211 protein-coding genes, 1 tRNA gene, 1 other RNA gene, 4 pseudogenes and 1 riboswitch (2 of these 218 cut by a window edge) are annotated in these 225895 nt (G+C 67.4%); of the genes and pseudogenes, 113 read left to right on the plus strand and 104 right to left on the minus strand.

Annotated elements, in window-relative coordinates:
* Positions 1-22, plus strand: the 3' portion of a protein-coding gene (locus tag CFB46_RS07085) for an ureidoglycolate lyase (protein ID WP_027783533.1). 512 nt of this gene lie to the left of the window's left edge; only the last 22 of its 534 coding nucleotides appear in the window; the start codon falls outside the window, past its left edge; the stop codon is at positions 20-22.
* Positions 23-115: 93 nt separating this feature from the next.
* Here the strand turns inward: CFB46_RS07085 and fur are convergent, their stop codons facing one another.
* Positions 116-544, minus strand: coding sequence for a ferric iron uptake transcriptional regulator (gene fur / locus CFB46_RS07090; RefSeq protein ID WP_011350926.1), 429 nt, complete (start codon positions 542-544; stop codon positions 116-118).
* 141 nt (positions 545-685) lie between these two features.
* Here fur and CFB46_RS07095 point away from each other — a divergent pair, with 141 nt between their 5' ends.
* The 9 genes from CFB46_RS07095 to CFB46_RS07135 all read left to right on the plus strand — a co-directional run bounded on the left by CFB46_RS07095 (position 686) and on the right by CFB46_RS07135 (position 9925).
* The gene (locus CFB46_RS07095; RefSeq protein WP_089499618.1) at positions 686-1486 is read left to right on the plus strand and encodes an outer membrane protein assembly factor BamE; all 801 of its coding nucleotides are present in this window, start codon (positions 686-688) and stop codon (positions 1484-1486) included.
* A gap of 65 nt (positions 1487-1551) precedes the next feature.
* The gene (dapB, locus tag CFB46_RS07100; protein ID WP_089499619.1) at positions 1552-2349 is read left to right on the plus strand and encodes a 4-hydroxy-tetrahydrodipicolinate reductase; all 798 of its coding nucleotides are present in this window, start codon (positions 1552-1554) and stop codon (positions 2347-2349) included.
* A gap of 18 nt (positions 2350-2367) precedes the next feature.
* The gene (locus CFB46_RS07105) at positions 2368-3042 is read left to right on the plus strand and encodes a MotA/TolQ/ExbB proton channel family protein (protein ID WP_027783536.1); all 675 of its coding nucleotides are present in this window, start codon (positions 2368-2370) and stop codon (positions 3040-3042) included.
* Between the two features lie 24 nt (positions 3043-3066).
* Positions 3067-3519: an ExbD/TolR family protein gene (locus CFB46_RS07110; RefSeq protein ID WP_027783537.1), complete on the plus strand. Its 453-nt coding sequence runs from the start codon at positions 3067-3069 to the stop codon at positions 3517-3519.
* A gap of 180 nt (positions 3520-3699) precedes the next feature.
* Positions 3700-6294, plus strand: coding sequence for a leucine--tRNA ligase (gene leuS / locus CFB46_RS07115; protein WP_089499620.1), 2595 nt, complete (start codon positions 3700-3702; stop codon positions 6292-6294).
* 38 nt (positions 6295-6332) lie between these two features.
* Entirely contained in the window at positions 6333-6884 is a 552-nt protein-coding gene (locus CFB46_RS07120) for an LPS-assembly lipoprotein LptE (protein ID WP_006483412.1), read from the plus strand.
* An 18-nt stretch (positions 6885-6902) separates the two neighbouring features.
* Positions 6903-7997, plus strand: coding sequence for a DNA polymerase III subunit delta (gene holA / locus CFB46_RS07125; protein ID WP_089499621.1), 1095 nt, complete (start codon positions 6903-6905; stop codon positions 7995-7997).
* Between the two features lie 210 nt (positions 7998-8207).
* Entirely contained in the window at positions 8208-9479 is a 1272-nt protein-coding gene (locus CFB46_RS07130; RefSeq protein ID WP_089499622.1) for a glutamate-5-semialdehyde dehydrogenase, read from the plus strand.
* A 23-nt stretch (positions 9480-9502) separates the two neighbouring features.
* Positions 9503-9925, plus strand: coding sequence for a CopD family protein (locus tag CFB46_RS07135; RefSeq protein WP_006760213.1), 423 nt, complete (start codon positions 9503-9505; stop codon positions 9923-9925).
* 91 nt (positions 9926-10016) lie between these two features.
* On the opposite strand, the gene CFB46_RS07140 is transcribed toward CFB46_RS07135, so the two are convergent.
* On the minus strand, positions 10017-10865 hold the full coding sequence (locus CFB46_RS07140; RefSeq protein WP_027783542.1) for a MurR/RpiR family transcriptional regulator: 849 nt from the start codon (positions 10863-10865) through the stop codon (positions 10017-10019).
* 294 nt (positions 10866-11159) lie between these two features.
* On the opposite strand from CFB46_RS07140, the gene edd reads away from it, so the two are divergent.
* From edd to CFB46_RS07165, 4 genes are all read left to right on the plus strand, one after another.
* Positions 11160-13016, plus strand: a complete 1857-nt coding sequence (gene edd, locus CFB46_RS07145; RefSeq protein ID WP_089499623.1) for a phosphogluconate dehydratase — start codon at positions 11160-11162, stop codon at positions 13014-13016.
* 19 nt (positions 13017-13035) lie between these two features.
* Complete coding sequence (gene eda / locus CFB46_RS07150) at positions 13036-13662, plus strand: bifunctional 4-hydroxy-2-oxoglutarate aldolase/2-dehydro-3-deoxy-phosphogluconate aldolase (RefSeq protein ID WP_011544577.1); 627 nt, start codon at positions 13036-13038, stop codon at positions 13660-13662.
* Positions 13663-13880: 218 nt separating this feature from the next.
* Positions 13881-15242 (plus strand): GntP family permease, encoded by a 1362-nt coding sequence (locus tag CFB46_RS07160; RefSeq protein ID WP_027783545.1) that lies wholly within the window; start codon positions 13881-13883, stop codon positions 15240-15242.
* A 13-nt stretch (positions 15243-15255) separates the two neighbouring features.
* Entirely contained in the window at positions 15256-15759 is a 504-nt protein-coding gene (locus CFB46_RS07165) for a gluconokinase (protein ID WP_027783546.1), read from the plus strand.
* A 70-nt stretch (positions 15760-15829) separates the two neighbouring features.
* Here CFB46_RS07165 and CFB46_RS07170 read toward each other — a convergent pair whose 3' ends face one another.
* Positions 15830-16477 carry a TetR/AcrR family transcriptional regulator gene (locus CFB46_RS07170; RefSeq protein WP_027783547.1) on the minus strand — a complete coding sequence of 216 codons (648 nt, stop codon included), beginning with the start codon at positions 16475-16477 and terminating at the stop codon, positions 15830-15832.
* Positions 16478-16751: 274 nt separating this feature from the next.
* Between CFB46_RS07170 and CFB46_RS07175 the strand changes: the two genes are divergently transcribed.
* The gene (locus tag CFB46_RS07175) at positions 16752-18173 is read left to right on the plus strand and encodes an NAD(P)/FAD-dependent oxidoreductase (RefSeq protein ID WP_089499624.1); all 1422 of its coding nucleotides are present in this window, start codon (positions 16752-16754) and stop codon (positions 18171-18173) included.
* Between the two features lie 78 nt (positions 18174-18251).
* Here CFB46_RS07175 and purB read toward each other — a convergent pair whose 3' ends face one another.
* Positions 18252-19640, minus strand: a complete 1389-nt coding sequence (gene purB / locus CFB46_RS07180) for an adenylosuccinate lyase (protein WP_027783549.1) — start codon at positions 19638-19640, stop codon at positions 18252-18254.
* Between the two features lie 253 nt (positions 19641-19893).
* Between purB and CFB46_RS07185 the strand changes: the two genes are divergently transcribed.
* Entirely contained in the window at positions 19894-20862 is a 969-nt protein-coding gene (locus tag CFB46_RS07185) for a LysR substrate-binding domain-containing protein (protein ID WP_089499625.1), read from the plus strand.
* Positions 20863-20872: 10 nt separating this feature from the next.
* Here the strand turns inward: CFB46_RS07185 and CFB46_RS35825 are convergent, their stop codons facing one another.
* Positions 20873-21046 carry a hypothetical protein gene (locus CFB46_RS35825; RefSeq protein WP_179235049.1) on the minus strand — a complete coding sequence of 58 codons (174 nt, stop codon included), beginning with the start codon at positions 21044-21046 and terminating at the stop codon, positions 20873-20875.
* 93 nt (positions 21047-21139) lie between these two features.
* Here CFB46_RS35825 and CFB46_RS07190 point away from each other — a divergent pair, with 93 nt between their 5' ends.
* The 5 genes from CFB46_RS07190 (at position 21140) to CFB46_RS07210 (ending at position 25764) form a co-directional block, all read left to right on the plus strand.
* Positions 21140-22426 (plus strand): Glu/Leu/Phe/Val family dehydrogenase, encoded by a 1287-nt coding sequence (locus CFB46_RS07190; RefSeq protein ID WP_089499626.1) that lies wholly within the window; start codon positions 21140-21142, stop codon positions 22424-22426.
* 220 nt (positions 22427-22646) lie between these two features.
* Positions 22647-23540, plus strand: a complete 894-nt coding sequence (locus CFB46_RS07195) for a glutamate/aspartate ABC transporter substrate-binding protein (RefSeq protein WP_027783552.1) — start codon at positions 22647-22649, stop codon at positions 23538-23540.
* A gap of 84 nt (positions 23541-23624) precedes the next feature.
* On the plus strand, positions 23625-24365 hold the full coding sequence (locus CFB46_RS07200; protein ID WP_027783553.1) for an amino acid ABC transporter permease: 741 nt from the start codon (positions 23625-23627) through the stop codon (positions 24363-24365).
* Positions 24365-25042, plus strand: coding sequence for a glutamate/aspartate ABC transporter permease GltK (gltK, locus tag CFB46_RS07205; protein WP_027783554.1), 678 nt, complete (start codon positions 24365-24367; stop codon positions 25040-25042). Before CFB46_RS07200 ends, gltK begins: the two co-directional genes overlap by 1 nt.
* Positions 25039-25764 (plus strand): amino acid ABC transporter ATP-binding protein, encoded by a 726-nt coding sequence (locus tag CFB46_RS07210; protein WP_027783555.1) that lies wholly within the window; start codon positions 25039-25041, stop codon positions 25762-25764. Before gltK ends, CFB46_RS07210 begins: the two co-directional genes overlap by 4 nt.
* An 81-nt stretch (positions 25765-25845) precedes the next feature.
* Here CFB46_RS07210 and CFB46_RS07215 read toward each other — a convergent pair whose 3' ends face one another.
* Positions 25846-31131 (minus strand): autotransporter outer membrane beta-barrel domain-containing protein, encoded by a 5286-nt coding sequence (locus CFB46_RS07215; protein WP_089499627.1) that lies wholly within the window; start codon positions 31129-31131, stop codon positions 25846-25848.
* Positions 31132-31732: 601 nt separating this feature from the next.
* On the minus strand, positions 31733-32647 hold the full coding sequence (locus CFB46_RS07220; RefSeq protein ID WP_027783557.1) for a class II glutamine amidotransferase: 915 nt from the start codon (positions 32645-32647) through the stop codon (positions 31733-31735).
* 207 nt (positions 32648-32854) lie between these two features.
* Here CFB46_RS07220 and pyrC point away from each other — a divergent pair, with 207 nt between their 5' ends.
* From pyrC to rnpB, 3 genes are all read left to right on the plus strand, one after another.
* Positions 32855-33919 (plus strand): dihydroorotase, encoded by a 1065-nt coding sequence (gene pyrC, locus CFB46_RS07225; protein ID WP_027783558.1) that lies wholly within the window; start codon positions 32855-32857, stop codon positions 33917-33919.
* Complete coding sequence (locus CFB46_RS07230; protein WP_089499628.1) at positions 33916-34794, plus strand: DUF3025 domain-containing protein; 879 nt, start codon at positions 33916-33918, stop codon at positions 34792-34794. The genes pyrC and CFB46_RS07230 overlap by 4 nt, the downstream gene beginning before the upstream one ends.
* Before the next feature lie 12 nt (positions 34795-34806).
* Positions 34807-35218: RNase P RNA component class A (gene rnpB, locus CFB46_RS07235), an RNA gene on the plus strand.
* Positions 35219-35289: 71 nt separating this feature from the next.
* On the opposite strand, the gene CFB46_RS07240 is transcribed toward rnpB, so the two are convergent.
* Positions 35290-35754 carry an OsmC family protein gene (locus tag CFB46_RS07240; protein WP_080681310.1) on the minus strand — a complete coding sequence of 155 codons (465 nt, stop codon included), beginning with the start codon at positions 35752-35754 and terminating at the stop codon, positions 35290-35292.
* 410 nt (positions 35755-36164) lie between these two features.
* Positions 36165-36470: a DUF1090 family protein gene (locus CFB46_RS07245; RefSeq protein ID WP_089499629.1), complete on the minus strand. Its 306-nt coding sequence runs from the start codon at positions 36468-36470 to the stop codon at positions 36165-36167.
* Between the two features lie 311 nt (positions 36471-36781).
* Between CFB46_RS07245 and rplM the strand changes: the two genes are divergently transcribed.
* From rplM to erpA, 4 genes are read left to right on the plus strand one after another with little or no spacing between them, the layout of a single operon-like run.
* Entirely contained in the window at positions 36782-37210 is a 429-nt protein-coding gene (gene rplM, locus CFB46_RS07250) for a 50S ribosomal protein L13 (RefSeq protein WP_009687896.1), read from the plus strand.
* Between the two features lie 11 nt (positions 37211-37221).
* Positions 37222-37614 carry a 30S ribosomal protein S9 gene (rpsI, locus tag CFB46_RS07255; protein WP_006476904.1) on the plus strand — a complete coding sequence of 131 codons (393 nt, stop codon included), beginning with the start codon at positions 37222-37224 and terminating at the stop codon, positions 37612-37614.
* 9 nt (positions 37615-37623) lie between these two features.
* Positions 37624-37812, plus strand: coding sequence for a hypothetical protein (locus CFB46_RS35830; protein WP_179235046.1), 189 nt, complete (start codon positions 37624-37626; stop codon positions 37810-37812).
* 19 nt (positions 37813-37831) lie between these two features.
* A complete protein-coding gene (erpA, locus tag CFB46_RS07260; RefSeq protein ID WP_006759918.1) occupies positions 37832-38203 on the plus strand; it encodes an iron-sulfur cluster insertion protein ErpA in 372 nt (123 codons plus the stop codon).
* A gap of 106 nt (positions 38204-38309) precedes the next feature.
* Here the strand turns inward: erpA and CFB46_RS07265 are convergent, their stop codons facing one another.
* Positions 38310-39458, minus strand: a complete 1149-nt coding sequence (locus CFB46_RS07265; RefSeq protein WP_089499630.1) for an anhydro-N-acetylmuramic acid kinase — start codon at positions 39456-39458, stop codon at positions 38310-38312.
* A gap of 143 nt (positions 39459-39601) precedes the next feature.
* Here CFB46_RS07265 and tyrS point away from each other — a divergent pair, with 143 nt between their 5' ends.
* From tyrS to CFB46_RS07280, 3 genes are read left to right on the plus strand one after another with little or no spacing between them, the layout of a single operon-like run.
* Positions 39602-40843, plus strand: coding sequence for a tyrosine--tRNA ligase (tyrS, locus tag CFB46_RS07270; protein WP_089499631.1), 1242 nt, complete (start codon positions 39602-39604; stop codon positions 40841-40843).
* Positions 40840-41298, plus strand: coding sequence for a D-aminoacyl-tRNA deacylase (gene dtd, locus CFB46_RS07275; RefSeq protein WP_089499632.1), 459 nt, complete (start codon positions 40840-40842; stop codon positions 41296-41298). The genes tyrS and dtd overlap by 4 nt, the downstream gene beginning before the upstream one ends.
* A gap of 23 nt (positions 41299-41321) precedes the next feature.
* A complete protein-coding gene (locus CFB46_RS07280; protein ID WP_089499633.1) occupies positions 41322-41987 on the plus strand; it encodes a histidine phosphatase family protein in 666 nt (221 codons plus the stop codon).
* 87 nt (positions 41988-42074) lie between these two features.
* On the opposite strand, the gene CFB46_RS07285 is transcribed toward CFB46_RS07280, so the two are convergent.
* The 9 genes from CFB46_RS07285 to CFB46_RS07325 form a co-directional block, all read right to left on the minus strand.
* Complete coding sequence (locus tag CFB46_RS07285; RefSeq protein ID WP_089499634.1) at positions 42075-43028, minus strand: oxygenase MpaB family protein; 954 nt, start codon at positions 43026-43028, stop codon at positions 42075-42077.
* A gap of 23 nt (positions 43029-43051) precedes the next feature.
* Positions 43052-44125 carry a Holliday junction branch migration DNA helicase RuvB gene (gene ruvB / locus CFB46_RS07290; RefSeq protein ID WP_089499635.1) on the minus strand — a complete coding sequence of 358 codons (1074 nt, stop codon included), beginning with the start codon at positions 44123-44125 and terminating at the stop codon, positions 43052-43054.
* 108 nt (positions 44126-44233) lie between these two features.
* Positions 44234-44815 (minus strand): Holliday junction branch migration protein RuvA, encoded by a 582-nt coding sequence (ruvA, locus tag CFB46_RS07295; RefSeq protein WP_027783568.1) that lies wholly within the window; start codon positions 44813-44815, stop codon positions 44234-44236.
* A 173-nt stretch (positions 44816-44988) separates the two neighbouring features.
* On the minus strand, positions 44989-45531 hold the full coding sequence (gene ruvC, locus CFB46_RS07300) for a crossover junction endodeoxyribonuclease RuvC (RefSeq protein ID WP_027783569.1): 543 nt from the start codon (positions 45529-45531) through the stop codon (positions 44989-44991).
* Between the two features lie 154 nt (positions 45532-45685).
* Entirely contained in the window at positions 45686-47251 is a 1566-nt protein-coding gene (gene purH, locus CFB46_RS07305; RefSeq protein ID WP_089499636.1) for a bifunctional phosphoribosylaminoimidazolecarboxamide formyltransferase/IMP cyclohydrolase, read from the minus strand.
* A gap of 44 nt (positions 47252-47295) precedes the next feature.
* Positions 47296-47529: a Fis family transcriptional regulator gene (locus CFB46_RS07310; protein WP_006476892.1), complete on the minus strand. Its 234-nt coding sequence runs from the start codon at positions 47527-47529 to the stop codon at positions 47296-47298.
* Positions 47526-48593 (minus strand): tRNA dihydrouridine synthase DusB, encoded by a 1068-nt coding sequence (gene dusB, locus CFB46_RS07315; protein ID WP_006476891.1) that lies wholly within the window; start codon positions 48591-48593, stop codon positions 47526-47528. Before dusB ends, CFB46_RS07310 begins: the two co-directional genes overlap by 4 nt.
* 137 nt (positions 48594-48730) lie before the next feature.
* Positions 48731-49918: a UbiH/UbiF/VisC/COQ6 family ubiquinone biosynthesis hydroxylase gene (locus CFB46_RS07320; RefSeq protein WP_089499637.1), complete on the minus strand. Its 1188-nt coding sequence runs from the start codon at positions 49916-49918 to the stop codon at positions 48731-48733.
* 37 nt (positions 49919-49955) lie between these two features.
* Complete coding sequence (locus CFB46_RS07325; RefSeq protein ID WP_373558183.1) at positions 49956-51431, minus strand: aminopeptidase P N-terminal domain-containing protein; 1476 nt, start codon at positions 51429-51431, stop codon at positions 49956-49958.
* A gap of 93 nt (positions 51432-51524) precedes the next feature.
* Between CFB46_RS07325 and CFB46_RS07330 the strand changes: the two genes are divergently transcribed.
* Positions 51525-52139, plus strand: a complete 615-nt coding sequence (locus tag CFB46_RS07330) for a glutathione S-transferase family protein (protein ID WP_089499638.1) — start codon at positions 51525-51527, stop codon at positions 52137-52139.
* Positions 52140-52244: 105 nt separating this feature from the next.
* Here CFB46_RS07330 and CFB46_RS07335 read toward each other — a convergent pair whose 3' ends face one another.
* The 3 genes from CFB46_RS07335 to CFB46_RS07345 form a co-directional block, all read right to left on the minus strand.
* Entirely contained in the window at positions 52245-53864 is a 1620-nt protein-coding gene (locus CFB46_RS07335) for an FMN-binding glutamate synthase family protein (protein WP_089499639.1), read from the minus strand.
* Between the two features lie 122 nt (positions 53865-53986).
* Positions 53987-55192, minus strand: coding sequence for a tRNA 2-thiouridine(34) synthase MnmA (mnmA, locus tag CFB46_RS07340; RefSeq protein ID WP_089499640.1), 1206 nt, complete (start codon positions 55190-55192; stop codon positions 53987-53989).
* A complete protein-coding gene (locus CFB46_RS07345; protein ID WP_089499641.1) occupies positions 55189-55698 on the minus strand; it encodes an NUDIX hydrolase in 510 nt (169 codons plus the stop codon). The genes mnmA and CFB46_RS07345 overlap by 4 nt, the downstream gene beginning before the upstream one ends.
* 292 nt (positions 55699-55990) lie before the next feature.
* Here CFB46_RS07345 and CFB46_RS07350 point away from each other — a divergent pair, with 292 nt between their 5' ends.
* The 3 genes from CFB46_RS07350 to CFB46_RS07360 are packed head-to-tail and all read left to right on the plus strand — an operon-like array spanning position 55991 to position 58919.
* Positions 55991-57130: a Re/Si-specific NAD(P)(+) transhydrogenase subunit alpha gene (locus CFB46_RS07350; RefSeq protein ID WP_089499642.1), complete on the plus strand. Its 1140-nt coding sequence runs from the start codon at positions 55991-55993 to the stop codon at positions 57128-57130.
* Between the two features lie 11 nt (positions 57131-57141).
* Positions 57142-57468: an NAD(P) transhydrogenase subunit alpha gene (locus CFB46_RS07355; RefSeq protein WP_006476884.1), complete on the plus strand. Its 327-nt coding sequence runs from the start codon at positions 57142-57144 to the stop codon at positions 57466-57468.
* Positions 57465-58919 (plus strand): NAD(P)(+) transhydrogenase (Re/Si-specific) subunit beta, encoded by a 1455-nt coding sequence (locus tag CFB46_RS07360; protein WP_027783579.1) that lies wholly within the window; start codon positions 57465-57467, stop codon positions 58917-58919. Before CFB46_RS07355 ends, CFB46_RS07360 begins: the two co-directional genes overlap by 4 nt.
* Before the next feature lie 87 nt (positions 58920-59006).
* Here the strand turns inward: CFB46_RS07360 and CFB46_RS07365 are convergent.
* The 3 genes and pseudogenes from CFB46_RS07365 to CFB46_RS07375 all read right to left on the minus strand — a co-directional run.
* Positions 59007-59341 (minus strand): annotated as a pseudogene (locus tag CFB46_RS07365) (LysR family transcriptional regulator); the annotation flags it as partial.
* Between the two features lie 3 nt (positions 59342-59344).
* Positions 59345-60031, minus strand: a complete 687-nt coding sequence (locus CFB46_RS07370) for a helix-turn-helix transcriptional regulator (RefSeq protein ID WP_027783581.1) — start codon at positions 60029-60031, stop codon at positions 59345-59347.
* A 73-nt stretch (positions 60032-60104) separates the two neighbouring features.
* The gene (locus tag CFB46_RS07375) at positions 60105-60509 is read right to left on the minus strand and encodes a VOC family protein (RefSeq protein ID WP_027783582.1); all 405 of its coding nucleotides are present in this window, start codon (positions 60507-60509) and stop codon (positions 60105-60107) included.
* Positions 60510-60679: 170 nt separating this feature from the next.
* Between CFB46_RS07375 and CFB46_RS07380 the strand changes: the two genes are divergently transcribed.
* Together CFB46_RS07380 and CFB46_RS07385 are read left to right on the plus strand one after the other, a co-directional pair.
* Positions 60680-61012: an ArsR/SmtB family transcription factor gene (locus CFB46_RS07380; protein ID WP_089499643.1), complete on the plus strand. Its 333-nt coding sequence runs from the start codon at positions 60680-60682 to the stop codon at positions 61010-61012.
* Positions 61005-61469 carry an SRPBCC family protein gene (locus CFB46_RS07385; protein WP_089499644.1) on the plus strand — a complete coding sequence of 155 codons (465 nt, stop codon included), beginning with the start codon at positions 61005-61007 and terminating at the stop codon, positions 61467-61469. Before CFB46_RS07380 ends, CFB46_RS07385 begins: the two co-directional genes overlap by 8 nt.
* A 75-nt stretch (positions 61470-61544) precedes the next feature.
* Here the strand turns inward: CFB46_RS07385 and CFB46_RS07390 are convergent, their stop codons facing one another.
* The 6 genes from CFB46_RS07390 to CFB46_RS07420 all read right to left on the minus strand — a co-directional run bounded on the left by CFB46_RS07390 (position 61545) and on the right by CFB46_RS07420 (position 69290).
* The gene (locus CFB46_RS07390) at positions 61545-62846 is read right to left on the minus strand and encodes a THUMP domain-containing class I SAM-dependent RNA methyltransferase (RefSeq protein ID WP_027783585.1); all 1302 of its coding nucleotides are present in this window, start codon (positions 62844-62846) and stop codon (positions 61545-61547) included.
* A gap of 154 nt (positions 62847-63000) precedes the next feature.
* Positions 63001-65115 (minus strand): site-specific recombinase, encoded by a 2115-nt coding sequence (locus CFB46_RS07395; protein WP_089499645.1) that lies wholly within the window; start codon positions 65113-65115, stop codon positions 63001-63003.
* A gap of 549 nt (positions 65116-65664) precedes the next feature.
* Complete coding sequence (locus CFB46_RS07405; protein ID WP_089499646.1) at positions 65665-66384, minus strand: PqiC family protein; 720 nt, start codon at positions 66382-66384, stop codon at positions 65665-65667.
* Positions 66381-68000, minus strand: a complete 1620-nt coding sequence (locus CFB46_RS07410) for a PqiB family protein (RefSeq protein ID WP_027783588.1) — start codon at positions 67998-68000, stop codon at positions 66381-66383. Before CFB46_RS07410 ends, CFB46_RS07405 begins: the two co-directional genes overlap by 4 nt.
* Positions 67993-68628 carry a paraquat-inducible protein A gene (locus CFB46_RS07415; RefSeq protein WP_027783589.1) on the minus strand — a complete coding sequence of 212 codons (636 nt, stop codon included), beginning with the start codon at positions 68626-68628 and terminating at the stop codon, positions 67993-67995. The genes CFB46_RS07410 and CFB46_RS07415 overlap by 8 nt, the downstream gene beginning before the upstream one ends.
* A complete protein-coding gene (locus tag CFB46_RS07420; protein ID WP_089499647.1) occupies positions 68625-69290 on the minus strand; it encodes a paraquat-inducible protein A in 666 nt (221 codons plus the stop codon). The genes CFB46_RS07415 and CFB46_RS07420 overlap by 4 nt, the downstream gene beginning before the upstream one ends.
* Before the next feature lie 258 nt (positions 69291-69548).
* Here CFB46_RS07420 and CFB46_RS07425 point away from each other — a divergent pair, with 258 nt between their 5' ends.
* From CFB46_RS07425 to CFB46_RS07440, 4 genes are all read left to right on the plus strand, one after another.
* Positions 69549-70109, plus strand: a complete 561-nt coding sequence (locus CFB46_RS07425; RefSeq protein WP_089499648.1) for a cytochrome b — start codon at positions 69549-69551, stop codon at positions 70107-70109.
* A gap of 8 nt (positions 70110-70117) precedes the next feature.
* Positions 70118-70678 carry a YceI family protein gene (locus CFB46_RS07430; protein ID WP_027783592.1) on the plus strand — a complete coding sequence of 187 codons (561 nt, stop codon included), beginning with the start codon at positions 70118-70120 and terminating at the stop codon, positions 70676-70678.
* Positions 70679-70743: 65 nt separating this feature from the next.
* Positions 70744-71325, plus strand: a complete 582-nt coding sequence (locus CFB46_RS07435) for a YceI family protein (protein ID WP_006476873.1) — start codon at positions 70744-70746, stop codon at positions 71323-71325.
* A gap of 193 nt (positions 71326-71518) precedes the next feature.
* Positions 71519-72796, plus strand: coding sequence for an MFS transporter (locus CFB46_RS07440; protein WP_089499649.1), 1278 nt, complete (start codon positions 71519-71521; stop codon positions 72794-72796).
* Between the two features lie 17 nt (positions 72797-72813).
* Here CFB46_RS07440 and CFB46_RS07445 read toward each other — a convergent pair whose 3' ends face one another.
* From CFB46_RS07445 to queA, 6 genes are all read right to left on the minus strand, one after another.
* Positions 72814-74436, minus strand: a complete 1623-nt coding sequence (locus CFB46_RS07445; RefSeq protein WP_256980648.1) for a S41 family peptidase — start codon at positions 74434-74436, stop codon at positions 72814-72816.
* A gap of 203 nt (positions 74437-74639) precedes the next feature.
* Complete coding sequence (gene secF, locus CFB46_RS07450; RefSeq protein WP_089499650.1) at positions 74640-75590, minus strand: protein translocase subunit SecF; 951 nt, start codon at positions 75588-75590, stop codon at positions 74640-74642.
* Between the two features lie 18 nt (positions 75591-75608).
* Positions 75609-77630 (minus strand): protein translocase subunit SecD, encoded by a 2022-nt coding sequence (gene secD / locus CFB46_RS07455; protein WP_089499651.1) that lies wholly within the window; start codon positions 77628-77630, stop codon positions 75609-75611.
* Between the two features lie 106 nt (positions 77631-77736).
* Positions 77737-78060, minus strand: coding sequence for a preprotein translocase subunit YajC (yajC, locus tag CFB46_RS07460; RefSeq protein WP_006476868.1), 324 nt, complete (start codon positions 78058-78060; stop codon positions 77737-77739).
* A 257-nt stretch (positions 78061-78317) separates the two neighbouring features.
* Complete coding sequence (gene tgt, locus CFB46_RS07465; RefSeq protein WP_089499652.1) at positions 78318-79532, minus strand: tRNA guanosine(34) transglycosylase Tgt; 1215 nt, start codon at positions 79530-79532, stop codon at positions 78318-78320.
* A gap of 155 nt (positions 79533-79687) precedes the next feature.
* Positions 79688-80755, minus strand: coding sequence for a tRNA preQ1(34) S-adenosylmethionine ribosyltransferase-isomerase QueA (gene queA / locus CFB46_RS07470; RefSeq protein WP_089499653.1), 1068 nt, complete (start codon positions 80753-80755; stop codon positions 79688-79690).
* Between the two features lie 167 nt (positions 80756-80922).
* On the opposite strand from queA, the gene recG reads away from it, so the two are divergent.
* The 6 genes from recG to ubiA all read left to right on the plus strand — a co-directional run bounded on the left by recG (position 80923) and on the right by ubiA (position 89092).
* The gene (gene recG, locus CFB46_RS07475) at positions 80923-83232 is read left to right on the plus strand and encodes an ATP-dependent DNA helicase RecG (protein ID WP_089499654.1); all 2310 of its coding nucleotides are present in this window, start codon (positions 80923-80925) and stop codon (positions 83230-83232) included.
* Between the two features lie 126 nt (positions 83233-83358).
* The gene (locus CFB46_RS07480) at positions 83359-84318 is read left to right on the plus strand and encodes a hydrogen peroxide-inducible genes activator (protein ID WP_089499655.1); all 960 of its coding nucleotides are present in this window, start codon (positions 83359-83361) and stop codon (positions 84316-84318) included.
* A gap of 623 nt (positions 84319-84941) precedes the next feature.
* Entirely contained in the window at positions 84942-87128 is a 2187-nt protein-coding gene (katG, locus tag CFB46_RS07485) for a catalase/peroxidase HPI (protein WP_089499656.1), read from the plus strand.
* 110 nt (positions 87129-87238) lie between these two features.
* A complete protein-coding gene (locus CFB46_RS35835; protein WP_175888603.1) occupies positions 87239-87409 on the plus strand; it encodes a hypothetical protein in 171 nt (56 codons plus the stop codon).
* Positions 87410-87535: 126 nt separating this feature from the next.
* On the plus strand, positions 87536-88024 hold the full coding sequence (dpsA, locus tag CFB46_RS07490; RefSeq protein ID WP_006476862.1) for a non-specific DNA-binding protein DpsA: 489 nt from the start codon (positions 87536-87538) through the stop codon (positions 88022-88024).
* A 204-nt stretch (positions 88025-88228) separates the two neighbouring features.
* Complete coding sequence (ubiA, locus tag CFB46_RS07495) at positions 88229-89092, plus strand: 4-hydroxybenzoate octaprenyltransferase (RefSeq protein WP_089499657.1); 864 nt, start codon at positions 88229-88231, stop codon at positions 89090-89092.
* A gap of 110 nt (positions 89093-89202) precedes the next feature.
* Here the strand turns inward: ubiA and proC are convergent, their stop codons facing one another.
* The 7 genes from proC to CFB46_RS07530 form a co-directional block, all read right to left on the minus strand.
* Positions 89203-90015: a pyrroline-5-carboxylate reductase gene (proC, locus tag CFB46_RS07500; RefSeq protein ID WP_089499658.1), complete on the minus strand. Its 813-nt coding sequence runs from the start codon at positions 90013-90015 to the stop codon at positions 89203-89205.
* Positions 90016-90068: 53 nt separating this feature from the next.
* On the minus strand, positions 90069-90767 hold the full coding sequence (locus CFB46_RS07505; RefSeq protein WP_027783604.1) for a YggS family pyridoxal phosphate-dependent enzyme: 699 nt from the start codon (positions 90765-90767) through the stop codon (positions 90069-90071).
* Between the two features lie 194 nt (positions 90768-90961).
* Positions 90962-92188, minus strand: a complete 1227-nt coding sequence (gene glcF / locus CFB46_RS07510) for a glycolate oxidase subunit GlcF (protein WP_027783605.1) — start codon at positions 92186-92188, stop codon at positions 90962-90964.
* A gap of 1 nt (position 92189) precedes the next feature.
* Positions 92190-93278 carry a glycolate oxidase subunit GlcE gene (gene glcE, locus CFB46_RS07515; RefSeq protein WP_089499659.1) on the minus strand — a complete coding sequence of 363 codons (1089 nt, stop codon included), beginning with the start codon at positions 93276-93278 and terminating at the stop codon, positions 92190-92192.
* Between the two features lie 183 nt (positions 93279-93461).
* A complete protein-coding gene (locus CFB46_RS07520; RefSeq protein WP_027783607.1) occupies positions 93462-94955 on the minus strand; it encodes an FAD-linked oxidase C-terminal domain-containing protein in 1494 nt (497 codons plus the stop codon).
* A 286-nt stretch (positions 94956-95241) separates the two neighbouring features.
* Positions 95242-96261 (minus strand): IS110 family transposase, encoded by a 1020-nt coding sequence (locus tag CFB46_RS07525; RefSeq protein ID WP_027781481.1) that lies wholly within the window; start codon positions 96259-96261, stop codon positions 95242-95244.
* 161 nt (positions 96262-96422) lie between these two features.
* Complete coding sequence (locus tag CFB46_RS07530) at positions 96423-97832, minus strand: FAD-binding oxidoreductase (RefSeq protein ID WP_027783608.1); 1410 nt, start codon at positions 97830-97832, stop codon at positions 96423-96425.
* Positions 97833-97968: 136 nt separating this feature from the next.
* On the opposite strand from CFB46_RS07530, the gene CFB46_RS07535 reads away from it, so the two are divergent.
* Together CFB46_RS07535 and hmpA are read left to right on the plus strand one after the other, a co-directional pair.
* Positions 97969-98520, plus strand: coding sequence for a cob(I)yrinic acid a,c-diamide adenosyltransferase (locus tag CFB46_RS07535; RefSeq protein WP_027783609.1), 552 nt, complete (start codon positions 97969-97971; stop codon positions 98518-98520).
* A gap of 94 nt (positions 98521-98614) precedes the next feature.
* Positions 98615-99823, plus strand: coding sequence for an NO-inducible flavohemoprotein (gene hmpA, locus CFB46_RS07540; RefSeq protein ID WP_089499660.1), 1209 nt, complete (start codon positions 98615-98617; stop codon positions 99821-99823).
* 87 nt (positions 99824-99910) lie between these two features.
* Here the strand turns inward: hmpA and CFB46_RS07545 are convergent.
* The 6 genes and pseudogenes from CFB46_RS07545 to CFB46_RS07565 all read right to left on the minus strand — a co-directional run.
* Positions 99911-100024, minus strand: a pseudogene (locus CFB46_RS07545) (type II toxin-antitoxin system VapC family toxin); the annotation flags it as partial.
* A 9-nt stretch (positions 100025-100033) separates the two neighbouring features.
* Entirely contained in the window at positions 100034-101107 is a 1074-nt protein-coding gene (gene aroG, locus CFB46_RS07550) for a 3-deoxy-7-phosphoheptulonate synthase AroG (protein ID WP_027783611.1), read from the minus strand.
* Positions 101108-101297: 190 nt separating this feature from the next.
* Positions 101298-101499 (minus strand): annotated as a pseudogene (locus CFB46_RS36850) (hypothetical protein).
* 4 nt (positions 101500-101503) lie between these two features.
* Positions 101504-102970, minus strand: a complete 1467-nt coding sequence (tldD, locus tag CFB46_RS07555) for a metalloprotease TldD (RefSeq protein ID WP_027783612.1) — start codon at positions 102968-102970, stop codon at positions 101504-101506.
* Positions 102971-103055: 85 nt separating this feature from the next.
* Positions 103056-103883: a carbon-nitrogen hydrolase family protein gene (locus CFB46_RS07560; RefSeq protein WP_089500368.1), complete on the minus strand. Its 828-nt coding sequence runs from the start codon at positions 103881-103883 to the stop codon at positions 103056-103058.
* Positions 103884-103945: 62 nt separating this feature from the next.
* On the minus strand, positions 103946-108145 hold the full coding sequence (locus tag CFB46_RS07565) for a YhdP family phospholipid transporter (RefSeq protein ID WP_089499661.1): 4200 nt from the start codon (positions 108143-108145) through the stop codon (positions 103946-103948).
* A gap of 232 nt (positions 108146-108377) precedes the next feature.
* Here CFB46_RS07565 and glnE point away from each other — a divergent pair, with 232 nt between their 5' ends.
* Positions 108378-111179, plus strand: coding sequence for a bifunctional [glutamate--ammonia ligase]-adenylyl-L-tyrosine phosphorylase/[glutamate--ammonia-ligase] adenylyltransferase (gene glnE, locus CFB46_RS07570; protein ID WP_089499662.1), 2802 nt, complete (start codon positions 108378-108380; stop codon positions 111177-111179).
* A 93-nt stretch (positions 111180-111272) separates the two neighbouring features.
* On the opposite strand, the gene recN is transcribed toward glnE, so the two are convergent.
* Both recN and CFB46_RS07580 read right to left on the minus strand, forming a co-directional pair.
* Positions 111273-112922: a DNA repair protein RecN gene (gene recN / locus CFB46_RS07575; RefSeq protein WP_089499663.1), complete on the minus strand. Its 1650-nt coding sequence runs from the start codon at positions 112920-112922 to the stop codon at positions 111273-111275.
* Between the two features lie 19 nt (positions 112923-112941).
* Positions 112942-113844, minus strand: a complete 903-nt coding sequence (locus CFB46_RS07580) for an NAD kinase (protein WP_027783617.1) — start codon at positions 113842-113844, stop codon at positions 112942-112944.
* Between the two features lie 131 nt (positions 113845-113975).
* On the opposite strand from CFB46_RS07580, the gene hrcA reads away from it, so the two are divergent.
* The 3 genes from hrcA (at position 113976) to CFB46_RS07595 (ending at position 116852) form a co-directional block, all read left to right on the plus strand.
* On the plus strand, positions 113976-114998 hold the full coding sequence (hrcA, locus tag CFB46_RS07585; RefSeq protein WP_027783618.1) for a heat-inducible transcriptional repressor HrcA: 1023 nt from the start codon (positions 113976-113978) through the stop codon (positions 114996-114998).
* Between the two features lie 167 nt (positions 114999-115165).
* Positions 115166-116230 (plus strand): ferrochelatase, encoded by a 1065-nt coding sequence (gene hemH, locus CFB46_RS07590; RefSeq protein ID WP_027783619.1) that lies wholly within the window; start codon positions 115166-115168, stop codon positions 116228-116230.
* A 214-nt stretch (positions 116231-116444) separates the two neighbouring features.
* Positions 116445-116852: an RNA-binding S4 domain-containing protein gene (locus CFB46_RS07595; protein ID WP_027783620.1), complete on the plus strand. Its 408-nt coding sequence runs from the start codon at positions 116445-116447 to the stop codon at positions 116850-116852.
* On the opposite strand, the gene CFB46_RS35840 is transcribed toward CFB46_RS07595, so the two are convergent.
* On the minus strand, positions 116824-116985 hold the full coding sequence (locus tag CFB46_RS35840; protein WP_006476841.1) for a hypothetical protein: 162 nt from the start codon (positions 116983-116985) through the stop codon (positions 116824-116826). The genes CFB46_RS07595 and CFB46_RS35840 overlap by 29 nt on opposite strands.
* Before the next feature lie 352 nt (positions 116986-117337).
* Between CFB46_RS35840 and grpE the strand changes: the two genes are divergently transcribed.
* The 5 genes from grpE (at position 117338) to CFB46_RS07625 (ending at position 123753) form a co-directional block, all read left to right on the plus strand.
* A complete protein-coding gene (gene grpE, locus CFB46_RS07605; protein ID WP_027783621.1) occupies positions 117338-117883 on the plus strand; it encodes a nucleotide exchange factor GrpE in 546 nt (181 codons plus the stop codon).
* A 10-nt stretch (positions 117884-117893) separates the two neighbouring features.
* Positions 117894-118322, plus strand: a complete 429-nt coding sequence (locus tag CFB46_RS07610) for a thioredoxin family protein (RefSeq protein WP_089499664.1) — start codon at positions 117894-117896, stop codon at positions 118320-118322.
* A gap of 161 nt (positions 118323-118483) precedes the next feature.
* Entirely contained in the window at positions 118484-120436 is a 1953-nt protein-coding gene (gene dnaK, locus CFB46_RS07615) for a molecular chaperone DnaK (RefSeq protein ID WP_027783623.1), read from the plus strand.
* 253 nt (positions 120437-120689) lie between these two features.
* Positions 120690-121826, plus strand: coding sequence for a molecular chaperone DnaJ (gene dnaJ / locus CFB46_RS07620; RefSeq protein ID WP_027783624.1), 1137 nt, complete (start codon positions 120690-120692; stop codon positions 121824-121826).
* Positions 121827-121830: 4 nt separating this feature from the next.
* Positions 121831-123753 carry a chorismate-binding protein gene (locus tag CFB46_RS07625; RefSeq protein WP_089499665.1) on the plus strand — a complete coding sequence of 641 codons (1923 nt, stop codon included), beginning with the start codon at positions 121831-121833 and terminating at the stop codon, positions 123751-123753.
* A gap of 126 nt (positions 123754-123879) precedes the next feature.
* Here CFB46_RS07625 and panB read toward each other — a convergent pair whose 3' ends face one another.
* From panB to hda, 6 genes are read right to left on the minus strand one after another with little or no spacing between them, the layout of a single operon-like run.
* A complete protein-coding gene (gene panB, locus CFB46_RS07630) occupies positions 123880-124695 on the minus strand; it encodes a 3-methyl-2-oxobutanoate hydroxymethyltransferase (protein WP_089499666.1) in 816 nt (271 codons plus the stop codon).
* Positions 124696-124736: 41 nt separating this feature from the next.
* The gene (locus CFB46_RS07635) at positions 124737-125423 is read right to left on the minus strand and encodes a deoxynucleoside kinase (protein WP_027783627.1); all 687 of its coding nucleotides are present in this window, start codon (positions 125421-125423) and stop codon (positions 124737-124739) included.
* Positions 125420-125962: a 2-amino-4-hydroxy-6-hydroxymethyldihydropteridine diphosphokinase gene (folK, locus tag CFB46_RS07640; protein ID WP_006476832.1), complete on the minus strand. Its 543-nt coding sequence runs from the start codon at positions 125960-125962 to the stop codon at positions 125420-125422. The genes CFB46_RS07635 and folK overlap by 4 nt, the downstream gene beginning before the upstream one ends.
* Before the next feature lie 35 nt (positions 125963-125997).
* Positions 125998-127566, minus strand: a complete 1569-nt coding sequence (pcnB, locus tag CFB46_RS07645) for a polynucleotide adenylyltransferase PcnB (RefSeq protein ID WP_089499667.1) — start codon at positions 127564-127566, stop codon at positions 125998-126000.
* A 5-nt stretch (positions 127567-127571) separates the two neighbouring features.
* Positions 127572-128249 (minus strand): HAD family hydrolase, encoded by a 678-nt coding sequence (locus CFB46_RS07650; protein ID WP_089499668.1) that lies wholly within the window; start codon positions 128247-128249, stop codon positions 127572-127574.
* 11 nt (positions 128250-128260) lie between these two features.
* Entirely contained in the window at positions 128261-128995 is a 735-nt protein-coding gene (gene hda, locus CFB46_RS07655; protein WP_012327945.1) for a DnaA regulatory inactivator Hda, read from the minus strand.
* A gap of 250 nt (positions 128996-129245) precedes the next feature.
* On the opposite strand from hda, the gene purM reads away from it, so the two are divergent.
* Complete coding sequence (gene purM, locus CFB46_RS07660; protein WP_027783630.1) at positions 129246-130301, plus strand: phosphoribosylformylglycinamidine cyclo-ligase; 1056 nt, start codon at positions 129246-129248, stop codon at positions 130299-130301.
* Positions 130302-130412: 111 nt separating this feature from the next.
* Positions 130413-130808, plus strand: coding sequence for a YybH family protein (locus CFB46_RS07665; RefSeq protein WP_027783631.1), 396 nt, complete (start codon positions 130413-130415; stop codon positions 130806-130808).
* Between the two features lie 34 nt (positions 130809-130842).
* On the opposite strand, the gene tet is transcribed toward CFB46_RS07665, so the two are convergent.
* Positions 130843-132036 carry a Tet(A)/Tet(B)/Tet(C) family tetracycline efflux MFS transporter gene (tet, locus tag CFB46_RS07670; protein ID WP_089500370.1) on the minus strand — a complete coding sequence of 398 codons (1194 nt, stop codon included), beginning with the start codon at positions 132034-132036 and terminating at the stop codon, positions 130843-130845.
* Positions 132037-132098: 62 nt separating this feature from the next.
* On the opposite strand from tet, the gene tetR reads away from it, so the two are divergent.
* Positions 132099-132731, plus strand: a complete 633-nt coding sequence (tetR, locus tag CFB46_RS07675) for a tetracycline resistance transcriptional repressor TetR (protein WP_089499669.1) — start codon at positions 132099-132101, stop codon at positions 132729-132731.
* Positions 132732-132735: 4 nt separating this feature from the next.
* On the opposite strand, the gene miaA is transcribed toward tetR, so the two are convergent.
* The gene (gene miaA, locus CFB46_RS07680; protein WP_089499670.1) at positions 132736-133710 is read right to left on the minus strand and encodes a tRNA (adenosine(37)-N6)-dimethylallyltransferase MiaA; all 975 of its coding nucleotides are present in this window, start codon (positions 133708-133710) and stop codon (positions 132736-132738) included.
* On the minus strand, positions 133707-135692 hold the full coding sequence (mutL, locus tag CFB46_RS07685; protein ID WP_089499671.1) for a DNA mismatch repair endonuclease MutL: 1986 nt from the start codon (positions 135690-135692) through the stop codon (positions 133707-133709). Before mutL ends, miaA begins: the two co-directional genes overlap by 4 nt.
* Before the next feature lie 183 nt (positions 135693-135875).
* On the opposite strand from mutL, the gene CFB46_RS07690 reads away from it, so the two are divergent.
* Complete coding sequence (locus CFB46_RS07690) at positions 135876-136559, plus strand: DedA family protein (RefSeq protein ID WP_027783636.1); 684 nt, start codon at positions 135876-135878, stop codon at positions 136557-136559.
* An 84-nt stretch (positions 136560-136643) separates the two neighbouring features.
* Here the strand turns inward: CFB46_RS07690 and CFB46_RS07695 are convergent, their stop codons facing one another.
* From CFB46_RS07695 to CFB46_RS07715, 5 genes and pseudogenes are all read right to left on the minus strand, one after another.
* Entirely contained in the window at positions 136644-137456 is an 813-nt protein-coding gene (locus tag CFB46_RS07695) for a mechanosensitive ion channel family protein (protein ID WP_027783637.1), read from the minus strand.
* 189 nt (positions 137457-137645) lie between these two features.
* Positions 137646-137807: pseudogene (locus CFB46_RS07700) on the minus strand (mannose-1-phosphate guanylyltransferase/mannose-6-phosphate isomerase); the annotation flags it as partial.
* An 85-nt stretch (positions 137808-137892) separates the two neighbouring features.
* On the minus strand, positions 137893-138456 hold the full coding sequence (gene cysC, locus CFB46_RS07705) for an adenylyl-sulfate kinase (RefSeq protein WP_027783638.1): 564 nt from the start codon (positions 138454-138456) through the stop codon (positions 137893-137895).
* A gap of 490 nt (positions 138457-138946) precedes the next feature.
* On the minus strand, positions 138947-139780 hold the full coding sequence (locus CFB46_RS07710) for a class II glutamine amidotransferase (RefSeq protein WP_027783639.1): 834 nt from the start codon (positions 139778-139780) through the stop codon (positions 138947-138949).
* Between the two features lie 198 nt (positions 139781-139978).
* Positions 139979-140308: a carboxymuconolactone decarboxylase family protein gene (locus CFB46_RS07715; RefSeq protein ID WP_006484989.1), complete on the minus strand. Its 330-nt coding sequence runs from the start codon at positions 140306-140308 to the stop codon at positions 139979-139981.
* 129 nt (positions 140309-140437) lie between these two features.
* On the opposite strand from CFB46_RS07715, the gene CFB46_RS07720 reads away from it, so the two are divergent.
* Complete coding sequence (locus CFB46_RS07720; protein WP_089499672.1) at positions 140438-141385, plus strand: cupin domain-containing protein; 948 nt, start codon at positions 140438-140440, stop codon at positions 141383-141385.
* A gap of 103 nt (positions 141386-141488) precedes the next feature.
* Positions 141489-141932, plus strand: coding sequence for an inner membrane protein YiaA (gene yiaA, locus CFB46_RS07725; protein ID WP_089499673.1), 444 nt, complete (start codon positions 141489-141491; stop codon positions 141930-141932).
* Positions 141933-142026: 94 nt separating this feature from the next.
* Here the strand turns inward: yiaA and CFB46_RS36335 are convergent, their stop codons facing one another.
* A complete protein-coding gene (locus tag CFB46_RS36335; RefSeq protein WP_227789551.1) occupies positions 142027-142320 on the minus strand; it encodes a hypothetical protein in 294 nt (97 codons plus the stop codon).
* Between the two features lie 75 nt (positions 142321-142395).
* Between CFB46_RS36335 and CFB46_RS07730 the strand changes: the two genes are divergently transcribed.
* Positions 142396-142938, plus strand: a complete 543-nt coding sequence (locus CFB46_RS07730) for a fatty acid desaturase (RefSeq protein WP_256980649.1) — start codon at positions 142396-142398, stop codon at positions 142936-142938.
* A 128-nt stretch (positions 142939-143066) separates the two neighbouring features.
* Here the strand turns inward: CFB46_RS07730 and CFB46_RS07735 are convergent, their stop codons facing one another.
* The 5 genes from CFB46_RS07735 to CFB46_RS07760 form a co-directional block, all read right to left on the minus strand.
* On the minus strand, positions 143067-144107 hold the full coding sequence (locus CFB46_RS07735) for a relaxase/mobilization nuclease domain-containing protein (protein ID WP_089499674.1): 1041 nt from the start codon (positions 144105-144107) through the stop codon (positions 143067-143069).
* A 994-nt stretch (positions 144108-145101) separates the two neighbouring features.
* Positions 145102-145425: a type II toxin-antitoxin system PemK/MazF family toxin gene (locus CFB46_RS07745; protein ID WP_027783643.1), complete on the minus strand. Its 324-nt coding sequence runs from the start codon at positions 145423-145425 to the stop codon at positions 145102-145104.
* On the minus strand, positions 145422-145634 hold the full coding sequence (locus CFB46_RS07750; RefSeq protein ID WP_080681313.1) for an antitoxin MazE family protein: 213 nt from the start codon (positions 145632-145634) through the stop codon (positions 145422-145424). The genes CFB46_RS07745 and CFB46_RS07750 overlap by 4 nt, the downstream gene beginning before the upstream one ends.
* A 72-nt stretch (positions 145635-145706) precedes the next feature.
* On the minus strand, positions 145707-146168 hold the full coding sequence (locus tag CFB46_RS07755; RefSeq protein WP_080681314.1) for a hypothetical protein: 462 nt from the start codon (positions 146166-146168) through the stop codon (positions 145707-145709).
* Between the two features lie 85 nt (positions 146169-146253).
* A complete protein-coding gene (locus CFB46_RS07760; protein ID WP_051421382.1) occupies positions 146254-146637 on the minus strand; it encodes a hypothetical protein in 384 nt (127 codons plus the stop codon).
* 142 nt (positions 146638-146779) lie between these two features.
* Here CFB46_RS07760 and CFB46_RS07765 point away from each other — a divergent pair, with 142 nt between their 5' ends.
* Positions 146780-147154 (plus strand): helix-turn-helix domain-containing protein, encoded by a 375-nt coding sequence (locus tag CFB46_RS07765; RefSeq protein ID WP_034185400.1) that lies wholly within the window; start codon positions 146780-146782, stop codon positions 147152-147154.
* A 304-nt stretch (positions 147155-147458) separates the two neighbouring features.
* On the opposite strand, the gene CFB46_RS07770 is transcribed toward CFB46_RS07765, so the two are convergent.
* The 9 genes from CFB46_RS07770 to CFB46_RS07810 form a co-directional block, all read right to left on the minus strand.
* Positions 147459-147535: transfer RNA gene (locus tag CFB46_RS07770), tRNA-Lys, on the minus strand.
* 108 nt (positions 147536-147643) lie between these two features.
* Positions 147644-148393, minus strand: coding sequence for a tol-pal system protein YbgF (gene ybgF / locus CFB46_RS07775; protein ID WP_011544679.1), 750 nt, complete (start codon positions 148391-148393; stop codon positions 147644-147646).
* Positions 148394-148412: 19 nt separating this feature from the next.
* Positions 148413-148925 carry a peptidoglycan-associated lipoprotein Pal gene (gene pal / locus CFB46_RS07780; protein WP_006484980.1) on the minus strand — a complete coding sequence of 171 codons (513 nt, stop codon included), beginning with the start codon at positions 148923-148925 and terminating at the stop codon, positions 148413-148415.
* Positions 148926-148942: 17 nt separating this feature from the next.
* Positions 148943-150238, minus strand: a complete 1296-nt coding sequence (gene tolB / locus CFB46_RS07785) for a Tol-Pal system beta propeller repeat protein TolB (protein ID WP_027783645.1) — start codon at positions 150236-150238, stop codon at positions 148943-148945.
* 108 nt (positions 150239-150346) lie between these two features.
* Positions 150347-151402 (minus strand): cell envelope integrity protein TolA, encoded by a 1056-nt coding sequence (tolA, locus tag CFB46_RS07790; protein ID WP_027783646.1) that lies wholly within the window; start codon positions 151400-151402, stop codon positions 150347-150349.
* Positions 151399-151848 (minus strand): protein TolR, encoded by a 450-nt coding sequence (gene tolR / locus CFB46_RS07795; protein ID WP_006484943.1) that lies wholly within the window; start codon positions 151846-151848, stop codon positions 151399-151401. The genes tolA and tolR overlap by 4 nt, the downstream gene beginning before the upstream one ends.
* 10 nt (positions 151849-151858) lie before the next feature.
* Positions 151859-152536 carry a protein TolQ gene (gene tolQ / locus CFB46_RS07800; protein WP_027783647.1) on the minus strand — a complete coding sequence of 226 codons (678 nt, stop codon included), beginning with the start codon at positions 152534-152536 and terminating at the stop codon, positions 151859-151861.
* Between the two features lie 144 nt (positions 152537-152680).
* Complete coding sequence (gene ybgC / locus CFB46_RS07805) at positions 152681-153166, minus strand: tol-pal system-associated acyl-CoA thioesterase (RefSeq protein WP_089499675.1); 486 nt, start codon at positions 153164-153166, stop codon at positions 152681-152683.
* 106 nt (positions 153167-153272) lie between these two features.
* Entirely contained in the window at positions 153273-154019 is a 747-nt protein-coding gene (locus CFB46_RS07810) for an SDR family NAD(P)-dependent oxidoreductase (protein WP_089499676.1), read from the minus strand.
* A gap of 180 nt (positions 154020-154199) precedes the next feature.
* Positions 154200-154300: riboswitch (ZMP/ZTP riboswitch) on the plus strand.
* Positions 154301-154437: 137 nt separating this feature from the next.
* On the opposite strand from CFB46_RS07810, the gene glyA reads away from it, so the two are divergent.
* The 4 genes from glyA to CFB46_RS36345 all read left to right on the plus strand — a co-directional run bounded on the left by glyA (position 154438) and on the right by CFB46_RS36345 (position 156670).
* Positions 154438-155685, plus strand: a complete 1248-nt coding sequence (gene glyA, locus CFB46_RS07820) for a serine hydroxymethyltransferase (RefSeq protein ID WP_027783650.1) — start codon at positions 154438-154440, stop codon at positions 155683-155685.
* A 6-nt stretch (positions 155686-155691) separates the two neighbouring features.
* Entirely contained in the window at positions 155692-156171 is a 480-nt protein-coding gene (nrdR, locus tag CFB46_RS07825) for a transcriptional regulator NrdR (protein WP_006476792.1), read from the plus strand.
* A 153-nt stretch (positions 156172-156324) separates the two neighbouring features.
* Positions 156325-156528, plus strand: a complete 204-nt coding sequence (locus tag CFB46_RS36340; RefSeq protein ID WP_256980650.1) for a prepilin-type N-terminal cleavage/methylation domain-containing protein — start codon at positions 156325-156327, stop codon at positions 156526-156528.
* Positions 156518-156670: a hypothetical protein gene (locus CFB46_RS36345; RefSeq protein WP_256980651.1), complete on the plus strand. Its 153-nt coding sequence runs from the start codon at positions 156518-156520 to the stop codon at positions 156668-156670. Before CFB46_RS36340 ends, CFB46_RS36345 begins: the two co-directional genes overlap by 11 nt.
* Positions 156671-156724: 54 nt before the next feature.
* On the opposite strand, the gene CFB46_RS07835 is transcribed toward CFB46_RS36345, so the two are convergent.
* From CFB46_RS07835 to CFB46_RS07845, 3 genes are all read right to left on the minus strand, one after another.
* Positions 156725-157168: a DUF3318 domain-containing protein gene (locus CFB46_RS07835; RefSeq protein ID WP_089499677.1), complete on the minus strand. Its 444-nt coding sequence runs from the start codon at positions 157166-157168 to the stop codon at positions 156725-156727.
* Positions 157169-157211: 43 nt separating this feature from the next.
* Positions 157212-157601 carry a phage holin family protein gene (locus tag CFB46_RS07840; RefSeq protein ID WP_089499678.1) on the minus strand — a complete coding sequence of 130 codons (390 nt, stop codon included), beginning with the start codon at positions 157599-157601 and terminating at the stop codon, positions 157212-157214.
* A 120-nt stretch (positions 157602-157721) separates the two neighbouring features.
* Complete coding sequence (locus CFB46_RS07845; protein ID WP_006494044.1) at positions 157722-158024, minus strand: DUF883 family protein; 303 nt, start codon at positions 158022-158024, stop codon at positions 157722-157724.
* 317 nt (positions 158025-158341) lie between these two features.
* Between CFB46_RS07845 and CFB46_RS07850 the strand changes: the two genes are divergently transcribed.
* Positions 158342-158980 carry a peroxiredoxin gene (locus CFB46_RS07850; protein WP_027783653.1) on the plus strand — a complete coding sequence of 213 codons (639 nt, stop codon included), beginning with the start codon at positions 158342-158344 and terminating at the stop codon, positions 158978-158980.
* A 125-nt stretch (positions 158981-159105) separates the two neighbouring features.
* On the opposite strand, the gene CFB46_RS07855 is transcribed toward CFB46_RS07850, so the two are convergent.
* Complete coding sequence (locus CFB46_RS07855) at positions 159106-160293, minus strand: acyl-CoA dehydrogenase (RefSeq protein WP_027783654.1); 1188 nt, start codon at positions 160291-160293, stop codon at positions 159106-159108.
* 272 nt (positions 160294-160565) lie between these two features.
* On the opposite strand from CFB46_RS07855, the gene CFB46_RS07860 reads away from it, so the two are divergent.
* Positions 160566-161357, plus strand: coding sequence for an IclR family transcriptional regulator (locus CFB46_RS07860; protein WP_027783655.1), 792 nt, complete (start codon positions 160566-160568; stop codon positions 161355-161357).
* Positions 161358-161511: 154 nt separating this feature from the next.
* Positions 161512-161922 (plus strand): GFA family protein, encoded by a 411-nt coding sequence (locus tag CFB46_RS07865; protein ID WP_027783656.1) that lies wholly within the window; start codon positions 161512-161514, stop codon positions 161920-161922.
* A 120-nt stretch (positions 161923-162042) separates the two neighbouring features.
* Here the strand turns inward: CFB46_RS07865 and CFB46_RS07870 are convergent, their stop codons facing one another.
* Positions 162043-162846: an EAL domain-containing protein gene (locus CFB46_RS07870; protein ID WP_027783657.1), complete on the minus strand. Its 804-nt coding sequence runs from the start codon at positions 162844-162846 to the stop codon at positions 162043-162045.
* Between the two features lie 352 nt (positions 162847-163198).
* Between CFB46_RS07870 and CFB46_RS07880 the strand changes: the two genes are divergently transcribed.
* The 5 genes from CFB46_RS07880 to fahA are packed head-to-tail and all read left to right on the plus strand — an operon-like array spanning position 163199 to position 169128.
* Complete coding sequence (locus CFB46_RS07880; protein ID WP_089499679.1) at positions 163199-164860, plus strand: FAD-dependent oxidoreductase; 1662 nt, start codon at positions 163199-163201, stop codon at positions 164858-164860.
* 28 nt (positions 164861-164888) lie between these two features.
* Positions 164889-165119, plus strand: coding sequence for a DUF2783 domain-containing protein (locus CFB46_RS07885; RefSeq protein WP_027783659.1), 231 nt, complete (start codon positions 164889-164891; stop codon positions 165117-165119).
* Entirely contained in the window at positions 165116-166477 is a 1362-nt protein-coding gene (locus tag CFB46_RS07890) for an MFS transporter (RefSeq protein ID WP_089499680.1), read from the plus strand. Before CFB46_RS07885 ends, CFB46_RS07890 begins: the two co-directional genes overlap by 4 nt.
* 15 nt (positions 166478-166492) lie before the next feature.
* On the plus strand, positions 166493-167827 hold the full coding sequence (gene hmgA / locus CFB46_RS07895) for a homogentisate 1,2-dioxygenase (protein WP_089499681.1): 1335 nt from the start codon (positions 166493-166495) through the stop codon (positions 167825-167827).
* Positions 167824-169128, plus strand: a complete 1305-nt coding sequence (gene fahA / locus CFB46_RS07900) for a fumarylacetoacetase (protein ID WP_089499682.1) — start codon at positions 167824-167826, stop codon at positions 169126-169128. The genes hmgA and fahA overlap by 4 nt, the downstream gene beginning before the upstream one ends.
* A gap of 219 nt (positions 169129-169347) precedes the next feature.
* Here fahA and CFB46_RS07905 read toward each other — a convergent pair whose 3' ends face one another.
* The 5 genes from CFB46_RS07905 to CFB46_RS07925 all read right to left on the minus strand — a co-directional run bounded on the left by CFB46_RS07905 (position 169348) and on the right by CFB46_RS07925 (position 174927).
* Positions 169348-170508, minus strand: a complete 1161-nt coding sequence (locus tag CFB46_RS07905) for an MFS transporter (protein WP_089499683.1) — start codon at positions 170506-170508, stop codon at positions 169348-169350.
* 93 nt (positions 170509-170601) lie between these two features.
* Entirely contained in the window at positions 170602-171771 is a 1170-nt protein-coding gene (locus tag CFB46_RS07910; protein ID WP_089499684.1) for an MFS transporter, read from the minus strand.
* A 221-nt stretch (positions 171772-171992) separates the two neighbouring features.
* Entirely contained in the window at positions 171993-172742 is a 750-nt protein-coding gene (gene bluB, locus CFB46_RS07915) for a 5,6-dimethylbenzimidazole synthase (RefSeq protein ID WP_089499685.1), read from the minus strand.
* 172 nt (positions 172743-172914) lie between these two features.
* Positions 172915-173913, minus strand: a complete 999-nt coding sequence (locus CFB46_RS07920; protein WP_089499686.1) for a 2-hydroxyacid dehydrogenase — start codon at positions 173911-173913, stop codon at positions 172915-172917.
* Between the two features lie 30 nt (positions 173914-173943).
* A complete protein-coding gene (locus CFB46_RS07925; RefSeq protein ID WP_027783667.1) occupies positions 173944-174927 on the minus strand; it encodes a LysR family transcriptional regulator in 984 nt (327 codons plus the stop codon).
* A gap of 751 nt (positions 174928-175678) precedes the next feature.
* Between CFB46_RS07925 and CFB46_RS07935 the strand changes: the two genes are divergently transcribed.
* The gene (locus CFB46_RS07935; protein ID WP_027783668.1) at positions 175679-176890 is read left to right on the plus strand and encodes a pyridoxal-phosphate-dependent aminotransferase family protein; all 1212 of its coding nucleotides are present in this window, start codon (positions 175679-175681) and stop codon (positions 176888-176890) included.
* A 27-nt stretch (positions 176891-176917) separates the two neighbouring features.
* On the opposite strand, the gene CFB46_RS07940 is transcribed toward CFB46_RS07935, so the two are convergent.
* Positions 176918-177853 carry a helix-turn-helix domain-containing protein gene (locus CFB46_RS07940; RefSeq protein WP_027783669.1) on the minus strand — a complete coding sequence of 312 codons (936 nt, stop codon included), beginning with the start codon at positions 177851-177853 and terminating at the stop codon, positions 176918-176920.
* 143 nt (positions 177854-177996) lie between these two features.
* Here CFB46_RS07940 and CFB46_RS07945 point away from each other — a divergent pair, with 143 nt between their 5' ends.
* The 3 genes from CFB46_RS07945 to CFB46_RS07955 all read left to right on the plus strand — a co-directional run bounded on the left by CFB46_RS07945 (position 177997) and on the right by CFB46_RS07955 (position 180271).
* Entirely contained in the window at positions 177997-178887 is an 891-nt protein-coding gene (locus CFB46_RS07945; RefSeq protein ID WP_089499687.1) for a DMT family transporter, read from the plus strand.
* A gap of 85 nt (positions 178888-178972) precedes the next feature.
* A complete protein-coding gene (locus CFB46_RS07950; RefSeq protein WP_227789549.1) occupies positions 178973-179668 on the plus strand; it encodes a hypothetical protein in 696 nt (231 codons plus the stop codon).
* Between the two features lie 9 nt (positions 179669-179677).
* Positions 179678-180271 carry an RES family NAD+ phosphorylase gene (locus tag CFB46_RS07955; RefSeq protein ID WP_089499688.1) on the plus strand — a complete coding sequence of 198 codons (594 nt, stop codon included), beginning with the start codon at positions 179678-179680 and terminating at the stop codon, positions 180269-180271.
* A 15-nt stretch (positions 180272-180286) separates the two neighbouring features.
* On the opposite strand, the gene CFB46_RS07960 is transcribed toward CFB46_RS07955, so the two are convergent.
* Positions 180287-181501: an MFS transporter gene (locus CFB46_RS07960; protein ID WP_089499689.1), complete on the minus strand. Its 1215-nt coding sequence runs from the start codon at positions 181499-181501 to the stop codon at positions 180287-180289.
* Positions 181502-181838: 337 nt separating this feature from the next.
* Between CFB46_RS07960 and xdhA the strand changes: the two genes are divergently transcribed.
* The 4 genes from xdhA (at position 181839) to CFB46_RS07980 (ending at position 186983) form a co-directional block, all read left to right on the plus strand.
* A complete protein-coding gene (gene xdhA / locus CFB46_RS07965) occupies positions 181839-183410 on the plus strand; it encodes a xanthine dehydrogenase small subunit (RefSeq protein ID WP_089499690.1) in 1572 nt (523 codons plus the stop codon).
* Between the two features lie 18 nt (positions 183411-183428).
* Entirely contained in the window at positions 183429-185792 is a 2364-nt protein-coding gene (xdhB, locus tag CFB46_RS07970; protein ID WP_089499691.1) for a xanthine dehydrogenase molybdopterin binding subunit, read from the plus strand.
* A gap of 69 nt (positions 185793-185861) precedes the next feature.
* Complete coding sequence (gene xdhC / locus CFB46_RS07975; protein WP_089499692.1) at positions 185862-186479, plus strand: xanthine dehydrogenase accessory protein XdhC; 618 nt, start codon at positions 185862-185864, stop codon at positions 186477-186479.
* Between the two features lie 102 nt (positions 186480-186581).
* Positions 186582-186983 carry a polyketide cyclase gene (locus CFB46_RS07980; RefSeq protein WP_089499693.1) on the plus strand — a complete coding sequence of 134 codons (402 nt, stop codon included), beginning with the start codon at positions 186582-186584 and terminating at the stop codon, positions 186981-186983.
* A 46-nt stretch (positions 186984-187029) separates the two neighbouring features.
* Here the strand turns inward: CFB46_RS07980 and CFB46_RS07985 are convergent, their stop codons facing one another.
* From CFB46_RS07985 to CFB46_RS07995, 3 genes are all read right to left on the minus strand, one after another.
* Positions 187030-187977, minus strand: a complete 948-nt coding sequence (locus tag CFB46_RS07985; protein ID WP_089499694.1) for a LysR family transcriptional regulator — start codon at positions 187975-187977, stop codon at positions 187030-187032.
* A gap of 353 nt (positions 187978-188330) precedes the next feature.
* Entirely contained in the window at positions 188331-188969 is a 639-nt protein-coding gene (locus tag CFB46_RS07990) for a 2-hydroxychromene-2-carboxylate isomerase (RefSeq protein WP_027783679.1), read from the minus strand.
* A 94-nt stretch (positions 188970-189063) separates the two neighbouring features.
* A complete protein-coding gene (locus CFB46_RS07995; RefSeq protein ID WP_089499695.1) occupies positions 189064-190506 on the minus strand; it encodes a TAXI family TRAP transporter solute-binding subunit in 1443 nt (480 codons plus the stop codon).
* A 437-nt stretch (positions 190507-190943) separates the two neighbouring features.
* On the opposite strand from CFB46_RS07995, the gene CFB46_RS08000 reads away from it, so the two are divergent.
* The 3 genes from CFB46_RS08000 to CFB46_RS08015 all read left to right on the plus strand — a co-directional run bounded on the left by CFB46_RS08000 (position 190944) and on the right by CFB46_RS08015 (position 195983).
* Positions 190944-191309, plus strand: a complete 366-nt coding sequence (locus tag CFB46_RS08000) for a BON domain-containing protein (protein WP_027783681.1) — start codon at positions 190944-190946, stop codon at positions 191307-191309.
* A gap of 135 nt (positions 191310-191444) precedes the next feature.
* A complete protein-coding gene (locus tag CFB46_RS08005) occupies positions 191445-193535 on the plus strand; it encodes a D-(-)-3-hydroxybutyrate oligomer hydrolase (RefSeq protein WP_089499696.1) in 2091 nt (696 codons plus the stop codon).
* Positions 193536-194147: 612 nt separating this feature from the next.
* Positions 194148-195983, plus strand: a complete 1836-nt coding sequence (locus tag CFB46_RS08015) for a S10 family peptidase (RefSeq protein WP_089499697.1) — start codon at positions 194148-194150, stop codon at positions 195981-195983.
* Positions 195984-196136: 153 nt separating this feature from the next.
* On the opposite strand, the gene CFB46_RS08020 is transcribed toward CFB46_RS08015, so the two are convergent.
* The 5 genes from CFB46_RS08020 to CFB46_RS08040 form a co-directional block, all read right to left on the minus strand.
* Complete coding sequence (locus CFB46_RS08020) at positions 196137-196925, minus strand: sulfite exporter TauE/SafE family protein (protein ID WP_027783684.1); 789 nt, start codon at positions 196923-196925, stop codon at positions 196137-196139.
* 286 nt (positions 196926-197211) lie between these two features.
* A complete protein-coding gene (locus tag CFB46_RS08025) occupies positions 197212-198651 on the minus strand; it encodes a DHA2 family efflux MFS transporter permease subunit (RefSeq protein ID WP_089499698.1) in 1440 nt (479 codons plus the stop codon).
* 134 nt (positions 198652-198785) lie between these two features.
* The gene (locus CFB46_RS08030) at positions 198786-199517 is read right to left on the minus strand and encodes a DsbA family oxidoreductase (RefSeq protein ID WP_089499699.1); all 732 of its coding nucleotides are present in this window, start codon (positions 199515-199517) and stop codon (positions 198786-198788) included.
* A 176-nt stretch (positions 199518-199693) separates the two neighbouring features.
* Positions 199694-200488, minus strand: a complete 795-nt coding sequence (locus tag CFB46_RS08035) for a helix-turn-helix transcriptional regulator (RefSeq protein ID WP_027783687.1) — start codon at positions 200486-200488, stop codon at positions 199694-199696.
* Complete coding sequence (locus tag CFB46_RS08040) at positions 200485-201471, minus strand: ornithine cyclodeaminase family protein (RefSeq protein ID WP_089500374.1); 987 nt, start codon at positions 201469-201471, stop codon at positions 200485-200487. Before CFB46_RS08040 ends, CFB46_RS08035 begins: the two co-directional genes overlap by 4 nt.
* 376 nt (positions 201472-201847) lie before the next feature.
* On the opposite strand from CFB46_RS08040, the gene CFB46_RS08045 reads away from it, so the two are divergent.
* The 11 genes from CFB46_RS08045 (at position 201848) to groL (ending at position 212882) form a co-directional block, all read left to right on the plus strand.
* A complete protein-coding gene (locus CFB46_RS08045; RefSeq protein ID WP_089499700.1) occupies positions 201848-202627 on the plus strand; it encodes an ABC transporter substrate-binding protein in 780 nt (259 codons plus the stop codon).
* Between the two features lie 68 nt (positions 202628-202695).
* Complete coding sequence (locus CFB46_RS08050; protein WP_089499701.1) at positions 202696-203940, plus strand: NAD(P)/FAD-dependent oxidoreductase; 1245 nt, start codon at positions 202696-202698, stop codon at positions 203938-203940.
* Positions 203941-204449: 509 nt separating this feature from the next.
* Entirely contained in the window at positions 204450-206861 is a 2412-nt protein-coding gene (locus tag CFB46_RS08060) for a beta strand repeat-containing protein (protein WP_089499702.1), read from the plus strand.
* 325 nt (positions 206862-207186) lie between these two features.
* A complete protein-coding gene (locus CFB46_RS08065) occupies positions 207187-207546 on the plus strand; it encodes a COG4315 family predicted lipoprotein (protein WP_027783692.1) in 360 nt (119 codons plus the stop codon).
* 27 nt (positions 207547-207573) lie between these two features.
* Positions 207574-208089 (plus strand): sigma-70 family RNA polymerase sigma factor, encoded by a 516-nt coding sequence (locus CFB46_RS08070; RefSeq protein ID WP_089499703.1) that lies wholly within the window; start codon positions 207574-207576, stop codon positions 208087-208089.
* Positions 208086-208868 (plus strand): anti-sigma factor family protein, encoded by a 783-nt coding sequence (locus CFB46_RS08075; protein WP_089499704.1) that lies wholly within the window; start codon positions 208086-208088, stop codon positions 208866-208868. The genes CFB46_RS08070 and CFB46_RS08075 overlap by 4 nt, the downstream gene beginning before the upstream one ends.
* A 26-nt stretch (positions 208869-208894) precedes the next feature.
* Positions 208895-209317 carry a quinol oxidase gene (locus CFB46_RS08080; protein WP_089500375.1) on the plus strand — a complete coding sequence of 141 codons (423 nt, stop codon included), beginning with the start codon at positions 208895-208897 and terminating at the stop codon, positions 209315-209317.
* On the plus strand, positions 209314-209946 hold the full coding sequence (locus CFB46_RS08085; RefSeq protein ID WP_089499705.1) for a LolA family protein: 633 nt from the start codon (positions 209314-209316) through the stop codon (positions 209944-209946). The genes CFB46_RS08080 and CFB46_RS08085 overlap by 4 nt, the downstream gene beginning before the upstream one ends.
* Before the next feature lie 43 nt (positions 209947-209989).
* Entirely contained in the window at positions 209990-210502 is a 513-nt protein-coding gene (locus tag CFB46_RS08090) for an SRPBCC family protein (protein WP_089499706.1), read from the plus strand.
* A gap of 400 nt (positions 210503-210902) precedes the next feature.
* Positions 210903-211196 (plus strand): co-chaperone GroES, encoded by a 294-nt coding sequence (gene groES, locus CFB46_RS08095; protein ID WP_027783698.1) that lies wholly within the window; start codon positions 210903-210905, stop codon positions 211194-211196.
* A 45-nt stretch (positions 211197-211241) separates the two neighbouring features.
* Positions 211242-212882, plus strand: coding sequence for a chaperonin GroEL (groL, locus tag CFB46_RS08100; RefSeq protein WP_027783699.1), 1641 nt, complete (start codon positions 211242-211244; stop codon positions 212880-212882).
* 186 nt (positions 212883-213068) lie between these two features.
* Here groL and CFB46_RS08105 read toward each other — a convergent pair whose 3' ends face one another.
* Positions 213069-213935: a hydroxymethylpyrimidine/phosphomethylpyrimidine kinase gene (locus tag CFB46_RS08105; protein ID WP_027783700.1), complete on the minus strand. Its 867-nt coding sequence runs from the start codon at positions 213933-213935 to the stop codon at positions 213069-213071.
* Between the two features lie 255 nt (positions 213936-214190).
* Between CFB46_RS08105 and CFB46_RS08110 the strand changes: the two genes are divergently transcribed.
* The 8 genes from CFB46_RS08110 (at position 214191) to CFB46_RS08145 (ending at position 220803) form a co-directional block, all read left to right on the plus strand.
* Complete coding sequence (locus CFB46_RS08110) at positions 214191-214361, plus strand: rubredoxin (RefSeq protein WP_004186709.1); 171 nt, start codon at positions 214191-214193, stop codon at positions 214359-214361.
* A gap of 104 nt (positions 214362-214465) precedes the next feature.
* Entirely contained in the window at positions 214466-215767 is a 1302-nt protein-coding gene (locus tag CFB46_RS08115) for a hypothetical protein (protein WP_089499707.1), read from the plus strand.
* Between the two features lie 182 nt (positions 215768-215949).
* Positions 215950-216528, plus strand: a complete 579-nt coding sequence (locus tag CFB46_RS08120) for a YqgE/AlgH family protein (RefSeq protein WP_006491354.1) — start codon at positions 215950-215952, stop codon at positions 216526-216528.
* Positions 216525-216974 carry a Holliday junction resolvase RuvX gene (gene ruvX, locus CFB46_RS08125; RefSeq protein WP_089499708.1) on the plus strand — a complete coding sequence of 150 codons (450 nt, stop codon included), beginning with the start codon at positions 216525-216527 and terminating at the stop codon, positions 216972-216974. The genes CFB46_RS08120 and ruvX overlap by 4 nt, the downstream gene beginning before the upstream one ends.
* On the plus strand, positions 216961-217473 hold the full coding sequence (gene pyrR / locus CFB46_RS08130) for a bifunctional pyr operon transcriptional regulator/uracil phosphoribosyltransferase PyrR (RefSeq protein WP_027783703.1): 513 nt from the start codon (positions 216961-216963) through the stop codon (positions 217471-217473). The genes ruvX and pyrR overlap by 14 nt, the downstream gene beginning before the upstream one ends.
* Positions 217474-217546: 73 nt before the next feature.
* Complete coding sequence (locus CFB46_RS08135) at positions 217547-218578, plus strand: aspartate carbamoyltransferase catalytic subunit (RefSeq protein ID WP_027783704.1); 1032 nt, start codon at positions 217547-217549, stop codon at positions 218576-218578.
* Between the two features lie 61 nt (positions 218579-218639).
* The gene (locus tag CFB46_RS08140; RefSeq protein ID WP_089499709.1) at positions 218640-219926 is read left to right on the plus strand and encodes a dihydroorotase; all 1287 of its coding nucleotides are present in this window, start codon (positions 218640-218642) and stop codon (positions 219924-219926) included.
* A 19-nt stretch (positions 219927-219945) separates the two neighbouring features.
* The gene (locus CFB46_RS08145; protein ID WP_089499710.1) at positions 219946-220803 is read left to right on the plus strand and encodes a lysophospholipid acyltransferase family protein; all 858 of its coding nucleotides are present in this window, start codon (positions 219946-219948) and stop codon (positions 220801-220803) included.
* A 32-nt stretch (positions 220804-220835) separates the two neighbouring features.
* Here the strand turns inward: CFB46_RS08145 and CFB46_RS08150 are convergent, their stop codons facing one another.
* A complete protein-coding gene (locus CFB46_RS08150) occupies positions 220836-221675 on the minus strand; it encodes a symmetrical bis(5'-nucleosyl)-tetraphosphatase (RefSeq protein ID WP_089499711.1) in 840 nt (279 codons plus the stop codon).
* A gap of 341 nt (positions 221676-222016) precedes the next feature.
* Between CFB46_RS08150 and rfbB the strand changes: the two genes are divergently transcribed.
* From rfbB to CFB46_RS35140, 5 genes are all read left to right on the plus strand, one after another.
* On the plus strand, positions 222017-223078 hold the full coding sequence (gene rfbB / locus CFB46_RS08155; RefSeq protein WP_089499712.1) for a dTDP-glucose 4,6-dehydratase: 1062 nt from the start codon (positions 222017-222019) through the stop codon (positions 223076-223078).
* A gap of 11 nt (positions 223079-223089) precedes the next feature.
* Entirely contained in the window at positions 223090-223983 is an 894-nt protein-coding gene (gene rfbA, locus CFB46_RS08160; protein ID WP_089499713.1) for a glucose-1-phosphate thymidylyltransferase RfbA, read from the plus strand.
* The gene (gene rfbC / locus CFB46_RS08165) at positions 223968-224519 is read left to right on the plus strand and encodes a dTDP-4-dehydrorhamnose 3,5-epimerase (protein WP_089499714.1); all 552 of its coding nucleotides are present in this window, start codon (positions 223968-223970) and stop codon (positions 224517-224519) included. The genes rfbA and rfbC overlap by 16 nt, the downstream gene beginning before the upstream one ends.
* Positions 224512-225411, plus strand: a complete 900-nt coding sequence (gene rfbD, locus CFB46_RS08170; protein WP_089499715.1) for a dTDP-4-dehydrorhamnose reductase — start codon at positions 224512-224514, stop codon at positions 225409-225411. The genes rfbC and rfbD overlap by 8 nt, the downstream gene beginning before the upstream one ends.
* Positions 225412-225584: 173 nt before the next feature.
* Positions 225585-225895, plus strand: partial view of a hypothetical protein gene (locus CFB46_RS35140; RefSeq protein ID WP_143751596.1) — the 5' portion only. It continues 385 nt past the right edge of the window; 311 of the gene's 696 nt are visible here — the first part of the coding sequence; it begins with the start codon at positions 225585-225587; the stop codon falls past the right edge of the window.

The raw sequence follows: 225895 nt of genomic DNA on the forward strand, positions 1-225895 counted from the left end.
GGGTGCCGAAGGGCTTTCGTAAGCATTCCGGGCGCGCGGCAGGCGCGCCGAAAAAGCAGACGGCCCGGGCGGCGAGATGCCGGCCGGGCCGTGCTGCGTGCGCGGGAGGCGCGATTCAGTGCTTGCGGTGCGGGCAATTCTCGGTCGTGCACGAGCCGTACATCGCGAGCGAATGCTCCTGGAGCCGGAAGCCGCGCTCCTTCGCGATCGCCTGCTGGCGGCCTTCGATCTCGGCGTCGAAGAATTCCTCGACGCGGCCGCAATCGAGGCACACGAGGTGGTCGTGGTGCGAACCTTCGTTCAGCTCGAACACCGCCTTGCCGGATTCGAAGTTGCTGCGCGTGAGCAGGCCGGCCTGCTCGAACTGCGTGAGCACGCGGTAGACGGTGGCGAGCCCGATGTCGAGCTGCTCGTTGAGCAGGTTGCGGTAGACGTCTTCGGCCGTCAGGTGACGCACGGGGCTCTGCTGGAAGATCTCGAGAATCTTGAGGCGCGGTAGGGTGGCCTTTAGCCCGATATTCTTGAGATCCGTCGGATTGGTCATGGCTAGGCATCCCTAGAGTACAATGCAGGGCTTCAATGTTACCGGCTTTTCGCCGTTCCAGATATACGCGCGGCCTGCACGCGGGCCAGCACGGTGAAGGAAATGATCCCAGAATCGCTTTCGCACTTTCAGAGGAGTCGCATGCGGAGTGCCATCATCGCTGCCGCCGCCGTTGTCGCGCTGGCGGGTTGTTCGTCGTACGACAGCGTGACGCAGCGCATTGCGCAGAGCATCACGCCGTATCGGATCACCGTCGTGCAAGGCAACTTCGTGTCGCAGGAGAAAGCCGCACAGTTGCAGGTCGGCATGACGCGCGAGCAGGTCCGCGCGCTGCTCGGCACACCGCTGCTGGCGGACATGTTCCACGCGGATCGCTGGGATTACCTGTTCTATTTCAAGCGCGGCTCGACGTCGATCGTCCAGCAGCGTGACCTCGTGGTGATCTTCGCGGGCGATCGCGTAGCGAGCTGGAGCGGCGCCGACAACCTGCCGTCCGAGCTCGACCTGCTGGCCGACATCGACGGCGACCGCGGCGGCAAGAAGGCGAAGGCCGCCGCCGCGGCGAAGAAGGCGTCCGAAGCCGCCGCCGCGAGCGCCGCGCAGGCCGCCGCTGCCGCGAGTCCGGCCGCGGTGCCGGCGTCCGGCGCGGTGGTCGAGCAGGATGCGGATGCGAACGCCCAGGCGGCACGCGCGGCGAACCGCGCGACCAACCAGGTGTCGGGGCAGGGTTCGGCGTCGCGCCGGTTCACGCCGTCCGCGCAGGCCTCGGGCGGCGCGCCGGTGCCGGGCGGGCAGCCGCCGGGCGCCGCGCCGGCGATCCAGCCGCAGTTCCAGTTCCATCGTCCGCCGCAGCCGAACGTGTCGAACGAGGCTGCGCCGCCGGTCGGCCCGCAAGGCTCGGACAACCTGCAGAACCAGCCGCTCACCGCACCGGCCCAGTAAGCGGCCGGCATGCGGAAACGGGGCGGCATGCGCCGCCCGCCTTTAGACCTGTCGTGTAGAAAGCCATGAAGATTGCGATTGCCGGCGCATCGGGCCGAATGGGCCGGATGCTGATCGAAGCCGTTCTCAACGATGCCGACGCGCAGCTCGTCGGCGCGCTCGACCGCGCCGGTTCGCCGTTCCTCGGCCAGGACGCCGGTGCGTTCCTCGGCAAGGACACCGGGATCAAGCTGACCGACGACCTCGACGCCGTGTTCGCGCAGGCCGACTACCTGATCGATTTCACGCGTCCGGAAGGCACGATGGCCCACATCGAGGCCGCGCTGCGCCACGACGTGAAGCTCGTGATCGGCACGACCGGCTTCACCGCCGAGCAGAAGGCCGAGCTGCAGGCCGCTGCGGCCAGGGTCGGCATCGTGTTCGCGGCGAACATGAGCGTCGGCGTGAACGTCACGCTGAAGCTGCTCGAATTCGCGGCGAAGCATTTCTCGCACGGCTACGACATCGAGATCATCGAGGCGCATCACCGCCACAAGGTCGACGCGCCGTCGGGCACCGCGCTGATGATGGGCGAAGCCGTCGCCGGCGCGCTCGGCCGCTCGCTCGACGATTGCGCGGTGTACGGCCGCCACGGCGTGACGGGCGAGCGCGATCCGTCGTCGATCGGCTTTGCCGCGGTGCGCGGCGGCGACATCGTCGGCGACCACACCGTGCTGTTCGCCGGGATCGGCGAGCGCATCGAGATCACGCACAAGTCGTCGAGCCGCGTGTCGTATGCGCAGGGCGCGTTGCGCGCGGTGCGCTTCCTGTCGGCGCGCGGCGCCGGCCTGTTCGACATGCAGGACGTGCTCGGCCTGCGCTGACCCTGCGAGGAAACTCCGATGGCGATTCCCACCGGCGTTGTCCACTACCTCGAAAGCGGCGATGCGATCACGCACGCCGTCTCCTACGTGCTGCTGGCGATGTCCGTCGCCAGCTGGTGCTTCCTCTTCATGAAAGCCTGGCTGCTGGTCCGCGCGAAGCGGCAGGGGCCGCTTGCGCTCGCCGCGTTCTGGCGCGCGCCGTCGCTCGACGCGGGTATCGCCGCGCTCGCCGGCGCCGATCGCGAGCGCGTGTTCGTGCCGCTCGCCGAAGCCGCGCGCGACGCGGCCGACGACCACGACCCGGCCGCGCTGGCCGCGCGCGTCGAGCGCGGCGAACGCGTGTTGCGCGCGCTGCGTCATGCGATGCTGCGCTCGCAGCGGCGCCTCGAATTCGGCCAGGTGCTGCTCGCGTCGATCGGCAGCACCGCGCCGTTCGTCGGGCTGCTCGGCACCGTATGGGGCATCTATCACGCGCTCGGCAGCATCGCCGCGAGCGGGCAGGCGCAGATCGAGAACGTCGCGGGGCCGGTCGGCGAGGCGCTGATCATGACCGCGTTCGGGCTGGTCGTCGCGATTCCCGCGGTGCTCGCGTACAACATCCTCGGCCGGCTCGTCCGGCAGCTCAGCGAGGAACTCGACGGCTTCGCGCGCGATCTGCACGTATTCGTGTGCGCACAGGGACAGGGCGCCTGACGCGCCGGCTCCGGAGGAACGACCATGGCATTCGGCGGGCTCGAGCACCACAAGACGTCCGCGCCGATGGCGGAGATCAACATGACGCCGCTGATCGACGTGATGCTCGTGCTGCTCGTCATCTTCATCATCACCGCGCCGCTGATGACGCACGCGATCCGGCTCGACCTGCCGAAGGTCGCGGCCAGCGTCGCGCGCGACACGCCGCAATCCGTCACCCTGTCGATCGACGACGCGGGCAAGCTCTACTGGGACGACGCGCCCGTGGCGCTCGACGCGCTGCCCGCGCGCTTCCGGGCCGCTGCCGCGGGCGCCGCGCCGCCCGAGCTGCGGCTGCGCGCGTCGCGCGCGACGCGCTACGACGTGATCGCGCAGGTGATGGGCGCCGCGCAGGCCGCGGGCCTCACGCGGATCGGTTTCGTGACCGACGTGCCGGCGGCCGTCGCCGCGCCGGCCGCTGCCGGCGCGAAACCCTGATTCGTCGTCGTTGCGGGCCCTCCGGCCCGAGAGAGCGGCCGTGCGGGCCCGCACGGGCGGTATAATCGACGTTTTTCCCGGCCTGGAACCGCTCAGCCCGTTCCGGCGCCGGGCACGCACGATTTCGATCCAATCCTGCGCGCGCCGTCGCGCCGCTTAAAGCCTAGCCCGAACCAAACCATGCACGAGAGATACGTACCCGCCGACGTCGAAGCCGCCGCCCAGGGCGACTGGCGCGCAGCCGATGCCTACAAGACGAGGGAAGATTCGCAGAAGCCGAAGTTCTACTGCGTATCGATGCTGCCGTACCCGTCCGGCAAGCTGCACATGGGTCACGTGCGCAACTACACGATCAACGACGTGATGTACCGCTATCTGCGGATGAACGGCTACAACACGCTGATGCCGATGGGCTGGGATGCGTTCGGGATGCCGGCCGAGAACGCCGCGATGGCGAACGGCGTGCCGCCCGCGAAGTGGACCTACGACAACATCGACTACATGAAGGGCCAGATGCAGTCGATGGGCCTCGCGATCGACTGGTCGCGCGAGATCGCGACGTGCAAGCCCGACTACTACAAGTGGAACCAGTGGCTGTTCCTGAAGATGCTCGAGAAGGGCATCGCGTACAAGAAGACGGGCACCGTGAACTGGGATCCGGTCGACCAGACCGTGCTCGCGAACGAGCAGGTGATCGACGGCCGCGGCTGGCGTTCGGGCGCGCTCGTCGAGAAGCGCGAGATCCCGATGTACTACCTGCGCATCACACAGTACGCGGATGAGCTGCTGAACGACCTCGACGGCCTCGGCTGGCCCGAGCGCGTGAAGATCATGCAGCAGAACTGGATCGGCAAGAGCTTTGGCGTGAACTTCGGCTTCCCGTACGAACTCGACGGCGAGCAGAAGCTGCTGCGCGTGTTCACGACGCGCGCCGACACGATCATGGGCGTCACGTTCTGCGCGATCGCGGCCGAGCACCCGCTCGCCACGCGCCTCGCGCAGGACAAGCCGGAACTGCTCGCGTTCATCGACGAGTGCAAGCGCGGCGGCGTCGCCGAGGCCGACGTCGCGACGATGGAGAAGAAGGGCGTCGCGACCGGCTTCTCGGTCAAGCACCCGCTGACCGGCGAGCCGGTCGAGGTGTGGATCGGCAACTACGTGCTGATGAGCTATGGCGAAGGCGCGGTGATGGGCGTGCCGGGCCACGACGAGCGCGATTTCGCGTTCGCGAAGAAATACGCGCTGCCGATCAAGCAGGTGATCGCGAGCGAAGGGCAGACGTACTCGCTCGACGCATGGCAGGAGTGGTACGGCGACAAGGAAACCGCGGTCTGCGTGAACAGCGGCAAGTACGACGGCCTGCGCTACACGGAAGCGGTCGACGCGGTCGCCGCCGACTTGAAGGCCGGCGGCTTCGGCGACAAGCAGGTCACGTGGCGCCTGCGCGACTGGGGCGTGTCGCGCCAGCGCTACTGGGGCACGCCGATCCCGATCATCCACTGCCCGTCGTGCGGCGACGTGCCGGTGCCCGAGCAGGATCTGCCCGTCGTGCTGCCGGAAGACCTCGTGCCGGACGGCTCGGGCAACCCGCTCGCGAAGTCCGAGGCGTTCCTGAACTGCACGTGCCCGAAATGTGGCGCGGCGGCGAAGCGCGAAACCGACACGATGGACACCTTCGTCGATTCGTCGTGGTACTTCTCGCGCTACACGGCGCCGGACGCCGAGACGATGGTCGACGCGCGCACCGATTACTGGATGCCGATGGATCAGTACATCGGCGGCATCGAGCACGCGATCCTGCACCTGCTGTATTCGCGCTTCTGGACCAAGGTGATGCGCGACCTCGGCCTCGTGAAATTCGGCGAGCCGGCGAAGAACCTGCTCACGCAGGGGATGGTGCTGAACGAGACGTACTACCGCGAGGACGCGGCGGGCAAGAAGACCTGGTACAACCCGCTCGACGTGACGGTCACGCACGACGACAAGGGCCGCCCGGTCGGCGCGACGCTGAATGCGGACGGCCAGCCGGTCGTGCTCGGCGGCATCGAGAAGATGTCGAAGTCGAAGAACAACGGCGTCGATCCGCAACTGCTGATCGACCAGTACGGCGCCGATACCGCGCGTCTGTTCACGATGTTCGCGGCGCCGCCCGAGCAGCAGCTCGAGTGGTCGGGCGCGGGCGTCGAGGGCGCGAGCCGCTTCCTGCGCCGCGTGTGGAGCTTCGGCCACGGCAACCGCGAAGCGCTCGCCGCGCGCGCGGGCTTCGACGCCGCCGCGCTCGGCGACGCCGACAAGGCGCTGCGCCGCGAGATCTACAGCGTGCTGAAGCAGGCCGATTTCGACTACCAGCGCCTGCAGTACAACACGGTCGTGTCGGCCGCGATGAAGATGCTGAACGCGATCGACGGCGCGAAGGGCGCGACGCCCGCCGTGCTGCGCGAGACGTATGGCGTACTGCTGCGCGTGCTGTACCCGGTCGTGCCGCACGTCACGTTCGAGCTGTGGAAGGTACTCGGCTACGCGGACGAATTCGGCCCGCTGCTCGATGCGCCGTGGCCGAAGGTCGACGAGGCCGCGCTCGAGCAGGCCGAGATCGAGCTCGTGCTGCAGGTGAACGGCAAGGTGCGCGGTGCGCTGAAGGTCGCGAAGGACGCGAGCCGCGACGCGATCGAAGCGGCGGCGGTGGCCGACGAGGCATTCGCGAAATTCAGCGACGGCAAGCCGGCGAAGAAGATCGTCGTCGTGCCGGGCCGCCTCGTGAACATCGTCGTCTGACGGCCGCCGGCCGTCGGACGTACCCAGAAGGAGCGAAGGTGATCCGCAGATCGTTTTTGATGCTCGTCGGCAGCGCGGTCGCGCTGTCGGCATGCGGCTTCCAGTTGCGCGGCCAGCAGGACTACGCGTTCAAGCACCTGTTCGTAGCCGGTGCGCCGGCGCCCGTCGAGGCGCGGCTCACGCGCCTCGTCCAGGCCGGCAGCGACACGAAGATCGTCAAGTCGGCGGACGACGCCGACGCCGTGCTGCGCATGTGGGAGTCGCGTGGCCAGAACACGCTGACACTCAACAAGTACGGCTCCGCGCAGGAATACGCGCTGTTCTACACGCTGAACTACACGCTGACGAGCAAGGACGGCACCGTGCTGATCCCGCCGAGCGCGATCGCGCTGAATCGCGCGATGACGTACAGCGACCAGTACACGAACGCGAAGGCGCAGGAAGCCGACATCCTGTACGGCGACATGCAGAACGACGCGGTCGACCAGTTGATGCGGCGTCTCGCGATCGTCCACTCGCTGACGCCGGCGCCGGAGGACGTGGTGCCGGGCGTGGCGCCGCGTGCGCCGCTGCCGCCGCCGCCGCTCTGATCGCGGGCGAACGCAGCGATGCAATTGCGACTTGATGCGCTGGAGCCGCACCTCGCGAAGGGGTTGGCCGGGCTCTACACCGTCTACGGCGACGAGCCGCTGCTCGCGCAGGAAGCGTGCGACCGCATCCGTGCGGCCGCGCGCGCGGCCGGCTTTACCGAGCGTTCGGTGCATACGGTCGAGCGCGGCTTCGACTGGAGCGTGCTGCTCGGCGCGACCCAGGCGATGTCGCTGTTCGGCGAGCGCCAGCTGATCGAGCTGCGCATTCCGTCGGGCAAGCCCGGCAAGGAAGGCGCCGATGCGCTGAAGACGCTCGCGGCCACGCCCAATCCGGACGCGCTGCTGCTCGTCACGTTGCCGCGCCTCGACGCGGCCACGCAGAAATCCGCATGGTTTACCGCGCTGCAGAACGGCGGTGTCGCGCTGAAGATCGATCCGGTCGACCGTGCGCAACTGCCGAACTGGATCGGCCAGCGACTCGCGATGCAGGGCCAGCGTGCCGCGCCGGGCGATGACGGGCGTCGCGCGCTGCAATTCATCGCGGAGCGCGTCGAGGGCAACCTGCTCGCCGCGCACCAGGAAATCCAGAAGCTCGGGCTGCTGTATCCGCAAGGCGCGCTGTCGTTCGAGCAGGTGCACGACGCGGTGCTGAACGTCGCGCGCTACGACGTGTTCAAGCTGAACGAAGCGATGCTCGCCGGCGACGCCGCGCGGCTCGCGCGGATGATCGACGGGCTGAAGGGCGAGGGCGAGGCGATCGTGCTCGTGATGTGGGCCGTCGTCGAGGAGCTGCGCACGCTGCTGCGGATCAAGCGCGGCACGACGGCGGGCAAGCCGCTCGCGACGCTGCTGCGCGAGAACCGCGTGTGGGGGCCACGCGAGCGGTTGATCGCGCCCGCGCTGAACCGCGTGTCGGAAGCGGTGCTCGAAAAGGCGCTCGCGTTCGCCGCGAAGCTCGACCGGCAGGTCAAGGGGCTCACGGCCGTCGCGCCGGGCCGCCGCACGCAGGACGAACCGCCGCCGGACCCGTGGGATGGGTTGTTCCAGCTCGCGATGACGGTCGCGGGCGCCCGCGGCGAGCGACCGCCGACCGCGGGTCGCGTGCGACGCTAAGCCCCGTTCGGGCCTTCAGCGTGCGCTGCGCAACCCGCTTACAATGCTTCGACGGCTGGCGCGGCATATCGGCCGCTGCCCTGCACGGAGGGCTGTCCCGCGGATCGTCGCGCCGGATGGCCGCTCCCCGGATGGCCGGCCCCGGATGGCCGATCCACGCTTCCCCACGAATTCATGCCGCTCCGCGCGGCTCGCTTCTCGAGTCACACGATGGATATCGATCAGTACATGACCGACCTGGGCCGCCGCGCCCGGCACGCTTCCCGCGCGATGGCGCGCGCCAGCACGGCCGCGAAGAACGCGGCGCTCGACGCCGTGGCCCGCGCGATCGAACGCGACGCGCAGGCGCTGAAGGACGCGAATGCGCGCGACGTCGCCCGCGCCCGTGAAAAGGGGCTCGATGCGGCGTTCGTCGACCGCCTGACGTTGTCGGACAAGGCGCTGAAAACGATGGTGGAAGGGCTGCGCCAGGTCGCGTCGCTGGCCGATCCGATCGGCGAGATCGGCAACCTCAAGTTCCGCCCGAGCGGGATCCAGGTCGGCCAGATGCGCGTGCCGCTCGGCGTGATCGGCATCATCTACGAGTCGCGCCCGAACGTGACGATCGACGCGGCCGCGCTGTGCCTGAAGTCGGGCAACGCGACGATCCTGCGCGGCGGCTCCGAAGCGCTCGAATCGAACACGGCGCTCGCGAGGCTGATCGGCGAAGGGCTCGAAGCGGCCGGGCTGCCGCAGGACGCGGTGCAGGTCGTCGCGACGGCCGATCGTGCTGCGGTCGGCAAGCTGATCACGATGACCGAATACGTCGACGTGATCGTGCCGCGCGGCGGCAAGAGCCTGATCGAACGGCTGATCGACGAGGCGCGCGTGCCGATGATCAAGCACCTCGACGGCATCTGCCACGTGTACGTCGACGATCGCGCCGATCTCGACCGCGCGCTGACCGTCTGCGACAACGCGAAGACGCACCGCTACGGCACCTGCAACACGATGGAGACGCTGCTCGTCGCGAACGGCATTGCCGCGAAGGTGCTGCCGCCGCTCGGCAAGCTGTATCGCGACAAGCAGGTCGAACTGCGCGTCGATGCGGCCGCGCGCGCGGTGCTCGCCGACGCGGGCGTCGGCCCGCTCGTCGACGCGACCGAAGCAGACTGGCACACCGAGTATCTCGCGCCGGTGCTCGCGATCAAGGTCGTCGACGGGCTCGACGCCGCGATCGAGCACATCAACCATTACGGCTCGCATCACACGGATGCGATCGTCACCGAGGATCACGACCGCGCGATGCGGTTCCTGCGCGAAGTCGATTCGGCGAGCGTGATGGTCAACGCGTCGACGCGCTTCGCGGACGGTTTCGAATTCGGCCTCGGCGCGGAAATCGGCATCTCGAACGACAAGCTGCACGCGCGCGGGCCGGTCGGCCTGGAAGGGCTGACGTCGCTGAAGTACGTGGTGCTCGGGCACGGCGAAGGCCGTCAGTAAGTCAACAGCGAGGCGCAACACCAATGGCAATGCTCTGGGTCAAGACGTTCCACATCGTTCTGATCGCCGCGTGGTTCGCGGGGCTGTTCTACCTGCCGCGCATCTACGTGAACCTGGCCATGGAGACCGATCCGGCCGCGGTGCGGCGCCTGCTGCTGATGGCGCGCAAGCTGTTCCGCTTCATGACGATGATCGCGGTGCCCGCGCTGGCCTGCGGGCTCTGGCTCTGGCTCGTGATCGGCATCGGGCAGGGGCAGGGCTGGATCCATGCGAAGGTGACGGTCGTGCTGCTGCTCGTGATCTACCACGCGTATTGTGGGCACCTGCTGCGGGTGTTCGAGCGCGGCGAGAACCGCCGCACCGACAAGTGGTATCGCGTATTCAACGAACTGCCGGTGCTCGGCATGCTCGCGGCGGTCGCGCTGGTGGTGATCAAGCCGTTCTGAGCGGCGCGGCAAGCACGGCCGGCGGTCGATGAACAACGGCACCCCACGGGGTGCCGTTGTGCGTTTACGGGCGGTTCCGCGCGGCGCCGGTTCAATCCTTCGTGCCGTCGTCGATCCGGCGCCGCGTGATCGCTTCCTTCGCGCGGCCGACCCGTTCCATCAGCGCCGGCCCGCGCGACAGCGCGACGCCGACCGCGAGAATGTCGCCGATCGCGAGATGCGACATCCGCGACGTCATCGGCGAGAACACGTCCGTTTCCTCGGCGACGTTCGACGCGAGGCTGACCGTCGCGAGCTTCGCGAGCGGCGAATGGCTCTGCGTGATCGCGACGACTTTCGCGCCGCACGCGAGCGCGGAGCGCGCGGCGTCGACGATGTCGCGCGTGCGGCCCGTATTCGAGATCGCGACGACGACGTCGTGCGGCCCGAGCAGCGCCGACGACATCGAGAACGTGTGCGGATCCGAATACGCGACGCTCGGCACGCCGAGCCGGAAGAACTTGTGCTGGATGTCCTGCGCGGCGATGCCCGAGCCGCCGGCACCGTAGAACTCGATGCGCGACGCGTTCGACAGCAGCGCGATCGCGTCGGCGACGCTGCCCGCGGACAGGCTGTTGCGCACCTCGATCAGCGCGCCGATCGTACGGTCGAACACCTTGCCGATGATGCCGGGCGCCGGTTCGTCGGGCTCGACGTCGCGGTACACCGACGACACGCCCGGCGCCACGCTCTGCGCGAGCCGGATCTTGAATTCGCGAAAGCCGCTGCAGCCGAGCGCCTGGCAGAAGCGCGCGATCGTCGGCTGGCTGACGCCCGCACGGGTCGACAGCTCGGTCATCGCGAGGTCGAGCACCTCGCGCGGCGCGGCGAGAATGTAGTCGGCGAGCTTACGCTCGGACGGGCGCAGCTCGGCGCGGATCGCTTCAATGCGGGGCAGCATGGGACGGCATGTGGAAATCGGGTTCGGATGAGCGAGTGTATCTCAATCGAATTGTAGAAAATCTACATGAAAATACTAGCGCAATTGTGATAATTCCGATGCGGGGTGAGCGAGGTGAATTAGGGTTTTCACTGATTAAAGCCTTGCTGGTGGCGGGAATAAGGGTTGCGAGCGAACTGATCTGCATTGCATGCTTGTAGTTTTTCTACTAGACTGCTTTCGTTCGATCGACGAAGCTCGACCGTCCCCACGATTCCAACCGCCGGTGTCGGCCGGCATACAGGAGCGCCCAGCATGACGTCGCTGCACCCCACTCTGGCGAAGGTCACCGAACGCGTGATCGCCCGCAGCCAATCGACCCGTTCCGCCTATCTGCAGCGCATCGACGGCGCGCAAGGCAAGTTCCCGGCGCGCGGCGCGCTGTCGTGCGCGAACCTCGCGCACGGCTTCGCGGGCCTCGAGGGCAACGACAAGTTCGCGATCAAGGCGATCCGCGAGCCGAACATCGGCATCGTGTCCTCGTACAACGAGATGCTGTCCGCGCATGCGCCGTACAAGGATTTCCCCGAGATCATCAAGGCGGCCGCGCGCGAAAACGGCGGAGTCGCGCAGTTCGCGGGCGGCGTGCCGGCGATGTGCGACGGCGTCACGCAGGGCAACCCGGGCATGGAGCTGTCGCTGTTCTCGCGCGAGGCGATCGCGATGGGCACGGCGATCGCGCTCACGCACAACATGTTCGATGCGGCGCTCTGCCTCGGCATTTGCGACAAGATCGTGCCGGGCCTGCTGATCGGCGCGCTGCAGTTCGGCCACCTGCCGACGATCTTCGTGCCGGCCGGCCCGATGACGAGCGGCCTGTCGAACGACGACAAGGCGAAGATCCGCCAGCAGTTCGCGACCGGCCAGGTCGGCCGCGACGCGCTGCTCGAAGCCGAATCGGCCGCGTATCACGGCCATGGCACCTGCACGTTCTACGGCACCGCGAACAGCAACCAGATGCTGATGGAGCTGATGGGGCTGCACCTGCCGGGCTCGGCATTCGTTCACCCGCATACGCCGCTGCGCACCGCGCTGACGGCCGAGGCCGCGCGCCGCGTGCTCGATCTGACGGTCGAGCGCGGCCACTACACGCCGATCGGTCATGTGATCGACGAAAAGGCGATCGTCAACGGGATCGTCGCGCTGCTCGCGACGGGCGGCTCGACCAACCACACGCTGCACCTCGTCGCGATCGCGCGCGCGGCCGGCATCCTGATCGACTGGAACGACTTCGACGAGCTGTCGGCCGTCGTGCCGCTGCTCGCGAAGATCTACCCGAACGGCAAGGCCGACGTGAACCATTTCCATGCGGCGGGCGGTGTCGCGTTCCTGGTACGCAACCTGCTCGAAGGCGGGCTGCTGCACGAGGACGTGACGACGGTCGCGGGCAAGGGCCTTTCGCACTACACGAAGGAGCCCAAGCTGATCGACGGCAAGCTGACATGGGTCGACGGCGCGGCCGAGAGCCACGACACGAAGGTGCTGCGCGGCATTCGCGAGCCGTTCCAGCCGGACGGCGGCCTGCGCCTGATGCAGGGCCGGCTCGGCCGCGGCGTGATCAAGATCTCGGCGGTCGCGCCGGAGCACCGCAAGGTGACGGCGCCCGCGATCGTGTTCGACTCGCAGGAAGCCGTGCAGGAAGCGTTCGATCGCGGCGAACTGAAGCGCGATTTCGTCGCGGTGGTGCGCTTCCAGGGCGCGCGCGCCAACGGCATGCCCGAGCTGCACCGTTTGACGCCGCTGCTCGGCGTGCTGCAGGATCAGGGCTTCCACGTCGCGCTGGTGACCGACGGCCGCATGTCGGGCGCGTCGGGCAAGGTGCCGGCCGTGATCCACGTGTCGCCGGAAGCGCTGCTGGCCGGCCCGATCGGCAAGGTGAAGACGGGCGACACGCTCGTGATCGACGCGGAAGCCGGCGTGCTCGACATCGAGGTCGACGACGCCGAATGGCACGCGCGCCCGGTCGCGCAGCCGCGGCACCAGGCCGAGAACGAAGTCGGTTTCGGGCGCGAACTGTTCGGCGTGTTCCGCGCGGCCGCGGCGCCGGCCGAGCAGGGCGCATCGGTTTTCGGGACGCTGGTCGGCGAAACGGCCGTCAGCGTCGCCGCATGAATTTCAAGGAGCCAATTCAATGAAGACGATTGCTGAAATCGTGAAGCTGGGCCCGGTCATCCCGGTGCTCGCATTCGACTCGGTCGAGCAGGGCGAAAACGTGTCGCGGGCATTGCACGCGGGCGGCGTGAAGGTGCTCGAGATCACGCTGCGCACGCCGGCGGGCCTGGAGGCGATCCAGCGCGCGAGCCAGCTCGCGGACGACATCGTCGTCGGCGTCGGCACGATCACGAAGCCCGAGCACTGCGCGCAGGCCAAGCGCGCGGGCGCGAAATTCGGCGTATCGCCGGGCCTGACGAAGGAGCTGCATCTCGCGTCGCTCGACGCCGGCCTGCCGCTGCTGCCGGGCGTGATGACGCCGAGCGACATCATCCAGGCGCTCGAATTCGGCTACGACATCGTGAAGTTCTTCCCCGCGCAGCAGGCGGGCGGCGTGCCGATGCTGCAGGCGTTCCACGGTCCGTTCCCGGCGCTGAAGTTCTGCCCGACCGGCGGCATCACGGTCGACACCGCGCCGAACTTCCTGAAACTGCCGAACGTCGTGTGCGTCGGCGGCTCGTGGCTCACGCCGAAGGCCGCACTCGCCGCGCAGGATTGGGCCGAAGTCACGCGCCTCGCGCAAGCGGCGAGCCAGCTGCCCCGCTAAAACTTGTACGAAATGACGAATTGGCCCTCGGGATACAGGCGCTTAGTGCTTGTTTTACCGAGGGTTTTTGCTGATGGAACCGGTTCTATCCGCGGATCGCAAAGATAAGTAAAATTCAGCGTCCTGACGGGGGGTACCCCCGTGTTTCGGAGACCTGCATAGCCGGGCATACTCGCAACGACTCGCCCGGTTTCGAACAATTCTAGGAGGAGTGCCACATGGGGGCCGTACAAGGCAGCATGCTGCTCGTATTCACGCTGATCGCGATTGCCGCGCTGATCCTGATGATCGCGCGCTACAAGATCTACCCGTTCCTGGTGCTGATCATCGTTTCGCTCGGCCTCGGTCTCGTCGTCGGCATGCCGATGGACAAGATCGTCAAGTCGTTCGAAACGGGTACCGGCGGCACGCTCGGCCACATTGCGATCGTCGTCGGCCTCGGCACGATGCTCGGCAAGATGATGGCCGAATCGGGCGGCGCCGAACGGATCGCGACCACGCTGATCGACTGGTTCGGTGAAAAGAACATCCACTGGGCGATGATGTTCGTCGCGATCATCGTCGGCCTGCCGGTGTTCTTCGAAGTCGGCTTCGTGCTGCTGATCCCGATCGCGTTCAACGTCGCGAAGCGCACCGGCAAGTCGCTGCTCGTCGTCGGCCTGCCGATGGTGGCCGGCCTCTCGGTCGTGCACGGGCTGATCCCGCCGCACCCGGCCGCGCTGCTGGCCGTCCAGCAATACGGCGCCGATATCGGCAAGACGATCGCATTCGGCCTGATCGTCGGCGTGCCGACCGCGATCATCGCGGGCCCGCTGTTCGCGCTGACGATCTCGAAGTTCGTGAAGCTGCCGGAAAACAACCCGCTCGCATCGCAATTCGTCGATTCGAACGCGGAGGGCCGCAAGCGCGAACTGCCGAGCTTCGGCATCACGCTGTTCACGATCCTGCTGCCCGTCGTGCTGATGCTCATCGGCAGCTGGGCCGACCTGGTGTTCGCGCCGAAGTCGCTGCCGAACAACCTGCTGCGCTTTGCCGGCAACTCGGACGTCGCGCTGCTGATCGCCGTGCTCGTGAGCTTCTTCACGTTCGGCAAGCTGCAGGGCTTCAACCGCGACCAGATCCAGAAGTTCTGCGGCGAGTGCCTGGCGCCGATCGCCGGCATCACGCTGATCGTCGGCGCGGGCGGCGGCTTCGGCGGCGTCCTGCGCGACAGCGGCATCTCGCAGCAGATCGTCGAGACCGCGAAGCACGCGCACCTGTCGCCGCTGCTGCTCGGCTGGTTCGTCGCGGCGCTGATGCGTCTCGCGACGGGTTCGGCGACGGTCGCGATGACGACGGCCTGCGGCATCGTCGCGCCGATCGCGGCGGCGGCCGGCACGACGGTCAGCCCGGAGCTGCTGGTGCTCGCGACGGGCTCGGGCTCGCTGATCTTCTCGCACGTGAACGACGGCGGTTTCTGGCTGATCAAGGAATACTTCGGGATGACGGTCGGTCAGACGTTCAAGACCTGGTCGCTGCTTGAAACCATCATCTCGGTGCTGGGTCTCAGTTTCACGTTGCTGCTGAGCATGGTTCTGTAACAAGGGGTAGTCAATGATTCTGATCGCAATGGGCGTGTCGGGCGCCGGCAAGTCGCTGATCGGCGAAATGCTGGCGGAACGCCTGTCGTGCAGCTATACCGACGGCGACGCGTTTCACAGCGCGGCGAACAAGGAAAAGATGCACCACGGCATTCCGCTGACCGATGAAGACCGCTGGCCGTGGCTGCGCACGATCCGCGCGGCCATCGAGGAAAAGCAGCGCGCGGGCGAGACGGCCGTGTTCACGTGCTCGTCGCTGAAGCGTTCGTACCGCGACGTGCTGCGCGGCACCGATACCGACGTGCGGTTCGTGTATCTGAAGGGCTCGTTCGAGGTGTTGCAAGAGCGCCTGAAGAGCCGCACCGGCCATTTCTTCGATCCGTCGCTGCTGAAAAGCCAGCTCGACACGCTCGAGGAGCCGGGCCCGGACGAAGCGATCGAGGTCAGCATCGAGCTGACGCCCGAGCAGATCGTCGATCAGGTCATGCTGAAGATCGGCCTCGCGCACTCGCACTGAGCGCGTTCGCGGTCATCGTCATGGAAAAGGCGCCTTCGGGCGCCTTTTTCGTTGGCGGGGCGTACGCGGGTCAGGCCGTCCGCGCGCGTTGCGCGATGCCGTCGAGCAGCACGTCGAGCATCGTGTCGTGCACGACGGCCGGATCGAGCCGCGCATAGAGCGGGGCGGCCGATTTGACGAGCGGATGCCCGGCGTCGGACAGCGCGTGCATCTCCGCGAGCTCGACATCGTTCGCGGCGCGCGTGAGGCCGCCCGCTTCGGCGGCGGCGAGTCCGATCACGCTCGCGTACCAGCCGACGCATACCGACGGCAGCGCCGCGCGCGGGATGCCGGCGTCGGTCAGCGCGCGATGCACGGCCTCGATGTGCGCGAGATCGGCCGGCCCCGTGCTCATGTGCCGCTGCAGCAACGCGAACGCGGCCGGGTAGCGCAGCGCGAGCGCGCGGTACTGGCGCGCGAGGTCGCGCAGCCGTTCGCGCCACGGCTGCGACGGATCGACCGGCACGAGCGAGCGCGACAGCGCATTCGCGATCGCGCGGCTCAAGCCCTCCTTCGACTTGAAGTGATACAGCACGCTCATCGGGTCGCAGCCGACCGTTTGCGCGAGCTTGCGCACGCTGAACGCGGTTTCGCCGACGTCTTCGAGCAGCGCGAGCGCGGCGGCGACGATCGCGTCCTTGTCGAGACCGCGCGGGCCTTGGGCGGGTTTGTCTGTCATCGAGGCGGGGCGGCAGGCCGGCATGGCGCCGGCTGTAAACTTGACGAAAGCTTATTCTACACTGTAGAATTATTTCTGCGGTGTAGAAATTGGGTGTCCCGGCACCTTTCAATACGTGCTTTCGCACAGTCCGGGATCCAGGCGGCACGAGCGTGCCCGCCGTCAACACGGGCTCTCGCGCCCCTTTTCTCGTTGACTCCCATGTGGAACCGGCTGCCCCACCCGCGAAGCCAGAAGGCTCATCGACAGGCGGCCCCATCATGCAAGGTCAATCATGACGTCCGATAACAAACCCCTGATCCAGGGCGAAGCGCGTTTCGAGCAAACGCAACTGAACATCGAAAAAGACAACTGGAACTGGTGCGACCCGGCCCGCTACGACGGCGAGCGTCCGGCCAACTGGTACGAGGCGTCGCTGTCGCGCCATGAAAACGGCGCGCCGCTGACGCGCGACGCCGTCTGCGACGTGCTCGTGATCGGCGCGGGCCTGCTCGGCGCATCGGCGGCGCTGCATCTCGCGCAAGCGGGCGTCGACACGATCCTCGTCGACAAGCATCACGTCGGCTCGGCCGCGTCGGGCCGCAACGGCGGGCAACTGACGCCCGGCCTCGCGCGCTGGGAAGCCGCCGACATGATCGATCACCTGTCGCACGACGATGCGAAGCGGCTGTGGCGCTTCGCGTCGGCCGAGTCGATGAGCCTCATCGACGAGATCGGCGCGCGTTACGCGCTCGATCTCGACCGCAAGCGCGGCCACGTCACGGCGGCGGTTCACCCCGGCCACATGAGCGCGCTGCTCGACGGCGCGGATGCGCGCCGCCATCTCGGCGATGCGGGCGTGACGCTCGTCGGCCGCCATCAGCTGCACGACGAATACGTGCGCTCGGGGCTGTATCACGGCGCGGCGATCGACGCGCTCGGCGGCCAGATTCACCCGCTCGCGCTGGTGCGCGGCATGGTGCACGGCTTCCGGCTGAACGGCGGCGCGCTGTTCGAGGGTACCGAGGTGCTCGAGCTCGACGAGACGCCCGCGGGCGTCGTCGCGACGACGCCGGGCGGCACGATCACCGCGCGCCGCGGCGTCGTGCTCGCGCTGCACAACACGACGTTCCGGCTGCTCGACGACGGCGCGGCGACCACGGTGCCGTTCTTTACGTACGTGAGCGTGACGGCGCCGCTCGACGTCGACGTCGCGACGTTGATGCCGGCCGGCATGCCGGTGTACGACACGCAGTTCCAGATCGACTACTACCGGCCGGTGCGCGGCAACCGCCTGCTGTTCGGTGGGCAGGGCACCGGCAGTTGCTGGGCGCAGCCCGACGTCAACGCGTATCTGCTGACGCGCCTGAACACGGTGTTTCCGCAGGCGGACGGCAGCTTCGCGCTCGACTACTGCTGGAGCGGCGTCAGCGATTTCACGCTGAACGGCGCCACCGACAGCCGCAAGACCGACGGTCGCGTGCCGATGTACATGGTGCAGGGCTGGAGCGGCCACGGCGTCGCGCAGACGGTGCGGATCGGCCAGGCGATCTGCGACGATTTCGTCGGCCGCAACGACGATTTCTCGATGCTCACGGGCATCGACCATCGCGCGATTCCGCTCGGCCGGCAGTTGTCGCCGATCGCGATCCCGGCCGCGAAGGCCGCGATGAGCGTGATGAGCGCGCTCAACCCGGGCCGGATGATTTCGTTCTGATCTTCGCCCCGCGCGCGCCCATGAAAAAACCCGATGCGATTGCTTGCATCGGGTTTTTTTGTCGGGCGACGGCGGTGCTTATGCGATCCGCTTCGCGAGTTCGACGGCCTTGCCGATGTACGACGCCGGCGTCATCGCGAGCAGGCGGTCCTTCGCGTCCTGCGGGATCGCGAGCGTGCCGACGAATTCCTGCAGCGCTTCGCGCGTGATGCCCTTGCCGCGCGTCAGCTCCTTCAGCTGCTCGTACGGGTTCTCGATGCCGTAGCGGCGCATCACCGTCTGCACCGGCTCCGCGAGCACTTCCCAGCAGTTGTCGAGATCGTCGTTCAGGCGCTGCGGGTTCACTTCGAGCTTGTCGAGGCCGCGGATCAGCGAATCGTACGCGAGCAGCGAGTAGCCGAGCGCGACGCCCATGTTGCGCAGCACCGTCGAGTCGGTCAGGTCGCGCTGCCAGCGCGACACCGGCAGCTTGTCGGCGAGGTGGCGCAGCGTCGCGTTCGCGAGGCCGAGGTTGCCTTCCGAGTTCTCGAAGTCGATCGGGTTGACCTTGTGCGGCATCGTCGACGAGCCGATTTCGCCGGCCTTCGTCTTCTGCTTGAAGTAGCCGACCGAGATGTAGCCCCACACGTCGCGGTCGAGGTCGAGCAGGATCGTGTTCGCGCGCGCGACGGCGTCGAACAGCTCGGCCATGTAGTCGTGCGGCTCGATCTGGATCGTGTACGGGTTGAACGTGAGCTTCAGGCGGTTTTCGATCACGTCGCGCGAGAACGCTTCCCAGTCGAATTCCGGATACGCGGAAAGATGCGCGTTGAAGTTGCCGACCGCTCCGTTCATCTTGCCGAGGATCTCGACCTTCTCGATGCGCGCGATCGCGCGGGCGAGGCGCGCGGCGACGTTCGCGAGTTCCTTGCCGAGCGTCGTCGGGCTGGCCGGCTGGCCGTGCGTGCGCGACAGCATCGGCTGTTCGGCGTGTGCGTGCGCGAGTGCGACGAGGCGCTGGTAGACCGTGCGCAGCGCCGGCAGGATCACGTGTTCGCGCGCGCCGGCGAGCATCATCCCGTGCGACGTGTTGTTGATGTCCTCGGACGTGCACGCGAAGTGAATGAATTCGCTGGCCTTCTCGAGTTCGGCCTGGCCCTTCACCGATTCCTTCAGCCAGTATTCGACGGCCTTCACGTCGTGGTTCGTCACGCGCTCGATTTCCTTGATGCGCGCGGCGTCGTGCGCGGTGAAGCGCTCGGCGAGCTGCAGCAGGAACTGCTCGGACGCTTCCGAGAAGCGCGGGACTTCCGCGAAGCCGGCGCGCGACAGCGCGATCAGCCAGTGCACCTCGACGGTGACGCGGTGGCGCATGAAGGCGGCTTCGGAGAGCCAGTCGCGCAGCGCTTCGGTCTTGCTGGCGTAGCGGCCGTCGATGGGCGAGAGCGCGGTGAGGGCGAAAAGCGTATCGGGACGAGTGTCGGACATGATCGGGCGGGGCCTTGAGGCCGGGTCGAGCGAGGGGAGGGAATCCGGCATTTTACCATCGGCGCGGGACGATCCCGGCCGAACCGGTCCGGTGCGCGGGCGCCACGGGCGAGCGATGCGCGGGCGGCGCGCGAATGGCCTGCCGGCAGGCCCTCGCGCCGGCTCGCCGGGCCGCCAGCCGAGCCGCCGGCCCGGCCTGCCCGCCGGTAGAATGCAGGCTTCTTCCCGACCGCCGCCCGCCGCGCCTGCCCGCATGGAACTGAAATGGCTCGAAGACTTCGTCTCGCTCGCGGAAACGCGCAGCTTTAGCCGGTCCGCCGAGCTGCGGCACGTGTCGCAGCCGGCGTTTTCGCGGCGCATCCAGGCGCTCGAGGCGTGGCTCGCGACCGAGTTGATCGATCGTTCGGTCTATCCGACCCGGCTCACGCAGGCCGGGCAAATCTTCTACGAGCAGGCGCTGACGATGCTGTCGCAGGCGCACGAGGCGAGGACGCTGCTGCGCGGCCACGTCGGCGCGCCGGTGCCGACGATCGAATTCGCGGTGCCGCACACGCTGTCGCTCACGTATTTCCCGCGCTGGCTCGAGCGGATCGAGGCGAAGATGGGCCAGGTTCACACGCGGCTGCGCGCGCTGAACGTGCACGACGCGGTGCTGTCGCTCGTCGAGGGCGGCTGCGACCTCGTGATGGGCTACCACCACCCGAGCCACCCGGTCGCGCTCGACCCGGCTCGCTACGACATGCTGATTCTCGGCAGCGAGCCGATCAGCCCGTTCTCGGCGCCCGGCCGCGCCGGCCGGCCGCGCCATACGCTGCCGGGCGCGGCCGACGCGCGCGTGCCGTACCTGTCGTATACGCCGAACGCGTATCTCGGCCGGATGACCGAAGTCATCATCGCGAACGCGCCGACGCGGCTGTTCCTCGATCGCGTGTACGAAACCGACATGGCCGAAGGGCTGAAGGCGATGGCGCTCGCGGGCCACGGCGTCGCGTTCCTGCCGCACAGCGCGGTCGACGATGCGGTCGCGGGCGGCCGGCTGATCCGGCTCGACCGGTCGGCGCGCGGCGGCGGCGCGCATCCGTTCACGTTGACGATGGAGATCCGGCTGTACTGCGACAAGCTCGCGCTGCAGGGCGACGATCCGCGCCAGAAGCTCGTGCGCGCGCTGTGGGAGGTCGTGCGCGACGAACTGCGCGAGACCTCCGGCGACACCGCCGGTTAACCGCCGACGGTTAATCCGGCGCCGATCGACCGGCCGGCTGACGGCGGCCTTGCAGCGCCTGTCGGACGGCTGTCCGCCGGCCGGCCCGCGCGTCGGCCAACCGATTTTTCACGAACGCGATGCGCGGCGGATCGCGGGCGTTCTTGCGCAAATCGACCGCGATTTTGCGAAAAATCGCGATCATGCAAGAAACGCATAATCGAATAAACAAACGGCATTGGATAAAAAAAACGGCTTTTTCGACAATGTGCGCAATCCGTTGAACGTTGGAGCATCCATGTCTTCGCAACAGCAGTCCATCCCGTCCTACCTGCACGCCGACGATCTCGGCCCGTGGGGCAACTACCTTCGGCAGGTCGATCGCGTCGCGCCGTACCTCGGTTCGCTGTCGCGCTGGCTCGAAACGCTGAAGCGCCCGAAGCGCATCCTGATCGTCGACTGCCCCATCGAGCTCGACAACGGCACCGTCGCGCACTTCGAGGGCTATCGCGTGCAGCACAACGTGTCGCGCGGCCCGGGCAAGGGCGGCGTGCGCTACCACCAGGACGTGACGCTGTCGGAAGTGATGGCGCTGTCGGCATGGATGTCCGTGAAGAACGCGGCCGTGAACGTGCCGTACGGCGGCGCGAAGGGCGGCATCCGCGTCGACCCGCGCAAGCTGTCGCGCGGTGAGCTCGAGCGCGTGACGCGTCGCTACACCAGCGAAATCGGCATCATCATCGGCCCGAACACCGACATTCCGGCGCCGGACGTCAACACCAACGAACAGGTGATGGCGTGGATGATGGATACCTACTCGATGAACCAGGGCCAGACGTCGACCGGCGTCGTGACCGGCAAGCCGATCGCGCTCGGCGGCTCGCTCGGCCGCAAGGAAGCGACGGGCCGCGGCGTGTTCGTCGTCGGCTGCGAAGCGGCGAAGAAGAAGGGCCTGGAAATCGAAGGCGCGCGCATCGCGGTGCAGGGCTTCGGCAACGTCGGCGGCATCGCGGCGAAGCTGTTCCAGGAAGCGGGCGCGAAGGTGATCTCGGTGCAGGATCACACGGGCACGATCTACCAGCCGGCCGGCCTCGATTCGAACAAGCTGCTCGACCACGTCGCACGCACGGGCGGCGTCGCGGGCTTCGAAGGCGCCGAGCCGATGCCGAACGACGAGTTCTGGACGGTCGAGACCGACATCCTGATCCCGGCGGCGCTGGAAAACCAGATCACCGAGAAGAACGCGGCGAAGATCCGCACGAAGATCATCGTCGAAGGCGCGAACGGCCCGACGACGACGGCGGCCGACGACATCCTGAGCGCGAACGGCGTGCTCGTGATCCCCGACGTGATCGCGAACGCAGGCGGCGTGACCGTGTCGTACTTCGAGTGGGTGCAGGATTTCTCGAGCTTCTTCTGGACGGAAGACGAGATCAACCACCGTCTCGAGCGCGTGATGCGCGAAGCGTTCGCCGGCGTGTGGGCGGTCGCGGAAGAGCACAAGGTGACGGTGCGTACGGCGGCGTTCATCGTCGCGTGCAAGCGCATCCTGATGGCGCGCGAAATGCGCGGCCTCTATCCCTGATCGTAGATGATGATCGATTCATGACGCAATCCACCCGATTGCGGATATGAACCCTCGCGGGCGATGCCGGATCCGGCATCGCCCGCGCGCGCATTCGGCGTGCCCGGAGCCGGGAGGACGGCTCCGCACAGGGCGATTCGTAGTGCGGTAAACAACCAGTACTTTCAAAAATATTACTTTGATACACTGGCGCGGGTTTTAGCCAAGGAGATGACCAAAAATGAAATACCACAAGGCAGTCCTGATGGTGGCGGCGCTTTGCGCGTTCGCAAGCGGCGCGCACGCTCAGGAGACGGGCACGCTGAAGAAGATCAAGGACACGGGCGTGATCGCGCTGGGCCACCGCGAATCGTCGATTCCGTTCTCCTACTATGACCAGAACCAGCAGGTGGTCGGCTATTCGCGCGACTTCCAGCTGAAGGTCGTGGACGCGGTGAAGAAGAAGCTGAATCTGCCGAACCTGCAGGTGAAGAACATCCCCGTCACGTCGCAGAACCGTATTCCGCTGGTACAGAACGGCACGGTCGACATCGAGTGCGGCTCGACGACCAACAACGTCGAGCGTCAGCAGCAGGCCGCGTTCTCCGACACGATCTTCGTGATCGGCACGCGCCTGATGACGAAGAAGGATTCCGGCGTCAAGGATTTCGCCGACCTGAAGGGCAAGACGGTCGTGACGACTGCCGGCACGACGTCGGAGCGCCTGCTGCGCAAGATGAACAACGACAAACAGCTCGGCATGAGCATCATCAGCGCGAAGGATCACGGCGATTCGTTCAACACGCTGGAATCGGGCCGCGCGGTCGCGTTCATGATGGATGACGCGCTGCTCGCGGGCGAGCGCGCGAAGGCGAAGCAGCCGGGCGAGTGGGTGATCGTCGGCACGCCGCAATCGGAAGAGGCTTACGGCTGCATGATGCGCAAGGGCGACACCGACTTCAAGAAGGTCGTCGACGACGCGATCTCGCAAGTCGAGAAGTCGGGCGAAGCAGCGAAGATCTACGCGAAGTGGTTCGAGAACCCGATCCCGCCGAAGGGGCTGAACCTGAACTTCCCGCTGTCCGAGTCGATGAAGAAGCTGTACGCGAACCCGAACGACAAGGCGCTCGACTGACCACACTGCCGTTGATGCAGAAATGACGCTCATGAGACGGAAGAGGCCATGCTTCTTCCGTTTCTTTTTGCTGGAGTCTTGCCCATGTCTTACCACTGGAACTGGGGCATCTTCCTGAGCCCCGTGTCGACCGGCGAGCCGACGACTTATTTCGGATGGCTGGTGTCCGGCTTCTGGGTGACGGTCGAAGTGTCGCTCGCCGCCTGGGTCATCGCGCTGATCGTCGGATCGCTGTTCGGCGTGCTGCGCACCGTGCCGAACAAATGGCTGGCCGCGATCGGCACCGTCTACGTGTCGATCTTCCGGAACATTCCGCTGATCGTGCAGTTCTTCGTCTGGTATCTCGTGATACCCGAGCTGCTGCCCGCGTCGATCGGCACCTGGATCAAGCAGTTGCCGCCCGGCACGCAGTTCTTTACCGCGTCGATCATCTGTCTCGGCCTGTTCACGGGCGCGCGCGTGTGCGAACAGGTGCGCTCGGGGATCAACGCGCTGCCGAAGGGCCAGCGCGCGGCCGGCCTCGCGATGGGCTTCACGCAATGGCAGACGTATCGCTACGTGCTGCTGCCCGTGGCGTACCGGATCATCGTGCCGCCGCTTACGTCGGAATTCCTGAACATCTTCAAGAACTCCGCCGTCGCGTCGACGATCGGCCTGCTCGATCTGTCCGCGCAGGCGCGCCAGCTCGTCGACTACACCGCGCAGACCTACGAGTCGTTCATCGCGGTCACGCTCGCCTACGTGCTGATCAACCTCGTCGTGATGGCGTTCATGCGCTGGATCGAAGGCCGTACGCGGCTGCCCGGCTATATCGGAGGCAAGTGATGCATCAGTTCGACTGGAGTAGTATTCCCGGCGCGCTGCCGACGCTGTGGTCGGGCGCGATCGTCACGTTCAAGATCACGCTGATCGCGATCGTGGTCGGGATCGTCTGGGGCACGGTGCTGGCGCTGCTGCGGCTGTCCGGCGTGAAGCCGCTCGCGTGGTTCGCGAAAGCGTACGTGACGGTGTTTCGCTCGATCCCGCTCGTGATGGTGCTGCTGTGGTTCTTCCTGATCGTGCCGCAGCTGCTGCAGGGCGTGCTCGGGCTGTCGCCGACGATCGACATCCGCCTCGCGTCGGCAATGGTCGCGTTCTCGTTGTTCGAAGCCGCGTATTATTCCGAGATCATCCGCGCCGGCATCCAGTCGGTGCCGCGCGGGCAGGTGAATGCCGCGTTCGCGCTCGGGATGAACTACGCGCAGGCGATGCGCCTCGTGATCCTGCCGCAGGCGTTCCGCGCGATGGTGCCGCTGCTGCTCACGCAGGCGATCGTCCTGTTCCAGGATACGTCGCTCGTGTACGTGATCAGTCTCGCGGACTTCTTCCGCACGGCCGCCAACATCGGCGATCGCGACGGCACGACCGTCGAGATGGTCCTGTTCGCCGGCGCATGCTATTTCGTGATTTGCTCGTTGGCGTCTGTTCTCGTCAAGGGTCTCCAGAAAAAGGTCACACGATGATTTCCATCAAGAACGTTTCGAAGTGGTACGGCCAGTTCAAGGTCCTCACCGATTGCACGACCGAGGTCAAGAAAGGCGAAGTGGTCGTCGTGTGCGGCCCGTCGGGCTCCGGCAAGTCGACGCTGATCAAGACCGTGAACGGCCTGGAGCCGTTCCAGCAGGGCGAGATCCTCGTGAACGGCCAGTCGGTCGGCGACAAGAAGACGAACCTGTCGAAGCTGCGCTCGAAGGTCGGGATGGTGTTCCAGCATTTCGAGCTGTTCCCGCACCTGTCGATCACCGAGAACCTGACGCTCGCACAGATCAAGGTGCTCGGCCGCGGCAAGGACGAAGCGGCCGAGAAGGGCATGAAGCTGCTCGATCGCGTCGGCCTGAAGGCGCATGCGCACAAGTTTCCGGGCCAGCTGTCGGGCGGCCAGCAGCAGCGTGTCGCGATCGCGCGCGCGCTGTCGATGGACCCGATCGCGATGCTGTTCGACGAACCGACGTCCGCGCTCGATCCCGAGATGATCAACGAGGTGCTCGACGTGATGGTGCAACTCGCGAAGGAAGGGATGACGATGATGGTCGTCACGCACGAGATGGGCTTCGCGAAGAAGGTCGCCCATCGCGTGATCTTCATGGATCAGGGCGCGATCGTCGAGGACGACCGCAAGGAAGATTTCTTCGCGAATCCGAAGTCGGACCGCGCAAAGGACTTCCTCGCGAAGATTCTGCACTGAGCGCTCGCGCTTCTTGCGCGCACCCATGCAAAAACCGCCCGGCAAGTAGCCGGGCGGTTTTTTTTCGTCGGCCGCCGGGCGTTACCAGCTGTACCGGTAGCCGACCTGCCCGACGATCCCGCGCCGGTAATCGCCGCCGATGTTGCGCGCGATCTTCGCATTCGCGTACAGCTCGCCGGACTTGCCGAAGCCGGCCGTCACGCCGACGCCGAGCTCGTACCACGTGCGCCCGAGATGCGTCGCGAACGGCGTGCCGCCGACGACGGTCTGCCCCGGCGACAGGAAGTCGTGCAGCACGTCGGCCGTGAAGTACGGCGTCGCGGCGCCGCCGCCCGCGTCCGACTGGAGGTTCGGCCGGAAGATGCGCACGCCGACGCGGCCGCGCAACGCATTCGTCGTCGTGCCCGACACGGCCGACACGTTGTCGTTGAAGCCGTTCAGCTTCAGATACTGATACATCAACTGCGCCTGCGGCTCGACCGCGACCGGCAACGTGCCGATCGCGAACGGCTTGCCGACTTCCTGCGACAGCGCGACGCCGAAGCCGTTCTGCGACGCTTCGTTGCCGTAGCTGTCGCGATAGCGGTTGCCGTAGTGCGTGAGCTGTCCGACGCTGTCGAAGTAGGTGCCGTCGGACAGGTAGCGCGTCCAGTAGCCGCCGACGCTCTGCGCGTGCATCTCGACCGAGCCCGTCGACGTCGACAGGTCGGGCGAGCTCGCGCGCGCCATGTCGCTGAAGCTCGCATTCGACACGCCGATGCTGGCCGTGACGCCCGCATGCGTGCTGCCGGCGCCGTTCGGCGCCTGGTCGAGGGTCCAGTCCTTGCCGAACTGCGCGAAGAACGTGCGTTCGTCGGCCGAGAAGCGGCCCGCGTTCGCATCGAGGCTCTGGCCGCCGATGCGCCCCCACACGCCGTCGCGATTGCCGGGCTGCTGCTTCTCGACGTTGTAGATGTCGCCGACGCGCTCGTGCAGCCGGCCGAGCGTCGAGAAGCCGTAGTCGGCGTTCAGCAGCGGCGTCATCGCGTAGCCGGAAACGCCCGGACGATACGCGAGCGCGCCGCCGTTGCCGTTGCCATTCCCGTCGCTGCCGCCGTCGCTGCCGCCGTCGCCGCCGCCGGACGGGTGGATCGGGTCGCCGGGGTCGGTCTGGTCGAGTTGCGAACGCAGGTACCAGCCGTTCGCATCACTTTGCCCGCCGCGATAGAGTCGGTACTCATAGGCGCCGGCCTGTACCGGACCCGCGAGATGGAACGCCGACGCGGCGGTCGTGCCGCCGTTGGCCGTGACGACCACGGGAATCCCGTCGCCGGTCGTCCGCGCGCCGGTGCCGGCCGTGTTGGCGATCTTCAGGCCGGTCGTGCCGCTCGCCGCGCCGCCGTTCACGATCAGCCGGTCGGTCGGCGACGCGTCGGCGCCCAGATACGTGTTCAGCGCGATCGTGCCGCCATTGCCGACGTAGCCGCCGGTCGTCAGCGTCTTGTAGCTGCCGGTCAGCGTCGGCGAGCCGGTCGGCGCGGCGAACGCGACGAGGCCCGCGTTGCTCAGGCGGCTCACGACCGAGCTGCCCGTCATGCGCCACGTGCTCGTGCCGTCGATGGTCAGCGCGACCGGGTCGATCTTCCCGGTCAGCGTCGTGCCGTTCGCGAGGAACACGTTGCCGGTGCTCGACGCGTCGGAAACGATGTCGCCCGCGAGGTTCACCGCCGATGCGTCGAACGTGACCGTGCTGCCGTTCGTGAGGTTCAGCAGCGTGCCGTTGCCGGCCGTCACGACCGTGCCGTTGCGCACCGCGATGTTGGCCGTGCCGCCGCGCGCGGCGAAGGCCGGCCCGGTGGCGGACGTCACGCTGCCGCCGTCGACGAGTACCGAGCTGGCCGCGCCGTTCGCGAGCGTGTCCGACGTCAGCACGCCGGCCGTCGCGCCCGTGAGCGCCGTGCCGGTCAACGCGAGCACGCCGCCGCTGTTCGCGGTTGCGCCGTTGCCGGCCGCGCTGGCGAGCGACGACCCCGCATCGGCGATGCGGCCGCCGTTTTGCACGACGATGGCGTCGGCCGCGCCCCCCGATGTCGAAATTTTCGTGCCCGACAGCAGGGCCGTCGCGCCGGCGTCCATGACGATCGCATGGGCGTTCGTGCCGGTCGTCGCGACGGTCGTTCCATTGGCCGTGAGTGTGGAATCGGCCCCGGACACGAACAGGCCGCGCGCATCGGCGCCCGCCGTGCGGACGACCGTGGCCGCATCGGTCGCGATGCGCGCGCCCGCGCCGGTCGACGTCAGGCCGGCGGCGCCGTTGCCGGTCGTGGCGACCTGCGTGCCGGACAGCGCGATCGTTGCATTCGCACCGAGGTTGCGGATCCCGCTGCCCGACCCGCCGACCGCGATCGACGTCGCGCCGGCCGCGATACCGCCGCCCGCGACGGTCGAGTCGATCAGCACGCCGTCGGCGCTGCCGTTCGCGATGACGGTGCCGGCGCCCGACAGCGCGACCGATGCACCGGCCCCCGTCAGGCGCACGCCCGCGATGCCGTCGTCGGCTTCGATCGATCCCGCATTGGCGAGCGTGGCCGACGCACCCTGCACGAGCGCGCCCGTGCCGTTGGAGACCCGGATCGTCGACGCGTTGTTCACCGTGCCGAGCGTGCCGGCGACGACGCCCGTCGAGCCGGCGCCGGTCAGCAACACCGTGCCGCGATTCTCGAGCGTGCCGAGGTTTTGCGCGATGAAGCCGGTCACGCCGGCGGTCGACGACGTGACGGCGGCATCGTTGGTCAGCGTCGTCGCGACCGGCGCGCCGGCATTCGCGCCGGCGAGATCGTGCGCCTGGCCGTCGACGATGCCCGCGGTCGCGCCGGCCGCGCTCAGGCCGATCGTCGCACCGGCGTCGATCGTGCCCTTCGCGCCGCCTTCCACGGCGATCGCGACGCCGTTCGCGCCCTTGACGTTGTAGATCGCGTTGCCGGTCGACAACGTGGTGCCCGCGTCGGTCGCCAGTACGCCGCGCGCCCGCTGGCCGTTGACGTCGGTCGTCAGCGCGCCGGCCGCCGACGTACCCGCGTAGGCCGCGCCGCCGGCGACGCGGAACAGCGTCGAATCGTCGGTATCGACGCTCAGGTGCTGCGCGGCGACGTTGATCGTCGAGCCTGCGCCGTATGCATAGAAGCCGATCTGGTGGGTGCCGGACGTGAAGGCCGGCACGGCGTTCGCACCGACGTCGATCGTCGCGCCCGAACGCGCATGCACGCCGATCGCGCCGACGCCGGTCAGGTTGAGCGCACCGTCGATCGTGGCCTTCGCGAGCGGCCCCTCGGCCCAGACGCCGTAGTTGCGCGTGCCCGACGCGGGATCGAGACCGCCGGCCACGTTGATCGTGCCGGTCGACGTCGCGGCCGTCGCATGCGTGCCGGTCCCGACGACCATGATGCCGATGCCGTTTACGCCATTCAGCGTGATCGTGCCCGTGTTGGTCACGTCCGCCGCGGTGTCGGCGGCGAGCATGCCGACGTTGGCGAGCGGCGTGCCGGGCGCGGCGCCGTTGACGACGATCGCGCCCGCGTTGGTCAGCGTGCCGGCGGTCGACCCGATGCTCGCCAGCGCGGCGCCGTTCTGCATCTGCGCGCCGATCACGATCGTGCCGAGGTTGCTCGCGGTGCCCGACGCGCCGAGAAGAATGCCGTACGCGTGCGCGGACAGCGCGACGTCGTTCGCGGCTTCGGGCGACGCGGCGTCGTACTGCGCGGCGCGGCCGAGATAGATCGTGCCGCCGGCTTCGTTCGTGAAGCTGCCGCCGGCGACGAGGCCGCCGATCACCTGGCTGTCGAGCGTCGTCGCGTTGACGCCGACGTTGATCGTGCCGGCGTTCGACGCGCGCGCGCCGTCCGTGGCGGCGACCGCGTAGTTCTGCAGGTCGGGGCGCGTGCCGTTGAAGGTCCACGCGCCGACGTTCATCACGCCGTTGTTGACGAAAGTCGTGCCGGCGCCGTTCGCGTAGATGCCGCTGCCCTCGGTGTACGCGCCGAGGCTGAAGTTGTAGGGCAGCGCCGCGCCGCCCGTGTTGAAGTTGTCGCCGGCTGCGTAGCCGGACGAGATCACGCCGTTGTTCACGCCGCTCGCGCCGGTCAGCAGGCGCACGAGCGTGAAGTCGCCCGACAGCCGTCCGTCGTTGACGAAGTGCGCGCCGTTTTCGGCGAGGACCGCCGAGCTCGAATCGATCGTGTTGGTGCCGCGGAAGTCGATCTGGCCGTCCTTGCCGATGTGCAGCGTCGCGTTTGCGCCGGTGCCGTGCATGACCGTCAGGTAGTCCATCTGCAGCGTGTTCTTGTCGCCGGGCGACACGTTGTTCGCATACTCGAACGATTGCGTGGAGAACGTGAGGGCCTGGCCGAATGCGTGGTCGTAGGCGGCCTGCGAGCCGAGTGCGCCGCTCTGGACCGAGCGCACGAGAAAAGTGTTGTACGCGGCGAGCGACGCGGCGTCAGTGACCGTCCATGCGCTGCCGTCGAAGGCCGTGAAAGTGCCTGCATACGCCGGCACGTCGAGCAGCACGTGGCTGACGGGGCCGCCGCTCGCGAGATAGTCGCCGGTGCCGAGCCAGACCTGGTTGCGCGAGTTCCAGTTGACGACGCTTTGCGCGGTGCCCGTGCCGTCCGCGACGAACAGGTCGGTCTGCTTCGGCGCCATCGTGATCGCGTTGCCGGCCGCCGTCGGCGCGCCCGCCGGATCGCCGATCGACACGTCGAGCGTGCCGCCGGAGCGATCGACGGTGCCGATCCGCGTGTTCACGTACTGGTTGCCGTTCACGTCGTGATAGACCGGCACGTTGGTCGAGCCGGCGCTCGATGCAGCGAACGCACCCGAATCATAGGTCGCGACCGACGTATGGCTGCCGGTGATCGAGTCGGGCGTGCTGACGCTGCGCGTCTTGCCGCCGATCGACAGCAGCGGCTGGTCGGGGTTGCCCGATACGACGGACGTGCTGCCGAGCGGCGTCAGCGTATAGCCCATGTCGCCGGTCGCGCCGGTCCAGGCACCCGTCAGGCCGACCCGGTCGCCGCCCGACACGGTCGTGGCGCCGGCCAGGTTGTCGTTGACCGTCGGGCTGAAGCTGTCCAGCGTGCAGGTGCCGCCGTTCGCGATTGCGGCGCCGCCGCCGCAGGTCGATGCGTGCGCGGCGCCGGCCGACAGAGCCGCCAGTGCGGCGCCGAGCGCCGCGACGCGAAGCGGCGACCGGCGCGTCGTTGCGCGCGTGGTGCGGCGGCTTGAACCCGATGCGCTGGCCGAGCGCTTGCCGCGCGCCCGGGTCGTTTCCGCAACCGCGACCCAGCAGCCGGCGGCCTCGCTCCATATCGATCGAAATGAGTGATTCACGACATACCCCTCTTTCTTCTTTTTGACGTGGCATTCGCCGCCATTCGGCGAATTCGCATTCCGCGGTGGGGAAATGATCCGAAGGGGCGTGCGGCGGCTGTGGCTGCGTGTCGCGCCAATCGTGTTTCGTTACACCGAGGATTGGCGCAGTCTACTGATTCCGGTGGCCGTCGATTATCGAGAAATGGGAAACTGTAATGATGCGAACCGTAATGCGCGGTATTTTTGATTTGTGTGGTTAATCGAACCGAAGGCCATGGTGGTGGCGGGCTCGGGAGGATTTTGTGAAGATCCGGAAGGGCTGCCGGAGTAGGTGGGATAGCGCACGGTTCCGGCGGACGGGGTGCGCTAAAATGCGGGTCCCGGATTTTATTGTTTTAATTGGTGGTTATTTTTCTTGTCTCGCCTTTTATTTATTTTCGCTTGTAAATTAATAAAATCAAGAAAATGTTGCGTGACGTCGATCGGTTGCGCCGGTGGTGGTCAAAATGAAACCGTATTGGCAGAAGCGGGGCGATTTGCGCTGATGACGGGCGCCGTCGGACGCGTCGTACGAAGCTCGCGCAGCAGGCAGTGAGCAGGAAGCGGCCGATGCCGCGCGTCAGAAATCGATCGCGTCGTCGGCATCGCCATCGGCCGCGGTGGCGAGCGCTTCGCGAACCACCGTGCGCGGCGCGGACGCCGACGCGTCGAGCGACGGGTTGCGCAGCTTCTCGAGCACGCGCTCGGGCACCGGAATCCGCATCCGCGCGGCGACGTCGCCGCACTGGAACATGATCAGCTCGCCCGGCTCGAATGCGGTCCAGACTTCGTTGTCGGTGAGCGGCTGCGTCGCGATCACCGCGACGCGATCCTCCGGCGTCGTGTATTTCGCGAAGTCGATCGACAGGTCTTCGTCGACGAGATGCGCGGTCGAGAACGGCCAGCGCCGCACGAGGTAGTGCAGCCGCGTCGAGCAGTGCGCGATGAGCGCCTGGCCATTCGACATCAGGAAGTTGAACACGCCGTGATCGGTGATGCCGCGCGTCAGCTCGCCGACGCGCTCGAACAGTTCGGGCAGCGGCGGCTGCGCGCCGGGAAAGGCCTCGCGCAGCCCCTGCATCAGCACGCAGAACGCCTGTTCGCTGTCGGTCGTGCCGACCGGATGGTAGACGCTGCCGTCCATGTCCGGCGCGTAGTCCTGCAGGTCGCCGTTATGCGCGAAGATCCAGTGCCGGCCCCACAGCTCGCGCATGAACGGATGGCTGTTCTCGAGCAGGATGTGCCCTTGCGTCGCCTTGCGGATGTGCGCGATCGTGTTCTTGGACTTGATCGGGTAGCGCTTCACCATTTCGGCGATCGGCGACGTGGCCGAGGCCTGGTGATCGATGAAGAGGCGACAGGCCTTGTCTTCGAAGAACGCGATGCCCCAGCCGTCGGCATGGTGATCGGTGAGCCCGCCCCGGGCCGCGAAACCTGTGAAGGAGAATGTGACGTCCGTCGGCGCGGCGCAGTTCATTCCAAGGAGTTGGCACATTTTACGTGGGGCGGCAGGCTGAAGCAGGGGGGTAACGAACCGGGCGAACCCCGGTACAATGCGGCTTCTAGCATATCACCGAGCCCTGAGCGGTAAAAAGCGGATTCCGCTGGCCAAAGGCCCCGTGTTGCGGTTTGCCGTCAGTCGGCCCCGCGCACGCGCGTTCCGGCCCCGCCGATGGCAAGCCCGTTCCTCACGACGCCTCCTATGACTGCCTCGAACGCTTCCTCCCCGGCGACGCTTTCGCTCGCCCGTCCCGACGACTGGCACCTGCACCTGCGAGACGGCGACATGCTCGCCGCCGTGCTGCCGCACACCGCCCGCCAGTTCGGCCGCGCCATCGTCATGCCGAACCTGAAGCCGCCGGTCACGACCACCGCGCAGGCGCAGGCCTATCGCGAGCGCATCCTCGCCGCGCTGCCGGCCGGGATGACGTTCGAACCGCTGATGACGCTGTACCTGACCGACAACACGCCGCCCGACGAAATCCGCCGCGCGCGCGAAAGCGGCTTCGTGCACGGCGTGAAGCTGTATCCGGCAGGCGCGACGACGAATTCCGACCACGGCGTCACCGATCTCGCGAAATGTGCGAAGACGCTCGAGGCGATGCAGGAAACCGGCATGCCGCTGCTCGTGCACGGCGAGGTGACCGATGCGTCGATCGACCTGTTCGACCGCGAGAAGGTGTTCATCGACCGCGTGATGACGCCGCTGCGCCGCGATTTCCCGGGCCTGAAGGTCGTGTTCGAGCACATCACGACGAAGGACGCGGCCGACTACGTGCGCGATGCCGACGCGGCGCCCGGCCTGCTCGGCGCGACGATCACCGCGCATCACCTGCTGTACAACCGCAACGCGCTGTTCGTCGGCGGGATTCGCCCGCATTACTACTGCCTGCCGGTGCTCAAGCGCGAGACTCATCGCGTGGCGCTGGTCGAGGCCGCGACGTCGGGCAACCCGCGCTTCTTCCTCGGCACCGACAGCGCGCCGCATGCGCGCGGCGCGAAGGAAACCGCGTGCGGCTGCGCGGGATGCTACACGGCGCTGCACGCGCTCGAGCTGTACGCGGAAGCGTTCGACACGGCTGGCGCGCTCGACAAGCTGGAAGGGTTCGCGAGCTTCTACGGCGCGGATTTCTACGGGCTGCCGCGCAGCGCCGAGACGGTCACGCTGCGCCGCGAGGCGTGGGAACTGCCGCGCGAGATCTTCGCGGGCGATACGCCGGTCGTGCCGCTGCGCGGCGGCGAAACGATCGGCTGGAAACTCGCGTGACCGGCGCGCCGCCGCGCGAACCCGGCCCTGCGGCTGGTCGCGCGACGGCGACGTTCGCGCGGATCGACTGGTCCGCGCCGTGGCTCGCGCATTACGCGGAGCCGGGCCGCGCGTGGCAGGCGGCCGCCCGTGCGGGCGAGGTCGCGCTGCTCGATGCGTTGAACGGTGCGTTGCGCGGCGGCGAGCGCGTCTCCGGTCGCGGCAGGCCGCTGCGCTTCGTGCCGCAGGCCGAGCTGCCGCCCGGCGTCGCGTACGAGACCCATATCGCGGGCACCGGCCGCGTACCGACCCGCCACAATCTTCACGATTTCTTCAATGCGCTCGTCTGGTTCGCGTATCCACGCATCAAGGCCGTGTTGAACGCGCGCCAGGCCGCCGCGATCGACGCGGCGGGGGGTGTCGGGCCCGTGCGCGGCACGCTGCGCGATGCGCTGACGCTATTCGACGAGAACGCCGCGCTGTTCGTGACGGCCGACCGTTCGCTTGCCGATGTGCTGCGCGGCTTCGACTGGCCGCGGCTGCTGGTGGCCGCGCGCGACGCGTGGGGCACGCGCTGCGAAGCGCGGCTGGTCGGCCATGCACTGCTCGAACAGCTCGTCGTGCCCTACAAGTCCTGCACCGCGCACGCGTGGATCGTCGAAGTGAGCGCCGACTATTTTTCATGGCCCGACGCGCAACGCAGCGCGCATGTCGACGCGCGAATCGCCGCCGAACTCGCGACGCGCGCGCTGACGAGCCGCGATTTCGCGCCGCTGCCGGTGCTCGGCGTGCCGGGCTGGTGCGCGGCGAACGCCGACGCCGCGTTCTACGACGATCCGGCCGTGTTTCGCCGCGGCCGCCGCTCGCGCGCTGCCGACGGCGGCGCGCAGTGCTAGAATGCGCGTCGCAAAGCAGGCCAGGCAGTCGCGGCCTCGCCGCCTTCGGGCGCGCGGGGGCGAGGAAAGTCCGGACTCCACAGGGCAGGGTGATGGCTAACGGCCATCCGTGGCGACACGCGGAACAGGGCAACAGAAAGCAAACCGCCGATGGCCCGGCGCAAGCCGGGATCAGGTAAGGGTGAAACGGTGCGGTAAGAGCGCACCGCGGCTGCGGCAACGTACGCCGGCACGGTAACCTCCACCCGGAGCAATTCCAAGTAGGCAGGCGCGCATTTTCGGATGCAGGACGGGGCCCCCGTCTCGTCTGCGGGTAGGAAGCTTGAGCGCGTCAGCAATGGCGCGCCTAGAGGAATGGCTGCCACGCGTTGCGTGCTTCGGCGCGCGGCGTGCACAGAATCCGGCTTATCGGCCTGCTTTGCCGTTCGAATGCGAAAGGGCCGGCGTCTCCTTGCGGAGCGCCGGCCCTTTTTTCTATGGGCGCGCGCCGTGTGTTCAGGCGGCGACGATATCGAACGAATGCGTGAGTTCGGCCGTCTTCGCGATCATGATCGACGCGGAGCAGTACTTGTCGTGCGACAGGTTGATCGCGCGCTCGACCGTGGCCGGGTTCAGATTGCGGCCGGTGACCGTGAAGTGGAAGTGCACCTTCGTGAACACCTTCGGATCCTCGCTCGCGCGCTCGGCCTTCAGCGCGACCGAGCAGCCGCTCACTTCCTGGCGGCTCTTCTTCAGGATCAGCACGACGTCATAGGCCGTGCAGCCGCCGGTGCCGAGCAGCACCATTTCCATCGGACGCGGCGCGAGGTTGTGGCCGCCGCCTTCGGGCGCGCCGTCCATCGTGACGAGATGCCCGCTGCCGGTCTCGGCGGAAAACGCCATGCCGTCCTGGCCCATCCAGCTTACTTTGCATTCCATGCTTGCACTCCAGCGTTGCCTGATTCGGATTCGATCCGGCATTGTAGCCCGCGGTGCAACGGTCGGCTGATGCGCTGCACGACGTGCAACGCCGGCGCGGTGCGAGCAGGGCGGCGAGCGGCGATTTCCCTGTCGAGTTTAGGGGTTTTGCTCTAGGCGAGGGCGGTTTTAGGTCGCGTCCGACGTGCTTATGTTTTTGATTTTAAACGACAATTCATTTCCGTAAGCTTGTTGGTCGAAATCTCATATCGTGGGATTTGATTTCGTAATGCAAATTTTCTTGTGAAGTCCGCAGGGCATTCGTATAATCAACCTCATTGGTTGTCGCGCTGCGGCAACCTCCGAATGTCTCCTCCACCCTCCTCCTAAGGTGGATTAAGCCCGAACCAGCCGTTCGGGCTTTTTTTCGTCCCATGCAAACATCGGCGCGCGGCTTGCGCGCGCCGGCACCGTCACGCGGGCTGTCGCGCGGCAGGCTGCGAGTTCGCGTCGGGCGGCGTGCCGCGCGAGCCTGCCTCGGGCATCGGCGCATGGGCGGCCGACGCGTGGCCGTGGCCGCGCGCGCAGAAGTGGCGCACGCGTTCGCGCACCGCGCGCAGGCGCGCGATGCGCTCTTCGGCATGGGCGGTCCGGGCTTCGGCGATGCGCGCGTCGAGTGCGTCGAGCTTGGCTTCGCAGCCGGAGCGGGCGGCGACGGCGGGCGCCGCGGCGGCCAGCAGGGCGGCCGCGAGGAAGGGTGCAAGTTGTTGTTTCATCATGCTGATTTGTTGTTTTTCGGGTTCGGCCGGTCTGGCGCGGCAAGGTCATGTGCCGCGCGTCGATGGGTGCCTCCCCAGGCGCTCGGTTCGCCTGGCTCGTCGGGGCACGATCGGATTTTGGCCCATTTCGGCCGTCGCGAATACGGGACGTGGATTCTCTTTGACCGCGTAGCCGCATTTCCTTTATAATTCAGGGCTTTTCCGCATTCATGCCCACGGAAAAAGAACAGGGAGAGCCTGCACCGCGCCTCGAAGCGCACACAGACAAGCAGGAAGAACACATCGGGCAAAGCATTTTTTTTGGATCGATCATGAAGACGTTTTCCGCAAAAGCCCATGAGGTGACGCGCGAATGGTACGTGATTGACGCGACGGATAAGGTTCTCGGCCGTGTTGCCAGCGAAGTGGCACGCCGTCTGCGCGGCAAGCACAAGCCTGAGTTCACCCCGCACGTCGACACTGGTGATTTCATCATCATCATCAACGCGAGCAAGTTGAAGGTCACGGGCAACAAGACGCTGGACAAGAAGTACTACCGTCACTCGGGCTACCCGGGCGGTATCTATGAAACGACGTTCGGCAAGATGCAGGAACGCTTCCCGGGCCGCGCGCTCGAGAAGGCGGTCAAGGGCATGCTGCCGAAGGGTCCGCTCGGCTACGCGATGATCAAGAAGCTGAAGGTCTACGCAGAAGCGACGCATCCGCATTCGGCTCAACAGCCGAAGGCGCTCGAGATCTAAGGGGAGCCCACATGATCGGTAACTGGAACTACGGTACGGGCCGCCGCAAGAGCGCAGTCGCACGTGTCTTCATCAAGGCTGGCAAGGGCGACATCATCGTCAACGGCAAGCCCATCGCTGACTACTTCTCGCGCGAAACGTCGCTGATGATCGTGCGTCAACCGCTGGAACTCACGAACCACGGCCAGACGTTCGACATCAAGGTGAACGTCAACGGCGGCGGCGAAACGGGTCAGGCAGGCGCAGTGCGCCACGGCATCACCCGTGCACTGATCGACTACGATGCGACGCTGAAGCCGTCGCTGTCGAGCGCAGGCTTCGTCACGCGCGATGCGCGTGAAGTCGAGCGTAAGAAGGTCGGTCTGCGCAAGGCACGCCGCGCAAAGCAGTTCTCGAAGCGTTAATTTCGCTTCATGGCCTCGCCGCTTTCGGGCGGCGTCCGCCGGAAAAACCGCCAGCTTTCACGCTGGCGGTTTTTTTATGCCTGCTTCCGGGCTGCTGCGGCCGCCGCCCGCGCGGGCGGCCTTGATGAAATCGACAAGAACCTATTGATTTCATGGACTTCAGCACGATCTTCTGATCGGCCCTACAATAGCGGCTAAAGCTTCTTGGAGAGTTCGAATGAACGCTGTTACCGAATCCGCAGCAACGACGACCGATATGCCGCTGCCGTTCGTCTTCACCGACGCCGCGGCCGACAAGGTCAAGCAATTGATCGACGAAGAGGGCAATCCCGACCTGAAGCTGCGCGTGTTCGTGCAGGGTGGCGGCTGCTCCGGCTTCCAGTATGGCTTCACGTTCGACGAGGAAGTCAACGAGGACGACACCGTGATGAACAAGAACGGTGTCCAGCTCTTGATCGACTCGATGAGCTACCAGTACCTGGTCGGCGCCGAGATCGACTACAAGGACGACCTCAACGGTGCCCAGTTCGTGATCAAGAACCCGAACGCGACCACTACCTGCGGGTGCGGTTCGTCGTTCTCGGTCTGAGCGCACGTCAGATCTACACCGGTTCGCCGGAATGAAAACGGGGCTTGATGCCCCGTTTTTTATTGCGTGCTCGTCTTGCAGCGCCCGCCGCGCGGCGGGTATCGCATCAGCGCGGATAGAGCGCGCCGAGCACGCGCTCGCCGGCGGCACCCGTCACGCTCGCGAGATTGCCGGGCTGGCTCGCGGTGAAGCGGTACGCGAGCCACGCGAACGCCAGCGCTTCGACCTGCTGCGGCGGGACGCCGAGCGCGGCCGTCGTATCGACGGCGGCCGGCACGCCGGCGTCGCGCAGCGCGTGCCAGAGCGCGTCGAGCAGCACCGGATTGCGTGCGCCGCCGCCGCATACGAAGACGGCCTTGCAGCCCGGCGCGTGCTGCGCGATCTCGCGTGCCACCGACACGGCGGTGAGCGCGGTGAGCGTCGCCTGCACATCCTCCGGCGCCACCTGCTGGAACGCGGCGAGCTTCGCATCGAGCCATGCGGGATTGAACAGGTCGCGTCCGGTGCTTTTCGGCGGCGGCGCGGTGAAATACGGTTCGTCGAGCAGCGCGTCGAGCAGCGGCGCGTGTACGCTGCCGCGTGCGGCGAACTTGCCGCCGTCGTCGTACGGCTTGCCCAGATGGCGCGTCGCCCATGCATCGATCAGCGCATTCGCGGGGCCGCAGTCGAAGCCGCGCACGTCGCCGCCCGCGCCGGGCAGGATCGTGATGTTGCTGATCCCGCCGAGATTGCAGACCACGCGCGTTTCGCCCGGCGCGCCGAACACCGTCGCATGGAAGGCGGGTGCGAGCGGCGCGCCGTGGCCGCCCGCGGCCACGTCGCGGCTGCGGAAATCGGCGATCACGTCGGCATGGGTCAGCTCGGCGAGCAGCGCCGGATTGTTGAGTTGCCGCGTATAACCGCGCTCCGGGCGATGGCGCACCGTCTGGCCGTGCACGCCGATCGCGCGGATCTCGTCGCGCGACAGTCCGGCCGTGCGCTGTAATTCATGGCAGCACACCGCATAGCGCGTGACGAGTGCATTCGCCGCGAGCGATTCGCGGTCGATCTCGTTGTCGCCGGGCTGCTGCAGCGCGAACAGCGCGTCGCGCAGCGATTGCGCGAAGCCGACGAACGCTTCCGCGAGCACGACCGGCGCGCGGCCCGCCTCGAAACGCACGGCGACGCCGTCGACGCCGTCCATGCTGGTTCCCGACATCAGCCCGAAGTAGATGCCGTCTGCCGGATGGGCATGCTGCGGCTGTCGTTGCGGCACGTTGGGTTCTCCTGGATCGAGCGGCGCGGGCCCGTGCCGCGCGCCTTGCGCCCCGATTATCCGCGCAACGTGACGCGTCGTTAAGCGATGCGCGCGCAAGTTATGGGAAAATCCCTGTTTTTGCGACATTCTTCCTGGCACCGATGAGCACCGAACCCAGTTCCAAGCCCGTTTTCCCGATCACCGACGAAGTCCGGCATGCGCTCGCCGTCACGAAGCGCGGCGTCGACGAGCTGCTGATCGAGGAAGAGTTCGCGCAGAAGCTCGCGCGCAGCGCAGCCACGGGCACGCCGCTGCGCATCAAGCTCGGCCTCGACCCGACCGCACCGGACATTCACATCGGCCATACGGTCGTGCTGAACAAGATGCGCCAGCTACAGGACCTCGGCCACACGGTGATCTTCCTGATCGGCGATTTCACGTCGCTGATCGGCGATCCGTCGGGCCGCAACGCGACGCGCCCGCCGCTCACGCGCGAGCAGATCGAGTCGAACGCGAAGACCTACTTCGAGCAGGCCGCGCTCGTGCTCGATCGCGACAAGACCGAGATCCGCTACAACAGCGAATGGTCGATGCCGCTCGGCGCGGACGGGATGATCAAGCTCGCGTCGCGCTACACGGTCGCGCGGATCCTCGAGCGCGAGGATTTCACGAAGCGCTTCCAGGGCGGCGTGCCGATCTCGATCCACGAATTCCTGTACCCGCTGATGCAGGGCTACGATTCGGTCGCGCTGAACGCCGATCTCGAACTCGGCGGCACCGACCAGAAATTCAATCTGCTGGTCGGCCGCGAACTGCAGAAGCAGTATGGCCAGGAACAGCAGTGCATCCTGACGATGCCGCTGCTCGAAGGCCTCGACGGCGTCGAGAAGATGTCGAAGTCGAAGGGCAACTACGTCGGCATCAGCGAGAAGCCGACGGACATGTTCGGCAAGCTGATGAGCATTTCGGACACGCTGATGTGGCGTTACTTCGAACTGCTGTCGTTCCGCAGCCTCGACGAGATCGCGGGCTTCAAGCGCGACATCGAGGGCGGCCGCAACCCGCGCGACTTCAAGGTGCTGCTCGCGCAGGAAATCGTCGCGCGCTTCCATTCGCAGGCCGACGCCGAGCGTGCGCTCGAGGACTTCAACCACCGCGCGAAGGGCGGCGTGCCGGACGACATTCCGTCGGTCACGCTCGCGGGCGCACCGCTCGCGATCGGCCAGTTGCTGAAGCAGGCGGGCCTCGTGCCGTCGACGAGCGAAGCACTGCGCAACATCGAGCAGGGCGGCGTGAAGATCGACGGCGCGATCGTGTCGGACAAGGGCCTGAAGGTCGAGGCCGGCGAGTTCGTCGTGCAGGTCGGCAAGCGCCGCTTCGCACGCGTCACGCTGACCGCATGATCGCGCTGATCCAGCGCGTGACGCGCGCCGACGTGCGCGTCGGCGGCCGCACGACGGGCGAGATCGGCGCGGGCCTGCTCGCGCTGGTCTGCGCGGAGCGCGGCGATACCGAGGCCGCGGCCGACAAGCTGCTGGCAAGGATGCTCGGCTACCGCGTGTTCAGCGACGCGGCCGGCAAGATGAACCTGCCGGTGTCGAACATCGACGGCGAAGGCCGCGCAGGCGGCCTGCTGCTCGTGTCGCAGTTCACGCTCGCGGCCGATACCAACAGCGGGCTGCGTCCGAGCTTCACGCCGGCCGCGCCGCCCGACGAAGGCGCGCGGCTGTTCGACTATTTCGTCGCGGCCGCGCGGGCGCGCCATCCGGTCGTCGAGACGGGCGAGTTCGGCGCCGACATGCAGGTGTCGCTCGTCAACGACGGCCCCGTGACGTTCTGGCTGCAAGTGCGGCCCTGATTCTTCCCCGGAGACGCACCGCGATGGCCACCACGCAGATTCTTTTCATCCGCCATGGCGAGACGGCCTGGAACCGCATCAAGCGAATCCAGGGGCATATCGACATTCCGCTGGCCGATTCCGGGCTCGCGCAGGCGCGGCGGCTGGCCGCCCGGCTCGAGCGCGAGGCGCGCGACGGCGCGCGGATCGACGCGGTCTATTCGAGCGATCTGATGCGTGCGCAACAGACCGCACAACCGTTCGCCGATGCGCTCGGGCTGCCGCTGCTGCTGCGCGAGGGGTTGCGCGAACGTTCATACGGCGCGTTCCAGGGGCACGACAGCACCGAGATCGAGGCGCTGTTTCCGGACGCGTATGCGGCCTGGCAGACGCGCGATCCGGGCTTCGCGCCGGAGGGCGGCGAGTCGCAGCGCGCGTTTTATCACCGCGTGCTGCATGCGCTCGAACCGATCGTCGCCGCGCATCCGGGCGGCCGGATCGCGTGCGTCGCGCACGGCGGCGTGCTCGATTGCGTGTATCGTTTTGCGAATGGTCTGGATCTGTCGGCGCCGCGCAACTATCAGTTGCTCAACACCAGCATCAACGTCGTCGATTACGTGGATGGCCGCGCGCAGGTCGTGCAGTGGGCCGACGTGTCGCATCTCGAAGCCGCGAGCGACGATGACGACGGGTACCGCAAGGTGCTCTGAGTACGCCGCCCCCGTCCTGCAGGTGCAAGCCTGTCGGCTTGTCACAGGCATTTGACAGTAAATTGAAATGATCGGGGAGGCGGATCGTCAGGCGGGCGGGGTGCCGTCGGACGGGGTGGCCGTCGCGCGGCGGCGCGCACGCTTGGACGCGCCGTTCACGAGCGCCCAGCGCAGCACGGGCGCGATGGCGCGTATGCCGGGTCGGACCACCGCGCGCCGTAACGGCGCGAACGTCGACACGCCGAGCATGCGCTGCGCCCACTCCGGCAGCAGGTCGATCCCGGCATGCATCACCAGCGACGCGGCAGGCCGCAGCGTGGGTTTCGCGACCGGCACATTCAGCAGGATGGACATCACGTCGAAGGTACGCGGCCCGGCTTCGAGCTCGGGCAGCATGCGCGCGAGATAAGCCGCCACCTCGGCGCGCGAACGCGGAACCTCACGGGCGCCGAGCAGCTCGGCGATCAGCGCCGTCTCCGCGTAATAGCAGTCCTGCAGTTCGCCCGGCAACGCGGGATTCACGTAACGCAGATGCGCGGCGAGAAAGCTCGACACTTCCGCGACATGTACCCAGGTCAGCAATTCGGGATCGTCGGCGCGGTACGGCCGTCCGTCGGGCGCACTGCCCGCGATGCGCGCGTGGATCGCTTTCACGCGCTCGATCAGCGCGAGCGCGTCCGCGCGGCTGCCGAACGTCGTACCCGTGATGAACGTGGCGGTGCGCCGCAAGCGGCCGAAGATGTCGGTGCGGAACGACGAATGATCCCAGACGCCCGCGAGCGCGAGCGGGTGGAGCGCCTGCAGCAGCAGCGCGGCGATGCCGCCCGTCATCATCGACGTGAAATCGGCATGCACGCGCCAGCAGACGGCGTCGGGGCCGAACAGCCCCGGGTCTCCAGGCGGTGAAGAGAGATCGATCGACGGGCCGCCGCCGCCGGCGGTCAGGTGCGTGATGCCGGCCACGAGCCGCTTGCGGATCGGCTCGGCCCAGCGCGGGCTCGGCACGGGTGCGGTGGGGTGGCGGCTGGGCGGCGTCGTCATGGCGGGCGTGACTCGGCGACGGATTACTTCCCGTCGGGGGTATCCCAATCGTCGCGCTCGTTGGTGCGGCGCGCATCGGGTACCGACAGCCCGAAGTGGCGATACGTGAGCAGCGTCGCGACGCGGCCGCGCGGCGTGCGCTGCAGGAAGCCCTGCTGGATCAGGTACGGTTCGAGCACGTCCTCGATCGTGTCGCGCTCCTCGCCGATCGCCGCCGCGAGGTTGTCGATCCCCACCGGGCCACCGTCGAACTTGTACAGGATCGCTTCGAGCAGCTTGCGGTCCATCAGGTCGAAGCCGACCGGATCGACGTCGAGCATCGCGAGCGCGGCGTCGGCAACGGCCGCGGTGATCTGGCCGTCGGCCTTCACTTCCGCGAAGTCGCGCACGCGGCGCAGCAGACGGTTCGCGATCCGGGGCGTGCCGCGCGCGCGCTTCGCGATTTCCAGCGCGCCGTTCGGATCGATCTGCGCATTCAGCAGCGATGCCGAGCGCCGCACGATGCGCGACAGTTGTTCGGCGTCGTAGAACTCGAGGCGCGCGACGATCCCGAAACGATCGCGCAGCGGATTGGTCAGCATCCCCGCGCGGGTGGTCGCGCCGACCAGCGTGAACGGCTGCAGGTCGAGCTTCACGCTGCGCGCCGCCGGCCCTTCGCCGATCATGATGTCGATCTGGTAATCCTCGAGCGCCGGATACAGGATTTCCTCGACGACCGGCGACAGCCGGTGGATCTCGTCGATGAACAGCACGTCGTTCGCCTCGAGGTTCGTCAGCAGCGCGGCGAGATCGCCTGCGCGCTCGAGCACGGGGCCCGACGTCTGGCGCAGGTTCACGCCCATCTCGCGCGCAATGATGTGCGCGAGCGTTGTCTTGCCGAGACCCGGCGGCCCGAACAGCAGCACGTGATCGAGCGGCTCGGAGCGGCGCTTCGCGGCTTCGATGAAGATCTCGAGCTGGCCGCGCACCTTTTCCTGGCCGACGTAGTCGTCGAGCTGGCGCGGCCGCAGCGCACGCTCGAACACCTCCTCGTGCGACGAGGTGGGCGTGGCGGCGATGATCCGCTGCTCGGTGGCGAGTTTGTCGGTTTCAATCATGCGGCCATTGTACCGCGCGTCGAAGCGCGCACCACCTGGCCGAACGGCCGACTGGCGCGTGCCGCGCGGCGGCGCGACACTGGCTTCGACGGCCGGATCGACCGCGCGTTACGCCTTCGACAGCGCCTTCAGCGCGAGCTTGATGCCGTCGGACACGCCGGTGCCGGCCGGCACGTTCTTGATCGCGGCAAGGCCTTCCTTCTCGGAGTAGCCGAGCGCGAGCAGCGCGTTGAGGATGTCGGTCGCGTGGTCGGATGCCGACGCGGCCCCGGCGAGCGCGCCGAGGTCGGCGCCGAGCTTGCCCTTCAGTTCGAGCAGCAGGCGCTCGGCCGTCTTCTTGCCGATGCCGGGCAGGCGCGTGAGGCGGGCGGCGTCCTGCATCGTCACCGCTTGCGCGAGTTCCTGCACGCTCATGCCGGACAGCACGGCGAGCGCCATGCGCGCGCCGATGCCGGTGATCTTCAGCAGCTCGCGGAAGGTCGTGCGTTCCTGCGGCGTCAGGAAGCCGTACAGCAGGTGCGCGTCCTCGCGGACGATCTGCTGCGTGAGCAGCACGATGCGCTCGCCCGTTTGCGGCAGGTTGTAGAAGGTGCTCATCGGCACGTCGATTTCGTAGCCGACGCCGTTGCAGTCGACGAGCAGATGAGGTGGGTTCTTTTCGAGCAGGATGCCGGCGATGCGACCGATCATGGAGGACGGGATGCGAGGAAGAAAGCGCGAGTGTAGCGCACGCGCGGCGCAATGCCGATGGGCGCGTCCGTCAGGCCGAGGCGGCGCGTGTCGCGGGCATGTCGGGCGCGGGTAAAACGGTCAAGGCGCCAACGCGGTCGAGCCGATGCGCCGCGCCGCGGTGCGCGGCGGCGTCAGCCGACCAGCCTGCCGCGCCGCACGCGCAGCCCTTTTTGCGCGAGCGCCGGCGCGAGGCCGCCCAGCGTGCTGAGCGTGTTGCCGCCGTGTGCGTGGCAGATCGCCATGCCGAGCGCGTCGGCCGCGTCGGAGCCCGGCTGGCCGGACAGATTGAGCAGCCGCGTGACCATTTCCTGCATCTGCGTCTTGGTCGCGCGGCCGTAGCCCACCACGGCCTGCTTGAGCTGTAGCGCGGTGTATTCGGCGACCGGCAAGCCGCCCGCGACGAGGCCGCAGATCGCGGCGCCACGCGCCTGGCCGAGCAGCAGCGTCGACTGCGGGTTCACGTTGACGAACACCTTTTCGATCGCGGACTGGTCGGGCGCGTGCTCCCGCACGAGCGTCGATACGCCCTGGAAGATCGTGCCGAGGCGGGTGGCCAGGTCGGCGGTCGGCGTACGGATCACGCCGCTCGTGACATAGGCGAGCTGGTGGCCGCTGACGTCGATGACGCCGAAGCCGGTGACGCGCAGGCCGGGGTCGATGCCGAGAATTCGCATGAGTGAGGAGAGTGGCGTGATGCAGCGATACTACAACGAATGGTGCGGCAAGCCGGTCGCCCGGTCGTGCGCGAAGGCGCCGCGCAATAAAAAACCCGGCGGGGATGATGCCGCCGGGTTCTCGTGCAGCGGCCGCGCGGGCCGCATGCCGCGATCAGTGACGGAAGTGGCGCACGCCCGTCAGGATCATCGCGATGCCGTGCTCGTCGGCTGCCGCGATCACTTCGTCGTCGCGCATCGAGCCGCCCGGGTGAATCACGCAGGTCGCGCCGGCCGCCACGACGACGTCGAGGCCGTCGCGGAACGGGAAGAACGCATCCGACGCGACGGCCGAGCCGGCGAGCGTCAGGCCCGCGTTCTGCGCCTTGATGCTCGCGATGCGCGCGGAATCGACGCGGCTCATCTGGCCGGCGCCGACGCCGAGCGTCATGCCGTTGCCGCAGAACACGATCGCGTTCGACTTCACGTACTTCGCGACGCGCCATGCGAACAGCAGGTCGTCCATTTCCTTCGCGGTCGGCTGGCGCTTCGTGACGACGCGCAGCTCGCTCGGCTGCACGTTCTTCGAATCGAGCGACTGCACGAGCAGGCCGCCGCCCACGCGCTTCAGGTCGAATGCGTTGTGGCCGTCGCCCAGCGCGATCTCGAGCAGGCGCACGTTCTGCTTCGCGGCGAACACCTGCTTCGCGGCGTCGGAGAACGACGGGGCGATCAGCACTTCGACGAACTGCTTCGCCACGGCTTGCGCGGCCACTTCGTCGACTTCGCGGTTGAACGCGATGATGCCGCCGAATGCCGAGGTCGGGTCGGTCTGGAACGCCTTCGCGTACGCGTCGGCCGAGTCGTTGCCGACCGCGACGCCGCACGGGTTCGCATGCTTGATGATCACGCAGGCCGGCGCGTCGAACGTCTTCACGCATTCCCACGCCGCGTCCGAATCCGCGATGTTGTTGTACGACAGTTCCTTGCCCTGCAGCTGGCGGTAGTTCGCCAGCGCGCCGGCCGGCGTCGCGATGTCGCGGTAGAACGCCGCGCTCTGGTGCGGGTTCTCGCCGTAGCGCAGGTCCTGCACCTTGTCGAACGCCATGTTCAGCGTGGCCGGGTACGCGCTGCGCGATGCGTGCTGCAGCTCGTCGGTCAGGCTCGTCAGGTAGTTCGTGATCGCGCCGTCGTATTGCGCGGTGTGCGCGAACACCTTCGTCGCGAGACGGAAGTTGGTCGGGTAGCCGACCGTGTTGCCGTTCGCCTTCATTTCATCGAGCACGACCGCGTAGTCGGCCGGATCGACGACGACCGTCACGTCGCGGTGGTTCTTCGCGGCCGAGCGCAGCATCGTCGGGCCGCCGATGTCGATGTTCTCGATCGCGTCGGCGAGCGTGCAGTCGTCCTTCGCGACCGTCGCGACGAACGGATACAGGTTCACGACGAGCAGGTCGATCGTCGGGATGCCATGCTGTTCGAGCGCCTGCATGTGTTCGGGCAGGTCGCGGCGGGCGAGGATGCCGCCGTGCACCTTCGGGTGCAGCGTCTTCACGCGCCCATCGAGCATTTCCGGGAAGCCCGTGTAATCGGCCACTTCGGTCACGGGCAGGCCGGCGTCGGCGAGGAGTTTCGCGGTGCCGCCCGTCGACAGCAGCTTGACGCCGAGGTCGGACAGCGACTTCGCGAAGTCGACGATGCCGGTCTTGTCGGAAACGGAAATGAGCGCTTGCTTGATCATGATGGAACCACCAATAGCCAGGGAAACGGGGACGGGACGGCCGCCTACAGCAGGCCGTGCTGCTGCAGCTTCTTGCGCAGCGTATTGCGATTGATGCCGAGGTACTCCGCGGCGAGCGACTGGTTGCCGCCGGCCTGTACGAGCACGACCTCGAGCATCGGCTTTTCGACGCAGGACATCACCATTTCATAGACGTCGTGCGGATTGGAGCCGTCTAGATCCCGGAAATACACGTCCAGGCTCTCGCGGACACATTGTTCGATGTTGTGCTTGCTCATGCTGCTAACTGGTTATGGTCGTCCGACTCGCCCTGGCTGTTTTCCGCTTCGTCATCGACGTAGACGAGGTGGTCCGACAGCGCCTTTTGCGCCTCGAAGAATGCATTGACGGCGGCGAGCTGCTCGCGGGTGGAATCGAGCGTGTTCATTCGGTGCCGGAACCCGTTGGCACCGGAAAGGCCGCGAGTGTACCAGCCGATGTGCTTGCGCGCAGTACGGACGCCGGTGAATTCGCCATAGAACGCGTAGTGGTCTTCCAGGTGTTCGTTCATCACGTGCTGGATCTCGTCGATCCGCGGCGGGGGCAGCAGCTCGCCGGTTTGCAGGAAATGATCGATTTCGCGGAACAGCCACGGTCGGCCTTGCGCGGCGCGACCGATCATCAGCGCGTCGGCGCCGGTTGCATCGAGTACGGCCTTCGCCTTGGCGGGCGACGTGATGTCGCCGTTCGCGACGACCGGAATCCGCACGGCCGCCTTCACGGCCGCGATGGTGTCGTACTCGGCGTCGCCGCGGTACAGATCGGCGCGCGTGCGGCCGTGCACGGTGAGCATCGAGATGCCGGCCGCTTCGGCCAGGCGCGCGACCGTGATCGCGTTCTTGTGCTCGCGGTCCCAGCCGGTGCGGATCTTCAGCGTGACCGGCACCGCATCGGGCCCCGTGCCGACCGCCGCGACGACGGCCTCGACGATCCGCTGCACGAGCGGCTCGTTCTGCAGCAGCGCGGAGCCGGCCGCGACGTTGCAGACCTTCTTCGCCGGGCAGCCCATGTTGATGTCGATGATCTGCGCGCCGTTGTCGACGTTGTAGCGGGCCGCCTCGGCCATCATCGCCGGATCGGCGCCGGCAATCTGCACCGCGATCGGCTCGACTTCGCCTTCGTGGTTCGCGCGCCGCATCGTCTTCGCGCTTTTCCACAGCTGCGCGTTGGACGCGACCATCTCGGACACGGCGTAACCGGCTCCCAGCCGTTTGCACAGCTGGCGGAACGGACGATCCGTCACCCCGGCCATCGGGGCGACGAACAGGTTGTTACGCAATACGTGAGGGCCGATAACGGGCATCGCAATGGCGCCGCCCGCGACCGGCGCGGGCAGGGGAAGGGAAGGCGGAAAACGGGCATTTTACCGTATTCCCATGCCCCGCCGATTTGACCCGGTTTGCCTGGTTCGCCCGGACGCGCCGCACGGCGTGCCGCGCGTCAGTTGCGCTGGCCGAACATCATCTGACGCGCGATCGCCTTCTTGAGCGGCGGCACGAACTCGAGCGCGGTGAGCGCGGCGCCGCGCAGCAGAGGAAGCGGGCCCGAGTCGATCGTAAACAGGCGCGCCAGCGTGTCGGTCGCGCCGATCGTGAAGCGCCGGTCGAGCGCGCGGCGCGCGTTGAAGGTCGCGAGCGCGGTCGCTTCGAAGCCTTGTGCGGACAGCGTGTCGACGAGCGTGTGCGCATCGCGCAGCCCGAGGTTGAGCCCCTGGCCCGCCACCGGGTGCAGCGTTTGCGCGGCATTGCCGACGATCGCGACGCGGCCGCTGACGAGCGTCTGCGCGGCGTTCAGGCCGAGCGGGAACGACGCGCGCCCGGCGATCGCGACGAATTCGCCCATGCGTTCGCCGAATGCGCTGCCGAGCTCGCGCAGGAACGCGTCGTCGGGCAGCGCGGCACGTCGCGCCGCTTCGTCGGGCGTACAGCACCAGACGAGCGAGTAGTCGGCCTGACGCGGCCCGCCGAGCGGCAGCAGTGCGAGCGGGCCCTCGTGCGTGAAGCGTTCCCACGCGACATTCGGGCGCGGCGCCGATACCGTGACCGTGCCGACGAGCGCGGTCTGCCCGTAGTCGCGGCGATGCTTGGCCGTATCGGCCTGCTGTTCGTGGAACAGCCCGCCTTCGGCATTGATGACGATGCGCGCGCGCAGCGTGCGCTCGCCTTGCGGGCCGTCGAGCGTCAGCGTGACGCCGTCGGCGTCCTGCCGCGGCGCGCGTGCGGTGGTCGACGTGAGCCAGTCGACGCGCGTGCCGCGCACCGCATTCGCGAGCGCCTGCGCGATCGAGCCGTAGCGCACCACGTAGCCGAGCGCGGCGAGGGCGTGCTCGTCGCGGTCGATCAGCGTGCGGCCGAAATGGCCGCGCTGCGACACGTGGATATGTTCGATCGGCGTCGCGTCGGCGGGCCAGGCGAGTGTGTCGAGCAGCACGCGGCTGCCGTGCGACACGGCGATCGCGCGCGGATCGTTCGCGCTCGCGGCCGGTTCGCGTGCGTCGATCAGCGCGATCGACGCGTGCTGCGTCGCGCTGCGGCGCGCGAGCCAGCCGGCGAGCGCGAGCCCGACGGGGCCGGCGCCGACGATGGCGAGGTCGTAATCCGGCGTGGCCGGGGAGGAAGCGGTCGTCATCTTGATTCGTGAAACGGAGGTAACGGTCGGCGGCCGGTCATGTGTCCGCACGCATCAGCGCCTCGATCTCGTCGGCCGCGACCGGCACGCCGCGCGTGATCAGCTCGCAGCCGTGCTCGCGCACGATCGCGTCGTCCTCGATGCGGATGCCGATGTTCCAGTACTCGGGCGGCACGTCGTCGGCCGCGCGCACGTACAGGCCGGGCTCGACGGTGAGCGTCATGCCGGGCTTCAGCGTACGCCACGGCAACGCGCCGTTGGCGTCGCGCTCGGCGAGCCGCTCGCGGTAGTCGCCGCAGTCGTGCACGTCCATCCCGATCCAGTGGCCCGTGCGGTGCATGTAGAAGCGCGTGTACGCGCGCTCGGCGATCACGTCGTCGACGTTCGAGAAGCGTGTTTTCGGGATGATGCCGGTGTCGAGCAGCCCCTGCGCGAGCACGCGGACGGCCGCATCGTGCGGCGCCTCGAACGATACGCCCGCGCGCGTCGCGTCGATCGCGGCCTGCTGCGCGGCGAGCACGATGTCGTACAGCGCGCGCTGCGCGGGCGAGAAGCGGCCGTTGGCCGGGAACGTGCGCGTGATGTCCGACGCATAGCCGTCGAGTTCGCAGGCGGCGTCGATCAGGATCAGGTCGCCGTCCTGCGCGGCCGCGTTGCCGGCCGGGTAGTGCAGCACGCACGCATTCGCGCCGGCCGCGACGATCGAACCGTACGCGGGCGCCTGCGCGCCGTGCTTGCGGAACAGGTACAGCAGCTCGGCCTCGAGCTCGTATTCGCGGATGCCGGGGCGGCACGCCTGCATCGCGCGGCGATGCGCGAGCGCGGAGATGTGCGCGGCGCGCATCATGATCGCGAGTTCGTGTTCGTCCTTCACGAGCCGCATGTCGTCGAGCAGCGGCGTGAGGTCGAGCAGCGCGTCCGGCGCCGCGACGCCCGTGCGTGCCTGCGCGCGCACCGCGTCGATCCAGCCCGCGAGCTGGCGCTCGAAGTCGGCCGATGCGCCGAACCGGTAGTGCACGGTGCCCGCATCGGCGAGCAGGCGCGGCATTTCGGTGTCGATCACGTCGACCGCGAATGCCGCGTCGAAGCCGAACGCGTCGCGCGCGGCGTCGGGCCCGTAGTGAAAGCCTTCCCAGATCTCGCGGTCGACGTTCTTGCCGCGGCAGAACAGGATCGATTCCGGCGCGCCGTGCGGCGCGGCCGCGTTCAGCACGAGCACGGCATCCGGCTCGGTGAAGCCCGTCAGGTAATGGAAGTAGCTGTCGAACCGGTACGGGTAAGCCGTATCGCGGTTGCGCAGCATTTCCGGCGCGGTGGGGACGATGGCGACGCCGCCGCCCGCGGCACGCAGTGCGGCAAGCACGCGTTCACGGCGCTGGCGGTAGACGTCGACGGCGATGGCGGTATCGAGAGGCGCATTCATCGTGCGATTGTAGCGCCGCGGGACGCGGCGCGTGAAAGCGGGGCGGGAAGTGGCGCCGGAAGGCCCGCGGCGGCGGCTGTTGCAAACCATCCACAGGCCGGACGGGCGATTTTCTGCCCGGCCGCGCGGGCCGGTTATGATCGGCGACAACGTATACTCTCGGCGGTTCCCTTAAAAAGGCAGATGATGAAATTAATCGGTTCGCTCAGCAGCCCGTACGTCCGAAAGGCGCGGATCGTGCTTGCTGAAAAGAAGATCGACTACAAGCTGGAGCTCGAGAACGTGTGGGCGCCGGAGACGGATATTCACGCATCCAATCCGCTCGGCAAGGTCCCGTGTCTCGTGATGGAAGATGGTGCCGCGGTGTTCGATTCCCGCGTGATCTGCGAATACGTCGATACGCTGTCGCCGGTCGGCAAGCTGATTCCGCCGTCGGGCCGCGAGCGCGTCGAAGTGCGCTGCTGGGAAGCACTGGGCGACGGCGTGCTCGACGCGGCGGTCGCGATCCGCCTCGAACACACGCTGCGGGAAGAAGGGCAGCGCAGCGCGAGCTGGATCGCGCGCCAGCAACGCAAGATCGACGACGCGCTCGTCGCGATGTCGCAGGGTCTCGGCGGCAAGACGTGGTGCGTCGGCAATCATTACACGCTCGCCGACATCGCCCTCGGCTGCGCGCTCGGCTACCTCGATTTCCGGATGCCCGAGCTCGACTGGCGCGATCGACACCCGAACCTCGACAAGCACTTCATGAAGCTGCAGCAGCGACAGTCGTTCGCCGATACGCTGCCGCAGAACTGAGCCGCGGCCCGGCCGTCACGCATTCGGCAGACGAAAGAAAAGCGCCCCGCGGGGCGCTTTTCCTTTTGCGGCGCCGGCCGCCGCCGGAGCGGGCGGCCGCGCGCGTCACTCGATCGACGCGTACACCGCTTCGCCGAGCGTGAACGAATCGCTGCGCGCGATCGGCCACCACTTGTCGTACAGGGAGAAGCCGCAGGTCTGGCCGTCGAGCAGCGCACCGGGTTTCAGGTACTTCAGCAGTTGCGACATCAGTCGCACCTCGTGCGGCGCGACCCGCTGCACGATGTGATGCGCGCGCAGCTCGGACGGATGCGCGAGGCCGGCCGCCTGTACGAGTTCCTGCAGCGCATGCAGCGTATTGCGGTGGAAGTTGTACACGCGCTCGGCCTTGTCGGGCACGACGAGCGCGCGCTGGCGCACCGGGTCCTGCGTCGCGACGCCGGTCGGGCAGCGGTCGGTGTGGCAGTGCTGCGCCTGGATGCAGCCGACCGCGAACATGAAGCCGCGCGCCGAGTTCACCCAGTCCGCGCCGATCGCGAGCGTGCGGGCGATGTCGAACGCGGTGATGATCTTGCCGCTCGCGCCGAGCTTCACGCGGTCCCGCACGCCGATCCCGACGAGGGTGTTGTGCACGAGCAGCAGCCCTTCCTGCAGCGGCACGCCGACGTGGTCGGTGAATTCGAGCGGCGCCGCGCCCGTGCCGCCTTCCGCGCCGTCGACGACGATGAAGTCGGGCACGATGCCCGTCTCGATCATCGCTTTCGCGATCCCGAAGAATTCCCACGGATGGCCGATGCACAGCTTGAAGCCGGTCGGCTTGCCGCCGGACAGCGTGCGCAGCCGCTCGACGAATTCGAGCAGCCCGCGCGGTGTCGAGAATTCCGAGTGCGTCGCGGGCGAGATGCAGTCCTTGCCCATCGGCACGCCGCGCGTCTCGGCGATTTCCGGCGTGATCTTCGCGGCCGGCAGCACGCCGCCGTGGCCGGGCTTCGCGCCCTGCGACAGCTTCACCTCGATCATCTTGACCTGCGGATCGGCGGCCTGCTTCGCGAACTTGTCGGGGTTGAACGTGCCGTCGTCGTTGCGGCAGCCGAAGTAGCCGGACGCGATTTCCCAGACGATGTCGCCGCCGTTCTCGCGGTGGTACTTCGACAGCGAGCCTTCGCCGGTGTCGTGCGCGAAGCCGCCTTTCTTCGCGCCGAGGTTCAGCGAGCGGATCGCGTTCGCGGACAGCGAGCCGAAGCTCATCGCCGAGATGTTGAAGATCGAAATGTCGTACGGTTGCGCGCGATTCGCGCCGACGCGGATGCGGAAGTCGTGGTTCGGCAGCTTCGTCGGCGCGAGCGAATGGCTGATCCATTCGTGCGCGACGGCCTTCACGTTCAGCTCGGTGCCGTACGGACGGTTGTCCGCGACGTTCTTCGCGCGCTGGTAGACGAGGCTGCGCTGCGCGCGCGAGAACGGCTTTTCGTCGGTGTCGTCCTCGACGAAGTACTGGCGGATTTCAGGTCGGATGAACTCGAACAGGAAGCGGAAGTGGCCCCAGAGCGGGTAGTTCCGCAGGATCGCGTGGCGGTCCTGCTTCAGGTCGTACAGGCCGAGCGCGACGAGGGCGATGGGGATGACGATCCACAGCCAGGAAAGTGCGTGGACCGACGCGAGCGCGGCCGCCGCGACGAGCAGCAGCACCGCACACCACATCGCGAGGTAGCGTCTTGAAAGCATGGGGGGGACTCCGTAAGAATCTTGAAATACCGCCATGCGTACGCTGCGAAGGCGGCGCGCCGGCCGCGGCGGAATCGTGTTCCGCCGGGCGCGGCGTGCCGCAAGTCTAAACCGAATGGATGTCAGCGTGCGTCGGCGAGTGCCGGCGCGTCGCCCGCCGGTGCGGCCTGACCGGGTTGGCCAGTGGCCGCGAACTCGATGATGCCGCCGCCGAGGCAGATCTCGCCGTCGTACAGGACGGCCGACTGGCCGGGCGTGACGGCCCACTGCGCATCGTCGAACGCGAGCGAGAAGCGCGCTTCGCCTGCCGGGCCGGCTGCCGCGGCGCCTGTCGCGGCCCCGCCTGTCGCGTCCCGGCCTGTCGCGGCCCGGCCGAACGTGCACGCCGCATCGGCCTGCCGGTAGCGCGTCTTCGCGCCGCACGCGAAACCGTCCGCCGGCGGCTCGCCGGCGACCCAGCTCACGTTGCCGGCGACCAGCTCGCGCGACAGCAGCCACGGATGATCGTGGCCCTGCACGACGTACAGCGTGTTCGACGCGATGTCCTTCGCGGCGACGAACCACGGCTCGCCGCTGCCGCTCTTGCTGCCGCCGAGGCCGATGCCCTTGCGCTGGCCGAACGTATAGAACGCGAGGCCGATGTGCTCGCCGACCACCTTGCCGTCGGGCGTCTTCATCGGGCCGGGTTTCGTCGGAAGATAGCGGTTCAGGAAATCGCGGAACGGCCGTTCGCCGATGAAGCAGATGCCGGTCGAATCCTTCTTCTTCGCATTCGGCAGCCCGATCTGCGCGGCGATCTCGCGCACCTTCGTCTTCGGGATCTCGCCGAGCGGGAACATCGTCTTCGATAGTTGCGCCTGGTTCAGCCGGTGCAGGAAGTACGACTGGTCTTTCGTATGATCGAATGCCTTCAGCAGTTCGAAACGCCCGTCGCGCTCGCGCACGCGCGCATAGTGGCCGGTCGCGATCATTTCCGCGTCGAGCGACATCGCGTGGTCGAGGAACGCCTTGAACTTGATCTCGGCGTTGCACAGCACGTCGGGGTTCGGCGTGCGGCCGGCCGAGTATTCGCGCAGGAACTCGGCGAACACGCGGTCCTTGTATTGCGCGGCGAAGTTGACGGCTTCCACGTCGATGCCGATCAGGTCGGCCACCGACACGACGTCGATCCAGTCCTGGCGCGTCGAGCAGTATTCGCCGTCGTCGTCGTCTTCCCAGTTCTTCATGAACAGGCCGACCACGTCGTAGCCTTGTTCCTTCAGCAGCCACGCGGTCACCGACGAATCGACGCCGCCCGACATGCCCACCACTACACGGCGCTTGCTCATTTGCCGACCGCCTGACGTTCGAATGCCTCGGGGCGCGGGGCGACCGAATGCGTGTGGACGAAATCGAGCGGAATACGCCGCCCGGCGAGATAGTCGTCGACGCAGCGCATCACCGCGGGCGACCGATGGCGCTCGCTGCAGGCGCGCAATTCGTCGGCCGTCATCCACAGCGTGCGGACGATGCCGTCGTCGAGCACATGGCCCGCGAGCGGTTCGCCGGCCGTGCCGCAGAACGTGAAGCGCAGGTAGGTCGCGCCGGCGTTGCCGGGGCGATCGTAGTGCGCGAGATAGACGCCGACGAGCGCGTCGGGCGTGAACGGGTGCGCGGTTTCCTCGAGCGTTTCGCGGATCACGGCGTCGGCCAGCGTTTCGCCGGCTTCGAGATGACCGGCCGGCTGGTTGATGCGCAGGCCCGTCGAGGTTTCTTCCTCGATCACGAGAAAGCGGCCGGCGCGCTCCACGAGCGCGGCGACCGTCACATGCGGGGTCCAGATTTCGGGTTTCATGGTTCGGCATTTTACCGGTTGCGCCCGAACGCTGCCGGTCGTCGGCCGCCGGTCGTTCGTTAGACGAATCCGACCCTTGTAAATCGTCCGTCCCGGCGCTGCGTGACGGCGCGGGCCAAGCGCATGTCGCATTCGAGCACGATCGTGCGCAAAGTGCTGGCGGGGCCATCGCTTTCGGTTAAAGTGCAGCGTGAAAGCCGTTGCTCGTGAGCCGGTAAGTCAGCCTGTCCGGCTCGTTGCGCAGTAAAGATCGCAAGAAAAGAAATACTGACAATGACTGGAGGAACTGACGATGCATATTGGAGTGCCTGCTGAAACGCGGGCCAACGAGGCGCGCGTGGCTGCGACGCCGGAAACCGTGAAGAAGTACGCGGCGGCCGGCCATCGCGTCAGTATCGCGAAAGGGGCCGGCAGCGCAGCCAGCTATCCCGACGAAGCCTATGCGGCCGCCGGCGCCGAATTGACCGACCAGTCGGCCGCTTTTGGCGCCGATCTCGTCCTGAAGGTCCAGGCGCCGACCGACACCGAACTGCCGTTGCTCAAGCGCGGCGCCGTGCTGGTCGGCATGCTCGAGCCGTTCAACTGCGAGCAGGCGGCGAAACTCGCCGCGGCCGGCGTGACCGGTTTCGCGCTCGAGGCCGCGCCGCGCACGACGCGTGCGCAGAGTCTCGACGTGCTGTCGTCGCAGGCGAACATCGCCGGCTACAAGGCCGTGCTGGTTGCCGCGTCGCTGTATCCGCGCTTCATGCCGATGCTGATGACGGCCGCGGGCACCGTGAAGGCGGCGCGCGTGCTGATTCTCGGCGCGGGCGTCGCGGGCCTGCAGGCGATCGCGACCGCGAAGCGGTTGGGCGCGGTGATCGAGGCGTCCGACGTGCGGCCGGCCGTGAAGGAGCAGATCGAGTCGCTTGGCGCGAAATTCCTCGACGTCCCGTTCGAAACCGACGAAGAGCGCGAAGCCGCGCAGGGTGTCGGCGGCTATGCACGTCCGATGCCGCCGTCGTGGCTCGGCCGCCAGGCCGCGCTCGTGCACGAGCGTGCGAGGCAGGCCGACATCGTGATCACCACCGCGCTGATTCCCGGGCGCCCGGCGCCGACGCTGATCTCGGTCGAGACCGCGCAGTCGATGAAGCCCGGCTCGGTGCTCGTCGATCTCGCGGCCGGCCGCGGCCCGGAAATCGACGGCCGCAGGGGCGGCAACTGCCCGCTGACCGTCGCCGACGAGGTGGTCGTGCACAACGGCGTGACGATCGCCGGCTACACGAACCTCGCGTCGATGGTCGCGTCGGACGCGTCGGCGCTGTACGCGCGCAACGTGCTCGACTTCATGAAGCTGATCGTCACGAAGGAAGGCACGCTGAACATCGACCTGACCGACGACATCGTCGCCGCGACGCTGTTGTGCCGCGACGGCGAAGTCACGCGCAAATAACGGAGGAGACCATGGAAGTCATCAATCACACGGTGATCAACGTGATCATCTTCGTGCTGGCGGTGTACGTCGGCTACCACGTCGTCTGGAACGTCACGCCGGCGCTGCATACGCCGCTGATGGCCGTGACCAATGCGATCTCGGCGATCGTGATCGTCGGCGCGATGCTCGCGGCGGCGCTCACCGTCGGGGCGACCGGCAAGTTCTTCGGCACGCTCGCGGTCGCGCTCGCGGCCGTCAACGTGTTCGGCGGCTTTCTCGTGACGAGGCGAATGCTCGAGATGTTCCGCAAGAAGGAGCCCAAGCGTGTCGAGGGCGGCAAGGAGGGCGCGCGATGAGCATGAACGTCGTTACGCTGCTGTACCTCGTCGCATCGGTGTGCTTCATCCAGGCGCTGAAGGGCCTGTCGAATCCGAAGAGCGCGCGACGCGGCAACCTGTTCGGGATGGTCGGGATGGCCATCGCGATCCTCACGACGATCGCGCTGATCGTCAAGCAGGCCGCATGGCTCGGCGCGAACCTGCCGCTCGGCCTCGCGCTCGTGCTCGGCGCGCTGATCGTCGGCGGCGGCATCGGGGCATTCGTCGCCGCGCGCGTCGAGATGACGAAGATGCCGGAACTCGTCGCGGCGATGCACTCGCTGATCGGTCTCGCGGCCGTGTGCATCGCGTATGCGGTGGTGTCGGAGCCGGAAGCGTTCGGGCTCGTGCCGCAGGATGCGGTGTCGTCGAGCTTCATCCCGTACGGCAACCGCGTCGAGCTGTTCATCGGCACATTCGTCGGCGCGATCACGTTCTCCGGTTCGGTGATCGCGTTCGGCAAGCTGTCCGGCAAGTACAAGTTCCGGCTGTTTCAGGGCGCACCGGTCGTGTACGCGGGCCAGCACCTGATCAACCTGATGCTCGCGATCGCGATGCTCGGCTTCGGCATCCTGTTCTTCATCACGCAGGCGTGGCTACCGTTCATCATCATGACGGCGATCGCGTTCGTGCTCGGCGTGCTGATCATCATCCCGATCGGCGGCGCGGACATGCCGGTGGTCGTGTCGATGCTGAACTCGTACTCGGGCTGGGCGGCGGCCGGCATCGGCTTCTCGCTGAACAACGCGATGCTGATCATCGCGGGTTCGCTGGTCGGCTCGTCGGGCGCGATCCTGTCGTACATCATGTGCCACGCGATGAACCGCTCGTTCTTCAACGTGATCCTCGGCGGGTTCGGCGGGGAAGCCGCGGCCGGCGGTGCGACGGGCGCGCAGGAGCAGCGGCCGGTGAAGTCGGGTTCGGCCGACGACGCGGCGTTCATGCTCGGCAACGCGGAATCGGTCGTGATCGTGCCGGGTTACGGGCTCGCCGTCGCCCGTGCGCAGCACGCGCTGAAGGAGCTGACCGACAAGCTGGTCGAGAAGGGCATCGACGTGAAGTACGCGATCCACCCGGTCGCCGGGCGGATGCCGGGCCACATGAACGTGTTGCTCGCGGAAGCGGAAGTGCCGTACGAGATCGTGCACGAGATGGAGGACATCAACGGCGAATTCGGCCAGGTGGACGTGGTGCTCGTACTCGGCGCGAACGACGTGGTGAACCCGGCCGCGAAGAACGATCCGAAATCGCCGATCGCGGGGATGCCGATCATCGAGGCGTACAAGGCGCGCACCGTGATCGTCAACAAGCGTTCGATGGCGGCCGGCTACGCGGGCCTCGACAACGACCTGTTCTACATGGACAAGACGATGATGGTGTTCGGCGATGCGAAGAAGGTCATCGAGGACATGGTGAAGGCGGTCGAGTAACGCGCGCCCCGGCTACGCGGTTGCCCGCTTCGATGCGGGCGCCGCGCTCCGGACAGGCCCGACCGGCGCAAGCCGGCCGGGCCTTTTTCATGGTGCGACGAGGCGTGCGACGCAGGCGGCGATCGTGTCGCGCACGCGCACGATCGCGCACGCCGCATGCGCGGGAATCGTCGCGACCGCGTCGGGGCCGGCGAGCAGGGACGGCAGCGCGGCGAAATGCGTGGTCGATGCCGCGATGCGCCGCTTGTGGTCGAGCGCGGCCAGCGCTTCGTCGACGATCCCGATCACGCCGCCGACGACATGAGCAGGTGGTCGCGCCGCAGGAAATCGGCGAGCGTAAGCGTGCGCGGCGCCCCCGGGAGGCGAGCCGGATCGATCAGGCCCGCATGACCGCCCGGCGCGACTGCGCCCGCCGCCGCGCCGCGTCAGCGCATCGGCGCTTCCGCGATCCGCATGTAGTCGGCGATCCGCCGGCCCTCCATGTCCGGAAACTGCTCGTGCACGGTGATGTCGCCCATCCGCGCGATGTCGAAGGTGCGGAAATCGCCGCGCAGCTCGCACCACGCGCCGATCGTCCAGCGCCCGCCCCAGTAGACGAGCCCGAGCGGCCAGACGCGGCGCTGCGAATGCGCGCCGAGCCGGTCGCGATAGTCGAAGCTGACGATGTGGCGCGTGTCGATCGCCTGGTGGATCGCGTCGACCTTCGCGCAAAACGTCTCGTCGATGTGGAACGACGGCGCGAACACGGGCAGCCGGTCGAGCGCCGTGCGCTTGTCGGCCGGCATCGCCGACGCGATCTTCGCGAGCGCCGAGCGCGCGGCGCTCGCGAAGCGCGCCCCGCCCCAGGTCTCGAGCATGCGCGCGCCGGTGGCGAGCGCCGCCAGCTCCTCGGCCGTGAACGTGAGCGGCGGCAGGCTCGCGTTGCGGTTCAGCCGGTAGCCGATGCCGGCTTCGCCTTCGATCGGCACCCCTGACAGTTGCAGGTCGCGCACGTCGCGATAGACCGTGCGCGGCGACACCGACAGCCAGTCGGCCAGTTGTTGCGCGGTCGTGAGACGACGCCCGCGCAACAGCTCGGCGATCTGGAACAGGCGATCGGCACGGCGGGTCATGACGGCACCTCGATTCCTCTGGCTACGGGGACTTCGCGATGATAGCGCCGCGCCGGCCCGCTGACCGCTGCGCTCAGTGGCATTTCGGCGCGTGCAGGCCGACGCGGTTGCCTTCCGTGTCGATCAGGTAGCCGACGTAGCCGTAATTGTTCGGCAGCTCGACGACGGAGCCCTGCACGACGCCGCCCGCGCGCTTCGCGCGTTCGAGCGCCGCGACGACCGATTCGCCGGCGTTCAGGTAGACGAGCACGCCGTTCGCGCTCGGCTTCATCTGCTGCGGATCGAACACGATGCTGCCGCCCGTGCTCGACGCGTCGCGATCGAACGTCGCCATCGGCACGCCGCCGATGACCTCGCGCTGCAACGTGGTTTGCAGCACGGTTTCGTAGAAGCGGATCGCGCGGTCGAAATCGAGGGACGGAATGTCGAACCAGGCGATCGCGCGTTCCAGGGTTGCAGTGGCGGTTGCTGACGTCATGACGAGCTCCTTGTGTTGCGTTGTTATTCGGATTCGGTGCGGAAACCAGCCTGCATTGCGCCGGGATTGCAGTGTGATCGCGGGCTGCTGACACCGTATTGTCAGTAGAGTTGTCACCCTTGACATGCAACTATTTGGTTGCATAATGAGGTCATCGACCCAGGAGCGGCATGGATCTCGTTTTCAAGGCGCTGGCCGACGCCACGCGCCGTCAGTTGCTCGATCTGCTGTACGCAAAAAACGGCCAGACCGTGTCCGAGCTGTGCGACGGGCTCGCGATGAGCCGGCAGGCCGTGAGCAAGCATCTCGCGCTGCTCGAGGCCGCGAATCTCGTCGCGACGACGCGGCGCGGCCGGGAGAAGCTGCATTACCTGAATCCGGTGCCGATCCATGACATCGCGCAACGCTGGATCGGCAAGTTCGAGCGTCAGCGCCTGCAGGCGCTGGCGGATCTCAAGCGGGGGCTGGAAGCGCCCCGCGACACGGGAGATGACGATGGGTAACCCCGCCTTCGTGTACGTGACCTTCATCGCTGCCACGCCCGAGCGCGTATTCGACGCGCTGACCAACGCCGAGCTGACGAAGGACTACTGGGTGCGGCATCGCAACGCGTCGCCCGACTGGCGGCCGGGTTCGCGGTGGGAACATCAGGACTACGACGATCCGTCGCGGGTCGACATCGTCGGCGAAGTGGTCGAGAACGATCCGCCGCGCCGGCTGGTCGTCACGTGGCGCACGCCGTCGGGGGAGGGCGGCGAATCGCGCGTGACCTATCTGGTCGAGCCGCACGAGGGCGTCGTGAAGCTGACCGTCACGCACGACGGGCTGGTGCCCGGTTCGGAGATGGATCGCGGGATTCGCGGCGGCTGGCCGGTCGTGCTGTCGAGCCTGAAGACGCTCCTCGAGACGGGGCAGGCGCTGCCGTTCACGATGGCGCGCTGGTCGCAGTCGAAGCATTGACCGGCCGCGCAAAAGCACAGGGGCCGCGATGGCGGCCCCTGGACACGTCGTGGCTCGTGGAACCGGACGGACGGCTTATGCGTCGCCTTCCGGCGCGGCCGGTCGTGCCTTCACGCTGCCGGCGATCAGGTCGAAGCGGAACAGCCGGCATTCGAGCGCGCCGTTGAACAGCGGCGTCTTGGCCGATTCGCGCAGGCGCAACTGGCCCGGCAGCGAACGGTCGGACGTCAGCAGGAACGCCTGCCAGCCCGTGAAGCGCTGCTTCAGCGCATCGCCGAGCGCGTTGAAGAACTCGCTGTCCGGCGCGTCGGTGTGCGTGCGGCGGAATGCGTCGTCGTTGTCGCGGTTACGGCCGGTTTCGCGCACCTCGCCGCGGGCGCTGCGTCCGCGCACTTCGATCCGCTCGCCGTACGGCGGGTTCGCGAGGAGGATGCCCGGCCCGTCGCACGGCGGCGTCATCCCGCGCGCGTCGACCTGCTTGAGCCACACCGACGGTACGCCCGCGCGCTCGAGGTTCGCGCGCGCCTTCTCGAGCATGTCGCCGGAGATGTCGCTGCCGTACACGCCGAGCGCTTCGCCGCGCTTGGCCCGCGCCGCGCGCTTCGCGTCGAGCGCCGGGACCTTCAGCCCCTGCCACGCGGTGATGTCGTACTGCTTGAGCTTTTCGAAGCCGAACCGGCGCTCGACGCCGGGCGCCACGCCGAGCGCGATCTGCGCGGCTTCCGCGAGGAACGTGCCGCTGCCGCACATCGGGTCGTACAGCGCGGTGCCGGGCGTCCAGCCCGTCAGGCGCAGGATGCCGGCCGCGAGGTTTTCGCGCAGCGGCGCCGCGCCCTTGTCGAGACGCCAGCCGCGCTTGAACAGCGGCTCGCCCGACGTGTCGAGGTACAGCGTGCATTCGTTGGCCGTCAGGAACGCGAACACGCGCACGTCCGGCGCACCGGTGTCGATGCTCGGACGCGCGCCGGTCTTGTCGCGCATCCGGTCGCAGATCGCGTCCTTCACGCGCAACGTCGCGAATTCGAGGCTCTTCAGCGGCGACTTGATCGCGGTGATGTCGACGCGCAGCGTCTGCGTGGCCGCGAACCAGCGCTCCCACGATTGCTCGAGCGCGAGCGCATAGACGTCCTGCTCGTTGCGGTACGCGCGGTGCGCGATCTTCAGCAGGATCCGGCTCGCGATCCGCGAATGGAGGTTCGCGGCCATGCCGGCGGCCCAGCCGCCGCTGAAATGGACGCCGCCCGGCACCTGCGCGCCCGCGGTGAACGGCGCGCCGTTCAGGTGGCGGCCGGCGATTTCGGCCAGCTCGGCGGCAAGCGCCGCTTCGAGGCCGCGCGGGCAGGGGGCGAAGAATTCGAACAGGGTGGGCGAGGACATAAGGCGGGTGAGGACGTGCAAAAGTCCACCATTGTACGCGGCGCGGGCGACCGGGGCCGGCGTTTCGGCGGGGCGGCGTCGTCGCGACGGCCGCTCGCGCGTGCCGGGCGGACGGCGACGGGCGCCCGGCGGGGCGCCGCCGCCCCGCCGCAGGTCAGTGCGCGCCCGGCTGGCCGGCGCGCGCGGCCGGGTTGGCCGCCGGCCAGAACAGCGCGAGCGGATTCGACAGCACCGTGCGGACGATCGCGGCGACGAGCGCGCGCACCTTGGTCGGGCGCAGGCTACGCGAGCGCACGGCCATCGTGAACGCGAGTGCGAAGCTCACGAGCACGTTGAGGAAGGCCATGCTGAGCACGCCGGCGCCGGCCCACCACAGCTCGGGCGTGCCGAGCGCATCCTTGCCCAGTACGCCGAGCGCGATCCCGATCGAGCCGGCCGACAGCGTCACGTGCCGCACCTCGAACGGGAACATGAACACGGTGACGATCGCCGGGACGAGGCCGAGCATCAGGCCGAGGCCGACGTTCGCGACCACGCCCGCGACGTTCGACCGGCAGAAGTGCGCGAGCTTCGCGGCGCCGGCCGCGCCGAGCGTCAGGCGCAGCCGGCGGTTGTACGCGAGCGCGTCGCCGACCCGGTGCAGCACGAACCAGTTGTCGGCCCAGCCGGCGAGCAGGCTCGACGCCCACAGCAGCACGCCCGTGAGCGCCGCATAGAACGGCGTCGGGCCCAGCAGCGAGAACGAGTGCAGCGTCGCGTGCGCCTTCTCCGGCGAGATCAGGTTCGCGTGCAGCACGTTGCTCGCGAACAGCTGCACGAGCAGGCACACGGGCAGCACGACGAGCACGTTGCCGGAAATCGCGGCCGCCTGCGTGCGGATCAGCGCGATCACCGACGCGACGAACGTCTTCACGCCTTCCTCGTGACCGGTGTCGTCGAGCTCGCGCGCGAGTGTCGGCGCGGTCATCGCGGGCTGCTTGGTCGCGAGCGTGAAATGCAGGAAGTGCATCAGCATGAAGCTGGCCGCGTAGTTGACGCCCGCGAGCAGCCCTTCGAGCATCGACTGCAGGTGCGCGCCCGTGATCGCGAACTTCACGCACACGGTCGCGACCGTGACGAGGCCGCCGCCCGCGGCCATCCGCAACATCTTCAGATATTCGGCGCGGCCGCGGGAGATGTAGTGCTCGCCGGTGTCCGCGTTGGTCTCGACGAGCTTGCGTGCGAAAAGAGAAAAGTTGCTGCGCACGAGGTGCGCGACGCTCTGGCTGCTCTGGTTCGCATCGACGAGCTCGGCGGTCAGGTGCGCCATGCCGCGCAGGTCGTCGCGCGCCATCCACGCGTTGAGCAGCATTTCCGCGCGCAGGATGCGCATGCGCATCCGTTCGACCTGAAACACGATGTCGACCGACACGCCGTTGCGGTACAGGTGCGCGAACACGTCGTCGATGGCGATGCGGCATTCGTCGAGCAGCACGCGCAGGTAGTTCACCTCGTGCAGCAGCTTGCTCGGGTCGCCGCCGTCGTCGGCGGCCGCATGCGCGGTCTCGACCGCGAGCATCGCGCGCGTGAGGCGGTAGAACGGCTGCGATTCGAGCGGCTTGCGTGCATCGTCGTCGGACAGCCGGCTGCGCACCGTCTGCGACAGGCCGGTCGAGCTGATCTGGCAGGTCAGGTTGTGCAGCGCGGCCAGCAGGTCGCGCGAGAACGAGCCGGGCTCGTGGCGCTCTTCTTCGGTGACGTCGAACGAGATCAGCTCGGCGAAGCGCGCGAGCAGGTCGTCGGGCAGCGCGCCGATCCATTTCGCGTCCTCGGGCGTCGGGAACATCAGCGTGAACAGCGCCGACAGCTCGCGGCGGTTCGGCGCGGGCGGGATCAGCGACGAATCGATCCGCTCGAACAGCGCGCCGAAGAAGCCCGAATGCACCGGCATGCCGGCGTCGCACAGCAGCGAGATGCCGTCGCACTCGCGCAGGATGCCGCGCAGAATGCGCCCGGCGTGCGCTTTCCACGCGGGGTTGCGATCGAGCACGTGGAACAGGTAGCGCAGCCGCGCATGGGCCGGATACGCGCGCGTGTCGGCGTCGCGCTCGGCCGGCGCGTCCTGCACCGTGCCGTTGCGGCGCAGCCAGTGCGCGAGCTCGATCAGCCATTCGCTGCGCTCGGCGTACGACGCGTCGGCGTCGGCGTGCGCGAGCAGCGCATCGAGCTGGTGACCGGCATTGCGCGACGCGCGCCACTTCTTGATCAGGGTCGTCAGGGAACGAAACATAAACGGAATAGCGAAAGCCCGGGACGGGCGGGTTCGGGATGCCGGCCGGGGAAACGGCGCGGCGCCGGGAGAACGGGTGAGACGGGGCCGGTGCCGGACGGGGCGCGGCGACCCGCGATGCGGCTGCCCCGCCGCGGTGCACGCCGACCGCGTGCGGGCGCCGGGAGGCACGGCGGTCGGGCCGAACGCGGCCCGGCGCCGCTGGCTGGTGCGCACGACGAACGGCGCGAGCCTGAAAGTGCGTAGGATCGTCAATCGGGCCGGAAAACGCAAGCCGACCGCGTTGCATGGCGCGGGTTCCGGCGGCTTTGACAAAGAATGTAAATGGCCGTTCGGCCGATGAAGGCGGTGCGCGAGACCGGCTGTGGCGGCGTGGGGCCTACGGCCTACGGCCTACGACCTACGACCTACGGCCTACGGCCTACGACCTGCGGCCTACGGCCTACGACCTACGACGGGCGGCGCGCGCTGCCGAACGCGCGGCGCCATTCGACACCGCGCACGCGAACGCCGTATCGAACGTTCGCCCGCGCGGCCGTCCGCGTTCGCTTATGCGCCCGACTGGCCCGTCGCGCCGGCATCGCCGCCGGAGGTCGGGTTGGCCGGGCACGGCACAACCGGCGTGACCGCCGTCTTGCTGCCGGCCGCGGGCGCGGCCGTCGCGCCGCGGCGTGAGGCCATCGCGCGCACGCCGGCCGCGGCCTGCGCGGCAATCACGTCGAGCGCGCGCCGGTGGCCGGCGACGAGCGCGTCGTAGCCGTCGGCGACCGGTTCGGCGACGCTCGTGCGGCAGGTCATCACGGCCTGCGTGGCGAGCGAGCGCACGCTCCACACGGCGTCGACCGCGGCTCGCTTGCCGGGCCACGACTCGAAGCGCTGCACGTTCACGCTGATGCGATAGACGGGCACGCCGGCCGGATAGGCGGAATTCGCGACGTCGATCGTACCGAGTTGCGCGGCGAGATCGTCCGACAGCGCGCGGCGGATCTCGTCGGCGGGCGGCGACGCCCAGCGTTCCTGCTCGAGCACGTCGACCTGCGCGGCGTTCTTCTGCACGACCAGCTGGCTCTTCGCGACCTGCTCGGGCACGCCGACCGACGGCACCTCGATCAGGAACGCCGGGTTGGCCGGCGCGGTACGCAGCGGCGCCGCGGCGTCGGCCGGGCTGAGCGTGTAGAACCGCGCGGGCGGCGAGCTGCACGCGGCGAGCGCGAGTGCGGCGAAGACCGCCGCCGCGCCGCTCGCGAAACCGTTCACGCGTGTCGTCATTGCTTATCTCCTGGCTTGCCCTTGAGCAGCGATTCGGGGTGGCGCTCCAGATAGTCGGCGAGCGCGTTCAGCGATTGCAGCGTGCGCGTGAGTTCCTTCAGCGCGCCGCGCACGTCGGACTGCAGCGGCGAATCCTGCTGCAGCGTCGCCTCGGCCGTCGAGAAGGTCTGCTTCGCGGCCGACAGCGTGTCGCGCGCTTGCGGCGCGACCTGCGTGTCGAGCTGCTTGAACAGCTTGTCGGCGTTCGCGAGCGCGCTGTTCAGGTTCGCGCCGATCTGGTCGAACGGCACCTTGTCGAGCTTCTTCGCGATGTCGGCGACCTGCAGCTGCAGCTCGTCGAGCGTATTCGGCACGGTCGGCAGTTCGAGCGGCTGGCGGGCCGTGTCGATCTTCACCGCCGGCGCCTTCGGGAAGAAGTCGAGCGCGACGTACAACTGGCTCGTCAGCAGGTTGCCGGTGCGCAGCTGGCCGCGCAGCCCGTGCTGGACGAGCCGCTCGACGATCTCGCGGCGGGCCGGTTCACCCTGGCTCGCGATCGTCTCGCGGAAGCGCCGGCCGAGGCGTTCCGGATACACGTTCATCGTCACCGGCATCGTGAAGTTCTTCGCCTTCGGATCGTAGTCGATGCCGATGTTCGTCACTTCGCCGAGCACGATGCCGCGGAAGTCGACCGTCGCGCCGACGGCGAGCCCGCGCAGCGACTGGTTGAAGTTCATCACGACCTGCAGCGGCTGGCCGTCCGGGTCGCGCATCGCGTCGCCCTCGTCGGAGCCGAGACGGAACGTCGTGTTGTTCGGCGCGGTCGCGCCGCTGCCCTGGTTCGGCGGCGTCTGGAACGCGATGCCGCCGAGGATCACCGTCGCGAGCGACTGCGTGTTCAGCTTCAGGCCGCTCGAATCGAGCCGCAGATCGACGCCGCTCGCCTGCCACCAGCGCGAGTTCACGCCGACGTACTGGTCGTACGGCGCATTGACGAACACGTTGAACGTGACGCCCGTGCCATCCTTGTCGAGCGAGAAACCGACCACCTGGCCGACCTGGACGCGGCGGTAGTAGACCGGCGAGCCGATGTCGACCGAGCCGAGCGAATCGCCGCGCAGCACGTACTGCGTGCCTTTCTGGTCGCCCGTGACCGCGGGCGGCGTCTCGAGGCCGGTGAAGTCGGTCAGCGTGTCCTGCCCGTGACCGGCGTCGACGCCGATGTACGCACCGGACAGCAGCGTGCCGAGCCCCGACACGCCGGTCGCGCCGACGCGCGGGCGCACGATCCAGAAGCGCGAGCCCTGGACCGCGAAGTCCTCCGCTTCCTTCTTGAGCTGCACCTGCACCAGCACGCGCGACAGATCCTTCGACAGCTTGATCGTCTTGACCATGCCGATCTCGACGTCCTTGTACTTGACCTGGGTCTTGCCCGGCTCGAGCCCTTCGGCGCTGTGGAAGCTGATCGTGATTTCCGGGCCGCGCTCGCGCACGGACTTGATCACGAGGCCGATGCCGATCAGCGCGGCGATCAGCGGCACGAGCCAGACGAGCGACGGCAGCCAGCCGCTTTTCGTCGAGATCGTCGGATCGGGCGGTCGGGGCGCGTCGTGCTGCGGCCCTTGTGGACTATTCATGGTGATTCCCTGAGGTTTCGACTGGATCCCAGATCAGGCGGGGATCGAACTGCATCGACGCGAGCATCGTCAGGATCACGACCGAGCCGAACGCGAGTGCGCCGGGGCCGGCCGTGATGACGGCGAGCGAACGGAAATGGACGAGCGCGACGGTCAGCGTCACGACGAAGATGTCGAGCATCGACCAGCGGCCGATGCGCTCGACGATCCGATAGAGGCGCGTGCGCTGCAGCGGCCGCCACGTGGCGCGGCGCTGCGCGCTGGTGACGAGGATCGTCAGCACGCCGAGCTTGAGCATCGGCACGAGGATGCTGGCGACGAACACGACGACGGCGAGCGGCCAGTCGCCGGACGTCCAGAAATAGATGACGCCGCTCATGATCGTGTCCTGCTGCGACCCGACGATCGACGACGTACGCATGATCGGCAGCAGGTTCGCCGGAATGTAGAGGATCGCGGCCGCGAGCAGCAGCGCCCACGTGCGCATGATGCTGTTCGGCGTGCGCACGTGAAGCGCGCTGCCGCAGCGCGCGCAATGCGCGTGCGGCCGGTCGATCGTCTGCACGAGCCCGCATGCGTGGCAGCTGGCGTAGCCCTCGCGGGCGGCGGTCGGCTGGGAGCTCGTCATCGGCGGGGGGCGCCCGGCAGCGGCGCGGCGGGGTCGGGCCGCTCCGGCGCGCGGCCGGCGCGCAGGTCGTCGGCGATGTCCCATACCGTGCGCGGGTCGAACATCAGCACGACGGCGGTCATCAGCGTGAGCGCGCCGAACGCGAACAGCGCCGCGTCGGGCACGACGCGCGCGAGGCTCACCATCTTCACGATCGTGACCACGATGCCGAGCATGAACACCTCGATCATCCCCCACGGCCGCACGAGCTGGATCGTGCGCAGCACGAGGTTGAGGCCGGGCGGCACGATGCCGCGCCGGATCGGCAGCAGTACGTAAAGCAGCGCGGCCATCTCGACGAGCGGGAACAGCACGGTCGAACAGAACACCATCACGCCGACGATCGCCATGTCCTGATGCCACAGCGCGTCGATCGCGCCGATCAGCGTCGTCTGCACGCGGGTGCCGTTCAGGTCCATTTCGAGGATCGGGAACGTCTGCGCGATGATGAACGTGACGAGCGCCGCGACCGCGAGCGCGCTGATGCGCTCGATCTGCGTGGTGCTGTTGCGATACAGCAGCGCGTCGCAGCGCGGGCAGCGTGCGATCTCGCGGCCGCTCAGGCGCGGTTTATGCAACAGTGCGTCGCATTCGTGGCAGGCAATCAGGTCGTATCGTTGCATGGAAAAGGGGTGTTGCGACGGCCGGGAGAACGCGTCGACGGGGCCGGAACCCGCGCCAATCTTACCAAAAGGGCTTTTTCGGTGGGTCAAGGATCGTGAGTTGCGTGACCGGTCGGTAACATGGCGGGAAGCCGTCAGCCGGCTGGCGCGCCTGTCCTCAGAGTCCGCGCGCGTCAAAAGGTTGCGGTAGCATGGCGCCCTTGACGTGCGTCGGACGAATTTACCGGCGCAGCCGTTCGCTGAACTGAGGAACCCGAGATGGCATCGAAATCGCCGCTGGCCGCGCCGGCCCGCTACGCACCTACCGCGATCGCGCTGCACTGGCTGATCGCGCTGCTGATCGTCTGCGGCTTCGCGCTCGGCTGGGTGATGACCGACATCCCCGGCTTCACGCCGACCAAGCTGAAGTACTTCTCGTGGCACAAGTGGATCGGCGTGACGGTGTTCGCGCTGGCCGTCGTGCGCGTGCTGTGGCGTGCGACCCACGTGCCGCCGCCGCTGCCGGGCGGCACGCCGGCATGGCAGCGCGCGGCGTCGCACGGCGTGCACATGCTGCTGTACGTGCTGATGATCGTGATCCCGGTGACGGGCTACCTGTACAGCTCGGCGTCGAACATCCCGGTCGTCTATCTCGGCATCGTGCCGCTGCCGCGCCTGATCGACCCCGATCCGGTGCTGAAGGAAACCTTCAAGACGCTGCACGTGTCCTTGAATTACATTCTGCTTGCGCTCGTCGCGATGCACGTGCTCGCGGCGCTCAAGCACCAGTTGTTGGACCGCGACGGCCTGCTGTCGCGCATGCTTCCCTTTGCCAAATGAAGGATCCCATGAAAGTGTCTTTCTCCCGCTCCATGCTGACCGCGTTCGCCGCGGCGGCGCTCGTCGCGTCGGGCGCGGCGCATGCCGATGTCGATCTCGCGAAGAGCAAGGTGTCCGCCGTGTCGAAGCAGATGAACGTGCCGACCGAAGGCGCGTTCAAGAAGTTTTCCGCGCAGGTGAAGTTCGACCCGGCGAAAGCCGCGCAGGGCAGCGCGCAGATGACGATCGACGTCGCGAGCTTCGACCTCGGCGACAAGATGTACAACGACCAGGTCGCCGGCAAGGACTGGTTCGACGCGAAGACCTATCCGCAGGCGACGTTCGTGTCGTCGGCGATCGCGCCGGCCGGCGGCAACAAGTACAACGTGACCGGCAAGCTGACGATCAAGGGCAAGGCCGAGACCGTCACGGTGCCCGTCACGGTCGCGCAAAACGGCGCGACGCAGACGTTCGACGGCGTGCTGCCGATCAAGCGTTCGACCTTCAACGTCGGCACCGGCGAGTGGAAGGACACGTCGGTCGTCGCGGACGAAGTGCAGATCAAGTTCCATCTCGTCGCCACCAAGTAAGCGGCAGGTTGCCGCCTCAACTGAATGCCGCGCGAGGGCGCGGCGCCGTTCCCAGGAGAAAAAGTTTGAAAAAGCATCTGATCATCGCCGCGGGCGCGCTGGCCGCTTCGCTGTCGTTCTCGGCCTTCGCCGAAAGCGCGACCTACCAGTTCGACCCGAGCCACACGTACCCGAGCTTCGAGGCCGACCACTTCGGCGGCCTGTCGGTCTGGCGCGGCAAGTTCGACAAGTCGAGCGGCACCGTGACGCTCGATCGTGCGGCAAAGACCGGGACGGTCGACGTGACGACCGACATCGCGTCGATCCACACGGGCAGCGCGAAGCTCGACGAGCACCTGCAGACGGCCGAGTTCTTCGATGCGGCGAAGTTCCCGCAGGCGAACTACAAGGGCACGATCAAGTTCGACGGCGACAAGCCGGTGTCGGTGGTCGGCAATCTGACGCTGCATGGCGTCACGAAGCCGCTCACGCTGAAGATCGATTCGTTCAAGTGCATGCCGCACCCGATGCTCAAGCGTGAAGTGTGCGGCGTCGACGCGGTCGGCGAGTTCAGCCGCGACGATTTCGGTCTCGACTACGGCAAGCAGTACGGCTTCAAGATGAAGACGAAGCTGCTGATCACGGCCGAAGCGGTCAAGCAGCAGTAAGACTTCCCGGCGAGGCCGGCCGTCGGGCCGGCCCCCTGCGGGCCAACCGCCGCGCTCCCGTTACCGGGGCGCGGCGGTTTTTTTGCGCGCCTATAATCGCCCGAGCGCAGCATGCGGCCATGCGGCGCCGGGCAGGCCGACGCCGCGACGGCGGCCGCCTCGAACAGAATGTACAACGACAAGGAGATCGCCGATGCATGCCGTCACGCAGCCCCGTTCCATTGCCTCGTCGCCGCGCGTCTGGCGCGCGGTGGTCGCCGCGTCGATCGGCAACGCGCTCGAGTGGTTCGATCTCGTCGTCTACGGTTTTTTCGCGGTGACGATCTCGAAGCTGTTCTTCCCGGCCGGCAACGACACCGTGTCGCTGCTGCTCACGCTCGGCACGTTCGGCGTGTCGTTCTTCATGCGGCCGCTCGGCGCGATCGTGCTCGGCGCGTATGCCGACCGCGCGGGCCGCAAGGCCGCGCTCACGCTGTCGATCCTGTTGATGATGGCCGGCACGCTGGTCATCGCGGTGCTGCCGACCTACGGGACGATCGGCGTCGCCGCGCCGGTGATCCTCGTCGCCGCGCGGCTGATGCAGGGCTTCTCGGCGGGCGGCGAGTTCGGCAGCGCGACCGCGTTCCTCGCCGAGCACGTGCCCGGGCGGCGTGGCTTCTTCGCGAGCTGGCAGGTCGCGAGCCAGGGGCTCACGACGCTGCTCGCGGCCGGCTTCGGCACCGTGCTGAACGCGCAGCTGTCGGCCGCGCAGATGGCGTCGTGGGGCTGGCGCGTGCCGTTCTTCTTCGGGCTGCTACTCGGGCCGGTTGCGTACTACATCCGCACCAAGGTCGACGAGACACCCGAATTCCTCGCGGCCGAAAGCACCGCGAGCCCGCTGCGCGATACGTTCGCATCGCACAAGGCGCGGCTCGTCGCGGCAATGGGCGTGGTCGTGCTCGGCACCGTCGCGACCTATCTCGTGCTGTTCATGCCGACCTACGGCGTGAAGCAGCTCGGCCTCGCGCCGTCGGCCGCATTTGCGGCGATTCTCGTCGTCGGCGTGATCCAGATGGCGTTCGCGCCGCTCGTCGGCCACTGGTCGGATCGCTACGGCCGCGTGCGCGTGATGATCGCGCCGGCCGTCGGCATCCTCGTGCTGATCTATCCGGCGTTCGCGTATCTCGTCGCGCATCCGGGCTTCGGCACGCTGATCGCGCTGCAGGTGCTGCTCGCGTTCCTGATGACCGGCTACTTCGCGGCGCTGCCGGGGCTGCTGTCGGAGGTGTTTCCGGTGCAGACGCGCACGACCGGGATGTCGCTCGCGTATAACGTCGCGGTGACGATCTTCGGCGGCTTCGGCCCGTTCATCATTGCGTGGCTGATCCGCGAGACCGGGATGAAGACGGCGCCGAGCTTCTACCTGATGTTCGCGGCGGTACTGAGCCTTGCGGCGCTGATCGTGCTGCGCAAGCGGTTCGGGTTTCGCTGAAAGGGGCGGGCGGCGCGTCAGCTGCCGCCGCGCTCGCACACCGGTTGCGCCGGCATCAGTTGCGGCGGCGCGTCGACGGTGCGGACCGGGCGCCCCGCGAGCGCGGCGAGCGCCTGCCGGAGCTGCCAGTCGGCGGCCGTGCCGAATGCGCGCTGCGGCAGCGCCGCGCTCCTCGCCGTATCGATCTTCGCGCGTACACGCTGCTCGCGCAGCTTCTGCCGTGCCTGGCGCACCTGCGCGAACGGGTCGGGCGCCTGCCGGTCCGCATACGGCGCGCGGGCCAGATCGACTTCCCGGTACCACAGCAGCACGCCGTTGACGTCCGAATCGACGCGCGGCGGCACGAGCCAGTCCGGCATGACGCCGTAGCCGTCCATCGGGCAGCCGTTCGGCCGCAGGTTGCGCGCGAACGTGAAATTCAGGCGCGTGCCGTCGATCAGGTCGATACCCGTCTGCGCGAGCCCTTTCCCGTAGGTCGGCATGCCGAGCAGTTTCGCGCGGCCGAGATCCTTCAGCGCCGCCGCGGTCGCTTCGGCGGCCGACGCGCTCTGTCCGTCGACGAGCACGACGAGCGGCACGGTGCGCCACCAGTCGTCGGCCTGCAGCGGCGCGAGCGGATCCTGCCCGTGCATGACGGGTAGTTCGTAGTCGGGCCAGTTGGTCGTGTAGCGGCGGCGGTGCGTGTCGCCGCGCTCGACCGTCACCATCGCGGTGCGGTCGCGTCCCGCGAACAGCGCGGTGATGCCGATCGCCGCATTGAGCGCGCCGCCGCCGTTGATGCGCAGGTCGAGGATCATCTGCTTCACCGGCGGGCCCGCGCGGCGCGCGGCCTGTACCGCGTCGATATAGTCGCCGACCGCCGGCTCCGGAAAGCTCGACAGCCGCGTGTACAGGATGTCGCCATCGAGCCGCTTCGCGGTCGCCGGATGCGGTCTGACGATCGCGCGCACGGGCGCGAAGCTCAGCACCGCATGCTTCGGCCCGCGCTGCACCGTGAGCTTCAGCGGCACGCCCGCGTCGCCCTTCGCGAGTTTCGTCAGCGCGCTGCCGTCGATGCCCGCGACGCTCCTGTCGTTCATCGCGACGACGAGATCGTCGGGCCGCACGCCGGCCCGTTCCGCCGGCGCGTCGGGAATCACGTCGATGATGTGCAGCCCGTCGGGCCGTGTCTCGAACACGATCCCGATGCCCGGCATGCCGTCGCGGGCGCGCCGCTCGTCGTCGCGCCGTTCCTGCTCTTCCTTCGCGTTGAAGAAGCGCGCGTACGGCAACGTCTTGATCCCGTCGTGGGTCGTGGCGTCGAGCAGCGCGCCGATGTCGACGTCGGTCAGGTGCTGTTTCTTCAGCACTTCGACGGCCGCTTTCAGTTCGCAGAGCTGCGGCTCCCAGTCGGGCGGGCAGGGCGACGGCGGGTGGGCGGGGGGCACGGAAGCGGGCACGGAAGCGGGCACCGAAGCGGGCACCGAAGCGGTGGCGGGTGAAGCGGCGGGCGGCGAATCGGCGAGCGGCGCATCGGCAGGCAGCGAAGCGGCGGATGGTGCGGATGCCGGTTGCGCACCGGCGAGCGGCGCGTACGGGAACGCGGCCGCGACGGCTGCGCAGACGGCGAGGCGACGAACGACACGCAGGGGAGGCATCATCGGGACCGCACGTTCGGACGGGGGCGAGAGGTTTGGCCGGTGCCGGGATGCGACCGGCAAGCGAAGGGGCAGGGCGGTGACGATTGTAGCCGACACCCGCGCGGCGCCGGCCGAGCCGGCCGCGCGCCGTACCGCGGTGGCCCGCACATAAAAAAAACCGGCCCAGACGGGCCGGCTTTTTCGAAGCCGAAACGGCGTGGCGCTTAAACCTGCGCGCCGGCGTTCGGATCGTCCGGATCGTGCGCGGTCTTCTTGTCCTTGATCAGGTCTTCGCGCTTGATGCCGAGCCACATCGCGAGCGAGCCGGCGACGAACACCGACGAGTAGATGCCGAACATGATGCCGACCGTCAGCGCGAGCGCGAAGTAGTGCAGCGTCGGGCCGCCGAAGAAGAACATCGACAGCACCATCATTTCCGTCGACGTGTGCGTGATGATCGTGCGCGACATCGTGGTCGTGATCGCGTGGTTGATCACTTCCTGCACGTTCATCCTGCGTTCGCGGCGGAACGTTTCGCGGATCCGGTCGAAGATGACGACCGACTCGTTGACCGAGTAGCCGAGCACCGCGAGGATCGCCGCGAGCACCGCCAGCGAGAACTCCCACTGGAAGAACGCGAAGAAGCCGAGAATGATCACGACGTCGTGCAGGTTGGCGATGATGCCGGCCACCGCGTACTTCCATTCGAAGCGGAACGACAGGTAGATCACGATGCCGATCACGACGCACGCGAGCGCGAGCAGACCGTCGGTCGCGAGCTCGCGGCCGACCTGCGGCCCGACGAACTCGACGCGCTGCAGCGTCACGTCCGGGCTCTGCGCCTTCAGCGCGTTCATCACCTGGTCGCTCTGCTGCGCGGACGTGAGCCCCTGCTTCAGCTGCAGGCGGATCAGCACGTTGCGCGACGTGCCGAAGTTCTGCACCTGCGCGTCGGTGTAGCCGAGCTTGCCGAGCGTGTCGCGCACGGGCTCGAGCTGCGCGGCCTGCTGGTACTGGACCTCGATCACCGTGCCGCCGGTGAATTCGACGGACAGGTGCAGCCCGCGGTGGAATAGGAAGAACACGGCGGCGAGGAACGTGACCAGCGAGATCACGTTGAACACCAGCGCGTGCCGCATGAACGGAATGTCTTTACGGATGCGGAAAAATTCCATGGCTTCGTCTCCGGGGCCTTATTGGGTCGAGCCCGGTTTCTTCGGCGACACGCCTTGCTGCGCACGGTTGCGCAGCTGCGGCTTGCCGGCGCGCGGTGCGTTGCCCTTCGCCGGTGCGGCGAGCTTCGCGGCGCGCGCGGTGTCGGTCGATTCGTCGGCCGCGGCGAACGATGCGCCGGCTGCGGCGCCTTCCGGCTTCCACACCTGGCCGATCGCGAGCGACTTCAGCTTCTTGCGGCCGCCGTACCAGAGGTTGACGATCCCGCGCGAGAAGAACACCGCGGAGAACATCGACGTCAGGATGCCGAGGCAGTGCACGATCGCGAACGCGCGAACCGGGCCCGAGCCGAATGCGAGCAGCGCGAGGCCGGCGATCAGCGTCGTGACGTTCGAGTCGAGAATCGTCGCCCACGCATGGGCGTAGCCGGCCTGGATCGCGAGCTGCGGCGGCTGGCCGGCGCGCAGTTCTTCACGCACGCGCTCGTTGATCAGCACGTTCGAGTCGATCGCCATGCCGAGCGCGAGCGCGATTGCCGCGATGCCCGGCAGCGTCAGCGTCGCCTGCATCAGCGACAGCACGGCGACGAGCAGCAGCAGGTTCACCGACAGGCCGATCACCGACACCACGCCGAACAGCATGTAGTACGCGACCATGAACACGGCGATCGCGCAGAAGCCCCAGATCACCGAGTGGACGCCCATCTTGATGTTGTCGGCGCCGAGGCTCGGGCCGATGGTGCGTTCCTCGATGATGTCCATCGGAGCCGCGAGCGAACCGGCGCGCAGCAGCAGCGCGAGGTCGGCCGCGGCCTGCGGCGTCGGCTGGCCCGTGATCTGGAAGCGGTCGCCGAGTTCGGACTGGATCGTCGCGACCGTCAGCACTTCGCCCTTGCCCTTCTCGAACAGCACCATCGCCATCGGCTTGCCGATGTTCTCGCGCGACACCGTGCGCACCGCGCGGCCGCCCGCCGAATCGAGGCGGATGTTGACCGACGGACGCTGGTGTTCGTCGAAGCCGGCCGATGCGTCGATGATGCGGTCGCCGGTGAAGATCACGTCCTTCTTCAGCAGCACGGGCGCCTGGATGCCCTGCGTGAACAGCTCCTCGCCCGGCGGCACGGGGTCGTTCGGGTTCGGGTGCGTGTTGATCGGGTCGGCAAGGCGCGCCTCGAGCGTCGCGGTGCGGCCGATGATGTCCTTCGCCTTCGCGGTGTCCTGCACGCCCGGCAGTTCGACGACGATGCGGTCGCTGCCTTGCTGCTGCAGAATCGGCTCGGACACGCCGAGTTCGTTCACGCGGTTGTGGAGCGTCGTCAGGTTCTGCTTGAGCGCGGCGTCCTCGACGGACTTCTGCACGGCCGGCGTGAAGGTGCCGACCACTTGCGTGCCGCCGCCGCCGGGCTGCGTCGCCCATTGCAGCTCGGTGACCGACGCGGCGAGCACCTTGCGGGCGTCTTCCGCCGTCTGCGCGTCGCTGAAGTTGACGACGACGGATTGATCGACGCGGCTCACGCCGCCGTCGCGGATATTCTTGTCGCGCAGCAGCGTGCGCGTGTCGGACGCGTCGGAGTCGAGCTTCTTCGTGAGCGCGCCCGTCATGTCGACCTGGAGCAGGAAGTGCACACCGCCGCGCAGGTCGAGGCCGAGATACATCGGCAGCGCGTGCAGTGCGGTCAGCCAGCGCGGCGACGCGCTTTGCAGGTTCAGTGCGACGACGTACTGCGGATCGTTCGGATCGGCGTTCAGCGACTTCTGCAGCAGGTCCTTGACGCGCAGCTGCGTATCGGTGTCCTTCAGGCGCACGCGGATGTTCGCGTTGGTCGCCGTGTTCTCGAAGGTGACGTCGTCCGGCGTGATCTGCGCGGACGCGAGCGCCGATTCGACCTGGGTCAGCGTGGTCGAGTCGAGCTTGACCGTGGCCTTGCCGCTCGACACCTGCACCGCCGGCGCTTCGCCGAAGAAGTTGGGCAATGTGTACAGAAGGCCGATGGCGAGCGCCACGACCATCACGACATATTTCCAGAGTGGATAACGATTCATGAGGGGGCCGAACGGGTGGTTGGCGTGAAAGCGTCGCGTCCGGCGCCGCGGCGGCCCGCTCTCTCAGGCGGGCACGGCGCGGGGAGCCGGACGCTCGGTGAAAGCCTTACAGCGACTTGATCGTGCCCTTCGGCAGAATGGTCGTGACGGCAGCCTTCTGCACGGTGATTTCGGTGCCTTCGGCGATTTCGACGCCGATGTAGCCTTCGGTGACCTTCGTCACCTTGCCGACGAGGCCGCCGCTCGTGACGACTTCGTCGCCCTTCGCCATGGCCGCGAGCATGTTGCGGTGTTCCTTCTGGCGCTTCATCTGCGGACGGATCATGATGAAGTACAGCACCGCGAACATCAGGATGAGCGGCAGGAAGCTCATCAGGCTCGATTCGGCGCCACCGGCACCTTGCGCGAAGGCATTGGAAATGAACGGCACGTTGGTCTCTCCGTAGGGGAAGATCGAAAAATAAGCCGGTTATTCTACCACCGGCCCCATGCGCAAACGGCTCGGCAAATGCGCTTTCGGATCAAGCTGTTAAAGCCCGAACCGATACCGTTGCGGCTTGTGTGGAAAGGCAATTGTAATGTTTGATGGCCCGATCCGGTGGTTGGACCGGGTTTTTTAGTGCGTGTCCCATTGGATATGGCTTTCTTTCAGGTCATGTCCTATGGGGCGGGCCGCCCGCCGGACAGTCAGTCGACCCCTCTCGCGCGATCCTCCGCGAAGCGCTGCCGGAACGCGTCGAACGTATGCGTTTCGATCGCGTCGCGGATCTCGCTCATCAGCTGCAGGTAGTAGTGCAGGTTGTGGATCGTGTTGAGCTGCGCGCCGAGGATTTCGCCGACCCGGTGCAGGTGATGCAGGTAGCCGCGCGAGAAGTTCCGGCACGTGTAGCACGTGCAGGTCGCATCGAGCGGCTTCAGCGAGTTCTTGTGCGTCGCGTTGCGGATCTTCACGTCGCCGAAGCGCGTGAACAGCCAGCCGTTACGCGCGTTGCGGGTCGGCATCACGCAGTCGAACATGTCGATGCCGTTCGCGACGCCCTCGACCAGGTCCTCCGGCGTGCCGACGCCCATCAGGTAGTGCGGCTTGTTGGCCGGCAGCTTCGGGCCCACGTGCTGCAACACGCGCATCATGTCTTCCTTCGGCTCGCCGACGGACAGCCCGCCGATCGCGAGGCCGTGGAAGCCGAGTTCCGCGAGGCCGGCGAGCGATTCGTCGCGCAGGTCCTCGAACATTCCGCCCTGGACGATCCCGAACAGCGCATTCGGGTTGCCGAGCCGGTCGAATTCGTCGAGCGAGCGCTTCGCCCAGCGCAGCGACATGCGCATCGAGTCGGCCGCTTCCTGGTGCGTCGTCGGCATGCCGTTGGTCGCGTACGGCGTGCATTCGTCGAACTGCATCACGATGTCGGAGTTCAGCACCTTCTGGATCTGCATCGACACTTCCGGCGACAGGAACAGCTTGTCGCCGTTGATCGGCGACGCGAACGTGACGCCGTCCTCGGTGATCTTGCGCAGGTCGCCGAGCGAGAACACCTGGAAGCCGCCCGAGTCGGTCAGGATCGGCTTGTTCCAGCCCATGAAGCCGTGCAGGCCGCCGTGCGCGTCGATCGTGTCGAGGCCCGGGCGCAGCCACAGGTGGAACGTGTTGCCGAGGATGATCTGGGCCTTGATCTCGTGCAGCTCGCGCGGCTGGATCGCCTTCACGGTGCCGTACGTGCCGACCGGCATGAAGATCGGCGTTTCGACCGTGCCGTGGTTGAGCTTCACGCGGCCGCGGCGCGCGTGGCCGTCGGTCGTCAGCAGTTCGAATTCGAGCCCGTTCGCCGGGCGGTCCTGCACGGGAGCGGGCGTGTCGTGGCTCGCGTGCGTATCGTGCGTATCGTGGGATGAACCTTCGGTCATCGTGAGTGCTCCTTGCTACCGGAAGACAGTCCGGCGCATGTTGGAAACGCCGCCGAAAGGCCGGCGGCGGTGAAAGAAACGGGGCGCGCCGGCGTGGCGCACGCAGCCGGCAAGCAGCGAATGCGGCGCGTGCCGGCGAGCATGCCCGCGCGCGCCTACGCGCCCGGCGCCTCCGGCGTGTCGCGTCGCGTGAGCAGCATCGCGTCGCCGTAGCTGAAGAAGCGGTAGCGTTCGGCGATCGCGTGCCGGTAAGCGGCGCGGATCGTCTCGACGCCCGCGAACGCGGACACCAGCATCAGCAGCGTCGATTTCGGCAGGTGGAAGTTCGTGACGAGCCGGTCGACCACGCGGAAACGGTAGCCGGGCGTGATGAAGATGTCGGTTTCGGCCTGCGTCGCCGCGAGCGGGCGGCCCGCTTCGTCGGCCGAGCGCGCGGCGGCTTCGAGCGCGCGCATCGACGTCGTGCCGACCGCGATCACGTTGCCGCCGCGCGCGCGGGTCGCGGCGATCCTGTCGACGAGCGACTGCGGCAGGTCGTACCACTCGCTGTGCATCTTGTGCTCGGCGATGTTGTCGACGCGCACCGGCTGGAACGTGCCGGCGCCGACGTGCAGCGTCAGCGTCGCGCGCTCGACGCCCATCGCGTCGAGCTTGTCGAGCAGCGGCTGGTCGAAGTGCAGCCCGGCCGTCGGCGCCGCGACCGCGCCCGGATTGCTCGCGTAGACGGTCTGGTAGCGCGTTTCGTCGGTCGCGTCGGGATCGTGCTCGATATACGGCGGCAGCGGCAGGCGGCCGTACTGCTCGATCAGTTCGAGGCACGGCGCGGGGAAGTGCAGCGTGAAGAACGGCTCGACGCGCTCGCCGACCGTCACGTCGAACGCATCGGCCAGACGCAGCGTCGTGCCGGCGCCCGGCGACTTGCTCGCGCGGATCTGCGCGAGCGCCGTGTGCGTGCCCGTCACGCGCTCGATCAGCACCTCGATCTTGCCGCCGCTGGCCTTCTGGCCGAAGAAACGCGCCTTCAGCACCTTGGTATCGTTGAACACGAGCAGGTCGCCGGGCGCGATGCACGACGGCAGCTCGGCGAAACGGCGGTCGACGAGGCGTGCGGGCTCGACGCCGCGTTCGACCTCGAGCAGGCGGCTCGCGGTGCGATCGGGCAGCGCGGTTTGCGCAATCAGCTCGGGCGGCAGATTGAAATCGAAATCGGAAAGCGTGAACATGCGGGCTGGTTCGAAGCGGCCGGCGGGCGTCGCCGGCAGGGCGGAAACGCGTAATCGGGGCGCGCGAGCCGCTATGATGACGGGATGCGCGGCCTGGCCGGCGTCGTTCGTTCGGACGACGTGAAAGCCGCTATTGTACTTGCCTTGCGAAGCACCCAGACGATCCGATGCCTGTGTCACCACGCCGTTCCCCCGCTGCCGTCGCCGATTCCGCCGATCCGTTCGACGCGGACGATGCCGCCTCGTCCGCGCCGTCCGCATCGGGCTCCGGCGCCCGCCGCGCCGGCCCGAAGCGCGGCGCCGACGGGCGGCTCGCGCAGCCCGCGGCCGCCGCGCCCGAGACCGACGGCGCCGCCGGCGACGAAGCAGGGGCGGCCGGCACGAAACGCAAGAAGAAGCCGGCCGCCGACAAACCGGTGAAAACCGCCGACAAGCTGGCGAAGCTCGGCCTCACGCGCTCGATCGATCTCGTGCTGCATCTGCCGATGCGCTACGAGGACGAAACCACGCTCACGCCGATCGGCGAACTGCTGCCGGGCGGCATCGCGCAGACCGAAGGCGTCGTGTTCGACAACGAGGTCGCGTTCCGGCCGCGCCGCCAGCTCGTCGTGAAGATCCAGGACGACGACGGCGAGCAGCTCGTGCTGCGGTTCCTGAATTTCTACGGGTCGCAGGTCAAGCAGATGGCGGTCGGCCAGCGGCTGCGCGTGCGCGGCGACGTGCGCGGCGGCTTCTTCGGGATGGAGATGGTGCATCCGGCGGTGCGGGTCGTCGAAGCGGATGCGCCGCTGCCGCAGGTGCTCACGCCCGTCTATCCGAGCACGGCCGGCGTGTCGCAGGCGTATCTGCGCAAGGCGATCGAGAACGCGGTCGAGCGCACGCCGCTGCCCGAGCTGCTGCCGCCTGAAATCGAGCGCGATTACCTGAAGCCGCTCGGCGTGCCGACGCTCGCGCAGGCCGTGCGCATCCTGCACCATCCGGGTGTCGATTCCGACGAAGCCGCGCTGATGGACGGCTCGCATCCGGCCTGGACGCGCATCAAGTTCGAGGAGCTGCTCGCGCAGCAGCTGTCGCTCAAGCGTGCGCACGAGGAACGCCGCACGCGCGCGGCGCCCGCGATGCCGCGCCGCACCGCGAGCGATGCCGACGCGCTGACGACCCGGTTCTACGCGGCGCTGCCGTTCACGCTGACGGGCGCGCAGGCGCGCGTCGTCGACGAGATCGCGCACGACCTCACGCTCGCGCACCCGATGCAGCGCCTGCTGCAGGGCGACGTCGGCAGCGGCAAGACGGTCGTCGCGGCGCTGGCCGCCACGCAGGCGATCGACGCCGGCTACCAGGCCGCGTTGATGGCCCCGACCGAAATCCTCGCGGAGCAACATGCGCGCAAGCTGCGCGCATGGCTGGAGCCGCTCGGCGTCACGGTCGCGTGGCTCGCGGGCAGCCTGAAGGCGAAGGAGAAACGCGCGGCGGTCGAGGCGGCCGCGCTCGGCACCGCGCAGCTCGTGATCGGCACGCACGCGATCATCCAGGATACGGTCGAATTCGCGCGGCTCGGCCTCGTGATCGTCGACGAGCAGCACCGCTTCGGCGTCGAGCAGCGTCTCGCGCTGCGCGCGAAGGCCGCGAATGCCGCCAATGGCGCGCGCGACTTTCAGCCGCACCAGCTGATGATGTCGGCCACGCCGATTCCGCGCACGCTCGCGATGACGTACTACGCGGACCTCGAGGTGTCGACGATCGACGAGCTGCCGCCCGGCCGCACGCCCGTGCTGACGCGCCTCGTCGGCGACGCGCGGCGCGAAGAGGTGATCGCCCGCGTGCGCGAGGCCGCGCTGACCGGGCGCCAGGTGTACTGGGTGTGCCCGCTGATCGAGGAGAGCGAGACGCTCCAGCTGCAGACGGCCGTCGAAACCTACGAGACGCTGGCCGCGGCGCTCCCCGAGTTGAAGGTCGGCCTCGTGCACGGCCGCCTGGCGCCGGCCGACAAGGCGGCCGTGATGGAAGCGTTCACGCGCAACGAAGTGCAGTTGCTGGTCGCGACGACCGTGATCGAGGTGGGCGTCGATGTGCCGAACGCCTCGCTGATGGTGATCGAGCACGCGGAACGGTTCGGCCTGGCCCAGTTGCACCAATTGCGCGGCCGCGTCGGGCGCGGCACCGCGGCGTCGGTGTGCGTGCTGCTGTACACCGGGCCGCTGTCGATCACCGGCCGCGAGCGGCTGAAGACGATGCGCGAGACGACCGACGGTTTCGAGATCGCGCGGCGCGACCTCGAAATCCGCGGCCCCGGCGAATTCCTCGGCGCGCGCCAGTCGGGCGCGGCAATGCTGCGCTTTGCCAACCTCGAAACCGACGGCTGGCTGATCGATCCTGCCCGCGAGGCCGCTGCGCGGCTGATTGCCGCGTATCCGGACGTCGTCACGCAGCATCTCGCGCGCTGGCTCGGCGCGCGCGAGCAGTACCTGAAGGCCTGATCGGCCGGCCTGGGGCCGGATCGAAAACCGCCACTCGACGCATCGCGATGCAGAGAAACTTGGCGAACCTGGGCCAGAGGGTGTATAAATTAAACCTATCGCCTGTATATCTCTGATTGACCCACAATGACCCTGACTGAATTGAAGTACATCGTCGCGGTCGCGCGCGAACGGCATTTCGGGCGCGCGGCCGAAGCGTGCTTCGTGAGCCAGCCGACGCTGTCGGTGGCGATCAAGAAGCTGGAAGACGAGCTCAACGTGCAGATTTTCGAGCGCGGCGCGAGCGAAGTGAGCGTGACGCCGATCGGCGACCAGATCGTCACCCAGGCGCAGCGCGTGCTCGAGCAGACGTTCGCGATCAAGGAGATCGCGAAGCAGGGCAAGGACCCGCTCGTCGGCCCGTTCCGCCTCGGCGTGATCTACACGATCGGGCCGTACCTGCTGCCGACGCTCGTCAAGCAAATGATCCAGCGTGTCCCGCAGATGCCGCTGATGCTGCAGGAGAACTACACGCTGAAGCTGCTCGAACTGCTGAAGCAGGGCGAGATCGACGCCGCGATCATGGCGCTGCCGTTCCCCGAAACCGGCCTGATGGTGCGGCCGCTGTACGACGAGCCGTTCGTCGTCGCGCTGCCGGCCGGCCATCCGTGGGAGAAGCGCGAGGAAATCGACGCCGAGGATCTGAAGCAGGAAACCATGCTGCTGCTCGGCAACGGCCACTGCTTCCGCGATCACGTGCTCGGCGTGTGTCCGGAACTGATGCGCTTCTCGCAGACGGCCGACGGCATCCAGAAGACGTTCGAGGGCTCGTCGCTCGAAACCATTCGCCACATGGTCGCGAGCGGCGTCGGCATCACCGTGCTGCCGCGGATGTCGGTCGCCGAGGTCGGCCCGCGCGCGAACGGCCCCGATGCCGAGCTGCTGTCGTACGTGCCGTTCAACGAACCGGTGCCCGACCGCCGCGTGGTGCTGGTGTGGCGCAAGAGCTTCACGCGGATGCCGGCGATCGACGCGATCAGCGATGCGATTACCGCGTGCGATCTGCCGGGTGTCGCGAAGCTCGACATGCCGGCCATGATGAACTGACGCACCGGCGCATGCGGGTGTGGCAGCGTGATGAACGGGGTCGCGCGACCCCGTTTATTTTTGCCTATCGCATAGATAAAATTTATCAAATTCAAATAATTGATAGATGTAGATAGAATCCTCTACATGGATCGGTGTCGAGCCGACGTGCGACATGCACGTTGAATGCAAGCGTCAAAGGAGGATGTCATGATGCGGTCGGTATTGCAGCACGCGCAGCGGAACATCCCGTCGCGCGACACGGTCGTACATCGCGCCAGGGCGGCGGTTCGCGGCCTGCGTCCGATTGCGTTCGCGTATCTGGCGGACCGTGCGTATGGCGGATGAGTGCCGCCGCACGCCGGTCCTGTGTTCTCCCGATTCACCTGCCGTCGAGCCATGAGGGAGCATCGCATGCCCGATACCCGAAAGACCGCCCGCCTCGCCGGTACGACGACTGCCGGCAGTCGCTTCCCCGAGTGCCCCGCCTGCGGCGCGTGGCAACGGGAATGCGTGCCGAAGGCGGCGTACGACATCCCGTAGTACGACAGGAGTACCCGCCTGTTCCGTTTCATCCCCCCGCAATGCTCCACGAACCGCGCCCGGCACGTGGGGGCCTACGAGCAAGTCAAGGAGAAAAAAGCATGTCGAACGAAACGAAATGCCCGTTCAACCACACCGCAGGCAGCGGCACGACGAACAAGGACTGGTGGCCGAATCAGCTGAACCTCAACGTCCTGCATCGGCATTCGGCGCTGTCCGATCCGATGGACCCGGATTTCGACTACGCCGAGGCGTTCAAGAAGCTGGATCTCGCCGCGGTGAAGCAGGACCTGCACGCGCTGATGACGACGTCGCAGGACTGGTGGCCGGCCGACTTCGGCCACTACGGCGGCCTGTTCGTGCGCATGGCGTGGCATAGCGCCGGCACGTACCGCACGGCCGACGGTCGCGGCGGCGCGGGCGGCGGGCAGCAGCGCTTCGCGCCGCTCAACAGCTGGCCGGACAACGTGAGCCTCGACAAGGCGCGCCGGCTGCTGTGGCCGATCAAGCAGAAGTACGGCCGCAACATCTCGTGGGCCGACCTGCTGATCCTGACCGGCAACGTCGCGCTCGAATCGATGGGCTTCAAGACCTTCGGCTATGCCGGCGGCCGCGTCGACACGTGGGAACCGGACGACGTCTACTGGGGCTCGGAAAAGATCTGGCTGGAACTGAGCGGCGGCCCGAACAGCCGCTACACGGGCAAGCGCGAGCTCGAAAGCCCGCTCGCCGCGGTGCAGATGGGCCTGATCTACGTGAACCCGGAAGGCCCGGACGGCAACCCCGACCCGGTCGCCGCCGCGCACGACATCCGCGAGACGTTCGCGCGGATGGCGATGAACGACGAGGAAACGGTCGCGCTGATCGCGGGCGGCCACACGTTCGGCAAGACGCACGGCGCCGGCCCGGCCACCAACGTCGGTCCCGAGCCGGAAGCCGCGGGCCTCGAGCAGCAGGGCCTCGGCTGGAAGAGCACGTTCGGCACGGGTAAGGGCAAGGACACGATCACGAGCGGCCTCGAAGTCACGTGGACGTCGACCCCGACGAAGTGGAGCAACGACTTCTTCAAGCACCTGTTCAGCTACGAGTGGGAGCTCACGAAGAGCCCGGCCGGCGCGCACCAGTGGGTCGCGAAGGATGCCGGCGAGGTGATTCCGGATGCATACGACGCGTCGAAGAAGCATCGTCCGACGATGCTGACGACCGACCTGTCGCTGCGTTTCGACCCGGCCTACGAAAAGATCTCGCGCCGCTTCTACGAGAATCCGGCCGAATTCGCCGACGCGTTCGCACGCGCGTGGTTCAAGCTCACGCACCGCGACATGGGCCCGCGTGCCCGTTATCTCGGCCCGGATGTGCCGGCGGAACACCTGCTGTGGCAGGACCCGATCCCGGCCGTCGATCACCCGTTGATCGACGCCGCCGACGTCGCCGCGCTGAAGGCGAAGGTGCTGGCGACCGGCCTGTCGGTGTCGCAGCTCGTGTCGACCGCCTGGGCGTCGGCGGCGACGTTCCGCGGCTCGGACAAGCGCGGCGGCGCGAACGGTGCGCGCATCCGCCTCGCACCGCAGAAGGACTGGGAAGTGAACCGCCCGGCCGAACTCGCGGCGGTGCTCGAAACGCTCGAAGGCGTGCGGAAGGCGTTCAACGATGCGCAGACGGGCGGCAAGAAGGTGTCGCTGGCCGACCTGATCGTGCTGGCCGGCGCGGCCGGCGTCGAGCAGGCCGCGAAGAGCGCGGGTGTCGCGGTCACCGTGCCGTTCGCCCCGGGCCGGATGGATGCGTCGCAGGAAGAAACCGACGTCGACGCGATGGCCGTGCTCGAGCCGCTCGCCGACGGTTTCCGCAACTTCCTGAAGCACGCGTACAAGACGCCGGCCGAGGCGCTGCTGGTCGACAAGGCCCAGCTGCTGACGCTGAGCGCACCGGAGATGACGGTGCTCGTCGGCGGCCTGCGCGTGCTCGGTGCGAATGCCGGCGATGCGAAGCATGGCGTGTTCACCGATCGTCCGGAAACGCTGACGAACGACTTCTTCGTGAACCTGCTCGACATGGGCACGGAATGGAAGCCGGTGTCGGCCGCGAACGACGTGTTCGAAGGGCGCGATCGCGCGACGGGCGAGCTCAAGTGGACGGGCACGCGCGTCGACCTGATCTTCGGTTCGCATGCGCAACTGCGTGCGCTGGCCGAGGTGTACGGCAGCGCGGACGCGAAGGAGAAGTTCGCGCGCGATTTCGTCGCGGCCTGGAACAAGGTGATGAACCTCGACCGCTTCGACCTCGCATGAACGCGGCCGCATCCTGACGCGGTGATGCAGTAATGCAGTAACGTGAAACGGCCGGTCCGACGACCGGCCGTTTCTTCCCTGAACGATGTCTTGTCAAAGGAGTGACGACCATGACGCAAATGATGCTCGACATGCGCGCCGCCGCGTCGCCCATTCTGCGATCGCCGGTGGAGCTGGCGCGCTACGTCGTCGGCTTCGCGATCGTCGTCGGCGGGGCGGCAGAGCTGGTTTCGCAGGCGCTGCACGCGCTCGCGCCGGTCGTGTCGGCCGCCGGCGGTTGAGGGCGAGGGCGGCAACGGATTCGCGACGCTAGACTGGCGAGTCGCGAACGGATGCCGCACGAGGCGGCATGCGGATTGCCCGATGCATTTTCGCCGGTTCAACATTTCGAATGAGGAGTCCCGAAGATGGCCAAGAAAGGCAACGCCACGCAGATCAACATCGGTATCAGCGACAAGGACCGCAAGAACATCGCGGACGGCCTGTCGCGCCTGCTCGCCGATACGTTTTCGCTGTACCTGAAGACCCACAATTTCCACTGGAACGTGACCGGACCGATGTTCAACACGCTGCACCTGATGTTCGAGGAGCAGTACAACGAACTGTGGCTCGCGGTCGATTCCGTCGCCGAGCGTATTCGTACGCTGGGCGTCGTCGCGCCCGGCACGTTCGGCGAATTCGCGAAACTGTCGTCGGTGCCGGAAGCGAAGGGCGTGCCGGCCGCCGAGGAGATGATCCGCCAGCTCGTCGAAGGGCACGAGACGGTCGTGCGCACCGCGCGCGAAATCTTCCCGATCGCCGACGCGGCGAGCGACGAGCCGACCGCCGACCTGCTGACCCAGCGCCTGCAGACGCATGAAAAGACCGCATGGATGCTGCGGTCGCTGCTCGCGTAAGCCCGGCGCCGCGGGGGCGTCAGGCCGGCCCCATGTGGGCCGGCTTCGACTCTGTCCCCGGATTGATGCCCCGCCGCGCGCCCGCGCGCAGCGGGCCGCGGCGGCCAGCCGGCCCGCCGCGACCGCCGGGCGCGGGTCGCGCCGACATGACGCGAAGCACCGCTCGGCTCTAAAATGCCGGGATTCCCTTCCCGGTGCTTCGTCATGCTTGCCCGCTTTCCCCTGTATCTGCGGCTCGTCCGGATGGACAAGCCGATCGGCAGCCTGCTGCTGCTGTGGCCGACGCTCAACGCGCTGTGGATCGCGTCGGACGGCCATCCGCGCTGGCCGCTGCTCGTGATCTTCACGCTCGGCACGCTGCTGATGCGCTCGGCCGGCTGCGCGATGAACGACTACGCCGACCGCGATTTCGACCGCCACGTGAAGCGCACGGCCGACCGGCCGCTGACGTCGGGCAAGATCCGGGCGTGGGAGGCCGTCGCGATCGCGGTCGGGCTGTCGTTCGTCGCGTTCCTGCTGATCCTGCCGCTCAATACACTGACGAAGGAATTGTCGGTCGTCGCGCTGTTCGTCGCCGGCTCCTATCCGTTCATGAAGCGCTTCTTCGCGATTCCGCAGGCGTATCTCGGCATCGCGTTCGGCTTCGGCATCCCGATGGCGTTCGCGGCCGTGCAGGACACGGTGCCGGTGCTTGCGTGGGTGATGCTGGTCGCGAACATCTTCTGGTCGGTCGCGTACGACACCGAATATGCGATGGTCGATCGCGACGACGACATCAGGATCGGCATCCGCACGTCCGCGCTGACGTTCGGCCGTTTCGACGTCGCGGCCGTGATGGCGTGCTACGCGGTGACGCTCGGCATCTACGTGTGGATCGGCGTGACGCTCGGCTTCGGCCTCGCGTACTGGGCCGGCTGGGCGGCGGCGGTCGGCTGCGCGCTGTATCACTACACGCTGATCAAGGATCGCGAACGGATGCCGTGCTTCGCGGCGTTTCGCCACAACAACTGGCTCGGCGGCGTGCTGTTCGCGGGCATCGCCGCGCATTACCTGCTGGCCGGCAACTGAACGACACACTGGCGTACCGCACGTTCGTGCGCGCGGCGCCAACAAAAAAAGCGACCCGACGGTCGCTTTTTTTACGTCCGGCGCCGGCCCGACCGGCGCCGCTGTCGCGCTTACGCGCCGCCGAGCTCGTCGCCCATTTCCTTCGCGCGCGCTTCGGCCGCGAGCGCGCCGCGCACGATCGCTTCCTTCACGCCCTGCGCGTCGAACGCCGCGAGCGCGGCGGCCGTCGTGCCGCCCTTCGACGTCACGCGTTCGCGCAGCACGCCCGCCGGTTCGCCCGATTGCGCGGCGAGTTGCGCGGCGCCCGTGAACGTCGCGACCGCGAGCGCGCGGCCCTGCTCGTCGTTCATGCCGAGACGGCGCGCGGCTTCCTGCAGCGCTTCGATGAAATAGAACACGTACGCGGGGCCGCTGCCCGAAATCGCCGTGACCGCGTCGAGCTGCGATTCGTCGTCGAACCAGACGATCTCGCCGACCGCGCCGAGCACGCTCGACGCGAGTTCGCGGCCTGCCGCGTCGACGCCCGGCAGCGCGGTCAGGCCGGTCACGCCCATGCCGACCAGCGCGGGCGTGTTCGGCATCGTGCGCACGACGCGGGCGTAGCCGCCCAGCCAGCGGGCGAGATCCGTGCCGCGGATGCCGGCCGCGATGCTGATCACGAGCTGCGACTTCAGGTGCGGCGCGAGCGTCTGCGCGACGTCCTTCAGCACCTGCGGCTTCACCGCGAGCACGATCGCGTCGTAATCGGCGAGCGTTGCGTCGACGGCCGCGCCGGTGCGCACGCCGAATTGCTGCGCGGCGCGCGCGCGGACGTCTTCGTTGATGTCGATGGCATACAGGCCGTCCGCGGCGACGCCGCGCTTGATCAGGCCGCCGATCAGGGCCGCGGCCATGTTGCCGCCGCCGATGAATGCGATTTTCATGATGTCGGGAATGAGCGAGTGAGTGAACGGAAAGGCGGAAAGGAGCGCGGCGTTCAGCGCGAGTAATCGCGCGCGCCGAAGATCGCGGTGCCGACGCGCACGATCGTCGCGCCTTCGAGCACGGCCGCGTCGAGATCGGCGGACATGCCCATCGACAGCGTGTCGAGCGGCAGGCCGTCGGCGCGCAACGTGTCGAACAACGCGTGCAGCGCGCGATGCGGCGCGCGTTGCGCGTCGGTGTCGCCGGCCGGTTCGGGAATCGCCATCAGGCCGCGCAGCCGCAGCGACGGCAGTGCGGCGACCGCACGCGCGACCTCGGCCACGTCGGCCGGCGCGACGCCGCTCTTCGACGTCTCGCCGCTGATGTTCACCTGCACGCACACGTTGAGCGGCGGCAGGTGCGCGGGGCGCTGTTCCGACAGGCGCTGGGCGATCTTCAGCCGGTCGACCGAATGGACCCAGTCGAAGCGCTCGGCGACGGGGCGCGTCTTGTTCGATTGCAGCGGCCCGATGAAATGCCATTCGAGGCTCGCGCGCAGGTCGGCGAGCGCGTCGATCTTGTCGATCGACTCCTGCACGTAGTTCTCGCCGAAGGCGCGCTGGCCGGCCGCGTGCGCGGCGCGCACGTCGTCGGCCGGAAACGTCTTCGACACGGCGAGCAGCGATACGGTGGCGGGATCGCGGCCGGCCGCGCGGGCGGCGTCGGCGATGCGGCGATGAACGGAGTCGAGACGGGCGGCGAGATCGGACATGGCGGGCACGGAAGCGGGTATGAAGCCGATGCACTGCGATCCGCGGCGCACCGATCCGCTCATTATACGGACGCCGCGCGGCCGATCGCCGCGTCATGCTCGTCGCGAATACGTCGAGTATTCGCTTCGTCGCCGTCCTTGCGCTCGGTCCTTCCGGGAGGGCAGCACAAGCTCGTGATTAGCGGGAACAGGCGCTAGCCGTACAGCAAATGCTCGACGAGCTGGACCCAGTGGACGACCGGCACCTGCGTGCCGCTTTGCAGGTGCGCGATGCAGCCGATGTTGCCGGATACGATCATCTGCGGTTCGAGCGCCTGCAGCTTCAGCAGCTTCTGCTTGCGCAACCGGTACGACAGCGACGGCTGCGTCAGCGAGTAGGTGCCGGCCGAGCCGCAGCACAGATGGCTGTCGGCCGGCAGCCGCACGTCGATGCCGAGCGTCTCGAGCAGGCGCTCGACCTTGCCGCGCGACTGTTGCCCGTGCTGCAGCGTGCACGGCGGGTGGTACGCGACCGTATGGATCGCGCGGCGCCGGGCGATCGTCGCGAGTTCGGCCTCGAACGCGAGCAGCACGTCGGAGATGTCGCGCGTCATCGACACGATGCGCTGCGCTTTCTCCGCGTAGGCCGGATCGTCGCGCAGCAGGTGCGCGTATTCGAGCACCGTCGCGCCGCAGCCCGATGCATTCATCACGATCGCCTCGGCGCCCTGTTCGACGTGGGGCCACCACGCGTCGATGTTGCGGCGCGCGTCGTCGAGCGCTTCGTCGTGATAGTTCAGGTGCAGGCGGATCGCGCCGCAGCAGCCCGCGTCGGGCGAGACGACCGTCTCGATGCCGAGCGCGTCGAGCACGCGCGCGGTCGCGATGTTGATGTTCGGCAGCATCGACGGCTGCACGCAGCCGCCGAGCATCAGCATCTTGCGCGTATGCGTGCGGTGCGGCCATTCGAGCAGCCGCGTGCGCGGCGGCACCTTGTCGCGCAGCCGCTTCGGCAGCAGCGGCCGCACGTGCTGGCCGAGCCGCATCACCGGCGAGAACAGCGCGGCGTTCGGCACGACGCTCGCGAGCACGCGGCGCATGAGCCGCTGCTGCGCGGGGCGCTCCACCTGCGCCTCCACGTGCTTGCGGCCGATTTCGACGAGTCGGCCATACTGGACGCCGGACGGGCAGGTCGTCTCGCAGCTGCGGCAGGTGAGGCAGCGGTCGAGATGCTGTTGCGTGCTGCGCGTGACGGGTGCGCCCTCGACCATCTGCTTGATCAGGTAGATGCGCCCGCGCGGGCCGTCGAGTTCGTCGCCGAGCAGTTGATAGGTCGGGCAGGTCGCGGTGCAGAACCCGCAGTGCACGCACTTGCGCAGGATCGCGTCGGCCTCGTCGCCGTCGGGCGTATTGCGGATGAAATCGGCGAGGTTCGTTTGCATCTCAGAGATCCGGGTAGAGCCGGCCGCGATTGAAGATGCGCGCGGGATCGAACGCGCTCTTCAGCCCGCGGTGGATCTTCATCATCGGCGCGGGCAGCGGCGTGAACACGCCCGCGCTGCGGTCGTAGGTGTCGCCCGCGCGAAACAGCGTCGCATGGCCGCCGGCCTGCTTCGCGCTCATGCGCACGGTTTGCGCGTCGGCGTCGGTGATCCACCAGCGCTGCGCGCCGCCCCATTCCATCAACTGGGTGCCGGGCAGGTGCATCGGTTCGGTGATCGACGGCAGCGACAGGCGCCACAGCGCGTAGCCGGGCGGGATGCCGTTGAAGAACGGATCGGTATGCTCGCGCAGGCCGGACCAGAAGCGCTCGGCCTCGACCGCGTCGACGACTTCGCCGCCGAGCAGCGTTTTCGCGGATTTCACGGCGGCTTCCGCGCCCGACAGGCGCAGCACGAGGGTGCCGTTGCGCCACGCGCTCGCGCTGACCGGCAGCGGATGGCCGCCCCATTCGTTGAGCTTGCGCACCGCGTCGGTGGCGGTCATCTCGAACTTCAGCGTGACTTCGGCGACCGGCATCGGCAGCACCTTGATCGACAGGTCGAGCATCAGCCCCAGCGTGCCGAGCGCACCGGCCATCAGCCGCGACACGTCGTAGCCGGCGACGTTCTTCACGACCTGGCCGCCGAAGCGCAGCCTTTCGCCGCGACCGTTCATCAGCGTCGTGCCGAGCACGAAATCGCGCGGTGCGCCGCAGGCGGCGCGGCGCGGGCCCGCGAGGCCGGCCGCGACGCAGCCGCCGACGGTGGCCGAACGGCCGAAGTGCGGCGGCTCGAACGGCAGCATCTGGCCGCACTCGGCGAGGACGGTTTCAAGCTGCGCGAGCGGCGTGCCCGCGCGGACCGTGACGACGAGTTCGGCCGGGTCGTACGACACGACGCCCTGAAACGCGCGCGTGTCGAGTATTTCGCCCTCGAGCGCCTGGCCGTACCAGTCCTTGGTGCCGCCGCCGCGAATCCGCAGCGGCCGGCCGTCGGCACTGGCGGCGCGGATGCGCTCGGCCCATCCGGCGACGATGTCGTCCTCTTCCATGTTCTGTTGCTTTCTCGTCTCGTTGTCCGGTCGATTGTACCGGGGTGGCGCGATTGCACATCGCGACTATCCCTAAGCCCCGTCTCGCATCCGGCCTGCCCGGGCCGGCACGCGAACGTGCCGCGCGGGCACGGCGGCCCCCCGCACCGCGGCCGGCGGTGCGGGCCGCGACCCGCGCGCCGCTCAGAAGCGCGGCAGATCGGGGTGCGGCAGCAGCCCGCCGCGCACGTGCTGGCGCCCGTATTCGGCGCAGCGCGCGCGGGTCGGGATGCCCTTGTCCGGGTTCAGCAGCCCGGCCGGATCGAATGCGCGCTTGACCGCGAAGAACGCATCGCGCTCCTGCGGCGAGAACTGCACGCACATCGAATTGAGTTTTTCGATACCGACACCGTGCTCGCCCGTCACGCTGCCGCCGAATTCCACGCAGCATTCGAGGATTTCCGCGCCGAACTGCTCGGCGCGGTGCAGCTCGTCCGGATCGTTCGCGTTGTACAGGATCAACGGATGCATGTTGCCGTCGCCCGCATGGAACACGTTGATGCAGCGCAGCCCGTAGCGCGTTTCGAGCTGCTCGATGCGCGCGAGCAGCGGGCCGATCGCGCGGCGCGGCACGGTGCCGTCCATGCAGTAGTAATCGGCGGAAATGCGACCGGCGGCCGGGAACGCGTTCTTGCGGCCGGACCAGAAGCGCAGCCGCTCGCTTTCGTTGCGCGACACCTGGATGCGCGTCGCGCCGTGTTCGCGCAGGACAGCCGTCATCCGCACGATTTCCTCGGCGACTTCTTCGGGCGTGCCGTCCGATTCGCACAGCAGGATCGCCTTCGCATCGAGGTCGTAGCCCGCGTGCGTGAAGGCCTCGACGGCTTGCGTGGCCGGCTTGTCCATCATCTCGAGCCCGGCCGGGATGATGCCCGACGCGATGATCGCCGCGACGGCCTCGCCGCCCTTGACGACGTCGTCGAAACTCGCCATCACGAGCTGCGCGGTCTGCGGCTTCGGGATCAGTCGCACCGTGACCTCGGTGACGATCGCGAACATCCCTTCGCTGCCGATCATCACGGCGAGCAGGTCGAGGCCCGGCATGTCGAGCGCGAGCGAGCCGAATTCGACGATCTCGCCGTCGATCGTCACCGCGCGCACGCGCATCACGTTGTGCACGGTCAGCCCGTATTTCAGGCAGTGCACGCCGCCGGAATTTTCCGCGACGTTGCCGCCGATCGTGCAGGCGATCTGCGACGACGGATCGGGCGCGTAATACAGGCCGTACGGCGCGGCTGCTTCCGAGATAGCGAGGTTGCGCACGCCGGGCTGCACGGTCGCCGTGCGCGCGTACGGGTCGACTTCGACGATGCGCGTGAAGCGCGCGAGCGACAGCACGACGCCGAGCGCCATCGGCAGCGCGCCGCCCGACAGGCTGGTGCCGGCGCCGCGCGGCACGATCGGCACTTCCATGCGGCGGCAGATCTGCACGACCCGCTGCACCTGCGACTCCGTCTCGGGCAATGCGACCGCGAGCGGTAGCCGGCGGTACGCGGACAGGCCGTCGCATTCGTACGGCGCCGTGTCCTCGTCGCGGTACAGCAGGCAGTGCGTCGGCAGCACGGCCATCAGCGCCTGCACCACTTCGCGCTGGCGCTGCGCGCGTGCGGCGCTCGACAGTTCGACGGGAGCGTTCATGAGGTCTATATGAACGCGTCCCGTTTGCAACAGTTTTCTCGTGTTTCGACGGACAGGATGGGCTGCAGCTCTATATCCGGCCTTGATGCAGCTGGTGCAGCCGCTGCGGGCCCCTATGAAATTCGCTGACTCGCGCCTCATTCTCCTGGCGAGCTCGAAGCCCGTCACCTCATACAGGTTTAGCGAGTCCCGGTCCTACCTGGCTTGTCATCACACTCGATTCCTGCGCAACCTTTCGACGTTCACCCTGTGTTAAACGTTGATTTTCTACCTCGCGTGGCCGATTTCAGGCTGGCTTCACGCTCACGTAGTCCTTCCGGTACGGCCGCTCATGGGCCAGTACCGCCCAGATCGTCCGTGCCATCTTGTTGGCCAGTGCCACGATCACTACATTTGCTGGCCGCCGCTTCTTCATCTGCTCGACCCATGGGCCCGGCTCTTTCGCATGGTTCAACACGCTTCGCGCGCCGTGAATCAACAGCGTGCGCAGATAGGTGTCGCCCCTCTTGCTGATGCCGTGCAAGTTCACCTTGCCGCCCGAGCCCGTCTGCTTCGGTACCAAACCTGCCCACGCGGCGAATTCGCGTCCTGAGCGAAACGCCTTCGCGTCGCCCATCATCGCCACTGCCGCCGTCGACGTCAGCAAGCCCACGCCGGGTATCTCGCTGATCGCCGCAACGGCCTTGTCTTCCTTCTTCCATTCGCGCATCCGACGTTCGATCTCGGCAATCTGCTCGTCGAGCCTCGCCAACCCGTTCCACTGTTCACGCAACGTATCGATCAGCGCTGCCGGCAGGCGCTGCTCGAGCCGGTCAAGCGCGATGGGTATTTCCTGGTCCAGCTTCGCCCGGCCACGGCTCATCACCTCGCCGTACTCCGTCATCAGCCCACGCAATCCGTTGCTCTGCATCGTGCGGAACTTCACCAACTGCTCGCGCATCCGGTGCAGCGCCAGCATCGCCTGCTGCATTTCCGTCTTCACCGCCACTGGCCGGCCCGGCTGCTGCACCGCAAGCCAGATCGCTCGCGCATCCGCTGCATCGTTCTTGTTGCGGATGTTGAATGCCTTCACGAACTCCGCTGGCATCAGCCTGACCTCGTGACCCATTTGCCTTAGTTGTCGAGCCCAGTGGTGCGCACCGCCGCACGCTTCCATCCCGATCAGGCATCGCACACGGTTCGCGAAGTACTCGAGAAACTTCGCCCGTTTGATCGGTTTGTTCACGATTTCTCCAGTTGCCTGATCGACGTAATGCACCTGGAAAACCTGCTTGGCGATATCTACGCCCACGGTCATACTATTCATCGTGGAATCCTCCGGTTGCCGGGAAATGCATGCATTTTCCACCTGGGCACTTTGATGCCGTCGGCCCGTGAGGATCCACCCCTTCTTTCTGCTCTCACGGCTCCGGGTGGGACGCGTTCATTTCAATTCTCCTGCGTGGGGCGCGCCGTCGCGCCGCCGTGTCAGCACGTGAAAATCTTGCCCGGATTCATCAGGTTGCGCGGATCGAGCGCGAGCTTGATCGCGCGCATCGTGTCGATCGCGTTGTCGCCGTGCTCCTTCGGCAGGAAGCGCATCTTGTGCAGCCCGACGCCGTGCTCGCCCGTGCAGGTGCCGCCCAGGCGCAGCGCGCGCTCGACGATCCGGTCGTTGATGTGCTCGGCTTCGGCGAGCTCCTCGGGCTTGTCGGGATCGATCAGGATCGCGACGTGGAAATTGCCGTCGCCGACGTGGCCGACGATCGGGCAGGGCAGCGACGACGCGCGCAGGTCGACCTCGGTTTCCTCGACGCACGCGGCGAGCTGCGAGATCGGCACGCACACGTCGGTCGTCACCGCGCGGCAGCCGGGCTTCAACTGCAGCATCGCGAAGTACGCGTTGTGGCGCGCGGACCAGAGCCGCGTGCGATCCTCGGGGCGCGTCGCCCATTCGAAGCCCTGGCCGGCGTTCTGGCCGGCGAGCGCCTGCACGAGTTCGGCCTGCTCCTTCACGCCGGCGTCGGTGCCGTGGAATTCGAAGAACAGCGTCGGCGCTTCGGTCAGCGTCAGGTTCGAGTGACGGTTGATCGAGCGCACCGCGAGCGCGTCGACGAATTCGACGCGCGCGATCGGCACGCCGATCTGGATCGTCTCGATCACCGTGCGGACTGCGTCGCCCATCGTCGGGAACGTGCAGATCGCGGCCGATACGGCCTCGGGCAGCGGGTGCAGGCGCAGCGTGATCTCGGTGATCACGCCGAGCGTGCCTTCGGACCCGACGAACAGCCGCGTGAGGTCGTAGCCGGCCGACGACTTGCGCGCGCGCGAGCCGGTCTTGACCACGCGGCCGTCCGCGAGCACCGCGCTCAGGCCGAGCACGTTCTCGCGCATCGTGCCGTAGCGCACGGCGTTGGTGCCCGACGCGCGGGTCGCGGTCATCCCGCCGATGCTGGCGTCGGCGCCCGGATCGATCGGGAAGAACAGGCCGGTGTCGCGCAGCGCCTCGTTGAGCGCCTTGCGCGTGATGCCCGGCTCGACCGTCACGGTCAGGTCTTCGGCGTTGATCGACAGCACACGGTTCATTTCCGACAGGTCGAGCGACACGCCGCCGCGCACCGCGAGCAGGTGGCCTTCGAGCGACGAGCCGGCGCCGTACGGGATCAGCGGCACGCTGTAGAGCGAGCACAGCGACACGACTTCGCGCACGTCGTCGGTGCTGTGCGCGAACACGACGGCGTCGGGCAGTTGCGGATCGAACGGGGATTCGTCGCGGCCGTGATGGGCGCGAACCGCGTCGGCGGTCGATACGCGCTCGCCGAAAGCGGCGCGCAGCGCATCGAGCATGGCGGGGGGCAGCGGGCGGCGCGTGGCGGCCGGCGGGGCAGGGTGGTTCACGAATGTCTCCTGACTGCTTGTCATACTGTCGGCTCATTCTACGCTGTAACGTTCGCTGCGCCTCCCGCCGCGGGCTGCGATAATCGCGTTCCAGCCAACCGGGCCGCGTGGCGGCCGCGCACGAGAGGACATTCGCATGGGCAACCGCTTGAGCAAGATCGCGACGCGCACGGGCGACGACGGTACCACCGGGCTGGGCGACGGGCGGCGCATCGGCAAGGACGACGCGCGGATCGCCGCGATCGGCGACGTCGACGAACTGAACTCGAATCTCGGCGTGCTGCTGGCCGAGGCGTTGCCGGACGACGTGCGCACGGCGCTCGTCACGATCCAGCACGACCTGTTCGATCTCGGCGGCGAGCTGTGCATTCCCGGCCACACGGTGCTCGACGATACGCACCTCGCGCGCCTCGACCAGTGGCTCGCCGACTACAACGCGACGCTGCCGCCGCTGAAGGAATTCATCCTGCCGGCCGGCTCGCGCGCCGCATCGCTCGCGCACGTCTGCCGAACCGTGTGCCGCCGCGCGGAGCGCTCGATCGTCGCGCTCGGGCGCGGCGACACACTCAATGATGCACCGCGGCGGTACGTGAACCGGCTGTCCGACCTGCTGTTCGTGCTGGCGCGCGTGCTGAACCGCGCCGGCGGCGGCGCCGACGTGCTGTGGGAGCGCGGGCGCGTCCGCTAGCCTGCCGTCGCGTTTTTGCGCACTGCGACAATTTGCCCGAGGGGCGCCTGTTTTTAAACATGTATTGTATGTGCATGTTTAACGGAGAACGAACATGACCCACATCACCGCTGACCAGATGGCCCGTGTGAAGGCCACCGCCCCCGTCCTCGCCGAGCACGGCGCGACGATCACGAAGCATTTCTATCAGCGCATGTTCGCGCGTCATCCGGAACTGAAGAACCTGTTCAACCAGACGCACCAGAAGACCGGCAGCCAGCCCGAGACGCTCGCGAAGGCCGTCTATGCGTATGCGGCGAACATCGACAACCTCGGTGCGCTGGGCGGCGCGGTGTCGCGCATCTCGCACAAGCACGCGAGCCTGAACATCCGCCCCGAGCATTACCCGATCGTCGGCGAGAACCTGCTCGCGTCGATCGTCGAAGTGCTCGGCGACGCGGTCGATGCCGACACGCTCGAAGCGTGGCGCGTCGCTTACGGTCAGCTCGCGCAGATCATGATCGGCGCCGAGGCCGACCTGTACGCGAACGCCGCGTGGAGCGGCTTCCGCCCGTTCAAGGTCGCGCGCAAGGTGCGTGAAAGCGACGAGATCACGTCGTTCTACCTGACGCCCGCGGACGGCGGCGAGGCGCCGACGTTCGATCCGGGCCAGTACATCACGGTGAAGCGCTTCGTCGGCGATCTCGGCGTCGACCAGCCGCGCCAGTACAGCCTGTCCGATGCGCCGCACGGCAAGTGGCTGCGCATCTCGGTGAAGCGCGAGGCCGGCAAGGCGGAGGCGATCCCGGCCGGCAAGGTGTCGACGCTGATGCACGACGGGGTAGAAGAGGGTGCGATCGTCGAAGTGACCGCGCCGATGGGCGACTTTTCGCTGAAGCGGGATGCCGATACGCCGGTCGTGCTGATCTCGGGCGGGGTCGGCATCACGCCGATGATGTCGATGGCGTCCACGCTGATCGCCGAGGGCAGCAAGCGCGACGTGCGGTTCCTCCACGCATGCCGTTCGGGCGCGGTGCACGCGTTCCGCGACTGGCTGAACGATACCGTCGGCGAGCACGCGAACGTCAAGCGCACGGTGCTGTACGAACTGGTCGGCCCGAACGATCGCGCCGGCATCGACCACGACCTCGAAGGGCGCCTCACGCCGGAACGCGTGCAGCAGTACGCGCTGGTGCCGAACGCCGATTACTACATCTGCGGCCCGATCGCGTTCATGAAGGCGCAGCGAGACGCGCTCGTCGCGCTCGGCGTCGCGCCGGAACGCGTGAACACCGAGATCTTCGGGTCGGGTGCGCTCGAGTAATGCGCGCACGGCGGGTTTCCGGCCGATAAAAAAGCCCGGCGCGAGCCGGGCTTCGATTTTGTCGCGTGCGGTGTCATGCAGATGGCGTCACGCGCGCAGCATCAGCGTCGCGTGATAGCGCCATACTTTTGGGTCGGCACTGACGAGCGGCATGCCCTCGTGAAGCGCCTGGGCAACCATCACGCGATCGAACGAGCCTGCTTGCGTCCGTCAGTTGCCGCTGCCGCGCGCGACGCGGCGTGCCTTGACCGACTCCGCGAGGCCTTCGAGCACCTTCACGCTGTCGTCCCACGCGATGCACGCATCGGTGATGCTCTGGCCGTAGGTCAGCGCGCAGCCTTCCTTCAGGTCCTGGCGGCCCTCGACGAGGTGCGACTCGATCATCACGCCGACGATGCGTTCGTCGCCGGCCGCGATCTGGCGGCCGATGTCGGCACACACGGGGATCTGGTTCTCGTGCTTCTTCGAGCTGTTCGCGTGGCTCGCGTCGATCATCAGGCGCGCGGCGAGGCCGGCCTTGCCGATGTCGGCGCAGGCGGCGTTCACGCTGTCCGCGTCGTAGTTCGGCGCCTTGCCGCCGCGCAGGATCACGTGGCAGTCCTCGTTGCCGGCCGTCGACACGATCGCCGAATGGCCGCCCTTCGTCACCGACAGGAAATGGTGCGGCTGCGACGCGGCCTTGATCGCGTCGACCGCGATCTTCACGTTGCCGTCGGTGCCGTTCTTGAAGCCGACCGGGCACGACAGCCCCGACGCGAGCTCGCGGTGCACCTGCGACTCCGTCGTGCGCGCGCCGATCGCGCCCCACGAGATCAGGTCGGCGATGTACTGCGGGCTGATCATGTCGAGGTATTCGGTCGCGGCCGGCAGCCCCATTTCGTTGATCTGCAGCAGCAGCTCGCGCGCGGTGCGCAGCCCTTCGTTGATCTTGAAGCTGTTGTCGAGGTGCGGATCGTTGATGAGCCCCTTCCAGCCGACCGTCGTGCGCGGCTTCTCGAAATACACGCGCATCACGATTTCCAGTTCGCCGTTGAAGCGCTCGCGCTCCTTCACGAGCCGGCCCGCGTATTCGATCGCCGCCTTCGTGTCGTGGATCGAGCACGGCCCGATCACGACGATCAGCCGGTCGTCCATCCCGTGCAGGATGCGGTGCATCGACTGGCGCGAGTGGTAGATCAGCTCGGACGCGGCTTCGGAGCACGCGAATTCGCGGATCAGGTGGGCGGGCGGCGTCAGTTCCTTGAGTTCGCGAATGCGGACGTCGTCGGTGTTGTGCGGGGGCATGCTGTTTCTCCTAATTTTTGCGGGCGCCGTTCGGTCAGTGCGTGTGCGGCAGATTCATCGATGCAGGCAATTCAGGGTGCCGGCCGGGCCGCGGGACCGCTGCGGCGGCGACCGGCTGGCGAAGGGCGAAAAAAAACCGCCGGGTTCGCCGGCGGTTTTTTCGGGAATTTCGGTTGCGCTTTACGCGCCATCAACCCTCTCGATCCGCCAGCGGTCTGAGATACCAAAAAAAGTAAAAGTAAAACTTGGCGGACATGACGGAAATTCGGCTCGTCAAAAAAGTTGATTCGGAATTTATACCCGGTCCCCGGGCGGCTGGCAACCGGGAACCGTTGAAAATGCGGATAATCCGCGCGTTTTCATAAAAATGCGCGGATTGTCTGCGCCGCGATGCGGTTATGCCGTACCGCCGACCGTCATCTTGTCGATCCGCAGGGTCGGCTGGCCGACGCCGACCGGCACGCTCTGGCCTTCCTTGCCGCACACGCCGACGCCCGTGTCGAGCGACATGTCGTTGCCGATCATGCTCACGTACTTCAGCGATTCCGGGCCGCTGCCGATCAGCGTCGCGCCCTTCACCGGGTAGGTGACCTTGCCGTTCTCGATCATGTACGCCTCGGATGCCGAGAACACGAACTTGCCGTTCGTGATGTCGACCTGGCCGCCGCCGAAATTCACCGCGTACAGGCCGTTCTTCACCGACGCGATGATTTCCTGCGGATCCTTGTCGCCGTTCAGCATGTAGGTGTTCGTCATGCGCGGCATCGGCAGCGCCGCGTACGACTCGCGCCGCGCGTTGCCCGTGACCGGCATCTTCATCAGCCGCGCGTTCAGCGTGTCCTGGATGTAGCCCTTCAGGATGCCGTCCTCGATCAGCGTCGTGCACTGCGTCGGGTTGCCTTCGTCGTCGATGTTCAGCGAGCCGCGGCGGTTCGGCAGCGTGCCGTCGTCGACGACGGTCACGCCCTTCGCGGCGACCTGCTCGCCGATCCGGCCCGCGAACGCGGACGAGCCCTTGCGGTTGAAGTCGCCTTCGAGACCGTGGCCGATCGCCTCGTGCAGCAGCACGCCCGGCCAGCCCGGCCCGAGCACGACCGTCATCGCGCCGGCCGGCGCGGGGCGTGCATCGAGATTGACGAGCGCCGCGTGCACGGCGTCGTCGACATAGCGCGACAGGATTTCGTCGGTGAAGTAGCCGTAGTCGAAGCGGCCGCCGCCGCCGCCCGAGCCGATCTCGCGGCGGCCGTTCTGTTCGGCGATCACCGTGACCGACACGCGCACGAGCGGCCGGATGTCGGCCGCGAGCGCGCCGTCGCTGCGCGCGACCAGCACGACGTCGTATTCGCCGGCGAGCCCGGCCATCACCTGCGTGACGCGCGGGTCGCGCCCGCGCGCCATCTGCTCGATGCGTTCGAGCAGCTTGACCTTGGCCGTCGCGTCGAGCGACGCGAGCGGGTCGGACGGCAGGTACAGGTCGCGGCCCGAGATGCCCGTCAGCGACGTGGCTGCCTTGATCTTCTGGCGGCCGCCGCCGGCCGCCGCGATCGCCTTGGTCGCGGCGGCGGCTTGCGCGATCGCTTCGGGCGACAGGTCGTCCGAATACGCGAACGCGGTGCGGTCGCCCGCGACCGCGCGCACGCCGACGCCCTGGTCGATGCTGAAGCTGCCCGATTTGACGATGCCTTCCTCGAGGCTCCACGCTTCGCTGCGCGTCGCCTGGAAGTACAGGTCCGCGTAGTCGACGCGATGCGTGAAGATGTCGGCGATCGTGCGCGTGAGCAGGCTTTCGTCGAGGCCGTACGGCGTGAGCAGGATGTCCTTCGCCAGCGCGAGGTTGCGGATGCCGGGTTCGATGATGTTCATGCGGATATCGGGAGTTCTCAAAAAGTTGTCGGGTGCTGCCGGGCAGACGGTTGGGCCGCGCGGCGTTTCAAGCGGTGCGGCGGATTCAGGTCAGCACGCGGTGCCGCCACGCGGGCAGGCTCTGGCGTACGTCGGCGATGCGCTGCGGATCGATCGTGCCGAGCACGACGCTGGCGCCCTCGTCGCGCACCGCGACGGTTTCGCCCCACGGGTCGATCAGCATGCTGTGGCCCCACGTGCGCCGGCCGTTCTCGTGCTTGCCGCCTTGCGCGGCCGCGAGCACGTAGCACTGGTTCTCGACGGCCCGCGCGCGCAGCAGCGTTTCCCAGTGCGCGCGGCCCGTCGTATACGTAAACGCCGACGGCACGACCATCAGCGCGCAGTCGCCCATGCGGCGGTACAGCTCCGGAAAGCGGAGATCGTAACAGACCGACAGGCCGACCTGCCCGAACGGCGCGTCGAACGCGACGACCGTGTCGCCCGCGCGGATCGTGCGCGCCTCGTCGAACGATTCGTCGCCTTTCTCGAAGTTGAACAGGTGGATCTTGTCATAGCGCGCGGCTTCGTTGCCGGCCGGATCGAACACGAGCGTGGTGTTCAGCACGCGATCGGGTTCCGGCGCCTTCAGCGGCAGCGTGCCGCCGATCACCCAGATGCCGTGGCGGCGCGCGGCGTCGGCGAGGAACTGCTGGATCGGGCCGTCCCGGTACGGTTCGGCGAGCGCGAGCTTGTCGGTGTCGCGGTGACCCATGAAGCAGAAATACTCCGGCAGCAGCACGAGCTGCGCGCCTTCGCCGGCGGCTTCCGCGATCAGGCGGCGTGCTTCGGCCAGATTGCGTGTGACGTCCGGCGTGCTCACCATCTGCAGCGCGGCGACCCGGAAGGGCGTGGCGGAACGGGCGTGGTCGGTCATCGCGGAATCGGTTGCGTCATAAATGGGGTGCGGCCCGGCGCCCTTCGCGGTTCGATGCGCGCTCAATGGCTCGCCGCATCGGCCGGACCGTGATTCATCTTACCCTGATCGCCGCGCACCCGCTCGATGTGCGGGTGCGCCCACGAGCCGGTGATCGCGTAGTCGAGCGCGAACGCGCGCGACAGCGTCTCGGACAGCGCGTAGTTCGCGGCCAGCACGCCGACGCCGAGCAGCGGGTTGATGATGGCCGCCCCGATCGCGGCTGCGCCCGCGCTGATTTTCGGCGCGACGTGCGCATGCAGATCCTGCGTCTCGGCGCCGAGATCGACCGCGCCGCGCACGGTGACGTTCGCGGGGCCCGTCATCATCGAGAAGTCGTCGGTGCGCGCGATCCCGTTCGAAATCCGGCCGGTACCGGTGATCTTGTCGAACGGCAGCCCCTTGCCGACCACGTCGCGGAAGTTCAGCGTCAGGAAGCGCGCGAGGCTCTGCAGGCTCAGCACGCCGAGCAGTTTCGCCGCGCCCGGATCGACCTTCAGGATCTGCCCGTGTTCGAGGTCGACCGCGACCTGGCCACCGAGCGACGGGAAGTCGAGCGCGGTCGGGCCGCCGCGCCAGCCGACCTTGCCCGTGACCGAGCCGTGACCCCCGGAGAGCGTGCGCGGCAGGCCGACGCGGTCGAGCAGCGCGCCCGCGTTGTCGATGTCGAGCTTGAAGTCGAACACGGTGCGGCGCGGCGCGTCGTTTTCGCCGGCGCCACGGGCGAGCGCATGGCGCGACGTGCGCCAGTTGCCGGTCGCCGTGAGCTTCGCGGCCGGGTTCGACAGTTCCAGCTTGTCGAGCTGCCACACGGGCGTGCCGTCTTCGTCGATGTTGCGCGCGTTGACGACGAGCCGGCCGATGTCGTGATCGCGCGCGACGACCTGGTCGACGATCAGGTCGATCGACGGTATCGGGCGGTCGGTCGGCGTCGGCAGGTTCATCGCGCGGCCGACGAGATCGTGTTGCGAGCTCTGCGGCACGACGAGCTTCGCGAGCCGCGCGTTGAGCACGCCCGCGCCGTTGTGGCCGCCGCCCGGCGCCCACGACAGGTAGCCCGAGACCTGGTTCGACGCGATGTTCGCCTGCCAGAGGTCGTCGACGTGCGACGCACCGACGATCACGTTCTCCCAGTTGCGCTTGAGCAGCTTCAGCGTGCCGAAGTGGAACGCGAAACGCTTCGGCGCGAAGCTCGCGAAATCGACGCGCGGCGCGGCCTGCGGCGCCGGTGCACGCGGCGTGTCGGGCTGCAGCGTGCGGGCGAGGGCGAGCCACGCGTCGGCATCAAGTTCGCCGACGTCGACGGCCGCGCTCACGCCGTCCTGCGGCATGTCGGGCATCCGGTGGATGCCCATCGCGCCGCGTACCGCGCGCAGCGGCTGGCCGCGCGTCGCATCGAGCAGGTAGGTCGCGGTCACCGGGCCGAGCGTCAGGTCGGCGTGTTCGAGGCGTTTGCCGTCCGCCTGCGGCGCCGGCTGCAGCGTGAAGCGGAACGGCATCGGCGTGCCGGCCGGTTTCGCGAACGGCGCCGGGAAGTTCAGCGCCACGCCGGTCAGGTCGGATTGCGCGCTGACGTCGGGCAGGCGGCCCGGCGCGCCGCGCACGGCGACCTTGTACGGCGCGTCGCCGACCACATGCTCGAGCAGCGCGGCGGCCGCGCCGTGCAGGTTCAGGCCGCGCGCGGCGTCGAGCGCGAGCCGGCCGTCGACGTCCACCGCGTACGGGCCGTGCGACTGGAAGTTGCCGTTTGCGCGCACCGGGCCGCCGAGGAAGCGTCCCGACAGCGCGTGCAGCGACGCGCCGGCCTCGGTGAAGCGGACGCTGCCGCGCAGGGCCGACAGCGGCGGCACGCCGCGGGTCGACAGCGTGTTGCCGCCGAACGCGAGCGCGCCTTCGATGTGCGTGTGCGGATGGGGGACGTGCTGCGGAATCGTGATCTTGAGCGCGAGCGACGCGGGGCCCTGCGCATCGATCCGCTGGCCGATGTGGTTGCTCATCGTGCCGAGCGAGCTGTTGTCCGCGTAGTCGATCAGGTCGGCGAGCGGGCCCTGGGCATGGCCGTCGATGATCAGCGGCGAGTGCGACGGATTGCCGAGATCGTCGATGCGGCCCGCGACCTTCGTCAGCACGACGCGCTTGTAGTGCGCGCGCGCGATGTCGAAGCGCAGCTTGTTCTGCGCGAGCTCGAACACGCCGTCGATCCCGTCGAGCGCGGGCCAGACGCTCGGCGTGCCGTTCGCGAGCTTGCGCGGCGGGTACGGCGTCGGCTCGAAGCGGCCGCCGGTGAACGGCGCGACGATGTGGAACACGCCGGCGTCCGGCTCGTGTTCGAACGGGAATTTCTCGAGCGGGCCGCGCGCGACGATCGACGCGCCCTTGGACACCTTGCCGTCCTGCAGCGCGTGGCCGAGATAGTCGCGCAGGTGTTCGGACATCCCGGTCGGCAGGTAGCGCGGAATGCGCGCGACCGACGCGCGCGCGAAATCGGCGCGCAGGTCGAGCGCGCCGCGGCCGTGGCCTGGGTTCGTGTACGAGCCCGACACCGCGATTTCGGCATCGGGGTTCGACACGAACAGGTCGGGCAGCGATACGTCGACGCGCGCGTGCTTGTCGCCGGGCGCGGGCGTGATCGTCCATTTGGCATTGCCGCGCAGCCGGTCGAACGTCAGGCGCGGCTCGTCGAATTCGCCGGGCACGGTGACGGCCGCGTTGACCGTGTCGATATGCGCGGCGCCGCCCGTCTCGTTCGCATCGACGCGGCCCCACAGGTTCTCGACGCCCGGCCAGCCGGCGCGCGGGTGGCCGCGCGGCGAGAGCCCGGGCGGCGGCTCCTGCGCGGCGAAGCTGATGCCTTGCAGATCGCCGAGGAAGCGGTAGCGGACGATCGGCGCGGCGCCCATGCGCCGCTCCTCGTCGGCGAGATCGGCGTGCGCGGGTTTCGCGCGCTCGACCTCGATGTGATAGTTGGACACCATCCCGCGCGGGTCGATCTTGATCAGCTCGTTGCGCAGGCGTGCCGGCAGCGGCAGCCCGCGGATGAATTCGCTGAGGATGCCGAGATCGACGCGGTCGCCGACCACGCTGAGCAGTTGCCCCTGGTTCGCGGTCGGCACGCGGTAGCGCGCCGTCAGCGTCGACAGCGCGAGCGAGCGGGCGAGCGGCGTGCCGTCCGGCAGCGGCGGCTGGCCGAGCTCCGCATTGAAGTGCGTCAGGTGCAGCGTGTAGTCGTGGCCCGCATCGAGCACCATGTCCCAGCCGAAGCCGACCGTCGGCACGTCGAGCCGCGGCTGCGTCGGGCGCACGCGCAGCGCGACGTCGGCGCCTTGCAGGTCGCCGCCCGCCGAGCGCAGGTGGCCGTCGCCGAAGGTCGCCCAGATCGCGTTGTCGATCCGGCCCGCGTGGATCGTGAGCGGCACGTCGAGATAACGCGTGAGCGTCTGCAGGTCGACGAGGCCGGTCGACAGGTAGGCGTCGCCGGTCCAGTTCGCCGGCTTGCCGATCGGCGCGAGCGGCTTGTGCTTGAAGCGCGCGCGGAAATCGAGCGGGCCGAGCAGCAGCGTGCCGTTCGCGGGCGCCTGCAGCGCGGCCTTGTGCACGCGGCCGTCGTTGAGCACCGCGAGCCGGATGCCCGACAGCACGAGTTCCGGTGCGTCGTGCTGCGCGTCGCGCCAGCGCAGCGTGCCGCCGCGCAGCACGATCGCCTCCTGCTTCAGCAGCCAGGTGCCGAACGTGTCGTTGCCGCCGTGGGTGGTGGCCACGCCGACGCCCGCGACGCTCAGCGAACCGTCGGCCGCACGGGCGACGACGAGGTCGGGCTGGTCGACGAGCAGGCTCGACAGCGCGGGCGACAGCCGCAGCAGCGACATCCACGACAGCGCGGCGGTCGCGTGCGGCACCGACAGCGCGACCTGGCCGTCACGGCCGCGGATCGTCAGGTTCGTGAGTTCGACGCCCGGCTGCATGCCGGACCAGTTCGGGGAAAGCTTGCCGATCGAAAGCTGCGCGTGGAGCTTGTCCGACACGGCGCGCTCGATGCGCGGGCGGTATTCGTCGATGCGGGGCAGCAGCACGTAGCGCAGCCCGAGGAAGGCGCCGGACGCGACGAAGTAGGTGCCGATTCCGACTGCCAGCGTCGCCTTGAACACGCGACGCAGGACCGGATGATCGTGCTTCGGAGGTCCCGCTTCGGGCGCAGCTACGGCGGATTCCTGACGGTCGGACATGCGGCGGACGGGCGGCGATATGGTAGTTTTGCAGATTGACGTTGAAATGTATCACACGGGTCCGTGCCGGCGGCCGTTGCGGCAGCACGGCACGGGCTTTCCGGCGCGCGGTGTCGCGACGGGCGCACGGGCGTCCGGCGAGGCCGCGCCGAGTCCATGGGGCCGGTCGGCAGCGGGGCGCGCACGCGCCGGCCCGCTGCCAGCCCGGCCTTTCCGCCAGGCCCGCTTCTCGATGACCGACGCTTCCGCCCTGATCAGCACGTCCTATTCCCGATACCTTGCCCGCGCGGCTGCCGCGCGGCCCGCGCTGGCCGAGCAGGTCGCCGCGTGGGCGGCCGCGCCGCTCGGCCGCGCTCAGCTCGACGCGCGCTTGACCGAGCTGCTCGCGACGCCGGCCGGCACGGCCGTGCCGGGCGACGAGCAACTGAAGCGCGCGCTGCGGCAACTGCGCGCCGAGGCGTTCGGCGCGGTCGCGGAGCGCGACCTGCGCGGCCTGGCGGACGTCGCCGAGGTAACGGGCGCGATGACCGATCTCGCCGAAGTGGCCGTGCAGCGCTCGCTGGCGCTGCTGTCGGCCGAACTCGAGGCGCTGTACGGCGAGCCGCGCGGCGCCGACGGCCAGCGCGTCGTGCTCGGCGTGGTCGGGATGGGCAAGCTCGGCGGCCGCGAACTGAACGTATCGTCGGACATCGACCTGATCTTCGTCTACGAGGACGACGGCGAGACGACCGGCGGCGCACGTTCGCCGCTGTCCACGCAGGAATACTTCACGCGGCTCGGCCGGCGGCTGATCGGCGTGCTGTCCGAGGTCACGGCCGACGGCTACGTGTTTCGCGTCGACATGCGGCTGCGCCCGAACGGCGATTCGGGGCCGCTCGTCTGCAGCCTCGGGATGCTCGAGGAGTACTTCTACGTACAGGGGCGCGAGTGGGAGCGCTATGCGTGGATCAAGGGGCGGCTCGTGTCGGAAGGCGACAGCGACGCGGCGCAGCGGCTGGCGGCGCAGCTGGAATCGATCGTCAAGCCGTTCGTGTACCGCCGCTATCTCGATTTCGGCGTGATCGGCGCGATCCGTTCGCTGCACCAGCAGATCCGGCACGAAGCCGCGCGGCGCGCGTCGATGCGGCCCGACAAGGCCGACGACATCAAGCTCGGGCGCGGGGGGATCCGCGAGATCGAGTTCAGCGCTCAGGTGTTCCAGTTGATCCGCGGCGGCCAGGATGCGGAATTCCGCGTGCGGCCGACGCTCGCGGTGCTGCGGCATGCGCAGGCGCGCGGGCTGATCGGCGACGACATCTGCGCCCGCCTGACCGACGCCTACCGCTTCCTGCGCACGCTCGAGCACCGGCTGCAGTACCGCAACGACGCGCAGACGCACGCGATGCCGGTCGAGCCCGACGAGCGCGCGGCGCTGGCCGCGTCGCTCGGGTTTGCCGACTACGCGGCGCTGATGACGGTGCTGGACGGCCACCGCACGTTCGTCGAAGCGCAGTTCGACCAGATTTTTGCCGACAAGGCGAACGGCGCGCCGTGCGCGACCGGCGACGACACGGCGGCCGCGTGGATCTGGAGCGGCGCGCTGGCCGACGACGGCGAGGACGACGCGCTGGTCGCGCGCCTCGACGGTCTCGGCTTCACCGATCCGGCCGCCGTGCTCGCGCGGTTGCGCGCGGTCTGGCAATCGTCGCGCTACACCGGACTGCCGGAAAAGAGCCGGCAGCGCTTCGACAGCGTCGCGCAGCGCGCGCTCGACGCCGCGCCGAAGATCGACGCCGCGCGGCGCGACGACACGATCGTGCGGCTGTTCGACCTGCTGGAGACGGTCAGCCGGCGCGGCGTCTATCTCGCGCTGCTGACCGAATATCCGGCCGCGCTCGACCGTGTGCTGTCGGTGCTCGGCGCGACGCGCTGGGGCGGCGGCTACCTGATCCGCCATCCGCAACTGCTCGACGAGCTGCTCGACGACGAGGCGATCGCGAGCCCGTTCGACTGGCCCGCGTTCAAGGATGCGCTGCGCGCGCGGCTCGCGGCGGCCGACGGCCCCGAGCAGCAGATGGACTTGCTGCGCCACGCGCAGCACGCGGAGGTGTTCCGGATCCTGCTGATCGATCTGGCCGGGCAACTGTCGGTCGAGCATGTGAGCGACCGGCTGTCCGAGCTGGCCGACGCGGTGCTCGACGTGACGATCGAAGTCGTCTGGTCGCAGCTCGCGAAGCGCCATCGCGACGTGCCGAAGTTCGCGGTGATCGCGTACGGCAAGCTGGGCGGCAAGGAGCTCGGCTACGCGTCGGATCTCGACCTGATCTTCCTGTACGACGATCCGGACGAGCGTTCGGCGGACGTCTACACGACCTTCACGCGGCGCCTGATCACGTGGCTCACGACCGCGACCGGCGCGGGCGCGCTGTTCGACATCGACCTGCGGCTGCGGCCGAACGGCGAGGCCGGGCTGCTCGTCACCGATCTCGACGCGTTCCGCCGCTATCAGCTGCGCGAGGGCGACGCCGCCAACACCGCGTGGGTGTGGGAGCACCAGGCGCTGACGCGCGCCCGCTACAGCGCGGGCGACGCGCAGATCGGCGCGGATTTCGAGGCGATCCGCCAGCAGGTGCTGACGACGCCGCGCGACGGCGGTGTGCTCGCGAAGGAGATCGTCGACATGCGCGGCAAGGTGTTTGCCGGCCATCCGAACCAGACCGAGCTGTTCGACCTGAAGCACGATCGCGGCGGGATGGTCGACATCGAGTTCATCGTCCAGTACTGGGTGCTGCTGCATGCGTCGAGCGACGCCGAGCTGATCCGCAATACCGGCAACATCGCGCTGCTGCGCGAGGTCGCGCGCTTCGGGCTGATGAGCGAGGACGAGGCCGAGCGCGTCGGCGCCGCGTACCGCAAATACCGGAAGCTGCAGCACAAGCTGCGGCTCGACGGGATGGAGAAGGCGCGCGTCGATCCGGCGGCGGTGGCCGACGAGCGGGCGGCCGTGACGGCGCTGTGGACGCGTGTGTTCGGCGCGGTTGAAACGGGCGTTTGAACGGAAGGCCGGGGGCGGGCGCGGCATCGATCCGCGTACCGCCCTGAATTGAACGTGCGAGCCCTTTCGTTTCGGGCGGGACGGGCGGCCGCGTCAGGCCGCCAGCATTTCCTTCGCGTGCTTGCGCGTGGTGGCCGTGATTTCGAGCCCGCCGAGCATCCGCGCGACTTCCTCGATCCGGTTGGCGCGGTCGAGCGCGACGACCGTCGAGACCGTGCCGCCGCGCTCGTCGGCGCCCTTTGCCACCTGGAAATGATGGTCGCCGCGCGCGGCGACCTGCGGCAGGTGCGTCACGCACAACACCTGACGGTCGCGCCCGAGCTGGTGCAACAGGCGGCCGACCACTTCGGCGACGCCGCCGCCGATTCCCGTATCGACTTCGTCGAAGATCAGCGTCGGCGTCGGGCTCGCCGCGCTGGCGATGACCGCGAGCGCGAGGCTGATCCGCGCGAGTTCGCCGCCCGACGCGACCTTCGCGAGCGGCCGCAGCGGCACGCCCGGGTGCCCGGCCACGCGGAATTCGACCTGCTCGAGCCCGTGCGGGCCGCCGTCCGCGAGCGGCACGAGCGCGACTTCGAAGCTTCCGCCCGCCATCGACAATTCCTGCATGCCGGCCGTGACGGCCGTGCCGAGCGCCTTGGCGGCCTGCGCGCGTGCCTTCGACAGGCGTTTGGCGTCGGCGAGATAGGCTTCCCGCGCCTTGGCCTGTGCCGCCTCGAGCGCGCCGAGATCGGCGGCCGCGTCGAGCGCGGCGAGCTGGGCGCGGCGCGCCGCATGCTCTTCGTGCAGCGTGTCGGGCGGCAGCCGGAACTTGCGGGCGGTCGAGTGCAGCGCGTCGAGACGCGTTTCGACCTGCGCGAGCCGCTCGGGATCGAGATCGACGCGCTGTGCATAGTGCGACAGCGAATAGACGGCTTCCTGCAACTGGATCTCGGCCGGTTCCAGCGACGCGAGCGCATCGCCGAGCGCGGTGTCGTAATCGGCCAGGCCGCGCAGTTTCGACACGATCGCGCCGAGCTGCGCGAGCATCGCGTCGTCGGACTCGGACAGCGCGTTGAGCGCGCCGCGCACGCCTTCGATCAGGTTCGCCGAATGCGACAGGCGCTTGTGTTCGTTGCTGACTTCGTCCCATTCGCCGGCTTGCGGCGCGAGCTTGTCGAGTTCGGCGAGCTGCCACGCGAGCTTTTCGCGTTCGAGCTGCAACTCGCGCTCGTGCGCCTTCGCGGCATCGATCGCCTGCGTCGCGTCGCGCCACACGCGCCAGGCGCGCGCGACGTTCGCGGCATCGGCGACGAGCCCCGCGTGCGTGTCGAACAGCTCGCGCTGCGCGTCGGGCCGCATCAGCAACTGGTGCGCGTGCTGGCCGTGGATGTCGACGAGCATCTCGCCGAGCTCGCGCAGTTGCGCGAGCGTCGCGCTGGTGCCGTTGATGAACGCGCGCGACCGGCCGTTCGCGTCGATCACGCGGCGCAGCATCACGGTGTCCTCGGCGTCGAACGCGTGTTCGTCGAGCCAGCGCGCGACGCGGTCGTGCGGCGTGAATTCGGCCGTGATGTCGGCGCGGCCGCAGCCGGTGCGCACGACGCTCGCGTCGGTACGTTCGCCGAGCGCGAGGGCGAGGGCGTCGATCAGGATCGATTTACCGGCGCCGGTTTCGCCGGAAAAGACGGAGAAGCCGCTGTCGAATTCGAGATCGAGCGCGGCGACGATGACGAAGTCGCGGATCGAGAGGTGGCGGAGCATGGTGTCGGGCGGGGCGGCGTCAGGACGCCTTGTCGTCTTCGTTCGATGCGTGTTCGTTCCAGTGCAGCTTCTTGCGCAGCGTCGTGTAGTAGCTGTAGCCGATCGGGTGCAGGAACGGCACGGTGTGCTTCGAGCGGCGCACCTCGATCGTATCGTTCAGCTCGAGCGACGTGAACGACTGCATGTCGAAATTCACGTTGACGTCGCGGCCGCCGACGATCTGGATCGCGATCTTCGAGTCGTCGGGCAGCACGATCGGCCGGTTCGACAGCGCGTGCGGCGCGATCGGCACGAGCACGACGCCCGCCAGCTGCGGATGGAGGATCGGGCCGGCCGACGACAGCGCATACGCGGTCGAGCCGGTGGGCGTCGCGACGATCAGCCCGTCCGAGCGCTGGTTGTACATGTAACGGCCGTCGACCGACGCACGCAGCTCGACCATCCCGGAGAAGCCGCTGCGGTTCACGACGACGTCGTTGAACGCGAGCGCGTGGTAGATCGGTTCGCCGTCGCGCACGATCCGCGCCTCGAGCAGCGAGCGCTCCTCGCGCTCGAACTTGCCGGCCAGCATCACGGGGACGAGCGCGTGCATGTCGGATGCCGCGATGTCGGTGATGAAGCCGAGCCGCCCGTGGTTGATCCCGATCAGCGGTGTCCGGTACGGCGCAAGCTGGCGGCCGATGCCGAGCATCGTGCCGTCGCCGCCGAGCACGATCGCCACGTCCGCTCGCGCCCCGATTTCGGCCGGGGTGAGCGCGGGGTAGCCGGCGATGCCGATTTCCCGCGCGGTCTCGCTTTCGAAGACGACCTCGAAGCCGAGCGTGGCGATGCTGTCCGCCAGCGTGGCGAGCGGCTCGGCGATGCCGGGCGTGTTGCTCCGGCCGACGAGCGCGACAGTATTGAACTGATTACCGGTTTTCATGCCGGCATTACACCATAGCTCGTTGACGAAAAGAACCGGCTGTGCGCGGACGGGGCCGGATCGGCTCGGCCCGCGCAACGGTGGCCGACGCCACTCGCCGCGGTCGCGCCGTTGCGCTAAAATTTTCCACCATGCTAGATCCTCGCGCACGAACCCTCCTGAAAACCCTGATCGAACGGTATATCGCCGACGGTCAGCCAGTCGGATCGCGCACGTTGTCCCGTTACTCCGGGCTCGAGCTGAGCCCGGCGACGATCCGCAACGTGATGTCCGACCTGGAGGAACTCGGCCTCGTGTCGAGCCCGCACACGTCGGCCGGCCGCATCCCGACGCCGCGCGGCTACCGGCTGTTCGTCGATACGATGCTGACGGTCGAGGCGCCGATCGACGCCGAGGCCGTCGCGCGCCAGGTGCAGAACACGCTGCAGGCCGGCGAGCCGCAGCAGCGGGTGGTTGCCGCCGCCGCGAGCGTGCTGTCGAACCTGTCGCAGTTCGCGGGCGTCGTGCTGACGCCGCGCCGCAGCCACGTGTTCAAGCAGATCGAGTTCATGCGCCTGTCCGACAAGCGCATCCTGCTGATCATCGTCACGCCCGAGGGCGACGTGCAGAACCGCATGCTGGCGACGCCGCGCGACTATTCGCCGTCGCAGCTGACCGAGGCGTCCAACTACATCAATGCGCATTTCGCCGGCCTGTCGTTCGACGAGGTGCGCCGCCGCCTGCGCGACGAGATCGACCAGCTGCGCGGCGACATGACGACGCTGATGCACGCGGCCGTGACGGCCAGCACCGAGGTGCCCGACACCGAGGACACCGTGCTGATTTCCGGCGAGCGCAATCTGCTCGAAGTGGCGGACCTGTCGTCCGACATGGCGCGGCTGCGCAAGCTGTTCGACGTATTCGACCAAAAGACGGGCCTCCTGCAACTGCTCGACGTGTCGAGCCACGCCCAGGGCGTGCAGATCTTCATCGGCGGCGAATCGACGCTCGTGCCGATCGAGGAAATGAGTGTCGTCACCGCGCCGTACGAGGTGAACGGGCAGATCGTCGGCACGCTCGGCGTGATCGGCCCGACCCGCATGGCGTACAACCGCGTGATACCGATCGTCGACATCACCGCGCGCCTGCTGTCGCTCACGCTGAGCCAGCAATAACCCGCGATCGCCGGCGAATTGCCGGCGAATGTCCGACAATCGCCAGCCCGATCCCGCCCCGCTATCTTGCCGCGGCGCCGCTTGCGGCGACAGTCGGCCGAACGGCACGGGGCGGCCCGCTATAATCAAGGGCCGTCCGGTCCCGTGCCCCGAGCACGTTCTTGCCCATGCGTTTCGATCTTGAGCCGCCTTCGAGCGTCGCGGCCGCCCATCGCATCGGTGTGCTGCTGATCAATCTCGGCACGCCCGACGCGCCCACGCCGCGCGCGGTGCGGCGCTACCTGGCCGAATTCCTGTCGGATCCGCGGGTCGTCGAAATCCCGCAGGCCGTCTGGCAGGTGCTGCTGCGCACGCTGATCCTGCCGCTGCGCGGCCGCGCGTCCGCGAAGAAATACGCGGCCGTCTGGATGCCCGAGGGCTCGCCGCTGCGCGTGTACACCGAGCGTCAGACCGACAGCGTGCGGCATCTGCTCGTGTCGAACGGCTATCACGTGATGGTCGACTACGCGATGCGCTACGGCAGCCCGAACATTTCGCACGCGCTCGCGCAGTTCAAGCGCGCGGGCGTCGAGCGCGTGCTGTTGATGCCGATGTATCCGCAATACTCGGCGTCGACCACGGCCACCGCGTTCGATGCCGCGTTCGACGCGCTCGCGCGCATGCGCAATCAGCCGGAAGTGCGTACCGTGCGGCACTACGCCGACCATCCGGCCTATATTCATGCGCTGGCCGAGCAGGTGCGCCAGTACTGGGCGCAGCACGGCCGGCCCGATTTCGCGGCCGGCGACAAGCTGGTGCTGAGTTTCCACGGCGTGCCGAAGCGCACGCTCGACCTGGGCGATCCGTATCACGACCAGTGCCAGCAGACGGGCGCGTTGCTGATGGCCGCGCTCGGGCTGTCGGGTACCGAATGCCGCGTCACGTTCCAGTCGCGCTTCGGCAAGGCCGAATGGCTGCAGCCGTACACCGCGCCGACGTTGCGCGAATTCGGCGAGGCCGGCGTGCGGCGGGCGGACGTGTTCTGCCCCGGCTTCACGGCCGATTGCCTGGAGACGATCGAGGAAATCGGCATGGAAGTGCGCGACGAGTTCCTCGCCGGCGGCGGCAAGACCTTCCACCGCATTCCGTGTCTGAACGGCGCGTCCGCGTGGATCGGCGCGATCGGCGAGATCGTCGCGGAGAATCTGCAGGGCTGGCCCGTCAAGGCCGCGCAGCCCGAAACGGTGGGTTGAGATGAAACGATTTCCACGCGCTTTTCGTTCGCCGTTTTCCGAGGGGGTGGTCAACCTCCTCGGGGCGGCCCGACGGAGGCTGACATGAAACGACCCCCACGCTCACTTCGTTCGCTGTCGACCGGAGTTGGCACTTCAGTGCTTACTCCGGTCCCATGCAAGGCGCCCCCCGAGGGGCGGTCAACCCCCTTGGGCCGGCCCGGCGGAGGCTGACATGAACTACAAGATTTCCACGGAACCGGGCGCGAAGCTGCGCATCGACAAATGGCTGTGGGCGGCCCGGTTCTTCAAGACGCGCTCGCTCGCGACCGATGCGGTCGACAAGGGACACGTGAGAATCGGCGGCGCGGCGGTCAAGCCGGCGAAGGACGTGCGGGTGGGCGACGAGGTCGAGATTGCGATCGACGGCATCGTCTGGCACATTGCCGTGCTTGGCGTGTGCGACGTGCGCGGGCCCGCGAGCGTCGCGCAGACGCTCTACGAGGAAACGGAAGCGGGGCGGGCCGCGCGGCTCGCCGAACTGGAGCGGCGCCGCACGTATCGCGAGCCGGCGGCCGAGCTGCACGGCCGGCCGACGAAGCGCGACCGGCGCATCATCGACAGATTTTCTGGTGGGAGCTGAACATCTGGTCGAACGTCGCCCGCGCGCTTCCATATTCGGTCGTGCGGTCGGTGACGGCTCCCGACAGGCAGATGGTGGTGGTGCCGGCAATGAGTACCAGCGCGACCACCGATATCGCAAAGGTCAGTTTCACGGTACTCCCCTCGAGAACAAGGGTGAAAACGGCGCCAGGTGGATGTCAGGCGGCGGTCAGCTAGGGTAAACACGCTTTTCCGACGCTTGAGTGGAGTGTAGTGCAGCGGACCTGTGCGGAGCTAGTACTTGCTGGGTAAGCGTTGTTACAGGCCGTTTCGCCCGATCCGGCGGACTATGCGACGCCTGCCCGCGGAAACGCGCGGTTGTTTCGCGGCATTGGCGAATGCCGGCGAATGACCCTCTTGAAACCGCAGTTTTCGCCCTTATTTGCACCAACAATGTGCGGTGCCGCCGGGTATACGTCCGGCGGTGGCCGATTTGGCTTCAACCTCTAATCGACTTTCAGCGACATGGAAAACACGCAAGAGAACCCGGCTACCCCATCGGCCGAAGACATCGGCAGCGAGAAGCAGGCGGCGCAAGGCGCCGCACCCGCCGCCGAAGCTGCCGACGCGGCGCTCGCGGAGGCTCAAGCCAAGGTCGCCGAGCTCCAGGAAAGCTTCCTGCGGGCGAAGGCCGAGACCGAGAACGTGCGCCGCCGCGCGCAGGACGACGTGTCGAAGGCGCACAAGTTCGCGATCGAGAGCTTCGCGGAACACCTGCTGCCCGTGCTGGACAGCCTGGAAGCGGCCGTCGGCGATACCTCCGGCGACATCGCGAAGGTGCGCGAAGGCGTCGAGCTGACGCTGCGCCAGCTGACGAGCGCGCTCGAGAAGGGTCGCGTCGTCGCGATCAACCCGGTCGGCGAGAAGTTCGATCCGCATCAGCACCAGGCCATTTCGATGGTGCCGGCCGAGCAGGAACCGAACACCGTCGTCACGGTGCTGCAAAAGGGCTACATGATCGCCGACCGCGTGCTGCGCCCGGCGCTCGTCACCGTCGCCCAGCCGAAGTAAGGCGGCTGCCATGGTGCCCGCCGGCGTCGATCCGGCCGCGTTCGACGCGTTCGACATGCAGGCGCTCGACGCCGGCACGTTCGACGCGGCCGTCGACGGCGCGGGCGAAGCGCTCGCGGTGGTGTTCTTCTGGGGCGTCGACTGCTTCAACTGCGAGATCGCGAAGAAGGCGATGCTCGCCCAGCCCGACGCGATCCGCGCGCTGGGCCTGAAGTGGTTCCATTGCAACGTGTACGAACACCATCAGCTGGGGCGCCGCTTCGGGCTGCACGGCGTGCCGACGTGGTTCTTCTTTCACCGCGGCAAGCGGCTGGGCCGCGCGACGGGCTGGCATGGCCTCGCGCAGTTCGAGGCCGCCGTCGCGGCGGCCCGCGCGAAGATCGACGCGGCGGCGGGTGCGCCGTCCGGCGCGGGCGCCGGCGGCCCGCACGATCCGTAGCCGGCGGCGATTGAAAAAATTTAATATCCGCATCGCTCGTCGGGTCTTGAAAACGGATCGGACGGACGCATTTCGGGAACAGAGTTGAATTCTGGCGTGCGAGACCGCCTAAAAACGCGGCGTTTCGTGCAGCAAACAAGCATTTCTGGAGATTAGGAAAAATGGGAAAGATCATCGGTATTGACCTCGGCACCACGAACTCGTGCGTCGCCATCATGGAAGGCAACCAGGTCAAGGTCATCGAGAACTCGGAAGGCACGCGCACCACGCCGTCGATCATCGCGTACATGGACGACAACGAAGTTCTCGTCGGCGCGCCGGCCAAGCGCCAGTCGGTGACCAACCCGAAGAACACGCTGTTCGCCGTGAAGCGCCTGATCGGCCGCCGTTTCGAAGAGAAGGAAGTCCAGAAGGACATCGGCCTGATGCCGTACACGATCATCAAGGCTGACAACGGCGATGCATGGGTCGAAGCGCACGGCGAAAAGCTCGCGCCGCCGCAGGTGTCGGCTGAAGTGCTGCGCAAGATGAAGAAGACGGCCGAAGACTACCTCGGCGAGCCGGTCACGGAAGCCGTGATCACGGTACCGGCGTACTTCAACGACAGCCAGCGCCAGGCGACCAAGGACGCCGGCCGTATCGCGGGCCTCGAAGTCAAGCGGATCATCAACGAGCCGACGGCAGCCGCGCTCGCGTTCGGTCTCGACAAGGTCGAGAAGGGCGACCGCAAGATCGCCGTGTACGACCTCGGCGGCGGCACGTTCGACGTGTCGATCATCGAGATCGCGGACGTCGACGGCGAAATGCAGTTTGAAGTGCTGTCGACCAACGGCGACACGTTCCTCGGCGGCGAGGACTTCGACCAGCGCATCATCGATTACATCATCGGCGAGTTCAAGAAGGAGCAGGGCGTCGACCTGTCGAAGGACGTGCTCGCGCTGCAGCGCCTGAAGGAAGCGGCCGAAAAGGCGAAGATCGAGCTGTCGTCGGGTCAGCAGACCGAAATCAACCTGCCGTACATCACGGCGGACGCATCGGGCCCGAAGCACTTGAACCTGAAGATCACGCGCGCGAAGCTGGAAGCGCTGGTGGAAGACCTCGTCGAGCGCACGATCGAACCGTGCCGCATCGCGATCAAGGACGCAGGCGTCAAGGTGTCGGACATCGACGACGTGATTCTCGTCGGCGGCCAGACGCGCATGCCCAAGGTCATGGAGAAGGTGAAGGAGTTCTTCGGCAAGGATCCGCGCCGTGACGTGAACCCGGACGAAGCCGTCGCCGTTGGTGCGGCGATCCAGGGCCAGGTGCTGTCGGGCGACCGCAAGGACGTGCTGCTGCTCGACGTGACCCCGCTGTCGCTCGGCATCGAGACGCTCGGCGGCGTGATGACGAAGATGATCAACAAGAACACGACGATCCCGACGAAGCACGCTCAGGTGTACTCGACGGCCGACGACAACCAGGGCGCCGTGACGATCAAGGTGTTCCAGGGCGAACGCGAAATGGCGGCGGGCAACAAGCTGCTCGGCGAGTTCAACCTCGAAGGCATCCCGCCGGCACCGCGCGGCGTGCCGCAGATCGAAGTGACCTTCGACATCGACGCGAACGGCATCCTGCACGTCGGCGCGAAGGACAAGGCGACCGGCAAGGAAAACAAGATCACGATCAAGGCGAACTCGGGCCTGTCCGAGGCCGAGATCGACCAGATGATCAAGGACGCGGAAGCGAACGCAGCGGAAGACCACAAGCTGCGCGAGCTGGCCGATTCGCGCAACCAGGGCGACGCGCTGGTCCACAGCACGAAGAAGGCGCTGACCGAGTACGGCGACAAGCTGGACGCCGGTGAGAAGGAAGCGATCGAAGCGGCGCTGAAGTCGCTCGAGGAAGCGCTGAAGGACACGTCGGCCGACAAGGCTGCGATCGACGCGAAGGTCGAGGAGCTCGGCAAGGTGTCGCAGAAACTCGGCGAGAAGATGTACGCCGACATGCAGGCCCAGCAGGCGGGTGCCGCAGGCGCGGCGGGTGCTGCGGAAGGCGCGGCCCATGCGGGTGGTGCGCAACAGGCTGCCGACGACGTCGTCGACGCCGAGTTCAAGGAAGTGAAGAAGGACTAAGCCGGGTTGCCATGGCACCGTACGCCGCGCGCGAAACGCGCGCGGCGCGGCTGACAAGCGGTCTGTCTTTCCTTCCGGATGGCCGGATCGACTCCACGCCTGGCGGGCCTTGCGGCCCTCCGGGCACATTTGTTTTTTGGCGGGTGCTGCGCGAGCCGTCCACGGACGGCGCAGCGCCAGACGAGTCGAGAGACTTTACTGCGGGCGAAAGGAGCCGCCGCGTGCGCGATGCGTGGCGGCACAGTGAATCGATATGGCGAAACGGGATTACTACGAGGTTCTGGGCGTCGCGAAGAATGCGAGCGACGACGAAATCAAGAAGGCATATCGCAAGCTTGCGATGAAGTATCACCCTGACCGCAATCCGGACAGCAAGGATGCGGAGGAGCATTTCAAGGAGGCGAAGGAAGCCTATGAAATGCTGTCGGATGGTCAGAAGCGGGCCGCGTACGACCAGTACGGCCACGCGGGCGTCGATCCGAACATGGGCGGTGCGGGCGCGCAGGGCTTCGGCGGCTTCGCCGATGCATTCGGCGACATCTTCGGCGACATCTTCGGTCAGGCCGCGGGCGGTGCCGCGCGCGGCGGCCGCGGCGGCCCGCAGGTGTACCGCGGCGCCGACCTGCGCTACAGCATGGAAATCACGCTCGAGCAGGCCGCGCACGGCTACGACACGCAGATCCGCGTGCCGAGCTGGGTGTCGTGCGAAGTCTGCCACGGGTCGGGCGCGAAGCCCGGCACGAAGCCGGAAACCTGCCCGACCTGTCACGGCCAGGGCACGGTGCGCATGTCGCAGGGCTTCTTCAGCATCCAGCAGACCTGCCCGAAGTGCCATGGCACGGGCACCTACATCCCCGAGCCGTGCGTGCATTGCCACGGGTCGGGCAAGGTGAAGGAAACCAAGACGCTCGAAGTGAAGATCCCGGCCGGCATCGACGACGGGATGCGGATCCGCTCGGCCGGCAACGGCGAGCCGGGCATCAACGGCGGGCCGCCGGGCGATCTGTACGTCGAGATCCACATCAAGCCGCATGCGGTGTTCGAGCGCGACGGCGACGATCTCCACTGCCAGATGCCGATTCCGTTCACGACCGCCGCACTCGGCGGCGAGATCGAGGTGCCGACGCTGGCCGGCCGTGCGTCGTTCCCGGTGCCGGAAGGCACGCAGTCGGGCAAGACGTTCCGCCTGCGCGGCAAGGGCATCAAGGGGCTGCGTTCGAGCATTGCGGGCGATCTGTACGTGCACGTACAGGTCGAGACGCCCGTGAAGCTGACCGACCACCAGCGCGACCTGCTCAAGCAGTTCGAGAAGTCGCTGGCCGAGGGCGGCGCGCGTCACAGCCCGCAGAGCAAGAGCTGGTTCGACCGGGTGAAGAGCTTCTTCGAGTAACGGCATGACTGAAGGCAACGAGAGCGCGTCGTTCGCGCTCTTGGACGATTGCGACTCGACCGCGTCCTCGCGGTCGAGTCGTTTGTATTCGGGCTTCGTGCGCGAACGCGTGTGCACGGACCCGGCGCAGCTCGACGCCGTCGACGCGGCGCTCGCGCAGGATTTGCGCGACGGGCTGCATGCGGTCGTCGTCGGCGATTACGAATTCGGACGCAATCTGCAACGGGCGCAGCCGGGCCATGCCCCGCTGCGCTTTTTGCTGTATGCGCGCTGCGAGCGGCTGTCGCGCGACGGCGTCGACGCGTGGCTCGCGCAGCAGGACGGCGGCGGCACGCCGTCGATCGCGGGCGTCGCGCATGTCGCGAAGAGCGTGTCGCGCGATGCGTTCGACGCGGCGATCGCCGCGGTGCACGACGCGCTGTGCGCGGGCGATTCGTATCAGGTCAATTACACGTACCGGCTGCATTTCGACGTGTTCGGCACGCCGCTCGCGCTGTACCGGCGGCTGCGCGCGCGCCAGCCGGTGCGGTACGGCGCGCTGATCGCGCTGCCGGACGGCGCGTGGGTCGTGTCGTGTTCGCCGGAGCTGTTCGTCGAGCGGCACGGCGACGTGCTGCGCGCGCGGCCGATGAAGGGCACCGCGCCGCGTTCGGGCGATCCGCAACGCGACGCCGAGGCAGCGGCATTCCTCGCGAACGACCCGAAGAACCGCGCGGAAAACGTGATGATCGTCGACCTGCTGCGCAACGACGTGTCGCGGATCGCGCGCACGGGCAGCGTCAAGGTGCCGGCGCTGTTCTCCGTCGAGCCGTATGCGTCGGTGTGGCAGATGACGTCGACGGTCGAAGCCGGCTGGCGCGACGGCACGACGTTCGCGCAGATGCTGCGCGCGCTGTTCCCTTGCGGGTCGATCACGGGCGCGCCCAAGTACAAGACGATGCAGCTGATCGACACGATCGAGTCCACGCCGCGCGGGCTGTATACCGGTGCGATCGGCTGGCTCGACGCGCCGAAGGATGAGGCTGTATCCGCCGGCGCGGCGACGCCCGGCGGCGCGGCCGGTTGCGGCGATTTCTGCCTGTCGGTCGCGATCCGGACGCTGACGCTCGATGCGCTCGCAGCCGATGCTGCCGGGACGATCGCCACACGCGGCGCGGCAACGGCCGCTGCCGGCCGGCGGCGCGGCACGATGGGCGTCGGCGCGGGCATCGTGCTCGACAGCGTCGCGGCCGATGAATATGCGGAGTGCGAATTGAAAGCGCGATTCCTGACGGACGCCGACCCTGGCTTCCAGCTGTTCGAAACGACGGCCGCCACGCGGGCGGACGGGATTCGCCATCTCGATCGCCATCTCGCGCGGCTGCAACGCAGCGCGGATGCGTTCGGCTTCCGCTTCGATGCCGACGCATTGCGTCGCGAGATCGATGCGCGCTGCATGGCGCTCGACGGCGACGGCGCGTACCGGATGAAGCTCGCGTTGGCGAAGGACGGCACGATCGAGATCGTCGCGGCGCCGCTCAAGCCGTTGCCGGCGGGGCCCGTCGGCGTGCTGCTGGCCTCCGCGCACGGCTTCGCGCCGACCCGCGCGAGCGACGCGCTGCTGCTGCACAAGACCACGCGCCGCGCTGAATACGACCGTGCGTGGCAGGCGGCGGAGGCGCTCGGCGGGTTCGACATGCTGTTCGTCAACGAGCGCGGAGAGGTGACGGAAGGCGGGCGCTCGAATCTGTTCGTGAAGCTGGACGGCCAATGGGTGACGCCGCCGTTGACGAGCGGCGTGCTGCCGGGCGTGATGCGCGGCGTGCTGCTCGACGATCCCGCATTCGGCGCGGTGGAGCGCGTCGTGACTCGTGACGATCTCGCGCGGGCGCAGGCGCTGCTGCTGACCAACGCACTGCGCGGCGCGCTCGACGCGGTGTTGAAATGATGCGATGACGATTCGGGCCGTGTGTCCGAACATTCGCTGCCGCTCGCCTTCGGCAACGTGGTATTCCAATAAAAAGCGCGGCGCCCTTTGCGGGGCGCCGCGTTTTTTTACATCCAGCCCGTTACGTCAGAACGTATGCTCGGCTCCCGGAAACGAGCCGTCCTTCACCGCGCGCACATACGCTTCGACCGCCGCCTGAATATTCGGCTGGCCCTGCATGAAGTCCTTGACGAAGCGCGGCCGCTTGCCGGGGAAGATGCCGAGCATGTCGTGCAGCACCAGCACCTGGCCCGAGCAGTCCGCACCCGCGCCGATGCCGATCGTCGGAATGCGCAGCATGTGCGTGACTTCGGACGCGACGAGCGTCGGCACGGCCTCGAGCACCACGAGCTGCGCGCCCGCGTCCTCGATCGCGCGCGCGTCGCGCAGCAATTGCGCGGCGCCGGCTTCGGTCTTGCCCTGCACCTTGAAGCCGCCGAACGCATGCACCGATTGCGGCGTCAGGCCGACGTGCGCGCACACGGGCACCGCGCGTTCGACCAGGAAACGCACGGTGTCGGCGAGCCATTCGCCGCCTTCGAGCTTGACCATCTGCGCGCCGGCGCGCATCAGCTTGACCGAACTCGCGAACGCGTCGGCGGGCGTGCCGTACGTGCCGAACGGCAGGTCCGCGACGATCAGCGTGCGCGGCTGCGCGCGTGCGACACAGGCGGTGTGATATGCGATGTCGTCGAGCGTGACGGGCAGGGTGGTGGTGTGCCCTTGCAGCACGTTGCCGAGCGAATCGCCGATCAGCAGGACGTCGGCGCCCGCGCGGTCGAGCAGCGCGGCAAAGCTCGCGTCGTAGCAGGTCAGCATCGCGATCTTCTCGCCGGCGTCGCGCATCGCCTGCAGTTTCGGCACGGTCACGGCAGGCCGGCTCGATTCCTGGAGATAGGTCATGGGGAATCCGGATCGATGGGTAAAAACAGCGGCGAGACGCGTCAGCGCGTCGTCTCGCCCTTGACGAAGAATTCCTTGCGGCCGCGCATCGTCTCGATGCGCTCGACCAGCAGGGCGAGATCCTCGGGGGAATCCAGCGGGTTCAGGTGTTCGGCCGCGACCGTCAGCACCGGCGTGCGGTCGTAGTGGTAGAAGAATTCGTTGTACGCGTCGACGAGCGAGCGCAGGTACGCGTCGCTGATCTGCAGTTCCATCGGCATCCCGCGCTTCTGGATGCGCGAGAACAGCACTTCGGGGCTGGCCTGCAGATAGACGACGAGATCGGGCGACGGCGCCTGCGGCACGTCGACGTGCGTGGCGACCGAGCGATACAGCTGCCACTCGTCTTCCGGGAGGTTCAGCCGCGCGAAGATGTCGTTCTTCTGCGGCATGAAATCGGCGATGACGGGCCGGCCCGTGTCGAGCGCGCCGATCAGCTCGCGCGCCTGCTGCGCGCGCTGCAGCGCGAACGACAGCTGGACGGGCAGCGCGTAGCGCGCGGTGTCGCGATAGAAGCGTTCGAGGAACGGGTTGTCCTGCGGGCGTTCGAGCAGCGTCTGCATCGACCAGCGCTCGGCGAGCAGGCGCGCGAGCGTCGTCTTGCCGACGCCGATCGGGCCTTCGATCACGAGATAGCGGTGCGGGGCGCGCAGGTCGGGCGCGGTGACGGTCAGCGGAGTCGAGTTCATCGGCAACGGGTCTTGTCGGCGTCTTCGCCGGCAGCGAGCGCCTTCTGCATCAGGCACTGGCAGGTCTGTACCTTTTCGACGCGCTGATCCGCGACGGCGGCGAGAAACGCGTCGGCACGGCCGCGCGCGGGGATGTCGAGCGCCGGCTCGATTTCGACGAGCGGCACGAGCGCGAACGCGCGGTCGGTGAGGCGCGGGTGCGGGACGATCAGGTCGGGTTCGTCGATCGAATCGGCGCCGAACAGCAGGATGTCGAGGTCGAGCGTGCGCGGCGCATTGCGATACGGGCGCTCGCGGCCGAAGTGATGTTCGATCTTCTGGCAGAGCGCGAGCAGCTCGCGGGCCGACAGCGTCGTGTCGAGCTTGACGACGCAATTGTAGTAATCGTCGCCGCCCGCTTCGAACGGCGCCGTGCGATACAGGCTCGACTTGCCGAGGATCGAGATGGTGCGCTGCTGCGCGAGGCACACCACCGCGTCCTTCAGGGTCTGGCGCGCATCGCCGAGATTCGCCCCCAATCCGATATATGCAACCGTCATGGCATCACTTCCTACGTCGTTCGCCGGCGCACGCGTCAGTCGTCGGAACCGCTCGCGGTATCGCTCGCGGTACCGCCCGCGGTATCCGGCGCCTGCTCGGCGGCACCTTCACCCGGATTGCGGTTTCGCGCACCGCCGCGGCGGCGCCGCTTGCGGGGCGATTTTTCCTTCGAGCCGCCCTGCGTGAGCAATGCCTCGCGAGCGGCCGCGTCGCCTTCGATGAAATCCGTCCACCACTGTCCGACTTCCGTATCGAGCTCGCCGGATTCGCAGCGTAACAGGAGGAAATCATACCCCGCTCTAAACCTTTGGTGTTCCAGCAGCCGCATCGCGCTGCGGCCCGAGCGTTTCTCGAGGCGCAACTGCAGGCCCCAGATCTCGCGCATGTCGGCCGAGTAACGCTTGTGGATCGCGAGTTTCTCGGTCTGCATGTCGAGCACGTCGTCCATCGCGCGATGGAGCGCCGGCACCGGGATTTCGCCCTCGGCCGTGTACTGCTCGAAGCGCTGGCGCATGTCGTGCCACAGCAGCGTCGCGAACAGGAAGCCCGGCGACACCGGCTTGCCGGCGCGCACGCGCGCGTCGGTGTTGTTCAGCGCGAGCGTGATGAACTTCTCGCCCTGCGGCTGTTCGAGCACGACGTCGAGCAACGGCAGCAGCCCGTGATGCAGGCCTTCCTTGCGCAGCCGCTGCAGGCACGCGAGTGCGTGCCCCGACAGCAGCAGCTTCAGCATTTCGTCGAACAGGCGTGCGGCCGGGACGTTGTTGATCAGGTCGGCGAGCGAATGGATCGGCTCGCGCGTATGCGGTTCGATCTCGAAATCGAGCTTCGCCGCGAAGCGCACGACGCGCAGCATCCGCACCGGATCCTCGCGGAAGCGGGTGGCCGGATCGCCGATCATTCGCAACAGGCGGGCGCGTATGTCGGCCATCCCGTCGTGATAGTCGAGCACCGTCTGCGTCGACGGGTCGTAGTACATCGCGTTGATCGTGAAGTCGCGGCGCGCGGCGTCCTCGTGCTGCTCGCCCCACACGTTGTCGCGCAGCACGCGGCCGCTCGCATCGACCGCATGCGTGCGGCGATCGAGCTCGTCGCGCTTCAGGCGCCTCGGCGGCTCGGCCGTGGCCGCGGCCGCCTCGGGCGGCGCGTCGACCAGCGCGCGGAACGTCGATACCTCGATCAGCTCCTGGCCGAACTGCACGTGGACGATCTGAAAGCGGCGGCCGATCAGGCGCGCGCGGCGGAACAGGCGCTGCACCTCGGTCGGCGTCGCGTCGGTCGCGACGTCGAAGTCCTTCGGTGCGATGCCGAGCAGCAGGTCGCGCACCGCGCCGCCGACGATGAACGCGCGAAAGCCCGCTTGCTGCAGCGTGTCGGTCACGCGCACCGCGTTCTTCGAGATCAGCGCCGGGTTGATGCCGTGCACGCTGGCCGGCACGACGGTCGGCTCATGGTTGCTGCGCGATTTCTTCGCGCCGCCGGCGCGGACGCCCTTCGGGGCGCGCGGGACAGCAGGGGCCGCTTCGTCGGCCAGGGCCGCGGAGGGGGGCGTTTGCTCGATTTCGTCCTGTCCGAGCAGCTTGCGAATGAATTTTTTGATCACGACGTTCAGAAGAGATCCAGGATGCGCCAGCCGCGGTTGCTTGCATGCGCACGCAGCGTGTCGTCGGGGTTGGTCGCGATCGGGTCGGTGACTTTCTCGAGCAACGGAATGTCGTTGTGCGAGTCGCTGTAGAAATAGCTGTGTTCGAAGTCGTCCCAGTGCTTGCCGAGCGACGCGAGCCACGCTTCGGTGCGCACGATCTTGCCTTCGCGATAGCTCGGCGTGCCGGTCGGCCGGCCCGTGTACGGCGAATCGGGATGCCCGTCGGTCGTTTCGACCTCGCACGCGATCAGCGTGTCGACGCCGAACGCGGTCGCGATCGGGCGCGTGATGAATTCGTTGGTGGCCGTCACGACGCAGCACAAGTCGCCCGCATCGAGATGCTTGCGCACGAGTTCGAGCGCGGCGGGCGTCATCGCGGGGCGGATCACCTCGTGCATGTACTGCTCGTGCCATTCGGCGAGCTGCGCGCGCGAATACTTCGCGAGCGGCGTGAGCATCGCGCACAGGTACGCGTGGATGTTGAGCTGGCCGGCCTTGTAATCGGCGAAGAACTGGTCGTTCCGACGCGAGAAGCTTTCCGCGTCGACGATGCCGAGCTTCACCATGAAGCGACCCCATTCGTGGTCGCTATCGGTCGGAATCAGCGTGTGGTCGAGGTCAAAGAGTGCCAGATTGGTCATGGAAGCGCATTTTACTCGAAGCGGTTCGGGCCCGTGCCCGGTGGTGTGATGTCGTCGCCGGGACGCGCGAGCATCCGGCGCAGCAGCGGCAGCGTGACCGCGCGTTTCTGCTCGAGCGAGAAGCGGTCGAGCGCGTCGAGCAACGCCATCAGGCTCGGCATGTCGCGGCGGAAATGGGTCAGCAGGTATGCAGCGATGTCGTCGGTGAGCGCGATCCCGCGCTCCTTCGCCGCGAGCTTGAGCACGGCGATCTTGCCGGCGTCGGACGGCGGCGACAGGTGGAACACGAGCCCCCAGCCGAGGCGCGTGCGCAGATCCTCGCGCACGTCGAGCGCGAGCGGCGCCGCCGGGCCCGCCGCGACGAACGCGCTCGACGGGTGGGCGCGCACTTCGTTGAACAGGTTGAACAGCGCGACCTGCTGCGTGTCGCTCATCCGGTCGCAGTCGTCGATCGCATAGATGCCGATGCGCGGGTCGAACGTGAACGCGCCGAGCGGGCTCTGCGGCGTCAGGTAGCGCGCATAGCCGTACGACGCGTCGCTCACGAGCGCCTGCAGCAGGTGGGTGCGGCCGCTGCCGGGCTCGCCCCAGATATAGAACGACCGGTCCGGCACGGGGCCGGCCGCGAGCGCGAGATCGAGCTTCTGCAGGCGCGTGACGAGCTCGTCGTTCTCGTCGCTCATGATGAAGTTGTCGAACGTGGCGGGCGGCGGCGTGCCGAGATCGAGCGTCAGTTGACGGGACACAGCAGTCACAATGCGGGTCGGTTGAAAAAACGCGTGCCGTACGCCGGGCACGCGCGGGGGAAAGCGCCCCGGCTGGCTTCACGCGCGACCGTACGCACGGCGCGGCGCGGGTTTCGGCGCGCTTCGCCCGGCGATGAAAACGGGGACGTGTTGACCAAGATGCAATCCCTGACGATTCGGTGCTGGGAATTCCGGCCAACGGGCCGGCTTCGGGTAAAATCGCATTTTACCGACCTTCTCGCATTCCCCCATGAATCCTCCGAAATCCGCTCCCGACGCTCAGGGTCTGTCCTATCGCGACGCAGGTGTCGACATCGACGCAGGCGACGCGCTCATCGACAAGATCAAGCCTTTTGCGAAGAAAACTCTGCGCGACGGCGTGCTTGGCGGCATCGGCGGGTTCGGCGCGCTGTTCGAAGTACCGAAGAAGTACAAGGAGCCCGTGCTCGTATCGGGCACCGACGGCGTGGGCACCAAGCTCAAGCTGGCCTTTCATCTGAACAAACACGACACCGTCGGCCAGGATCTCGTCGCGATGAGCGTGAACGACATCCTCGTGCAAGGCGCCGAGCCGCTGTTCTTCCTCGACTACTTCGCATGCGGCAAGCTCGACGTCGACACGGCCGCAACCGTCGTCAAGGGCATCGCGCAGGGCTGCGAACTGTCGGGCTGCGCGCTGATCGGCGGCGAAACGGCCGAAATGCCGGGCATGTACCCGGACGGCGAATACGATCTGGCCGGCTTCGCGGTCGGCGCGGTCGAGAAGAGCAAGATCATCGACGGTAGCACGATCGCCGAGGGCGACGTGGTGCTCGGCCTCGCATCGAGCGGCATCCACTCGAACGGCTTCTCGCTCGTGCGCAAGATCATCGAGCGCGCGAATCCCGATCTGTCGGCGGATTTCCACGGCCGCTCGCTGGCCGACGCGCTGATGGCCCCGACGCGCATCTACGTGAAGCCGCTGCTCGCGCTGATGCAGAAGCTGACGGTGAAGGGCATGGCGCACATCACGGGCGGCGGCCTCGTCGAGAACATCCCGCGCGTGCTGCGCGAAGGTCTCACCGCCGAGCTCGACCAGCACGCGTGGCCGCTGCCGCCGCTGTTCAAGTGGCTGCAGGAGCACGGCGGCGTCGCCGACGCGGAAATGCACCGCGTGTTCAACTGCGGGATCGGCATGGCCGTGATCGTCTCGGCGGCCGATGCCGACGCGGCGATCGCCGACCTGACCGCCGCCGGCGAACAGGTGTGGAAGATCGGCACCGTGCGTGCGACCCGCGAAGGCGAGGCGCAGACGGTCGTGGTCTGACGCACGGCAGCAGCAGAATGCAGTACGGAAAGCCGCCCGGAATCGATCCGGGCGGCTTTTTTTTCGGGCGCCGCGTGCGGTCGGACGCGCGCCGATGAAGGAGGGACGACGATGACCGAAGATGAACGCGCGATCCGCGAGCTCGTGGAAAACTGGTTCGTGTCGAGTCGGCGGGGCGATCTGGCGACCGTGCTCGACCTGATCGCCGACGACGCGATCTTCATGGTGGCCGGCAAGCCGCCGTTCGACAAGGCGGCGTTCGCGGCCGCGTCGCGCGAAGCGAACGCGGGTGCGGAGCACGCTCCGAAGGTCGACGGCCGCTACCGGATCGACGAGCTGTGCGTGATCGGCGACTGGGCGTACATGCGCAATTTCCTCGAGATCGACGCGACGCCGCCGGGCGGCGAAACGATCCACCGCTCGGGCCATACGCTGACGATCTTCCGCAAGGCCGGCGGCCGCTGGCAGCTCGTGCGCGATGCGAATCTCGTGACGCTCGCGGGCTGAGCGCGGCGATGCGTATGGCGGCGCCTGTCGTCGCTCAGGCGGACGGCCTCGATGCGCCCGCCGGCCGCGTGCCGGCCAACAGCGGCGGCACGAGCAGATAGAGCAGCGCGGCCGCAGCCCATACGAGCCCCGGCCAGGTCGCGCGCGTCGCCGCGTAGGTCGCGGTGACGACCAGCGGCCCCGCGACGCCGATCAGGCTCGCCACGCTCGCCAGCGTGCCCTGCAGTTCGCCCTGGCGCGCATCGTCGACCTGTCGCGCGAGCATCGCCTGCAACGCCGGCAGCGTCATGCCGCCAGCCGCGAACAGTGGCAGCAGCGCAAACGGCACCCAGGCGGCCGTCGCGAATGCGATGATCGCCAGCCCGAGCGCGTCGCCAGCAAGGCCCAGCGCGAGCGCGCGTCGCTCGCCCAGCCACGCGATCAACGGTCCGATCGCGAACGCCTGCGCGAGCGCGTGGCACGCGCCGTAACCGGCGAGCGAGAGCCCGGCGATTGGCGTCGACCAGCCGAAATGTTCCTGGCCGTACAGAATCCACAGCGTCGCGGGCGCCTGCGACACCAGCGCGACGATCACATAGATGCCGACCAGTGGCGCGAGCGCAGGCGCGCCGCTCAGCCGGCGCAGGCTCGCGAACGGATTGAGCGCGCCGACCGTCCGGCCCTCCCGGGCCGAGCGCGGCCGCGATTCCGGCAGCGCGCGCCACACGAGCACGAGGTTCAGCGCATTGAGCAACGCGGCCGCAACGAACGGCGCACGCAGGTGCAGCATGCCGAGCAGCCCGCCGATCAGCGGGCCGGCGATGAAGCCGATGCCCATCATCGCGCCGAGCTGGCCGAAGCGCCGCGCGCGATCCGGTTCGGCCGTCACGTCGGTCACGTACGCGGTCGCGACCGCGACGTTCGCGCCGGTGATGCCCGCGATCAGCCGTCCGACGTAAAGCCACGCGAGCGTCGGCGCGAGCGCCATCAGCAGATAGTCGAGCGCGGCGCCCGCGAGCGACGCGAGCAGCACCGGTCGGCGGCCGAAACGGTCGCTCAGCGCGCCGAGCAACGGTGCACACAGGAACTGCGCGAACGCGTACAGCGCGAGCAGGATGCCGTAGTGGGTGTCGGTGCTGCCCGCGGTGGCGAGCGAGCGCAGCAGCCCGGGCAGGATCGGCATCACGATCCCGACGCCGATCGCATCGAGCAGGACCGTGGCCAGGATGGCAATCAGGGACGGATTCAAGAGCACCACTCTATCGATGATAGAGTGGGGAGTATTCCACAGTTTCCCTATCGGTGATAGAGATGAAGGACACGGGAGCGCGGCTGACGCGCGACACGGTATTGCGCGCGGCGCTCGACTTGCTGGACGAGGTGGGAATCGACGGACTTTCGACGCGACGGCTCGCCGAGCGGCTCGGCGTGCAATCGCCGACGCTGTACTGGCATTTCAGGAACAAGGCCGAGTTGCTCGACGCAATGGCCGAGGCGATCATGCTCGAGCGTCACGGCGCGTCGCTGCCGCGGCCGGACGACGTGTGGGATGCATGGCTCGCGGAGAACGCGCGCAGTTTTCGCCGCGCGCTGCTGGCCTATCGCGACGGCGCGCGACTGCATGCCGGCACGCGGCCGCGCGCACTGCATTTCAGCTCGATCGAACGCAAGGTCGCGCTGCTCGGCGACGCGGGGTTCACGCCGGACGAAGCGGTCGACGTGATGGTCGCGATCAGCCGCTTCGTGGTCGGATGGGTGCTGGAAGAGCAGGCGGCGCCGGACAGCGACGCCGATGCGCCGCTGCCGGACGCGGCCGAGTATCCGCGGCTCGCGAAAGGCTGGGCCGCGCTGCGCGAGCGCGGCGGCGACGAAGCGTTCGAGCGTGGCATCGCGTGGATCGTCGACGGCGCCCGCGCGCGCCTGGCGGCGCGTCGGGCGGGCTGATGCGTCAGCCCGGCGTGCGGCCGTCGAGGACACGTTCGAGCGCGTCGAGCGCGCGGGCCGTCGAATCCGGCGCGATGCAGTCGACCACGATCCGCTCCGGCATCGCGCGCAGCCACGTGATCTGGCGTTTGCACAGCTGGCGTGTCGCGAAGATGCCCTTGTCGCGCATCGTTCGGTAGTCGGTATCGCCGTCGAGGAATTCCCACGCCTGCCGGTAGCCGACGCAGCGCATCGACGGCAGATCGGGATGGAGATCGTCGCGGCGCCGCAGTCGTTCGACTTCGTCGATGAAGCCCGCGTCGAGCATCGCGTCGAAGCGCTGCGCGATCCGCGCGTGCAGCACCGCGCGATCCGACGGCTCGAGCGCGACCGGCACGAAGCGGTACGCCGCAGCCGCATCGTCCGTGCGGCGCGGCGCGGCGAGCAGCGCCGACATCGGCTGCCCGCTCAGCATGAAGATTTCCAGTGCGCGCTGGATCCGCTGGGAATCGTTCGGCGCGAGCCGCGCGGCCGTGTCGGGATCGACCTGTGCGAGCCGCGCGTGCAGCGCGGGCCAGCCGTCGCGCGCGGCGTCGGCGTCGAGTGTCGCGCGGACCTCCGGGTCGGCGCCCGGCAGATCGTTGAGCCCTTGCGTCAGCGCCTTGTAGTACAGCATCGTGCCGCCCGCGAGCAACGGCATGCGGCCGCGCGCGACGATCTCGCCGATCAGGCGCAGCGCGTCCGCGCGGAATTCCGCGGCCGAATACGCGTCGGCCGGATCGATGATGTCGATCAGGTGATGCGGCACGCGCGCGCGCTCGTCGCGCGACGGTTTCGCGGTGCCGATATCCATGTCGCGGTAGACGAGCGCCGAATCGACGCTGACGATCTCGATCGGGCGGCGCGCGGCGAGCGCCAGCGCCGCGGCCGTCTTGCCGGAAGCGGTGGGTCCGAGCAGGCAGGCGATCGTCATCGGGGTGGATGGCGAAGAAGCGCTCATTGCCCGCGCATGAAGAGACGGTCGAGATCGTTCAGCGTGAGCTGATACCAGGTCGGCCGGCCGTGATTGCACTGATCCGCGCGCTCGGTCGCCTCCATCTGGCGCAGCAGCGCGTTCATCTCGTCGAGGGTCAGGCGCCGGTTCGCCCGCACCGCGTGGTGGCACGCGAGCGTGCCGAGCAGTTCGTGCTGGCGCTCGGTGAGCACGCGCGAGCCGCCGAACGCGTGCAGGTCGGCGAGCACCGCGCGCGCGAGCGCCTGCAGGTCCGCATCCTTCAGCAGCGCCGGCACCGCGCGGATCGCGAGCGTCGTCGGCGACAGCACCGCGAGATCGAAGCCGAGCGATTCGAGCGTGTCGCGCTCTTCCTCGACCGTGCCGATCTCGACCGGCGTGGCCGTCATCGAGATCGGCAGCAGCAGCGACTGCACGGCGACCGAGCGATCGGCGAGGGCGTTCTTGAACTGCTCGTACAGGATCCGCTCGTGCGCCGCATGCATGTCGACGATCACGAGACCGTACGCGTTCTGCGCGAGCACGTAGATGCCGTGGATCTGGCCGAGCGCGAAGCCGAGCGGCTGCTCGTCGTGCGCGCCGGCGGCGAGCGGCGACGCGGCGAAGCCCGGCAGCGGCGCGACCGGTGCGTCGGCCGAATCGCGGGCGATGAGCGTCGTGCCGTCCGGCGTGCCCGCGCCGCTGTCCTTGCGGCCGAACAGCGCGTCATAGAGCGCGAGCGGCTGCGCGACGGGCAGCGTGCCCTGCGTCATCCGCGCCTGGCGCATCCACGTGTTGCCCGCCGACGATGAAGAAGACGGCGACGAGAAACCGCTGCCGCCGGTCGCGGCGCTCGGGCCCTGGCCGAGCGGCGTATCGAGGAACGATGCCGGCCCGCGCGGCGCCGGTTCGATATGCGCGGCATGGCCGCCCGCGGTGGTTTCCGGCGATGCGCCCGCGTGGCGCGCGAGCGCACGCTGCACCGCATGGAACACGTACTGGTGGATCGAGCGCGAATCGCGGAACCGGACTTCGATCTTCGACGGATGCACGTTCACGTCGACGGCTTCGGGCGGCAGGTCGAGGAACAGCACGTACGACGGGTAACGGTCGCCGTGCAGCACGTCCTCGTAGGCCGCTCGCACCGCGTGAGTCAGCAGCTTGTCGCGCACGAAGCGGCCGTTCACGAAGAAATACTGCTGGTCGGCGCGCCCGCGGCTCGCGGTCGGCAGGCCGGCGCAACCGTAGACGGCGAGCGGACCGGCCTGCTCGTCGAGCGGCAGGTGCGCGGTCGCGAAGCTGTCGCCGAGGATCTTCGCGACGCGCTGCGCGGGCTCGGTCGCATTCCAGTGCTCGACGGCCTTGCCGTTGTGCAGCACCGAGATCGCGACGTCCGGCCGTGCAAGCGCCGCGCGGCGGATCATTTCCAGACAGTGGCCGAATTCCGTCTGCTCGCTCTTCAGGAACTTGCGCCGCGCGGGCGTGTTGAAGTACAGCTCGCGCACCTCGATCGTCGTGCCGGTCGAGCCGGCGGCGGGCGACAGCACGCCCGTCTGCGCATCGATCTTCATCGCGTGCGCGGCATCGGCCGTGCGGCTCGTGATCGACATCTCGGCGACCGACGCGATCGACGCGAGCGCTTCGCCGCGAAAACCCAGCGTCGCGACCGCCTCGAGCTCCTCGAGCGAGCGGATCTTGCTGGTCGCGTGGCGCATCAGCGCGAGCGCCAGTTCGTCGGGCGGAATCCCGCAGCCGTCGTCGGTGATCGAGATGCGCTTGACGCCGCCTTCTTCCAGCACGATGCGCAGCGTCGTCGCGCCGGCGTCCATCGCGTTCTCGAGCAGTTCCTTGACGACCGACGCCGGGCGTTCGACGACCTCGCCGGCGGCGATCTGGCTGATCAGCTGGTCGGGCAGGGGCTGGATCGCGCGCAGCGGGCGCGCGGCGGGGGCGGGCGCGGCGCCCGCGGCCGTTTCGGTGATATCGGACATGGCCGAATTATAGCGAGGCCGCGAACGCGTGCCGGGGCGGGCGGCCGTTACGTTTTTTCACGGAGCCTTAAGGGAGTTTCGGTATCATCACCCAGTTGCACGCGCCGCCTTGACTGGCGGGCGCCTCGGCCATCCCTGGCCTGTTCCGGCCGTTCCGGCCCTACCGCCTTCGAGGAATCGCATTTGGATACGCTGCTTCATTTCGTCAATCTTGTCCTGCATATCGACGCTTTCCTCGGCGATTTCATCCGGCAGTACGGCGCGTGGGTCTATCTCGTCCTGTTCCTGATCGTGTTCTGCGAGACGGGGCTCGTCGTCTTTCCGTTCCTCCCCGGCGATTCGCTGCTGTTCATCGGCGGCGCGTTCGCGGCGACGGGCGAAATGAACGTCGGCCTGCTGATCGTGCTGCTGCTCGTCGCGGCGATCTCCGGCAACACCGTGAACTACCTGATCGGCCGCTGGGTCGGCCCGAAGGTGTTCAATACGCATATTCCGGTGCTCGAGCGCTTCCTCGATCGCGCCGCGCTGCAGAAGACCCACTCGTTCTACGACAAGCACGGCGGCAAGACGATCGTGCTCGCGCGTTTCATTCCGGTCGTGCGCACGTTCGCGCCGTTCGTCGCGGGCGCGTCGTCGATGAGCGTCGCGCGCTTCCAGTTGTTCAACATGATCGGCGCGCTGGTGTGGGTGCTGCTGCTCGTGCTGCTCGGCTATTTCTTCGGCAACATCCCGTTCATCCGCCAGTACCTGAACGTGATCGTGCTGGTCGGGATCGGCGCGGCGATCGTGCCGGTCGCGCTCGGCGCGGTGTGGAAGCTCGTGCGCGGGCGGCGGTCGGATGAGGCGCCGAAGGCGGGCGGGCGCTGAGCGCGCGTTCGTTGGTTTCGGTGAAGTGAGAAAAGCGTGGCGGGTGCCACGCTTTTTTTTCGTGCGGTTTGGCCGCTGCTGCCGTTACGCGTTGCGATGCGAGATCGGCGTTTCCGGCGTCGGATAACCGGCGTCGCGGAACGTTTCGAGGATCACGCGGTTGGTGTCGCAGTACACCTGCCAGTAGTTCTCCGGCTGAGTCGACGGGCGCACGAACAGCAGCGGGCCTTCCGGCGTGAACTGCAGCACGCCGATGTCCGGTGCCGGCACTTTCAGCACGTTCGGAACCAACTGGATCTGCGCCTTCAGGCGGGTGATCGCATCGACCGCATCGACGCTGTTCGCGATCTTCGCGGTGAGGTCGACGCGGCGGTGCGGCGTCGCGCTGTAGTTCGCGATGTTGTCCGAGAAGATCTTGTTGTTGCCGACGATCGTCACGATGTTGTCGGCGGTGACGATCGTCGTGCCGAACAGGCCGAGCTCCTTCACGGTGCCCGTGACGCCGCCCGCGCTGATCACGTCGCCGATCTTGAACGGGCGCAGCACCTGCATGAACACGCCGGCGGCGAAATGCGCGAGCAGGCCGCCCCAGGCCGTGCCGATCGCGAGGCCGAGGCCGGCGAGCAGCGCGGCGAACGAGGTGGTCTGCACGCCGAAGATCTGCAGGATCGCGAGGATCAGCAGGATCGTCAGCAGCACGCCGACGACGGAGGTCAGGTAGTCGGTGAGCGTCGGGTCGACCTTGCCGCTGCGGCGAACGACCTTGCCGAGCAGGCGGGTACCGATGCGGATTGCCCAGCGGCCGATGAACCACAAGACGACCGCGGCGAGGAGGTTCAGGCCGAAGTCGAGGCCGCGGGTCATCAGGAATTGCTGGGCGGTGGCGAGATCGATCATGCGTTCTCCGAAGTCAAGGGTAAAAGGGCGGCGCATGCACCGGAATGGGAGGCGCTTTTATAACCTGAGCCGGGAGGGGCGGGCAACCGGGCTGACATTGGTTGACGGAATGAAAAACGGGCAGGACGCGGGTGCGTGCTGCCCGTTTGCGGCCCGGCCGGTCGTCGCGCGCGTCGGGTGTCGAGTTGCTTACCGCGCGGCGCGGCCGTAGGTGTCCTCGAAGCGGACGATGTCGTCTTCGCCGAGATACGCGCCCGACTGGACCTCGATCAGCTCGAGCGGAATCTTGCCGGGGTTCGTCAGCCGGTGAGTCGCACCGAGCGGGATGTAGGTCGATTGATTCTCGGTCAGGTCGCATCGCGGTGGCCGACGATGGCGCGGTGCTCGCGGTGAGGGAGGTTCACCACGGGCGGCGGACGACGGACGACGATGGGCATCAGCCGTTCAACGGCAATTTCCGCATGATCGCGTGCACGCATTCCAGCGGGCCTGCTTCGCCCGTGCGCACATGCACGTCGGGCGATACCGGTTTTTCATAGGTCGATTCGATGCCGGTGAACTGCCGAAGGGTCCCTTGCCTTGCCCGCGCGTAGAGCCCTTTGGGGTCGCGCGCTTCCGCCACATCCAGCGCAACGTCGACGAAGACTTCGAAAAACATGCCCTGCGGAAAACGTGCGCGCGCTTTGGCGCGGGCCTCCCGAAACGGCGAGATCAGCGCGACGATGACGACGAGCCCGGCATCCACCATCAGGCGCGCGACCTCGGCCGTCCGACGAATGTTCTCGTGGCGGTCTGCGTCGCTGAATCCAAGGTCCTGATTCAATCCTTCGCGAAGCTGGTCGCCGTCCAGCAGAAAAGTCCGAAGGCCGCGCGCATCGAGTTGTTCCTTCAGAAGATTCGAGAGCGTCGATTTACCGGCACCGGACACACCGGTGAGCCATACCACGAAGGCATGGTCCTGCTTCATGCTGGAAAGCACGGATTGATTGCCCGTCGGCATGACAGGGAGGGAATTGGGGAGATCTTGAGTCATCTCGGATTCGATGTGCCGGTAACTGCGTCGTACTTTATTGATGCGAATTCATTCGTCGCCGAATTGTAACGGTGCTTTTAAAAATTTGTAACTTGAATATTTTGATCAGGAATAAGCGTTCGCCTTCAAGCGGCGCGACGGTGTGCGAACGTCATCTTCCCGGTAATGATTGCCGGTCCGTCGTAATAATTCGAAATAAATATGCGTTATCGACGGGTTCTCGATCGTGTGTCGATTATCGTCCCCGATTTTGGGTCGGCATGAAATCACACGGGTATTAATTTTTTATTTAGTCCAAACCCAAATGGACCGCGCGGGGTTGCTTTCTTGGTCCCTTCCAATTGCGTCGGCATTACCGAGCGCCGAGCCTCCTTAAAAGCCGGATCGCCGCGATTGCCTTGTCTCGCCGAAGATTTCGCCACCTGAATGCGCTCGATTTCTTCAGGACTGCGGCATGTCATTTGTGCCGCGGCCCGAACGGCCGCTGCTGCACATCGGCGCCGTGCGCGACGATCGCCATCCCCTCCGGCACTTCCTCCCACGCGCCGCGCAGGTCGACGAGCGGCTCCGACACGACCATGAACGCATCGTCACCGGCTTCGGCGATACGCGGGTTATGCGGATACAGCTCGTGCAGGTGCTTGAACGACGTGCTGTGGAACAGCGAGCGCGATTGCCGTTCGCTCGAGTAACGCACCGCCACGATCCGTTCGCCATCGGTCGCGCAGATCGTCATGTTGAGCGGATCGGCGATGCGGTGCCGCGCGGCGGTTTCCTCCACCACGCCGACCATCCGTTCGAGCGCCGGCAGCGGCGCCTGCTCGAGACCGTATGTCAGCGCGAGGCGGAACATCAGCTCGGAGTCGGTCGAGCCTTCGAGTGTCGGGAACAGCGCGGGATCGACCTTCATCGTCAGGTCGCGGCGCAGCTTGTGGAAGTCGCGGATCAGCCCGTTGTGCGCGAACAGCCAGCGGCCGTGGCGAAACGGATGGCAGTTGGTTTCCTGCACGGGCGTGTCGGTCGCCGCGCGAATGTGTGCGACGAACATCCGCGAGCGGATCGCACGCGCGGCTTCGCGCAGGTTGCGGTCGTTCCATGCGGGATGCACGGAGCGATAGCGGAACGGGAGTTCGTCGGGATGCCCGTACCAGCCGATGCCGAAACCATCGCCGTTGGTGGTCGTGGCGCCCAGCTCCGAATGCAGGCTCTGGTCGATCAGCGAATGCTTCGCGCGGAACAGCACCGTTTCCAGGTGGATCGGGTTACCCGTATAGGCGAGCCAGCGGCACATGAAGCGCTCCTTCACGATGTATCGTTCGCGCATGGTAGCCGACTCCGCGACGCTTACGCGTGCAGGCGAATCACCCACCATCGTCGTGCATGGTCGCCGCATATGCGCGATGCGCAACCGCCCGGCCACACGGCCGGGCGCCATGCAACGCAGCAGTTCGGTGCGGTGCGGCACGAGGGCGGTGCCGCACCTGCCGGTTCAGTCGCCGAGTGCGTCCATCACGCGCGCCGAATAGACGAGCGCCGCGCCCGCATTCAACGCAATCGCGACGCCGAGCGCTTCCGCCACTTCCTCCTTGGTCGCGCCATGTTTGGCCGCTTCGGCCGTATGCACGGCGATACAGCCGTCGCAGCGCGTCGTGACGGCCACCGCGAGCGCGATCAGCTCGCGCGTCTTCGCGTCGAGATGGCCGGTCTTGGCGCCCGCGCCGGACAGCGCCTTGTAGCCGGCCAGCGTGTCGGGCGATAGCTTGGCGATGTCGCCGATACGGGTCGAGAGTTCCTTCCGGTATTCGTTCCAGTTCAGCATGATGCGTCCTTGTCGAGAAGAGTGAGGAGGGCGGCGGGCGCCGCGATCTCGGGCGATGCAGGGCTATTCTGATCGCTCGCGCTGAGGGTTTCGATACGGTAGAGTGTCAATTTTTAGCGCAATCGTCTCATGGATGCATTGAGTCAACTGCTGTCGCTCGGTCGCAGCCATGTCGAGCTCGACGTGCGTTGCCTGCTCGACGGCCCGTTCGCGATGCCGCACGACCCGCTGCCGCCCGGCGAGGCGGCGTTCCACCTGGTGCTGGCCGGAACGTGCCGGCTACGTACCGCCGACGGGCGCACGCTGCAACTCGCCGACGGCGATTTCGTGCTGCTGCCCGCAGGCAGCGCGCACGACCTGCTCGACGCAGCGGGCAGCCGGTCGAAGCCGCTCGTGCCGCTGTTCGATTCGCGCGCCGGCGACGGCGCGGTGCTGCCGGTCAAGTCGAATCTCGATCCGGCCGAATCGGGCGGCGCGAGCGTGGATCTGCTCTGCGGACGGTTCGTCTATGCGCGCGGCGCGGGTGAACTGCTGATGAGCACGCTGCCGCAGGTGCTGCACGTCGGGTTGCGCGACGCATCGGGCGCCGCGCCGCTGCAACTGCTGACGAGCGTGCTGCGTACCGAGGCGTCGAACGTGCAGCCGGGCGCCGGCGCGATCGTGAACGCGCTCGGGCAGGCGCTGCTCGCGTATGCACTGCGCGCATACGGCCGCGGCGCGCGCGTGCCGTCCGGCTGGCTCGCGCTCGCGGCCGATGCGCGCCTCGGCCCGTCGGTCCAGGCCGTGCTGCAGGCGCCGGCGCAACCGTGGACGGTCGAATCGCTCGGCGCCGCGGCGGCGATGTCGCGTGCGACCTACGCGAGGCATTTCCGCGAGAAGGCCGGGATGAGCGTCGGCGCATTCGTCGCGCGGATCAGGATGATGCATGCGTGCGCGCTGCTGCAGGACACGCAGCGCGGGCAGGCGGAAATCGGGCAGGCGGTCGGTTATCAGTCGGAGGCCGCATTCGGCAAGGCGTTTCGCGCGGTACTCGGCACGACGCCGGGGCGCTGGCGGCGCGCGCGGCGCGAAACGTGAGCATGCAAGCACGCCCGTCGCGACGCGCGCCAAAGCTGCTACCATGCGCCAAACGCAGTTCAACGAAAACGATTTCGAACAACAAGAAAGAGAGGGCAAAGCAATGAACCAGACCACCATCCAGCAACCGTCGTTCGCATTCGTGGCCGCGTCGTGGGCCGCGCTGCTCGCCGGTTTCGCGGCATTCCTGATCGGGCTCTGGAACGCCGGGATGCAGCTCAACGAGAAGGGCTACTACTTCACCGTGCTGGTGTTCGGCCTCTATGCGGCGATCTCGCTGCAGAAGAGCGTGCGCGACCGCGCGGAGGGCATTCCCGTCACCGGCATCTACTACGGCCTCAGCTGGATCGCGCTGCTGCTGTCGATCGCGCTGCTGATCGTTGGCCTTTTCAACGCGACGCTTCAATTGAGCGAGAAGGGCTTTTACGCGATGTCGTTCGTGCTCGCGCTGTTCGGCGCCGTGGCCGTTCAGAAGAACACGCGCGACTTGCAGAACGCGAAGCCGCGCTATGCCGACGCCGATTCTTCACCATCCATTCAGGAGTGACGGCGGGTACCTGACCAGGCTGCCTGCTGCGCGACGAGGTTCGCGGCGGCCGCTTTCACCGCTGTTCCGCGGGTCTGCCGTCCTTTCGTTTCGTTCATGCCAGCGTGCATGACGGTGGAGATATTCTGGATGCCGAACTCCAACGAAACCGAACCGTGTACGCGCGGCCGCTCGCTCCCTGGCGGCCGATACGTGCGCTGAAATCGCCGCGCTGGCCGGTCGACCTCGTCCAGATCGGCACGGCAACGCTGGCATGCGACTGGCTGATGATTGCGGCGGCGTTCGAGGTTGCGATCGTGATGCCACTTCGTTCGTGTACGCGCGTGCGGCGATTGTGATCGCGCGCGGCCGGCTTGCGCTTGCTGTCATGATGCACGAAGTCGCGCATGGATTGCCGGAGCGGAACCGGCGCGTCAACGACGTATTCGGGTAACTGCTCTCCGCGGGCCCGCTGTGGTTGTCGGTGCGCACGTCTCGTGCGGGCCATCTGAAGCGCCATCGCGCGCCGACGCAGTCGGACGATCCCGTCGCGCTGCTGTTCGGCATGGACTGCTATCCAGTTACGCGCGAGCAGTTGGCCGGGCCCTTGCTCGCCTATTCGTGCGGGAGCGGCTATGTAACGAGCGTCGTGAAGCTCGCGGAGGGCAAGTTCGCGTATGCCTTGCCGACGGTCGAGAAATCGTGCGCGTATACGGCGTGGCAGATCGCATCGATGCCGGCCGGCAACGGCTTGCTGTTCGGCGCGCTCGCGTTTGCCGGACATCCGCTGCTGTATGTTGTGTTGTGGATCGTGCCGCCCATCAAGCGGCTGCCGCTTGCCGGGCAGGCGCGCGCGATCTTCGAGCACGCGGGGTTGCGGGCTGGTAAGGACCCGATCCACAACGCGCGCACGATCGTTCGGCGTTCATGGCAGGCGTTTCTATTCGGTCCGAGTGCGATTCATTTTCATATCGAACATCACCTGCCGCGCGGATGCCATTTCATAGCTTGTCGTTCGATCTGGTGAGCAGATCTTTGAGAGTCGGATGCGAAAGTAATTTCACGTAGACGACATATCGGTGAATGATAGGCACACGGTCGTGCTTAGCATCTATGCCAACTTGGATTCAGTCGTCGAGACCGGAAAGACATTGATCAGCGATCCAACTCGATGGACGGGTTGCAGCTTTGATCCAGTTGCGGTTCCGGATTAGATCCCACACGATGACTATTGTGCGAATTTTCAGGCCGTAACCTCACGAGACCATGTTGCGGTATCGGATTGGGACTCAATGTTCGTATTGGCATCTGCCACACAAAATCTGCGATATCCATTGCCATTGTGCGATCTTCTGATGCATCGGAGTGTGCCAATGCTTGTGCGATCTCGTGCCAAGCGATAAGGACTGCTGAATACATATTCCATAAGATTTTTTGGGCCTCGTCATTCGACACTGGAGGGGGAAATCGCAGAGGAATTCCTTGTCGCGCCATCCAGACAGCTCCGTGTTTCGGAAAGCGCTGAATCTGACCGCGAGCCATCCTCGGCGTAGCGTTCGCGTCGACGCCGTATTCTCGCAGTCGTCGCGCAAATGCTTCTCGCCAATCGTGTAAGTCTTGATTGCGTGGATTGAGTCTCCGGCCGTCCGGACCACGTATGTGGACACTCAGATGTACATGGGGATGCGCTTCGTCATCGTGTTCAGCGAAGACATAAGGGCGGCCATCACCAAATATTTCATGAGCAAATGCCCTCGCTGCATCTCGTACTGCTTGGCGATTGGTGCCAGGCGGCATGGACAGCAGCACATTAAGGGTCTCTCTGCGTTTGCTATCTTGGGGAATTCCCCAGCCACTCAAGTGCCATTGTTCAAGTAGGTCATTCAACTCCAATGTACCGGCAATCACGTGTCCATCCTGGTCCTCTAGCGCGACATTTCCGTTGCGCGAAATGTATTGAAGATGGCGACGAACAGCCCCCATCCCCTGCGCACCTGTTGCTTTATTGCTAATCTTAACTATCACCTCAGGCGCGCGTCGAAGCGTCAAACCCAGCTTCTCGCGCAAAAGAGATGCATGCTGATGCAATATTCCGCGTGCAAGGTGCGGTGCGCTGACATGCCTCAGCGGTTCACGAAATAGTCGATCGCCCCAGTTCACCAAAAGCGCGTCGACGTAAATTTTGGCGAATGGCATTTCAGCGGCTCCATCGATCGAGGTTACTTCGTAGGAGCGTCGTTACAGTGCGCAGGTGTGTGTCGATCAAGGCGCGGGTGTGCTCCCAATCGAAGCCTTCCGGGAGCTCGCTACAGTTTGGCCCCCTTGCGAGTTCACCGAGCAACGTCCGAATCGTCGCTAGTTGTCGATTCGACTCCGCGAGAAGTGTCATTTCTCGGTTCCCAAGCTGTGGTTCGCGCGTAAGCTGCGCTCGAACCAGAGCGACGATCCACCTATTAGCGGTGAAGCCGTTCACATAGGCGACGCCTCTGACGCCGTCGAGTTCGGCCTGAGTGAGTCCGATTTGGATTCGCACGCATGGTCCGCTGCGGGCCGGCAGTGATTGTGGCAAGTTCGGACGATCCGCTGCAACTGCAACAGCTTCAACCACTAACTTTCGCAGCGCTTCGCTCGGCGTCACACCTCGTTGTGTGCACCACGACTTCCATTTTGACTTTAGTGCCCCTAAGTCGACACTCAGTCGGGACCGGGGTTGCCCATTTGTTTGTCGTCGTACGCTCATCGTCATTGATGGACCTCCGCTTTTCGTAAAGTCTGATACTTCGCCGTGACGCGAGTACAGGGTGCTACGTTCGAGCTTTCCTTTCTCGAATGGCATCGTCTCTAGTTTCGCCGTGTCGGTGCAACTAAAAGCAGTCTCGACGGCAGCAACCGACAGTTAAGTCGAAGCGCCAAAGTGAGCGGCGCAACAAATATGGCATCCTTAATAATTAGGCCGTGCGTGTACAGCAGGTTGGGGCGGAGCTATAGGTTGCAATCTAAGCCGGCGTCGAGAATGCGGCAACTCCCTAGGTAAGGGGGTGACTGGCGTTCGCATTCTTGTCATACTAATCAGTTGCGCGCCGTAAAAATGGGTGTCGAATGCTGTTGGTGGATACGGGCGGCTCTTGCGTGCCAGTGGAAAGCAACGTTAGCGTTGTCCCGGATTTTAGTCTCTGCCGGGGCAGCTCTATTACGCTAGCCCCAGGAAGACAAGAAGTGAGCGGTTTACAGTGACCATCGCCTCGTCTTCCAGCCGGCCGATGGTCTGGCCGATCTTCTCGCGCCGTACTGTAAACATTTTGTCGACGGCGACCTGCGACAGCGCGCGTAAGCCGTTCAGTTTTGACGGGGCTATAGTTATGCGGATCAAGGGAGCGTCAACAATTTCGCTCGACATGAGTAGCAACGCGACACTCGGGTGATCGGCGAACAGATCGGTCTGTACCACGAGCGCTGGGCGCGCCTTGCCAAAGTCACCCTGGAGTGCGACGGTAACGATGCTTCCGCGTTTCACAGTGGGATGCCGACATCGGCGGCTTGTTCGATGAAGTCGAGCAGGTCGTCTTCGTGAAGGCTCTCGCGAATTACGCTGGACTGTCGTACACATTCGCTTGCAAAGGCTGGGTGCCGGGTATCAGGTACCCAGATTTGGACCGGCCTTAGTCCGGCCGCACGCAGGTTTTCCCGATAGATCCGAACCCGCTCAGAAGTCGTCGTTGCCATCATAATCTCCTGTTACATGTAACGAGTATAGCGTGTTACATGTAACGATTCAATCCAACGCCATATTTGGGGTCAGAATTTTTGTGCTTCAGGCGACTCAATTGAGACGCACATAAGCGGCGCGCCGTGTGTGGGAGAGTCGGGGGCTTCGATGCGAAGAATGAAATCGAAGTATCGATTCGACAGTTTCGCCAGTTGCTCTTGTACGGCCCCCAACTGAATGAGGCATTGGGCATCCCAGTTCATTCCTACGACAAGTTCGCCCGCTGTGCCATTCCACTCGCTAAGAAGAATGGCGGCAACTCGCGCATTTTCTTCGGCGAACCGCTCGATGCGCTGCTCGATATAGCGCACATCGTCGCGCATGAGCGTTCCCGTCACGCGCAGAGAAACGGTATGGGCTACCTTGTCGTGTTTCAGATGTACCGTTGCGATTCCCGCCAGATGTCGTGACACACGATCGAGTTGCTCTTGTTCCAGATCGTCGTGAACCGACAAAGCTCCTGACAAAACATAATCTGCAGGTTCGAGCATCGCAATTCTCCTATGACTCAATCCACAAAATGTTCACTGCGGTGAACTTCGCTATGCGGGCGCGCTACCTATAACGGGAGCCTCGCTAGAATCCGCAAGTTCCGATGCGGTACTGCTTCTGGATGCTTCTGGTCGTTGGCCAAGTCGTGATGGCCAGTTCGGTGAGCGATTTGATGTGCTCAGGCGGTCCAAGAAGAACGATCGACGCTTCTCCATAGCGGCCGCGTCCGAAGGCCGCTCCGCTTCGAGCCCATTTCTGGGAGAATTCTTTCAAGGTGTCCTCGATCGCTTCAACTTCGTCATCGCCCAGCGCCCCGCGGATCCGGATGAGGAGGGATCGAGTAATGGCGTCCACCGCGAAGTGGATGCTCGCGGGGGGCGCAATGCAGCGAGCGAAGTTCCTGGCGTGGATATGGCGAAATCCGTTCAGGACGGGTAAGGCACCAGAAATTTCATAAGTGAACGACATAACAACACCTCACACATTGCGATTCGCGGTGAGCTGAGTGGCTATGCAGCACCGCTGTGCTGCGGGTCACATGTATCAAATAGATACCTTTATGGTTGATTGTAGATTCATATGATAGTTTGTCAAGGGGAAAATATATCAAATGAATGATTTCGAGACCCGCCTGAGAAGTGAGCGATTGCGTTTAGGGTTGAGCCAGGTCGAGTTCGCGACTGCCGGCGGTGTTCAGAAGCACGCACAGTTCCAATATGAGAAGGGGATGAGGCGACCTAACTCGGACTACCTGAGCGCAATTGCCGCCGCCGGCGTCGATTTACACTATTTGTTGACTGGCGAGATCGCGTCTCGCGTAGCTGGTGAGGATGAGCGGAGGGTGCTTTCCGGATATAGGGCATTGGATGTGCGACAGCGCGCGGCAGTCGTAGCCCTAATCGAAGCACTCATTGATCCGACGGCTCCTCAGTTGAAGGAGCAGCAGCCCTCCCAGTCCGAGGGGGATGTCGATCCACTTGGATGATTGAGGGATACAAAACGGGTGCACGTAGATCCGCGCGCAGTGTGCGCCCGGCCTGGCGCAGCGGATAGTCAGTCGCTGGTTGAATGTCTCGAGGACGGGGAGCTACAAGAGCGTGGCCACGATGGGGCGGGTATTCGTGGCCGCATCGGTCTGCGGTGCGTAGTCGACCGACGAGCCGGTAAGGGCGCCGGCTGCTTTCATGCGCGATCGGCAAGATCACGGCGAAATCCCGAACTCGGCACAGAAAGCGATAGGCGCAAAAAAGCCTCCGCGAGGGAGGCATTTTTGCACTATCGAAGATAGTTGGTAGGGTGGGAGGGACTCGAACCCTCGACTCTCTGATTAAAAGTCAGATACTCTAACCAACTGAGTTACCACCCCACGTTCTTGAAACCTGTCGGATCGTTGCTTCAACAACTTGTGCAACGACCTGAAGAGCAAAAGATTATAGCGACGGGTTGCTAGGCTGTCAACAACCCGTCACGATAATTATTTGATCGTTTCAAGCTTGCCCTGCGCCGTCTGCGCCGCGTTCGACCCGGCGTACTGCGACACGACCTGCTCGAACGTTTTCTTCGCGGCCGCCTTCTGGCCTTGCTCGAGCTGGTTCGTGCCGATCGCCACGAGGGCGTCGGCCGCGCGCGGGTGCTGGGGGAACTTGCTGACGATCCCTTGCCACGTCGCGGTCGAACCGCGGTAGTCGCGCAGCGCGTATTGCGCGTTGCCGTACCAGTACTGCGCGGTCGGCTGATAGGGGCTCTGCGGATACTTCGCGATGAACGCACGGAACGAAGCCGCCGCCGCCTTGAAGTTGCCGTTGCGGAACTGCTGCTGCGCCGCGCTGAGCGCATCCGTTTCACCCGGCTGCACGGTGCCTTCGACACCATCGATCGTCGCCTGCTGCGGCTCGAACTTCTTGAGCCGCGTGTCGAGATCCTGGTAGTACTCCTTCTGCTGCCGCTCGAGCGTCGTCAGCCGGTTCGTCAGATCCTCGTTCTCGCCGCGCAGCGTCGCGACCTGCTGATTCAGCTGGTCGATACGGCCGGATTGATCGAGGATCGTACGCTGGGCGGCCGACAACTGACTCGACAGGTTGTCGCTCTTGCTGCGCAGATCGAGCACGGCACGGCGCGCTTCGTTGTCGTCGAACATGCCGGCGTGCGCCGGCGCGGCCGACCACGCCGCGCCCGCGACGCAGAACGCTGCGGCAACGCGCAGCCAGGTTAAACGATGCGTCATACGGCGATTCTTCCGTTACTTACTGTTGGTAGACGAGGTCGGCGCGACGGTTCTGCGCCCACGATGCTTCGTCGTGACCCGTTGCTTGCGGCTTTTCCTTGCCGAGGCTCACGGCTTCCATTTGCGAATCGTTCACGCCGAGCAGTGCCATCGCACGGCGGACGGCTTCCGCACGCTTCTGGCCCAGCGCGAGGTTGTACTCGCTCGTGCCGCGTTCGTCGGTGTTGCCCTGGATCAGCACGTGGCGCTGCGGGTGGCTCTTCAGATACTGCGCGTGCTGCTGCATCAGCGGCTGGTACTCGTCCTTCACCGAATAGCTGTCGAAGTCGAAGTAGATGCTGCGCTTCGCGAGCGGGCTGTTCGGGTCGTTCAGCGGATCGACGTTCACTTGCGCGACGTTGTCGGCGCTCGGCTGCGTGCTGACTGCGCCCGCGTTGTTTGCCTTGTCGTCGAGCTTCACGCCCGACTTGCACGCTGCGAGCGCGCTGATCATCATCACGGCCAGGGCCAGACGAGCTTTATTCGACATCATGGTTACTCTCCTTGTGGTCATTGCATGAAGGGCCCCCACGACGGCTCGCGAACGGAGCCGCCCTGGACGGACAGGATCTGCGGCGGCGCGCTGCCGTCGGAGGGCACTGCAGCCAGAACATTGCGACCACCCGACTGGGTAGCGTACAGAAGGTACTGGCCGTTTGCCGCGAAGCTCGGCGATTCGTCGCGATTGGTATTCGTGATGGCGTTCGCCGCGCCGGTCTGCAGATCCTGAACGTACAGCTTGAAGCCCCCGCCCGTGCGGGAGATGTAAGCGAGCAGCTTGCCGTCCGGGCTCACGCGCGGGCTCGTGTTGTAGCTGCCGGTGAAGGTCACGCGCTGCGCGGCACCGGCGCCTTCACCCTGTGCGGGCATCCGGTAGATTTGCGGCGCGCCGCCGCGGTCGCTCGTGAAGTAGATCCAGCGGCCGTCCGGCGAGTAGTACGGCTCGGTGTCGATCGAGCTGCTCTGCGTGAGACGGCGCAGGCCGCCGCCGTTCGCGTTGACCGTATAGATTTGCGTGTTGCCCGTCAGCGACAGCGCGACCGCAAGCGTGTTGCTGTCCGGCGACCACGCCGGTGCGCTGTTGTTGCCCTTCTGGTCGGAGACCATGTAGCGTTTGCCGGTCGGCAGATCATGGATGTAGACGATCGGCTTCTTGCGCTCGAACGACACGTACGCGACCTTCGTGCCGCTCGGCGACCAGGCCGGCGAGATGATCGGTTCGGTACTCGACAGCGCGATGCGCGCGTTCTGGCCGTCCGAATCCGAAATCTGCAGCTGGTAGCGGTTGCCGGTCTTGATCACGTACGACAGGCGCGTGGCGAACACGCCGCGCACGCCGAGCAGCTTCTGGTAGATGTAGTCGGCGATCTTGTGGCCGGCCGTGCGCAGCGTGGTGTCGGTGGCCGTCAGCGACAGGCCGCCGAGGCTTTGCTGCTTCACGGTGTCGTACAGAATGAAGTTGACCTTGTACTGGCCGTTTGCCTCGCGGTTCACGCTGCCGGCGACGAACGCATTCGCGCCCTTGGCCTTCCACGCGCCGAGATCGACCGATGCGGTCTCGGGCACGGGCGTGCTGCCGGCGTCGATGTTGGTGAATTTGCCGCTGCGGGCGAGGTCGGCGCGAACGATCGACGTGACCTGCTGCGGCAGGTTCGCCTCGTTCGTGAAATTCGCGGTGGCAATGGGGAACTGGGTCGACCCGACACCGGTGATCAGCACGTTGACCTGGGCGTTAGCCGCGCTGCCGGCCGTAATCAGACACGAGGCCACGAGTGCCCTGAAACCTAGCTTTGTCATCAAACTCATGCTTCTTGCTTCCCGTATGGCTTGGATCGCTGCGCAACGGCAGAGACAGTAAAAATACCCGATTCGTTCCCATCTGACAGCGAGCCCGGAGTGTAAGCGCATTTCGTTTCACTCCGCCGCCTTGAAGGTAATCGTAATGTCAGACGGGGTACGGCCGTTAGAATCGGGCGGCAACGGGACCGATGCGTGGATCGCATTGACCACGGCTTGATCCCACCCCGAATTCCCGCTCGAGCGGGAGACCGATGCGCTCAATACGTCACCGGATGGCGTGCACCGAATCTTGACGACGGTGGTCAGGCCTGCCCGCTCGCCGCCCCAAACGATGTTCGGCTTGACGCGGCGGCGTACCTTGTCGGCATAGCCGGGCGTGGCGGCATTGCCGCCGGAGCCCGTGCCCGTGCCGCTTTTCGCGAGGCCTTCGCCGCCGCCTTCACCGGCGCCGGACAGCCCCTGCATCTGCGCGAGGCGCGCATTGCGCTCGCGGTCGAGCTTTGCATTCGCCGCCGCATTGGCCTTCGCGCGCGCCGCGGCTTCGGCCTTCGCCTTGGCCTGCGCTTCCGCCTTTGCCTTCGCGGCTGCGTCGGCTTTCGCCTTCGCCGCCTGCTGCGCTTCGAGCTGAGCCTGCTTTTGCTGCTGGAGTTTCTGCTGTTCGAGCTTCTGCTGCTCGGCGAGCTGCTGTTGCCTGAGCTTGTCGGCCTGCTTCTGTTTGTCGCGTTCCGCGGCCCTCTGGGCGGCGAGCGCGGCGGCCTGTTGCGCGGCGAGCTGCGCGCGGCGGGCTTCCTCTTCCTGCTGGGCCTTCAGTTGCTGCACGCGGCGCTGCTGCTCGAGCTGCGCTTCGCGCGCGGCCGCTTCCTGCTGCCGCTTCTTCTGCTGCAGCGCGATGTCGGCCTGTTCGTCGCGCACCGGGGGCGGGGGCGGCGCGACCTTCGCGGGCGGCGTGGGCGTGACGACGGGCCGCGGCGTGGGGACGTCGGGCACTTCGGTCCACAGCTCGGCTTCGGCGCCGGCCGGCGTGCTGTTCTGCCACTGCACGCCGTGATAGAGGAACAGCGCGAGCAGCACGTGCATCAGCGCGGCGAGCGCGAACGCGCGCCACGTCCCGCGCTCGCGGGGCGGCTGGAGCGGGTACGCGGATCCGCGCGTGGATTGCTGCCGGTTCATTGCGATTTGACGAGGAGGCCGACGCGCTTGACGCCGCGCGCCTTCAGATCGGACATCACGGTCATGACAGCATCGTACTGCACGGTCTTGTCGGCTGCGATCACGACCGGCTGGTCAGGGTGATCGGCCTGCCGGGCCGAGATGAAGCTGTCGAGCTCGGCCTTCGTCATCGTGTCTTCCTGGGTCGCGCCCGAGTCGCCCTTGTACTTGACGCTCATCGTGCGGTCGGCCTTGATGTTGACGACGACGGGCGGCGTCTGCTCCTGCGGCGCGGCGTTGCCGACGGTCGGCAGGTTGATGATCGACGGGGCGACGAGCGGTGCGGTGACCATGAAGATCACGAGCAGCACCAGCATCACGTCGATGTACGGCACGACGTTGATGTCGGCCATTGCGCGGCGCGAGCGGCCGCCGCGCATGCTGGATCGGATGGGGCTTCCTGCCATGGCGCGCTCCTTACTGGGCCTGACGCTGCAGGATGTTCGAGAACTCTTCGATGAAGGTCTCGAAGCGGATCGCGAGGCGGTCGATGTCGTGCGCGTAGCGGTTGTACGCGACCACCGCCGGAATCGCGGCGAACAGGCCGATCGCGGTGGCGACGAGCGCTTCGGCGATGCCCGGCGCGACGTTCGCGAGCGTCGCCTGCTGGACGTTCGCGAGGCCGCGGAACGAGTTCATGATCCCCCAGACCGTGCCGAACAGACCGATGTACGGGCTGACCGAGCCGACCGACGCGAGAAACGCGAGGTTGGCTTCGAGCACGTCCATTTCACGCTGGAACGACGCGCGCATCGCGCGGCGCGCACCGTCGAGCACGAGGCCCGGATCGCTGAGGCGTTTTTCCTTTGCCTTGAGGAATTCGCGCATCCCCGATTCGAAGATCCGCTCGAGTGCGCCGATCGTATGGCGGTTGTTGGCTGCGCTCTGGTACAGCGCCTGCAGGTCGCCGCCCGACCAGAAATCCTTCTCGAAGCGTTCGGTCTGCGCGCGCGCGCGGCGGATCGCGAACCACTTGCGGAAAATGAAGGTCCACGACATCAGCGACAGCAGCAGCAGCAGCCCCATCACGGCCTGGGCCAGCACGCTCGCGTTGAGAACGAGGGAAATGATCGACAGGTCTTGAGCAGTATTCATAGAGGTTTGAGTAGCGTCCCTTCGGGAGTGCCCGGCAAGGGCGTCCGGTGTGCGTGCGGCGCGGCGCGCCGGCCATTCCTGACGCCGAACCTTGCTTAGTATCTAATCAGAACGGCAAGTTCATAGGCTGTGTCTAAACGGGGCTCATGCGAGCTTCGTTGACAAATCAGACTGCCCCGCGCCGATGACAGGCCCGCGTTGCAGCGCATCGAGCACGGCCGGCGGGATGGCCGCGGGCCGGATGCCGTGACGCTCGACGCAGCCGAGGCGGATGTGCCCAACCACAAGCAGCGTGCCGCCACACCAGGCTTCCTGCGTGAATTCCACCGACGCGCGGCCGATGCGTCCGGGCCGGCTCGTGATCGTCAGCGTGTCGTCGAGTCGCGCGGGCGCGCGGTAGTCGAGCGACGTGCTGCGCACGATGAAGATCGCACCGGTATCGTCGGCGAGCCGACGCTGGTCGACGCCGCATGCGCGAAGCCACTCGGTGCGGGCGCGCTCGAAGAACTTCAGGTAGTTGGCATAGAAGACGATGCCGCCTGCGTCGGTATCCTCGTAGTACACGCGCACCGGCCAGGTAAAGCCGGACGGCGCTTCCGGGGAACGGGTAGGCTGAGTCATGGCGCGCATTCTACCGGAACGCAGGAACCGGATTCGTAACGGTTTCGTAACGGAATGTAGTGCGACACGGCACACCGCGGGCCCGCCGGAGGCGGCCGCGGCTGTGCGCGATGCGTCAGCCGCGATGGATCGTGAGCCCGGCCGGTGCCTGTGCGACCGGCATCATCTCGATCGTGTTGATGTTCACGTGTGCCGGGCGCGTCGCGATCCAGTAGATCGTGTCGGCAATGTCCTCGGACGTGAGCGGCTGGACGTTCTGGTACACGTTCGCCGCCTTCGCATCGTCGCCTCGGAAGCGGACGTTCGAGAATTCCGTGCCGCCGCACAGGCCCGGCTCGATGTCGGTCACGCGCAATGGCGTGCCGATCAGATCGGCGCGCAGGTTCAGGCTGAATTGTCGGACAAAAGCCTTGGTTGCGCCGTATACGTTCCCGCCCGGATACGGATAGGTGCCGGCAACCGAACCGAGATTGAAGATATGGCCGCGGCCGCGCTCGATCATGCCGGGCAGCAGCGCGTGCGTGACGGTCACGAGGCCCGAGCAGTTCGTGTCGATCATGGTCTGCCATTCGTCGAGGCTGGCCTTGTGGGCCGGCTCGACGCCGAGCGCGAGGCCGGCGTTGTTGACGAGCACGTCGAGCGCCGCGAATTCGACGGGAAGGGCGGCTGGCACGGCCTCGACGGCCGCGCGGTCGCGCACGTCGAGTTCGAGCGGCAGCAGCGCGTCGCCGAGTTCGGCGGCGAGCGCATCGAGACGATCCTTGCGGCGCGCGGTCGCGACGACGCGATGGCCTCCCTTGACGAAGGCACGGGAAATGGCGGCGCCGAAGCCGGCGGACGCGCCTGTGACGAACACGATCATTGCTGCTCCTGGTCGGTAACAAAGTAGCGGGTGATATCCCGCAAGCCTACTGAGATTGCCGCACCGCGGCAAGGCGGCAAAGCGTTTCGGCACGGGCGCGTAAAACCTGGCCCCAATTGATTCGAGCGTCCTGCCGTGCGGTTGCCTATTCATGACGCATCCAATACACTAATGCGCTCATCACCCCTGCGTGACTGGCGATAGAACCCTTCGGGTTCAAGGTGGAGCATCCCACCGTGAAGCGCGGGGCGCCGTTTTTGCCGTTCGCCTGGGCAGCCGTTGTGCGCCGTCGCGTGCATCGCCGGTGGCTGTCCTGCCTCGCGTCATACGGATTCTTCCGCCACGTCGAGCTGGTCTCGCCAGCAACGCACCGTACTTGGCCGCTCCGGTCAACCTGTACACACTTAACGGAAACCGTATGTTTGACAGAGCCCAAAGCACCATCGCGAACGTCGATCCCGAAATCTTTGCAGCGATCGAGCAGGAAAACCGCCGTCAGGAAGATCACATCGAGCTGATCGCGTCGGAAAACTACACGAGCCCGGCCGTGATGGCCGCGCAGGGCTCGCAGCTCACGAACAAGTACGCGGAAGGGTATCCGGGCAAGCGCTACTACGGCGGCTGCGAGTACGTCGACGTGGTCGAGCAGTTGGCGATCGACCGTGTGAAGCAGCTGTTCAGCGCGGAAGCGGCGAACGTGCAGCCGAACTCGGGTTCGCAGGCGAACCAGGGCGTGTTCTTCGCGATGCTCAAGCCGGGCGACACGATCATGGGCATGAGCCTCGCGCACGGCGGCCACCTGACGCACGGCTCGCCGGTGAACATGTCGGGCAAGTGGTTCAACGTGGTGAGCTACGGCCTGAACGAAAACGAAGACATCGACTATGACGCTGCCGAGCAGCTTGCACAGGAACACAAGCCGAAGTTGATCGTCGCGGGCGCGTCGGCGTTTGCGCTGAAGATCGATTTCGAGCGTCTGGCGAAGATCGCGAAGTCGGTGGGCGCGTACCTGATGGTCGACATGGCGCACTACGCAGGCCTGATCGCGGCGGGCGTGTATCCGAACCCGGTGCCGCACGCGGATTTCGTGACGACGACGACGCACAAGAGTCTGCGCGGCCCGCGCGGCGGCGTGATCCTGATGAAGGCCGAGTACGAGAAGCCGATCAATTCGGCGATCTTCCCGGGGATCCAGGGCGGCCCGCTGATGCACGTGATCGCGGCGAAGGCTGTGGCGTTCAAGGAAGCGCTGTCGCCGGAGTTCAAGGAATATCAGCAGAAGGTCGTCGAGAACGCACGTGTGCTGGCCGAAACGCTGGTGAAGCGCGGGCTGCGGATCGTGTCGGGCCGCACGGAAAGCCACGTGATGCTGGTCGACCTGCGCGCGAAGAACATCACGGGCAAGGCAGCGGAAGCGGCGCTCGGCGCGGCGCACATCACCGTGAACAAGAACGCGATCCCGAACGACCCGGAAAAGCCGTTCGTGACGAGCGGCGTGCGCCTCGGTTCGCCGGCGATGACGACGCGCGGTTTCGGGCCGGCGGAAGCCGAGCAGGTGGGCAACCTGATTGCCGACGTGCTGGATAACCCGGAAGACGCAGCGACGATCGAGCGCGTGCGCGCGCAGGTCGCCGAGCTGACCAAGCGTTTCCCGGTTTACCGCTGATCGCCGATGCGCTGCCCGTTCTGCCGGCATGACGACACGCAGGTCGTTGACTCGCGCGTGTCCGAAGATGGTGCCGCGATTCGGCGGCGCCGTCGCTGCTCGGCTTGCGACAAGCGTTTCACGACGTACGAGCGGGTCGAGTTGTCCCTGCCGTTCGTCGTGAAGAAGGACGGCAGCCGCACGGAATTCGATCGCCGCAAGATCGTCGCCAGCATGCAACTCGCGCTGCGCAAGCGGCCGGTTGCCGCCGACGCGATCGACGCGGCGGTCGCCCGCATCGAATATCAACTGCTCGCGACGGGCGAGCGTGAAGTGCGTAGCGAGAAGCTGGGCGAACTCGTGATGAACGAGTTGCGCGGCCTCGACACGATCGCCTATGTGCGCTTCGCGTCGGTGTATCGCCGGTTCGAGGACGTTTCCGAATTTGCCGACGTGATCGAAGAGTTCCGTCGCGCCTCTCCCGCCAAAACTCCACGTAAGCGCTGACGCGCTGCGTTCGTTCATCGACTAATCCGGTGCTTCGATTCGCGCCGATTGTGTCGGTTGCAGTCGCATGTCGCCAGTCGGCCGTTCGGCTAATGGCGCGCGTCCGCACGCGCCGCTACAGTCGTCGCATCACCGTTGCGGAGGACGATTGCGATGGAGCTGGGCGCTCAATCCCTGAAGAATGTGGTGCAACGACCGGGCGGATTCACGCTCGTCGAGCTGATGGTCGCTATGTCGCTCGCCATAGTCGATGGTGCGCATCCGCGGCATGCTGGCGCAGGTGCCGCCGCACGGGCATGCCGAGAATCGAATAGCGCTCGGGCGGCCGGACGGCGACGATTCGCCGGTGAGCTATGAACTGGCAGCGGCGCCGCTCGACACTGGTCCGATGCACGACGATGCATGCGGTACATTCACGCTGCGCTCGGACGGGACGAACGGCAATGCAGGCAACGATGGCGCCGGCGAACCGGGCGCTGTCTGCTGGGGCGAGCGCTGAGTTCGCAAGGAAGGCGCGCAGCGGCCCATGGCCGTGCGCGCGGGATGCCGACGGTCAATCGTCGCGCGCGTCGAGCCCGCGCTCGTCGCGGGACTGCGCCCAGATCCTGTAGATTTCCCATGCGGCGAAGCCGAGCGTACCCCACTTCAACGCGGGGCCCGCACTCGCGCGCAGCAGCGAGCGAATGGGTTTCGCCAGCACGAGCGACGCGAGCGAGCTCAGCATCGGATACTGGTTGACGAGCTGGCCGAGGCTTGCGTTCAGGTTCTTGGCCGACTGGCCGAACTTGTGGGAGGACAGGCCGGGGATGAATACCTTGAGCCAGCTGAAGCGCGTGACGGCCTGGCGCATTTCGGCTGCGGCTTCCGCGAGTTCGAGCCGCTCGACTTCGGATCGCAGGATCAGCAATTCCTTGCGGAGCGCGCGGTGCTGCGACGCGCTCCAGTGCGATCGCGACGAATGGGAGCGGGATGAATTGCCCGTGATGTTCTGGCTCATGGCGCGTCGGCGAAGTAGGTGGAAGGGATGAGCGCGAGGGCGGTCACGGCTTGCCGCGGAACAGGTCGCGGTCTTTATCGAGTTCGGCGAGCGTCGCCTCGAACACGGTCGGCGCGTCGCGCAGGCCCGAGCGCGCCTTCAGCGCGCATACGATGGCGCTAACGGCATACAGCGCGGTGATCGCGGCGAGCGCCTGCCAGCGGTAGGTATCCCAGAACGCGATCGCGATCAGCACGGTCAGGCTGATGAGCGCCATGGTCGCGAGCATCATCGCGGCGAGTCCGAGGAACAGCACGCCCATCAGGCGCTCCTTCTCCTCGGCAAGCTCGATGCCCACCAGTTCGAGGCGCGTCTGCAGAAGGCCGATGGCGGAGCCGACGAGGCGGCGCAGCGGTCCTTGACCGGACGGCTGCGAGGGGGTGTCTGTCGTCATGGATGAAATGCTTGCGCGTGCAGTGAGCAGCTAGGACAAAGCCGGCCGGCGCAGGCCGGCTGGCTTCGACGCCCGCAGGCCGCGCGACGCGGCCTGCGGGGCGAAACGGCGCCGAGCGCGTTACTTGCGGTTGATCAGCAGCCCGATCAGCACGCCGACGCCGGCGGCCACGCCGATCGACGTCCACGGATGCTCGTGCACGTAGTCGTCGGTCGCGCGCGCGGCCTTCTTGCCTTTCTCGACCACCACGACCTGGACGTCGGCTGCCTTTTCCTTGGCCTGCTTCAGGCGAGACATGGCCTTCTCGCGCAGCTCGGCCGCACGGTCGCCCGTGCTGCTCGCTGCTTGCTTGAGCAGGTCTTCGGCGTCCGAGAGAACGGTTTTGATATCCGACATCAGTTTCTCCTTGTTGATTTCCGACATTGCAACTCCCTTCGTGCTGTCATGCTGCAGGTTCACATCGTAGCGAAACCCCTGCCTGCTGGCGAGCCGGCAAGACAAACGGCGGCAGCGCAAGACTGCATGGTAAACGACTTGTAATAATGAACAGAGCGGCAAAGGATTGAAAAGTTTCCCTCGCAGCCCTCCGCCCTGCCGCGACCCCGGGTAAAAATGACAAAAAAGAATGAATATCAAACGGAATAATCGTTCGCACGGCCCATTGCTTCCCGTAAGCTGATGGACTGCCCCGCGCTGTCCGGCGCGCGGTTTCAACCAGCATCGTTCGAGGAGGGAACATCATGAGTCTGCGTCTTGGTGACATCGCACCGGATTTCGAGCAGGAATCGAGCCTGGGCACCATCAAGTTTCACGAGTGGCTCGGCAACAGCTGGGGTGTCCTGTTCTCGCATCCGGCCGACTACACGCCGGTGTGCACGACCGAACTCGGGCTGACCTCGAAGCTGAAGGGCGAATTCGAGAAACGCAACGTGAAGGTGATCGCGCTGTCGGTCGACGGCGTCGAATCGCACAAGGGCTGGATCAACGACATCAACGAAACGCAGTCGACGGTCGTGGGCTTCCCGATCATCGCCGACGCGGACCGCAAGGTGTCGCAGCTGTACGACATGATTCACCCGAACGCGAACGAAACGCTGACGGTGCGTTCGCTGTTCGTGATCGACCCGAACAAGAAGGTGCGGCTCACGATCACCTATCCGGCCAGCACGGGGCGCAACTTCGACGAAGTGCTGCGCGTGATCGATTCGCTGCAATTGACCGACAATTACAAGGTCGCGACGCCCGGCAACTGGAAGGACGGCGACGACGTCGTGATCGTGCCGTCGCTGCAGGATCCGGAAGAGCTGAAGAAGCGCTTTCCGAAGGGCTTCAAGGCGGTGCGTCCGTATCTGCGCCTGACGCCGCAGCCGAACAAGTAAGCATCGGCGGCCCGCAGCCGCGGCTTCCATGACGAAGGCCCGTCCGGCAGCGATGCCGGGCGGGCCTTTTATCTGGCGGCGGGCGCGTGCGCGGCATCGCTGCCGCGTGCGTCATGGCCGGATCGTCAGAAGAATGCCTGGATGCCCGTCTGCGCGCGGCCGAGGATCAGCGCGTGGATGTCGTGCGTGCCTTCGTACGTGTTGACCACCTCGAGGTTCACGAGGTGGCGCGCGACGCCGAATTCGTCGGAGATGCCGTTGCCGCCGAGCATGTCGCGCGCGAGGCGGGCGATGTCGAGCGCCTTGCCGCACGAATTGCGCTTCATGATCGACGTGATCTCGACGGCGGCCGTACCTTCGTCCTTCATCCGGCCGAGGCGCAGCACGCCTTGCAGGCCGAGCGTGATTTCGGTCTGCATGTCGGCGAGCTTCTTCTGGATCAACTGGTTCGCGGCGAGCGGCCGGCCGAACTGCTGGCGGTCGAGCACGTACTGGCGCGCGGTGTGCCAGCACGACTCGGCGGCGCCGAGCGCGCCCCATGCGATCCCGTAGCGCGCCGAGTTCAGGCAGGTGAACGGGCCGCGCAGGCCGCTCACGTTCGGCATCAGGTTCTCTTCGGGTACGAACACCTCGTCGAGGACGATCTCGCCGGTGATCGACGCGCGCAGCCCGACCTTGCCGTGGATCGCCGGCGCCGACAGGCCCTTCCAGCCCTTCTCGAGGATGAAGCCGCGGATCGCGTCCTTGCCGTTTTCTTCCAGCTTCGCCCACACGACGAACACGTCGGCGATCGGGGAGTTGGTGATCCACATCTTCGCGCCGGACAGCGAGTAGCCGCCCGGCACCTTCTTCGCGCGCGTGACCATGCTGCCCGGATCGGAGCCGTGGTTCGGCTCGGTCAAGCCGAAGCAGCCGATCCATTCGCCGGTCGCGAGCTTCGGCAGGTATTTCTGCTTCTGCGCGTCGGAGCCGAATTCGTGGATCGGCACCATCACGAGGGACGACTGCACGGACATCATCGACCGGTAGCCCGAATCGACGCGCTCGACTTCGCGCGCGATCAGCCCGTAGCTCACGTAGTTGAGGCCGGGGCCGCCGTATTCCTCGGGAATCGTCGGGCCGAGCAAGCCGACCTCGCCCATCTCGCGAAAGAGGGCCGCGTCGGTGCGTTCGTGGCGGAACGCTTCGGTGACGCGCGGCGCGAGCTTGTCCTGTGCGTACGCCTGTGCGGCATCGCGGACCATTCGCTCTTCTTCGGTCAGTTGCTGGTCGAGCAGCAGCGGATCGTCCCAATGAAAAGTTGCAGCACTCATCGTCTCATCTCCTGTCGGCCCGAGTTGGCGCTTCAGCGCTTACTCGGCCCCATGCTTCGCGGTCGGCCCGAGTTGGCGCTTCAGTGCTTACTCGGCCCCTTGCTTTGCGGTCGGTCGAAGTGGGCGCCTCGGCGCTGACTCCACAACCGTGCTTTTCGGTCGGGCAGAAGTAGCGCGTCAGCGCGTGCTCCGGGCTGATGCCTGAAGTTCGCTTGACTTGCGTTCCGCTGTGCGGAACAATGTTTTGCAAATCGAACCCAGTGTAGCACCGGATGACACTTTCAACCATGGATGACACCACGATCGACGAGCGCAAGTTCGTCGTCGCCCTCGCGCGCGGGCTCGACCTGCTGCGCGCCTTCCGGCCCGGCGAGACGATGCTGGGCAACCGCGATTTCGCGGAACGCACGGGGCTGCCGAAGGCGACGGTGAACCGGCTGGCCTATACGCTGACGGTGCTCGGCTATCTGCGCTACGACGAGACGCTCGGAAAGTATGCGCTGGACGCCGGCGTGCTGTCGCTCGGCTATGCGCTGCTGTCGGGCTCGGGGACGATCGATCTCGCGCGGCCGCACATGCAGGCGCTGGCGCGCGAGATCGGCGCGGCCGTGTCGCTCGGCTGCCGCGACGGGCTCGACATGATCTATCTGGAGACGATCCGCAGCGAGACCGCGCTGACGCTCGGGCTCGCGCCCGGTTCGCGGCTGTCGATGCTGACGAGCTCGATGGGGCGCGCGTACCTGGCCGTGCAGCCGGACGACGTGCGCCGCGCGCTCTATGCCGAACTGCACCGCGCCGCCGGCGGCGCGGCCGACGCCGATGCGCTCGTCGAGGCCGCGCAGCAGGCGGTGGCCGAATTCTCGACGGGCGGTTGCTGCTATTCGTTCCGCGCGTGGCACATGGACGTGAACGCGGCGGCCGTGCCGTTTCGCGAGCCGCGCGAGGGGCGCTGGCTGATCCTGAGCTGCAGCGGCCCGGCGTCGTCGATGGACGAGGGCGTGTTTCGCACGCAGGTCGGGCCGCAACTGAAGGCGCTCGCGCAGCGGCTCGGGCAGACGGTCTGAGCAACGAGCGCGCGGGTGTTGCCTTCGCGCGGCAACCGGTTCGTTCGCGCCGGGGCGGCGTGGGGCGTGGTGGCGGCGCGGCGCCGCCGTGTATTGCGCGACGGGCGAACGGCGCTCATCATCGTTCGCCTGCTCCCCGACGACGAGGTTTGCAATGGCCCACCCCGAACCGATGGAGGGCGGATGCGCGTGCGGCGCGATCCGCTATCGTATCGCCGAGGTTCCCACCGATGCCGGCTTCTGCCACTGCCGGCTCTGCCAGCGCACGACCGGCGCGGCGGTCGTTGCGTCGGCATCGGTGCCGATCGGCGCATTCGAATACCTGCAGGGCGAACCGACCGTCTATGCATCGAGCGCGTGGGGCGAGCGGCGCTTCTGCGGCCGTTGCGGCGCGCAGCTCGAATACCGGCTCTCCGACGCGCCGCGGACGGTCGAGATCAATTACGCGACGCTCGACGAACCGTCGCGGCTGCGTCCGGCATGGCACGTCTGGTATCGCGATCGTTTCCCGGGCGTCGAGATCGGCGACGATCTGCCCAAATACGACGATGGTGGAAGAGCGTAGGCGGTAACCGTCGGCGTGTGCTGCGCGGCCGCCGCCCCGGCTTCCCGGCTCCCATCCCGCAAGCATCACGCGAACATCACGCCATCCGCCGGCCTGCGGCGCGCCTTTCCTGCCGATCGCTCAGGCCGTCACGACCTTCGCGAACACCGGCCCCTGCATGAACCGCACGTCGTGCTGACGCAGCAACTCGCACTGCGTCTCGTCGACGACGCCGTCGAAGATCAGCGGAATGCGCACGCGCTGTGCGTAGGCGACGAGCGCCTTGACCATCCCGTCGCGCAACGCGATGCCCGCATCCATCTTGATGTAGTCGGGGCGCGCCATCTCCGATTCGACCGCGAGGATGCGGCCCGGGTCGGGCAGCTTGTCCGCGACCTTGAAACCGTGATGCTGGTAGCTGCGCGTCAGGTAGCCGAGGAAGGTCTTGTGCGCGACCGCAACCGCCGGCAGCTCGATCACGATTCGCTCGACCGGCAGCCCGAAGCGCTGCAGCACCGACGAGAAATGCTTGCCGTGGTCGTATTTCACGCTCTTGAGCAGCCGCTCGTGCACGCGCAGGAACAACAGCCCGTGGCGCTGCGCCCCGAAGAAATTGATCGCGTGCAGCGCGCGCGACAGGCGGTCGATCGCGACCAGCGTCTGGTCGTCGACGGCCGCGTCGACCGGATCGTGCTGCGCGCCCGTGACGAGCGTGACGGCCTGGAAGCCGAGCTCGTCGCCGTAGCGCTCGATCGCGTCGGCGAACGACGTCGATTGCGGCGAGCCGGGCATCGTCACGTCGTAGATCGGCTCGTATGCGCTCGCGAGCGTGCGCTCGGGCAGATTCGCGCACGCGGTGCCGCCTTCGGCAAGCGCGAGGTGTTCCCGCAGATACGGCAGCTGCCCGGCACGGGCGACCAACTCGGGGATGGTAGGCGGAATCATCGGCGTGAGAAGGAAAAATGGCGGCCGAAAGGGCCGCCTCGTTGACTTGATATTAGCAGCGCGCGCCGCGCTCGGCTCGGCGTTTCACTCATATGGTTATCCCGTCCCCGAGTCGATGCCTAGGGTTTACGTTGATTTCACTATTCGTAATTGGTTTTACTATTCGTAAATCCAGGATTTGTCGCCGATCAAGAAATGCGGCATGCGGGCGCCGCGAAACGGCGTCGTTCACGAATCAACGGAAGCAAGGAGCGAGACGTGGCGGTTGACAGGACAGGCGGGCAGGCGCGCCGGCAGGAGAGGGGCGGGACGACGGGCGCGGCGGTGCGCGCGCGGCGCGGTTGAGGAGCGGATGGCGACCATGAGCATCGATTACCAGACGCTGAAGTTCGAGTACCGCGCCCGCGCGCACGACGCGGCCGTTCATCCGGTGATCGTCGTCGGCGCGGGCCCGGTGGGCCTCGCGGCCGCGATCGACCTCGCGCAGCAGGGCGTGCCCGTCGTGCTGCTCGACGACGACGACACGCTGTCGACCGGCTCGCGCGCGATCTGCTTCGCGAAGCGCACCCTCGAGATCTTCGACCGGCTCGGCTGCGGTGAGCGCTTCGTCGACAAGGGCGTGAGCTGGCACGTCGGCAAGGTGTTCCTGCAGGACGAGCAGCTTTACGCCTTCGACCTGCTGCCCGAGGAAGGGCATGCGCGCCCCGCGTTCATCAACCTGCAGCAGTACTACGTCGAAGGCTATCTGGCCGATCGCGCGTTCGAACTGGCGAACATCGACATCCGCTGGAAGCACAAGGTGACGGGCGTCGACCAGTCGGCCGAACATGCGGTGCTGACGATCGAGACGCCGGACGGCGTCGCGACGCTGCGTGCGCAGTACGTGATCGCGGCCGACGGCTCGCGCAGCCCGATGCGCACGACGATGGGCCTGGAAAGCCGCGGCCGCACGTTCAAGGACCGCTTCCTGATCGCCGACGTGAAGATGAAGGCGGAGTTTCCGACCGAGCGCTGGTTCTGGTTCGATCCGCCGTTTCACCGCAACCAGTCGGTGCTGCTGCACCGCCAGCCGGACAACGTGTGGCGCATCGACTTCCAGCTCGGCTGGGATGCCGATCCCGTCGCCGAGAAACAGCCGGAGCGCGTGATCCCGCGCGTGCGCGCGCTGCTCGGGCCGGACGTCGAGTTCGAGCTCGAGTGGGTGAGCGTCTATACGTTCCGCTGCCAGCGAATGGAGACGTTCCGTCACGGCCGCGTGCTGTTCGCGGGCGATTCCGCGCACGGCGTGTCGCCGTTCGGCGCGCGCGGCGCGAACAGCGGCGTGCAGGACGCGGACAACCTCGCGTGGAAGCTGAGGCTGGTGCTCGACGGCCATTCCGCCGACAGCCTGCTCGATACGTATGCGAGCGAGCGCGAGTTCGCGGCCGACGAGAACATCCGCAACTCGACGCGCTCGACCGACTTCATCACGCCGAAGAGCGCGGTGTCGCGCGTGTTCCGCGATGCGACGCTGAAGCTCGCGCGCGACTGCGAGTTCGCGCGCAAGCTGGTGAACAGCGGGCGCCTGTCGGTGCCGGCCGTGCTCGCCGATTCGCCGCTCAACACGCCGGACCGCGGCGGCGACGCATTCGCGTGCGCGATGCGGCCGGGCGCGGCGGCGGCCGATGCGCCGGTGCGCGCGCAGGGCACGCCGGGCTGGCTGCTGCAGCATTTGCGCGGCGGCTTCACCGGCGTGCTGTTCGGCTTGCCGGGCGACGCGGCGGCGCTGGCGCTGGCCGTCGACGGTCTCGCGGTGCCGGTTCGGCCGGTGCTCGTCGTGCCGGCCGGGCACGCGCAGCCGGTGGCCGGCGTCGACGTCGTGGAGGACGTCGACGGGCTCGCCGCGCGGCGCTACGACGCGCAGCCCGGCACGTTCTACCTGTTGCGCCCCGACCAGCACGTCTGCGCCCGCACGCGCACGCTCGACCGTCAGGCGATTGCCGACGCACTGGCGCGCGCGATCTGCGCACGCTGAATACGATAAAGACACCGGAGACACCGTCATGCCCCCACTCGATACCCGTCCGCGCCTGGCCGACCCCGACGCGTTCTACGAAGCGCTGATCGACATGCATCGCGACCTGTCGGACGCGGACAGCCAGCTCGTCAACGCGAAGCTGATCCTGTTGCTCGCGAACCAGGTCGGCGACGCCGACGTGCTGCGCGAAGCGATGGCGCTCGCGCGCCAGGGCGTGACGCCGCTCGTGCATCCGGCCGCCGAGGTCGCGCAATGAGCGCGGCGCCGGCCGACGCGCGCGTGCTCGAAGTCGAGCGCGTGATCGACGAGACCCATCGCCCGGGTTTTCACTGGATGCTGCTGATGCTGTGCGGGCTGTGCCTCGTGATCGACGGCTTCGATGCGCAGGCGATGGGCTACGTCGCGCCCAGCGTGATCGCCGAATGGGGCGTGCCGAAGCAGGCGCTCGGGCCCGTGTTCAGCGCGAGCCTGTTCGGGATGCTGCTCGGTGCACTCGGGCTGTCGGTGCTGGCCGACCGCATCGGCCGGCGCCCGGTGCTGATCGGCTCGACGCTGTTCTTCGCGGTGACGATGCTCGCGACGCCGTTCGCGGGCTCGATTCCCGTGCTGATGGCGCTGCGCTTCGTCACCGGGCTCGGCCTCGGCTGCATCATGCCGAACGCAATGGCGCTGGTCGGCGAGTTCAGCCCGGCCGCGCATCGCGTGAAGCGGATGATGATCGTGTCGTGCGGCTTCACGCTCGGCGCGGCGCTCGGCGGCTTCATCAGCGCGGCGCTGATTCCGGCGCTCGGCTGGCGTTCGGTGTTCTTCGTCGGCGGCGCGGTGCCGCTCGTGCTGACGCTCGCGATGGCCGCGCGGCTGCCCGAGTCGCTGCAGTTCCTGGTGCTGAAAGGGCGCGTCGCGCAGGCGCGCGACTGGCTCGCGCGGTTCGCGCCGGAAGCCGGCATCGATGCGAATACGCGGCTCGTCGTGCGCGAGCGTGCCGTGAGCGGCGCGCCGGTCGCCGAGCTGTTCCGCCATGGCCGCCTGCCGGTCACGCTGCTGTTGTGGGCCATCAGCTTCATGAACCTGATCGACCTGTACTTCCTGTCGAACTGGCTGCCGACCGTGATGCGCGCCGCCGGTTATTCGCCCGGCACGGCGGTGATCGTCGGCACGGTGCTGCAGACGGGCGGCGTGATCGGCACGCTGTCGCTCGGCTGGTTCATCGAACGTTACGGTTTCGTGCGTGTGCTGTTCGCGTGCTTCGCGTGCGCGGCCGTGTCGGTGGGGCTGATCGGCTCGGTCGCGCATGCGCTGCCGTGGCTGCTGGTCGTCGTGTTCGCGGGCGGGTTCTGCGTGGTCGGCGGGCAGCCGGCCGTGAACGCGCTCGCGGGCCAGTATTACCCGACGTCGCTGCGCTCGACCGGCATCGGCTGGAGCCTCGGCATCGGCCGGATCGGCTCGGTGCTCGGGCCGCTCGTCGGCGGGCAACTGATTGCGCTCAACTGGTCGAACGGCGCGCTGTTCCACGCGGCCGCGGTGCCCGTGCTGTGCTCGGCGCTGTTCGTGCTGGGCCTCGCGGGCGTCACGCGGCGCGGCGGCGCGCAGGCGCCGAACGCCGCCCTGAATTGATGGAGAAAGGAAACGATGACGCTTGACCTGTCGAAACCGGCGACCGCCGGCTACCTGAGCGGTTTCGCGAACGAATTCGCGACCGAGGCGCTGCCCGGCGCGCTGCCGCACGGGCGCAACTCGCCGCAGCGCGCGCCGTACGGGCTGTACGCGGAGCAGTTGTCGGGCACTGCGTTTACCGCGCCGCGCGGCCACAACCGCCGCTCGTGGCTGTACCGGATTCGCCCGGCCGCGGTGCATCGGCCGTTCGAGCCGTATGCGGGCCCGCAGCGGCTCGTGTCGGAATTCGGCGATTCGGCCGACGTGCCGCCGACGCCGCCCAATCAGTTGCGCTGGGATCCGCTGCCGATGCCGGTCGAGCCGACCGATTTCGTCGACGGCCTCGTGACGATGGCCGGCAACGGGTCGGCTGCCGCGATGAACGGCTGCGCGATCCACCTGTACGCGGCGAACCGCTCGATGCAGGACCGCTTCTTCTACAGCGCGGACGGCGAACTGCTGATCGTGCCGCAGCAGGGGCGCCTGTTTATCGCGACCGAATTCGGCCGGCTCGACGTCGAGCCGTTCGAGATCGCGGTGATTCCGCGCGGCGTGCGTTTTACCGTCGCGCTGCCGGACGGCGACGCGCGCGGCTACATCTGCGAAAACTTCGGCGCACTGTTGCGCCTGCCGGATCTCGGCCCGATCGGCTCGAACGGGCTCGCGAACCCGCGCGATTTCCTGACGCCGCAGGCCGCGTATGAAGACCGCGAAGGCGCGTTCGAGCTGATCGCGAAGCTGAACGGGCGCCTCTGGCGCGCGGACATCGGCCATTCGCCGCTCGACGTCGTCGCGTGGCACGGCAACTACGCGCCGGTCAAATACGATCTGCGCCTGTTCAACACGATCGGCTCGATCAGCTTCGATCATCCCGATCCGTCGATCTTCCTCGTGCTGCAGTCGCAGAGCGACACGCCGGGCGTCGACACGATCGACTTCGTGATCTTCCCGCCGCGCTGGCTCGCGGCCGAGGATACGTTCCGCCCGCCGTGGTTCCACCGCAACGTCGCGAGCGAGTTCATGGGGCTCGTGCACGGCGCATACGACGCGAAGGCCGAGGGCTTCGTGCCGGGCGGCGCGAGCCTGCACAACTGCATGTCGGGCCACGGGCCCGACGCGGACACGTTCGAGAAGGCGTCGGCGAGCGACACGACGAAGCCGCACAAGGTCGACGCGACGATGGCGTTCATGTTCGAAACCCGCACGCTGATCCGGCCGACGCGCTACGCGCTCGACACCGCGCAGCTGCAGGCCGATTACTTCGAATGCTGGCAAGGCATCCAGAAACACTTCAATCCGGAGCAACGATGAGCGACACCCAAGACTGGCGCGCGACGCTCGACCCCGCCCGCAAGAGCTGGGTCGACACGGCGAACGATCCCGCCTGCGACTTCCCGATCCAGAACCTGCCGTTCGGGATCTTCAGCGATGCGAAGCAGGGCGCGCGCCGTGCGGGCGTCGCGCTGGGCGACCGGATCGTCGATCTCGCGGCGCTGGCGCGTGCGGGCTTCGTGACGTTGCCGGCCGGCGCCGATGCGTTCGCCGCGCCGACGCTCAACGAGTTCATCGCACTCGGCCGCGACGCATGGCGCAGCGTACGCGTGCAGTTGTCCGAACTGTTTTCGCAAGACAACGCACGGTTGCGCGATGATGCGGCGCTGCGCGCGCAGGTGCTCGTCGCGCAGCGCGACGCGACGCTGCATCTGCCGGTCGAGATTCCCGGCTATACCGATTTCTATTCGTCGAAGGAGCACGCGACCAACGTCGGCTCGATGTTCCGCGATCCGAAGAATGCGCTGCTGCCGAACTGGTCGGAGATGCCGATCGGCTACAACGGCCGTGCGTCGTCGGTGGTCGTGAGCGGCACGCCGGTGCGGCGCCCGAACGGGCAACTGAAGCTGCCCGATCAGGAGCGCCCGGTGTTCGGCGCGTGCCGCAAGCTCGACATCGAGCTGGAAACGGGCTTCATCGTCGGGAAGGGCAACGCACTCGGCGAGCCGATCGCGTGCGAGGACGCGGAAGCGCATATCTTCGGGATGGTGCTGCTGAACGACTGGAGCGCGCGCGACATCCAGCAGTGGGAGTACGTGCCGCTCGGCCCGTTCAACGCGAAGACGTTCGCGACGACGATCTCGCCGTGGATCGTCACGCTCGACGCGCTCGAGCCGTTCCGCGTCGCGCAGCCGGAGCAGTCGCCGCAGCCGCTCGCGTATCTGCAGCATGCGGGCAAGCATGCATTCGACATCGCGCTGGAAGTGACGCTGCGCGCGGAGGGTGCCGCCGAGGCGACGTCGATCTGCCGCACCAACTTCAAGCACATGTATTGGACGATGGCGCAGCAGTTGGCGCATCACACGGTCGCCGGCTGCAACACGCGCGTGGGCGATCTGATGGGTTCGGGCACGATCAGCGGGCCGACGAAGGGTTCGTTCGGCAGCCTGCTCGAGCTGACGTGGAACGGTAAGGAGCCGGTCGCGCTGAACGGTGGCGGCAGCCGCACGTTTATCGAGGACGGCGACGAGTTGACGCTCGTCGGCTGGTGCCAGGGCAACGGCTATCGCGTCGGCTTCGGCATGTGTGCGGGCAGAATTTTGCCGGCGCGGCGTGCTTGACGGAGCGCAGCGCGAAACGTCACGCGTCGGTCACGCGTAGTACGGAATGACAGGGCGGCTCGCATTGCGCGGGCCGTTTTCGTTTATGGAGGATGGGCGCGAGCGGGCCGATGCGTATCGGTGCATGATGCTGTGCGCCAACGCCAACGCCAACGCCAACGCCAACGCCAACGCCAACGCCAACGCCAACGCCAACGCCAACGCCAACGCCAACCCGAATCAGACCGCGCGTTGCACTGCCGCGCGTCGTTCCCACAACGCGGCCACGACGAACGCGGCGACGCAGGCGACCAGCACGCCGACCAGCGCGTTGCTGCCCAGTTGCTCCATCAACGCACCCGCAACCAGCGGGCCCCCGAAGCTCGCGGCGCTCCACGACGCCGACACGAGTGAGCTCGCGGTGACGAGCGCCGCGCCGCGGAAACGCTCGCCGCACGCGACGAGCGACAGCGTGTAGATGCTGCCGGCCGCCGCGCCGAGCACGAACAGCAGCGGCCAGCACAGCCACGGGTTCGCGATGACGAACGGCAGCAGCGGCAGGCCGGCGAGCACGATCCAGCCGGCGCCGAGGTGCACGCGTTCGCGGCCGAGCTTGTCCGCGAGCCAGCCGATCGGGAACTGCATCGCGGTATCGCCGAACAGCATGATCGACGCGAGCAGCACGGCGGTCGCGCTCGCGATGCCGTGATCCATCGCGTAGAGCGGCAGCAACGACAGCGCGAGCGTGTCGAACAGCGCGAAGAAGCCGGTGCCGATGATCAGCGCGGGCATGCGCGGCAGCACGTCGCGCCAGCGGCCGTGCGCTTCGTGATGCCCGTCGTCGCCGGCGAGCGGCGCACGGCGGATCGTCGCGAGCGTCGGCAGCGCGAGCAGGAACAGCGCGCCGCACAGTGCGAAGCGGATACTCGTCGCGCCCGCGATCTGGCTGACGAGCACCGGGCCCGCCATCTGGAACAGCGTGAAATTGGTCGCGTAGATCGCGACGACGCGGCCGCGCGTCGAATCGTCGGCGAGCTGGTTGACCCATGCTTCGCCGATCGTGAACAGCAGCATCAGCGCGGCGCCGCACAGCACCCGCAGCACGCCCCACAGAATCAGGTTCGACGTGAACTGCATCAGCGCGGTGGCCGCCGCGAGCAGCACGACCGACACGACGATCGCGCGGCGCGCACCGATGCGCCGCGCGAGCGCGGTGACGAACGGCACGATCGCGAGGCCGCCGAGGGCCTGCGCGGCCGTCAGCATGCCGACGACGTTGGTGCCGTGTCCGGCTTCGGTCAGCGCGAGCGCGGTAAGCGGGAGCGTGGCGCCGGTCCCGAGGCCGACGACCGCGACGCTCAGGATCAACGCGAGGAAATCGCGATTGAGAATGGCTTTCATCGGCCGCGATGCTACACCGCGACCGTTGAAAGGTCCATGAAGGCCGTCACACTTGAATGGAGTTGCGTACGCAACGATCGCGGCAGGATTGCGTTACACGTATTCGGTCGGCACGGCCACCGGGCGGCGTTCGAGCGACGCCGACCACAGCGTGAGCGCGAGCGCCGCGACGGCCATCGCGACGCCGACCCACGGCAGGTTCACGAGCGACACGCCGGAGCCGATCGCCATTCCGCCGAGCCACGCGCCGGTCGCGTTGCCGAGGTTGAACGCGCCCTGGTTCAGCGTCGACGCGAGGTTCGGCGCGTCGCTTGCGCGATCGACGATCATGATCTGCAGCGGCGGTACGATCGCGAACGCGAGGATGCCCCACATGAAAATCGTCGCGAGCGCGGCGAACGGCAGATGCATCGTGCCCGCGAACAGCGCGAGGACGATGCCGATCAGCGCGAGGGTCGCGATCAGCGACGGCATCCGGCGCCAGTCGGCGAGCTTGCCGCCGAGCGTGCCGCCGACCGTCAGCCCGAGGCCGAACAGCAGCAGCACGTAGGTGACCTGCCGCGGCGAGAAGCCCGTCACGTCCTCGAGGATCGGCGTGATGTACGTGAACACGCTGAACAGGCTCGCGGACGCGAGCACGCTGATACCGAGCACCATCAGCACCTGCGGGTGCTTCAGCACGCTGAATTCGCGCGTGATGCTGGTGTCGGGCATCGCGAGGTTTTTCGGCAGGCACACCGCGAGCGCGGCGGCCGCGGCGAGGCCGATGCCGGTGACGGCCCAGAACGTCGCGCGCCAGCCGAACGCCTGGCCGAGCGCGGTGCCGAGCGGCACGCCGAGCACGTTCGCGAGCGTGAGGCCGGTGAACATCAGCGCGATCGCCTGCGCGCGGCGGTTCGGCGCGACGAGGTTGCTCGCGACCACCGAGCCGATGCCGAAGAACGCCCCGTGGCAGAACGCGGTGACGACGCGCGCGGCCATCAGCACCGCATAGCCGGGCGCGATCGCGCAGAACAGGTTGCCCGCGATGAACAGCCCGATCAGGCCCATCAGCGCACGTTTGCGCGGCATCTTCGCAGTGACGATCGCGAGGATCGGCGCGCCGATCGTCACGCCGAGCGCGTAGCCCGATACGAGCATCCCGGCGGCCGGAATCGACACGCCGAGATCGCGCGCGACGTTCGGCAGCAGACCCATGATCACGAATTCGGTGGTACCGATTCCAAATGCGGCGACGGCAAGGGCGAAAAGAGGCAAGGGCATCGCGATAGGCTCGGAAAAGATGTCGCTCGAGCCAGGCGCAGGATGCGCGGGACGGGCGGTCGGTCAGGCGAACGTCAGCCGCGATTCTACTTCAGTGAAAACCCCTATGCTTGGGGCCAAAACGGTTGTTGCCGGCGTGCGACGGGATGGCAGGCGGGAAGCTCACAGTGTGGGATATGCAGCGATTCAGCGCCGGAATGACGACGGCTGCCGGCCGTGGATCAGGCGATGCGTTCGGACGACCTGTCGGGCATGGCGTCCGACGGGGTTCCCGTTTGGGCGTCCGAAGCCGTATCCGGCGGCACGGCAGCCGAAGCGGCCGCGTCGATCGCCGCCGGATCGCCCCAGCCGTTCTCGAACAGGCAGGCTTCGATCGGCATGCGCGCGGCCCAGCGTTCTTCCTCGAGCATCGGCTTCGCATAGAACGCATCGACGTGCCCGACGCACAGCACGGCGATCGGCTTCGCGCCGTCGGGCATCCGCAGCAGCGTGCGCAGCGCATCGACGTCGAACAGCGACACCCATCCCATCCCGAGGCCTTCCGCGCGCGCCGCGAGCCACATGTTCTGGATCGCGCACGCGGTGGATGCCAGATCCATCTCCGGCAGCGTGCGGCGGCCGAACACATGGCGCTCGCGGCCGTCGGCGAGCGCGACGACGAGGAGCTCGCCGCATTCGCGCACGCCCTCGACCTTCAGCCGCATGAATTCGTCCTGGCGCTCGCCGAGCGCGTCGGCGGTCGCGCGGCGCTCGGCCTCGACCAGCGTGTGAATGGCGGTGCGCAAGGCGGGATCGCTGATGCGGATGAAGCGCCACGGCTGCATGAAGCCGACGCTCGGTGCGTGGTGCGCCGCGCGTAGCAGTCGCGCGAGCACGGCCGGATCGACGGGCGCCGGCGTGAAGTGGCGCATGTCGCGCCGTTCGAAAATGGCGCGGTAGACGGCGGCGAGGTCGGAATCGTCGAAACGCATGAGCGGCAAAGGCAGGGAAGGACGTCGGCGCAACGATATCAGACGGCGCGCACGAAACGTTACTTCATTCGAAACAATGCACTGAATTGTTGACGAGATAGGGTACGGTGCACGGCAACAACCACAAGCAAACGATTGCGGATGCGCCGCGGGGCATCAAACGGGCTGTTTCTCAGCGATTTGCCGCCACGACGTTCTGCGGAGCGCCCGCATGCCACGCCTCGATGTTCAGCAGCGTCGTGTGCGCGATCTCGGCCAGCGCCTCGCGCGTGAAGAATGCCTGGTGCGACGTGACGATCACGTTCGGGAACGTGAGCAGGCGCGCGAGCACGTCGTCCTGCAGCGGCAGGTCGGAGTGATCCTCGAAGAAAAGCCCGCTTTCCTCTTCGTAGACGTCGAGCCCCAGATGGCCCAGCTGGCCGCTCTTGAGCGCGTCGACCAGCGCCTGCGCATCGACGAGGCCGCCGCGCCCCGTGTTGATCAGCATCGCGCCGTGCTTCATCCGCGCGAGCGTTCGTTCGTTGATCAGGTGGTGTGTCGACGGCAGCAGCGGGCAATGCAGGCTGACGATGTCGGCGTGATGCAGCAGCTCGTCGAGCTCGACGTAGCGCACGCCGAACGCGATCAGCTCGTCGTTGTACGGCGGCACCGAGTGTGCGAGCACGTGCATCCCGAAGCCCATCATGATCTTCGCGAACACGCTGCCGATGATGCCGGTGCCGATCACGCCGACGGTCTTGCCGTGCAGGTCGAAGCCGAGCAGGCCGTTCAGCGAGAAATCGCCTTCGCGCGTGCGTGCGACGGCGCGCGGCAGGCGGCGGTTGAGCGCGAGGATCAGCGCGACCGCATGCTCGGCGACCGCATGCGGCGAATACGCGGGCACGCGCACGACCGCGATGCCGAGCCGTTCGGCGGCGGCGAGGTCGACATGGTTGAAGCCCGCCGAGCGCAGCGCGATCAGCCGCGTGCCGCCGTCGGCGAGCCGTTCGAGCACGGCCGCGTCGACGGTGTCGTTGACGAACGGGCAGACGACGTCATAGCCGTGCGCGAGGATCGCCGTTTCCGCGTCGAGGTGCGACGGCTGGAAGTGCAGCCGATAGCCGAACTGCCGGTTGGCGGCGGTGAATGAATCGTCGTCGTACTGCCGGCTGCTGAACAGGATCACGCGCACGCTGCACCTCCACTGGCTGACGCGCGCAGTTTACTGCAGGCCCGTGACGATGTCGGCGTGTTCGGGCCCGCGCCCCGGCCGCAGGAAGCCGTAGTCCGTCCGCTCGCGGGAGGCCGGCGCGCCGAAGTGCTCGAGTGCGTGCTCGACGAAGCTGCGCGTGCGGGCCGGCACGTACTGGCGGTTCGGATAGACGAGCGACAGCTGCGCGTCGGGATCGTCGATCCGGTAGCCGGCCATCAGGCGCACGAGCGTGCCGTGGTTGAGTGCGTCGGCCACGCACGGCTCGGGCAGCACCGCGATGCCGGCGCCGGCCACGGCCGCCGCCTGCACGAGCGCGAGCTGGTTGACCGTGCAGGCCGGGCGCACCGTGACCGAATGGGCGACGCCGTCGTGACCGACCAGTTGCCACGTCGGGGCGTGCTGGTGCGACGCGAGCGTGACCCAGTCGTGACCCGGTAGATCGTCGGGCACGCGCGGCTCGCCGCGGCGGTCGAGATAGGCCGGCGCCGCGCATGCGACGAACGGGTTCGGCGCAAGGGCATGGCCGATCAGCGACGGGTTGCCGTCGAGCCGGGTGCCGGTGACGATGCCGACGTCGTAGCCCGATTCGAGCACGTCGAGCGGCCCTTCGGCGACGGTCAGCTGCACGCGCAGCTCCGGGTAGCGGTGCCGGAAGCTGCTGACGAGCGGCGTCAGCGCCAGCGGCGACATCAGCCCCGACGCGACGACGCGCAGCGTGCCGGCCGGTTCGCGCACCGCATGCGCGACGGACGATTCGAGGTGGTCGAACTCCTCGAGCAGCGCACGGCAACCATCGAGGTAGCGCACGCCGGCCTCGGTGAGCGACAGGTTGCGCGTGGTGCGATGGATCAGCCGTGTGTTCAGGTGGCCCTCGAGCATCGCGATCGAACGCGTGACGAGCGCATTGGACACGCCGAGATGGTGCGCCGCGCGCCGAAAGCTTTGCTGCTCGGCGACGCAGACGAATACACGCATGGTCTGAATCTGGTTCATGGCTGCGTATTTCTGGCCCGGTTGATTGATTTTGGTTGTGATTTATCGCCGCACAACATCGAAAGCGCATTGCGCGGCCCCAGCTCTCCCTCGTATCGAAAATCGAATTTCGATTCCGCAGACGATTGTTCAATACAGAACCTATATCCGTCAACCTGAGAAAATGGGCGGCTTGCGTAAAATCGAAATCGCGAGTACCCGTTTAACGTTGCAATGCAGCAAGGGCGTTCCGGAAAACCGACGCGGTATTGGGATATGCGTCGAGGATGCGGATATTTTCTATTTAAATCAATAAGATGAGTTCAAGGTCGGCTAGGCCGTGACGCGGCAGTTTCGGAGTCGTTCCCCAATACATGCGGCAATAGTGGATGTTTTTTCCACGTTCGGATTTTGTGTGTCGAATTCGCTCCGCGATTTGTATCACGTGGCCGGTCCATTCCGTTCGATCCGAGAATCGGGCTGAACCGCCGGTTTCCGCGAATCGCTGCTGATATTGGCGAAGAAAATCGCGCAGGCGGAACCCGAATGGAACCGTTTCGGAACCGGCCGGCAATCCCTTTTCAATCCGGCAGGTCGTGGCGCGAATGGTGCGCGGCCGGCTGGCCCGGTCCGGCGACCGGGCCGGCGTCGTGCGGTCCGGACGTGCGTGCCTCTTGCGCGGGGCGGCGGAACGCGGAATGATCGATCAGTTCGCCGTGCCGTACCGTGCTGCAGCCGTCCGAGCACTTTCTTTCCTCATCTTTTTCCAGCCATGTCCATCGATTATTCGCCGATTCCCTGTCCCGTCGTCGTGCCGCTCGACGCGATCCTGCCCGAAGAACCGCTGCTGATGATGGGGGCCGGCCCGGTTCCGATCCCGGCCGCCGTGGCCAAGGCGAACACGATCGTGATCAACCACCTCGGCGCGACGATGGCGAAGATCATCGAGCAGGTGAAGGAGATGGCGCGCTACGTGTTCCAGACCCGCACGAAGTGGGTGCTCGGCGTCGCGGGCCCAGGTTCGGCCGCGATGGAAATGGCGATCTCGAATCTCGCATGGCGCGGCACGCGCGTGCTGTCGATCCGCAACGGCTTCTTCAGCGCGCGGATGGCCGAGATGGCCACGCGCGTCGGCGCCGACGTCGCGACGCTCGAAGTCGCCGACCGCGCGGTCGCGAGCCTCGACGAGATCGCCGACGCGATCGCGCGCGAGCGGCCCGAGATCGTCACGATCGTGCAGGGCGAGACGTCGAACACCGTCTGGAACCGCGACCTGCGCGACATCGCCGCGCTCGCGAAGGCGGCCGGCGCGCTGGTGGTCGTCGACGCGGTGTGCACGCTGTCGACGATGCCGCTCGAGATGGATGCGTGGGGCATCGACGCGGTGATCACCGGCGGTCAGAAGGGGCTGTCGTCGATTCCCGGCGTGTCGCTGATCGCGTTTTCCGATGCCGCGTGGGACCGCATGAAGAATCGCCCCGAGCCGAATGCGCACTGGTGCCTCGACATGGCGCTCGCGGAGAACTTCTGGCACAACGCCGGCTATCACTACACGGCGCCCGTGTCGGGCGTGCTCGCGCTGCACGAGGCGCTGCGGCTCGTCTGCGCGGAGACGCTCGAAAGCCGCTTCGCGCGCCACCTGCGCTGCTCGCTGGCGCTGCAGGCGGGCGTCGAATCGATGGGGCTCAAGCTTTATGCGCCGAAGGACTGCCGGCTCAATTCGGTGGTCGGAATCGAGACGCCGGAGGGGCTCACGCCCGGGATGGTCTGCGGCCATATCTCGAAGCAGTACCAGGTCGAGATCTCGGGTTCGTTCGGCTTGCCGATCGTGCGGATCGGGCAGATGGGCGAGCAGTGCCGCGAACACAACCTGTTCCGCACGCTGCATGCGTTCGGCCGCACGATGGTCGACCTGAAGGTGCCGGTCGACCTGCCGGCCGGCGTCGCCGCGCTGGAGCAGGAACTGTCGCGGCGCGGCGCGTAAGCACGGAAAAGCGGCGAGGGGCCGCGCTCAGCGGCCCTGCATCGCGCGCCGGTACGTATTCGGCGTCGTGCCGTGCGCGTCGCGAAAGCGATGGCTGAAGTGGCCGGCGTTCGCGTAGCCGCAGTCGGCCGCGATCTGCGCGAGCGGCAGCGCCGTCGTGCGCAGCAGCTCGCGGGCCCGGGCGAGCCGTTGCTCGGCCACCCATGCGTGCGGCGCGCGGCCGAACGACAGCCGGAACATCCGCGAGAAATGGTATTCGGACAGCGCGGCGACCTCGGCGAGTTCGCCGAGCGTCAGCGGCTGCGTCAGATACGTGTCGATGTAGTCGCGCACGCGGCGGCGCACGGCCGGCGCGAGCCCGCCGCGGAACGACGTGTCGGTGCGCGTCGTGCTCTGGCCGCGCAGCAGCAGGCTCAGCACGTCATGCGCGGTTTCGTTCACGCGCAGCCGGTCGTCGGCATCGTCCCAGCCGTCGAGCGCGAGCGAGCGCAGCAGCGCGGCGACGCGCGCATCTTCGAAATAGGTGCGATCGGCGAGCTTCAGTTCGCGCGGTTCGCGGTCGAGTTCGCGGATCGCGCGCTGCGTGAAGTGTTCGGGCAGGAAATACAGGTGGATGAAATGCATTTCGCCACGCACCCACCAGCGCGATTCGTGGTCGCCCGGCAATGCGCACAGCAGGCTCGGCGCGCCGTAGCGCGGCACGCGCTGGCGCTCGGTCCGGTAGCCGCCGTCGAGGTAGCACGACAGCGTGTGGTGACCGGGCTGCTCGTACACCGTCTCGCTTTCGTCGGTGATCCGCGTCCATTCGGCGATCGCGAGATGGTCGCCTAGCCACGCGAAGCGCTCGAGCGTCGCGTTCGCGTCGGCGAGCGTGCGGCAGACCGATTGCAGGCCGAACGGCAGATCGCCGCCGGCCAGGGCGGCGGCGCGGTCGACGGGCGGGGCGCTGAGGGAGAGGCTCATGATGGGCCGAGTATAAGCGGCCGCGCGACGGCGCGTGCGGCGTCCCGAAAAAGACCGCAATTCCGGACAATCGGCACGCGCGGGGCGGCGGCATAGTCGGGATCCCGATTCAGCCGATTCACCCGACTTCCCGGATTGCCGCCATGAACCTGTCGCTTTATTTCGTCACCGTGTTGATCTGGGGCACCACCTGGATCGCGATCAAGTGGCAACTCGGCGCGGTGCCGCCGCCCGTGTCGATCGCGTGGCGCTTCTGGCTCGCGGCCGCCGTGCTGTTCGCACTGCTGCGCGTGATGCGCCGCCCGGCGCGCCCGCCGCGCGAAGCGTGGCGCTTTCTCGTCGCACAAGGCTTCGCGCTGTTCTGCCTGAATTTCCTGTGCTTCTACTATGCGGAGCAGGTCGTGCCGAGCGGGCTCGTCGCGGTGATCTTCTCGACCGCGCCGCTGCTGAACTCGATCAACGGCCGGCTGTTCATGGGCCGCCCGCTGCGGCCGTCGGCGATCGCCGGCGCGCTGCTCGGCCTGACCGGCATCGCCTGCCTGTTCTGGCAGCAGATGGCCGGCCATCTCGACGACCACGCGACGTGGATCGGGCTCGCGATCGCGTTCGCCGGCACGATGTGCTTCTCGGCGGGCAACCTGCTGTCGAGCCGGATGCAGTCGATGGGGCTGCACCCGCTCGCGACCAACGGCTGGGCGATGCTGATCGGCGCGGCGCTCCTGACCGTCGGCAGCGCGGTGGCCGGGATGCCGTTCACGCTCGACATGAGCCCGCGCTATCTCGGCGCGCTCGTGTACCTGGCCGTGCCGGGCTCGGTGATCGGCTTCACCGCCTACCTGACGCTCGTCGGCCGGATCGAGCCGGAGCGCGCCGCGTACTGCACCGTGCTGTTCCCGATCGTCGCGCTGGCCGTGTCGACGGTGTTCGAGGGCTATCAATGGTCCCCGCTCGCGGTGATCGGGCTGCTGCTCGTGGTGGCCGGCAATCTCGTCGCATTCGATCTCACGCGTCGGTTGTTTCTGCGGACGGCGTGACGCAATACCGACGGCGACAAGAGCGGCTCGGAAAGCCGATCGAGATGGTTGACTTGGTTGACTTGGTTTCGATTCGGGGCTACGCTTGATCTTCCGGTTGGATCAGGAGGTCAGGATGGTCACGCAAGCTCATGCGCTCGAAGGCGCGGCCGCCGTTCTCGATGTCGAGACGGAGGAGGCGCTGCGCAGCGCGGTCGGCGCCGCGACCATGCTCGGTCCCGAGCGCGCCCGCGCACTGCTCGCGCTGTCGGACGAGCAACTGGGGCACCTGTTCAAGGTGGGCATCGCGCAGGTCATCGATCTGGCCGGTACGATCACCTTCGGTATCGCCGCTGCCGCGACACGCGACAGGAAGCCGTCCGGCCGGCGGAAGCCGGGGGCGGCTGCACGCGCGGATGCCGGCGTCGCCGATGTCGAGCGGCAGGTGCAGGCCGAACGGCGCGTGCTGGTTGCCGATGGCCGATTGCTGTCCGCCGCGCAGACTTGGACAGGGCTCGGCATGACGCGGCAGGCGCTGAGCAAGGCGGTCGCGTCGGGGCGTATCTTTGCGGTCGAGGTCGGCGCCGCACAGTACTATCCGGCTTTCTATCTGGCGGGAGACGTCGACCGCAAGACCTTGGGGCGGGTCACGCAGTGTCTCGGCGACTTGCCCGGCTGGAGCAAATGGCAGTTCTTCACGACGCCCAAGGCGTCGCTGGGCAGCGTCACCCCGCTCGTCGCGCTGTCGCGTGGCAAGCTCGACGATGTCGAACGCGCCGCCGCGGCGTTCCGCGAACGCTAGGAGCCGCGTTTGCTGACGGCACCGGGCGAGCATTTCGTGAGCGCGACGCTCGTCATCCGCGAGGTTGCGCCCGCAACGCTGGTGCGCATCTCGCGATATGCGACCGGCGAGCCTTACTTCGGGAAGTCCGGCGGCAATCGCTTCGACGATCCGCGCAAGCGGCAGCGGTACGGCACCAGCTATTTCGGCTTTGATCTGCATTGCGCATTCGCCGAGACGGTGCTGCATGACGAAGTCGCCGATCTGACGCTGGGCGGTTTTCCGCTCGTGACGACCGAACTCGATCGCCACGTCCTTTCATTTGACGGCGCGCCGCTGACCGTAGCCGTCCTGCACGGCTTGCCGCTGAAAAACCTTGGAGGTGACGGCGCATTGTCGACCATCGCGCCGTACGACGTTCCGCAACAGTGGTCGCTTGCCGTCCACCGGCATCCCCGTCGCGTCGACGGATTTTTGTACATGTCGCGCCATCTCAACACGTCGGAAGCGCTCGTGCTCTTCGATCGTGCCGCGCCGACGCTTTCGCTCGGGAGCGCCGTTCCGTTCAGGCGTCATCCCGATGCGGCCCGCGTATTGCGAGACTTCAATGTGCTGCTGCGTTGACGCGCGTCACGTCTCTCACGCCGCCGCGCCGCTCCCCGCAACACGCGCCTGCCGCTGATACAACACCATCGACAGCGCGACGCCCGCGGCAGCCGCCACCGCCGCGAACAGGAACACCTGCGGATAGCCGAACGCACCGGCCACATAGCCGGCGAGCGGGCCGGTGATGCCGAGCGACAGGTCGAGGAACACCGAATACGCGGACAGCGCCGCGCCGCGGCTCGCGGGCGGCACGAGCGCGACGGCCTCGACGCCGAGCGCCGGGAAGATCAGCGCGAAGCCGAAGCCCGTCAGTGCCGCGCCGACGAGCGCGACGTGCGGCACCGGCGCGAGCCACAGCAGCAGCAGGCCCGCGCATTCGAACGCGAACGACACGATCGCGACGCGGAAGCCGCCGTGGGTCTTGATCGTGTTCGCGAACAGCAGGCGCGCGCCGATGAACAGCGTGCCGAACACGGTCAGCGACAGCGCGGCGTTCGGCCAGTGGCGCGCCGCGTAGTACAGCGTGACGAAGGTCGCGATCGAGCCGAAGCCGGCCGAGCCGAGCGCGAGGCCGAGGCCGTGCGGCAGCACGCGCGTGAACACGCTCGCATACGACATCCGCTCGCCGTGCACGAGCGGCACCGAAGCGATCAGGCGGGCGAGGTAGAAGCCGAGCGCGGCCAGCGCGATCACGATCACGCCGATCAGCGCCGGATTCAGCGTATGCGCGATCGCGACGCCGACCGGCGCGCCGAGCGCGAGCGCGCCGTAGGTCGCGATGCCGTTCCACGAGATCACCTTCGCGTTGTGCGCGACGCCGACCCGGCCGATGCCCCACAGGATCGCGCCGGTGCCGCACAGGCTTTCGCCGACGCCGAGCACGAGCCGGCTCGCGATCAGCAGCACGAGGCTCGCGACCGGCCAGTGCGCGAGCAGCAGCGCGACGAGCAGCAGGACGCCCGACACGCCGCAGCCGATCAACCCGCGCAGCACCGTCTGCTTCGGCCCGAGCGTATCGGCGAGGCGCCCGGCGAGCGGCCGCGACGCCAGCGTCGCGAAATACTGGACGCTGATCGCGCCGCCCGCGACGATCGCGGAAAAGCCGAGGTCGTCGTGGACGAAGCCCGGCAGTACCGCGAGCGGCAGGCCGATGGTCAGGTAGCAGATGAACGTGAAGCAGACGACGGACACGATTTGCAGCGTGAGCGCGAACCCGCTGCGCGGCGGTGTGGCGGAATCGGTTGACATGGGGTCGGAACGAATGGCGAATCGAACGGAAAAACGGCGGAAAAAGGAATCGGGATTTTCCCATGGAACCGGTTTTCCCGCAGGTACCGTTTAGTTAATCACGCCCCGTTCGGGAAGAGGACCAGTGGTGGCGGGACGCCGGGAACGGACGGAGCGCCCCGTGCGGCAAGGGGAGCGGCCGGCCGGGCGCGCATATCGCGGCAGTTATATGAGCCGCATGCGTGATGGGCTATGGGTTGCGGAATTTGACGGTGATAGCGTTCAAACTGTCGGAAAAACGTCGGTCGAGCGCTCCGCGCGGGCCGCCTTGCCCCCCAATTTGAAGAAACACCGAGACATGAGTGAGCCGATCCGCTTCTACCATCGTCACGCGATTCGCGAAGTCAGCGGCGCGGACGTGACCCGCACCGTGCTGCAATACCTGCGCGAGGACGCGCATTGCACCGGCACCAAGGAAGGCTGCGCGGAAGGCGATTGCGGCGCGTGCACGGTCGTCGTCGGCGAGCTGACCGATGGCGGCGCGGTCGAGTTCAAGGCCGTCAACGCATGCATCCAGTTCCTGCCGACGCTCGACGGCAAGGCGCTCCTGACGGTCGAGGACCTGCGCCGGCCGGACGGCGCGCTGCATCTGGTGCAGCAGGCGATGGTCGATTGCCACGGTTCGCAATGCGGGTTCTGCACGCCCGGCTTCGTGATGTCGATGTGGGCGCTGTATGAAAAGCACGGCCATGAAGGCTGCGGCAATGCGTGCGCGAAGGCGAAGGACGTGCCGACGCGCACCGAGATCGCCGATGCGTTGACGGGCAACCTGTGCCGCTGCACCGGTTATCGCCCGATCGTCGACGCGGCGGTGCGGATGTTCGATGTGGCCGGCGAAGGCGCGCCGGCGCCGTCGCCGGCGGTCGACACGGCGGCGCTCGCCCGCACGCTCGCGTCGCTCAAGCGCGACGACACGTTCGACTACACGACGGTCAACGGCGCGCGCTTCGCGGCGCCGCGCACGCTTGACGCGCTGGCCGCGTTGAAGGCCGAGCGCCCCGACGCGCGTATTCTCGCGGGCAGCACCGACATCGGCCTGTGGGTCACCAAGCAGATGCGCCGCCTCGACGATCTGATCTACGTCGGCCAGATCGCCGAACTGCAGCAGATCGTTGACGGCGACGACTGGATCGAGATCGGCGCGGGCGTGACGGTCGAGAAGGCCTATGCGGCGCTCGCCGGCACGTATCCGGAGCTGACCGAGATGTGGAAGCGCTTCGCGTCGCTGCCGATCCGCAACGCGGGCACGCTCGGCGGCAACGTCGCGAACGGCTCGCCGATCGGCGATTCGATGCCGGGCCTGATCGCACTCGGCGCGCGCGTCATGCTGCGCGGCGGCGACACGGTGCGCGAGCTGCCGCTCGAGGCGCTCTACACGGGCTACCAGCAGAAGGACATGGCGCCGCACGAATTCGTCGTCGGCGTGAAGGTGCCGACCCGCACCGGCGCGCGCGAAAAGCTGCAGTTCCGCACGTACAAGCTGTCGAAGCGGTTCGACTCCGATATTTCCGCGGTATGCGCGGCCTTCGCGTTCATCGCGGACGGCGACACGATCCGCGAGCCGCGCATCGCGTTCGGCGGAATGGCCGCGACACCGAAGCGCGCGGCGCAAACGGAAGCCGTGCTCGACGGCGCACAGTGGCACGAAGCCACCGCGCAGGCCGCGATGCAGGCGCTCGAGCGCGACTACCAGCCGCTGTCCGACATGCGCGCGACGAGCACGTATCGCCTCGATACCGCGAAGAACCTGGTGTACCGATTCTGGCTGGAGACGCGTCCGCACGACCCGCTGCCGCCGCAGGCGCTGAACGTGCGCGAAGTGGCCGCCGAAGTTGCCGCTGAAAGTGCCCACGACGCGGCGCGCGTCTGAAGACGGAGAACATCGAACATGAATCAGCAAGCAGAACCGTTCCTCAGCACCCTCGACCCGCTGGCCGACGCCGCGCAGGTGCACGTGTCGCGCGCGCACGAATCCGCCCACCTGCACGTGAGCGGGCGCGCCACCTACACCGACGACATCCCGATCGTCGCAGGCACGCTGCACGCGGCGCTCGGGTTGTCGGCGAAGCCGCACGCGAGGATCGTGTCGATGAACTTCGACGCGGTGCGCGCGACGCCGGGCGTGGTCGCCGTGTTCACGGCCGACGACATCCCGGGCGTCAACGATTGCGGCCCGATCATCCACGACGATCCGGTACTCGCGAAGGGCGTCGTGCAGTTCGTCGGCCAGCCGATGTTCATCGTCGTCGCGACGTCGCATGAAACCGCGCGGCTCGCCGCGCGCCGCGCGCAGGTCGACTACGAGGAGCTGCCCGCGATCCTGACCGCGCAGGAAGCGCGCAAGGCCGAAACCTACGTGATCCCGCCGCTGAAGCTCGCGCGCGGCGACGCGGCCGCGCGGCTCGCCGCCGCACCGCACCGCGAGTCGGGCGAGATGCTGCTCGGCGGACAGGAGCAGTTCTACCTGGAAGGGCAGATCGCGTACGCGGTGCCGAAGGACGACGACGGGATGCACGTGTACTGCTCAACGCAGCACCCGAGCGAGATGCAGCACCTCGTCGCGCACGTGCTCGGCGTCGCGTCGCACAACGTGCTGGTCGAATGCCGCCGGATGGGCGGCGGGTTCGGCGGCAAGGAATCGCAGTCGGGCCTGTTCGCGTGCTGCGCGGCGCTTGCCGCGTGGAAGCTGCTGTGCCCGGTGAAGCTGCGTCCGGACCGCGACGACGACATGATGATCACCGGCAAGCGGCACGACTTCCATTACCGCTTCGACGTCGGCTACGACGACGACGGCCGCATCGACGGCGTCGCACTCGACATGACCTCCCGCTGCGGCTTCTCGGCCGACCTGTCGGGCCCGGTGATGACGCGCGCGGTGTGCCACTTCGACAACGCGTACTGGCTCGGCGACGTCGACATCGCCGGCTACTGCGGCAAGACCAACACGCAGTCGAACACCGCATTCCGCGGCTTCGGCGGCCCGCAGGGCGCGTTCGCGATCGAATACATCCTCGACGACATCGCGCGCGCGCTCGGCCGCGATCCGCTCGACGTCCGCTACGCGAACCTGTACGGCAAGACCGAACGCAATGTGACGCCGTACGGGCAGACAGTCGAGGACAACGTGCTGCAGGAACTGCTCGGCGAACTCGAGACGACGAGCGACTACCGTGCGCGGCGCGCGGGCGTGCGCGCCTTCAACGCGCGCAATCCGGTGCTGAAGAAGGGCATCGCGCTCACGCCGGTGAAGTTCGGCATCGCGTTCAACGTCACGCATTTCAACCAGGCCGGCGCGCTGGTGCACATCTACACCGATGGCTCGGTGCTCGTGAACCACGGCGGCACGGAGATGGGGCAGGGGCTCAACACGAAGGTCGCGCAGGTGGTCGCGCACGAGCTCGGCATCCGCTTCGGCCGGATCCGCGTGACGGCGACGGATACGAGCAAGGTCGCGAACACGTCCGCGACCGCCGCGTCGACGGGCTCGGACCTGAACGGCAAGGCCGCGCAGGATGCGGCGCGCCAGTTGCGCGAGCGGCTCGCGGTGTTCGCGGCGAAGCAGTTCGGCGACGGCACGGTCGATGCGGCCGACGTGAAGTTCGGCAACGACTTCGTGTGGATCGGCGGCGCGAGCGTGCCGTTCGGCGAAGTGATCGCGAAGGCCTACCTCGCGCGCGTGCAGCTGTGGTCCGACGGCTTCTACGCGACGCCGAAGCTGCACTGGGATCAGTCGAAACTGCAGGGCCGCCCGTTCTACTACTACTCGTACGGCGCGGCCGTGTCGGAGGTCGTGATCGACACGCTGACGGGCGAGATGCGCACGCTGCGCGTCGATGCGCTGCACGACGTGGGCGCGTCGCTGAACCCGGCGCTCGACATCGGCCAGGTCGAAGGCGCGTTCATCCAGGGCATGGGCTGGCTGACGACCGAGGAGCTGTGGTGGAACCAGGGCGGCAAGCTGATGACGCACGCGCCGTCCACGTACAAGATCCCGACCGTGAACGACACGCCGCCCGAGTTCAACGTGCGGCTGTTCCAGAACCGCAACGTCGAGGACAGCATCCACCGCTCGAAGGCCGTCGGCGAACCGCCGCTGCTGCTGCCGTTCTCGGTGTTCTTCGCGGTACGCGATGCGATCGCGGCGGTCGGCGATTACCAGGTGAATCCGCCGCTCGACGCGCCGGCCACCGGCGAGTCGATCCTGCGCGCGATCGGCGCGGTGCGTGCGGCCCGCGCGGGCCAGGCAGGCTGACATGAAACGCTCGTCGCGCTTGCTTCGTTCGTTGTCCGCTCACGGCCGCCCGGCCCGGCGGAGGCCGGCATGAACGGGCCGGCCCAGTCGCCGCGCGCCGCGTCGACCCCGGCGTTCGCGCCAGGCACCGGCCAGCGCAACCGCGCGAGCGGTGCGCCGGCGCCGATGCACATCGTGCTGTTCGGCGCCGGGCACGTCGGCCATGCGCTCGTCACGCTGCTCGGCGCGCTGCCGTGCGTCGTGCAGTGGGTCGATACGCGCGACGAACTGTTCCCGGACGAATGTCCGCCGAACGTGCAGCCGGAGCCGACGGACACGCCGGAGGCCGTCGTCGATGCGGCGCCCCCCGGCGCGTACTTTCTCGTGATGACGCACAACCACGCGCTCGACTTCTCGCTCGCCGCGCGGATCATGCGGCGGCGCGACTTCGCGTACTTCGGGATGATCGGCTCGCGCACCAAGCGCGTGAAGTTCGAGCGCCGGCTCGCGGCGCGCGGCGTCGATCCGGCGCGGCTCGTCGAGATGGTGTGTCCGATCGGGGTCGCCGGTATCGTCGACAAGGCGCCGGGCGCGATCGCGGTGGCCGTCTGCGCGGAGTTGCTGCAGGCACGCTCGGGCATGCCGGTGGCCGATGCGAAGGCGGCGGCGGCCGGGCGCGCGCGCGACGACGTGTCCTGCGCGCGGTAAAACGCCGATGCCGCGCGGCCGGCGCACGGCCGCGCGTTTTTGCATACACTGCACGGCGACGCGCGGCAGCGGGCCGCGCTTGACCTCACCGTGCACGCGCCCATGTCCGATCACTCCGTCTATCTCGACGCGCTCGATGCGAGCGTGGCCGCCATCGAGCGCTGGCTGTCCGGCGTCGATACCGCGCCGGCGGCGCTCGACGCACTGCTCGCGGCGTTTTCCGCCGACTTCACGATGACCCTGACCGACGGCCGCGTGATCGACCACGACGGCACGCGCGCGTTGTTCGCGAAGCTGGCCGGCGCGAAGCCGGGGCTGCGCATCGCGCTGTCGGAGATTCGCGTGCTCGCGGCCGACGCATCGCATGCGGTGATGGCCTATCTCGAAGCGCAGCATGCGGCGTCGGGCGAGTTGCCCGCGCGCCGGGCGACCGCCGTGTTCGCGCGCGACGCGGCCGGCGTCGTGCGCTGGGTCCATCTGCAGGAAACCTTCTGCACGGCCTGAGCGGCCGCGCTGCCTGAACGGTCGCGCTGCGCTCGAGCCGCGCGTTTCAGCGCTTGCGCGTGCGGGCGACCGTCAGCTCGTCGGACACGCTCTGCATCAGCGCGCACAGCCACGCGATGTCGGTCGGCCGATCGGGCTGCGGATGCGTGAGCAGGTAGCTCTTGATGCGCGGGAACGGCACGGGCGGCGTGACGACGACGAGCGGCAGCAGTTGCGCATAGTGCGTGGCGAAGCGGCGCGTCGTCGTGAAGATCAGGTCCGACTGCAGCAGCACCTGCGGCACGATCCCGAAGTACGGCAGCGTCGTCACGATGCGCCGCGTGAGGCGTGCGCGTGCCAGGCCGATCTCGATCGCGTTGCGCTTGTCGCCGGTGTACGGCGTCGGCGCGACGTGCGCGGCCGACGCATACGCGTCGCGCGTGAGCGGCAGGCGGGCGAGCGGATGCGCGTCGCGCATCAGGCACACGATCGTGTCGGAGAACAGGTCCTGGCGCGCGAACTGCGGGTCGGGCTTCGGCCAGTTGCCGATCACGAGATCGAGCGCGCCCGATTCGAGCGCGCCTGCGTGGTCGAGCGCGGGATTCAGCGAATCGATTTCCAGATGGGCATGCGGCGCCGCGTCGCGAAAGCGCTCGATCAGCGTCGGCATGAAGAAATCGTTCAGGTAGTCGGGCGCGGCGACGCGGAACGTGCGCCGCGCGGACGACGGGTCGAAGTCGCCGTGCGGCGTCGCGATGAAATCGACCTCGCGCAGCGCGCGCGAGGCGGCCTCGAGCAGCGACGCGCCGTATTCGGTCGGCACCATGCCGGATTTGCCGCGCACGAGGATCGGGTCGTTCAGCGTCTCGCGCAGCTTGCGCAGCGCGGTGCTGATCGCGGGCTGGGTCTGGTTCAGCCGCAGCGCGGCCTGCGTGACGCTGCGCTCGAGCAGCAGCGTGCGCAACACGCGCACGAGCCAGATGTCGAGCGAGGCGGTACGGTCGTCGTCTTCCATCGATGGGGGTGATTCTAGGGTCTGTTTACATATGGAACGCGCATGCGTTGCCACGAGAACGGCCGCTCGCGAGGCGTGCGACGCCGCGAATACTGACGTATTCGCAAGGAGCACAACGCGGCGAGCGGCCGTTCTCGTGGCAACCCCAAATTAATAAATCCATGTCACGGGAATGCCCGAAATCGCCCGTATGGCGGCGTCGCTCGTCGCTTGTTTGGCGCGGCCAAACGGCGCTCCTCACTCCTTGCCCTACGCGCGATTTCGGGCATTCGCATGCGCGTTCCATATGTAAACAGACCCTAGTGACGCGTAACCTTACCGCAGCCGCGCGTTGCCGTGCGTGATACCGGCCATCACGCGCGGCCCTTCGGCAGCGTGCTGATCCGCTTGACCTCGCGCGATTCGAGCCAGTTCGGCGTGCGCGCGCAGTACAGCACCATCGGCAGCGCGTCCTCGCCCCAGAACAGCTGCTTGTTCATCCAGAAGGTGGGCACGCCGAACACGCCGAGCGCGATCGCGTCGGCCGTGTTGCGGGTCAGCTGCGCGGCGGTTTCCTCGAATTCGATCAGCTCGTCGCCGTGTCCGACGCCGACGCGTTCGCACAGCGCCGCGAAGCCTTCCGGCGTCGACGGATCGTTACCTTCGCGCCAGATGAAGCGGAACATTTCCAGTACCGTCACGATATCGGCGCGCAGCGCGATCGCGAGGCGCAGGACCTTGTCGGAATCGAACGGATGCGCGGGCGGCATCTTGAAGCGGATGCCGAGCTGTTCCGCGCGAAACAGCGCATGCCGGTACGTGAACACGCGCTTGGCCGGCACGTCGGCGCTCGGGCGCTGGCCCCAGTGGCGGTGCAGGTCGGGCAGCGAGACGGCGACGGGGTTGAACGGCACGTCCGGCCATTTGTCGTGCTGTTCGAGCAGCAGATACGAGAACGGCGACACGAAGTCGAAGAACCAGGCGGGTTGGGCGGTATCGAGGCCGGTTGTCATGTCGTTCTCCAGAAGGTGGGGCGTGCGGCGCCTGGCGGCGGCCTCCATGTTACGCGGCGGCGCGCGCATGCAGCAATGATCGCGGATCGTTCGCTCACGCGGAACCGGGAGTCGCCCGGGGGGCGTCGCCGGCCGGCGGCGGGTCGGTTTCCGCGCGTGCCGGCGGATGGCCGGCGCCGGGCGGGCCCGCCGGCGTATCGTGGTCGTGCGCGGTGAGCCGTTCGCGCACGAAGCCGATGTGCTCGCGCAGCACGTAGAACTGCCCGGCGTAGGCGAGCGGCATCTTCATCCGGTTCACGGCTTCCTCGATGTCGTCGAGCTCGTCGAGCAGCTTGACGCGCTCGTCGGCCGTATGCTCGCCGAGCGCGCTGCGCTCGAGCGCGATCAGCGCGCCGTACCAGCGGTAGATGCGCGAGCGCACGCGCCAGCCGTACAGCGAGGGGACGAGCCGCAGCCCGGGGATCAGCACGACGATCAGCGGCACGACCACGACCAGCAGCCGGTCGACGAGGCTCGCGACCCAGAACGGCATCCGTCGGTACAGGAAGGTCTTGCCCGACTTGTAGTAGCGCGCGGCGTCGTCGGACAGCGGGAAGCCGCGCGTGACGGACGACGGGAATTCGCCCGCGTGCTGCAGGATCGTCGCGTGGCCGTGCACTTCGCGCGCGGCCTCGATCAGCAGGTCGGACAGCGCGGGGTGCAGCGAGTCGCGCGCGACGAGTTCGATCGTCGGCGCGACCGTGTGGATGTCGGCGGGCGGCAGGTTGCGGCCGAGATCGTAGACGCCCATCGGCAGCGTGATCGCGGTCAGGTACGGAAAGCGCCGCGCATACGCCTCGGCCTGCGTGAACGAGTACACGTGCACGCCCGGCGCGCGGAACAGCTTCGCCATGACCGGGATCTGCGTCGAGTCGCCGGACAGGAAGGCGGCGTCGATCTTGCCGTCGAGCAGCGCGGTCGCGGCGTCCTCGCCGGCGGTCGGCAGGAGCTCGGTCGCGCCGCCCGGCACGATGCCGTTCATCTTCAGCAGCGCGAGGCTCAGCTCGCGCGCGCCGCTGCCTTCCGCGCCGAGCGCGAGCCGCTTGCCCTTGAACTCGGACAGGCGCGCGACGACCGGGCCTCGGTACATGATCGCGAGCGGCACGTAGCCGATGCTGCCGAGCGACACGAGATGCTCGTCGCGCTCCTTCGGGCCGATGCCGCTCTGCACGAAGCCGACGTCGACCGGCGCGTTCGGGTTCGACAGCCGCGCGAGGTTCTGCGCGGAACCTTCTGACGATTGAACGTCGAGCGTGACGCCGTTTTTCGCGAGGATCGTCTTGTATTTCTGGGCGGCGTTCCAGTATGTGCTGCCGGGCGGCCCGGACGAAATCACGAGCGTGGACGGCGGCGCCGGCTGGATCAGCTTCACCGCGAGCCAGACGGCCGCGCCGGCGAGCAGCACGGTCGGGCCGATCGACAGCGCGAGGTCGCGCCACGACACCGCGACGAAGCGGGCGAGGATGCGGCGCGGCGGGCGAGGGCGGGCAGGCTTCATGGGATCGGCGGATGACGCTGGCGTGACGCATCGGTGACGGTCGTCACCGGACGACACGGATGCTCGCGGCGATGGTACCCGGTTTCGGCGCGTATGCGCGAGTCGCGCAGGGATTGCGCGGCGGCACGGCGACACGGCGGCGGCGGGCCCCGTCGCGTCAAAAGCTTTGCGCTTCCGCGGGCGCTGGATTACATTGTGCGACGCAGCCGCGCCCGAATCGCGCGCGACCCGGCACGTCATGAGACCGGGCGCGTCCGGCCGGCGGCTGTCCGGCCCGGCCGGCCCGCTTTCGCGTGCGCCGGCCGCCGGCCCGTGACGCCTCTCTCGTATCGCCGTGGAAAACACCGGCTGTCCCGCCCGTTCGCGCGCGGGCCGGCTGTTTTTGGGGGTATCCGGCCGTACTGTGCACGGCCGTTCCGAAGTGATAAGGAGATAGCATGAAGTCGATCGTGTTGAGAGCGTTGGGTGTCGCCGCCGTGGCGGCCTGTCTGTCGGGCAGCGTGTATGCGCAGTCGAGCGACGCAGCGGCAACGGAAGCGCCGTCGGCCGCTACGAGCGCGCCGAAGGCCGCCGCGAAAACCGCGAAGAAGGCGAACCGCAAGCTCGGCTACGCGGTGCGCAAGGCCATTACGAAGGCAGGCGGCATCGACGTGGCGAACCTCGTCGTGCGTTCGAAGGGCGGCGCGATCTCGCTGGAGGGCACGGTGCCCGACCAGGCACAGATCGACAAGGCGGAAGAGGCAGCCAAGAGCGTGAAGGGCGTGACGTCGGTCACGAACAAGCTGACGGTTCAGCAGCAGTAACGCCGGGCGGCGGCGCGCGAGCGCCGCATGCGCCCGTTTCCAGGCGGGCCCCATGCCGGGGCCCGTTTGCGCTTCAGAAGCCGAACGCCGCGCGCGGCGCGGCGGCGGACCGATAACGATATCGAGGGGGCGGCGATGACGAAGCTCGGGTGGGGCAGGCGGGTGGTGTGTGGGGCGGCGCTGGCCGCGATCGCGATGCTCGGCGCCTGCAACGGCGACGAGTCGGCCGAGCGCAACCGGTTGCCCGGCTTCGTGTCCGGCAGCGTACGCACGACGGCCTACGACGGCGCGAGCGACGACCTGCTGACGGCCGGCCTCGGCAAGACGGGCCTCGCCGCGGCGAGTGCGCCCGGCTTCGCGAACCCGTCGCGGCCGACGAGCGCCGAATTGCGTCGCCTCGCCATCTGGTCGAACTACCGCGCGCTCGTCGACATGAGCGCGAACGGCGGCTACGGCCGCTTCTGGGGGCCGAACGTCGACCTCGACGGCAACGATACGCTCGGCGAAGGCAAGATTCCCGGCACCGAATATCTCGCGTATGCCGACGACGGCAGCGGCACCAGGAACGTGACGCTGCTCGTGCAGGTGCCCGCCAGCTTCGATCCCGCGCAGCCCTGCATCGTCACCGCGACGTCGTCCGGCTCGCGCGGCGTGTACGGCGCGATTTCCGCGGCCGGCGAGTGGGCGCTCAAGCGCGGTTGCGCAGTGGCCTACAACGACAAGGGCGGCGGCAACGGCGCGCACGAGCTCGGCTCCGACACCGTCACGCTGATCGACGGCACGCTTGCCAACGCGGTGCTGGCCGGCACCGCGAGCCTGTTTACCGCGAACGTGACGAGCGGCGATCTCGCCGCGTTCAACGGCCGCTTCCCGAACCGCTATGCGTTCAAGCACGCGCATTCGCAGCAGAATCCCGAGCAGGACTGGGGGCGCGTGACGCTGCAGTCGGTCGAGTTCGCATACTGGGCGCTCAACGAGCAGTTCGGACCGCTGATCGACGGCGCGCGTCGCGGCGTGCGCTATCGCGCGGGCGACATCACGACGATCGCCGCGTCGGTGAGCAACGGCGGCGGCGCGTCGCTCGCGGCGGCCGAGCAGGACAGCCGCGGCTGGATTACCGCGGTCGTGGTCGGCGAGCCGCAGATCAACGTGCGGATGGCGCCGAATGCGATCGTGCGCATGGGCGGCCAGCCGGTGCCGTCGTTCGGCCGGCCGCTGGCCGATTACGCGACGCTCGCGAACCTGCTGGAACCGTGCGCGGCCGCATCGGCGTCGCTGGCCGGCGCGCCGTACCTGAGCGCGCTGCCGGCCGCGACCACGCAGTCGATCCGCACGCAGCGCTGCGCGACGCTCGCCGCGGCCGGGCTGGTGGCGGGCGCCGACACGCAGAGCCAGGCGGCCGACGCGCTCGCGCAGCTCCATGCGGCCGGCTATCTGGCCGATTCCGACCTGCTGCAGGCGCCGATGTGGGATTCGCAGGCGATTCCCGCGATCGCGGTCACCTATGCGAACGCGTACACGCGCTCGCGCGTGACCGACAACCTGTGCAACTTCAGCTTCGCGACGACGAACCCGGCGACCGGCGCGGTCGCGGCCCCCGCCGCGTCGCCGATGCCGGCCGTGTTCGGCGCCGGCAACGGCGTGCCGCCGACGGCCGGCATCAGTCTCGTGTTCAACAACGGCGCGGGCGTCGATCACCGGCTCGCGACGCCCGATGCAAGCTTCGCGGGCGCGCTGTGCCTGCGCCAGCTGTGGACGAACGGGATGCTCGGCATGCCCGCGAACGTCGACGCGGTGCGCGTGAACGCGAACCTGCACGGCAAGCCGGCGATCATCGTGCAGGGCCGCAGCGACGCGCTCGTGCCCGTGAACCACGCGTCGCGCGCGTACGTCGCGCAGAACGGCATCAGCGAAGCCGGGCGCAGCCAGCTGGTGTTCTACGAAGTGACGAACGGCCAGCATTTCGACGCCTTCCTGTCGGTTCCGGGCTTCGACACGCGCTTCGTGCCGGTTCACTACTACAACGTGCAGGCGCTGAATCTGATGTGGAAGCACTTGAAGGGCGGTGCGCCGCTGCCGCCGTCGCAGGTGATCCGCACGGTGCCGCGCGGCGGTACGCCGGGCGCCGCGCCCGCGCTGACGAGCGCGAACCTGCCGCCGATCTCGACCGCGCCGGGCGCGAACGCGATTTCCGCCGGCGTCGGCACGATCGACGTGCCGCTCTGACGGCGGCCGTTGCGCCGCCTCCGACAAAGCCGGACAGCCGTCCGGCTTTTTTTGCGTCGTCTGGAATCGGTCCCGCACTGCCTTTTATCCGAATGACGAGCGCTGTAACAAATTATTACTTTACGGCCATAAATCCGGAACCTAATATGCGCCGGTATTTTCACTTAATTTAATAAATTCCAGATACGAGAATATTCCTTTCCATTTAGTTAATCGATCCTTTCGATTTTATTCAATCGGTTCGAGCCGCGGTTGATCGCCGTTTCGCGATTAATCGGTATCTCGCCGACGGGGATCGTTCGTCTGTTCGAAGTGGAGGCGCCTTGACGGGCGGGCTTCTCGTGGCGTCTCTTTGTCGCCGATTTTGTGCGCATGCGAATTCGCGAAATGCATTCGTATTGCTGGAACCGTTGAATTGTCGTTTGCAATGGAATTGATTCCATTGTGCGGTTGCAAAAAAACATGGGTGGGGTAAATCGTGCCGATCGGTATTTGCCGATCCGGTAAAAAACTCGGAGTGCGTCGCATAACGAATGCATTCCCGGTGCGGAGCGCCGGCGCAAATGATCCTTTGCGACCGGCGGTATTTATCGTTCTGTTCGAGAGGCAATAATGACGACACGCAAGTCCTTGAAAGACGGTTTCGCGCTATTCGGAACGACCTTGAGCATACCGCTCGCCGCGGCAGCGGCCGCGGCGCTGCTCGTCACGGGGTGCGGCGGCGACGACGGGCCGAGCCCGAGCGCGGCGGCCGCCACCGCGGCCGCGACGACCAGCGGCAGCACGTCGGTCAACACCGACGCAACGGCTGCCGCCGCGGCCGACCAGCCGTACGTCGACACCGACGTGTACGGCACCGGGCCGAACGACGCGGTCACGGATTCGACCGAAGGCGCCGCAGTCGTGCACCGCCAGGTCACGATCGGCGGCAAGACGATCAAGTACACGGCCACCACGGGCCACCTGACGACGATCGATCCGATCACGTCGGCGCCGAACGCGAAGATGTTCTACGTCGCGTACACGCAGGACAATCCCGACCCGTCGAAGCCGCGCCCGGTCACGTTCTTCTACAACGGCGGCCCCGGTTCGTCGTCGGTCTACCTGCTGCTCGGCTCGTACGGGCCGAAGCGCCTGCAGTCGTCGTTCCCGAACTTCACGCCGCCCGCGCCGTACAAGCTGCTCGACAACCCGGACAGCCTGCTCGACCGCACCGATATCGTGTTCATCAACCCGGTCGGTACCGGTTACTCGACGGCGATCGCGCCGGCGAAGAACAAGGATTTCTGGGGCACCGACCAGGACGCGCGCTCGATCGACCGCTTCATCCAGCGCTACCTGACCAAGTACTCGCGCTGGAATTCGCCGAAGTTCCTGTACGGCGAGTCGTACGGCACCGCGCGCAGCGCGGTCGTGTCGTGGGTGCTGCACGAGGACGGCATCGACCTGAACGGGATCACGCTGCAGTCGTCGATCCTCGACTACGCGAACGCGCTGTCGGCGCCGGGCACGTTCCCGACGCTCGCGGCCGATGCGTTCTACTGGAAGAAGACGACGGTCAACCCGACGCCGACCGATCTCGACGCGTACATGGTCCAGGCCCGCAACTACGCGGACAACACGCTCGCGCCGCTCGCGCAGAAGCCGAACCCGCAGGACGGCGGCTTCGTGAACGTGCGGCTGAACCTGAACCTGCAGACCGCGCAGCAGATGGGTTCGTACATCGGCACGGACCCGACGTCGCTGATCCAGACCTTCGGCAACCCGGCCGCGCTCGGCAACGTGCCGTCGTCGGACGACAACCCGCCGTACACGTTCTTCCTGACGCTCGTGCCGGGCACGCAGATCGGCCAGTACGACGGTCGCGCGAACTTCACGGGCAAGGGCATCGCGCCGTACATCCTGCCGAACTCGGGCAGCAACGATCCGTCGATCACGAACGTCGGCGGCGCGTACACGGTGCTGTGGAACAGCTACATCAACACCGACCTCAAGTACACGTCGACGTCGTCGTTCGTGGACCTGAACGACCAGGTCTTCAACAACTGGGACTTCAGCCACACGGACCCGACCGGCGCGAACAAGGGCGGCGGCAATACGCTGTACACGGCCGGCGACCTGGCGTCGACGATGAGCGTGAACCCGGACCTGAAGGTGCTGTCGGCGAACGGCTATTTCGACGCCGTCACGCCGTTCCACCAGACGGAGCTGACGCTCGCGCAGATGCCGCTCGATCCGACGCTCAAGGCGCAGAACCTGACGATCAAGAACTACCCGTCGGGCCACATGATCTACCTGAACGACGCGTCGCGGACCGCGCTGAAGGGCGATCTCGCCAACTTCTACGACGGCATCCTCGCGAACCGCACCGCGTTGCAGCGCGTGCTGAAGCTGCAGGCGCGCACGCAGCAGATGAAGCAGCAGAAACTGCAGCAGCAGGGGCAGTAAGCGCCGCGGGCGGCTCGCGCCGCCCCGGATGGACGACAGCCCGATCGGCGCAGGCCGGTCGGGCTGTTTTTCTTGTGCGGCGAGCGATGGGTGGGCACCTCATGCGCCGGACGGGAAGGGGCGTAACCGCGGAGGAAAGGGCGGCCCGGCCGCTTACGCCAGCACGAGCCGCACGCCGACCGCGACCAAGGTCGCGGCGAGCAGGTTGCGCAGCAGCCGTTCTGGCGCGCGCGCCGACAGCAGGCTGCCGAGCACGATGCCGGGCAGCGAACCGAGCAGCAGCGACAGCAGCATCGACCAGTCGACCGAGCCGAGCAGCCAGTGACCCATGCCCGCGACCAGCGTGAGCGGCACGGCATGCGCGATGTCGGAACCGACGATGCGGGTCGTCGCGAGCGCCGGATACAGCAGCAGGAGCACGGTCACGCCGATCGCGCCGGCGCCGACCGACGTCATCGACACGAGCACGCCGAGCACGGCGCCCGTCAGCACGGTCGACCACAGTGTGCGCGCGGGGCTCGGCGCGAGCGGGTTGCGTGCGGCGAATGCGGTCAGCTGCGGGCGGAAGATCAGCGCGAGCGACGTGAGCAGCAGCGCAACGCCGAGCACGAGCTGGATCATCCGCGCGGTGCCCGGCGTGTTCATCCCGTGCGTGTGCAGCCACCACAGCGTGAGCGCGGCGGCCGGCACGCTGCCCGCCGCGAGCCGGCCCGTGATGCGCCAGTCGATCGAACCTTTCAGGCCGTGGACGAGCGTGCCGGTGGCCTTGGTCGCAGCCGCGTACAGCAGGTCGGTGCCGACTGCCGTCGCGGGGTGGACGCCGAACAGCAGCACGAGAATCGGCGTCATCAACGAACCGCCGCCGACGCCCGTGAGGCCCACGAGAATGCCGACGAACAGGCCGGACAGGGAGTACAGCAGATCGATATGGGGAAGCGACATCGGAGGCAGGCGGTTATGCAGCGTTCGGCGGCGGCGCGCGGCCGCGGCGCGCGCATCAAAGTCCGCCATTGTCGCAAAAGTGGCGCGTCAATGTACGACTGCGTTAAAAATCGGCCGGGAGAGGGCGCCCGGCGGCCGCCGGCGGAGATGAAACGGGCGTTTGAGCAGGGGGCGGCGTGAACGGTATGACGACCGGGGCGCGTACGCCGCGCGTCCGGTGCGCACAAAAAAGGGCGCGACACTGCGCGCCCCGATTCGATGCCGGTTCCCGTTCGGCTGCCGACGGTCAGTGCATCGCGGGCCCGGCGCCTTCGACCGCGCGTGGCGGCCGGATCCGCAGCGCGAAACCGATCAGCGCGGCCACGGCCGCAAACGCCGCGCCGAACGCGAATGCCGCGCGGTAGCCGCCGTTCAGCGCGTCGAGCGGCGCGGCTTGCGCCGCCGCGAGCGCGTCGGTGCGGGCGCCGGCGAGACTTGCGAGGACCGCGAGCCCGAGCGCGCCGCCCATCATGAAGGCGGTGTTGACGATGCCCGACGCGAGCCCGGAATCGGCCGGTTCGACGTCGCTCATCGCGGCGAGCAGCACCGGATTGAACGCGACGCCCGCGCCAATGCCGAGCAGCGTCATGCCGGGCAGCACGTGCCACACGAAACCGCCGTCGACCGGCGCGCGTGAGAACAGCGCGAGGCCGCAGGCCGCGATCACGAGGCCGGCGGCGATCGGGCCGCGGATTCCGAAGCGCATCACGATGCGCGCCGACAGTCCGAGCGAGAACGCGGCCATGATCAGGTTCGCCGGCAGGAACGCGAGGCCGACCTGCAGCGGCCCGTAGCCGAGCACGCGCTGCATGTACAGCGCGGACAGGAAGAACCACGCGAACATCGCGGCCGCCCACAGCACGGCGATCGCGTTCGCGAGCGCGACGTTGCGCGCGGCGAACAGCGTGAGCGGCATCAACGGATGCGCGGCGCGCGACTCGATCGCGATGAACAGCACGAGCAGCGCGACGGCCGCGCCGATCAGCGCGACGGTCTGCGTCGACAGCCAGCCGGCCTCGTTGCCGCCGACGATGCCGTAGACGGCCAGCATCAGCGACGCGGTCACGGTGATCGCGCCGGCGACGTCGAGCCGTGCGGTGCCCACCGGCATACGCATGCGCGGCAGCAGCGCGACGCACATCGCATAGACGGCGACGCCGATCGGCAGGTTGACGAGGAAGATCCAGTGCCACGACAGCGAGCTCGTCAGCAGCCCGCCGAGCAGGACGCCGATGCTGCCGCCGCCCGCGCACACGAAGCCGTAGACGCCCATCGCGCGTGCGCGTTCGCCGGGTTCCGTGAAGAGGTTCATGATCAGCGACAGCGAGACGGCCGACACGACCGCGCCGCCGAACCCCTGCACCGCGCGCGCGGCGATCAGCATCGCCTGCGATTGCGCGAGGCCGCAGGCGAGCGACGCGAGCGTGAATACGACGAGGCCCGCGAGGAACATGCGCCGCTGGCCGTACAGGTCGCCGAGCCGGCCGCCGAGCAGCAGGCAGCCGCCGAACGTCAGCAGGTAGGCATTGACGACCCACACGAGGGCCGTTTCGGTGAAGTGGAGATCGGTGCTGATCGACGGCAGCGCGACGTTTACGATCGTGCTGTCGAGCACGATCATCAGCACGCCGAGACAGAGCACGATCAGCGCGTACCAGCGCTTCTCGCCGTGAATCCCGTGGGTCATGGGCCTGCAGCCTTCTGATAGTTATCTGAAAGGATGCATTGTAGACGTCGGCGGCGCGGGCTTCCTGCCGGTTTGTGGCAGGAGCGTCGCGTAGTGGCGCGTGCGGCTGCGGCGTGCGTGCAGCTGGACGAGTGTTACGACCGAGCCGGCAGTTCGCAGCCGTCGGGGCCGCAGGCGGCCGCATCGTCGTCGCCGGGTTCGACGATGCCGTCGCGCCACGCCTGATCGAGCGCCTGCGCGAACGCGTCGGCCGGCTGCGCGCCCGACACCGCGTAGCGGCCGCCGAACACGAACAGCGGCACGCCGCGGCCGCCGATCTGTGCTGCGCGCGCGATGTCGGCTTCGACTTCTTCGCGATACGCGTCGCTGCGCAGCACGGCTTCGACGGCCGAGCGCTCGAGCCCTGCTTCGACCGCAAACCCGGTCAGCGCCGCATGATCGAACAGCGAGCCGTGCTCGCAGAAATAGGCGCGATAGAGCCGCTCGGTCAGCGCGTGCGCGCGGCCCGACGCTTGCGCGAGCTTCACGAGCCGGTGGCCGTCGAGCGTGTCGCCGACGAGCGTGCCGGGCAGGTCGTAGCGCAGCCCGACGCTCGCGGCCGCATCGGTCACCTGGCGCAGCAACTGGTCGACCTGCGCGGGCGCCATCCGGTATTTGCCTGCCAGCATCGCCTCGACCGGCTCGACGGGTTGGCCGGGCATCAGCCGGTACGCACGCAGCGTGACGTCGACGCGATCGGCGTGCGCGAACGCGGCCAGCGCCTCGTCGAAGCGGCGCTTGCCGATCCAGCACCACGGACAGATCAGGTCGGACCAGATCTCGACGGTCAGGGTCGGGCGGGCAGTCGGGGCGGGAGCGGTCGTCATGGGCGGTCCGGGCGGCAAAAAGTGTAACCGAGACTATATCACTTTATTTTTCGACGTTTCGCCGCCCGCGGAATGGTGCGGAAGGGGCTGCGCCCGCGTGTCGCGAAGCTTGGGCGCGGAACCGGCGGCCCGATACCGGTGACCGGACTACCGTGACTGCGCCCGCCACGTCGCGCTCACGCGTCGCCCTGCGTTTCCTTCAGGTGCTTGAGGTGCTTGTAGACCGTCGCGCGCCCCATCCCGAGCACGTTCGCGACGTAGTTCGCCGCGCTCTTGCCGCGGAACGCGCCTTCCGCGTACAGCGCCTCGACGAGTTCGCGCCGGTGCTCGCGCGTGAGCCCGTTCAGCCCGACCTGCCGCTCGCGCAGCCAGCCGTGCAGGAACGTGTTGATGCGCTCCTGCCAGTCGTCGCGGAACAGCTCGTCGGGCTGCGCGACGACGCCCGCGCCCTTGATGAACAAGTCGAGCGTCGAGCGCACCTCGTCGAACACGGCGATGTTGAAGTTGATGCACATCATCCCGGCCGGCCGGCCTTCGTCGTCGAACAGCACGTTGCTGACGCAGCGCATCCGCCGGCCGTCCCAGTTCAGCTTCTCGTACGGGCCGATCACGCGCTCGCGCGCCGAATGATCGATTTCCTCGAGCGCGGAATCGTCGCCGACCTCGCGCTTGGACAGGTTGTTCGCGAGATACAGCACGGTCTGGTCGTGCAGGTCGTGGATCACGACTTCCGCGTACGGGAAGAACAGTGCGGCGATACCGTCGGCGATCGGCGCATAGCGGGTGAGCAGCAGGTCTTTGACGGGAGATTTCTTCTTGCGCATCGGTATCGCGATCTCGGGTGGGCGGGAGCCGGGCAGCGGGTCGGGCCGGCGAGCCGGCGCACCGTTGGCCGGCATGCCCGTGCGCCCGCGCGCGGCCGCCGCGGCGGTTGCGCCATTGTATCGGCCCCGCGCTCGCGTGCCGCTCATGCGCGCGTCAGATGCGTGTACAGCGCGTGCGCGATCGCGATGTCCTCGAGCCCGAGGCCGATCGAGCGGAACAACGCGTGACGCGTGCGCGACGGCGCCGCGCAGGTGCCGGCGACGAGCGCGGGCAGGTCGCCGACGATCCGGCCGGCATCCCAGCCGTGCTCGGCCGCCGCGATCTGCATCTCGCCGGCGCTCGCGGGCGTCGTGTGCCGGTAGTCGCAGTAGACGTCCATGTCCGGCAGCCACGCGGGCGGGATTTCGTGCGCGCGCGCGACGTTGGTGCTGATCGACGTGACGAGCGCGGGGCGCGTGAGCATCCCGTCGCCGAGCACGGGCGTGCCCGACGACGTGCACAGCATCACCACGTCCGCGTCGCGCACGCAGGCTTCGACGCTCGCCGCCGCGTGCGCGCGCGGGTCGAGCGCGGCGAGGCTCGCCTGCAGCGCCGCGTCGCCCGCCAGCGCGGGCGAGTACACGCGGATCGTGTCCCAGTCGCGCAGCGCCGCCGTGTGCTTGAGGTGCGCGAGGCCGACCGCGCCCGCGCCGACGATCGCGAGCCGGCGCGCGTCGCGCGGCGCGAGGCAGTCGACCGCGAGCGCGGTCGTGCCGGCCGTGCGTTCGACGGTCAGCAGCCCCGCGTCGCACCACATCAGCGGCTGGCCGGTTTGCATCGACATCAGCGCGGTCCAGGCGGTGACGATCGGTCTCCCGTCGGGTGTCCCGCCGGGTTTGCCGGCCGTCACGATGTACGGCGACAGCTTCGCGCCGAACACCTGCTCGTCGGCGAGCGCGCCGAGATACGTGATGAAGTCGCCGGCCTGGCCGGGAAACAGCGTGAGCGTCTGCGGCGGCTGCACGGCGCGCGCCGCGGCGAGCGACGCGAACATGCGGCGCAGCGTGCCGAGCACGTCGAGCGAAGGCAGCGCCGCGCGCACCGCGGCTTCGTCGACGGTCAGCGGCGGGGTGGGGACGGTTTGCGTCATGGGGAGCATCTCCGGTTCGGGCTGGACGGAAAGTCTCGAAAGACGGCGTCCAGCGATGTTCGTTATGGACGAAAAGTCTAATATAGACAAACGAAATCGGGAGAATTTTTCTTTTCGAGACGTTGTGTCGTTGCCGGATTCATGAAAAACGCCATGGAATCAAGGGTGTTGGGCGTGAGAGACGAAATCTCGACGTCGAGCGACGGGGCGACATCCTCGTATCCCCTATAGTCCATAGTAGACTTTAAGTCTATATTTCGGGGTGCGGGATCCGACACATCGCCAGGTGGCTAGCTGCCTCGGATGCCGCACCGCCGCCCGGTCGAGGGCGTCGGGCGACCGATCTCCAGCCTCAATCCAGAACAGAAGGACCGTCATGAACTGGAAACTTTCCCTCTGCGCCGCTGCGGCGCTCGCGTGCGCGGCCGTCACGGCCCATGCGGAACAGACCACGTTGCGCTTCGGGATCGAAGCCGCCTATCCGCCGTTCGAGAGCAAGACGCCGGCCGGTCAGTTGCAGGGTTTCGACGTCGACATCGGCAACGCGGTGTGCGCGAAACTGAACATGAAATGCGTGTGGGTCGAGAATTCGTTCGACGGGCTGATCCCGGCGCTGCAGGCGCGCAAGTTCGACGCGATCAACTCGGCGATGAACATCACCGTGAAGCGCAAGCAAAGCATCGACTTCACGCCGGCGATCTACGTGGTGCCGATCGTGATGGTGGCGAAGCATGGCTCGCCGCTGAAGCCCGACGTCGCGAGCCTGCGCGGCAAGCACGTCGGCGTGCTGCAGGGTTCGTCGCAGGAGGATTTCCTGAAGGCGCACTGGGCCAATGCGGGGGTGGCCGTCGTGTCGTACCCGGATCAGGACCAGATCTACGCCGATCTCGTCGCGGGGCGTCTCGACGCGGCCGTGCAGGAAGCGCAGACCGCGCAGGACGGGTTCCTCGACAAGCCGGCCGGCCGCGACTACCAGATCGTCGGCGAGCCGCTGAAGGATCCGGCGACGCTCGGCGAAGGCACCGGTTTCGGGATGCGCAAGAACGACAAGGCGCTGCAGGCGAAGATCGTCGGCGCGCTCGACGCACTGAAGCAGGACGGCACGCTGAGCGCGCTGTCGCGGAAGTACTTCAAGCGCGACATCATCGCGAAGTAAGCGCCGCCGCGCGCCGGCCGCGGGGCTGGGCGCACGGCGCATCCAATCTCGACGCAGTGCGGGGGAATATGGATTTCGACGTCATCGTTCTGGGGGCCGGCATCGTCGGCGTGTCGTCGGCGCTGCATCTGCAGGATCGCGGGCTGCGCGTCGCGCTCGTCGACCGGCGCGCGCCCGGCGAGGAAACCAGCCACGGCAATGCGGGGCTGATCGAGCGCTCGTCGGTCGTGCCGTATGCGTTTCCGCGCCGGCTCGGCACGCTGCTGCGCTACGCGCGCAACCGTTCGGTCGATCTCTATTGGGACTACAAGGCGCTGCCCGAGTATGCAGGCTGGCTCGCCCGCTTCTGGCGCGAATCGTCGCCGCAGCGGCTCGCGGCCGCCGCGCGCGACATGCTGCCGCTCGTCGCGGCGAGCGTCGTCGAGCACGATGCGCTGCTCGCGCGCACCGACGCGCAGCCGCTCGTCCACGACGGCGGATGGATCGAGGCGTTTCGTTCGCCCGCGCTGTTCGATGCGGAAGCGCGCGCGCAGCAGCGCGTGGCCGACGCCCACGGGCTGCGGATGTCGGTGCTCGACGCGCGTGCGCTGCGCGCGCGCGAGCCCGGTATCGGCGGTGCATTCTGCGGCGCGTTCCACTGGCAGGACCCGAAGACCGTATCGAGCCCGGGCGGACTGACCAAGGCCTATGCGCGGTTGTTCCAGCGCGACGGCGGCACGTTCGTGCGCGGCGACGCGACGACGCTCGTGCAGGTGGATGACGGTTGGCAGGTCGGGTCCGAACATGGGCCGATCTCGGCACGCTCGGCCGTGGTCGCGCTCGGGCCGTGGTCCGATCATGTGTTCGCGCCGCTCGGCTACCGGATTCCGCTGCGCGCGAAGCGCGGCTATCACATGCATTACCTGCCGACGCGCGCGCCGCTGAACGTCCCCGTGTGCGATACCGAGGAAGGCTTCGTCGTCGCGCCGATGGAGGGTGGCCGCCTGCGGCTCACGACCGGCGTCGAGATCGCGCCGCGCGGCGCGCCGCCGACCGGCGTGCAACTCGCACGCGCCGAACCGCTGGCGCGCGACGCGTTCGGCATCGGCGAGCGGCTCGATCCGGAGCCCTGGCTCGGGATGCGGCCGTGCACGCCCGACATGCGCCCGGTGATCGGGCCCGCGCCGCGTCACCGTCATTTGTGGTTCGCGTTCGGCCACTGCCATCACGGGCTCACGCTCGGGCCCGCGACCGGCCGCCTGCTCGCCGAAATGATGACGGGCGCGCCGACCTATATCGATCCCCGTCCGTACCGGCCCGCGCGCTTCGGTTGAACCCGCGGCGCGCAGAGGCGGTTTCGGCCATCGGCACGTGCCGGTGGCAATACGTATTCTTCACAGTGTTTCATTCTGCTGTCCGGATTATCGAAATCCACGCAATCGGAAATGATCTGCGTAATCGATAAGAAAGAAAATCGCGCGATAAAATAAAATCAGCAAATTAGCGATTTATCAATGCATTTTCATATTGCTGAAATGCGTAATGGTCAGCGGTTGTGACGGTATAGGGTCCCATCGCGGGCGCGCGTTCAGGCGTTACGTGGAATGTACCGGAACACGTTACCGCGGGGCTCGCAAACGTTACGTTACATCCGCGTTCCGAAAGCCTTTTTCATCAGACGATTCCGTCTCCCAATCCTCGAATTTCGCCTGAAATCGATTAAAAAAGCGTTATTGACGCTCAATACCCAGACGAATCAATCCGTTTTCGGAATTGGCACGCTTCGTGCAATCCGTCCCCATGCTTTGTCAACGTAGTGCCAACCGAGATGGGGAAAATAACGATGGGACAGAATTTCAAATTGACGGGTGTGGCGCTGTCGGTCGCGACGGTGTTCGGGGTGCTGGCTTCGGGTTCCGCGATGGCGGGGGCCCTCGATTCGCTGCCGATCCCGCAAGTGATCGTCAATCCGCCGACGAACAGTGTGTCGGTGGGGCTGGCCGCGACGGGGACGTCGCCGTTGGGCTCCGTCACCGTGACGGCGGGCGGGTCGGGCGCGATCCAGACGTCGCTTGGCGAGCCGGGGCAAGTGCTGTCGGGCGCCGTGGGGGCGGTGACGAGCGCACTGGGCGGTGGCGGCACGGTGCAGCCGCTCGCGCCGGTTCAGGGCGTGGTGAATCAGGTGACGGGCGCCTTGACCGGCGGCAACCCGGCGGGTGCATTGACCGGTGCGCTGAACACGGCAACCGGCACGCTGAGCAACGCGCTCGGCACGGCCACGGGCGCACTGGGCGGTATCGGCGGTGGTTCGAACCCGCTGGCGCCGGTTCAAGGTGTGGTGAATCAGGTGACGGGTGCGCTTGGTGGCGGTAACCCGGCAGGTGCGTTGACGGGGGCAATCGGTACGGTGACCGGCTCACTGGGTGGTATCGGTGGCGGCGCGAGTCCGCTGGCGCCGGTTCAGGGCGTGGTGAATCAAGTGACGGGCGCCTTGAGCGGCGGCAACCCGGCGGGTGCACTGACGGGTGCGCTGAACACGGCGACGGGCACGCTGAGCAACGCGCTCGGCACGGCCACGGGCGCATTGGGCGGCGTTGGCGGAGGCAATCCGGCCGGTGCATTGACCGGTGCGCTCGGCACGGTGACGGGTGCCTTGGGCGGCGTCGGCGGCGGCAATCCGGCAGGCGCATTGACCGGCGCGCTCGGTACGGTAACGGGTGCCTTGGGCGGCGTTGGCGGTGGCAACCCGGCCGGCGCGTTGACCGGTGCACTCGGCACGGTGACGGGTGCCCTGGGCGGCGTTGGTGGCGGCAACCCGGCCGGTGCATTGACCGGCGCGCTCGGCACGGTGACGGGTGCCCTGGGCGGCGTTGGCGGCGGCAACCCCGCAGGCGCATTGACCGGTGCACTCGGCACGGTGACGGGCGCCTTGGGCGGCGTTGGCGGTGGCAACCCCGCAGGCGCGTTGACCGGCGCACTCGGCACGGTAACCGGCGCTCTGGGCAACCTCGGCGGCGGCGCGAACCCCATCGCCCCGATCCAGAACGTCGTGAATCAGGTCACGGGCACGCTCGGCAGCGGCAACCCGGCCGGCGCACTGAGCAACGCGGTCAACACGATCACGGGCACGCTCGGCAACGTCGGTGGCGCAGGGAGCCCGCTCGCGCCGGTACAGGGTGCCGTCACGCAGCTCGCCGGCACGCTCGGCAACGGCGATCCCGCCGGTGCGCTGACGAACGCGCTGAACTCGGTGACGGGCGCGCTCAGCGGCGCGAACCCGCTGGCGCCGGTGCAGGGCGTCGTGAACCAGGTCGTCGGCACGCTGTCGGGTGCCGGCGGCGGCAGCCCGATCACGCCGATCACGAACCTCGTCAATGGCCTGCAGAACGCGCTGCCGGGCGGCAATCCGGCCGGCGCGCTGACCGGCGCACTCGGCTCGGTGACGGGCGCGCTCGGCAATCTCGGCGGGACGAACCCGCTGGCGCCGGTGCAAGGCGTCGTGAACCAGGTGGTCGGCACGCTCGGCGGCAGCAATCCGGCCGGCACGCTGAGCAACGCGGTCGGGACGGCCACGAGCGCCCTCGGCAACGCGGTCGGCTCGGTGGCGGGCGCGCTCGGCGCACTGGGCGGCACGAGCCCGCTGGCGCCGGTGCAGGGTGTCGTGAACCAGGTCGTCGGTACGCTCGGCAGCGGCAATCCGGCCGGGGCACTGACGGGCGCGCTGAACTCGGTGACGGGCGCCCTCGGCAACCTCGGCGGTTCCAACCCGCTGGCGCCGGTGCAAGGCGTCGTGAACCAGGTGGTCGGCACGCTGTCCGGCGCCGCCGGCAACAGTCCGATCGCGCCGATCACGAACCTCGTGAGCGGCCTGACGGGCGGCGGCAACCCGGCCGGCGCGCTGACCGGCGCGCTCGGTTCGGTGACGGGCGCACTCGCGTCCGGTCCGGCGGCGCTCGGCCAGGCGGCCGGCGCGCTGTCGGGTGCGGGCGGTTCGGCGGCAGCGGCAGGCGGCAGCCTGCTCGGCTCGGGCGCGAATGCGGCCGGCGGCACGGCGGGCGCGGTCGGTTCGCTGCTGACGACGGGTGCCAACTCGACGGCGACGGTCGTCAATGCGGTCGGCACGTCGGTGGGCACGGTGCTCGGCTCCTCGCCGAGCCTGTCGGTGACGCCGCATTCCGGCAACAGCTCGCCGAACAACCCGCTCGCACCGGTGACGACGCTGCTCCAGTCGCTGACCGGCGCACTGCCGAGGTAACCGGCCGAAACCGCACGACGGCGTCGCATCGGCCGTCGTGCGAAATGGTCGTGCAATACGGGCCAGGCAACACGGATCGCGCAACGCGGCATGACATCGCTGTCATGCCGCGTTGTCATTTCGGGCTTCCCGTTTTCTTTCGTCGCATGAATGATCGCCGCCGCTGTTTGCGGCGCGGCATGGTATGGCATGGAATAACCGGCCGTCGCCGTCCGTTTACATACCGAGTTCCGGCACGGCCGGCCGGAGGGATAATGATCGCGACGCAGCCGATCGCCCCGTCCGGCGGCCGCCATGTCGCGACACGACGCCAAGGAGAACGGGAATGAAACGGATGCTTTTCGCCGCTGCGCTGACGGCGGCGCTCGTGCGGCCGGCCGCCGCGGAACCGCCGCAGGCCGCCGACGGGAAACTGGTCGACGAAGCGCACATGACGCTGTACGTGTTCGATCGCGACGCGCCGGGCAAGAGCATGTGCGACAGCGCGTGCGCAGCCAACTGGCCGCCCGCGCTTGCCGACGCGTACGACAAGGCGTCGGGTGCGCTGAGTCTCGTCGCCCGCGACGACGGCAAAAAGCAATGGGCGTACCGCGGCCGCCCGCTGTATCGCTGGAAGATGGACCACAAGGCCGGCGACGCGGGAGGCGACGGCGTCGGCGGCATGTGGCACGTTGCGCGGCCGTGATCGCGCGGCGACGCGCGAGGCGCCCCGATGAGCTATGAATCGGACCTGCTGGTGTGGCTTCCGCATCTCACGCGCTATGCGCGTGCGCTGACGGGCGAGCGCGCGTGGGCCGACGATCTCGTGCAGGACACGCTCGAGCGTGCGCTGAACCGGCCCCCGCGCGACTGCGGCAACCTGCGCGCGTGGCTGCTGACGCTGTTGCGGCACCGCTTCATCGACCAGTTGCGCGCGCGGCACGAGATCGCGGTCGACGACGCCACCGTGCCGTGGCAGACGATGGCCGCGCCGGCCGGCGAGGTCGGCGGGCTGGAGTTGCGCGACGTGCAGCGCGCGCTGTACCGGCTGCCGGTCGAACAGCGTGAGGTGCTGCTGCTGGTCGCGCTCGAGGAGTTGAGCTATCGCGATGCCGCGCAGGTGCTCGGCGTGCCGATGGGCACGGTGATGTCGCGACTCGCGCGGGCGCGTGCGCAGATGCGCGCCTTGCTGTCGGACGGGCCGTCGGTGCACGGCACGCCCACGTTACGGGTGATCGGGAAGCCATGATGGACGATCCGCGCAAGCCTTCGAACCAGCGGGACGACGATGCATCGGCGCAACTGCTGTCCGCGCTGCTGGACGGCGAGTTGTCCGGGGACGAGCGCCGCGAGATGCTCGAACGCCTGCAGTCCGATCCGCGGGAAGCCGAACGCTTCGCGCATTACCGCGCGCAGCGCGATGCGCTGAAGGCGCTGTTTCCGTTGCCGGCGGCCGCGCCCGCGTTGTTCGTGCAGCGCCGCGCGCCGCGCTGGCGCGCCGTCGCGCATGCGTTCGCGGGGCTCGCGGCGGGGCTGCTGATCGGTGTCGCGCTGCATGCGGGCTGGGCGGCGTTCGGCCGCGAACCGGCGTTCGCCGCGCGCGCCGATGTCGCATACGCCGTGTATGCCGCCGACCGCGAGCATCCGGTGGAAGTCGGTGCGGCCGATCCCGCGCGTCTCGCCGCGTGGCTGTCGGCGCGCGTCGGCCGGCCGGTGCGCGCACCGTCGCTCGACGAATACGGTTACGCGCTGCTGGGCGGCCGGGTGCTGCCCGGCGACGCGGGGCCGGCCGCCCAGCTCATGTACCAGCGCGCGGACGGCGCGCGCGTGACGCTGTACATGACCGCATACGATACGCGGCGCCTCGCGCCGCAGGCGATGTCGGCCGACGGCCGCTACACGTATTTCTGGTCGGATCGCGGCATGGGTTATGCGCTGTCCGGCCGCGGCGACGAACGGCGTCTGCGCGAGCTCGCGATCGACGCATGCGGGGCGCTGGGCGGCCCGACCGACGCATGGAAGGGATGACGCGCGGCGCTCGCAGGGAGCAGGCGATGAAGACGGCGATGATGAAGGGGCTCGGGCTGGCGGCGTTTCTGGCGGGCACGCTGCTTGCGCAAGCGGACGGCGACCTGCCCGTGCGCGTGCCGGTGGACGCGGACGGTGTGCAGCGCGTGGTGATCGTCGGCGGCAGCTATTTCTTCCGGCCGAACCACGTGATCGTGCGCGCGCACGTGCCGGTCGAGCTGACCGTTTCGGCCGAACCCGGCGTGGTGCCGCACAGCTTCGAAATCGACGCGCCACCGCAGACGGGCATCGCAGTGCATACCGAACTCGGCACGACGCCGAGAACGTTTCGTTTCACGCCGCAGCAGCCGGGGCGGTTCGCCTACTATTGCACGCACCGGCTGCTGTTTTTGAGGAGCCATCGCGAGCGCGGAATGGAAGGCGTGCTCGATGTCGAGGCGGCGCCGTGATCGCCGCGTTGCTGGCCGCGAGCCTGATAGGAGCGAGCATGACAGCCGATCCCGTGACCGTCGCGCAGGCGCATTTCGACCACGTCCACTCGTACCGTACGACGATCCGCTCGTCGGCGCGCGACGGCGAGCGCACCGAAATCCGCTACGCGTACCTGAAACCGGGCTTCGTCCGGATGGATTTCGTGTCGCCGCATCGGGGCGCGGTGCTCGCGTACGATCCCGGCGACGGCAAGGTGCGGCTGCGCCCGTTCGGCACGCATGCGCCGCCCGCGCTGACGCTGTCGCCGTCCAATCCGCTCGTGCGCGATCGTACCGGCCACCGGGTCGACCGCTCGGACGTCGGCGAACTGCTGCGCAACGTCCATGCGCTGCAGCAGGGCGGCGCGACCGTGACCGAGGGCGAGGAGGCCGTCGGCGGCCGGGCCACGCTGCGCGTGCTGGTCACGGGCGCGCCGGCGCACGCGGTCGACGGCGTGCATCGCTACCGGTTGTGGCTCGACGCCGCGGACGGTTTTCCGCTGAAGGTCGTCAGCTACGCGGACGATGACGACGTGCCGCTCGAAACCGTGACGCTCGACGACGTGGAGATCGACGTCGCGTTTCCCGAGCGTTTCTTCGCGCCCTGACGGCGCGCCGATCCGCGTTCCTGACACGCATGCCGGAGGCTGCATGGCGGAGTACCGGTTTTCGACGATCTGGCGCGTGGATGCGCCGCTCGCGGCGGTCTGGGACGCGATCTACCAGGTCGACCGCTGGCCCGACTGGTGGAAGGGCGCCGTGCGCACCGTCGAACTCGAGCATGGCGACGCGCGCGGCGTCGGCGCGCTGCACCGGTATACATGGAAGGGTGCGCTGCCGTACCGGCTGACCTTCGACATGCGCGTGCGGCGCGTCGAGCCGCCGCATGCGCTCGAAGGCCATGCGAGCGGCGCGATCGAAGGCGACGGACGCTGGACGTTCGCCGCCGACGGCGCGCGCACCGTCGTGCGCTACGACTGGCACATCCGCACGCACGGCTGGATGAACTGGCTGGAGCCGCTCGCACGGCCGTTGTTCCGATGGAATCACGACGTCGTGATGCGCGAAGGCGCGAAGGGGCTCGCGCGGCGGCTGGGCGCGGCCGTCGAGACGGACGGCCGGACCTTCCGGCCGCTGTCGGGCGCGGACTGCGCCGATGCGTGAGGAGCGCGAGGCTGGGCCCGGCGACGCCGGCGGACGAGCGCGTCGCGACGGATGAAATCGGCGCCCGTCCGGTTTTTTTGCTGCGATGTCGTCGGTCTCAGGAACTCCGGGCTTACCCGGTGTCCAAACGGGGCTGGATGAGGTTCGCGGGCCGCACCGGCCGGCCTTCGGAACGGTTTATGTATTTAAGCTATTGTTTTGAAAAGGTTTTTGTTGTTTTCGTGTGTTTATCCCCCGCATCGCCGCCGCGAAAATTCCCCCGGTTTCCCTTCTTGAATTTGTCAAAACCCGTCCATATAATTAGCACTCGCTGCACGAGAGTGCTAACAATTCTCTGCCGGGCGACGAGCCGGGCAGATTCCCTAAGCGTTCTTCAATCTCAGTCAAGAGAGGAGTGAATATGAACCTTCGTCCTTTGCACGATCGCGTGATCGTCAAGCGCCTGGATCAGGAAACCAAGACCGCCTCTGGCATCGTGATCCCCGAAGCAGCAGCCGAGAAGCCGGACCAGGGTGAAATCCTGGCGGTCGGCCCGGGCAAGCGCGACGACAAGGGCGCCCAGATCGCCCTCGACGTGAAGGTTGGCGATCGCGTCCTGTTCGGCAAGTACGCCGGCCAGACCGTGAAGGTCGACGGCCAGGAACTGCTGGTCATGCGCGAAGAAGACATCATGGCCGTGGTCAACGCCAAGTAAGCGTTCCTCGACGGTACATATTCCCAAGAATTCAAGGAGTTAAAGATGGCAGCTAAAGACGTCGTATTCGGCGATTCCGCCCGTTCGAAGATGGTCGAAGGCGTGAACATCCTCGCCAACGCAGTCAAGGTCACGCTGGGTCCGAAGGGCCGCAACGTCGTGCTCGAGCGCAGCTTCGGCGGCCCGACGGTCACCAAGGACGGTGTGTCGGTCGCGAAGGAAATCGAGCTGAAGGACAAGCTCCAGAACATGGGCGCGCAAATGGTCAAGGAAGTCGCTTCCAAGACCAGCGACAACGCAGGCGACGGCACGACGACGGCAACCGTCCTCGCGCAATCGATCGTTCGCGAAGGCATGAAGTACGTTGCATCGGGCATGAACCCGATGGACCTGAAGCGCGGCATCGACAAGGCAGTCGCAGCGGCTGTCGAAGAGCTGAAGAAGATCAGCAAGCCGTGCACGACCAACAAGGAAATCGCACAGGTCGGCTCGATCTCGGCGAACAGCGATTCGTCGATCGGCGATCGCATCGCTGAAGCGATGGACAAGGTCGGCAAGGAAGGCGTCATCACCGTCGAAGACGGCAAGTCGCTGGCCGACGAACTCGACGTCGTCGAAGGCATGCAATTCGACCGCGGCTACCTGTCGCCGTACTTCATCAACAACCCGGACAAGCAAGTCGCCGTCCTCGACAACCCGTTCGTGCTGCTGCACGACAAGAAGGTGTCGAACATCCGTGATCTGCTGCCGGTGCTCGAGCAAGTCGCGAAGGCTGGCCGTCCGCTGCTGATCATCGCTGAAGACGTCGAAGGCGAAGCGCTCGCGACGCTGGTCGTCAACAACATCCGCGGCATCCTGAAGACCGTCGCGGTCAAGGCACCGGGCTTCGGCGATCGTCGCAAGGCGATGCTGGAAGACATCGCGATCCTGACCGGCGGTCAAGTCGTCGCGGAAGAAACCGGCCTGACGCTCGAGAAGGCAACGCTGGCAGAACTGGGCCAGGCGAAGCGCATCGAAGTGGGCAAGGAAAACACGACGATCATCGACGGCGCAGGCGAAGCCGTGAACATCGAAGCACGCGTGAAGCAAGTGCGCGCGCAAATCGAAGAAGCGACGTCGGACTACGACCGTGAAAAGCTGCAAGAGCGCGTGGCCAAGCTGGCAGGCGGCGTTGCAGTGATCAAGGTCGGTGCTGCGACCGAAGTCGAAATGAAGGAAAAGAAGGCGCGTGTCGAAGACGCACTGCACGCAACCCGCGCAGCTGTGGAAGAAGGCATCGTGGCCGGCGGCGGCGTCGCGCTGATCCGCGCACGCACCGCGATCGCAGGCCTGACCGGCGCGAACGCCGACCAGAACGCCGGCATCAAGATCGTGCTGCGCGCGATGGAAGAGCCGCTGCGCCAGATCGTCACGAACGGCGGCGAAGAAGCCAGCGTCGTGGTGGCGGCGGTTGCTGCAGGCACGGGCAACTACGGCTACAACGCAGCAACGGGCGAGTACGTCGACATGGTTGAAGCCGGCGTCGTCGACCCGACCAAGGTCACGCGCACCGCACTGCAGAACGCAGCTTCGGTTGCAGGCCTGCTGCTGACGACGGACGCAGCTGTCGCGGAACTGCCGAAGGAAGACGCACCGATGCCGGGCGGCATGCCGGGCGGCATGGGCGGCATGGGCATGGACATGTAATCGACTTCGGTCGATGGTGTCCGGAGCGCGCAGCGATGCGCGTTCCAGCCAAAAGAAAAGACCCGCAGCGATGCGGGTCTTTTTTTATGTGCGCGCGGTTTTGGATGCGGGCATGAGGCTGCCGGATACGTCACGCACCGAAGCGGCGCGGCGTGCGGCGGCGGGACCTGCCCGCCGCGTCGCGACTCAATGCCGGTGCGACGTCCGCGGAACCGGGTCGGCCTTCACGGCCGGCGGCGTGTCCGAATCGTCGTTGCTGCGCGCCCAGAAGAACCGGTCGGGCAGGTACGCGCCCATGCCGGGCCGGAACGCGTCGCGCACGGCCTGGTACAGGTACTCCTGCGCCTCGCGCACGGCCTCGGGCGGCTCCTGGCCGTTCGCGAGCAGCGCCGCGATGGCCGCGCCGAGCGTATCGGTGATGCCCATCAGCCGGTGCGGCGAGCGATCCCACATATCTTCGCGGAGCTGACCTTCCTCGCCGTACAGCGTGTTGACGAGCCGGTGCGAGCCCGTTTCCGACGACAGGATGTATTCGCAGCCCTGCGACAGCAGGTGCGACACGGCCGCATCGAGATTCGGTGCCTCGGCATCGCCGTCCGGCTGCGCGAGCGCGATCAGCGTCGCGTGGTCGGCGACCAGCAACGTGGTTTGCGGCGCCAGCAGGTCGGCGATCGATTCGCGCAGGTCGTCGGCGGCGAGCACGTGTTCGTCGTCGAGCGTGAAGTCCGGCGCGAGCACGAGCGGCACGCCGTCGTAGTCGGCGACGACTTCGGCGATCGCGCTCACGACTTCCGCGCGCGTCGCCGCGCCGATCTTGAATGCGGCAACCGGCATGTCTTCGAGCAGCATGCGCGCTTGCGCGGCGACGACGTCGGGGTCGAGGCCGGTCACTTCTTCGCAGGCGGCCGAGTCGCGCACGGTATAGCCGGTCAGGACGGACACGCCGTGACAGCCCATGCTCGCCAGGGTCATCAGATCGGCTTGGAGGCCGGAGCCGCCGGTGGGATCGGACAGGCCGAAGGTGAGGACGATCGGAGGGGCGTTGCTGGACATGTAAAAATGGGGCAAGAGAAAAACGGAGAAGCGACGGAGATGCGGACGGCGAGGCGAATGGGCTTTTTCGGCCCTGTGTTGCCCGGCAGGCCGCACTTTTCAACCATTATGCGGTGGAATCCGGCCGGTACGACGGATTTTTTAGCGCAGCGCAACGTAGTCGCCGTCCTCCAGCGCGATTGCTAGGCAGTCCGGCCCCGACACGGTACCATCATGGCTCCCGAATTTACCGACTTTTCCCCGACGCGGCTTAAGATGGAATACAAGAGCTGGATGTGCCTGATTTGTGGCTGGATTTACGACGAAGAAGCCGGGCTGCCGGAAGAGGGCATCGCCCCGGGCACGCGCTGGGAAGACGTCCCGATCAACTGGACGTGCCCCGAATGCGGTGCCCGCAAGGAAGACTTCGAGATGGTCCAGATCTGATCGGACCGCTGGCCCACGGACACCCCGCTCAGGCCTCGCACCGGCCCGGCGCTCACGCGCCGCGGTTCGCGCGAGCGACTTGACGATCACAGGCGCGCGTGTCCATGACGTCCGATCCGGCGAACGTTCCCCTCCCTGACGCATTGCCCAACCCGCGCGGCGGAGCCGTGCGCGCGGCCGACGCATGGCTGGCGGCGGCTGCCGACGCCTTCGAGCGGCGCGACGACGCCGCGGCGCCGCTTGCCGCGGCCGCGGCCGTGCTGGCGGAAGCCGGCTGGCTGCCGGCCGCGCGTTTCGCCGGGCAACTGTCGGCCACCGTGCCGCTCGTCGCCACCGAGCCGACTTCGGCCGGCTGGCGTGCCGCGCTGCGCGACTTTCGTGCGGCCGTCGGGCGCCACAACCTGCGCGAGCTCGCGTGCTCGCCCGTTCTCTTCGAGCATTTCCGTGCGTTGCGGGTGCAAAGCGCCGCCGACCTGCGCGCGAGCGCGCCGCTCGATGCGCTCGCGCTGGTCGGTCGCGCGGTGCCGCCCGCCACACTGCGCGCGCTGCCCGATGCATTCGCGATCCGGATCCGGGCCCGCTACGAGCAGGCGCTGCTGGGCGTGCTGCGCGCCGAACACGGCGCGCCGGGGGCGGCGCTCGACGAACTCGACGCGATGCTGGCCGCGCTCACCGACGACGAGCCGTACGATTTCTGGCGGCTCGCGGCCGCGTGCGTGCGCGCGCTGCGAGCAAGCGGCGCGCCCGAGCTGAAGCGCTTTCTCGCGCGAACCAACCTGCTGCTCGGCGAACACGCGCAGGGCCGGCGCGCGGCGCCGCCCGACCTGGTGCGCGAGACGGTGGCGCTGCTGTGGCGCGATTTCGCGCTGTTCGGCGCCGCGGCCGAGGACGTCGCGCTCGTCGACGTGCTGCACGACTACGGGTTGACGGTCGACTGGCACGTCGCCGGCACGCCCGCATCCGAAGCATTGTGGGAGGCCGATGCCGCGCGGGCCGAGCACGATGCGCTCGCTGTCGCGCCCACTCGCGCGCTCGGCGTCGTGACCGTCAACGCGCATGCCTATGAGGATTTCCTGCAGACCGCCGATGCGTCGATGGCCGACCTCGCGGCCAACCCGGCCACGGCCGACGCGGGCGCCGCATGGCACGCGTCCGGCGCGGCCTATCGGGTCGGCACGGCCGCGTGCGCGCTCGGGCTCGGCCACGCGGCGCTGCTGGCCGACACGCTCGGTCTGGCGTGGCGCCGTGCGGCGCACGGCGTGCCGCTTGCCGACGGCGGCCTCGATGCGCACCGCCACGCGTCCGACATGCTGCGCGCGGCGCTCCTGAAGATCGCGGCCGGCGTCGCGCCGCCGGATCTCACGGCGGCGTCCGAAGCGCTCGGCGCCGCGCTCGGCCGGACCTGACGAACAAGGGGACGGACACGCGACTGCGACCCTTGTCGCGCGGGCCTGCAACACGCTCCCGACAGCGCCCGCGCGCGTGTTAGAGTGCCGTGTGATCCGCGCGCGCCGTTGCCAGCGCGGCGCGGCGTTGCTTGTTGATCGCGGCCCGGTCAGGTCGCGGCGTCTTTGCTAAAATTCAAACCATGTCAAAGCCTTCCGATCGCATCAATCTCACCAACCAGTTCCTGATCGCCATGCCCAACATGGCCGATCCGACGTTCTCGGGAACGGTGGTCTATCTTTGCGATCACAGCGAGCGCGGTGCGCTCGGCCTCGTCATCAATCGTCCTACCGACATCGACCTCGAATCGCTGTTCAACCGCATCGACCTGAAGCTCGACATCGAGCCGCTGCTGCACATTCCCGTGTACTTCGGCGGCCCGGTCCAGACCGAGCGCGGCTTCGTGCTGCACGAGCCGGTCGAGGGCGCGAGCTACAACTCGTCGATGTCCGTCGACGGCGGGCTCGAGATGACGACGTCGAAGGACGTGCTCGAGGCGGTCGCGACGGGCACCGGCCCGAAACGCTTCCTGCTGACGCTCGGCCATGCAGGCTGGGGCGCCGGGCAGCTCGAGGAAGAAATTTCCCGCAACGGCTGGCTGACGGTCGCCGCCGATCCGCGCATCGTGTTCGACACGCCGGCCGAGGAGCGCTTCGAAGCCGCGCTCGGCCTGCTCGGCGTCAGCTCGTCGATGCTGTCCGGCGAGGCAGGGCACGCATGAGCGGCGCGAGCGCGCGCGATGCGACGCTCCTGGCGTTCGACTACGGCGAGAAACGGATCGGCGTCGCGATCGGCAACGCGCTGACGCGCTCGGCCCGTGCGCTCCTCGTGATTCAGAACCTGAACCGCGAACACCGCTTCAAGGCGGTCGGCGACCTGCTGGCCGAATGGCGGCCGGACGCGCTCGTCGTGGGCTTGCCGATGCATCCGGACGGCACGCCGCACGACATGACGCAGCAGGCGAAGCGCTTCGGCAACCAGTTGAACGGCCGCTTCGGGCTGCCCGTCACGTGGGTCGACGAGCGCTATTCGTCGGTCGAGGCCGAGGCCGGGCTGCGCGAGCGCAACGTGCGCGGCCGCGCACGCGCCGACATTCTCGATGCCGAAGCCGCGCGCGTCATTCTTCAACAGTATCTCGATCAATTGTCCGACCATGAGCACCATTGACGCCGAGGCGCTTTACCGCGTCCTGCTCGACCAGATCCGCGCCGCGTACGGCACGGCGTTCGCCGAACCGGGCGGCCCGCGGCTCGCCGGCATTCACAGCGGCGGCGCGTGGCTCGCCGAGCGCCTCGCGCGCGATCTCGGCGCCCCGGCGTTCGGCGTCATCAACGTCGCGCTGCACCGCGACGACTACGCGAAGAAAGGGCTGCACAGCCAGGCCAGCCCGACGTCGCTGCCGTTCGACGTCGACGGCGCGCGCATCGTGCTCGTCGACGACGTGCTGTACACCGGGCGCACCGTGCGCGCCGCGCTCAACGAGCTGTTCGACTACGGCCGTCCGGCCGCGGTCGAGCTCGCGGTGCTCGCCGATCGTGGCGGCCGCGAGCTGCCGGTCGCCGCGCGCTTCGCCGGCGGCACGCTCGACGTGCCGGCCGACGCGACGCTCGTGCTCGCGCGCGACGATGCGCGGTTCACGCTGCGCGTCGAGTCGCACGGCGCCTGAACGACACGCGAACCGTATCCCGGGCCGCTGGTTTGCACCGCGGCCCGTTTGCATAGTTGGAATCACGCATACCATGACCACCGACACCACTGGCCGCACCGGCAATCCCGCGGCGGCCGCGAGCCCCGACCGGTTTCGCTACGGTTTCCTGAAGGGCAACCCGCAGCTCACGAAAAACGGCGAGCTGAAACATCTGCTGTCGATCGAGGGCCTGCCGCGCTCGATCGTCAATCACATCCTCGATACGGCCGAGCAGTTCGTCAGCGTGACGGACCGTGAAGTGAAGAAGGTGCCGCTGCTGCGCGGCAAGTCCGTGTTCAACCTGTTCTTCGAGAACTCGACGCGCACGCGCACGACCTTCGAGATCGCCGCGACGCGCCTGTCGGCCGACGTGCTGAACCTGAACATCAATGCGTCGTCGACCAGCAAGGGCGAATCGCTGCTCGACACGATCAACAACCTGTCGGCGATGCATGCCGACCTGTTCGTCGTGCGCCACGCGTCGAGCGGCGCGCCGTACCTGATCGCCGAGCACTGCGCGCCGCACGTGCACGTGATCAACGCCGGCGACGGCCGCCATGCGCACCCGACGCAGGGCCTGCTCGACATGTACACGATCCGTCACTACAAGCGCGACTTCACGAAGCTGCGCGTGGCGATCGTGGGCGACATCCTCCATTCGCGCGTCGCGCGCTCCGACATCCATGCGCTCACCACGCTCGGCGTGCCGGAAGTGCGCGCGATCGGCCCGCGCACGCTGCTGCCGGGCGGGCTCGAGCAAATGGGCGTGAAGGTGTTCAACAACCTCGACGAAGGGCTGAAGGGCGTCGACGTGATCATCATGCTGCGCCTGCAGAACGAACGGATGAGCGGCGCGCTGCTGCCGTCCGCGCAGGAGTACTTCAAGACGTGGGGCCTGACGCCCGAGCGCCTCGCGCTCGCCGCGCCCGACGCGATCGTGATGCACCCGGGCCCGATGAACCGAGGCGTCGAAATCGATTCGCAGGTCGCCGACGGTCCGCAGTCGGTAATCCTCAATCAGGTCACGTTCGGCATCGCGGTGCGGATGGCGGTGATGGGCATCGTCGCCGGCAACAGCGACTGAGCCCGCTTTCGCGCATCCTTGTTCAGGCATTCAACGCAATCAACGCATTCACAGACAGCGCATGAAGATTCATATCAAAGGCGGCACGCTGATCGACCCGGTCGCCGGTACCGAACGGCAGGCCGACGTATTCGTCGCGGACGGCAAGATCGCCGCGCTCGCGGCGGCTGGTTCAGCGCCGGCCGGTTTCAACGCGGACAAGACGATCGACGCATCGGGCCTGATCGTCGCGCCCGGCCTCGTCGACCTGTGCGCGCGGCTGCGCGAGCCCGGCTACGAACACAAGGCGACGCTCGCGTCCGAGATGGCCGCGGCCGTCGCGGGCGGCGTCACGACCCTCGTGTGCCCGCCGGACACCGACCCCGTGCTCGACGAGCCGGGCCTCGTCGAAATGCTCAAGTTCCGCGCGCGCAACCTGCACCAGGCGAACGTTCATCCGCTCGGCGCGCTGACGGTCGGCCTCAAGGGCGAGGTCATCACCGAGATGGTCGCGCTGACCGAATCCGGCTGCGTCGGCTTCACGCACGCCAACGTGCCGGTGCGCGACACGCAGGTGCTGCTGCGCGCGCTGCAGTATGCGAGCACCTACGGCTACACGACGTGGCTGCGTCCGCTCGACGCGTTCATCGGCCGCGGCGGCGTGGCCGCGAGCGGCGCGCTCGCATCGCGGCTCGGGCTGTCCGGCGTGCCGGTGGCGGCCGAAACGATCGCACTGCACACCATTTTCGAGCTGATGCGCGTGACGGGCGCGCGCGTGCATCTCGCGCGGCTGTCGTCGTCGGCCGGGCTGGCGCTCGTGCGCGCGGCAAAGGCGGAAGGGCTGCCCGTGACCTGCGACGTCGGCGTGAACCACATCCACCTGATCGACGTCGACATCGGCTATTTCGATTCGCAGTTCCGGCTCGACCCGCCGTTGCGCGGCGAGCGCGACCGCGAAGCGATCCGCGTGGCGCTCGCCGACGGCACGATCGACGCGATCTGCTCGGATCACACGCCGGTCGACGACGACGAGAAACTGCTGCCGTTCGGTGAAGCGACGCCGGGCGCGACGGGGCTCGAGCTGCTGCTGTCGCTGACGCTGAAGTGGGCGGACGAGACGCGCACGCCGCTCGCGCAGGCGCTGCGCCGCATCACGTCCGCGCCGGCCGACGTGCTGCAGTTGCCCGCAGGCCGCCTCGCCGAAGGCAGCGCGGCCGACCTGTGCGTGTTCGATCCGCGCGCGCACTGGCGCGTCGAGCCGCGTGCGCTGAAGAGCCAGGGCCACAATTCGCCGTTCCTCGGCTACGAACTGCCGGCCACCGTGCGCGCGACGCTCGTGGCGGGGCAAGTCGCGTTCGAGCGCCACTGAACCAAGCCGGATCTTCGTCATGACCGCTCTTCGCAAGCTGCGTCTCGTCTTTCATCTGCTGCGCGGCATGGCGATCGTCGCGCTGCGCTTTTCGCACGTCACGCCCGCGCGCCGCGCCGAGCTGATACGCCGCTGGTCGGTCAAGATGCTGCGGATCTGCGGGATGCGCCTCGTCGTCCACAACGACGGCGCGCGGCTCGACGCAAGCGCGCTCGTCGTGGGCAATCACGTATCGTGGATCGACATCTATGCGGTCAACGCGTGGCGGCCGACGCCGTTCGTGTCGAAGGCCGAGGTGCGGCAGTGGCCGGTCGTCGGCTGGCTCGCCGAGAAGCTCGACACTGTGTTCCTGCAGCGCGAGAAGCGTACCGAGGCGATGCGGATCATGCACGAGATGGCCGAGCGGTTGCGTAAAGGCGGCGTGATGTGCGTGTTTCCGGAAGGGACGACGTCCGATGGCCAGGATCTGCTGCCGTTCCATGCGAACCTGTTCCAGGCCGCGGTATCGGCCGGCTGCGCGGTGCAGCCGATCTGTCTGATGTACGAGGATGCGCACGGGCGGCAGTCGGTCGCGCCGGCCTACACGGGCGACCTGTCGCTCGGCAAGTCGCTCGACATGGTGCTGCGCGGCGGCCCGCTCGTCGCGCATCTGTACGTGTGCGAACCGATCGCGCCGGGCGGCGACCGTCGCGCGACGTCCGCGGCCGCGCGCGACGCGATCGCCGCCGCACTGGCGACGCTGCAGGAGAAGGTCGGCAAGCCGACGGCCGAGTCGCTCGCCGAGTTGCAGAAGCATGCGTTTCCGGCGGCCGAGCTCGGCGCAGGTGCGACGGGCGATGCGACGACCGACGCGCCCGTGGCGGGGCGCGAGGGGTGAAGCGTTTTCCGGTCGTGCGAATCAGGGCGTAATCACTCGCCGCCCGGCACGCGGCACGCTTCGCACTGCACCTGCGTGACCGTGCGCTGCGCCGGATCGGCCGTCAATCGCACGGCCGACAACTGGTTTCCCCATACGCATCCCGAATCGAGCGCGACGACGTTGTCGCGCAGCATCAGGCCGAGCGCGGCCCAGTGCCCGAACACGACCGTCACGTCTTCGGTGCGGCGCCCCGGCACGTCGAACCATGGCAGGTAGCCAGGCGGTGCGCTGTCGGGGCCGCCGTTCGCCTTGAACTCCATTACGCCGTCGGGCGTGCAGAAGCGCAGGCGCGTGAATGCGTTGAAGGCTACGCGCATGCGGTCGCGTTTTTTCAGGTTCGGGTTCCATTGGTTCGGCTCGTTGCCGTACAGGTTCTGCAACGTGTCGCGCCAGTCGGGGGCGCGGAGCGAGCGCTGGAGTTCGTCCGCGAGTTCGAGGGCGAGCGTGGTGTCCCATTGCGGGAGGACGCCAGCGTGGACGAGCAGTTTGCCGTCTTCGAAATGGGCGAACGGACGGTGGCGGACCCAGTCGAGCAGGGCTTCGGCGTCAGGGGCCGTGAGGATCTCGCCGATCGTGTCGCCGGGGCGTTCGGTGCGCAGCCCGGCGGAGACCGCAAGCAGGTGAAGGTCGTGATTGCCGAGTACGACGGTCGCGCGCGGGCCGAGATCGATCACCGCGCGCAGCGCGGCGAGCGAGCCCGGGCCGCGATTGACGACGTCGCCGGCGATCCAGAGCGGCGTGTCGGCGGGGGCTGAAAGCTTTTCCAGCAGCGATTGGAAAGCTGAATGACAGCCTTGGATGTCGCCGATGGCAATGGGGGGGCTGTTCATGAGTGGCGAATCCTGCAGATTTCTCAGATGGAAGAAAAGTACTCGTAACTCCGCGCCATTTTACGATTGTTGTTCTCCTGAATGCCCTTGATTCGGCAGGAAATTTTATTGCCGGCAAGGGTGCGGAGCGCTGTATCAAGTTGTTAGCGGCATGGCATTTGCGACGGGGGGCTCCCTATAATTGTCGTTTTCCCGAACAAAATTAGCATTTCATGACTTTGGCGGTCATGCCGACCGGTTAAAATTCCCGGTCTGATGTGGCGACCATCGCCAGGTGCTTCGAATTTTGACGCGGCGACCGCCTGGAGGCGCTTGCCGCGCGTTACTACCCAGGGAGTCTCATGATTCTGGTTACGGGCGGCGCGGGCTTTATCGGTGCAAATTTTGTACTCGACTGGCTGCGCGACTCCGACGAAGCGGTGCTCAATGTCGACAAGCTGACCTATGCTGGTAACCTCCGTACGCTGCAATCGCTGGACGGCAATTCGAAGCACGTGTTCGCACGCGTCGACATCTGCGATCGTACCGCGCTCGACGCGCTGTTCGCCGAGTACAAGCCGCGCGCGGTGCTGCACTTCGCCGCGGAAAGCCACGTCGACCGCTCGATCCATGGCCCGGCCGATTTCGTGCAGACCAATGTCGTCGGCACGTTCACACTGCTGGAAGCGGCCCGTCAGCACTGGAATGGCCTGAACGACGCCGACAAGGCGGCGTTCCGCTTCCTGCACATATCGACCGACGAAGTATTTGGCTCGCTGTCCGCCACCGATCCGCAATTCTCTGAGACGACGCCGTATGCACCGAACAGCCCGTATTCCGCGACGAAGGCGGGTTCGGATCACCTCGTGCGCGCGTACCATCACACATACGGCTTGCCGACGCTGACGACGAACTGTTCGAACAACTACGGCCCGTACCAGTTCCCCGAGAAACTGATCCCGCTGATGATCGCGAACGCGCTCGCCGGCAAGCCGCTGCCCGTGTACGGCGATGGCCAGAACGTGCGCGACTGGCTGTATGTCGGCGACCACTGCAGCGCGATCCGCGAAGTGCTGGCGCGTGGCGTGCCGGGCGAGACGTACAACGTCGGCGGCTGGAACGAAAAGAAGAACCTCGAAGTCGTGCATACGCTGTGCGATCTGCTCGATCGCGCGCGGCCGAAAGCTTCGGGTTCCTATCGTGACCAGATCGCTTACGTGACTGATCGTCCCGGACACGATCGCCGTTACGCGATCGACGCGCGAAAGCTCGAGCGCGAACTCGGTTGGAAACCCGCCGAGACGTTCGAAACCGGGCTCGGGAAGACGGTGGATTGGTATCTCGATAACCAGATCTGGGTCGACGAAGTCGCGTCGGGCGAATACCGGAAATGGGTCGAGACGAACTATGCGCGGCGCGCTTGAGGATCGAAGCGATGGTACGTAAAGGCATCATTCTCGCCGGCGGGTCGGGCACTCGGCTATATCCGATTACCCACGCCGTGTCGAAGCAACTCCTGCCGGTGTACGACAAGCCGATGATCTACTACCCGTTGTCTACGTTGATGATTGCGGGTATCCGGGACGTACTGATCATCTCGACACCGCAGGACACTCCGCGCTTCGAATCGATGCTGGGTGACGGCAGCCAATGGGGGATGAACCTCCAGTATGCGGTGCAGCCGTCGCCGGACGGTCTTGCGCAGGCGTTCGTGATCGGCCGGGATTTCGTCGGCAACGATCCGTCGGCGCTCATCCTGGGCGACAACATCTTTTACGGGCATGATCTCGCGAAGCAACTCGAGCGCGCGGACGCGGCCGAGGCAGGGGCTACGGTGTTTGCCTACCATGTGCACGATCCCGAGCGTTATGGCGTCGTCGAATTCGACGCGTCGTTCCGTGCATTGTCGATCGAGGAGAAGCCCGCGAAACCGCGTTCGAACTATGCGGTCACGGGGCTGTACTTCTACGACAACCGCGTATGCGACATCGCGGCCGACATCAAGCCCTCGGCGCGCGGCGAGCTGGAAATTACCGACATCAATTCGCGATATCTGGCGGATGGTGCGCTGAACGTCGAGATCATGGGGCGTGGCTACGCATGGCTCGACACGGGTACCCACGATTCGCTGATCGAAGCGGCGAGCTTCATCGCGACACTGCAGAAGCGGCAGGGACTTGTCGTTGCATGCCCTGAAGAGATTGCGTACCGCAGGGGCTGGATCGACGCGGAGCGTGTGCTGCAGCTGGCACAGCCGCTGTCGAAAAACGCTTACGGGCAGTACCTCAGGAACCTTCTCACGAATCAGGTCGCATGGCTATCCAAGTAACGGAAACGGCGCTACCCGAAGTCAAGGTCATCGAGCCGAAGGTGTTTGGCGATGCGCGCGGTTATTTCTACGAAAGCTTCAATGCATGCGAGTTTGCAGAGCAGGTCGGTCCGGGCATCGAGTTCGTGCAGGACAATCACTCGCGTTCATCGAAGGGCGTGCTGCGCGGATTGCACTATCAGATCGAACACGCGCAGGGCAAGCTTGTACGAGTGGTCGAGGGCGAGGTGTTCGATGTCGCGGTCGATATTCGACGCAGTTCGCCAAACTTCGGCAAGTGGGTCGGGGTGATGCTGTCGCAGAATAACCACCGGCAGCTATGGGTGCCCCCCGGCTTTGCGCATGGCTTCCTCGTGCTTTCGGAGGCAGCGCAGTTCCTGTACAAGACGACCGATTACTGGTTCCCGGAGCATGAGCGCTGCATCGCGTGGAATGATCGCGAAATCGGGATCGAATGGCCGTTCGAGGGCCAACCGGTGCTGGCGGCGAAAGACGCGGCGGGCAAGTCTCTGAGAGAGGCCGAAGTCTATGCGTGAGGGCCACATGCGACCCGCCCCGACGATTCTCGTGACGGGTGTCAACGGTCAAGTGGGATTCGAACTGTTGCGTACGCTGCAGGGGCTCGGGCGCGTGGTGGCGTGTGACCGAACGATGCTGGATTTGTCGGACCTGGATCGGGTGCGGGCCGTGGTGCGCGACCTGAAGCCGGCAATCATTGTGAATCCGGCGGCTTATACCGCCGTGGACAAGGCCGAAACGGACGTCGATGCAGCACGGTGCCTGAATACCGATGTGCCGCGTGTCTTTGCGGAGGAGGCATTGCGGCTGAACGCGTTGCTCGTTCATTACTCGACCGACTATGTGTTCGATGGCGCAAAGCAGGGCGTCTATGTCGAAACGGACGAGACCAATCCGCAAAACGTGTACGGCCTGACTAAGCTTGACGGCGAGCGGGCCATTGCAGCGACGGGTTGCGATCACTTGATATTGCGTACGAGCTGGGTCTATGGGCGTCGCGGCAAGAACTTCCTGCTCACGATGCTCAAGCTTGCAGCCGAGCGATCCGAGCTACGGGTTGTGGCCGATCAACTCGGGGCGCCCACTTGGGCGAACTCGATTGCCGCTGTGACCGCACATATTCTGGCGCAGTCCATGGCACCGAATGCCGGTAACGGGCGGGCGCCGCGCTCTGGTGTCTATCATCTTGCCGCCGCCGGAGAGACGTCATGGCATGGCTTTGCGCAGGAGATTTTCCGACTGGCGCTGGGAGAAAAGGCGCCGCGAGTGTTGCCGATCGCCGCGAGCGAATACCCGGCGCCGGCCCGACGCCCCGCAAACTCGCGCATGTGCGGGGAGAAACTGGCTAGTACGTTCGGCGTACGGATGCCGGCATGGAATGAAGCGCTCCAACTATGTCTGGATTCCTGAATGGGCGGTGACCTGGTTGCGGGTGGGCAAAGTGACCGTTGCGATAAACTAATCGGCTCCGTGCGCGTTGCCTTGTCGGTCCGCCGGCGAGTGCGACGCAGTTACGCGCGGGTGTCCCGACGTCGGAGGTGGCTGCATCGGCGATGGGAGACAATGCCGGACGAATCGATTCAATGAATGGTGCTGTAGCGATGGACTCAACGTCACAAAATTTTGCTTCCGGCGAGCCGGTTCAGTCCGCCGATGCTCTCGCGGTGCTGCAGGCCCGCGTAGAGGTGCTCGAGACCGAGCTTGTGCAAGCACGGGCACAAGTTCGTGAGGCAACGATGCGCGCGCGCCGGAACAGCTATCAGGCCTCTGCCGCGCAGGCGCAAGCAGAGGCGGCAGAGCGTCAACTGAGTGTGGTTCTGTCCAGTTCGTCCTGGCGCATCACCGCTCCGGTTCGCGCCGTCGCGCACGTCGCGAAATCTGCAATCCGATTCGC

The organism is Burkholderia sp. HI2761 (assembly GCF_002223355.1).
GTDB lineage: Bacteria > Pseudomonadota > Gammaproteobacteria > Burkholderiales > Burkholderiaceae > Burkholderia.

Excerpts from the sequence above, each read along its gene's own strand:
- fur (WP_011350926.1), bottom strand. The coding sequence starts at position 544 with ATGACCAATCCGACGGATCTCAAGAATATCGGGCTAAAGGCCACCCTA.
- CFB46_RS07095 (WP_089499618.1), top strand. The coding sequence starts at position 686 with ATGCGGAGTGCCATCATCGCTGCCGCCGCCGTTGTCGCGCTGGCGGGT.
- dapB (WP_089499619.1), top strand. The coding sequence starts at position 1,552 with ATGAAGATTGCGATTGCCGGCGCATCGGGCCGAATGGGCCGGATGCTG.
- CFB46_RS07105 (WP_027783536.1), top strand. The coding sequence starts at position 2,368 with ATGGCGATTCCCACCGGCGTTGTCCACTACCTCGAAAGCGGCGATGCG.
- CFB46_RS07110 (WP_027783537.1), top strand. The coding sequence starts at position 3,067 with ATGGCATTCGGCGGGCTCGAGCACCACAAGACGTCCGCGCCGATGGCG.
- leuS (WP_089499620.1), top strand. The coding sequence starts at position 3,700 with ATGCACGAGAGATACGTACCCGCCGACGTCGAAGCCGCCGCCCAGGGC.
- holA (WP_089499621.1), top strand. The coding sequence starts at position 6,903 with ATGCAATTGCGACTTGATGCGCTGGAGCCGCACCTCGCGAAGGGGTTG.
- CFB46_RS07130 (WP_089499622.1), top strand. The coding sequence starts at position 8,208 with ATGGATATCGATCAGTACATGACCGACCTGGGCCGCCGCGCCCGGCAC.
- CFB46_RS07135 (WP_006760213.1), top strand. The coding sequence starts at position 9,503 with ATGGCAATGCTCTGGGTCAAGACGTTCCACATCGTTCTGATCGCCGCG.
- CFB46_RS07140 (WP_027783542.1), bottom strand. The coding sequence starts at position 10,865 with ATGCTGCCCCGCATTGAAGCGATCCGCGCCGAGCTGCGCCCGTCCGAG.
- edd (WP_089499623.1), top strand. The coding sequence starts at position 11,160 with ATGACGTCGCTGCACCCCACTCTGGCGAAGGTCACCGAACGCGTGATC.
- eda (WP_011544577.1), top strand. The coding sequence starts at position 13,036 with ATGAAGACGATTGCTGAAATCGTGAAGCTGGGCCCGGTCATCCCGGTG.
- CFB46_RS07160 (WP_027783545.1), top strand. The coding sequence starts at position 13,881 with ATGGGGGCCGTACAAGGCAGCATGCTGCTCGTATTCACGCTGATCGCG.
- CFB46_RS07165 (WP_027783546.1), top strand. The coding sequence starts at position 15,256 with ATGATTCTGATCGCAATGGGCGTGTCGGGCGCCGGCAAGTCGCTGATC.
- CFB46_RS07170 (WP_027783547.1), bottom strand. The coding sequence starts at position 16,477 with ATGACAGACAAACCCGCCCAAGGCCCGCGCGGTCTCGACAAGGACGCG.
- CFB46_RS07175 (WP_089499624.1), top strand. The coding sequence starts at position 16,752 with ATGACGTCCGATAACAAACCCCTGATCCAGGGCGAAGCGCGTTTCGAG.
- purB (WP_027783549.1), bottom strand. The coding sequence starts at position 19,640 with ATGTCCGACACTCGTCCCGATACGCTTTTCGCCCTCACCGCGCTCTCG.
- CFB46_RS07185 (WP_089499625.1), top strand. The coding sequence starts at position 19,894 with ATGGAACTGAAATGGCTCGAAGACTTCGTCTCGCTCGCGGAAACGCGC.
- CFB46_RS35825 (WP_179235049.1), bottom strand. The coding sequence starts at position 21,046 with ATGATCGCGATTTTTCGCAAAATCGCGGTCGATTTGCGCAAGAACGCC.
- CFB46_RS07190 (WP_089499626.1), top strand. The coding sequence starts at position 21,140 with ATGTCTTCGCAACAGCAGTCCATCCCGTCCTACCTGCACGCCGACGAT.
- CFB46_RS07195 (WP_027783552.1), top strand. The coding sequence starts at position 22,647 with ATGAAATACCACAAGGCAGTCCTGATGGTGGCGGCGCTTTGCGCGTTC.
- CFB46_RS07200 (WP_027783553.1), top strand. The coding sequence starts at position 23,625 with ATGTCTTACCACTGGAACTGGGGCATCTTCCTGAGCCCCGTGTCGACC.
- gltK (WP_027783554.1), top strand. The coding sequence starts at position 24,365 with ATGCATCAGTTCGACTGGAGTAGTATTCCCGGCGCGCTGCCGACGCTG.
- CFB46_RS07210 (WP_027783555.1), top strand. The coding sequence starts at position 25,039 with ATGATTTCCATCAAGAACGTTTCGAAGTGGTACGGCCAGTTCAAGGTC.
- CFB46_RS07220 (WP_027783557.1), bottom strand. The coding sequence starts at position 32,647 with ATGTGCCAACTCCTTGGAATGAACTGCGCCGCGCCGACGGACGTCACA.
- pyrC (WP_027783558.1), top strand. The coding sequence starts at position 32,855 with ATGACTGCCTCGAACGCTTCCTCCCCGGCGACGCTTTCGCTCGCCCGT.
- CFB46_RS07240 (WP_080681310.1), bottom strand. The coding sequence starts at position 35,754 with ATGCCGGATCGAATCCGAATCAGGCAACGCTGGAGTGCAAGCATGGAA.
- CFB46_RS07245 (WP_089499629.1), bottom strand. The coding sequence starts at position 36,470 with ATGATGAAACAACAACTTGCACCCTTCCTCGCGGCCGCCCTGCTGGCC.
- rplM (WP_009687896.1), top strand. The coding sequence starts at position 36,782 with ATGAAGACGTTTTCCGCAAAAGCCCATGAGGTGACGCGCGAATGGTAC.
- rpsI (WP_006476904.1), top strand. The coding sequence starts at position 37,222 with ATGATCGGTAACTGGAACTACGGTACGGGCCGCCGCAAGAGCGCAGTC.
- CFB46_RS35830 (WP_179235046.1), top strand. The coding sequence starts at position 37,624 with ATGGCCTCGCCGCTTTCGGGCGGCGTCCGCCGGAAAAACCGCCAGCTT.
- erpA (WP_006759918.1), top strand. The coding sequence starts at position 37,832 with ATGAACGCTGTTACCGAATCCGCAGCAACGACGACCGATATGCCGCTG.
- tyrS (WP_089499631.1), top strand. The coding sequence starts at position 39,602 with ATGAGCACCGAACCCAGTTCCAAGCCCGTTTTCCCGATCACCGACGAA.
- dtd (WP_089499632.1), top strand. The coding sequence starts at position 40,840 with ATGATCGCGCTGATCCAGCGCGTGACGCGCGCCGACGTGCGCGTCGGC.
- CFB46_RS07280 (WP_089499633.1), top strand. The coding sequence starts at position 41,322 with ATGGCCACCACGCAGATTCTTTTCATCCGCCATGGCGAGACGGCCTGG.
- CFB46_RS07285 (WP_089499634.1), bottom strand. The coding sequence starts at position 43,028 with ATGACGACGCCGCCCAGCCGCCACCCCACCGCACCCGTGCCGAGCCCG.
- ruvB (WP_089499635.1), bottom strand. The coding sequence starts at position 44,125 with ATGATTGAAACCGACAAACTCGCCACCGAGCAGCGGATCATCGCCGCC.
- ruvA (WP_027783568.1), bottom strand. The coding sequence starts at position 44,815 with ATGATCGGTCGCATCGCCGGCATCCTGCTCGAAAAGAACCCACCTCAT.
- ruvC (WP_027783569.1), bottom strand. The coding sequence starts at position 45,531 with ATGCGAATTCTCGGCATCGACCCCGGCCTGCGCGTCACCGGCTTCGGC.
- purH (WP_089499636.1), bottom strand. The coding sequence starts at position 47,251 with ATGATCAAGCAAGCGCTCATTTCCGTTTCCGACAAGACCGGCATCGTC.
- CFB46_RS07310 (WP_006476892.1), bottom strand. The coding sequence starts at position 47,529 with ATGAGCAAGCACAACATCGAACAATGTGTCCGCGAGAGCCTGGACGTG.
- dusB (WP_006476891.1), bottom strand. The coding sequence starts at position 48,593 with ATGCCCGTTATCGGCCCTCACGTATTGCGTAACAACCTGTTCGTCGCC.
- CFB46_RS07320 (WP_089499637.1), bottom strand. The coding sequence starts at position 49,918 with ATGACGACCGCTTCCTCCCCGGCCACGCCGGATTACGACCTCGCCATC.
- CFB46_RS07325 (WP_373558183.1), bottom strand. The coding sequence starts at position 51,431 with ATGGTTTGCAACAGCCGCCGCCGCGGGCCTTCCGGCGCCACTTCCCGC.
- CFB46_RS07330 (WP_089499638.1), top strand. The coding sequence starts at position 51,525 with ATGATGAAATTAATCGGTTCGCTCAGCAGCCCGTACGTCCGAAAGGCG.
- CFB46_RS07335 (WP_089499639.1), bottom strand. The coding sequence starts at position 53,864 with ATGCTTTCAAGACGCTACCTCGCGATGTGGTGTGCGGTGCTGCTGCTC.
- mnmA (WP_089499640.1), bottom strand. The coding sequence starts at position 55,192 with ATGAGCAAGCGCCGTGTAGTGGTGGGCATGTCGGGCGGCGTCGATTCG.
- CFB46_RS07345 (WP_089499641.1), bottom strand. The coding sequence starts at position 55,698 with ATGAAACCCGAAATCTGGACCCCGCATGTGACGGTCGCCGCGCTCGTG.
- CFB46_RS07350 (WP_089499642.1), top strand. The coding sequence starts at position 55,991 with ATGCATATTGGAGTGCCTGCTGAAACGCGGGCCAACGAGGCGCGCGTG.
- CFB46_RS07355 (WP_006476884.1), top strand. The coding sequence starts at position 57,142 with ATGGAAGTCATCAATCACACGGTGATCAACGTGATCATCTTCGTGCTG.
- CFB46_RS07360 (WP_027783579.1), top strand. The coding sequence starts at position 57,465 with ATGAGCATGAACGTCGTTACGCTGCTGTACCTCGTCGCATCGGTGTGC.
- CFB46_RS07370 (WP_027783581.1), bottom strand. The coding sequence starts at position 60,031 with ATGACCCGCCGTGCCGATCGCCTGTTCCAGATCGCCGAGCTGTTGCGC.
- CFB46_RS07375 (WP_027783582.1), bottom strand. The coding sequence starts at position 60,509 with ATGACGTCAGCAACCGCCACTGCAACCCTGGAACGCGCGATCGCCTGG.
- CFB46_RS07380 (WP_089499643.1), top strand. The coding sequence starts at position 60,680 with ATGGATCTCGTTTTCAAGGCGCTGGCCGACGCCACGCGCCGTCAGTTG.
- CFB46_RS07385 (WP_089499644.1), top strand. The coding sequence starts at position 61,005 with ATGGGTAACCCCGCCTTCGTGTACGTGACCTTCATCGCTGCCACGCCC.
- CFB46_RS07390 (WP_027783585.1), bottom strand. The coding sequence starts at position 62,846 with ATGTCCTCGCCCACCCTGTTCGAATTCTTCGCCCCCTGCCCGCGCGGC.
- CFB46_RS07395 (WP_089499645.1), bottom strand. The coding sequence starts at position 65,115 with ATGTTTCGTTCCCTGACGACCCTGATCAAGAAGTGGCGCGCGTCGCGC.
- CFB46_RS07405 (WP_089499646.1), bottom strand. The coding sequence starts at position 66,384 with ATGACGACACGCGTGAACGGTTTCGCGAGCGGCGCGGCGGCGGTCTTC.
- CFB46_RS07410 (WP_027783588.1), bottom strand. The coding sequence starts at position 68,000 with ATGAATAGTCCACAAGGGCCGCAGCACGACGCGCCCCGACCGCCCGAT.
- CFB46_RS07415 (WP_027783589.1), bottom strand. The coding sequence starts at position 68,628 with ATGACGAGCTCCCAGCCGACCGCCGCCCGCGAGGGCTACGCCAGCTGC.
- CFB46_RS07420 (WP_089499647.1), bottom strand. The coding sequence starts at position 69,290 with ATGCAACGATACGACCTGATTGCCTGCCACGAATGCGACGCACTGTTG.
- CFB46_RS07425 (WP_089499648.1), top strand. The coding sequence starts at position 69,549 with ATGGCATCGAAATCGCCGCTGGCCGCGCCGGCCCGCTACGCACCTACC.
- CFB46_RS07430 (WP_027783592.1), top strand. The coding sequence starts at position 70,118 with ATGAAAGTGTCTTTCTCCCGCTCCATGCTGACCGCGTTCGCCGCGGCG.
- CFB46_RS07440 (WP_089499649.1), top strand. The coding sequence starts at position 71,519 with ATGCATGCCGTCACGCAGCCCCGTTCCATTGCCTCGTCGCCGCGCGTC.
- CFB46_RS07445 (WP_256980648.1), bottom strand. The coding sequence starts at position 74,436 with ATGATGCCTCCCCTGCGTGTCGTTCGTCGCCTCGCCGTCTGCGCAGCC.
- secF (WP_089499650.1), bottom strand. The coding sequence starts at position 75,590 with ATGGAATTTTTCCGCATCCGTAAAGACATTCCGTTCATGCGGCACGCG.
- secD (WP_089499651.1), bottom strand. The coding sequence starts at position 77,630 with ATGAATCGTTATCCACTCTGGAAATATGTCGTGATGGTCGTGGCGCTC.
- tgt (WP_089499652.1), bottom strand. The coding sequence starts at position 79,532 with ATGACCGAAGGTTCATCCCACGATACGCACGATACGCACGCGAGCCAC.
- queA (WP_089499653.1), bottom strand. The coding sequence starts at position 80,755 with ATGTTCACGCTTTCCGATTTCGATTTCAATCTGCCGCCCGAGCTGATT.
- recG (WP_089499654.1), top strand. The coding sequence starts at position 80,923 with ATGCCTGTGTCACCACGCCGTTCCCCCGCTGCCGTCGCCGATTCCGCC.
- CFB46_RS07480 (WP_089499655.1), top strand. The coding sequence starts at position 83,359 with ATGACCCTGACTGAATTGAAGTACATCGTCGCGGTCGCGCGCGAACGG.
- katG (WP_089499656.1), top strand. The coding sequence starts at position 84,942 with ATGTCGAACGAAACGAAATGCCCGTTCAACCACACCGCAGGCAGCGGC.
- CFB46_RS35835 (WP_175888603.1), top strand. The coding sequence starts at position 87,239 with ATGACGCAAATGATGCTCGACATGCGCGCCGCCGCGTCGCCCATTCTG.
- dpsA (WP_006476862.1), top strand. The coding sequence starts at position 87,536 with ATGGCCAAGAAAGGCAACGCCACGCAGATCAACATCGGTATCAGCGAC.
- ubiA (WP_089499657.1), top strand. The coding sequence starts at position 88,229 with ATGCTTGCCCGCTTTCCCCTGTATCTGCGGCTCGTCCGGATGGACAAG.
- proC (WP_089499658.1), bottom strand. The coding sequence starts at position 90,015 with ATGAAAATCGCATTCATCGGCGGCGGCAACATGGCCGCGGCCCTGATC.
- CFB46_RS07505 (WP_027783604.1), bottom strand. The coding sequence starts at position 90,767 with ATGTCCGATCTCGCCGCCCGTCTCGACTCCGTTCATCGCCGCATCGCC.
- glcF (WP_027783605.1), bottom strand. The coding sequence starts at position 92,188 with ATGCAAACGAACCTCGCCGATTTCATCCGCAATACGCCCGACGGCGAC.
- glcE (WP_089499659.1), bottom strand. The coding sequence starts at position 93,278 with ATGGAAGAGGACGACATCGTCGCCGGATGGGCCGAGCGCATCCGCGCC.
- CFB46_RS07520 (WP_027783607.1), bottom strand. The coding sequence starts at position 94,955 with ATGAACGCTCCCGTCGAACTGTCGAGCGCCGCACGCGCGCAGCGCCAG.
- CFB46_RS07525 (WP_027781481.1), bottom strand. The coding sequence starts at position 96,261 with ATGAATAGTATGACCGTGGGCGTAGATATCGCCAAGCAGGTTTTCCAG.
- CFB46_RS07535 (WP_027783609.1), top strand. The coding sequence starts at position 97,969 with ATGGGCAACCGCTTGAGCAAGATCGCGACGCGCACGGGCGACGACGGT.
- hmpA (WP_089499660.1), top strand. The coding sequence starts at position 98,615 with ATGACCCACATCACCGCTGACCAGATGGCCCGTGTGAAGGCCACCGCC.
- aroG (WP_027783611.1), bottom strand. The coding sequence starts at position 101,107 with ATGCCCCCGCACAACACCGACGACGTCCGCATTCGCGAACTCAAGGAA.
- tldD (WP_027783612.1), bottom strand. The coding sequence starts at position 102,970 with ATGAACATCATCGAACCCGGCATCCGCAACCTCGCGCTGGCGAAGGAC.
- CFB46_RS07560 (WP_089500368.1), bottom strand. The coding sequence starts at position 103,883 with ATGACCGACCACGCCCGTTCCGCCACGCCCTTCCGGGTCGCCGCGCTG.
- CFB46_RS07565 (WP_089499661.1), bottom strand. The coding sequence starts at position 108,145 with ATGTCCGACCGTCAGGAATCCGCCGTAGCTGCGCCCGAAGCGGGACCT.
- glnE (WP_089499662.1), top strand. The coding sequence starts at position 108,378 with ATGACCGACGCTTCCGCCCTGATCAGCACGTCCTATTCCCGATACCTT.
- recN (WP_089499663.1), bottom strand. The coding sequence starts at position 112,922 with ATGCTCCGCCACCTCTCGATCCGCGACTTCGTCATCGTCGCCGCGCTC.
- CFB46_RS07580 (WP_027783617.1), bottom strand. The coding sequence starts at position 113,844 with ATGAAAACCGGTAATCAGTTCAATACTGTCGCGCTCGTCGGCCGGAGC.
- hrcA (WP_027783618.1), top strand. The coding sequence starts at position 113,976 with ATGCTAGATCCTCGCGCACGAACCCTCCTGAAAACCCTGATCGAACGG.
- hemH (WP_027783619.1), top strand. The coding sequence starts at position 115,166 with ATGCGTTTCGATCTTGAGCCGCCTTCGAGCGTCGCGGCCGCCCATCGC.
- CFB46_RS07595 (WP_027783620.1), top strand. The coding sequence starts at position 116,445 with ATGAACTACAAGATTTCCACGGAACCGGGCGCGAAGCTGCGCATCGAC.
- grpE (WP_027783621.1), top strand. The coding sequence starts at position 117,338 with ATGGAAAACACGCAAGAGAACCCGGCTACCCCATCGGCCGAAGACATC.
- CFB46_RS07610 (WP_089499664.1), top strand. The coding sequence starts at position 117,894 with ATGGTGCCCGCCGGCGTCGATCCGGCCGCGTTCGACGCGTTCGACATG.
- dnaK (WP_027783623.1), top strand. The coding sequence starts at position 118,484 with ATGGGAAAGATCATCGGTATTGACCTCGGCACCACGAACTCGTGCGTC.
- dnaJ (WP_027783624.1), top strand. The coding sequence starts at position 120,690 with ATGGCGAAACGGGATTACTACGAGGTTCTGGGCGTCGCGAAGAATGCG.
- CFB46_RS07625 (WP_089499665.1), top strand. The coding sequence starts at position 121,831 with ATGACTGAAGGCAACGAGAGCGCGTCGTTCGCGCTCTTGGACGATTGC.
- panB (WP_089499666.1), bottom strand. The coding sequence starts at position 124,695 with ATGACCTATCTCCAGGAATCGAGCCGGCCTGCCGTGACCGTGCCGAAA.
- CFB46_RS07635 (WP_027783627.1), bottom strand. The coding sequence starts at position 125,423 with ATGAACTCGACTCCGCTGACCGTCACCGCGCCCGACCTGCGCGCCCCG.
- folK (WP_006476832.1), bottom strand. The coding sequence starts at position 125,962 with ATGACGGTTGCATATATCGGATTGGGGGCGAATCTCGGCGATGCGCGC.
- CFB46_RS07650 (WP_089499668.1), bottom strand. The coding sequence starts at position 128,249 with ATGACCAATCTGGCACTCTTTGACCTCGACCACACGCTGATTCCGACC.
- purM (WP_027783630.1), top strand. The coding sequence starts at position 129,246 with ATGAATCCTCCGAAATCCGCTCCCGACGCTCAGGGTCTGTCCTATCGC.
- CFB46_RS07665 (WP_027783631.1), top strand. The coding sequence starts at position 130,413 with ATGACCGAAGATGAACGCGCGATCCGCGAGCTCGTGGAAAACTGGTTC.
- tetR (WP_089499669.1), top strand. The coding sequence starts at position 132,099 with ATGAAGGACACGGGAGCGCGGCTGACGCGCGACACGGTATTGCGCGCG.
- miaA (WP_089499670.1), bottom strand. The coding sequence starts at position 133,710 with ATGAGCGCTTCTTCGCCATCCACCCCGATGACGATCGCCTGCCTGCTC.
- mutL (WP_089499671.1), bottom strand. The coding sequence starts at position 135,692 with ATGTCCGATATCACCGAAACGGCCGCGGGCGCCGCGCCCGCCCCCGCC.
- CFB46_RS07695 (WP_027783637.1), bottom strand. The coding sequence starts at position 137,456 with ATGATCGATCTCGCCACCGCCCAGCAATTCCTGATGACCCGCGGCCTC.
- cysC (WP_027783638.1), bottom strand. The coding sequence starts at position 138,456 with ATGCCGACGGGCAATCAATCCGTGCTTTCCAGCATGAAGCAGGACCAT.
- CFB46_RS07710 (WP_027783639.1), bottom strand. The coding sequence starts at position 139,780 with ATGTGCCGCTGGCTCGCCTATACGGGTAACCCGATCCACCTGGAAACG.
- CFB46_RS07715 (WP_006484989.1), bottom strand. The coding sequence starts at position 140,308 with ATGCTGAACTGGAACGAATACCGGAAGGAACTCTCGACCCGTATCGGC.
- CFB46_RS07720 (WP_089499672.1), top strand. The coding sequence starts at position 140,438 with ATGGATGCATTGAGTCAACTGCTGTCGCTCGGTCGCAGCCATGTCGAG.
- yiaA (WP_089499673.1), top strand. The coding sequence starts at position 141,489 with ATGAACCAGACCACCATCCAGCAACCGTCGTTCGCATTCGTGGCCGCG.
- CFB46_RS36335 (WP_227789551.1), bottom strand. The coding sequence starts at position 142,320 with ATGCGCGACTTCGTGCATCATGACAGCAAGCGCAAGCCGGCCGCGCGC.
- CFB46_RS07735 (WP_089499674.1), bottom strand. The coding sequence starts at position 144,107 with ATGCCATTCGCCAAAATTTACGTCGACGCGCTTTTGGTGAACTGGGGC.
- CFB46_RS07750 (WP_080681313.1), bottom strand. The coding sequence starts at position 145,634 with ATGGCAACGACGACTTCTGAGCGGGTTCGGATCTATCGGGAAAACCTG.
- CFB46_RS07755 (WP_080681314.1), bottom strand. The coding sequence starts at position 146,168 with ATGCTCGAACCTGCAGATTATGTTTTGTCAGGAGCTTTGTCGGTTCAC.
- CFB46_RS07760 (WP_051421382.1), bottom strand. The coding sequence starts at position 146,637 with ATGTCGTTCACTTATGAAATTTCTGGTGCCTTACCCGTCCTGAACGGA.
- CFB46_RS07765 (WP_034185400.1), top strand. The coding sequence starts at position 146,780 with ATGAATGATTTCGAGACCCGCCTGAGAAGTGAGCGATTGCGTTTAGGG.
- ybgF (WP_011544679.1), bottom strand. The coding sequence starts at position 148,393 with ATGACGCATCGTTTAACCTGGCTGCGCGTTGCCGCAGCGTTCTGCGTC.
- pal (WP_006484980.1), bottom strand. The coding sequence starts at position 148,925 with ATGATGTCGAATAAAGCTCGTCTGGCCCTGGCCGTGATGATGATCAGC.
- tolB (WP_027783645.1), bottom strand. The coding sequence starts at position 150,238 with ATGAGTTTGATGACAAAGCTAGGTTTCAGGGCACTCGTGGCCTCGTGT.
- tolA (WP_027783646.1), bottom strand. The coding sequence starts at position 151,402 with ATGAACCGGCAGCAATCCACGCGCGGATCCGCGTACCCGCTCCAGCCG.
- tolR (WP_006484943.1), bottom strand. The coding sequence starts at position 151,848 with ATGGCAGGAAGCCCCATCCGATCCAGCATGCGCGGCGGCCGCTCGCGC.
- tolQ (WP_027783647.1), bottom strand. The coding sequence starts at position 152,536 with ATGAATACTGCTCAAGACCTGTCGATCATTTCCCTCGTTCTCAACGCG.
- ybgC (WP_089499675.1), bottom strand. The coding sequence starts at position 153,166 with ATGCGCGCCATGACTCAGCCTACCCGTTCCCCGGAAGCGCCGTCCGGC.
- CFB46_RS07810 (WP_089499676.1), bottom strand. The coding sequence starts at position 154,019 with ATGATCGTGTTCGTCACAGGCGCGTCCGCCGGCTTCGGCGCCGCCATT.
- glyA (WP_027783650.1), top strand. The coding sequence starts at position 154,438 with ATGTTTGACAGAGCCCAAAGCACCATCGCGAACGTCGATCCCGAAATC.
- nrdR (WP_006476792.1), top strand. The coding sequence starts at position 155,692 with ATGCGCTGCCCGTTCTGCCGGCATGACGACACGCAGGTCGTTGACTCG.
- CFB46_RS36340 (WP_256980650.1), top strand. The coding sequence starts at position 156,325 with ATGGAGCTGGGCGCTCAATCCCTGAAGAATGTGGTGCAACGACCGGGC.
- CFB46_RS07835 (WP_089499677.1), bottom strand. The coding sequence starts at position 157,168 with ATGAGCCAGAACATCACGGGCAATTCATCCCGCTCCCATTCGTCGCGA.
- CFB46_RS07840 (WP_089499678.1), bottom strand. The coding sequence starts at position 157,601 with ATGACGACAGACACCCCCTCGCAGCCGTCCGGTCAAGGACCGCTGCGC.
- CFB46_RS07845 (WP_006494044.1), bottom strand. The coding sequence starts at position 158,024 with ATGTCGGAAATCAACAAGGAGAAACTGATGTCGGATATCAAAACCGTT.
- CFB46_RS07850 (WP_027783653.1), top strand. The coding sequence starts at position 158,342 with ATGAGTCTGCGTCTTGGTGACATCGCACCGGATTTCGAGCAGGAATCG.
- CFB46_RS07855 (WP_027783654.1), bottom strand. The coding sequence starts at position 160,293 with ATGAGTGCTGCAACTTTTCATTGGGACGATCCGCTGCTGCTCGACCAG.
- CFB46_RS07860 (WP_027783655.1), top strand. The coding sequence starts at position 160,566 with ATGACACTTTCAACCATGGATGACACCACGATCGACGAGCGCAAGTTC.
- CFB46_RS07865 (WP_027783656.1), top strand. The coding sequence starts at position 161,512 with ATGGCCCACCCCGAACCGATGGAGGGCGGATGCGCGTGCGGCGCGATC.
- CFB46_RS07870 (WP_027783657.1), bottom strand. The coding sequence starts at position 162,846 with ATGATTCCGCCTACCATCCCCGAGTTGGTCGCCCGTGCCGGGCAGCTG.
- CFB46_RS07880 (WP_089499679.1), top strand. The coding sequence starts at position 163,199 with ATGGCGACCATGAGCATCGATTACCAGACGCTGAAGTTCGAGTACCGC.
- CFB46_RS07885 (WP_027783659.1), top strand. The coding sequence starts at position 164,889 with ATGCCCCCACTCGATACCCGTCCGCGCCTGGCCGACCCCGACGCGTTC.
- CFB46_RS07890 (WP_089499680.1), top strand. The coding sequence starts at position 165,116 with ATGAGCGCGGCGCCGGCCGACGCGCGCGTGCTCGAAGTCGAGCGCGTG.
- hmgA (WP_089499681.1), top strand. The coding sequence starts at position 166,493 with ATGACGCTTGACCTGTCGAAACCGGCGACCGCCGGCTACCTGAGCGGT.
- fahA (WP_089499682.1), top strand. The coding sequence starts at position 167,824 with ATGAGCGACACCCAAGACTGGCGCGCGACGCTCGACCCCGCCCGCAAG.
- CFB46_RS07905 (WP_089499683.1), bottom strand. The coding sequence starts at position 170,508 with ATGAAAGCCATTCTCAATCGCGATTTCCTCGCGTTGATCCTGAGCGTC.
- CFB46_RS07910 (WP_089499684.1), bottom strand. The coding sequence starts at position 171,771 with ATGCCCTTGCCTCTTTTCGCCCTTGCCGTCGCCGCATTTGGAATCGGT.
- bluB (WP_089499685.1), bottom strand. The coding sequence starts at position 172,742 with ATGCGTTTCGACGATTCCGACCTCGCCGCCGTCTACCGCGCCATTTTC.
- CFB46_RS07925 (WP_027783667.1), bottom strand. The coding sequence starts at position 174,927 with ATGAACCAGATTCAGACCATGCGTGTATTCGTCTGCGTCGCCGAGCAG.
- CFB46_RS07935 (WP_027783668.1), top strand. The coding sequence starts at position 175,679 with ATGTCCATCGATTATTCGCCGATTCCCTGTCCCGTCGTCGTGCCGCTC.
- CFB46_RS07940 (WP_027783669.1), bottom strand. The coding sequence starts at position 177,853 with ATGAGCCTCTCCCTCAGCGCCCCGCCCGTCGACCGCGCCGCCGCCCTG.
- CFB46_RS07945 (WP_089499687.1), top strand. The coding sequence starts at position 177,997 with ATGAACCTGTCGCTTTATTTCGTCACCGTGTTGATCTGGGGCACCACC.
- CFB46_RS07960 (WP_089499689.1), bottom strand. The coding sequence starts at position 181,501 with ATGTCAACCGATTCCGCCACACCGCCGCGCAGCGGGTTCGCGCTCACG.
- xdhA (WP_089499690.1), top strand. The coding sequence starts at position 181,839 with ATGAGTGAGCCGATCCGCTTCTACCATCGTCACGCGATTCGCGAAGTC.
- xdhB (WP_089499691.1), top strand. The coding sequence starts at position 183,429 with ATGAATCAGCAAGCAGAACCGTTCCTCAGCACCCTCGACCCGCTGGCC.
- xdhC (WP_089499692.1), top strand. The coding sequence starts at position 185,862 with ATGAACGGGCCGGCCCAGTCGCCGCGCGCCGCGTCGACCCCGGCGTTC.
- CFB46_RS07980 (WP_089499693.1), top strand. The coding sequence starts at position 186,582 with ATGTCCGATCACTCCGTCTATCTCGACGCGCTCGATGCGAGCGTGGCC.
- CFB46_RS07985 (WP_089499694.1), bottom strand. The coding sequence starts at position 187,977 with ATGGAAGACGACGACCGTACCGCCTCGCTCGACATCTGGCTCGTGCGC.
- CFB46_RS07990 (WP_027783679.1), bottom strand. The coding sequence starts at position 188,969 with ATGACAACCGGCCTCGATACCGCCCAACCCGCCTGGTTCTTCGACTTC.
- CFB46_RS07995 (WP_089499695.1), bottom strand. The coding sequence starts at position 190,506 with ATGAAGCCTGCCCGCCCTCGCCCGCCGCGCCGCATCCTCGCCCGCTTC.
- CFB46_RS08000 (WP_027783681.1), top strand. The coding sequence starts at position 190,944 with ATGAAGTCGATCGTGTTGAGAGCGTTGGGTGTCGCCGCCGTGGCGGCC.
- CFB46_RS08005 (WP_089499696.1), top strand. The coding sequence starts at position 191,445 with ATGACGAAGCTCGGGTGGGGCAGGCGGGTGGTGTGTGGGGCGGCGCTG.
- CFB46_RS08015 (WP_089499697.1), top strand. The coding sequence starts at position 194,148 with ATGACGACACGCAAGTCCTTGAAAGACGGTTTCGCGCTATTCGGAACG.
- CFB46_RS08020 (WP_027783684.1), bottom strand. The coding sequence starts at position 196,925 with ATGTCGCTTCCCCATATCGATCTGCTGTACTCCCTGTCCGGCCTGTTC.
- CFB46_RS08025 (WP_089499698.1), bottom strand. The coding sequence starts at position 198,651 with ATGACCCACGGGATTCACGGCGAGAAGCGCTGGTACGCGCTGATCGTG.
- CFB46_RS08030 (WP_089499699.1), bottom strand. The coding sequence starts at position 199,517 with ATGACGACCGCTCCCGCCCCGACTGCCCGCCCGACCCTGACCGTCGAG.
- CFB46_RS08035 (WP_027783687.1), bottom strand. The coding sequence starts at position 200,488 with ATGAGCGGCACGCGAGCGCGGGGCCGATACAATGGCGCAACCGCCGCG.
- CFB46_RS08040 (WP_089500374.1), bottom strand. The coding sequence starts at position 201,471 with ATGACGCAAACCGTCCCCACCCCGCCGCTGACCGTCGACGAAGCCGCG.
- CFB46_RS08045 (WP_089499700.1), top strand. The coding sequence starts at position 201,848 with ATGAACTGGAAACTTTCCCTCTGCGCCGCTGCGGCGCTCGCGTGCGCG.
- CFB46_RS08050 (WP_089499701.1), top strand. The coding sequence starts at position 202,696 with ATGGATTTCGACGTCATCGTTCTGGGGGCCGGCATCGTCGGCGTGTCG.
- CFB46_RS08060 (WP_089499702.1), top strand. The coding sequence starts at position 204,450 with ATGGGACAGAATTTCAAATTGACGGGTGTGGCGCTGTCGGTCGCGACG.
- CFB46_RS08065 (WP_027783692.1), top strand. The coding sequence starts at position 207,187 with ATGAAACGGATGCTTTTCGCCGCTGCGCTGACGGCGGCGCTCGTGCGG.
- CFB46_RS08070 (WP_089499703.1), top strand. The coding sequence starts at position 207,574 with ATGAGCTATGAATCGGACCTGCTGGTGTGGCTTCCGCATCTCACGCGC.
- CFB46_RS08075 (WP_089499704.1), top strand. The coding sequence starts at position 208,086 with ATGATGGACGATCCGCGCAAGCCTTCGAACCAGCGGGACGACGATGCA.
- CFB46_RS08080 (WP_089500375.1), top strand. The coding sequence starts at position 208,895 with ATGAAGACGGCGATGATGAAGGGGCTCGGGCTGGCGGCGTTTCTGGCG.
- CFB46_RS08090 (WP_089499706.1), top strand. The coding sequence starts at position 209,990 with ATGGCGGAGTACCGGTTTTCGACGATCTGGCGCGTGGATGCGCCGCTC.
- groES (WP_027783698.1), top strand. The coding sequence starts at position 210,903 with ATGAACCTTCGTCCTTTGCACGATCGCGTGATCGTCAAGCGCCTGGAT.
- groL (WP_027783699.1), top strand. The coding sequence starts at position 211,242 with ATGGCAGCTAAAGACGTCGTATTCGGCGATTCCGCCCGTTCGAAGATG.
- CFB46_RS08105 (WP_027783700.1), bottom strand. The coding sequence starts at position 213,935 with ATGTCCAGCAACGCCCCTCCGATCGTCCTCACCTTCGGCCTGTCCGAT.
- CFB46_RS08110 (WP_004186709.1), top strand. The coding sequence starts at position 214,191 with ATGGAATACAAGAGCTGGATGTGCCTGATTTGTGGCTGGATTTACGAC.
- CFB46_RS08115 (WP_089499707.1), top strand. The coding sequence starts at position 214,466 with ATGACGTCCGATCCGGCGAACGTTCCCCTCCCTGACGCATTGCCCAAC.
- CFB46_RS08120 (WP_006491354.1), top strand. The coding sequence starts at position 215,950 with ATGTCAAAGCCTTCCGATCGCATCAATCTCACCAACCAGTTCCTGATC.
- ruvX (WP_089499708.1), top strand. The coding sequence starts at position 216,525 with ATGAGCGGCGCGAGCGCGCGCGATGCGACGCTCCTGGCGTTCGACTAC.
- pyrR (WP_027783703.1), top strand. The coding sequence starts at position 216,961 with ATGAGCACCATTGACGCCGAGGCGCTTTACCGCGTCCTGCTCGACCAG.
- CFB46_RS08135 (WP_027783704.1), top strand. The coding sequence starts at position 217,547 with ATGACCACCGACACCACTGGCCGCACCGGCAATCCCGCGGCGGCCGCG.
- CFB46_RS08140 (WP_089499709.1), top strand. The coding sequence starts at position 218,640 with ATGAAGATTCATATCAAAGGCGGCACGCTGATCGACCCGGTCGCCGGT.
- CFB46_RS08145 (WP_089499710.1), top strand. The coding sequence starts at position 219,946 with ATGACCGCTCTTCGCAAGCTGCGTCTCGTCTTTCATCTGCTGCGCGGC.
- CFB46_RS08150 (WP_089499711.1), bottom strand. The coding sequence starts at position 221,675 with ATGAACAGCCCCCCCATTGCCATCGGCGACATCCAAGGCTGTCATTCA.
- rfbB (WP_089499712.1), top strand. The coding sequence starts at position 222,017 with ATGATTCTGGTTACGGGCGGCGCGGGCTTTATCGGTGCAAATTTTGTA.
- rfbA (WP_089499713.1), top strand. The coding sequence starts at position 223,090 with ATGGTACGTAAAGGCATCATTCTCGCCGGCGGGTCGGGCACTCGGCTA.
- rfbC (WP_089499714.1), top strand. The coding sequence starts at position 223,968 with ATGGCTATCCAAGTAACGGAAACGGCGCTACCCGAAGTCAAGGTCATC.
- rfbD (WP_089499715.1), top strand. The coding sequence starts at position 224,512 with ATGCGTGAGGGCCACATGCGACCCGCCCCGACGATTCTCGTGACGGGT.